Origin of the sequence: Conyzicola nivalis (assembly GCF_014639655.1) — a bacterium.
Taxonomy (GTDB): Bacteria; Actinomycetota; Actinomycetes; order Actinomycetales; family Microbacteriaceae; genus Conyzicola; species Conyzicola nivalis.
Window position 1 is genome coordinate 283,001 of sequence record NZ_BMGB01000002.1, and the last position, 227,696, is coordinate 510,696.

Annotated in this window: 217 protein-coding genes and 5 tRNA genes (2 of these 222 running past the window's edge); 128 read left to right on the forward strand and 94 right to left on the reverse strand. The window is 68.3% G+C overall.

What is annotated here, in order from left to right; translation table 11 throughout:
- The 8 genes from IEV96_RS14825 to IEV96_RS14860 all read left to right on the forward strand — a co-directional run.
- Positions 1-609, forward strand: the end of a protein-coding gene (locus IEV96_RS14825; protein ID WP_229733437.1) for an O-acetylhomoserine aminocarboxypropyltransferase/cysteine synthase family protein. 705 nt of this gene lie to the left of the window's left edge; only the last 609 of its 1,314 coding nucleotides appear in the window; the start codon falls outside the window, past its left edge; its stop codon occupies positions 607-609.
- A 61-nt stretch (positions 610-670) separates the two neighbouring features.
- Complete coding sequence (locus IEV96_RS14830) at positions 671-1,978, forward strand: aminotransferase class V-fold PLP-dependent enzyme (protein WP_188511521.1); 1,308 nt, start codon at positions 671-673, stop codon at positions 1,976-1,978.
- Complete coding sequence (gene sufU / locus IEV96_RS14835) at positions 1,975-2,433, forward strand: Fe-S cluster assembly sulfur transfer protein SufU (protein ID WP_188511522.1); 459 nt, start codon at positions 1,975-1,977, stop codon at positions 2,431-2,433. Before IEV96_RS14830 ends, sufU begins: the two co-directional genes overlap by 4 nt.
- A 68-nt stretch (positions 2,434-2,501) precedes the next feature.
- Positions 2,502-2,858 carry a hypothetical protein gene (locus tag IEV96_RS14840; protein WP_188511523.1) on the forward strand — a complete coding sequence of 119 codons (357 nt, stop codon included), beginning with the start codon at positions 2,502-2,504 and terminating at the stop codon, positions 2,856-2,858.
- A 34-nt stretch (positions 2,859-2,892) separates the two neighbouring features.
- Positions 2,893-3,216, forward strand: a complete 324-nt coding sequence (locus IEV96_RS14845) for a DUF7882 family protein (protein ID WP_188511524.1) — start codon at positions 2,893-2,895, stop codon at positions 3,214-3,216.
- Between the two features lie 8 nt (positions 3,217-3,224).
- Complete coding sequence (locus IEV96_RS14850; RefSeq protein WP_188511525.1) at positions 3,225-3,764, forward strand: hypothetical protein; 540 nt, start codon at positions 3,225-3,227, stop codon at positions 3,762-3,764.
- Positions 3,765-3,789: 25 nt separating this feature from the next.
- Positions 3,790-4,899, forward strand: coding sequence for an AI-2E family transporter (locus tag IEV96_RS14855; protein ID WP_188511526.1), 1,110 nt, complete (start codon positions 3,790-3,792; stop codon positions 4,897-4,899).
- Positions 4,899-5,909, forward strand: coding sequence for a hypothetical protein (locus IEV96_RS14860; RefSeq protein WP_188511527.1), 1,011 nt, complete (start codon positions 4,899-4,901; stop codon positions 5,907-5,909). Before IEV96_RS14855 ends, IEV96_RS14860 begins: the two co-directional genes overlap by 1 nt.
- A gap of 99 nt (positions 5,910-6,008) precedes the next feature.
- On the opposite strand, the gene IEV96_RS14865 is transcribed toward IEV96_RS14860, so the two are convergent.
- Both IEV96_RS14865 and IEV96_RS14870 read right to left on the reverse strand, forming a co-directional pair.
- Positions 6,009-6,812, reverse strand: coding sequence for a siderophore-interacting protein (locus tag IEV96_RS14865; RefSeq protein WP_229733438.1), 804 nt, complete (start codon positions 6,810-6,812; stop codon positions 6,009-6,011).
- Between the two features lie 112 nt (positions 6,813-6,924).
- Positions 6,925-7,968 (reverse strand): NAD(P)-dependent alcohol dehydrogenase, encoded by a 1,044-nt coding sequence (locus IEV96_RS14870; protein ID WP_188511528.1) that lies wholly within the window; start codon positions 7,966-7,968, stop codon positions 6,925-6,927.
- 83 nt (positions 7,969-8,051) lie between these two features.
- Between IEV96_RS14870 and IEV96_RS14875 the strand changes: the two genes are divergently transcribed.
- Both IEV96_RS14875 and IEV96_RS14880 read left to right on the forward strand, forming a co-directional pair.
- Positions 8,052-8,627, forward strand: coding sequence for a TetR/AcrR family transcriptional regulator (locus IEV96_RS14875; protein ID WP_188511529.1), 576 nt, complete (start codon positions 8,052-8,054; stop codon positions 8,625-8,627).
- A 25-nt stretch (positions 8,628-8,652) separates the two neighbouring features.
- Complete coding sequence (locus IEV96_RS14880; protein ID WP_188511530.1) at positions 8,653-9,210, forward strand: cysteine hydrolase family protein; 558 nt, start codon at positions 8,653-8,655, stop codon at positions 9,208-9,210.
- A 19-nt stretch (positions 9,211-9,229) separates the two neighbouring features.
- On the opposite strand, the gene IEV96_RS14885 is transcribed toward IEV96_RS14880, so the two are convergent.
- From IEV96_RS14885 to IEV96_RS14895, 3 genes are read right to left on the reverse strand one after another with little or no spacing between them, the layout of a single operon-like run.
- Entirely contained in the window at positions 9,230-9,898 is a 669-nt protein-coding gene (locus IEV96_RS14885; RefSeq protein ID WP_229733439.1) for a M23 family metallopeptidase, read from the reverse strand.
- A 3-nt stretch (positions 9,899-9,901) separates the two neighbouring features.
- Positions 9,902-11,149, reverse strand: coding sequence for an RNA polymerase sigma factor (locus tag IEV96_RS14890; protein ID WP_229733440.1), 1,248 nt, complete (start codon positions 11,147-11,149; stop codon positions 9,902-9,904).
- A gap of 4 nt (positions 11,150-11,153) precedes the next feature.
- Positions 11,154-11,573, reverse strand: a complete 420-nt coding sequence (locus IEV96_RS14895; protein ID WP_188511531.1) for a YciI family protein — start codon at positions 11,571-11,573, stop codon at positions 11,154-11,156.
- A gap of 230 nt (positions 11,574-11,803) precedes the next feature.
- On the opposite strand from IEV96_RS14895, the gene IEV96_RS14900 reads away from it, so the two are divergent.
- From IEV96_RS14900 to IEV96_RS14925, 6 genes are all read left to right on the forward strand, one after another.
- Entirely contained in the window at positions 11,804-13,537 is a 1,734-nt protein-coding gene (locus IEV96_RS14900) for an ABC transporter ATP-binding protein (RefSeq protein WP_188511532.1), read from the forward strand.
- The gene (locus tag IEV96_RS14905) at positions 13,534-15,618 is read left to right on the forward strand and encodes an ABC transporter ATP-binding protein (RefSeq protein WP_188511533.1); all 2,085 of its coding nucleotides are present in this window, start codon (positions 13,534-13,536) and stop codon (positions 15,616-15,618) included. Before IEV96_RS14900 ends, IEV96_RS14905 begins: the two co-directional genes overlap by 4 nt.
- A gap of 36 nt (positions 15,619-15,654) precedes the next feature.
- On the forward strand, positions 15,655-16,587 hold the full coding sequence (locus tag IEV96_RS14910) for a hypothetical protein (RefSeq protein WP_188511534.1): 933 nt from the start codon (positions 15,655-15,657) through the stop codon (positions 16,585-16,587).
- Between the two features lie 161 nt (positions 16,588-16,748).
- The gene (msrA, locus tag IEV96_RS14915; RefSeq protein WP_188511535.1) at positions 16,749-17,270 is read left to right on the forward strand and encodes a peptide-methionine (S)-S-oxide reductase MsrA; all 522 of its coding nucleotides are present in this window, start codon (positions 16,749-16,751) and stop codon (positions 17,268-17,270) included.
- Between the two features lie 97 nt (positions 17,271-17,367).
- Positions 17,368-17,931 (forward strand): GIY-YIG nuclease family protein, encoded by a 564-nt coding sequence (locus IEV96_RS14920; RefSeq protein ID WP_229733441.1) that lies wholly within the window; start codon positions 17,368-17,370, stop codon positions 17,929-17,931.
- A 72-nt stretch (positions 17,932-18,003) separates the two neighbouring features.
- A complete protein-coding gene (locus IEV96_RS14925; protein WP_188511536.1) occupies positions 18,004-19,116 on the forward strand; it encodes a YihY/virulence factor BrkB family protein in 1,113 nt (370 codons plus the stop codon).
- 29 nt (positions 19,117-19,145) lie between these two features.
- On the opposite strand, the gene IEV96_RS14930 is transcribed toward IEV96_RS14925, so the two are convergent.
- Together IEV96_RS14930 and IEV96_RS14935 are read right to left on the reverse strand one after the other, a co-directional pair.
- Entirely contained in the window at positions 19,146-19,703 is a 558-nt protein-coding gene (locus IEV96_RS14930) for a hypothetical protein (protein WP_188511537.1), read from the reverse strand.
- 10 nt (positions 19,704-19,713) lie between these two features.
- Positions 19,714-20,856 carry a zinc-dependent alcohol dehydrogenase gene (locus IEV96_RS14935; protein ID WP_188511538.1) on the reverse strand — a complete coding sequence of 381 codons (1,143 nt, stop codon included), beginning with the start codon at positions 20,854-20,856 and terminating at the stop codon, positions 19,714-19,716.
- Between the two features lie 224 nt (positions 20,857-21,080).
- Between IEV96_RS14935 and IEV96_RS14940 the strand changes: the two genes are divergently transcribed.
- On the forward strand, positions 21,081-22,415 hold the full coding sequence (locus IEV96_RS14940; RefSeq protein ID WP_188511539.1) for an APC family permease: 1,335 nt from the start codon (positions 21,081-21,083) through the stop codon (positions 22,413-22,415).
- Here IEV96_RS14940 and IEV96_RS14945 read toward each other — a convergent pair.
- Genes IEV96_RS14945 through IEV96_RS14955 form a run of 3 tightly spaced genes read right to left on the reverse strand, consistent with a single transcriptional unit; the run spans position 22,412 to position 25,364 of the window.
- Entirely contained in the window at positions 22,412-23,143 is a 732-nt protein-coding gene (locus IEV96_RS14945) for a GAF and ANTAR domain-containing protein (protein ID WP_188511540.1), read from the reverse strand. The genes IEV96_RS14940 and IEV96_RS14945 overlap by 4 nt on opposite strands.
- Positions 23,143-23,820 carry a GAF and ANTAR domain-containing protein gene (locus IEV96_RS14950; protein WP_188511541.1) on the reverse strand — a complete coding sequence of 226 codons (678 nt, stop codon included), beginning with the start codon at positions 23,818-23,820 and terminating at the stop codon, positions 23,143-23,145. The genes IEV96_RS14945 and IEV96_RS14950 overlap by 1 nt, the downstream gene beginning before the upstream one ends.
- Positions 23,821-23,852: 32 nt before the next feature.
- Entirely contained in the window at positions 23,853-25,364 is a 1,512-nt protein-coding gene (locus IEV96_RS14955) for a CYTH and CHAD domain-containing protein (protein WP_188511542.1), read from the reverse strand.
- Positions 25,365-25,445: 81 nt separating this feature from the next.
- Between IEV96_RS14955 and IEV96_RS14960 the strand changes: the two genes are divergently transcribed.
- Complete coding sequence (locus tag IEV96_RS14960) at positions 25,446-26,366, forward strand: 2-hydroxyacid dehydrogenase (protein WP_188511543.1); 921 nt, start codon at positions 25,446-25,448, stop codon at positions 26,364-26,366.
- A gap of 31 nt (positions 26,367-26,397) precedes the next feature.
- Here the strand turns inward: IEV96_RS14960 and IEV96_RS14965 are convergent, their stop codons facing one another.
- On the reverse strand, positions 26,398-27,636 hold the full coding sequence (locus IEV96_RS14965) for a DUF3500 domain-containing protein (RefSeq protein ID WP_188511544.1): 1,239 nt from the start codon (positions 27,634-27,636) through the stop codon (positions 26,398-26,400).
- Between the two features lie 115 nt (positions 27,637-27,751).
- On the opposite strand from IEV96_RS14965, the gene IEV96_RS14970 reads away from it, so the two are divergent.
- Positions 27,752-28,399, forward strand: coding sequence for a cyclodeaminase/cyclohydrolase family protein (locus tag IEV96_RS14970; protein WP_188511545.1), 648 nt, complete (start codon positions 27,752-27,754; stop codon positions 28,397-28,399).
- A 9-nt stretch (positions 28,400-28,408) separates the two neighbouring features.
- Here IEV96_RS14970 and IEV96_RS14975 read toward each other — a convergent pair whose 3' ends face one another.
- The 3 genes from IEV96_RS14975 to IEV96_RS14985 all read right to left on the reverse strand — a co-directional run bounded on the left by IEV96_RS14975 (position 28,409) and on the right by IEV96_RS14985 (position 30,507).
- Positions 28,409-28,747: a hypothetical protein gene (locus IEV96_RS14975; RefSeq protein ID WP_188511546.1), complete on the reverse strand. Its 339-nt coding sequence runs from the start codon at positions 28,745-28,747 to the stop codon at positions 28,409-28,411.
- 96 nt (positions 28,748-28,843) lie between these two features.
- Positions 28,844-29,101 (reverse strand): Atu4866 domain-containing protein, encoded by a 258-nt coding sequence (locus IEV96_RS14980; protein ID WP_188511547.1) that lies wholly within the window; start codon positions 29,099-29,101, stop codon positions 28,844-28,846.
- On the reverse strand, positions 29,098-30,507 hold the full coding sequence (locus tag IEV96_RS14985; RefSeq protein WP_188511548.1) for an amidohydrolase family protein: 1,410 nt from the start codon (positions 30,505-30,507) through the stop codon (positions 29,098-29,100). The genes IEV96_RS14980 and IEV96_RS14985 overlap by 4 nt, the downstream gene beginning before the upstream one ends.
- A 132-nt stretch (positions 30,508-30,639) precedes the next feature.
- Between IEV96_RS14985 and IEV96_RS14990 the strand changes: the two genes are divergently transcribed.
- The gene (locus IEV96_RS14990) at positions 30,640-31,467 is read left to right on the forward strand and encodes a helix-turn-helix domain-containing protein (RefSeq protein WP_188511549.1); all 828 of its coding nucleotides are present in this window, start codon (positions 30,640-30,642) and stop codon (positions 31,465-31,467) included.
- A gap of 184 nt (positions 31,468-31,651) precedes the next feature.
- On the opposite strand, the gene IEV96_RS14995 is transcribed toward IEV96_RS14990, so the two are convergent.
- Positions 31,652-31,900 (reverse strand): hypothetical protein, encoded by a 249-nt coding sequence (locus IEV96_RS14995; RefSeq protein WP_188511550.1) that lies wholly within the window; start codon positions 31,898-31,900, stop codon positions 31,652-31,654.
- Between the two features lie 97 nt (positions 31,901-31,997).
- On the reverse strand, positions 31,998-32,870 hold the full coding sequence (locus IEV96_RS15000; protein ID WP_188511551.1) for an alpha/beta fold hydrolase: 873 nt from the start codon (positions 32,868-32,870) through the stop codon (positions 31,998-32,000).
- 97 nt (positions 32,871-32,967) lie between these two features.
- Here IEV96_RS15000 and IEV96_RS15005 point away from each other — a divergent pair, with 97 nt between their 5' ends.
- Positions 32,968-33,987 carry an NADPH:quinone reductase gene (locus IEV96_RS15005; protein WP_188511552.1) on the forward strand — a complete coding sequence of 340 codons (1,020 nt, stop codon included), beginning with the start codon at positions 32,968-32,970 and terminating at the stop codon, positions 33,985-33,987.
- Positions 33,987-34,544, forward strand: a complete 558-nt coding sequence (locus tag IEV96_RS15010) for a 2'-5' RNA ligase family protein (RefSeq protein ID WP_188511553.1) — start codon at positions 33,987-33,989, stop codon at positions 34,542-34,544. Before IEV96_RS15005 ends, IEV96_RS15010 begins: the two co-directional genes overlap by 1 nt.
- On the opposite strand, the gene IEV96_RS15015 is transcribed toward IEV96_RS15010, so the two are convergent.
- Positions 34,519-36,222 carry a hypothetical protein gene (locus IEV96_RS15015; RefSeq protein ID WP_188511554.1) on the reverse strand — a complete coding sequence of 568 codons (1,704 nt, stop codon included), beginning with the start codon at positions 36,220-36,222 and terminating at the stop codon, positions 34,519-34,521. The two genes, IEV96_RS15010 and IEV96_RS15015, sit on opposite strands and share 26 nt — an antisense overlap.
- Positions 36,223-36,387: 165 nt before the next feature.
- On the opposite strand from IEV96_RS15015, the gene IEV96_RS15020 reads away from it, so the two are divergent.
- Genes IEV96_RS15020 through IEV96_RS15030 form a run of 3 tightly spaced genes read left to right on the forward strand, consistent with a single transcriptional unit; the run spans position 36,388 to position 38,280 of the window.
- A complete protein-coding gene (locus tag IEV96_RS15020) occupies positions 36,388-37,155 on the forward strand; it encodes a GH25 family lysozyme (RefSeq protein WP_188511555.1) in 768 nt (255 codons plus the stop codon).
- Positions 37,156-37,179: 24 nt separating this feature from the next.
- A complete protein-coding gene (locus IEV96_RS15025; RefSeq protein WP_188511556.1) occupies positions 37,180-37,839 on the forward strand; it encodes a dihydrofolate reductase family protein in 660 nt (219 codons plus the stop codon).
- 3 nt (positions 37,840-37,842) lie between these two features.
- On the forward strand, positions 37,843-38,280 hold the full coding sequence (locus IEV96_RS15030; protein ID WP_188511557.1) for a VOC family protein: 438 nt from the start codon (positions 37,843-37,845) through the stop codon (positions 38,278-38,280).
- Positions 38,281-38,285: 5 nt separating this feature from the next.
- Here IEV96_RS15030 and IEV96_RS15035 read toward each other — a convergent pair whose 3' ends face one another.
- From IEV96_RS15035 to IEV96_RS15045, 3 genes are all read right to left on the reverse strand, one after another.
- Positions 38,286-38,963: a DUF1345 domain-containing protein gene (locus IEV96_RS15035; RefSeq protein WP_188511558.1), complete on the reverse strand. Its 678-nt coding sequence runs from the start codon at positions 38,961-38,963 to the stop codon at positions 38,286-38,288.
- 33 nt (positions 38,964-38,996) lie between these two features.
- Positions 38,997-39,539, reverse strand: coding sequence for a hypothetical protein (locus IEV96_RS15040; RefSeq protein WP_188511559.1), 543 nt, complete (start codon positions 39,537-39,539; stop codon positions 38,997-38,999).
- Positions 39,540-39,644: 105 nt separating this feature from the next.
- The gene (locus IEV96_RS15045; protein WP_188511560.1) at positions 39,645-39,830 is read right to left on the reverse strand and encodes an antitoxin; all 186 of its coding nucleotides are present in this window, start codon (positions 39,828-39,830) and stop codon (positions 39,645-39,647) included.
- Positions 39,831-40,019: 189 nt separating this feature from the next.
- Between IEV96_RS15045 and IEV96_RS15050 the strand changes: the two genes are divergently transcribed.
- Complete coding sequence (locus IEV96_RS15050; protein ID WP_188511561.1) at positions 40,020-41,810, forward strand: glycoside hydrolase family 43 protein; 1,791 nt, start codon at positions 40,020-40,022, stop codon at positions 41,808-41,810.
- Between the two features lie 291 nt (positions 41,811-42,101).
- Here the strand turns inward: IEV96_RS15050 and IEV96_RS15055 are convergent, their stop codons facing one another.
- Together IEV96_RS15055 and IEV96_RS15060 are read right to left on the reverse strand one after the other, a co-directional pair.
- Positions 42,102-42,920: an MBL fold metallo-hydrolase gene (locus tag IEV96_RS15055; RefSeq protein ID WP_188511562.1), complete on the reverse strand. Its 819-nt coding sequence runs from the start codon at positions 42,918-42,920 to the stop codon at positions 42,102-42,104.
- Between the two features lie 39 nt (positions 42,921-42,959).
- Entirely contained in the window at positions 42,960-43,802 is an 843-nt protein-coding gene (locus IEV96_RS15060) for an EamA family transporter (protein ID WP_229733442.1), read from the reverse strand.
- 83 nt (positions 43,803-43,885) lie between these two features.
- On the opposite strand from IEV96_RS15060, the gene pdxR reads away from it, so the two are divergent.
- From pdxR to IEV96_RS15075, 3 genes are all read left to right on the forward strand, one after another.
- Positions 43,886-45,349: a MocR-like pyridoxine biosynthesis transcription factor PdxR gene (gene pdxR, locus IEV96_RS15065; RefSeq protein ID WP_188511563.1), complete on the forward strand. Its 1,464-nt coding sequence runs from the start codon at positions 43,886-43,888 to the stop codon at positions 45,347-45,349.
- A complete protein-coding gene (locus IEV96_RS15070; RefSeq protein ID WP_229733443.1) occupies positions 45,346-45,879 on the forward strand; it encodes a TetR/AcrR family transcriptional regulator in 534 nt (177 codons plus the stop codon). Before pdxR ends, IEV96_RS15070 begins: the two co-directional genes overlap by 4 nt.
- Positions 45,880-45,951: 72 nt before the next feature.
- Complete coding sequence (locus IEV96_RS15075) at positions 45,952-47,298, forward strand: FAD-binding oxidoreductase (RefSeq protein WP_188511565.1); 1,347 nt, start codon at positions 45,952-45,954, stop codon at positions 47,296-47,298.
- 24 nt (positions 47,299-47,322) lie between these two features.
- Here the strand turns inward: IEV96_RS15075 and IEV96_RS15080 are convergent, their stop codons facing one another.
- On the reverse strand, positions 47,323-47,823 hold the full coding sequence (locus IEV96_RS15080; RefSeq protein WP_188511566.1) for a MarR family winged helix-turn-helix transcriptional regulator: 501 nt from the start codon (positions 47,821-47,823) through the stop codon (positions 47,323-47,325).
- 112 nt (positions 47,824-47,935) lie between these two features.
- Here IEV96_RS15080 and IEV96_RS15085 point away from each other — a divergent pair, with 112 nt between their 5' ends.
- Positions 47,936-48,874 (forward strand): NADP-dependent oxidoreductase, encoded by a 939-nt coding sequence (locus tag IEV96_RS15085; protein ID WP_188511567.1) that lies wholly within the window; start codon positions 47,936-47,938, stop codon positions 48,872-48,874.
- Between the two features lie 37 nt (positions 48,875-48,911).
- Entirely contained in the window at positions 48,912-49,799 is an 888-nt protein-coding gene (locus tag IEV96_RS15090) for an NmrA/HSCARG family protein (protein WP_188511568.1), read from the forward strand.
- On the opposite strand, the gene IEV96_RS15095 is transcribed toward IEV96_RS15090, so the two are convergent.
- Entirely contained in the window at positions 49,796-50,707 is a 912-nt protein-coding gene (locus IEV96_RS15095; protein WP_188511569.1) for a 5'-3' exonuclease, read from the reverse strand. The two genes, IEV96_RS15090 and IEV96_RS15095, sit on opposite strands and share 4 nt — an antisense overlap.
- Before the next feature lie 132 nt (positions 50,708-50,839).
- On the opposite strand from IEV96_RS15095, the gene IEV96_RS15100 reads away from it, so the two are divergent.
- Entirely contained in the window at positions 50,840-52,015 is a 1,176-nt protein-coding gene (locus tag IEV96_RS15100) for an alcohol dehydrogenase catalytic domain-containing protein (RefSeq protein WP_188511570.1), read from the forward strand.
- Between the two features lie 50 nt (positions 52,016-52,065).
- Here IEV96_RS15100 and IEV96_RS15105 read toward each other — a convergent pair whose 3' ends face one another.
- Entirely contained in the window at positions 52,066-53,481 is a 1,416-nt protein-coding gene (locus IEV96_RS15105) for a dihydrolipoyl dehydrogenase family protein (RefSeq protein WP_188511571.1), read from the reverse strand.
- Between the two features lie 110 nt (positions 53,482-53,591).
- Entirely contained in the window at positions 53,592-53,870 is a 279-nt protein-coding gene (locus IEV96_RS15110) for a GlsB/YeaQ/YmgE family stress response membrane protein (RefSeq protein WP_188511572.1), read from the reverse strand.
- A gap of 143 nt (positions 53,871-54,013) precedes the next feature.
- Here IEV96_RS15110 and IEV96_RS15115 point away from each other — a divergent pair, with 143 nt between their 5' ends.
- The 3 genes from IEV96_RS15115 (at position 54,014) to IEV96_RS15125 (ending at position 55,886) form a co-directional block, all read left to right on the forward strand.
- Entirely contained in the window at positions 54,014-54,670 is a 657-nt protein-coding gene (locus IEV96_RS15115) for a response regulator transcription factor (protein WP_188511573.1), read from the forward strand.
- A gap of 80 nt (positions 54,671-54,750) precedes the next feature.
- The gene (locus IEV96_RS15120) at positions 54,751-55,122 is read left to right on the forward strand and encodes a nuclear transport factor 2 family protein (RefSeq protein WP_188511574.1); all 372 of its coding nucleotides are present in this window, start codon (positions 54,751-54,753) and stop codon (positions 55,120-55,122) included.
- 197 nt (positions 55,123-55,319) lie between these two features.
- Positions 55,320-55,886 (forward strand): TetR/AcrR family transcriptional regulator, encoded by a 567-nt coding sequence (locus IEV96_RS15125; RefSeq protein WP_188511575.1) that lies wholly within the window; start codon positions 55,320-55,322, stop codon positions 55,884-55,886.
- A gap of 271 nt (positions 55,887-56,157) precedes the next feature.
- Here IEV96_RS15125 and IEV96_RS15130 read toward each other — a convergent pair whose 3' ends face one another.
- Positions 56,158-56,550, reverse strand: a complete 393-nt coding sequence (locus IEV96_RS15130) for a TIGR03618 family F420-dependent PPOX class oxidoreductase (protein ID WP_188511576.1) — start codon at positions 56,548-56,550, stop codon at positions 56,158-56,160.
- An 85-nt stretch (positions 56,551-56,635) separates the two neighbouring features.
- Between IEV96_RS15130 and IEV96_RS15135 the strand changes: the two genes are divergently transcribed.
- Together IEV96_RS15135 and IEV96_RS15140 are read left to right on the forward strand one after the other, a co-directional pair.
- Positions 56,636-58,312, forward strand: a complete 1,677-nt coding sequence (locus IEV96_RS15135; RefSeq protein ID WP_188511577.1) for a substrate-binding domain-containing protein — start codon at positions 56,636-56,638, stop codon at positions 58,310-58,312.
- A gap of 98 nt (positions 58,313-58,410) precedes the next feature.
- On the forward strand, positions 58,411-58,659 hold the full coding sequence (locus IEV96_RS15140; protein ID WP_188511578.1) for a hypothetical protein: 249 nt from the start codon (positions 58,411-58,413) through the stop codon (positions 58,657-58,659).
- 223 nt (positions 58,660-58,882) lie between these two features.
- On the opposite strand, the gene IEV96_RS15145 is transcribed toward IEV96_RS15140, so the two are convergent.
- The 6 genes from IEV96_RS15145 to msrB all read right to left on the reverse strand — a co-directional run bounded on the left by IEV96_RS15145 (position 58,883) and on the right by msrB (position 61,719).
- Positions 58,883-59,341, reverse strand: coding sequence for a hypothetical protein (locus IEV96_RS15145; protein ID WP_188511579.1), 459 nt, complete (start codon positions 59,339-59,341; stop codon positions 58,883-58,885).
- A gap of 277 nt (positions 59,342-59,618) precedes the next feature.
- Positions 59,619-60,041 (reverse strand): BLUF domain-containing protein, encoded by a 423-nt coding sequence (locus IEV96_RS15150; protein ID WP_188511580.1) that lies wholly within the window; start codon positions 60,039-60,041, stop codon positions 59,619-59,621.
- Positions 60,042-60,172: 131 nt separating this feature from the next.
- Positions 60,173-60,249: transfer RNA gene (locus IEV96_RS15155), tRNA-Thr, on the reverse strand.
- Between the two features lie 63 nt (positions 60,250-60,312).
- On the reverse strand, positions 60,313-60,714 hold the full coding sequence (locus IEV96_RS15160) for an SRPBCC domain-containing protein (RefSeq protein WP_188511581.1): 402 nt from the start codon (positions 60,712-60,714) through the stop codon (positions 60,313-60,315).
- Positions 60,715-60,770: 56 nt separating this feature from the next.
- Positions 60,771-61,319, reverse strand: a complete 549-nt coding sequence (locus tag IEV96_RS15165; protein WP_229733444.1) for a nitroreductase family protein — start codon at positions 61,317-61,319, stop codon at positions 60,771-60,773.
- A gap of 1 nt (position 61,320) precedes the next feature.
- A complete protein-coding gene (gene msrB, locus IEV96_RS15170; RefSeq protein ID WP_188511582.1) occupies positions 61,321-61,719 on the reverse strand; it encodes a peptide-methionine (R)-S-oxide reductase MsrB in 399 nt (132 codons plus the stop codon).
- A gap of 57 nt (positions 61,720-61,776) precedes the next feature.
- On the opposite strand from msrB, the gene IEV96_RS15175 reads away from it, so the two are divergent.
- From IEV96_RS15175 to IEV96_RS15185, 4 genes are all read left to right on the forward strand, one after another.
- The gene (locus IEV96_RS15175; RefSeq protein WP_229733445.1) at positions 61,777-62,235 is read left to right on the forward strand and encodes a GNAT family N-acetyltransferase; all 459 of its coding nucleotides are present in this window, start codon (positions 61,777-61,779) and stop codon (positions 62,233-62,235) included.
- A 105-nt stretch (positions 62,236-62,340) separates the two neighbouring features.
- Positions 62,341-66,603 (forward strand): HtaA domain-containing protein, encoded by a 4,263-nt coding sequence (locus IEV96_RS15180; RefSeq protein WP_188511583.1) that lies wholly within the window; start codon positions 62,341-62,343, stop codon positions 66,601-66,603.
- 70 nt (positions 66,604-66,673) lie between these two features.
- On the forward strand, positions 66,674-66,916 hold the full coding sequence (locus IEV96_RS16730) for a hypothetical protein (protein WP_229733446.1): 243 nt from the start codon (positions 66,674-66,676) through the stop codon (positions 66,914-66,916).
- Positions 66,917-66,919: 3 nt separating this feature from the next.
- Positions 66,920-67,924 (forward strand): DUF2332 domain-containing protein, encoded by a 1,005-nt coding sequence (locus IEV96_RS15185; RefSeq protein WP_188511584.1) that lies wholly within the window; start codon positions 66,920-66,922, stop codon positions 67,922-67,924.
- 148 nt (positions 67,925-68,072) lie between these two features.
- On the opposite strand, the gene IEV96_RS15190 is transcribed toward IEV96_RS15185, so the two are convergent.
- Positions 68,073-69,191: a heme/hemin ABC transporter substrate-binding protein gene (locus tag IEV96_RS15190; protein WP_188511585.1), complete on the reverse strand. Its 1,119-nt coding sequence runs from the start codon at positions 69,189-69,191 to the stop codon at positions 68,073-68,075.
- Positions 69,192-69,361: 170 nt separating this feature from the next.
- Between IEV96_RS15190 and IEV96_RS15195 the strand changes: the two genes are divergently transcribed.
- From IEV96_RS15195 to groL, 4 genes are all read left to right on the forward strand, one after another.
- Positions 69,362-69,694: a DUF3263 domain-containing protein gene (locus IEV96_RS15195; RefSeq protein WP_188511586.1), complete on the forward strand. Its 333-nt coding sequence runs from the start codon at positions 69,362-69,364 to the stop codon at positions 69,692-69,694.
- A 4-nt stretch (positions 69,695-69,698) separates the two neighbouring features.
- Entirely contained in the window at positions 69,699-70,271 is a 573-nt protein-coding gene (locus tag IEV96_RS15200; protein ID WP_188511587.1) for a LytR C-terminal domain-containing protein, read from the forward strand.
- A gap of 179 nt (positions 70,272-70,450) precedes the next feature.
- On the forward strand, positions 70,451-70,657 hold the full coding sequence (locus IEV96_RS15205) for a cold-shock protein (RefSeq protein WP_184233174.1): 207 nt from the start codon (positions 70,451-70,453) through the stop codon (positions 70,655-70,657).
- 191 nt (positions 70,658-70,848) lie between these two features.
- Positions 70,849-72,477, forward strand: a complete 1,629-nt coding sequence (groL, locus tag IEV96_RS15210) for a chaperonin GroEL (protein ID WP_188511588.1) — start codon at positions 70,849-70,851, stop codon at positions 72,475-72,477.
- A 66-nt stretch (positions 72,478-72,543) separates the two neighbouring features.
- Here the strand turns inward: groL and IEV96_RS15215 are convergent, their stop codons facing one another.
- From IEV96_RS15215 to IEV96_RS15225, 3 genes are read right to left on the reverse strand one after another with little or no spacing between them, the layout of a single operon-like run.
- On the reverse strand, positions 72,544-72,834 hold the full coding sequence (locus tag IEV96_RS15215) for a WXG100 family type VII secretion target (protein WP_188511589.1): 291 nt from the start codon (positions 72,832-72,834) through the stop codon (positions 72,544-72,546).
- A gap of 37 nt (positions 72,835-72,871) precedes the next feature.
- The gene (locus IEV96_RS15220; RefSeq protein WP_308419494.1) at positions 72,872-74,533 is read right to left on the reverse strand and encodes a sensor histidine kinase; all 1,662 of its coding nucleotides are present in this window, start codon (positions 74,531-74,533) and stop codon (positions 72,872-72,874) included.
- A 14-nt stretch (positions 74,534-74,547) separates the two neighbouring features.
- On the reverse strand, positions 74,548-75,240 hold the full coding sequence (locus tag IEV96_RS15225) for a response regulator transcription factor (protein WP_188511590.1): 693 nt from the start codon (positions 75,238-75,240) through the stop codon (positions 74,548-74,550).
- Between the two features lie 76 nt (positions 75,241-75,316).
- Between IEV96_RS15225 and folP the strand changes: the two genes are divergently transcribed.
- The gene (gene folP / locus IEV96_RS15230; protein ID WP_308419495.1) at positions 75,317-76,162 is read left to right on the forward strand and encodes a dihydropteroate synthase; all 846 of its coding nucleotides are present in this window, start codon (positions 75,317-75,319) and stop codon (positions 76,160-76,162) included.
- A complete protein-coding gene (locus tag IEV96_RS15235) occupies positions 76,159-76,911 on the forward strand; it encodes a pyrimidine reductase family protein (RefSeq protein WP_188511591.1) in 753 nt (250 codons plus the stop codon). Before folP ends, IEV96_RS15235 begins: the two co-directional genes overlap by 4 nt.
- Before the next feature lie 84 nt (positions 76,912-76,995).
- Here the strand turns inward: IEV96_RS15235 and IEV96_RS15240 are convergent, their stop codons facing one another.
- The 3 genes from IEV96_RS15240 to IEV96_RS15250 are packed head-to-tail and all read right to left on the reverse strand — an operon-like array spanning position 76,996 to position 80,764.
- Positions 76,996-78,657, reverse strand: coding sequence for a DNA repair helicase XPB (locus IEV96_RS15240; RefSeq protein WP_229733447.1), 1,662 nt, complete (start codon positions 78,655-78,657; stop codon positions 76,996-76,998).
- A 9-nt stretch (positions 78,658-78,666) separates the two neighbouring features.
- The gene (locus IEV96_RS15245) at positions 78,667-80,511 is read right to left on the reverse strand and encodes a helicase-associated domain-containing protein (RefSeq protein WP_188511592.1); all 1,845 of its coding nucleotides are present in this window, start codon (positions 80,509-80,511) and stop codon (positions 78,667-78,669) included.
- Positions 80,498-80,764: a hypothetical protein gene (locus tag IEV96_RS15250; RefSeq protein ID WP_188511593.1), complete on the reverse strand. Its 267-nt coding sequence runs from the start codon at positions 80,762-80,764 to the stop codon at positions 80,498-80,500. The genes IEV96_RS15245 and IEV96_RS15250 overlap by 14 nt, the downstream gene beginning before the upstream one ends.
- 65 nt (positions 80,765-80,829) lie before the next feature.
- Here IEV96_RS15250 and IEV96_RS15255 point away from each other — a divergent pair, with 65 nt between their 5' ends.
- Positions 80,830-81,213 carry a cold-shock protein gene (locus IEV96_RS15255; RefSeq protein WP_188511594.1) on the forward strand — a complete coding sequence of 128 codons (384 nt, stop codon included), beginning with the start codon at positions 80,830-80,832 and terminating at the stop codon, positions 81,211-81,213.
- Complete coding sequence (locus IEV96_RS15260; RefSeq protein WP_188511595.1) at positions 81,206-81,760, forward strand: DUF3027 domain-containing protein; 555 nt, start codon at positions 81,206-81,208, stop codon at positions 81,758-81,760. The genes IEV96_RS15255 and IEV96_RS15260 overlap by 8 nt, the downstream gene beginning before the upstream one ends.
- Here IEV96_RS15260 and IEV96_RS15265 read toward each other — a convergent pair whose 3' ends face one another.
- Together IEV96_RS15265 and serC are read right to left on the reverse strand one after the other, a co-directional pair.
- Positions 81,761-81,982: a DUF2530 domain-containing protein gene (locus IEV96_RS15265; protein WP_188511596.1), complete on the reverse strand. Its 222-nt coding sequence runs from the start codon at positions 81,980-81,982 to the stop codon at positions 81,761-81,763.
- A gap of 127 nt (positions 81,983-82,109) precedes the next feature.
- Positions 82,110-83,222 (reverse strand): phosphoserine transaminase, encoded by a 1,113-nt coding sequence (gene serC / locus IEV96_RS15270; RefSeq protein ID WP_188511597.1) that lies wholly within the window; start codon positions 83,220-83,222, stop codon positions 82,110-82,112.
- A gap of 119 nt (positions 83,223-83,341) precedes the next feature.
- Between serC and IEV96_RS15275 the strand changes: the two genes are divergently transcribed.
- The 6 genes from IEV96_RS15275 (at position 83,342) to IEV96_RS15300 (ending at position 89,669) form a co-directional block, all read left to right on the forward strand.
- Positions 83,342-84,034, forward strand: a complete 693-nt coding sequence (locus IEV96_RS15275) for an iron-dependent transcriptional repressor DtxR (RefSeq protein WP_188511598.1) — start codon at positions 83,342-83,344, stop codon at positions 84,032-84,034.
- A gap of 226 nt (positions 84,035-84,260) precedes the next feature.
- Positions 84,261-85,010: a C40 family peptidase gene (locus tag IEV96_RS15280; protein ID WP_188511599.1), complete on the forward strand. Its 750-nt coding sequence runs from the start codon at positions 84,261-84,263 to the stop codon at positions 85,008-85,010.
- A gap of 307 nt (positions 85,011-85,317) precedes the next feature.
- Positions 85,318-85,815, forward strand: a complete 498-nt coding sequence (locus IEV96_RS15285) for an HNH endonuclease (protein WP_188511600.1) — start codon at positions 85,318-85,320, stop codon at positions 85,813-85,815.
- Between the two features lie 149 nt (positions 85,816-85,964).
- Positions 85,965-86,753, forward strand: a complete 789-nt coding sequence (locus IEV96_RS15290) for a CHAP domain-containing protein (protein ID WP_188511601.1) — start codon at positions 85,965-85,967, stop codon at positions 86,751-86,753.
- Between the two features lie 257 nt (positions 86,754-87,010).
- A complete protein-coding gene (locus IEV96_RS15295) occupies positions 87,011-89,554 on the forward strand; it encodes a rhamnogalacturonan lyase (protein WP_188511602.1) in 2,544 nt (847 codons plus the stop codon).
- Between the two features lie 40 nt (positions 89,555-89,594).
- Positions 89,595-89,669: transfer RNA gene (locus IEV96_RS15300), tRNA-Arg, on the forward strand.
- Between the two features lie 20 nt (positions 89,670-89,689).
- Here the strand turns inward: IEV96_RS15300 and IEV96_RS15305 are convergent.
- Entirely contained in the window at positions 89,690-89,980 is a 291-nt protein-coding gene (locus IEV96_RS15305) for a hypothetical protein (protein WP_188511603.1), read from the reverse strand.
- A gap of 54 nt (positions 89,981-90,034) precedes the next feature.
- Positions 90,035-90,631: a TetR/AcrR family transcriptional regulator gene (locus IEV96_RS15310; RefSeq protein ID WP_188511604.1), complete on the reverse strand. Its 597-nt coding sequence runs from the start codon at positions 90,629-90,631 to the stop codon at positions 90,035-90,037.
- A gap of 45 nt (positions 90,632-90,676) precedes the next feature.
- Here IEV96_RS15310 and IEV96_RS15315 point away from each other — a divergent pair, with 45 nt between their 5' ends.
- Together IEV96_RS15315 and IEV96_RS15320 are read left to right on the forward strand one after the other, a co-directional pair.
- Positions 90,677-91,513: an alpha/beta fold hydrolase gene (locus IEV96_RS15315; RefSeq protein ID WP_188511605.1), complete on the forward strand. Its 837-nt coding sequence runs from the start codon at positions 90,677-90,679 to the stop codon at positions 91,511-91,513.
- The gene (locus tag IEV96_RS15320) at positions 91,513-92,193 is read left to right on the forward strand and encodes a lysophospholipid acyltransferase family protein (protein ID WP_188511606.1); all 681 of its coding nucleotides are present in this window, start codon (positions 91,513-91,515) and stop codon (positions 92,191-92,193) included. The genes IEV96_RS15315 and IEV96_RS15320 overlap by 1 nt, the downstream gene beginning before the upstream one ends.
- On the opposite strand, the gene IEV96_RS15325 is transcribed toward IEV96_RS15320, so the two are convergent.
- Positions 92,190-92,618 (reverse strand): VOC family protein, encoded by a 429-nt coding sequence (locus IEV96_RS15325; RefSeq protein WP_188511607.1) that lies wholly within the window; start codon positions 92,616-92,618, stop codon positions 92,190-92,192. The two genes, IEV96_RS15320 and IEV96_RS15325, sit on opposite strands and share 4 nt — an antisense overlap.
- A 163-nt stretch (positions 92,619-92,781) precedes the next feature.
- On the opposite strand from IEV96_RS15325, the gene IEV96_RS15330 reads away from it, so the two are divergent.
- From IEV96_RS15330 to glsA, 3 genes are all read left to right on the forward strand, one after another.
- Positions 92,782-93,828 carry an NAD(P)-dependent alcohol dehydrogenase gene (locus IEV96_RS15330; RefSeq protein ID WP_188511608.1) on the forward strand — a complete coding sequence of 349 codons (1,047 nt, stop codon included), beginning with the start codon at positions 92,782-92,784 and terminating at the stop codon, positions 93,826-93,828.
- A gap of 125 nt (positions 93,829-93,953) precedes the next feature.
- The gene (locus IEV96_RS15335) at positions 93,954-94,226 is read left to right on the forward strand and encodes a DUF2277 domain-containing protein (protein ID WP_188511609.1); all 273 of its coding nucleotides are present in this window, start codon (positions 93,954-93,956) and stop codon (positions 94,224-94,226) included.
- A gap of 60 nt (positions 94,227-94,286) precedes the next feature.
- Positions 94,287-95,219, forward strand: a complete 933-nt coding sequence (glsA, locus tag IEV96_RS15340) for a glutaminase A (RefSeq protein ID WP_188511610.1) — start codon at positions 94,287-94,289, stop codon at positions 95,217-95,219.
- A 6-nt stretch (positions 95,220-95,225) separates the two neighbouring features.
- Here the strand turns inward: glsA and IEV96_RS15345 are convergent, their stop codons facing one another.
- The 5 genes from IEV96_RS15345 to IEV96_RS15365 all read right to left on the reverse strand — a co-directional run bounded on the left by IEV96_RS15345 (position 95,226) and on the right by IEV96_RS15365 (position 99,520).
- Positions 95,226-95,444, reverse strand: a complete 219-nt coding sequence (locus IEV96_RS15345; RefSeq protein WP_229733488.1) for a DUF3072 domain-containing protein — start codon at positions 95,442-95,444, stop codon at positions 95,226-95,228.
- Positions 95,445-95,625: 181 nt separating this feature from the next.
- Complete coding sequence (locus IEV96_RS15350) at positions 95,626-96,870, reverse strand: arginine deiminase (RefSeq protein ID WP_188511612.1); 1,245 nt, start codon at positions 96,868-96,870, stop codon at positions 95,626-95,628.
- Positions 96,871-96,882: 12 nt separating this feature from the next.
- A complete protein-coding gene (locus tag IEV96_RS15355; protein WP_268235603.1) occupies positions 96,883-98,325 on the reverse strand; it encodes a basic amino acid/polyamine antiporter in 1,443 nt (480 codons plus the stop codon).
- A gap of 84 nt (positions 98,326-98,409) precedes the next feature.
- The gene (locus tag IEV96_RS15360; protein WP_229733448.1) at positions 98,410-99,171 is read right to left on the reverse strand and encodes an SGNH/GDSL hydrolase family protein; all 762 of its coding nucleotides are present in this window, start codon (positions 99,169-99,171) and stop codon (positions 98,410-98,412) included.
- A 70-nt stretch (positions 99,172-99,241) separates the two neighbouring features.
- Positions 99,242-99,520, reverse strand: a complete 279-nt coding sequence (locus IEV96_RS15365; RefSeq protein WP_188511614.1) for a hypothetical protein — start codon at positions 99,518-99,520, stop codon at positions 99,242-99,244.
- Between the two features lie 636 nt (positions 99,521-100,156).
- On the opposite strand from IEV96_RS15365, the gene IEV96_RS15370 reads away from it, so the two are divergent.
- The 4 genes from IEV96_RS15370 (at position 100,157) to IEV96_RS16735 (ending at position 104,730) form a co-directional block, all read left to right on the forward strand.
- Positions 100,157-100,381, forward strand: a complete 225-nt coding sequence (locus tag IEV96_RS15370; RefSeq protein WP_188511615.1) for a hypothetical protein — start codon at positions 100,157-100,159, stop codon at positions 100,379-100,381.
- A 99-nt stretch (positions 100,382-100,480) separates the two neighbouring features.
- Entirely contained in the window at positions 100,481-100,906 is a 426-nt protein-coding gene (locus IEV96_RS15375) for a helix-turn-helix transcriptional regulator (RefSeq protein ID WP_188511616.1), read from the forward strand.
- Positions 100,907-100,915: 9 nt separating this feature from the next.
- Positions 100,916-101,320 (forward strand): VOC family protein, encoded by a 405-nt coding sequence (locus IEV96_RS15380; protein WP_188511617.1) that lies wholly within the window; start codon positions 100,916-100,918, stop codon positions 101,318-101,320.
- Positions 101,321-101,457: 137 nt separating this feature from the next.
- Complete coding sequence (locus IEV96_RS16735) at positions 101,458-104,730, forward strand: lamin tail domain-containing protein (protein WP_229733449.1); 3,273 nt, start codon at positions 101,458-101,460, stop codon at positions 104,728-104,730.
- Between the two features lie 146 nt (positions 104,731-104,876).
- Here IEV96_RS16735 and IEV96_RS15400 read toward each other — a convergent pair whose 3' ends face one another.
- Positions 104,877-106,760 carry a glycosyl hydrolase family 18 protein gene (locus IEV96_RS15400; protein ID WP_229733450.1) on the reverse strand — a complete coding sequence of 628 codons (1,884 nt, stop codon included), beginning with the start codon at positions 106,758-106,760 and terminating at the stop codon, positions 104,877-104,879.
- Positions 106,761-106,917: 157 nt separating this feature from the next.
- Between IEV96_RS15400 and IEV96_RS15405 the strand changes: the two genes are divergently transcribed.
- The 3 genes from IEV96_RS15405 to IEV96_RS15415 all read left to right on the forward strand — a co-directional run bounded on the left by IEV96_RS15405 (position 106,918) and on the right by IEV96_RS15415 (position 113,193).
- Positions 106,918-107,913: a YeiH family protein gene (locus tag IEV96_RS15405; protein ID WP_188511618.1), complete on the forward strand. Its 996-nt coding sequence runs from the start codon at positions 106,918-106,920 to the stop codon at positions 107,911-107,913.
- A gap of 88 nt (positions 107,914-108,001) precedes the next feature.
- The gene (locus IEV96_RS15410) at positions 108,002-111,862 is read left to right on the forward strand and encodes a Pls/PosA family non-ribosomal peptide synthetase (protein ID WP_188511619.1); all 3,861 of its coding nucleotides are present in this window, start codon (positions 108,002-108,004) and stop codon (positions 111,860-111,862) included.
- A 5-nt stretch (positions 111,863-111,867) separates the two neighbouring features.
- A complete protein-coding gene (locus tag IEV96_RS15415; RefSeq protein WP_188511620.1) occupies positions 111,868-113,193 on the forward strand; it encodes a M1 family metallopeptidase in 1,326 nt (441 codons plus the stop codon).
- On the opposite strand, the gene IEV96_RS15420 is transcribed toward IEV96_RS15415, so the two are convergent.
- Entirely contained in the window at positions 113,183-113,677 is a 495-nt protein-coding gene (locus IEV96_RS15420) for a 4'-phosphopantetheinyl transferase family protein (protein WP_188511621.1), read from the reverse strand. The two genes, IEV96_RS15415 and IEV96_RS15420, sit on opposite strands and share 11 nt — an antisense overlap.
- A gap of 4 nt (positions 113,678-113,681) precedes the next feature.
- Positions 113,682-114,992, reverse strand: a complete 1,311-nt coding sequence (locus tag IEV96_RS15425) for a hypothetical protein (RefSeq protein ID WP_188511622.1) — start codon at positions 114,990-114,992, stop codon at positions 113,682-113,684.
- A gap of 131 nt (positions 114,993-115,123) precedes the next feature.
- Between IEV96_RS15425 and IEV96_RS15430 the strand changes: the two genes are divergently transcribed.
- Positions 115,124-118,831 (forward strand): DEAD/DEAH box helicase, encoded by a 3,708-nt coding sequence (locus IEV96_RS15430; RefSeq protein ID WP_188511623.1) that lies wholly within the window; start codon positions 115,124-115,126, stop codon positions 118,829-118,831.
- A gap of 386 nt (positions 118,832-119,217) precedes the next feature.
- On the opposite strand, the gene mscL is transcribed toward IEV96_RS15430, so the two are convergent.
- Genes mscL through IEV96_RS15445 form a run of 3 tightly spaced genes read right to left on the reverse strand, consistent with a single transcriptional unit; the run spans position 119,218 to position 120,682 of the window.
- The gene (gene mscL / locus IEV96_RS15435; RefSeq protein WP_188511624.1) at positions 119,218-119,691 is read right to left on the reverse strand and encodes a large conductance mechanosensitive channel protein MscL; all 474 of its coding nucleotides are present in this window, start codon (positions 119,689-119,691) and stop codon (positions 119,218-119,220) included.
- Between the two features lie 48 nt (positions 119,692-119,739).
- Entirely contained in the window at positions 119,740-120,075 is a 336-nt protein-coding gene (locus IEV96_RS15440; RefSeq protein ID WP_188511625.1) for an FmdB family zinc ribbon protein, read from the reverse strand.
- Between the two features lie 28 nt (positions 120,076-120,103).
- On the reverse strand, positions 120,104-120,682 hold the full coding sequence (locus IEV96_RS15445; RefSeq protein ID WP_188511626.1) for a 5-formyltetrahydrofolate cyclo-ligase: 579 nt from the start codon (positions 120,680-120,682) through the stop codon (positions 120,104-120,106).
- Between the two features lie 38 nt (positions 120,683-120,720).
- Here IEV96_RS15445 and galU point away from each other — a divergent pair, with 38 nt between their 5' ends.
- The 4 genes from galU to IEV96_RS15465 all read left to right on the forward strand — a co-directional run bounded on the left by galU (position 120,721) and on the right by IEV96_RS15465 (position 123,389).
- Positions 120,721-121,611 (forward strand): UTP--glucose-1-phosphate uridylyltransferase GalU, encoded by an 891-nt coding sequence (galU, locus tag IEV96_RS15450; protein ID WP_188511627.1) that lies wholly within the window; start codon positions 120,721-120,723, stop codon positions 121,609-121,611.
- A 6-nt stretch (positions 121,612-121,617) separates the two neighbouring features.
- Positions 121,618-122,271, forward strand: coding sequence for a GNAT family N-acetyltransferase (locus tag IEV96_RS15455; RefSeq protein WP_188511628.1), 654 nt, complete (start codon positions 121,618-121,620; stop codon positions 122,269-122,271).
- 66 nt (positions 122,272-122,337) lie between these two features.
- Positions 122,338-123,258: a hypothetical protein gene (locus IEV96_RS15460; RefSeq protein WP_188511629.1), complete on the forward strand. Its 921-nt coding sequence runs from the start codon at positions 122,338-122,340 to the stop codon at positions 123,256-123,258.
- A 55-nt stretch (positions 123,259-123,313) separates the two neighbouring features.
- A tRNA-Ala gene (locus IEV96_RS15465) sits at positions 123,314-123,389 on the forward strand.
- Positions 123,390-123,439: 50 nt separating this feature from the next.
- On the opposite strand, the gene IEV96_RS15470 is transcribed toward IEV96_RS15465, so the two are convergent.
- On the reverse strand, positions 123,440-124,312 hold the full coding sequence (locus IEV96_RS15470; protein ID WP_188511630.1) for a DUF4349 domain-containing protein: 873 nt from the start codon (positions 124,310-124,312) through the stop codon (positions 123,440-123,442).
- Positions 124,313-124,481: 169 nt separating this feature from the next.
- Between IEV96_RS15470 and IEV96_RS15475 the strand changes: the two genes are divergently transcribed.
- Positions 124,482-124,697 (forward strand): hypothetical protein, encoded by a 216-nt coding sequence (locus tag IEV96_RS15475; RefSeq protein WP_188511631.1) that lies wholly within the window; start codon positions 124,482-124,484, stop codon positions 124,695-124,697.
- A 71-nt stretch (positions 124,698-124,768) separates the two neighbouring features.
- On the forward strand, positions 124,769-125,755 hold the full coding sequence (locus IEV96_RS15480) for an aldo/keto reductase (RefSeq protein ID WP_188511632.1): 987 nt from the start codon (positions 124,769-124,771) through the stop codon (positions 125,753-125,755).
- Between the two features lie 166 nt (positions 125,756-125,921).
- Here IEV96_RS15480 and IEV96_RS15485 read toward each other — a convergent pair whose 3' ends face one another.
- Positions 125,922-126,647 (reverse strand): alpha/beta fold hydrolase, encoded by a 726-nt coding sequence (locus IEV96_RS15485; protein WP_188511633.1) that lies wholly within the window; start codon positions 126,645-126,647, stop codon positions 125,922-125,924.
- A gap of 4 nt (positions 126,648-126,651) precedes the next feature.
- Positions 126,652-127,860, reverse strand: a complete 1,209-nt coding sequence (locus IEV96_RS15490) for an MFS transporter (protein ID WP_188511634.1) — start codon at positions 127,858-127,860, stop codon at positions 126,652-126,654.
- Positions 127,861-128,082: 222 nt separating this feature from the next.
- Between IEV96_RS15490 and IEV96_RS15495 the strand changes: the two genes are divergently transcribed.
- Both IEV96_RS15495 and IEV96_RS15500 read left to right on the forward strand, forming a co-directional pair.
- Entirely contained in the window at positions 128,083-130,548 is a 2,466-nt protein-coding gene (locus tag IEV96_RS15495) for a ribonucleoside-diphosphate reductase subunit alpha (RefSeq protein ID WP_188511635.1), read from the forward strand.
- An 84-nt stretch (positions 130,549-130,632) separates the two neighbouring features.
- The gene (locus IEV96_RS15500) at positions 130,633-131,634 is read left to right on the forward strand and encodes a ribonucleotide-diphosphate reductase subunit beta (RefSeq protein WP_188511636.1); all 1,002 of its coding nucleotides are present in this window, start codon (positions 130,633-130,635) and stop codon (positions 131,632-131,634) included.
- A 68-nt stretch (positions 131,635-131,702) separates the two neighbouring features.
- Here the strand turns inward: IEV96_RS15500 and IEV96_RS15505 are convergent.
- Positions 131,703-131,776: transfer RNA gene (locus IEV96_RS15505), tRNA-Met, on the reverse strand.
- 151 nt (positions 131,777-131,927) lie between these two features.
- Between IEV96_RS15505 and IEV96_RS15510 the strand changes: the two genes are divergently transcribed.
- From IEV96_RS15510 to IEV96_RS15525, 4 genes are all read left to right on the forward strand, one after another.
- A complete protein-coding gene (locus IEV96_RS15510) occupies positions 131,928-133,514 on the forward strand; it encodes a long-chain-fatty-acid--CoA ligase (protein WP_188511637.1) in 1,587 nt (528 codons plus the stop codon).
- A gap of 73 nt (positions 133,515-133,587) precedes the next feature.
- The gene (locus IEV96_RS15515; RefSeq protein ID WP_188511638.1) at positions 133,588-134,628 is read left to right on the forward strand and encodes a PLP-dependent cysteine synthase family protein; all 1,041 of its coding nucleotides are present in this window, start codon (positions 133,588-133,590) and stop codon (positions 134,626-134,628) included.
- The gene (locus IEV96_RS15520) at positions 134,628-135,929 is read left to right on the forward strand and encodes an NtaA/DmoA family FMN-dependent monooxygenase (protein WP_188511639.1); all 1,302 of its coding nucleotides are present in this window, start codon (positions 134,628-134,630) and stop codon (positions 135,927-135,929) included. The genes IEV96_RS15515 and IEV96_RS15520 overlap by 1 nt, the downstream gene beginning before the upstream one ends.
- Positions 135,930-135,931: 2 nt before the next feature.
- Positions 135,932-137,392 carry an aromatic amino acid ammonia-lyase gene (locus IEV96_RS15525; protein ID WP_188511640.1) on the forward strand — a complete coding sequence of 487 codons (1,461 nt, stop codon included), beginning with the start codon at positions 135,932-135,934 and terminating at the stop codon, positions 137,390-137,392.
- Here the strand turns inward: IEV96_RS15525 and IEV96_RS15530 are convergent.
- On the reverse strand, positions 137,376-137,858 hold the full coding sequence (locus tag IEV96_RS15530; RefSeq protein WP_229733451.1) for a GNAT family N-acetyltransferase: 483 nt from the start codon (positions 137,856-137,858) through the stop codon (positions 137,376-137,378). The two genes, IEV96_RS15525 and IEV96_RS15530, sit on opposite strands and share 17 nt — an antisense overlap.
- A gap of 305 nt (positions 137,859-138,163) precedes the next feature.
- Positions 138,164-141,946, reverse strand: coding sequence for an ATP-dependent RNA helicase HrpA (gene hrpA / locus IEV96_RS15535; protein ID WP_188511642.1), 3,783 nt, complete (start codon positions 141,944-141,946; stop codon positions 138,164-138,166).
- A gap of 165 nt (positions 141,947-142,111) precedes the next feature.
- On the opposite strand from hrpA, the gene IEV96_RS15540 reads away from it, so the two are divergent.
- Genes IEV96_RS15540 through IEV96_RS15555 form a run of 4 tightly spaced genes read left to right on the forward strand, consistent with a single transcriptional unit; the run spans position 142,112 to position 145,750 of the window.
- A complete protein-coding gene (locus IEV96_RS15540; protein ID WP_188511643.1) occupies positions 142,112-143,041 on the forward strand; it encodes an ABC transporter ATP-binding protein in 930 nt (309 codons plus the stop codon).
- Positions 143,038-143,883, forward strand: coding sequence for an ABC transporter permease (locus IEV96_RS15545; RefSeq protein ID WP_188511644.1), 846 nt, complete (start codon positions 143,038-143,040; stop codon positions 143,881-143,883). Before IEV96_RS15540 ends, IEV96_RS15545 begins: the two co-directional genes overlap by 4 nt.
- On the forward strand, positions 143,826-145,088 hold the full coding sequence (locus IEV96_RS15550) for a sensor histidine kinase (protein ID WP_229733452.1): 1,263 nt from the start codon (positions 143,826-143,828) through the stop codon (positions 145,086-145,088). Before IEV96_RS15545 ends, IEV96_RS15550 begins: the two co-directional genes overlap by 58 nt.
- Positions 145,043-145,750 carry a response regulator transcription factor gene (locus tag IEV96_RS15555; protein ID WP_188511646.1) on the forward strand — a complete coding sequence of 236 codons (708 nt, stop codon included), beginning with the start codon at positions 145,043-145,045 and terminating at the stop codon, positions 145,748-145,750. The genes IEV96_RS15550 and IEV96_RS15555 overlap by 46 nt, the downstream gene beginning before the upstream one ends.
- Before the next feature lie 78 nt (positions 145,751-145,828).
- Here the strand turns inward: IEV96_RS15555 and IEV96_RS15560 are convergent, their stop codons facing one another.
- A complete protein-coding gene (locus IEV96_RS15560; RefSeq protein WP_188511647.1) occupies positions 145,829-147,661 on the reverse strand; it encodes an alpha/beta hydrolase family protein in 1,833 nt (610 codons plus the stop codon).
- Positions 147,662-147,844: 183 nt separating this feature from the next.
- On the opposite strand from IEV96_RS15560, the gene IEV96_RS15565 reads away from it, so the two are divergent.
- Positions 147,845-148,450, forward strand: a complete 606-nt coding sequence (locus IEV96_RS15565) for an NAD(P)H-dependent oxidoreductase (RefSeq protein WP_188511648.1) — start codon at positions 147,845-147,847, stop codon at positions 148,448-148,450.
- A gap of 280 nt (positions 148,451-148,730) precedes the next feature.
- On the opposite strand, the gene IEV96_RS15570 is transcribed toward IEV96_RS15565, so the two are convergent.
- Entirely contained in the window at positions 148,731-149,417 is a 687-nt protein-coding gene (locus IEV96_RS15570) for an alpha/beta hydrolase (protein ID WP_188511649.1), read from the reverse strand.
- Positions 149,418-149,543: 126 nt separating this feature from the next.
- Here IEV96_RS15570 and IEV96_RS15575 point away from each other — a divergent pair, with 126 nt between their 5' ends.
- Complete coding sequence (locus IEV96_RS15575) at positions 149,544-150,131, forward strand: TetR/AcrR family transcriptional regulator (RefSeq protein ID WP_229733454.1); 588 nt, start codon at positions 149,544-149,546, stop codon at positions 150,129-150,131.
- A gap of 51 nt (positions 150,132-150,182) precedes the next feature.
- Here IEV96_RS15575 and IEV96_RS15580 read toward each other — a convergent pair whose 3' ends face one another.
- The 3 genes from IEV96_RS15580 to IEV96_RS15590 all read right to left on the reverse strand — a co-directional run bounded on the left by IEV96_RS15580 (position 150,183) and on the right by IEV96_RS15590 (position 153,008).
- Positions 150,183-151,382, reverse strand: a complete 1,200-nt coding sequence (locus tag IEV96_RS15580; RefSeq protein ID WP_188511650.1) for an MFS transporter — start codon at positions 151,380-151,382, stop codon at positions 150,183-150,185.
- A gap of 104 nt (positions 151,383-151,486) precedes the next feature.
- A complete protein-coding gene (locus tag IEV96_RS15585) occupies positions 151,487-152,230 on the reverse strand; it encodes an SDR family NAD(P)-dependent oxidoreductase (RefSeq protein ID WP_188511651.1) in 744 nt (247 codons plus the stop codon).
- 184 nt (positions 152,231-152,414) lie between these two features.
- Complete coding sequence (locus tag IEV96_RS15590; RefSeq protein ID WP_188511652.1) at positions 152,415-153,008, reverse strand: TetR/AcrR family transcriptional regulator; 594 nt, start codon at positions 153,006-153,008, stop codon at positions 152,415-152,417.
- Between the two features lie 194 nt (positions 153,009-153,202).
- On the opposite strand from IEV96_RS15590, the gene IEV96_RS15595 reads away from it, so the two are divergent.
- The 8 genes from IEV96_RS15595 (at position 153,203) to IEV96_RS15630 (ending at position 159,468) form a co-directional block, all read left to right on the forward strand.
- On the forward strand, positions 153,203-153,901 hold the full coding sequence (locus IEV96_RS15595) for a hypothetical protein (protein ID WP_188511653.1): 699 nt from the start codon (positions 153,203-153,205) through the stop codon (positions 153,899-153,901).
- Positions 153,894-154,190 (forward strand): transcriptional regulator, encoded by a 297-nt coding sequence (locus IEV96_RS15600; RefSeq protein WP_188511654.1) that lies wholly within the window; start codon positions 153,894-153,896, stop codon positions 154,188-154,190. Before IEV96_RS15595 ends, IEV96_RS15600 begins: the two co-directional genes overlap by 8 nt.
- A complete protein-coding gene (locus IEV96_RS15605; protein WP_188511655.1) occupies positions 154,187-155,083 on the forward strand; it encodes an ABC transporter ATP-binding protein in 897 nt (298 codons plus the stop codon). Before IEV96_RS15600 ends, IEV96_RS15605 begins: the two co-directional genes overlap by 4 nt.
- The gene (locus IEV96_RS15610) at positions 155,083-155,835 is read left to right on the forward strand and encodes an ABC transporter permease (RefSeq protein WP_188511656.1); all 753 of its coding nucleotides are present in this window, start codon (positions 155,083-155,085) and stop codon (positions 155,833-155,835) included. The genes IEV96_RS15605 and IEV96_RS15610 overlap by 1 nt, the downstream gene beginning before the upstream one ends.
- A 104-nt stretch (positions 155,836-155,939) precedes the next feature.
- The gene (locus IEV96_RS15615; RefSeq protein WP_229733455.1) at positions 155,940-157,388 is read left to right on the forward strand and encodes an NtaA/DmoA family FMN-dependent monooxygenase; all 1,449 of its coding nucleotides are present in this window, start codon (positions 155,940-155,942) and stop codon (positions 157,386-157,388) included.
- Between the two features lie 9 nt (positions 157,389-157,397).
- Positions 157,398-157,970, forward strand: a complete 573-nt coding sequence (gene msuE, locus IEV96_RS15620; RefSeq protein ID WP_188511657.1) for an FMN reductase — start codon at positions 157,398-157,400, stop codon at positions 157,968-157,970.
- Between the two features lie 8 nt (positions 157,971-157,978).
- Entirely contained in the window at positions 157,979-158,314 is a 336-nt protein-coding gene (locus IEV96_RS15625) for a rhodanese-like domain-containing protein (RefSeq protein WP_188511658.1), read from the forward strand.
- Positions 158,311-159,468, forward strand: coding sequence for an FAD-dependent oxidoreductase (locus IEV96_RS15630; protein WP_188511659.1), 1,158 nt, complete (start codon positions 158,311-158,313; stop codon positions 159,466-159,468). The genes IEV96_RS15625 and IEV96_RS15630 overlap by 4 nt, the downstream gene beginning before the upstream one ends.
- A gap of 92 nt (positions 159,469-159,560) precedes the next feature.
- Here IEV96_RS15630 and IEV96_RS15635 read toward each other — a convergent pair whose 3' ends face one another.
- The 5 genes from IEV96_RS15635 to IEV96_RS15655 are packed head-to-tail and all read right to left on the reverse strand — an operon-like array spanning position 159,561 to position 164,063.
- Complete coding sequence (locus IEV96_RS15635; RefSeq protein WP_188511660.1) at positions 159,561-160,559, reverse strand: ABC transporter substrate-binding protein; 999 nt, start codon at positions 160,557-160,559, stop codon at positions 159,561-159,563.
- Positions 160,560-160,587: 28 nt separating this feature from the next.
- The gene (locus IEV96_RS15640; protein WP_188511661.1) at positions 160,588-161,367 is read right to left on the reverse strand and encodes an amino acid ABC transporter ATP-binding protein; all 780 of its coding nucleotides are present in this window, start codon (positions 161,365-161,367) and stop codon (positions 160,588-160,590) included.
- Positions 161,364-162,383: an amino acid ABC transporter permease gene (locus IEV96_RS15645; protein ID WP_188511662.1), complete on the reverse strand. Its 1,020-nt coding sequence runs from the start codon at positions 162,381-162,383 to the stop codon at positions 161,364-161,366. The genes IEV96_RS15640 and IEV96_RS15645 overlap by 4 nt, the downstream gene beginning before the upstream one ends.
- Positions 162,380-162,919: a GNAT family N-acetyltransferase gene (locus tag IEV96_RS15650; RefSeq protein WP_188511663.1), complete on the reverse strand. Its 540-nt coding sequence runs from the start codon at positions 162,917-162,919 to the stop codon at positions 162,380-162,382. The genes IEV96_RS15645 and IEV96_RS15650 overlap by 4 nt, the downstream gene beginning before the upstream one ends.
- Positions 162,906-164,063, reverse strand: a complete 1,158-nt coding sequence (locus tag IEV96_RS15655) for an LLM class flavin-dependent oxidoreductase (RefSeq protein ID WP_188511664.1) — start codon at positions 164,061-164,063, stop codon at positions 162,906-162,908. The genes IEV96_RS15650 and IEV96_RS15655 overlap by 14 nt, the downstream gene beginning before the upstream one ends.
- Before the next feature lie 163 nt (positions 164,064-164,226).
- Between IEV96_RS15655 and IEV96_RS15660 the strand changes: the two genes are divergently transcribed.
- The 9 genes from IEV96_RS15660 (at position 164,227) to IEV96_RS15700 (ending at position 173,803) form a co-directional block, all read left to right on the forward strand.
- A complete protein-coding gene (locus IEV96_RS15660) occupies positions 164,227-166,155 on the forward strand; it encodes an FAD/NAD(P)-binding protein (protein ID WP_188511665.1) in 1,929 nt (642 codons plus the stop codon).
- Between the two features lie 176 nt (positions 166,156-166,331).
- Entirely contained in the window at positions 166,332-166,631 is a 300-nt protein-coding gene (locus tag IEV96_RS16855; protein WP_373282445.1) for an ArsR/SmtB family transcription factor, read from the forward strand.
- A gap of 86 nt (positions 166,632-166,717) precedes the next feature.
- Positions 166,718-167,368 (forward strand): GntR family transcriptional regulator, encoded by a 651-nt coding sequence (locus IEV96_RS15670; RefSeq protein WP_188511667.1) that lies wholly within the window; start codon positions 166,718-166,720, stop codon positions 167,366-167,368.
- Complete coding sequence (locus IEV96_RS15675) at positions 167,365-168,903, forward strand: MmgE/PrpD family protein (protein WP_188511668.1); 1,539 nt, start codon at positions 167,365-167,367, stop codon at positions 168,901-168,903. Before IEV96_RS15670 ends, IEV96_RS15675 begins: the two co-directional genes overlap by 4 nt.
- Complete coding sequence (prpB, locus tag IEV96_RS15680; RefSeq protein WP_188511669.1) at positions 168,903-169,808, forward strand: methylisocitrate lyase; 906 nt, start codon at positions 168,903-168,905, stop codon at positions 169,806-169,808. Before IEV96_RS15675 ends, prpB begins: the two co-directional genes overlap by 1 nt.
- A gap of 37 nt (positions 169,809-169,845) precedes the next feature.
- Positions 169,846-170,970, forward strand: a complete 1,125-nt coding sequence (locus IEV96_RS15685; RefSeq protein ID WP_188511670.1) for a bifunctional 2-methylcitrate synthase/citrate synthase — start codon at positions 169,846-169,848, stop codon at positions 170,968-170,970.
- 92 nt (positions 170,971-171,062) lie between these two features.
- Positions 171,063-172,046 carry a MetQ/NlpA family ABC transporter substrate-binding protein gene (locus IEV96_RS15690; protein WP_188511671.1) on the forward strand — a complete coding sequence of 328 codons (984 nt, stop codon included), beginning with the start codon at positions 171,063-171,065 and terminating at the stop codon, positions 172,044-172,046.
- Positions 172,047-172,115: 69 nt separating this feature from the next.
- The gene (locus tag IEV96_RS15695; RefSeq protein WP_188511672.1) at positions 172,116-173,144 is read left to right on the forward strand and encodes a methionine ABC transporter ATP-binding protein; all 1,029 of its coding nucleotides are present in this window, start codon (positions 172,116-172,118) and stop codon (positions 173,142-173,144) included.
- The gene (locus IEV96_RS15700) at positions 173,144-173,803 is read left to right on the forward strand and encodes a methionine ABC transporter permease (RefSeq protein WP_188511673.1); all 660 of its coding nucleotides are present in this window, start codon (positions 173,144-173,146) and stop codon (positions 173,801-173,803) included. Before IEV96_RS15695 ends, IEV96_RS15700 begins: the two co-directional genes overlap by 1 nt.
- A 5-nt stretch (positions 173,804-173,808) precedes the next feature.
- On the opposite strand, the gene IEV96_RS15705 is transcribed toward IEV96_RS15700, so the two are convergent.
- On the reverse strand, positions 173,809-174,564 hold the full coding sequence (locus tag IEV96_RS15705; RefSeq protein WP_188511674.1) for an MBL fold metallo-hydrolase: 756 nt from the start codon (positions 174,562-174,564) through the stop codon (positions 173,809-173,811).
- A gap of 22 nt (positions 174,565-174,586) precedes the next feature.
- Between IEV96_RS15705 and IEV96_RS15710 the strand changes: the two genes are divergently transcribed.
- Complete coding sequence (locus tag IEV96_RS15710; RefSeq protein WP_188511675.1) at positions 174,587-176,431, forward strand: thioredoxin domain-containing protein; 1,845 nt, start codon at positions 174,587-174,589, stop codon at positions 176,429-176,431.
- A gap of 6 nt (positions 176,432-176,437) precedes the next feature.
- On the opposite strand, the gene IEV96_RS15715 is transcribed toward IEV96_RS15710, so the two are convergent.
- The 4 genes from IEV96_RS15715 to IEV96_RS15730 all read right to left on the reverse strand — a co-directional run bounded on the left by IEV96_RS15715 (position 176,438) and on the right by IEV96_RS15730 (position 181,324).
- Positions 176,438-176,869: a hypothetical protein gene (locus IEV96_RS15715; RefSeq protein ID WP_188511676.1), complete on the reverse strand. Its 432-nt coding sequence runs from the start codon at positions 176,867-176,869 to the stop codon at positions 176,438-176,440.
- Positions 176,866-177,441 (reverse strand): hypothetical protein, encoded by a 576-nt coding sequence (locus IEV96_RS15720; RefSeq protein WP_188511677.1) that lies wholly within the window; start codon positions 177,439-177,441, stop codon positions 176,866-176,868. The genes IEV96_RS15715 and IEV96_RS15720 overlap by 4 nt, the downstream gene beginning before the upstream one ends.
- Positions 177,442-177,466: 25 nt before the next feature.
- Entirely contained in the window at positions 177,467-179,518 is a 2,052-nt protein-coding gene (locus tag IEV96_RS15725; protein ID WP_188511678.1) for a hypothetical protein, read from the reverse strand.
- A gap of 135 nt (positions 179,519-179,653) precedes the next feature.
- The gene (locus IEV96_RS15730) at positions 179,654-181,324 is read right to left on the reverse strand and encodes a dolichyl-phosphate-mannose--protein mannosyltransferase (RefSeq protein WP_229733456.1); all 1,671 of its coding nucleotides are present in this window, start codon (positions 181,322-181,324) and stop codon (positions 179,654-179,656) included.
- A gap of 126 nt (positions 181,325-181,450) precedes the next feature.
- Between IEV96_RS15730 and rsmI the strand changes: the two genes are divergently transcribed.
- The 6 genes from rsmI (at position 181,451) to IEV96_RS15760 (ending at position 188,337) form a co-directional block, all read left to right on the forward strand.
- Positions 181,451-182,260, forward strand: coding sequence for a 16S rRNA (cytidine(1402)-2'-O)-methyltransferase (gene rsmI / locus IEV96_RS15735; protein ID WP_188511679.1), 810 nt, complete (start codon positions 181,451-181,453; stop codon positions 182,258-182,260).
- A gap of 96 nt (positions 182,261-182,356) precedes the next feature.
- Entirely contained in the window at positions 182,357-183,946 is a 1,590-nt protein-coding gene (metG, locus tag IEV96_RS15740) for a methionine--tRNA ligase (protein ID WP_188511680.1), read from the forward strand.
- A 15-nt stretch (positions 183,947-183,961) separates the two neighbouring features.
- The gene (locus IEV96_RS15745) at positions 183,962-184,921 is read left to right on the forward strand and encodes a TatD family hydrolase (RefSeq protein ID WP_188511681.1); all 960 of its coding nucleotides are present in this window, start codon (positions 183,962-183,964) and stop codon (positions 184,919-184,921) included.
- Entirely contained in the window at positions 184,921-185,772 is an 852-nt protein-coding gene (rsmA, locus tag IEV96_RS15750; RefSeq protein ID WP_188511682.1) for a 16S rRNA (adenine(1518)-N(6)/adenine(1519)-N(6))-dimethyltransferase RsmA, read from the forward strand. Before IEV96_RS15745 ends, rsmA begins: the two co-directional genes overlap by 1 nt.
- 30 nt (positions 185,773-185,802) lie before the next feature.
- Positions 185,803-186,738, forward strand: a complete 936-nt coding sequence (locus IEV96_RS15755; protein ID WP_188511683.1) for a 4-(cytidine 5'-diphospho)-2-C-methyl-D-erythritol kinase — start codon at positions 185,803-185,805, stop codon at positions 186,736-186,738.
- A 42-nt stretch (positions 186,739-186,780) separates the two neighbouring features.
- Positions 186,781-188,337, forward strand: a complete 1,557-nt coding sequence (locus IEV96_RS15760; RefSeq protein WP_188511684.1) for a molybdopterin-dependent oxidoreductase — start codon at positions 186,781-186,783, stop codon at positions 188,335-188,337.
- A 3-nt stretch (positions 188,338-188,340) separates the two neighbouring features.
- On the opposite strand, the gene IEV96_RS15765 is transcribed toward IEV96_RS15760, so the two are convergent.
- From IEV96_RS15765 to IEV96_RS15775, 3 genes are all read right to left on the reverse strand, one after another.
- Complete coding sequence (locus IEV96_RS15765; protein ID WP_188511685.1) at positions 188,341-189,855, reverse strand: glycosyltransferase family 39 protein; 1,515 nt, start codon at positions 189,853-189,855, stop codon at positions 188,341-188,343.
- A gap of 108 nt (positions 189,856-189,963) precedes the next feature.
- Positions 189,964-190,653, reverse strand: coding sequence for a hypothetical protein (locus tag IEV96_RS15770; protein ID WP_188511686.1), 690 nt, complete (start codon positions 190,651-190,653; stop codon positions 189,964-189,966).
- 99 nt (positions 190,654-190,752) lie between these two features.
- Positions 190,753-192,126: a glycosyltransferase family 87 protein gene (locus IEV96_RS15775; RefSeq protein WP_188511687.1), complete on the reverse strand. Its 1,374-nt coding sequence runs from the start codon at positions 192,124-192,126 to the stop codon at positions 190,753-190,755.
- Between the two features lie 37 nt (positions 192,127-192,163).
- On the opposite strand from IEV96_RS15775, the gene IEV96_RS15780 reads away from it, so the two are divergent.
- On the forward strand, positions 192,164-193,525 hold the full coding sequence (locus tag IEV96_RS15780; protein WP_229733457.1) for a molybdopterin-dependent oxidoreductase: 1,362 nt from the start codon (positions 192,164-192,166) through the stop codon (positions 193,523-193,525).
- Positions 193,522-193,971, forward strand: a complete 450-nt coding sequence (locus IEV96_RS15785; protein ID WP_188511688.1) for a hypothetical protein — start codon at positions 193,522-193,524, stop codon at positions 193,969-193,971. Before IEV96_RS15780 ends, IEV96_RS15785 begins: the two co-directional genes overlap by 4 nt.
- 154 nt (positions 193,972-194,125) lie before the next feature.
- On the opposite strand, the gene IEV96_RS15790 is transcribed toward IEV96_RS15785, so the two are convergent.
- The 11 genes from IEV96_RS15790 to IEV96_RS15840 all read right to left on the reverse strand — a co-directional run bounded on the left by IEV96_RS15790 (position 194,126) and on the right by IEV96_RS15840 (position 206,219).
- Positions 194,126-194,800: a class I SAM-dependent methyltransferase gene (locus IEV96_RS15790; RefSeq protein WP_229733458.1), complete on the reverse strand. Its 675-nt coding sequence runs from the start codon at positions 194,798-194,800 to the stop codon at positions 194,126-194,128.
- Entirely contained in the window at positions 194,797-195,429 is a 633-nt protein-coding gene (locus tag IEV96_RS15795) for a TIGR04282 family arsenosugar biosynthesis glycosyltransferase (protein ID WP_188511689.1), read from the reverse strand. Before IEV96_RS15795 ends, IEV96_RS15790 begins: the two co-directional genes overlap by 4 nt.
- A 65-nt stretch (positions 195,430-195,494) precedes the next feature.
- Positions 195,495-196,163, reverse strand: coding sequence for a glycosyltransferase family 2 protein (locus IEV96_RS15800; RefSeq protein ID WP_188511690.1), 669 nt, complete (start codon positions 196,161-196,163; stop codon positions 195,495-195,497).
- Positions 196,160-197,206 carry an NAD-dependent epimerase/dehydratase family protein gene (locus IEV96_RS15805; RefSeq protein WP_188511691.1) on the reverse strand — a complete coding sequence of 349 codons (1,047 nt, stop codon included), beginning with the start codon at positions 197,204-197,206 and terminating at the stop codon, positions 196,160-196,162. The genes IEV96_RS15800 and IEV96_RS15805 overlap by 4 nt, the downstream gene beginning before the upstream one ends.
- Positions 197,203-198,015, reverse strand: a complete 813-nt coding sequence (locus IEV96_RS15810; protein WP_188511692.1) for an MTAP family purine nucleoside phosphorylase — start codon at positions 198,013-198,015, stop codon at positions 197,203-197,205. Before IEV96_RS15810 ends, IEV96_RS15805 begins: the two co-directional genes overlap by 4 nt.
- Before the next feature lie 88 nt (positions 198,016-198,103).
- Complete coding sequence (locus tag IEV96_RS15815; RefSeq protein ID WP_188511693.1) at positions 198,104-199,531, reverse strand: GH1 family beta-glucosidase; 1,428 nt, start codon at positions 199,529-199,531, stop codon at positions 198,104-198,106.
- Positions 199,528-201,864: an alpha-xylosidase gene (yicI, locus tag IEV96_RS15820; RefSeq protein WP_188511694.1), complete on the reverse strand. Its 2,337-nt coding sequence runs from the start codon at positions 201,862-201,864 to the stop codon at positions 199,528-199,530. The genes IEV96_RS15815 and yicI overlap by 4 nt, the downstream gene beginning before the upstream one ends.
- 2 nt (positions 201,865-201,866) lie before the next feature.
- Positions 201,867-202,772: a carbohydrate ABC transporter permease gene (locus IEV96_RS15825; RefSeq protein ID WP_188511695.1), complete on the reverse strand. Its 906-nt coding sequence runs from the start codon at positions 202,770-202,772 to the stop codon at positions 201,867-201,869.
- Entirely contained in the window at positions 202,772-203,728 is a 957-nt protein-coding gene (locus IEV96_RS15830) for a carbohydrate ABC transporter permease (RefSeq protein WP_229733460.1), read from the reverse strand. The genes IEV96_RS15825 and IEV96_RS15830 overlap by 1 nt, the downstream gene beginning before the upstream one ends.
- A gap of 70 nt (positions 203,729-203,798) precedes the next feature.
- Positions 203,799-205,094, reverse strand: a complete 1,296-nt coding sequence (locus IEV96_RS15835; RefSeq protein WP_229733461.1) for an ABC transporter substrate-binding protein — start codon at positions 205,092-205,094, stop codon at positions 203,799-203,801.
- A gap of 111 nt (positions 205,095-205,205) precedes the next feature.
- Positions 205,206-206,219: a LacI family DNA-binding transcriptional regulator gene (locus IEV96_RS15840; protein WP_188511697.1), complete on the reverse strand. Its 1,014-nt coding sequence runs from the start codon at positions 206,217-206,219 to the stop codon at positions 205,206-205,208.
- Positions 206,220-206,456: 237 nt separating this feature from the next.
- Between IEV96_RS15840 and IEV96_RS15845 the strand changes: the two genes are divergently transcribed.
- Positions 206,457-207,389: a putative endonuclease domain-containing protein gene (locus tag IEV96_RS15845; protein WP_188511698.1), complete on the forward strand. Its 933-nt coding sequence runs from the start codon at positions 206,457-206,459 to the stop codon at positions 207,387-207,389.
- A gap of 87 nt (positions 207,390-207,476) precedes the next feature.
- Here IEV96_RS15845 and IEV96_RS15850 read toward each other — a convergent pair whose 3' ends face one another.
- The gene (locus IEV96_RS15850) at positions 207,477-207,989 is read right to left on the reverse strand and encodes a molybdenum cofactor biosysynthesis protein (protein WP_188511699.1); all 513 of its coding nucleotides are present in this window, start codon (positions 207,987-207,989) and stop codon (positions 207,477-207,479) included.
- Positions 207,990-208,027: 38 nt separating this feature from the next.
- Here IEV96_RS15850 and IEV96_RS15855 point away from each other — a divergent pair, with 38 nt between their 5' ends.
- From IEV96_RS15855 to IEV96_RS15915, 13 genes are all read left to right on the forward strand, one after another.
- Positions 208,028-209,830, forward strand: coding sequence for an ABC-F family ATP-binding cassette domain-containing protein (locus tag IEV96_RS15855; protein ID WP_188511700.1), 1,803 nt, complete (start codon positions 208,028-208,030; stop codon positions 209,828-209,830).
- Between the two features lie 149 nt (positions 209,831-209,979).
- Complete coding sequence (locus IEV96_RS15860; RefSeq protein ID WP_188511701.1) at positions 209,980-210,504, forward strand: hypothetical protein; 525 nt, start codon at positions 209,980-209,982, stop codon at positions 210,502-210,504.
- The gene (locus tag IEV96_RS15865) at positions 210,498-212,186 is read left to right on the forward strand and encodes a protein kinase domain-containing protein (RefSeq protein ID WP_188511702.1); all 1,689 of its coding nucleotides are present in this window, start codon (positions 210,498-210,500) and stop codon (positions 212,184-212,186) included. The genes IEV96_RS15860 and IEV96_RS15865 overlap by 7 nt, the downstream gene beginning before the upstream one ends.
- A gap of 119 nt (positions 212,187-212,305) precedes the next feature.
- Positions 212,306-213,286: a phosphate ABC transporter permease subunit PstC gene (gene pstC / locus IEV96_RS15870; RefSeq protein WP_188511703.1), complete on the forward strand. Its 981-nt coding sequence runs from the start codon at positions 212,306-212,308 to the stop codon at positions 213,284-213,286.
- On the forward strand, positions 213,286-214,608 hold the full coding sequence (pstA, locus tag IEV96_RS15875) for a phosphate ABC transporter permease PstA (RefSeq protein WP_188511704.1): 1,323 nt from the start codon (positions 213,286-213,288) through the stop codon (positions 214,606-214,608). The genes pstC and pstA overlap by 1 nt, the downstream gene beginning before the upstream one ends.
- Complete coding sequence (gene pstS, locus IEV96_RS15880; protein ID WP_229733462.1) at positions 214,605-216,116, forward strand: phosphate ABC transporter substrate-binding protein PstS; 1,512 nt, start codon at positions 214,605-214,607, stop codon at positions 216,114-216,116. Before pstA ends, pstS begins: the two co-directional genes overlap by 4 nt.
- A 173-nt stretch (positions 216,117-216,289) precedes the next feature.
- Complete coding sequence (locus IEV96_RS15885) at positions 216,290-218,845, forward strand: hypothetical protein (protein ID WP_188511705.1); 2,556 nt, start codon at positions 216,290-216,292, stop codon at positions 218,843-218,845.
- Between the two features lie 112 nt (positions 218,846-218,957).
- Positions 218,958-220,064, forward strand: coding sequence for a hypothetical protein (locus tag IEV96_RS15890; RefSeq protein ID WP_188511706.1), 1,107 nt, complete (start codon positions 218,958-218,960; stop codon positions 220,062-220,064).
- Positions 220,065-220,094: 30 nt separating this feature from the next.
- Positions 220,095-221,123: a hypothetical protein gene (locus IEV96_RS15895; protein ID WP_188511707.1), complete on the forward strand. Its 1,029-nt coding sequence runs from the start codon at positions 220,095-220,097 to the stop codon at positions 221,121-221,123.
- A 123-nt stretch (positions 221,124-221,246) separates the two neighbouring features.
- Positions 221,247-222,371, forward strand: a complete 1,125-nt coding sequence (locus IEV96_RS15900) for a COG1361 family protein (protein WP_188511708.1) — start codon at positions 221,247-221,249, stop codon at positions 222,369-222,371.
- Complete coding sequence (locus IEV96_RS15905) at positions 222,368-223,123, forward strand: hypothetical protein (protein WP_188511709.1); 756 nt, start codon at positions 222,368-222,370, stop codon at positions 223,121-223,123. Before IEV96_RS15900 ends, IEV96_RS15905 begins: the two co-directional genes overlap by 4 nt.
- Entirely contained in the window at positions 223,120-224,106 is a 987-nt protein-coding gene (locus tag IEV96_RS15910) for a sortase (RefSeq protein ID WP_188511710.1), read from the forward strand. Before IEV96_RS15905 ends, IEV96_RS15910 begins: the two co-directional genes overlap by 4 nt.
- A gap of 166 nt (positions 224,107-224,272) precedes the next feature.
- A complete protein-coding gene (locus IEV96_RS15915) occupies positions 224,273-225,067 on the forward strand; it encodes a phosphate ABC transporter ATP-binding protein (protein WP_188511860.1) in 795 nt (264 codons plus the stop codon).
- Positions 225,068-225,088: 21 nt separating this feature from the next.
- Here IEV96_RS15915 and IEV96_RS15920 read toward each other — a convergent pair whose 3' ends face one another.
- Positions 225,089-226,222 carry a hypothetical protein gene (locus IEV96_RS15920; protein WP_188511711.1) on the reverse strand — a complete coding sequence of 378 codons (1,134 nt, stop codon included), beginning with the start codon at positions 226,220-226,222 and terminating at the stop codon, positions 225,089-225,091.
- Positions 226,223-226,319: 97 nt separating this feature from the next.
- Positions 226,320-226,811, reverse strand: a complete 492-nt coding sequence (locus IEV96_RS15925) for a MarR family winged helix-turn-helix transcriptional regulator (RefSeq protein WP_188511712.1) — start codon at positions 226,809-226,811, stop codon at positions 226,320-226,322.
- Between the two features lie 93 nt (positions 226,812-226,904).
- Here IEV96_RS15925 and IEV96_RS15930 point away from each other — a divergent pair.
- A tRNA-Gln gene (locus tag IEV96_RS15930) sits at positions 226,905-226,976 on the forward strand.
- A gap of 326 nt (positions 226,977-227,302) precedes the next feature.
- Positions 227,303-227,696 carry the start of a bifunctional UDP-N-acetylglucosamine diphosphorylase/glucosamine-1-phosphate N-acetyltransferase GlmU gene (gene glmU, locus IEV96_RS15935; protein ID WP_188511713.1) on the forward strand. The gene runs 1,040 nt beyond the window's last position, so only the first 394 of its 1,434 coding nucleotides appear in the window; it begins with the start codon at positions 227,303-227,305; its stop codon lies beyond the right edge, outside the window.

Below are 227,696 nucleotides of genomic sequence, written 5' to 3' on the forward strand. Positions count from 1 at the left end.
GGCGGGACCTTCGACTGGGTGGGCGCCAACCGGCCGTTCCCGCTCATCACCCAGCCGGCCGCTCCCGGGCTGCCGTCGGTTGCCGAGCGTTACGGGAACACCGCCTACGCCCGCGCCACCCGCGAGGCCGTCGTCAACGACATCGGACCGGCGCTGTCGCCGTTCAACTCGTTCCTGCTGCACCAGGGCATCGAGACCCTCTCGCTGCGCATGGAGCGTCACCTCTCCAACTCGGTGACGATCGCTGAGTGGCTCACCACCCACCCGAGAGTCGAGAGCGTCGACTACGCAGGCCTGCCCGGCAACTCGCGCACCGAGCTGGCGCAGCGCCTCTACGGCGGACGCAGCGGCTCGGTCTTCTCGGTCACCGTGCGCGGGGGAGAGCAGGGCGCCCGCCGGTTCCTCGACCGGCTGCGTGTCGTGAGCCGTATGACGAACATCGGCGACACCCGTTCCATGGCGCTTCATCCGGCCACCACGACGCACATCTCGTTCCCGCAAGACCTGCGCGACCGTCTCGGCATCTCGCCCGGCCTCATCCGGCTGTCGATCGGCATCGAAGACGTGGGCGACCTCATCGCCGATCTCGACCGCGCCCTGGCGCCCTAGGTCCTGGCGGTGCGAGGGCGCGAACCGGCGCGTGCGCGGGCCCGGCGCGTAGACTCTATGGGTGACTGACACCGCGCAGACGACCCGGACCGACGCCCTCGGCGACGCCGAACTGGCCGCCATCCGCGCCGATTTCCCGATCCTGTCGACCGTGGTCAACGGCGCGCCGCTCGTCTACCTCGACTCCGGTGCCACGTCGCAGAAGCCGGTGCAGGTGCTCGACGCCGAACGTGTCTTCTACGAGCGCGACAACGCCGCCGTGCACCGCGGCGCGCACATGCTGGCCGCGCTCGCCACCGAGACCTTCGAAGACGCCCGCGCGACCGTGGCCAGGTTCGTCGGCGCCCGTGAAGACGAGATCGTCTGGACATCCAACGCGACCGAGGGCATCAACCTCATCGCCTACGCCGTCTCGAACGCGAGCCTCGGCCGCGGTGGCCACGCGGCGCGCGCGCTGCGCATCGGCCCGGGCGACGAGATCGTGGTCACCGAGATGGAACACCACGCCAACCTGCTGCCGTGGCAGGAGCTCGCGGCACGCACCGGTGCCACCCTGCGGTACATCTCGATCCTCGACGACGGCTCGCTCGACCCGCAGAGCGTCGACGCGGTGATCACCGACCGCACCCGCATCCTCGCGTTCACCCACGTGTCCAACGTGCTCGGCATCGTGAACCCCGTCGCCGACCTGGTCGCCCGCGCGAAGGCGGTGGGCGCGCTCACCGTGCTCGACGCCTGTCAGTCCGCGCCGCACATGACGCTCGATGTCGTCGCCCTCGGCGTCGACTTCGCCGTGTTCTCGGGCCACAAGATGCTCGGTCCGACGGGCATCGGCGTGCTCTACGGCCGCGCCGACCTGCTGAACGCCATGCCGCCGTTCCTCACCGGCGGCTCGATGATCACCACCGTCACCATGGAGTCGGCCGAGTACCTGCCCGCTCCCCAGCGCTTCGAGGCCGGAACCCAGCGCATCTCGCAGACGGTCGGCCTCGCCGCGGCCGTGCGGTACCTCGAGAGCGTCGGGTTGCAGCGCATCGCCGAGCACGAGTCCCGACTGGGCGAGCGTCTCGTCGCCGGACTGTCGTCGATCGCGGGCGTGCGGGTGCTCGGGCAGCCCGCCGGCACCCACCGGGTGGGTCTCGCCAGCTTCGACGTCGCCGGCGTGCACTCGCACGACGTCGGCCAGTTCCTCGACGACCGCGGCATCGCCGTGCGGGTCGGCCACCACTGCGCGCAGCCGCTGCACCGCCGCCTCGGCGTCACGTCGTCCACCCGCGCGAGCGCCTACCTGTACTCGACCGACGCCGAGATCGACCAACTGCTCACCGGCGTCGCAGACGCCACCACCTTCTTCGGAGTCGGCTCATGAGTTCTTCAGAACTGCAGGCGCTCTACCAAGAGCTGATTCTCGACCACTCGCGCCATCCGCAGGGTTTCGGACTCACGACCGAGGCGACCGCATCGTCGCACCAGGTGAACCCGACCTGCGGCGACGAGGTGACGCTGCAACTGCACGTCGAGCCCGGCACCGACCTCGTGACCTCGGTCACCTGGGAGGGCCACGGTTGCGCCATTTCGCAGGCCTCGGCCTCGCTGTTCACCGAGATGGCCGTCTCGCTCACCCTCGACGACCTGCAGGGCCGCATCGAGCTGTTCCGCACCGCCATGCGCTCGCGCGGGGCGATCGAACCCGACGAAGAGGTGCTCGGCGACGCGGCGGCGCTCGGCGGTGTCTCGAAGTACATCGCCCGCGTGAAGTGCGCGATGCTGGCCTGGGTCGCGGCGGAGCACGCCATCGCCCAGGCGCGAGTGGCCAGCGCTTAGCGATAGCGCGTTTCCCGCCGCCAGTCCCGGTGGAATTCGCCCGCGACGCTGACGGTTATTGTCGCTGTATGAAAAGCATCACGTTCGCGAGCGGCACGCTCATCACGAGCACCGCGGTCGCCTCGGCGCTGCTCGAGTACGCCTCTCAGCTGTCGGCCGCCAACAACAGCGTCATCGTCGACGTACCCGCACTCGAGGCTGACGGTACTATTACCACGCACAACATCGTTCTGAGTTCCGCGATCCAGTTCGACGTCGCCGACGTCGAGGTCGATTCGGATGCTTTCACCGACGAAAGCGAGTTTCCCGTCCCCGAGATGCCGCAGCTCGACGACATGGTCGCCGTCGAACCGCGCGCCACGGCCGCCGAAGACGCGAAGAACTTCGACCGCGCAATCGCCGACATCGACAGCGCATTCGACTAGCATCCGTATTTCAAGCCAGACCCGTGAGGACCCCGTGGGCAAGTTCATCTATGGCACGCCATCCATCAGCGTGGAATTCGACGACCGAATTCTCGCCCACCTGAAAGTGGTCATCCTCGCCAAGCTGCGCCGTGGCGAGAGCTTCACGTTTTCGTGGGAGTACAAGTCGTCGCAGGGCAGCGGACACAGTTCCATCTGGCTGCACCCGGCCATCCCGCTGCAGTTCGACTTCTACGGCAAGAAGGACCCGACGCTGAACCGTGTCTGGCTCGAAGAACTCGTGCAGCTGGCCAACACCCCGGCCGGTCTCAGGATCATCCCGGAACCCGCCGGCTCCCCGCAGCAGTCGGAGACTTGATCCGCGACGTGTCCAACCCGAATGCGAGCCAGCTCATCGTAGAGATCACTCACATCAACTCCGAGATCGTCAGATTTCGCGAAATCACCCCCGACTTCCGGTGGATCGACGTCAAATTCTTCGCCTACTCCGGAGTGGGCAACCCTAAAGACGTGCTGGCCGCCGTGATCGCCAACCCCTGGTACAACGACGACTACGCCAGCCCCTCCGGCGCGCTGCCCGAGCCGTCGCGCGGGTTGCACGGTCCCTTCCGGCTCGACCACATCACGGTGGGCTCTTTCGACAAGTCGTCGGCGCGCAAGTGCCGCGAGACCGTGCGCACGTGGGCCGGCCAGCTCGGCCCGTTGCCGAAGGAGTTGACGGTCAAGTACGACAGTTTCGTCGCGCACGTTCTCGAGGGAGCGTCCGCGGTGTTCAGGCTGACCGATTTGGATGACACGGCGCGACACCCCTGGGGCGGCCAGCTGGGCGTGCTCGGGTTCCACGAGTTCGTGGTCATCTCGCCGAAGTCGAAGACCATAGCACTGCTGGTGGCGAGCGACGACTGAGCGGGTGCTCGCCTAGGGTTGGTCTATGTCCGACGAGATGCACACCCGCCCCTCCCCGCGCGAGCTGATGACCGACCGGCTGGGCGTGCTCAGCATCCGCAGCGCGCAGATCGTCGTCGTGCTGCTGCTGGCCGTCGCTGCGGTCTACGCGCTCATCCAGCTCAAACTCGTCGTGATCCCGCTGCTCATCGCGGTCATCCTCGCCGCGGCGCTCAGCCCCGTCATCACCTTCCTCCGCCGGCGTGGTGTTTCCGCGATCCTCGCCACCTGGATCACCCTCATCTCAGGACTCGTGGTATTCGGCGGACTCATCACCCTCATCGTGTTCGCGGTGCGCGACCAGTGGGGCGAGCTCGTGTCATCCGCCTCCGACGGCATCGACCAACTGCACGAGTTCGTCGAAAACGGTCCGTTCCCCGTCGACCAGGCGCAGCTGGACTCCTTCCGCGACACGGTCGTCGACTTCCTCACCAGCAGCCAGTTCGGCTCGGGCGCGCTCGCCGGGGTCTCGGTCGCGGGCGAGCTGATCACCGGTGTGCTGCTCGCCGTCGTCATCCTGTTCTTCTTCCTCAAAGACGGCGACCGCATCTGGGCGTTCTTCCTGCGCCCGTTCCGCGGTCACGTGCTCGAGCGCGGGCACCGCATCGGCCGTGTCGCCGTGAAGACCCTCGGCGGCTACGTGCGCGGCACCGCGACCGTCGCCGCGGTCGACGCCATCGCGATCGGCGTCGGCGTCGCGATCATCGGCGTTCCCCTCGCCCTGCCCTTGGCCGTGATCGTGTTCCTGTCGGCGTTCATCCCGCTCATCGGAGCCACGGTCGCCGGCATCCTCGCGGCGCTGGTGGCGCTCGTCGCCAACGGTCCCGTCGCGGCTCTCATCGTCGTGATCATCGTGATCGCGGTGAACCAGCTCGAGGGCAACTTCCTGCAGCCCGTCGTTATGGCGCAGTCGCTCAAGCTGCACCCGCTCGTCATCCTGCTCGCCCTCACCGCCGGAACCATTCTCGGCGGCATCATCGGCGCGGTGCTGTCGGTGCCGATCGCCGCCGTGGCCTGGGCGATCATCAAGACGTGGAGCGCCCCGGCCGAGCCCGAGGCGCCGACCGATCCCGCGATCGAGCAAACCGCGGTCTGATGACGCCCGCCTTCGAGCTGCTCGGCTCGTTCACCGAGCCCGGCCTCGCCGAGGACGCCGCGACCGGTGCCGAACGCATCGGCCTCGCGGGGCTGCTCGCGCGACGCGGACACCGCGCTCGACGGGTGCGAGTGCCCGGGGTCGCGGCCGTGGAGGGCTTCCGCTGGCGGCTCATCGACGTGTTCAACCAGCGGTGGTGGCCGCAGGGCATCGCGGTCGGCGAGTTCGAGGGACGCCCCGTAGCGATCACCAGCTGGTACGCGCAGGCCAGACGCGGCGTCGAGCAGGGTTCCCGCGTGAGCATCGTCGACCTGAGCGATCCGCGGAAGCCGCGCTACACGCACGTGCTGCTCGTCGCCCCGCGGCGCACGGCGGACGGCACCGCGTTCGACCCCGTGATGGTGCACGCCGGCGGCATCGTCTGGTCGGGCGACCGGCTGCTGGTGGCGGCGACCGGTGGGGGATTCCGTGAATTCCGGCTCTCCGGCATCCTGAGCATGCCGCGACGGGGCCTGCTGCGCCGCGGATCCGGCCCCTTCGGCTACCGCTACCTGCTGCCCGAGTTCGGCAGCTTCGCACCGCCGGAATCGCCGGAAGCGCCGCTGCGCTACTCGTTCATCGCACTCGAAAACGACGACGACGCGGCCGAGTTGCGGTTGGTCAGCGGCGAGTACAGCAAGAAGGGCAAGCCGCGGCTCGCACGGTTGCGGGTGCTCGACGGGCGGGCGACGGTCGACGCGACGCACGTTCCCGGGATCCCGGAGATGCAGGGAGTGGTGCTGGCGGATGACACGTGGTTCGTCAATGCCAGCCGGGGCGACAAGCTCGGCGGCGACCTGTGGGTGGGCACGCCCGACGGCATGACCCGGCACGAGCACGTGCTGCCGCCCGGCCCGGAGGACCTGGCGCTCTGGCCCGCCCGCCGCCAGGTCTGGTCGGTGACCGAGTTTCCCGGCAAGCGCTGGGTCTACGCGGTCGACGTCGACGCGTGGCTGCCGCCGGTCGAGTAGGTCGATCTGGTCGCGAAAGTGCACCTATGCACGGTGCGCGCCCGTGCCGACCCGCCACAACTGCACTATCGCGCGCGCCGCGCTCAGCGCCCAGCGCGCTCAGTGTTTCCAGAAGCCCGAGAACGTGATGCGGTCTTTGGGGAGGCCGAGTCGGTGCAGTTGGCGGCGTCCCTCGGTGGCCAGCTTCGACTCGCCGACCACGAAGCCGTAACCGTTCGGGTCGAGCGGCGGGTACTCCTTGAGCGCGGCGAGGGTCTTCACGCCGGCCACGAGGTTCGAGTCGTCGCGCACGACCCACGAGATGTCGACGCCGGCCGGGCGCGGCAGGTCGCGCCGGTCGAGGTGGGTGGGCACCTCCTGGATGACGCGGCCGACGGTGTCGTGCGGCAGGGAGCGCAGGATGCCGGCGACCGCGGGCAGCCCGCTCTCGTCGGCGACGAGCAGCACCTCGGAGGCGTCGTCGGGCCGGTCGAAGATGATGCCCTGGTCGAGGAACGCGAACTCGTCACCCGGCTCGACGCTGCAGGCCCAGATGGCGGCGCCGCCCTCGAGCGAGCCGTCGGCGCCCCGGTGGATGACGAAGTCGATGTCGATCTCGCCGGTCTCGGGTCGGTAGTCGGCCACGGTGTAGTTCGCGCAGTGCGGACGCGCGTGTTCGGGGATGGCGAGGAATTCCTTGTACCACTTCGTGCCGCTCAGCTCAGGAAGCACGAACTGGCCCTGGTGCGGCCGGCGCAGGAACAGGCGGAACCAGTGGTCGTAGCCCATCCACGGGAAGTCCTTCAGGCCGTCGCCACCGGCCGTCACGCGCCGCAGGCTCGGCGTGAGGTCGTAACTCGCGATGACCTCGGCCCGATAGAGCCGCGGGTCGGTCGGCACGGTTCGGGAAGACTTTTTCGGCACGAACTGAGGCTAGCCTAAGCTAACCGCCCGCCGCCAAGAATTTTTGCTGCGAAGAGACGGTGGATGTCGCGGGGCCCGGGCCCCGCGACATCCGAAGGTCAGTTCGTTCCGATCAGGCGAGCGTCGCGATGTCGATCACGAAGCGGTAGCGCACGTCGGAGGCGAGCACGCGCTCGTAGGCCTCGTTGATGGCGTCGGCGGCGACCAGCTCGGTCTCGGGCGCGATGCCGTGCTCGGCGCAGAAGTCGAGCATCTCCTGCGTCTCGCGGATGCTTCCGATGCTCGAACCGGCGAACGATCGGCGGTTGTTGAACAGGGTGAAGACCTGCACCGGGAGCGGCTCGGGCGGGGCGCCGACGCTCACGAGGGTGCCTTCGAAGCGCAGCAGCGCGAGGTAGGCGTTGATGTCGATCTTCGCGCTCACCGAGTTGATGATGAGGTCGAACGAGTTGGCGAGCGTCTCGAAGGTCGCGGGGTCGTTCGTCGCGTAGTAGTGGTCGGCGCCGAGACGCAGGCCGTCCTCCTGCTTGCTCAGGCTCTGCGAGAGCACGGTGACCTCGGCGCCCATGGCGTGCGCGATCTTGACGGCCATGTGGCCGAGGCCGCCCATTCCGACGACGGCGACCTTCTTGCCGGGGCCCGCGTTCCAGTGGGCGAGCGGCGAGTAGGTGGTGATTCCGGCGCAGAGCAGGGGAGCGGCCTTCTCGAAGGGGATCGAGTCGGGCACCTTGAGCACGAAGTCTTCGACCACGACGACGTGGGTGGAGTAGCCGCCCTGGGTGATGGTCCCGTCCACGTCGACGGCGGCGTAGGTGCCGGTGTTGCCGTTGAGGCAGTACTGCTCGTTACCGGCGAGGCAGTTCTCGCACTCGCGGCAGGAGTTGACCATGCAGCCCACGCCGACCTTGTCGCCGACCTGGTGCAGCGACACCTCGGAGCCGACCTCGGTGACGTAGCCGACGATCTCGTGGCCGACGACCTGCGGGTAGGAGATGGGGCCCCACTCGCCGCGCACGGTGTGGATGTCGGAGTGGCAGATGCCGGCGTACCTGATCTCGATCAGCACGTCTTTCGGGCCGACGTCGCGGCGTTCGATGGTGGTCTTGACGAGGGGCTCGGTCGCGGAGGGCGCGGCGTAGGCGTTGACAGTAAGCATGCGTCTCAATCTACGCGGTGCGACATGTGTGGCTTATAGGAGTGCGGGTGGATTAATTCTGCACCGGTGCATAAACTGCAGGAATGCAGCATCCGCCCGTTTCGCGCCGCGAGCTCAATCGCGCGCAGTCGGCCGACGCGATCCACACCGCCGCCGTGTCCCTCGTGCTGCGTCACGGACTCGCTGGCGCCACCGTCGACGCGATCGCCGAGCAGGCGGGCGTCTCGCGCCGCACGTTCTTCAACTACTTCCCGACAAAGGAGGACGCGGTTCTCGCCACGCGGCCGCCGCGGTTGTCGGCGCACGACCTCGAGGCTTTCGGCTCGTCGACGGATGACACGTTCGCGCGGGTAGTCCGGTTGATGTCTGCCGCGGTGCGCTCGGTCTTCGACGACCTGCCGTCGTTCGCCGCCAAGCGTCAGCACCTGCTCAAGCTGCACCCCGCGCTGCGCGAGCGGGTCGAACGGCAGGTGCGCGATGCCGAGACGCTCGTGAAGGAGGCGCTCGCCGCGTCGGAGCCCGCCGCGCCCTCGCTTCCGCTGCTGATGATCGCGGGCACCGTCATGCGGTACGCGTTCACGCCCGCCGAAGACGGATCGATCGACGACTCCGCCGAGGCGATCGACCGCGCGATCGAACAGTTCCGCGCCGTTCTCTGACCCGCCCCCTATCGAAGGAATCACCTTGGCCATCAGCACCATCGACCCGAACACCGCCCTCATCGTCGTCGACCTCCAGGCCGGCACCGTGCGCAACCCGACGGTGCACCCCGTCGAGGGTGTCGTCGCCAACGCGGTCGCGCTGCTCGCCGCCTTCCGCGCGCGCGGTCTCCCCGTCGTGATCGCGAACGTGGACGGCACGGCCGCGGGGCGCTCCGAGTACGGGGGAAAGGCATCCGTATGGCCCGCCGAGATGTCGGCGCTCGTCCCGCAGGTCGTGCCGGCGGCCGACGAGATCGTCGTCACCCGTCGCGCCTGGAGCGTCTTCGCCGGCACCGGCCTGGCCGCGCGGCTGGCCGACATCGGCGTGACGCAGGTGGTCATCGTCGGACTGGCGACGAGCTTCGGCGTGGAGTCGACCGCGCGCGACGCCTACGACGCGGGCTACAACGTGGTCGTGGCGATCGACGCCATCACCGACATGCGCGCGGAGGCGCACGAGAACAGCGTGCTGCGCGTCTTCCCGATCCTGGGCGAGACGGCCACCACGGTCGAGATCGTCGCGGTGCTCGAGGCACAGTGAGTCGCGGTCTCCGCCGGCGCTACGCCGGCTCGACCACGCTGCGCTCGCCGGGTATGCCGCGTCCGACGAGGGTCGGATGTCGCGTGCCCCCGATCCACTCGCGGTAGCCGCGGAACGCGACGGGCACCCCGCGTGCGACGGCGAGGTCGGCGCTGTCCATCAGCTGTACGTGCACGTGCGGCTGGGTCGAGTTGCCCGAATTGCCGCACTGCGCCAGCTGCTGTCCGGTGACGACCGTGTCGCCCACGGCCACCCGCAGCGTCCCGGTACGCAGGTGCACGAGGGCGGCGAATACGCCGCTCTGCCGCAACTCCAGCACGACGTGGTTGCCGGCGACCGCGGTCGGGCCGAGCCGCACACGCGCCGCCTGACCGAGGGCGTACGGCAACAGGGCGAGCTGGGACCGCCGCGCCTCGTGGTCGGGCTCGCCGTCGTGCACCCCGACCACCACGCCGTCGACCGGCGCGAGGATGGGCCTGCCGAACGAGAAGAACCGGTCGGGCGGCTCGGTGTGCAGCAGCGTGCGCCAGTCGGTGTGCGCGGCGTCGCGGTGCCGGTCGTCCACCCCGACGAAGTCGATGGCGTAGCGCTGGCCGAGCAGGTCGATGCCGTGACTCGGCACGCGCCGGGCAGGACTGTTCATCGCGAGCCAGCGGCCGGCGAAGGGCAGCGCGATCTCGACCGGCACCGGTCACGAGAGCCCCGTGAGCTTGCGCTCGAGCGTCGCGCGCTCGGCGGAGTTGTCGCAGAGCGCGATGGCGGAGCCGAGGGCCGCCCGCGCCTCGTCGGAGCGTCCCAGCCGCGCGAGCAACTCGCCCCGGATGGCGGGCACCACGTGCGAACCGGGCAGCTCCGCGCGCGCGACGAGTGCGTCGACGAGGTGAAGCCCGGCGGCCGGGCCCTCGGCCATCGCCACCGCGACGGCCCTGCCGAGTTCGACGACGGGCGACGGGGCCAGCCGCGCCAGGGCCTCGTAGAGAATCACGATCCGGGCCCAGTCGGTTGCGTCGACCGAGGGTGCGACCGCGTGGCACTCGGCGATCGACGCCTGCAGTCCGTAGGCGCCGAGCCCGCGGCCGGGGGTCGCGGCGCGGGCCAACGCGGCACGCCCGCGTCGGATCGCCGCGCCGTCCCACAGCCCCCGGTCCTGGTGCTCGAGCAGGACCGGCTCGCCCGACGCGTCGAGTCGGGCGGGAAACCGGGCCGCCGTGAGTTCGAGCAGCGCGAGCAGCCCGAACACCTCGGGCTCGGGCGCGAGCCGCACCAGCACGCGGGCGAGTCGACGTGCCTCGTCGGACAGCCCGGTGCGCATCCATTCGTCTCCGGATGACGCATGCGAACCCTCGGTGAAGATGAGGTAGACCACCTGCAGCACCGACCCGAGGCGCTCGGCGACCTCGGTCGCGGCCGGAGCGGCGAACCGCACCCGCGCCGCGGCCAGCGTCTTCTTCGCCCGGGTGATGCGCGCCTGCACCGTGGGCACGGGGACGAGGAACGCCTTGGCGATCTCGGCGCTGGTGAGTCCGCCGACGACGCGCAGTGTCAGCGCGATGCGTGCTTCCCTCGGCAGGATCGGATGACAGGCGATGAACATCAGCGCGAGCACGTCGTCGTCGACGGCCTGCGGGTCGAACAGGGTGTCGGCGCCGGCGACCTCGTCGTCGAGCTCGCGGGCGAGCAGCGCGTATCGGGCGTCGCGAGCGGAGCGCCGGCGGAACGCGTCGATAGCCCGACGTCGGCCGACGGTGAGCAGCCACCCGGTCGGGTGGGCGGGCACACCGTCGACCGCCCAGGACACGAGCGCCTCGGCGAGTGCCTCCTGCGCGAGATCTTCGGCGAGCGGGAAATCGCCGGTGTACCGGGCGAGGGCGCCGACGATTCGGGCGGACTCCATGCGCCACACCGCCTCGACGGCCGCCCTCGCCCGGGTCTCGCTCACGGGGCTAAAGCTGTCCCGTGCGCTCGCGCCATTCGCGCTCGCGCTGCACGAACTCGTTGTCCTGCGGGAACTCGTCGATGCCAGGCACCCGGCGGATCTCGACCTTGGCACCGTCCATCTGCGGCATCCGTTTCGCCCATTCGACCGCTTCCTCCTGCGAGGCGACGTCGAGGATGTAGAAGCCGTTGAACAGCTCCTTCGTCTCGCCGTAGGGGCCGTCGGTGACCACCGGGGTCTCGCCACTGAAGTCGACCACGACGCCGTTCTTCGCTTCATCGAGTCCCTCCGCCGCGAGCATCACGCCCGCTCGGATGAGCTCGTCGTTGAATCTGCCCATCGTCTCAAGCATCTCGTTGAAGTCGACGTTCGCGAACTTCTCAAGTAGCTCATCGGTCGCCCTCATGATCAGCATGTACTTGGCCATCTCGTACTCCTTCGTTCGTCGGTGGTCGCCTGTCGACCTTCTCACCCGGAGGTCGAACGGCGCCACGCCCAATCGACAGTCGCGGCGGTGAATTCTCGCGCCCTGGCCGCTTTTACGCTGGCAGAGTACGCGACTGGTGCGATGTCGGAGGTGCCCAATAAAGTACGGGGGCAGGCGACAGTCGATCAACCGTTCAGCGCCCCATCGATTCACTCTGGAGACGAGACCCAATGCTGGGAAAACTTCTTGTGCGCTACTTGCGTCCGTACCGCACCCAACTGATCGGCGTGCTGGTCTTCCAGTTCGTCGCGGCGCTCGCATCCCTCTACCTGCCCACGCTCAACGGCAGCATCATCGACGAGGGCGTCTCCACGGGCGACACCGGTTTCATCTGGTCTACCGGGCTGCTGATGCTCGCCATCTCGCTCGGCCAGATCACGGCGTCGGTCATCGCGACGTATTTCGCCGCGCGGGCCGCGATGCAAGCGGGACGCGACATCCGAAACGACGTCTTCGAACGCGTGAGCGCCTTCTCCGAGCGTGAGGTGTCGCAGTTCGGCGCCGGCTCGCTCATCACCCGCAACACCAACGATGTCACCCAGGTGCAGATGCTGGCGATGATGGGGGCCACCATGCTGGTGTCGGCGCCGCTGCTCGCCATCGGCGGCATCATCATGGCCGTGCGTCAAGACATCGGGCTCAGCTGGATCATCGCCGTCGTCGTACCGGTGCTGCTGCTCATCGTCGGCGTGATCATCAGCCGCATGGTGCCGCTGTTCCGGCTGTTCCAGAAGCGCCTCGACGCGGTCAACCGCATCATGCGCGAGCAGCTCACCGGCATCCGGGTGGTGCGGGCGTTCGTGCGCGAACCGATCGAAGAAGAGCGGTTCGAGGTGGCGAACACCGACATCATGGACGTCGGCCGTCGCGTCGGTTCGCTCTTCGTTCTGCTCTTCCCGCTCGCGATGCTCGTGCTCAACGTCACCGTGGTCGGCGTGATCTGGTTCGGCGGCATCCGGGTCGACGCGGGCGAGATCGAGATCGGCACGCTTTTCGCGTTCATGCAGTACATCGGGCTGATCCTCGGCGGCGTGCTTATGGCGACGTTCATGACCATCATGATCCCGAGGGCGGCCGTCTCGGCGGAGCGCGTCAGCGCCGTGCTCGCGAGCGAGACCACGCTCGTGCGTCCCACGACTCCGGTCACCGAGTTCCCGACTCCCGGAACGGTGGAGTTCCGCGACGCGGGCTTCATCTACCCGGGCGCAGAGAAGGGGGTCCTCGGCGGCATCAGCTTCGCCGCGGGCCGCGGCGAGACCGTCGCGATCGTCGGATCCACGGGCGCGGGCAAGAGCACGCTCGTCTCGCTCATTCCCCGCCTCTTCGACGTGACCAGCGGCGCCGTGCTGGTCGGCGGCGTCGACGTGCGCAGCGTCGAGCTCGACCTGCTCTGGACGACGATCGGTCTCGTACCGCAGCGGCCGTTCCTGTTCACCGGCACCGTGGCATCCAATCTCCGCTTCGGACGGGAAGACGCGACCGACGACGATCTCTGGCGCGCGCTCGAGATCGCCCAGGGCCGCGACTTCGTCGAAGAGATGGACGGTCAGCTCGAGGCCCGCATCGCCCAGGGCGGCACCAACGTGTCGGGCGGTCAGCGCCAGCGGCTCGCGATCGCGCGTGCCATCGTGCACAACCCCGACATCCTGGTCTTCGACGACTCGTTCTCCGCGCTCGACCTCACGACCGACGCCCGGTTGCGTCAGGCGTTGTGGCGAGAACTGCCCCATGTCACCAAGATCGTCGTGGCCCAGCGGGTGTCCACGATCACCGACGCCGACCGCATCGTCGTGCTCGACGACGGGGCCATGGTCGGCGTCGGCACCCACGACGAACTGCTCGTCACGAGCGAGACCTACCGCGAGATCGTCGGATCCCAGCTCGGAATGGAGGCCAGCGCATGAGCAAGACAGCACCCGTCGCTCCCGAGCCCAGCGAAGACGAGAAGCGCGAGCTCGAGCTCGCCGAGAAGGCGCGCATCGCCTCCGACTCGTGGGACAGTGTCGCCCCCGGCAAGGCGGCCAACTTCGGCGTCAGCTTCCGTCGGCTCATCGGCCTGCTGCGGCCGCACGCGTTCGCGTTCGCGTTCGTCTCGCTGCTCGGCACGATCAGCGTCGTGCTCACGGTCCTCGCACCCCGCGTGCTCGGCGAGGCGACCAACATCATCTTCGAGGGCTTCATCTCGGCGCAGCTGCCCGAGGGGATCACCAAGGCGCAGGCCGTCGAGCAGCTGCGCGCGGCCGGCCAGGGCGACCTGGCCACGATGGTCGGCGCGATGCAGATCACCCCGGGCGAGGGCGTCGATTTCGCCCGCCTCACGCAGGTGCTCGTGCTCGTGCTCGCTCTCTACATCGTGGCGTCGGTGCTCGGCTGGCTGCAGGGCTACGTCATCAACGTCATCATGGTGCGCACGATGTGGCGCCTGCGCCAGTCGGTCGAGGCCAAGATCAACCGCATGCCGCTCTCGCACTTCGACAAGGTGCAGCGCGGAGACCTGCTGAGCCGCGTCACCAACGACATCGACAACATCACCCAGACCATGCAGCAGTCGCTGTCCGGCGCGCTCACCGCGCTGCTCACCGTGGTCGGCGTGCTCATCATGATGTTCTCCATCTCGTGGCAGCTCGCCCTGGTCGCGCTCGTGAGCCTGCCGCTGATGGCCGTGATCTTCGGCATCATCGGCCCGAAGTCGCAGAAGGCGTTCGGCATCCAGTGGCGCAAGATGGGCCTGCTCAACGCGCGGGTCGAGGAGTCGTTCTCGGGTCACGCGCTGGTCAAGGTCTTCGGCCGCGAACAGGACTCGCACGAGAAGTTCCGCGCCGAGAACGAGGAGCTCTACCAGGCCAGTTTCAAGGCCCAGTTCCTCTCCGGCATGATCATGCCGGGCATGATGTTCATCGGCAACCTGTCGTTCGTCGGCATCGCCGTGCTCGGCGGGCTTATGGTCGCGAGCGGCCAGCTGCGCCTCGGCGACGTGCAGGCGTTCATCCAGTACTCGCAGCAGTTCACCCAGCCGCTCGCCGAGCTCGGCGGCATGGCGGCGGTCGTGCAGTCCGGAACCGCCTCGGCCGAGCGCGTCTTCGAGCTGCTCGACGCCGACGAGCAAGATCCGGATGCCACGGACGCCCCCGAACCGGTGGTGGGCGACGGCACGATCGTCTTCGACCACGTCGCGTTCTCGTACAACCCGGCGCACCCGCTCATCCGCGACCTGTCGTTCTCGGTGAAGCCCGGTCAGACGGTGGCGATCGTCGGCCCGACCGGCGCGGGCAAGACCACGCTGGTCAACCTGATCATGCGGTTCTACGAGCTCGACGGCGGTCGCATCCTGCTCGACGGCCAGAACATCGCCGACCTGCGCCGCCGCGACGTGCGCTCGCGCACCGGCATGGTTTTGCAAGACCCGTGGCTGTTCGCCGGCACCATCCGGGAGAACATCCGCTACGGGCGTCAGGATGCCACCGACGACGAGGTGGCGGCGGCGGCCCATGCCACCTACGTCGAGAGGTTCGTACACTCGCTACCCGACGGCTTCGACACCGTGCTCGACGAGGAGGCGTCGAACGTCTCCGCCGGCGAGAAGCAGCTGATCACGATCGCCCGGGCGTTCGTCGCCCAACCCTCGGTGCTCATCCTCGACGAGGCCACCTCGTCGGTCGACACCCGCACCGAGCTGCTGTTGCAGCACGGCATGGCGGCGCTGCGTAGAGGCCGTACCTCGTTCGTGATCGCCCATCGACTGTCGACCATCCGCGACGCCGACCTCATCCTCGTGATGGAGGCGGGCGACATTGTCGAGCAGGGCACCCACGAGCAGCTCATCGCTCGCGAGGGCGCCTACTTCCGGCTCTACAACTCGCAGTTCGAGGGTGCCTCGACCGACATCGACGAGGAGTTCCCGCAGCTGGATGTGCAGGAGCCCGACTCCGTCGACGCCACGCGGCTCGTGCCCGGCGCATTGGAAGAAGATCGTGTGATCGAATAGCGGGTGGCCGGCGGCGGGCATGTAACGATTGCTCACATGCAATCAAAAGACCGTCATGACCTGCCCGCCACCGGCTCCGCGAAGGGTGTGGCGATCGACCTCGGCATCGGGGCGGGTGCGGCGTTTCTCGGTCTGCTGGCCTGGCTGGTGACGGGCGCGCGACTCCCGCTGCAGAACCTGTGGGCCACCGGCACCCTGCCCGACGACATGCCGCTCGTGCTGCTGCCGTTCAGCCAGTACGCCCTGGGTCTCATCGTGTCGGTGATCGTTGCCGGCTCGGCGATCGCCGGGGCCGTCGCACGCGTATTGCGCGCGCGAAAGCGGCCGCGCGGCGTGCCTGCCATCGCGGCCGGCGCGGTGATCGTGTACTTGGTCGCCCTGGTGCAGACGTGGGTCTCGGTGTCGGCCGGGCTGCTCCCCGGGACCGCCTCGGTCGTCTACCTCGCCGCGCTCGTCGGCGGCACGGTAGCTGCAATCGTGCTGGGCGTCGTGGTGTTGTTGCTCATCGCACGGGCCCCCGCCCCGGGTCTCGCCGTCGGCGTGACGATCGTCGCGATCGTGATCGGGGCGTCGATGAACGGCGTTGTGCTCCCGTTCGGCCTGTCGGTCATCGAACCCCAGGAGCTCGCCCGCGGATTCGCGCAGTGGATTCCCGCCATCGGGGTCGGTGTCGCGCTCGCGTGGTCGGGGTTCGGCACAGTCGGCCGCGCACTAGCGGCGGCGGGCAGCCTGCTGCTGCTGTGGCTCGGCCCGGCCGCGTTCACGGCTATCGCGGCCGCGGCGGGCACGCGCGTGCTGGCCGGGTACCCGACCGAGATGGCCGAGTTCGCCGGTCAGGTTTTCGTGTCCCTGCTCGGCTCGCCGCGGGAGTCGCTCGTGCAGGTGGCGATCGCGATCGTGACCATGCTGGTCGCTCTCGTCGCGTTCCGTGTCATCCGAAACCGTCGCGCCCTCGACGCGGCGTCCTAGCCTTCGGCTCGACCTGCCTGTGAGCGGGCTGTGGGTGCCGACCCGACCGGGAACTTCCAGCCGTACCTCTGCGTTGTACCCGTCGTAGGCCAGGCACACGGCAGCCAGCCGCGACCGCCTACGATTTACACGTACTCGTTTACGAGCAGAGAGGCCACACGATGAGCGCAACATTTGAGAAGGCAACGCTGGCAGGCGGCTGTTTCTGGGGCGTCGAAGAGCTGGTGCGCAAGCGCGAGGGCGTCATCTCCACTCGCGTCGGCTACACCGGCGACCCGAATACCCCCAACGCCACCTACCGCAGCCACGGTGACCACGCCGAGGCGATCGAGATCACCTTCGACCCCGAGCGCACGAACTTCCGTGAGCTGCTCGAGTTCTTCTTCCAGATCCACGACCCGTCGACGAAGGACCGCCAGGGCAACGACCGCGGCCGCAGCTACCGCTCGGCGATCTACTACGCCGACGCCGAGCAGGAGCGGGTCGCCCGCGACACCATCGCCGATGTCGACGCCTCGGGCATCTGGCCGGGCCCGGTCGTCACCGAGGTCGAGCCGGTCGGCGACTTCTGGCTCGCCGAGGAGGAGCACCAGGACTACCTGCAGAAGTACCCCGAGGGCTACACCTGCCACTACGTGCGTCCCGGTTGGAAGCTGCCGCGACGCGAGCAGGTCGCGAGCTAGTCAGCCATAACGACGACGGCCGCCATCCCCTCGGGGGTGGCGGCCGTTTCGCGTTCGGGGGGAGCTGATGTCGCACCCGGGGCGTACCGTGGAAAAGGTGAACAGCTGCGGAATCGTGCTCGACTCGGGGCTGCCGTGCGCCCGGCCGACAGCGGCGGGCACCCCGCTCAACCTCTGCCAGCACCACCTGCTGGCCGCCCACGACTGGGTCGCCGGCGAAGTCGGGGTCACCGATGTGCTTCCGTCGCCGTGCCTGGCCTGCGGGTCGCGGCTGGGGGTCCAGTACCCGTCGGGGTGGCTCTGCGCGATCTGCGAGTGGAAGGTCGGCGACTCCGCCGACCCCGAACACGTGGCGGTGGTCAGGGTCGATGTCGTCTACTACCTGCGCTTCCGTGATCAGATCAAGATCGGTACATCCGGCAACCCGCGCCAGCGGTTCGCGAGCCTCCGCTACGACGAAGTGCTCGCCTTCGAACGCGGCGACCGAACCCTCGAACAGCGCAGACACGTGCAGTTTGCCGACCACCGTCTGGCGAAGTCGGAGTGGTTCGCCGCACACGATGCTCTCGCCGAGCACATCGAGGTGTTGCGGGCGGGTGTGGATGACCCGTGGTCGCTGTACGCCCTGTGGAGGAGCCAACGGCTCGCGCTGCTCGCCTGAACCGCCACCAACATTATCGGGAGAGGTGCGCAAGGCCTCGAAAGGAATTCATCAACTACCTACCGTGAGTGCATGGCAAAAGAGACTGGCGAAAAAGCAAGCAAGCGCGCGCGGACGGCGCCCGACCCCGACGATCCGCGCAAGCCCGACGAGATCACCGAGATCGACAAGCGCTCGTGGATCTACGTGATGAAGAAAACAATGCGCGAGTTCGGTGCCGATCAGGCCACCGACCTCGCCGCGGCCCTTACCTACTACGGCGTGCTCGCGATCTTCCCCGCCCTTCTCGCGTTCGTCTCGCTCATCGGGCTCTTCGGCGATCCCGCGAAGACCACCGACACCCTGCTCGACCTGGTCGGCGGCCTCGTGCCCGCGACCACCCTCGACGCGATCAAGGGGCCCCTCGAGAATCTCGCGAAGTCGCCGTCCGCCGGGTTCGCCTTCGTCGCCGGCATTCTCGGCGCACTGTGGTCGGCCTCGGGCTACGTCGGCGCCTTCTCGCGGGCGATGAACCGCATCTACTCCATCCAGGAGGGCCGCCCGTTCTGGAAGCTGCGCCCCGTCACGTTGCTCGTCACCGTGATCGCGATCGTGGTCGCGGTAATCGCGGCGCTGCTCATCACCCTTTCCGGCCCGGTGGCCGAACAGGTGGGACAGGCGCTCGGTGTCGGTGAAACCGGTCTGGTCATCTGGAACATCGCGAAGTGGCCGATACTCGTGTTCCTCGTCGTGCTGATCATCGCCGTGCTGTACTACGCGACCCCGAACGTGAAACAGCCGAAGTTCAAGTGGATGAGCCTGGGTGCGCTCGTCGCCCTCGTGGTGTGGGTCGTGGCATCCGCCCTCTTCGCCTTCTACGTCGCCAACTTCTCGAGCTACAACCAGACCTACGGTTCGATCGGCGGGATCATCGTCTTCCTGCTCTGGATCTGGATCTCGAACATCGCGCTGCTGTTCGGGGCCGAACTCGACGCCGAACTCGAGCGGGGCCGCCAGCTGCAGGCCGGTATCGAGGCGGAGGAGACGATCCAGTTGCCGCCGCGCGACACCAAGAAGAGCGACAAGATCGAGAAGAAGCACGAACAGGACGTCGCGGACGGCCGCGAACTCCGTGAGAGCGCCAGCAGCAACCGCGACGACGGCGAAGAGTCGCGCGACCGGCGCAGACGCGACCGGGAGCGGTAACCCCCGGTCGCGTCATCGGGCGCCGGCCGTCAGCGGCGCAGGCCGCGCACGATGAGCGCCACCGCGACCGTCGCCAGCGCGGTCGGGCCGATCACGATGAGCGGGTCGATCCAGGCGTGCTTGGTGTCGGCGCGGCCGCGGCCGAACCGAGAGCCGATCGGGTGGTTGCCGAATTCGGCGCGGATGCCGGTCTCGGTGATCGGGTTGTCGGGCTGGCCCTCGAAGACCGACCGCACCCGGCTGCCGGCAACGTCGATGCGGTCACCCACGATGAGCAGCAGCCAGTGCGCGGCGCGCGCTTCGCTGAAGCGCTCGTAGGCGTAGCGGCGGACGACCCCCGAGACGCCGTGCAGGGGCGCCGACGTGCCGAAGACCGGCGGCAGCTTGGCGTGCTCGATCGAACGCTCGCGAGGCTGCAGCTCCGGCTGGTTCTCGGGGATGACCCAGTGGGCGCCGGTGGGCAGGTCGGTACGCTCGCGGGGGACCGAGGGGCGGTCGGCGGGGTCGAGGTCGGCACCCCAGCCGGGGATGCGGGCGCGCAGCTCGTCGGACGAGGGGCGGCGGTGTTCGTCGGCGATGTAGGGCATCGTCTTCTCCTTAGTCGGTGGTGATGACTGTCTTGATGCAGTCGTCGAGCTTGGCCGAGAAGAGGTGGTACCCCTCGGCGATGTGTTCGAGCGGGATGCGGTGAGTGATGATGTCGCGGGGCGAGAGGCGGCCGGCCTGGATGTGCTCGAGCAGACGCGGCCACTGACGCTTGGCGGGGGCCTGGTTGGTGCGGATGGTCAGCCCCTTGTTCATGGCGTCGCCGAACTTCACGGCGCTGAACAGCGGGCCATAGGCGCCCATGACCGAGACCGTGCCGCCCTTGCGCACGGCGTCGATGCCCCAGTTCAGCGCGATGGGCGAACCGCCCTGCAGCTTGAGCTTGGCCGCGGTGATGTGCTGCAGCAGGTTGCCGTCGGCTTCCGCGCCGACCGCATCGATCACGACGTCGGCGCCGAGCCAGTCGGTCTGCTTCTTCAGCTCGACCACCACGTCGTTCACCTCGGTGAAGTTGATCGTCTCGGCGAACGCGAACTCGCGGGCCTTCTGCAGGCGGTAGTCGAGGTGGTCGACGACCACCACACGCCCGGCGCCCATGAGCCACGCGGAACGGGCGGCGAACAGCCCGACCGGGCCGGCCCCGAACACGACGACGGTGTCTCCCTCGACGATGTCGCCGAGCTGGGCCCCGAAGTACCCGGTGGCGAGCGCGTCCGTCATCATCAGGGCGTCTTCCTCGTGCAGCCAGTCAGGAATGATCGACGGCCCGACGTCTGCCAGCGGCACGCGCACGTACTCCGCCTGGCCTCCGTCGTAGCCGCCCGACGTGTGGGAGTACCCGTAGATGCCGCCGACCGCCGTGGCGTTCGGGTTCACGTTGTGGCAGTTGGAGTACAGGCCCTTCTGGCAGAAGTAGCAGGTGCCGCAGTAGATGTTGAACGGCACCATCACGCGGTCGCCCACCCGCAGGTTCTGCACCGACGGGCCGACCTCGTGAACGACCCCGATGAACTCGTGCCCGAACGTCGAGCCCACCCGGGTGTCCGGCATCATGCCGTGGTACAGGTGCAGGTCGGATCCGCAGATCGCGGCCCGGGTGACACGCACGATCGCGTCGTTGGGGTGCTCGATCTTCGGGATGTCTTTCTCTTCGACGCGGACCTTGTACGGCCCCCGATACACCATCGCCTTCATCGGCACTGCTCCTTACGTCGGTGGTGGAGCCGCCGGACGAGCGCGGCTACCCATCGAGTTGACAGCGCGAATTTCGATAATCACAGGGCTTGCCATCGAGGCGCTGTTGCAGCACAGACCTGCCGATCGGCCCGCGCGGGCAGGAGAGTGTAATCGAGTCGTCCGCGTGGCGCCGCAAAATCGGCAGATTCGCGTGCGATCTCGGCAGTGGTTACCTTTGCCGGATGACGACACACGAAGCCGCCACCCGTCCCGTCGAGACCGGGGTCAAACGAGACATCACCGGCAAGATGCTCTACCTGTTCATCCTCGGAGACGTACTCGGCGCCGGTGTCTACGCGCTGGTCGGCCAGATCGCCGGCGAGGTCGGCGGCGTGACCTGGGCGCCGATGCTCGTGGCCCTCGTGCTGGCGCTGCTCACCGCGGCGTCGTACGCCGAACTCGTCACCAAGTACCCGCACGCGGGTGGCTCCGCGGTCTTCGCCGAACGCGCGTACAAGACGCCCGTCGTGTCGTTCCTCGTCGGATTCTGCATGTTGGCGGCCGGCGTCGTGAGCGCCTCCGGTCTCGCTCTCGCCTTCGCGGGCGACTACCTCGCGACGTTCATCGACGTGCCACCCGTCGTCGGCGCCGTCATCTTCCTCGCGGCGATCGCCGCCCTCAACGCGCGCGGCATCAAGGAGTCGGTGCGCGCCAACCTCGTGATGACGATGATCGAGACGACCGGCCTCGTGCTCGTCGTCGTCGCCGTCAGCGTGATGCTCTCGGGCGGAAACGGCGACCTGGGCCGCGCGGTGCAGTTCGAGTCAGGAACCGCGCCGGTCGTCGCGATCTTCGGCGCAGCGCTCCTGGCCTACTACTCGTTCGTCGGCTTCGAGACGAGCGCCAACGTGATCGAGGAAGTGAAAGACCCGAGCCGCGTGTACCCGAAGGCACTGTTCGGCGCCCTGCTCACCGCCGGCGTGCTCTACGTGCTCGTCGGCACGGCGGCCTCCGTGGCGCTCCCCGCCGACGAACTGACCGAGTCGACCGGCCCGCTGCTCAGCGTCATCGAGGCCACCAACACCGGAATCCCGTCGTGGCTGTTCAGCGCAATCGCGCTGGTGGCCGTCGCGAACGGCGCGCTGCTCACGATGATCATGTCGAGCCGCCTCGCCTACGGCATGGGCAAGCAGGGTCTCATCCCCTCCGCGTTCTCGAAGGTGTTGCCGCAGCGCGGAACGCCGTGGGTCGCCATCGTCGTGACCACGGTGCTCGCCATGCTGCTCACCGTCACCGGCAGCATCGAGACGCTCGCCGAGACCGTCGTGCTGCTTCTGCTGTTCGTGTTCCTCAGCACCAACGTCGCGGTGCTCGTGCTGCGGCGCGACAAGGGCGAAGAGAAGCACTTCCGCGCCTGGACGGCGCTACCCGTGCTCGGTGCCCTGTCGTGCATCGTGCTGCTCACCCAGCAGAGCGGCGAGGTGTGGCTGCGCGGCGGAATCATCATCGCGACCGGCGCCGTGCTCTTCGCGGTGATGCGACTCGTCCGTCGCAACCGCAAAGGCGCCGACGTCTAGTCGCGGACGAGGTCGGCGGTGTCTATCGTGCGCCGCACCGCGCCGTCGGCCACGGACCGAAGGGTCATGCCGTTCCGACGCGCGTACGCGCGCAACGTATTGAACGCCGCCGCCATCGAGAGCCCCTCGCCCTGGGCGAGCACGCCCTTCGCCTGCTCGATCAGAATGCGCGTGTCCAGCGCGAGGTGCAGTTGCTCCTTGATCACGAACGGGTTGCGGAAGTTGCGCTCGTGCAGGATCCCGAGAACGGCGATGTCCGCGAGCGCCTGGGCGATCTTGCCGTCCTTCTCCGAGAGTGGTCCGAGGTCGGCGCTGAGCAGATTCATAACGCCGACCACCTCCGATTTCAGCCGCATGGGCACGGCGTAGGTCGAACGGAAACCCTGGTCCAGAGCCGTGCGGTGAAACTTCGGCCACTTCTCGGCGACCGTGTCGATGTCGGCGACCGCGACCGGGGCGGCGGTGTCGAAGCAGTCGATGCACGGCCCCGCCCCCGCGGCGATGATCATCGTCTCGACGACCGCCGCCTCCTCGCTCGTCGACGCGACCAGCTCGAGATCACCCGCCGGATCGACGAGGAGTATGCCGCCGGCCTCGATCCCCAGGATGTCCGTGCAGTCGTTCAGCAGCGTCGATAACAGGTCCACGATGTCGTAGTCGTTCATGAGCGCGTCGCTCATAGCAACGAACGCCTCGTTGATCTTCTCTTCTCGGGTCTTCGCGTACATCAGGCCTCCGTCGTGTGATCTTTCGATTGCGAAAAATCGAGTCGACGTGAAACGACGTCGCGGGCGACGTCACGAAGGCTGACTCCTCTGGAAAAAGCGTACGCGCGCATGCGTGCTAACGCATCGGTCGCGGTCGTATCCAATTGCATCAGCGCCATTCCCGTGGCCTGATGCACCTCCCGACGCGTTTCGATCGGGGACTCCCCGTCGGGTTGCTCGTCGTCGGCGAGCAGGATCGCCTGACGCAGAGCGGGCCCCGCTATGGCCCGCCCGAGCGCGGACCCCATGTCGACGGCGTCCGCGTCGAGGTCGCCCGCTTCGGTGCGGTAGCAGAGGACGGCGCCCACGCTGGCGGCGCCGAGGGTGAGGGGGAAGACGAACACGGCGGCGGCATCGAGCTCGGAGGCGTGCGAGGTGAACATGGACCATTGGCCGGCGTCCGTGACATCCGGAATCAACACCGGCGTCGCCGACGCGACGCAATCGAACATGGGTCCGTCGCCGAGGTCGAAGTGGATTTCTTCGAGACGGGCGGATGTCGCGTCGCTGGCGTGTATCACCGACGACTTGACCTGCTGGTCGAGCACGGAGATCGCCACGCCCGTCACGGGCAGGAGGTCGATGAACGGAGCCGCGAGCCTCTGGCCCACGGCGGTTACCGCCGGTTCGGCGCTCATCCCGCGATATTACCGCCGTGGCTCCGCGGCGGCTACTTAAACGACCGCAGTTCGGCGAGAGCGGCGGGATAGTCGGCGAGGCACAGGGCCGCCCCGTGACGCTCTACCTCGTGCAGTACCCCGTAGTCGAACGCGCTGGGCTCGGAGCCGGCCGTCTCGCGCAGGTGCTGCTGCATAAGCATGCTGTCGCGGTGTTCGCCGAGGAGGTCGTGCACGGCCTCGGCCGCCGCCGCGAACTTGCGCGTCTTTTTGCCGAACACCGCCGCGTCGCCCTGGCTCACGGCCTCCGCCGCGTAACGCAGCCGCTTCGCCGCCTTGCGCACGTCGTGCAACAACAGCACCCGCTCGTCTTCGGAGTCGGCCCGGCGGGCGGCCTTCGCCCTCGTGAGCACGCGGTGCAGGTCGGCGTGGAGGGCGGGCGGCACGGCGTCGGAGACCGTCTCCATGGCGTCCGCGGTGAGGGCCGGCCGCGCGACGAACGCGTCGAGGTCGTCGAGCAGGCTCAGCCAGCGCTCGCCATCCAGCTCGGTGACCGCCCGGGCGTGCGCGGTCGCGTACTCCTCGGCGAGGGCGCCCGGCAGGCGCTTCACATCTCTCGACTGCGGCTCGTGATCCTCCAGTAGCGATCGCGCCCGGTCGCGCATGACCTCGGCGTCGCGCGCCTCGCCGAGCGAGGTGCCGACCTCCCGCAGCCGGTCGCGCAGCGGGTCGGTGACCTCGCGGTCGAAGACGGAACGGTAGCTGGCAAACAGGCTGCGCAGACGACGGATGCGGGTACGCAACTGGTGCACGGCGTCGTGCTCGTCCCCCCGCACCAGCGGATCGATGCGGGCGAGGTCGTCGACGAGGGCGCCCACCGCGACGAGGAGTACCGCAGCCGCCGGGCTCGACGCGTCGAGATCGGGCGCCGCGGCATCCGAGGCCCCTGAACCACCGTCGAGGTCTGTGCGACCCAGAGCGGTCGCGAGCTTCGACCGGCTGGCCGAGGGGGTGGCGCCCGCGGACACGAGTCGCTCCTCGACCGCGTCCAGCAGTGTGCTGCGTTCGCTCGCCGAACCGGGGGCGCCGTCGAGCAGCTCTACCTCCCACTCGCGCCATAGCCGCAGTGTGCCGCTCGTCGCGTCGGTGGCCGACACCCGGTCGTCGGCGACCTCGAGCAACGGCGCGCCCTCGTCGGTGACGAGGTGCGTGAGGGAGCGATGCGTGCGCAGCCGGGCGATCACCACGAGGTCGCGGCCGCGCACGCGCGAGCGCACCTGGTCGACGACCTCCCGCGGGGGAGCGTCGTCGTCGGTGAGCGGCCAGTGCAGCTCGGTGCGACCCTCGGCCGCCGGGAGCTTGATGTGCCAGCCCTCGTCGCCACCACCGCGTCGACGGCGCAGCACGATACGGTGGGCGGCCAGATCGCCGTTCTCGGTGTCGAAGTACTCCGCCTCGAGCTCGGCTTCTCCGGCCGGTTCCACCGCGGCGATCTCCGACAGGTCTGGCAACACCGCTTTCTCGTCGACGTCGTACTTGCGCTCGATCTCGGTCTGCGTTGTCATCGTCATGCCCTCCGTTCTACCCCTTTCGGTTCGCCGCCGCCTGCGAATGTGGAGACCCCGTTCGCGGGTTAGCCTCTAACTGTGCTGACTGCTTCTCTCCCCACGTCCGAAATGTGCGCGATGTTCGGTGCCGTACCCGAGGGCGTCGAACTGGTGCCGTGGTCGCTGGCATCCGCGCCCGACCGGGCCGAGCAGATCGACGCGGTTCTGGTGCCGAACCGGTTCGACTTCCAGGTGGGCGACCCGGTGCTCCAGGGCCTGCCGAACCTCAAATTCGTGCAGCTCACGAGCGCGGGCTACGACCACGCGCTGCCGTTTATACCCGAGGGCGCCGTCGTGAGCAACGGACGCGGCATCCACGACGACGAGACGGCGGAGCTCGCCGTCGGCCTGCTGCTTGCATCCTTCCGCGGCATCGACGTCGCGATCAAGAACATGAAGACCCGACAGTGGAACACGGTGTTCCAGCCGTCGCTCGCCGACCGTTCGGTGCTGCTGGTCGGCTACGGCTCGATCGGCAAGGCCATCGCGGCGCGCTTGGAGCCCTTCGGCGTCACGATCACCGCCGTCGCCCGCACCGGCCGCGTCGACGGCTCGCGCACGGTGCACCCGATGTCCGACCTGCGCGGGTTGCTGCCGCGCGCGGAAGCGGTGATCCTGTCGGTGCCGCTGACCGAGGAGACGCGGCGTCTGGTCGACGCGGAGTTCATCGACCTGCTGCCGCGCGGCGCCCGCATCGTCAACGTCGCCCGCGGAGCCGTCGTCGACACGGACGCCCTCGTGGCCGCCCTCACCGCCCGTCGCGTCTTCGCCGCGCTCGACGTGACCGAACCCGAGCCGCTGCCCGAGCGTCACCCGCTCTGGGCAACGCCGAACACGATCATCACGCCGCACGTGGGTGGGCACACGACCGCTACCCAGTCGCGCACGCTCGCTCTATTCCGCCGACAGATCGAGGCGCTCGCCGAGGGGCGGCCGCTCGAGAACGTCGTCAAGAGCTGAGGCGCCCGCACACGGTCGGCTCCGGTTCGGGTCAGCCATCGGTGGGCGGGGTGCCTCCGTCGGGCGGGGTGCCTCCGCCCATGCCGCCGCTGGCGGCCTGCTGCTCGGCGCTGTTGGCGTAGTCGTTGCTCGGGTCGCGGTAGACGGTGTGCACGTGGCCCCACCCGGAGGTGCTCACGCCGTCGACATCCGCTCCCGCGGATCCGTTCTGCGCCTGGAAGGAGACATAGACGTTCGGGCCGGAGATGGAGAAGTTGATGCCGTCGCCGGAGCTCATGTCGTAAGTCGTCTCGCCGGACCAGGCGATGACCGTCTCGTCGAGGGTGGCCTCGATCTCCGCCCGCGTGGTCGCGGCGCTCTCCTCATCGGCCATGCCGGACCAGTTAGCGATCAGATCGAGCAGCAGTTCCCGCTGCTCATCAGTGAGGTCGGAGCCCAGCAGTCCCGAGCCGGTGGTGAACTCGCAGGTGTCCCCGGGCGCGCAGCTCGTTACCTCTCCCGAGGTCAGCGTTGCCTGCTGCTCCGCAGTGAGGGCGTCGTAGAACGCGAACGCATCGGTGTAGATGCCGTCGAAGGGCTGCACCTCGGTGCCGTCGGCGGCGGTATAGACGGCGGGCTGGACGCCCAGGTGGGTGGGCGCGAAAGTGATCGCCTCGGCAGAGCCGTCGAGGGTGGCGTTGATGCCGAGGTGGTGGCCGCCGAACTGCACCTCGTAGGCGCTCGTGTCGGAGGCGTCGCCGAAGAACGCGATGTAGTACTGACCGAGCGAGCCTTCGGTGCTGCTGCTGTTCTCGAGCAGGTACTGGTCGCCGCCGATGATGTTCGCGACGGTCTCGTAGCCTTCGTCGCTCAGCAACGCCTCCATGACCTGGAGGGCGGCTACCTGCTGCTCTTCCGTGAGCTCGGCCACGTTCAGGCCCGCGCGATCGACGAAGGTGACGGGGAAGTTCGACCAGGAGGTTGTCTTCGTCTCGTCGTCGTAGTCGTAGGTGACCGTCTCGACCTGATCTTCCGTGAGGGTGGCCAGGAACGCGTCGACGGCGGCCGTGGTGTTCGAGATCGTCTCCGCCGTCGTTCCGACCGTCGAAGTCGTCACCTCCTGCGACGCCGACGCGACCGTGGCACCGGTGCTCGAGGCCGCGGTCCCCGAGGCGTCGGTCGTGCCGCTCGCGCACCCGGCCAACAGGAGGCCCCCGACGACGAGCATGCTCGTTCCGAGAAGGAAGCTGGTGCGTCGCGGGCGCTTGTTCGTGTCCGTGTTTTTCGTCATGCCGCGATCATCCTGGGCGTTCCTATGCGATCCCGATGAGCAACCAAAGGAGTGACAGTGAACGAGGCGCGCGTCGGCGACTCGATCGTTTCAGGGCATCGACGAGAATGGCCGCATGGACGTGACGACCCGAGATGCCGCAGTCGACGAATGGATGCGCGCGCTGAGCGAATCGACGGGGTCGCCGGGCGGCGGCGCAGGTGCCGGGGTGATGCTGGCCATCGCGGCGTCGCTCACCTCCATGGTCGCCGGCTACAGCGAGCCGGCCCCGGGCGATGAAGGCACGCTCGAGGCGATCCTCGACCGCTCGCACGCGCTGCGGGAAGACGCCCTCGATCTCGCCGACGAAGACTCGACGGCGTCCAAGGCGTTCGGCGCCGCCTTCCGTCTGACGAAGGGGGAGGAGCGCGACGAGGCGATCCGACACGCTTCGATCGCGGCGGCCGAGACGTCGGCCGCTCTGGGCAGCCGCGCGGTCGAAGCGATCGGCGATCTGGCGTGGCTCGGCGAGCACGGCAACCGATCCCTGGTCGCCGATGTCGTCGTCGCGTGCGGGGCGTTGCGGGCCGCCATCGCCGGCGCGCGCACGAACGTCAGCTTCGACCTCGGCACTCTGACCTCGACGGGGAAGACGCTCGCGCAGGTGCAAGACGACAACCCGGCGCTCTGGGCGTCGGTGAAAAGATTCGACGACGGGCTGGCCCGCATCGACCGTATGGCCGCCGCGCTCGATCCGAGAGCGGCGCCGACCGACGCGGCCTAGAGCGTGTCGTTAGAGGACGTCGCCCAGTCCGTCATCGGCGGGCCACGGTTCCGAAGCCGAGACAGCGCGTGACGGTGCGGTGAGCATTTCCATCTTCTCGTTCATGTACTCGACGCCTTCGCCGTTTTCGGGTTCGGGCAGGGGCGACAGCGTCGACTCGGCCATGAGGCTGATGCCGGCGCCGAGGACGAAGCTCGTCACGATCAACTCGCCGTCTGAGGCGATCACGTTCAGCGATATGGCTTCCGCCCGACCCTTGTCGGCGATGAACGCCGCGAATCTGACCAGGTAGTCTGCCGCTTCGTCGCCGAGGAGCACGGACTTGTCTGAGTAGGTCACGAGTTTCATCACCCCACGGTAGGCAGACGTTGACGACTTGTCGATTCTCGCCGGAGCCTTGACGCGCCCACACAGGTGGGTCAGGGTTGCACGGCCTCGCGCGGTTCAGCCATTCCGCCGGAACATCACCATCCCCGCGTGGTAGAGCACGTCGTCTCGGAATTCGCCGTCGGCCGAAAACCCGGTGTCGTCGCGGTAGTAGATCATCGATCCCTCGACCCGGTAGTCGCCGGTGTAGGCCCCTTCCCGATTTCCCCTGGCCTCGGTGTACCGGCCTCCGGGCAGCAGCCGCTGCCGGATGCGGCCGTCGGCGGTCACCCAGAGTCCGACGAACGGGTGAGTGGCGACAGGCGTGGCGGTCACAGTGCGACCACCCGACGGGTGATGTCATCGCGCGAGCGCACGACCTCGTCGCGCAGGGCGTCGATGTCTTCGCCGACCAGCGTTCCCGCCCATTTGCGTGGGTTGCCGGCCACGAGCACTGCCTCGATGTTGCGCGCGTCCGCGCCCAGAACGAGGGTGCCGATGGCGTCGTTGAGTGGCATGTTGTTGATGTCGTCGGCACTGACGATGAGGATGTCTGCCGCCTTGCCGGGCGTGAGCGAGCCGGTGACGTCGCCCAGAGCGTTGGCTTTCGCGCCCTGTAGCGTGGCGAAGTCGAGCACATCCCGGGTACCGATGCGGCTCGAAGTCTCGGCGGTGCCGTATACGTGGTTTGCGGCGCGCATCCGCTGGATCGCGTGCAGGGCGCGCATCTGCGTGAACATATCGCTGGCAAGGGCGACCTCGACGTCGATGCTCAGACCGGGGCGGATGCCGACGGCCAGGGCCTCGTCGACGGCGGGGATCGCCGTCTCCAGCCCGATCTGGGCGTCGGACGTCGGGGCGAGCGAGACCGTCACGCCGGCATCGCCCATCGCCGCCCACGCGTCGCGGGCGAGACCGGTCGCGTGGATTAGTGTCAGAGTGTCATCCAGAACCCCCTGCTCCGCCCAGCGCAGGATCGCGGCCGACGACGAGGGGCCGAAGACCGCGTCGATGCTCGTCCACATGCCGAGGTCGCGTGCGATGGCCGCCAGTTCGGGGCCGTAGGCGATGGCCGGTCCCGCGATCTCGTCGGTCGAGAGGGCGGCGAGCCGCAGGGTGACCAACCCGTCGTTGGAGCCATGGAATGCGTCGACCATGCGTTCCAGGTCGGCCGGCCATTGGTGGTCCCAGTCGCCGAAGTGCGGGCCCATAGACGCGTGCACGCCGCGGATGCCGGTGTCGACCAGAGCATTGATGGCCGCGTCGGAGTGCGCGGAAGTGCGAGAGTTGTGCGAGAAGTCGAGCATCGTGGTGATGCCGGAGTCGAGGGCGGTGAGCGCAGCGAGACGCGTGCCGACGTACATGTCGTGCGGTGTGTAGCTCGGTGCGATGCCCGCGAGCGTCGACATCACGTACTCGCCGAGATCGTTGACGTCGGGGATGCTGCGGCGCAGCTGCGTCTCCCACGCATGACGGTGGCTGTCCACGAAACCGGGGCTGACGATCGCGCCGCGCGTGTCGACGACGAGCGCCGAGGCGGCGATTGCGGCATGCTCCGGGTGCGTTCGCAGATCGGGGCCGACGGCGACAATGCGGGTTCCGAGGATGAGTACGTCGCCGGCGTCGAGGTCGGGTACGCCCGGGTCCATGGTGACGACGGCGCCGCCGCTCAGCAGGATCGGCCTGCGGGCCGAACGGGCCGCGACGATGTCGGTGAGAGAGAGGATGTGACGGGTGGGCATGATTCGCCTGCTTTCGATTGGCGGGTGGGTCGGCTTCAAGACTGTGCCGGCGCCGGTATCCGGAACAGGTCGAGCCGTGCCGGGGTGCGCCACGGCCTGCCTCACGACGTGTCGAGCAAGTACGGTCGAGGCATGAGTCACACCGACCTCGGCACCTTTCTCACGGCGCGACGCGGCCAGGTCGCGCCCGATGACGTGGGGCTGATCGCCCAACCGGGCCGCAGGGTGTCGGGCCTGCGCCGCGAAGAAGTGGCCATGCTCGCGGGGGTCAGCGTCGACTACTACACGCGACTCGAGCAAGGGCGGGAGCGGAATCCCTCGCCGTCGGTGCTGAACGCGATCGCCAATGCGTTGAATCTCGACGCGGATCTGCGCGACCACATCTTCCGCCTCGCCGATCTGGCGCCGTCGCCGCTGCAGCCGGCGCACGACTCTGTCGACACCTCGCTGACGACGCTGCTCGCCTCGTGGTCGCACACGCCGGCCCTGATCATCAACAGACAGCTCGACGTGCTCGCTCACAACGACCTCGCGGCGGCCCTCTACTCCGACTTCCGCGCGGTCGACAACATCGTGCGCATGACTTTCCTCGACCCGGCCGGACGCGACTTCTTCATCGACTGGCCTCGGGCGTCGGAAACCTGCGTGGCGAATCTGCGTCTCGCGCTGGGACACGCGAGCAGCCACGAGGCGGTACTCGCGCTCGTTGCGGAGATGCTCGCGTCCAGCGCGGAGTTCCGGCTGCTCTGGGAGAGGCACGACGTGCGAGGCAAGACCGGAGAGGCCAAGGCGTTCCGCCATTCCGAAGTCGGTGAGCTGCTGCTCGACTACACCGCCTTCGACGTGAGGAGTGCGCCCGGTCAACAGCTCGTGGTCTATCAGGCACCGCCGGCAACCCCGAGCGCCGACAAGCTGCACCTGCTCGGCTCGCTGGCCGCGACGGCGAAATCGCCCCGATAGCGCGTTACGCCTGCATGGCGATAGTCCACAGTGCCGACCGCGGCGACGGCTGGAAGATCGAGCGACTGGTGCAGCACATCAGGTCGCTCGACGGCAACACGGACGCGCCCGCGCAGGCCATGGCCGCGCGCAAGCGGAGGCGCAGAGTCGAAACGACACGGTCTGAGTCGGTCGTCTTCTCCCCTCAGCGCTGCTCGACGCCGATCCAGCCCACGTAGGGCATGCCTGTCGGTCCGCGCGTCGACGTGAACCAGGAGTGCGCCGCCTTCGCCGCCGACATGAGCGTGCGGTAGTACCCGATCACCGCGCCGTCGGCATTCGTGACGCGGTAGCCCAGCTCTGTGCCGCGCCTGACGAAGTCGATCGTGGCGTACCGCTCGTCGAGCGGACCGATCATCGACCACGTGCCGACGGGTCCTTCGCGGATATTCATGATCGGGTGCCAGGCGGAAATCGGGTGCTCCTCGTCGTACGAAGCATCCGGCCATGCTCGATCAGCGTACGGGCGGGCGCCGACAGAGCCGGCCCGATCAGTCGAGGTGGCTCAGGACGGAGTCCGCCACCTCGCGCGGTCGCTCACGGGTCAGGAAGTGGCCCGCGCCGGCCAGCTCGACGAGTTCACGACCCTGGGCGAAGAGACCAGCGTTCGTGCGGGCCGGAGCGAGGGTCTCGCACCCGTCGTCGGTGCCGATCAGGAACGTGGCGGGCACGTCGATGACCGGCCAACCATCGAGAACGCGCTGGGAGGCTTCGTAGACGGGCGACCCGGGCGCCTCGCCGATGCCGTGGCGGTAGTAGTGCACGACGTCGTCGGCGAACTGGTCGTTCTCGATCGAGCCGAGCACCGCGTCCAGCTGCGCTGACGACACCGCGAGGCCCGGCGACCATTTAGCCCACGCCCACCGCACCAGCGCGGCGGGATCGCGTCGGAACGCATCCGCGCCGACCGAGGTGCACAGCCAGTAGCGGTACCAGGCCACCGCCGCGTCATCCAGCTTTTCGTCCTCCGTCAGTCCCGCTCCCGGTCCGTACGCGGTCGACAGGGTGACCAGACCGGTGACCCGGCCGGGCTCGAGCACCGCGACGGCGTGGGCGGCGCGCGCGCCCCAATCGTGTCCGACGAGAACGAACGGCTCGAGGTCGAGGGCGGCGGTCAGGTGCAGAACGTCCGTCGCGAGTGCGGCCACCTGCGCCGATCTGGCGGCCGGGTCGGTGACACGGCTTCGCCCCACCCCGCGCAGGGTGGGGCGGATGATTCGGCACCCCTCCGGCAGAAACGCGACCACGTCATCCCACGTCGCCGCGACGTCGGGGAAGCCGTGCAACAATACGACGGGTCGGCCGTCCGACGGTCCGTCGTCGAGGTATTCGATCTCGGCGTGTTCGGTCTGGATCAGGGGCATGGCCGGATTCCTATCGAGGTGGGAAGACGGGAGAGTTCTGAGGCCGTCGCCTCAGAGCATAGGGAATAGCGCGCCCGGCCCGCCGCTTTTACTAGCCATGAAAGCCATCGTCTACGCCCGCACCGGTGCGGCCTCCGTTCTCTCCCTCGTCGACCGCGAGGTCGCGGCGCCTGGTCCCGGCGAAGTCCGGGTGCGCATCGAAGTCTCGGGCGTGAACCCCACCGACTGGAAGGCCCGCGCTGGCGCGTCGATCGCCTTCGACGAGGTCGTGCCGAATCAGGATGGCGCCGGAGTCGTCGACGAGGTCGGCGAGGGCGTCACCGGTGTCGAGGTGGGCGACCGCGTGTGGGTGTATCTCGCGGCGCACCAGCGACCGACCGGCACCGCTCAGGAATTCACCGTCGTTCCCGCCGACCGGGTCGTGCCTCTGCCCGACGGCGTCGGTTTCGACGTGGGCGCCAGTCTGGGTGTGCCGGCCATGACCGCGCACCGCGCCCTCACCGTTCACGAACACGGGCCCTCACGGCTGGCGCCCGAGGCGCTCGCCGGGCGCACGGTGCTCGTGCAGGGCGGCGCCGGAGCCGTCGGGCACGCCGCGATCCAGCTCGGGGTGTGGGCGGGAGCGACCGTCATCGCGACGGTCAGCAGCGATGCGAAGGCCGAACTCGCCCGGGCTGCGGGCGCTTACCACGTCGTGCGCTACCCGGACGACGCTTTCACCGATCGCATCCGCGAGATCGCACCCGACGGCGTCGACCACATCGTCGAGGTCTCCCCGGGGCAGAACGCGGCGCTCGACGTCGACGTCATCGCCAACCACGGCAGCATCGCCTACTACGCGAACAACAACGGCGAGGAGTTCACGGCACCGATCGTCGCGAGCTTCGCGAAGAACGTGCGCTGGCAGGGCCTGCTGCTCTACACGGTGGGGCCGGCGGCTCTGCACGCCGCCGCGGCGGACATCGCCGATGCCCTGCGCGACGGCGCCCTGCCCGTCGGCGAAGCGGCCGGATTGCCGCTCACCTGGTTCCCCCTCGAAGAGACGGCCGCCGCGCACGAGGCCGTCGAGAACGGCGTGACCGGCAAGATCCTGATCCGCGTGAGTGCAGACAGCTGATGAACGATCCGGCGCCGCCCCGCCCGGCGGTCGTCAGTCTCGAGCTGCTGCTCGACCCCGGGCTCGAGTCCCACATCCGGGCCGAGTGGCAGGCGTTGAAAGAGGCGGGCCTGTCGAGTCTCGGCGCCCACGAGGCTCCGAGCAACCGACCGCACATAACGCTTGTCGTGCGCCCCTCGATTCCGCCGGTCTCACCCGTCGACCTGGGCGCCGTCGTCACCCTGCCCGTGCCGGTGACGCTCGGCGGCCTAGTCCTCTTCGGGTCGGGGGACCGGCGGGTGCTGGCGCGATCCGTGGTGCCGACCGAGGAACTGCTCACCCTGCACGCCGCGCTTCACGCACTCGCCGGAGGTGAGGGCGACAATGCGCCGCACACCCGCCCCGGCGAGTGGGCGCCGCACATCACCCTGGCCCGCCGGCTGCGCCTGGATGCATTGCCGCAGGCGCTGCGCATGCTCGACGACGTCGGCCTGCCGCCCACGGGTACGTCGGCGACGACGCTGCGGCGCTGGGACGCCGCGTCGGCCACGGTCACGACGCTGCTCGGTCAACCGTAGTTGGTGCCATTTCCGGCTCGTCAGCGGGCTGGAGGGTGAGCGGGAAGTCTTCCAAGCTCCCGAGGTGGGTCCAGCGCGAGCCGAGCCCTGTTTCTCCGAGGGGTAGACGCAGCACACGACGGTCGGGCGTGAGTGCGAGAAGTTCCGACGGCTCGCCCTCATCCGGTTCGGAGAGAAAGACCAGATTGACCTGTTCGTCGCCAAGTGGAATCCACGCGGGCTCATAGCCGGTCGTGTCTCGCAGCGGAACGCGCACCCCCTCGGCCCGCCCGTCTGTGGTCACGCCCACGACCCACGCCGAGCCGTCGTCGACGACCGCGACGGCGAGCGGTCCCGTGAAGCGTCCACCGAGGTCAAGGGTGGTCTCCCGGGACTGGGTGTCCGTGGTGTCGAAACAGATGAGCCTCGCGTCTCCCTCCGCGTCGGGAGTCGCAATAACGGCCATTCCCGAAGCGGTCACCGCCACTCTCAAGTCGCTACCGAGCCCAGCCGCCAGGATGTTCTGTGTGCCGTCGGTAGTGAGATCTGGTGCCTGATAGATGGTCTCCGCGAGAACCCCTCCGGAGAGCGTCAGTACGATGAAGCGGTCGTCGGGAACCGGGATGACCGCGGCGGCATCTGCGCTGATGCCGACGAATTCGTCCCACCCGCGATCGCGTCGACGGGGTCGGGCCGGCCGGGTGTACAGCGTGCCGACAGCCGACAGGGCGAACGCCGTTTTGCCTCCGCCGGCCGTTGCGAGCGCGGCGCTGACGCGACCGGGAAGAAGCGCGGCCTTCTTCCTTTCGGCACCGAGGAGGACGGGCCGTAGTGCGGGCGGGTTCGTGACGTTCACCGTCAGCCAGCCGGTCGTTTCGTAGTGGACCGAATGGGCCCCGGAATCCATGTGAACCGGTAGCCGGTATTCGCCGTTCGCCGTCGGGAGCGTGTGGGTCTGCATCGCGTCAGCGAAGGCTTCATCACCGTTCTCGTACGGGTCAGGTTCAGCAGGCAGGTAGATCGGTGCCTCGAGTTCTGCAAAGAACGGATCCCAAATGTCTGAGTCTTGCTCCCTGCCCGCCACGTAGGTGCTGAGGTAGTCGCCCGCATGGGGGAGGGCGATGGCGGGATTCTTGCCGAACGGAAGGTCCACAAGTTCTCCCGCGCTGATACTTCGATGCATTGTCCGCTGCGGACCCCGGTCGTCGTCCGCCGTGTAGAGAGCGTAGAGAAAGTCGAACTCGCCTGAGGCGCCGAGCCCGCCGTCCCCGTCGTTCCACATCCGGATGTCGCGGACGGTCATCGTCGCGTGACGTACACCCGTGCGGAAGCGACCCGTCACGATCAACGGCGAAGGGGTATCGCCGCCGGCAACGGTGAGCCGGTACATGCATTCGGTGGCCTGGGGGAGTTTTGCGATACGTGCGTGATGCTCGCTCATGGGCTGGCCGAGGAGAAAATCCCACCCGAAGTTGAGGAAGTTCTTCTTATCGAAGTTGAGGGTCCCGTCGCCGAACTGCGAGAACCGGAAGATCTCGACGATAGGGCTCGTGGGGAGATTCGTATTGAAATCGATCCGCACTGCGTTCGGTTCCGGGGTGATAACCAAGTCGGTGACGCGTTGCACAACCTTCAACAGGTCGAGGTAACGCACGAGAGGTGCCATTTGCTCTATGGCGCTTGCAGACAGGTCGACCATTTCAGCTCTCCTCTTCGGGCGGCGAGAGTTCAATCGGAGACCCTCTTTAGCGGTGGATTTGAACGCATCTTGCTCCGATGCCGAGCACGCTACAAGCGGGTCGACTGACTTGGGCGTCGATTCACCCGAACCGGAGTAGGTGCTCACTGTGTGAGACCGTTAGCCGTGACATCCGAATCGCCGAAACCACGCCCCCGGGCGGACCGACGCGCGTTTGTCGCTGCCGCGCTCGCGACCGTCCTCGTCCTGGCCACCTGCGCGGCTCTGATCGCATCGGGCGTCCTCTGGCCGAACCGCCTCTTCGCGAGCGGCCACCCCACGCGTGGCGTCGACGTCTCGTCGTACCAGGGCACGATCGACTGGCCTGTGCTCGCCTCCGAAGATATCGACTTCGCCATCATCAAAGCCACCGAGGGTTCCGGTGCGCGCGACTCCCGGTTCGACGAGAACTGGTCGGGGGCGGGCGAGACCGATTTGCTCGTGGGCGGCTACCACTTCATGAGTTTCGACAGCGCCGGCGCAACCCAGGCGCAGAACGTCATCGACACGGTTCCGGATGCCCCGGGCTCGCTCCCCGTGACGGTGGACGTGGAATTCTATGGTGACTATTTCGAGCATCCGCCCACACGAGGCCGGGTGCGCGGCATCCTCGACCCGCTTCTCGCCGGGCTCGAGGATCATTACGGCTCGCCGCCGATCATCTACGCGACGCCGGAGGCCTACGACCGTTACATCCGAGATGCTTATCCAGACAACCCGATCTGGATCCGGTCCGTCGCGGTGCCGCCCCGGCTGTCCGACGACCGCGGCTGGACGTTTTGGCAGTATTCCCACCGCGACCGCCTGCGCGGCTACGACGGCGAAGAGGCGTTCATCGACATGAACGTCTTCACCGGTTCCCTCGACGAACTCACCGCGCTCGCAATAGGGTGATCGCCAACGACCTCAGGAGCCGACATGTCCCTCGTGCGCGTGCACAACTTCTCGATCTCCCTCGACGGCTTCGGCACGGGTGAAGGCCAGCAGCTCGACGCGCCGTTCGGGCACGCCGGCATGCGGCTGATGGAATGGGCGTTCGAAACACGCACCTTCCGGGAGATGGGCATCCACGGGGAGTCGGCTGGATCGCTGGGCGTCGACGAGGCGTTCGCCAGCGGGTGGGGCCACCGGATCGGCGCCGAGGTCATGGGGCGCAACAAGTTCGGCCCGCAGCGCGGCCCCTGGGAGGACGAGGAGTGGAAGGGGTGGTGGGGTGACGACCCGGTCTTCCATACCCCGGTCGTCGTTCTGACCCACCATCCCCGGCCGGTTCTCGAGATGGAAGGCGGAACCACCTTCCACTTCGTCGACGCCGACCCTGCGTCCGCGCTCGAGCAGGCACGCGCGCTCGCCGGCGACCTCGACGTGCGCATCGGCGGCGGAGTCAGCACGGTTCGGCAGTTCCTCGCGGCCGACCTCGTCGACCACATGCACCTCGTCGTCGTGCCGATCGTCCTGGGCCGGGGCGAGCGCCTCTGGGACGGTCTCGAAGGCCTCGAGACGCGTTTCGACATCGAGGCGACCCCGTCGCCCTCCGGGGCCGTGCATCTGATATTCACGCGTCGCCGGGAGCGGTAGCCCATGCCGATCATGCGTTTCGACCACGTCGGCGTCACCGTAGAGAACCTCGACCGGGCGGTCGACTTCTTCGTCGGGCTCGGTCTCGTGATCGAGGGGCGGCAGTTCGTGGAGGGCGACTTCATCGACACCGTCATCGCGATACCCGATTCCCGCACCGAGATCGTCATGGTGAGGACGCCCGGCGGAGACACGAGCGTCGAACTCTCCAGCTTCGTGCGACCCGACCCCGAACCGGGATCGCCCGACGCGATGGCCAACGAGCTCGGGCTGCGCAGTCTGTCTTTCGAAGTCGACGATCTGCAGGGCATGGTCGACCTGCTGGCCGCCGACGGCTACGGGCTGGTCGGCGGCATCGGCCAATACGAAAACGTCTGGCGCATGGCCTATGTGCGTGGTCCGGAGGGAATCATCGTGGCCCTGGCCGAACGGATCGGCTGACGCGTTCAGCTGTTCGCGATCAGACCCTGGATGACCTGGATCGCCACGGCGATGAGGAACGCGTTGTAGAAGAAGCTTGTGACGCTGTGGATCAGGATCACCCGCCGCACCTTCCTCGACGCGATCGTGGCTCCCGAGATGGCGAACGAGGTGCCGACGGTGAACGACAGGTACAGGAAGTCGCCGAGGGTGGGATCGGCGTCGATGCCTGGAAAGCTGATCATCGACGCGTCGGTCAGCCGCTCGTAGACGCTCTCGTAGATCTCGGCGAATCCCGCCTGCAGCAGCAGCCAGGCCACGACAACGCCGATGGAACCGAGGAGCCCGACGAGAAGGGCATCGGATGTCCCGGTCCCGTTCGCTCCCTCGGTGGTGAGCAGCCTCACGGCTGAGGCAACGCCCGCGACGCTCGCGACGATGGGGAGGACCCAGGACAAATATTCCAGCACCTTGCGGGGGAGCGGCCTGCTGGTACTCGGGGCGTTGCGGGTCGACCTGTTGCGGAACGTCGTGAACAGCAGGATGAGATAGACGACCGCGACGACCTCCCAGGCGACCAGCACGGGGACGAACGGCACGAAGATGTAGACGATCGCCAGGTTTGAGATGACCGTGGCGAGGACGATGCTGATCAGGTCGTCCGATTTTCTCGGCGGTCGGGGCACGGGCTCGGCAGACGTCATCTCGACCTTCCCTCCCTCTCGGCAGCAGCCAGCCTAGCTCTGCGGCTGCACCTGAGCGCCGGAGAGACGTTCACGCAGTTCTTCGAGGTGGGTGGGCAGGGCCGCCAGTTCCCGGTCGCCCTGCGGACTGGTCACGGTGACGATGTGCAGCTGCGGGTTGATCGTGAGCACCTGCTTCCACGACGGTCGCACGCCGGTGTCGTCGCCCAGATCGTCGACGTCGAACTCGACGGGCGCACCACGCGGGATGCGCACCTGCCAGCGATACCGCTGGAAACTCAGGTGACCCGGCGTGACGGTGAAACTGCCGTGCTGCCACGGGCCGCCCGGTTCTCGCATCGCGGCCTCGATCCGTTCGCCGACGATCCGGCGGCCAAGGGCCAGCCCCAGCGCTAGGCCGCCAATAGCGACAACCAGCGCAAAGCCGATGACGATCGCGACGACGGCGGGAGGCAGGTCGGGGCCACGGCCGAGCAGGCTGGGGAGAAGAACTACGAGTAGGCCGAGCAGCAGCCCGACGAAGAGGCCACCGATACGGAACGTCTGCTCGCGCAGTGGGGTTTTTCGGCGTGGCATCTCAGGGGCTCCTCGGCTAGGCGTCAATCGACGAATGCTCAATCGACTAGCCAGAAGCTACCAGACGGAATCGACGACTGAACCGAGTCGCGCTCGTTGACGCCCTTACTGGTCGCCGACCTTCTTGTCGGCGGCGTCGCTCGCGCCGTCGATCTTCTCGTCGAACTTGCCGCCGCTCGCCGAGCTCGCCGCGTCGCCCGCCTTGTCGAGTCCGGCGTCCGTCGCCTGCTCGCCCTTGTCACTGTTTGCAAAATCCTTGGCCTTGTCGCCAAGTCCACTCAGGTCAGCCATGAGAAATCTCCCTTGAAATCGATGCGGCTTGCCGGCGGCGAGCCCTAGGCCCAGTATGCGCAGCGGGTCGGAAGGCTTCGCGGGGTTGCAATCGCCGCGACGCGCGCGACCGATCAGGGCCGCAACCCCTTGGAGCGGGCCGTTTCGCGGGCGTACCCTCGACCCGTCCCCGACGATGTGGAGTCTCCCATGGTGTTTCGACGTGCCGGCGTTGCCCTGATGATGGCCGTGTTGCTGTCCGTTCCCGTCGCAGCATCGGCCGCGACGCCGCAACCGAGGCCGGCACCAAACCCCCAACCGGCCACCGAGTACAGCAACCCGCTGCGCCTCGCGATCGACGGGCGAGAAGCCGCGAGCTGCGCCGACCCCGACGTCATCCGCGGTCAGGAGAAGGGCGACACCTCCTGGTATCTCTACTGCACGTCCGACGCCCTGTTCGAAGACGAGCGTGACGCGGCCGGCGGCCTCGTGATCCACAACGTGCCGATGTTCCGCTCCGAAGACCTCGTGACCTGGAGCTATGTCGGCGACGCCTTCCCGACCAAGCCGTCGTGGGTCGCCCCGACCGGCGGCGTGTGGGCGCCCGAGATCTCCTACCGCGACGGCCGGTACCTGCTCTACTACGGCGCATCCGAGACCACGTTGCCGGGCGGCTCGTCGGCGATCGGGGTGGCGACGAGCGACAGCCCGACCGGTCCGTGGACCGACACGGGCGTGCCGGTCGTGAACCCAGACCCCGCCGGCCGCTGGCAGTTCGACCCCGAGGTGCTCACGACGAAGGACGCCACCTACCTCTACTTCGGCAGCTACTTCGGCGGCATCTTCGCGCGCGAACTCGCGACCGACGGATTGACGACGGATGCAGCATCCGAAACCCGCATCACGGTCGACAACCGCTATGAGGGTGCCGTCGTTCTACGCCACGGCGGGTGGTACTACCTGCTCGCGTCGGCGACCAACTGCTGCAACGGTCCGCTGACCGGGTACGCGGTGTTCGCCGCGCGGTCGAAGAGCCCGCTCGGTCCGTTCGTCGACCGCGACGGCGTGTCCGTGCTCGACGGAAGGGTGGGCGGCACCCCGGTGCTCACCCAGAACGGCAACCGCTGGGTCGGCACCGGACACAACACGGTCTTCACCGACTTCGACGGCCAGGACTGGACCATCTACCACGCCGTCGACCAGGGCGACCCGTACTACGCGGGCGACGTCGGCTACACAAAGCGCCCGGCGCTGCTCGACCCGCTCGACTGGCGTCAGGGCTGGCCGGTGGTGCGCGGCGGGGCCGGTCCTTCCGACGAGACGATGCCCGCGCCCGCCGCCCAGCCCGGAGACAACACGTCCTACCGCCCGCGGTTCGTGCGCGACCCGCGCCCGGGCAAGACCTACGAGCGGCTCAGCGACAGCTTCGACGAGCCCCTGCTGACCAACTGGACGTGGACCCGGCCCGAGTCGGCGGTGTTCGAGCTGCGCGACGGCCAGTTGCGCTGGCAGACCCAGGCGGCCGACCTGCATCCGCCGGCCGAACCGCTCGCCTCGATCCTGAGCGAGCCGGCGCCCGCGGGCGACTACGTTGTCGAGACGAAGGTCTCGGTGACGACGCCGGCCGAGGGCTGCTGCCAGAACTACGTTCAGGGCGGGCTGCTCATCTACGCCGACGACGGCAACTACGTGAAACTCACGTCGGCCTCGATCTGGAACACCCGGCAGACCGAGTTCGGCAAGCAGGTGTCGCCCGTTCCCGAGGGCTACCCGAACTACGGCAACACCGTCGTCGGACCGGTCGGCGAGGCGGCGTACCTACGCATCGTGCATCGCGGCGGCCTTTACACCGCGTACACGAGCGTCGACGGACGCGACTGGGTGCGCGGCGGCACGTGGGCCCACGACCTCGCGTCGCCCCGCATCGGTCTCGTGTCGATGGGCGGCGCGGGCTTCGAGAGCCGCTTCGACTACGTGCGGGTGAGCGCGCTGCGCGACTGACGTCGCACAGAGTTCCGGATGCTGCGCGCGCCGCTCTATGCTTGCGGCAGTTATCACTGCAGCCGTCTTACCGGCACCCGACGTTAGGAACTGGGTTGAATGTCGCAGCGGTTCCCTGGTTTCAGGTAGCTCTTTTCGTGCTCACCCTCGCCGTCGTGATCGTCGGCGTAGCGGCCTTCTCTTGGCCAACGTGGCTCATAGCTCTCCCGATCGTGTGGGGGCCGAGCATTGGCATGTCGTACCGGGAGCGAGTCGGGCGCAGCGAAGAGTGAAGGTCGGCGAGGCCCAGCTTTACGCCGTGCCGCGGCCACGTTTTTCGGCGAACCGCTGCGCCTGCCACTCGTGCACGTCGGGCAGCCAGTCGAGCGGCGCCGCCGCGCCGACCCGGACGTCGTCGACGACACCGGCGTCACGCAGCGCTTCCGCGTAGGCGCGGTCTTGTGCGATCCGCGCCGGCAGCTGCCCGGCTGCGCCCACCGAGCCGTGACCGGGGATGACGACATCGACCTCGCCGGCCAGGTCGTCGAACAACTGCAGCGCGGCTAGGTAGTCGCCGATTGGATCCGCCGCCTCCAGGTCGAGGAAAGGCATCAGGATGTCGGAGAGCATGTCGCCCGCGACGAGGACCCGGCTCTGCTCGACCAGCAGCGCGGCGTGGCCGACGGCGTGCGCCCGGTGTTCGATGATCCGCACCCGCGGGCCGTCCCACGGGATCTCGGTGGCGCCGTCGGGTAGAGCGGTGATGTGGCCGAGCAGCTCCACGGGGATCGCCCCGACGTATTCGGGCGGCAGCACCTCGGCGACCTGGTCCTCCCAGTCGGGCTGCGCGAGCAGCTCGCGCATAAACGCCGCGTTACGTGCCGTGCCGTACCGGGGAACGTCACCGAAGTTCTGGTGCCAGAGCACGTGGTCCCAATCGGGGTGGGTCGAGAAGCCGGCCACGACCGGCCGCCCCAATGCGCGCAGGTCGTTCGCGAGATCGGCCATCTCGTCGCCCGTGATGCCGGGGTCGACGAGCAGCACGCCGTTTCGGCCCTGCACGACGGTGGAGTTGCTCTGGATGAACTCGCTCACGTGAACGAGCACACCCTCCGCGACTGTGATCAGCATTGATCGTCTCCTCTTCTTGTTGTCAGCCCGGTTTTGTTGTCAGCCCAGTGCCATCGCGGCGACCGCGAGGGTGCAGATTCCGATGCCGGCCCGTTGGGGGATGGCGACGCGCTCGCCGAGAAGGCCCGCCGCGAGCAGCACGGTGACGGCCGGGTAGAGCGAGGCGAGTACGCCGGCGACGCCGAGGTTGGTGGATGCCGTGGCGACCATAAAGGCGAGGGTGCCGAGGGCGCCGAGAACTCCGGCAGCGCTGCCCCAGCCGAGCACGCCTCGCGACGGCCGCCAGACCTGCTTGAGGCCGGCGGCGGTGATGACCGCGAGGGCCGCACCGACGAGCTGGTTGACCGCGAGCGGCAGCAGACCGGCGCCATCGGAGATCTGCGCGAGTGCGATGAACAGCACGCCGAAGCCCGCTCCCGCGATGGCGCCGTCGACGAGGGCTCCGGGCGCATCCGTCGGTCGTCTGGTCGAGACGGGATCTCGCGCCACCAACCAGATGCCCGGAAGCGCGGCGAGCATGCCCACCCAGACCAGCCAGCCGGGGCGCTCGCCGAATGCCACGCCGGCCAGCACGGGCAGGGCCGCGGCGCCGACCGCCGAGATCGGGGCGACCAGTCCCATGCGGCCGCGGGCGAGACCGCGATACAGGAAGATGCTGCCGGTTGCCGAGCCGACTCCCGCGAGCAGGGCCCAGGCGAAGTCCAGCGCGACCGGATCGCCCGGCAGCATCAGCCCCGCGCCGAGCATCGCGACCGCGCCGGCGCTCTGCCCGACCAGCACGACCTGCCAGAGCGAGTACCGCCTCGAACCGAGGCCGCCGATGAAGTCCGAGGCGCCGTAGGCCACGGCCGCCGCGAGCGCCAACACGATGCCGATGTTCATGGCATCGAGTCTCGCGCCGATGCGGTCTGCTGAGAAGGTCCACCGGGGTATCGGATCACTGGACCATTTGGTGAAATGGTCGCATGACCGTGAAGTGGGCGCGCGGCGGCCCCGACCTGCTCGTGGTGCTCGACCGCGGCGCCGGGCCGCTCGGAGCCCAGATCCAGGACCAGTTGCGGGCGGTGATCCGCGATCGACGGCTGAGCGCGGGCGAGCGGCTGCCGTCGACGCGGCAGCTGGCCGGGTTGCTCGGAGTCTCGCGCGGCACGATCGTCGAGGTCTACGAACAACTGCTCGCTGAAGGGTATGTCGAGTCGGCGGTCGGCTCGGGCACGCGGGTCGCGGCGCTGCCGACGTCGGCCGGGTTCACGGTCGATGCGGTCGCGCCCGCTTCGCCGCCGCCGGTCGAGATCGACTTCGAGTACGGCATTCCCGACCTCGGCTCGGTGCCGCTCGCCGACTGGAGTTGGGCGGTGTCAGAGGCGACGCGGACCCTGCCGACCGCGCAGCTGGGCGACGAAGACGTCGCGGGGTCGCGGCACCTGCGCGAGGTCGTCACGAGCTACCACCGTCGGGTCAGGTCGGGAGTGGCCGGTGCCGACGACGCGGTCATCGTCTCGGGCTTCCGGCAGGGCCTGACATTCGCCCTCGCGGCGCTCACGCAGCGCGGGATCCGCCGCATAGCGCTCGAGAATCCGGGTCCACGCGACCACGATGTGATCGCCCGCCGCGCGGGGCTCGAGGCGGTGCCGGTCGCGGTCGACGACCAGGGCCTCGATGTTGCCGGTCTGCGAGAGACCGGGGCGCGCGCGGTGCTGCTGACGCCGGCGCACCAGTGCCCCACGGGTGTCGCGCTCGGCCCGGCGCGGCGACGCGAGCTGATCGCCTGGGCCGAAGAGGTCGACGGGGTGATCCTCGAAGACGACTACGACGCCGAGTTCAGGTACGACCGTCAGCCGGTCGGTTCGCTGCAGGGCTTGAACCCCGAGCGGGTGATCGCGCTGGGTTCGGTCAGCAAGACCTTGGCTCCGGCGATCCGGCTGGGCTGGGTGCTCGCGCCGCCGCGGTTCCTGCCGGGAATCGTCGACGAGAAACGGCTGAGCAGCCGCGGCGCTCCCGGCCTCGACCAAGAGGCCTTGGCGCTGCTTATGGAGACCGGCCGCTTCGACCGTCATCTGCGGCGCGTGCGCGAAATCTACCGCGCCCGCCGCGACGTGCTGGCCGCCGAGGTGGAGGTCGCGTTCGGGCCGGGTCAGCTGCACGGACTGGCCGCCGGATGTCACGCCCTCCTGCACCTCCCGGCGGGGTCGTCCGAGCTCGAGGTGGTGGCGGCCGCGGCGACCATGGGCGTGCGGGTCAACGGGCTCGGGCACTACTTGGTTGAGGGGTCAGCCCCGGAAGCGTTCCCGCCCGCCCTCGTGCTCGGCTTCGGCAACGTGAGCGAGAACCAGGTCCGGCGAGGCATCCGGGCGATCGCCGAGGCGCATACGATGTCGGTACCATGTCCTCCGACCAGCCCAAGAAACTCCGAAGTGACGCGGCAGTGAATGCCGAACGCGTCATGGCCGCCGCAGTTCGCGCCGGCCTTGCGGAGGGCAAAAACGTTCCCCTCGCCCAGATCGCGGCCGATGCCGGGGTCGGCATCGGAACGCTGTACCGCCGCTACCCGAACCGTGAAGCGCTCATGGAGGCCCTGCAGGTGCGCGCCTATCGGCTGCTTATCGCCGAGGCCGAAGACGCGCTCGCGGCTGGTGAATCGGGTCTCGACTCGGTCGACCGGTACCTGCGACAGTCGTTCGAGCACCGCGACCAGCTGGTGCTTCCCTTGCACGGAGCGCCTCGCACCGAAGACACCGAGTCTGCCCAGCTTCGCGACCGGCTGAAGGTGCTCATCGCGGCCATCATCGAGCGCGGACATAGCGATGGCACCCTTCGGCCCGAGGTGACGGGACTAACCGTCGTGCGGTTCGGGGCGATGTTGGCGCAGCCGATGACGAGCGTGCGAGGCTGGGCCGACAGCGCAGCGGAGCAGCGAGCGGTATTTCTGCGGGGGATCTCGAACCCGCCCGCGCGCTGACGGATCGATCGCCGCAGATCGACCCCAAAAGTTAACCGGACGAAATGCTCCGTATGTAGTTACGCTGATCGAGTGCTCCTAGACAACTCGGCAGACGACTACACATCCGCAACCACACCCCTCAACTCGGCGACCGACCAAGTCCCCGCGCGGGTCGCCGTGATCTCGACGCCGGCGGACATCTCGGCGTCGTTGGCCCAGGTCGCGGACCTCGAGCGGTCCACCGGGCGAAAGTTCACGATCGCGATCCAGGCCACCGGACACGGTGCCGGCGCCCCGGTCGACGACACCGTCGTGCTCTTCGACACCTCTCGCTTGAACAGCGTGACCATCGACGCTCAGGCACGCGTCGCAACGGTCGGGGCCGGGGCCACCTGGGGCGCCGTCAACGCCGCCGCCGAGAAGCACGGGCTGCTCGGCCTCGCCGGCTCCTCCCCGAGCGTCTCCGTCTCTGGGTACACGTTCGCCGGCGGCATCGGGTGGCTGGTTCGCCGCGACGGGCTCGCGAGCGGCAGTCTCCGGCGCGTGCACTACATCGACGGCAACGGCCGGTCGCGCATCGCCGAGGACGACGCCGCCGAACAACTCGACCGCGACGCCATCTGGGCCTTCCGAGGCGCGGGCGGAGTGGGCATCGCCCACACCCTCGAGTTTGATCTCGCGCCGGTCGACGATCTCTACGCCGGCCTGCTGTTGTGGCACGGCAGCGCCCTCCCCGAGCTGGTCGCAGCGTGGAGAGACGGCATCAAGCGAATCGGCCCGACCGTGTCGACGAGCATCGCTGTGATGCACGTGCCGCCTGTGCCGCCATTCCCCCCGGAACTGCACGGATCGATAGCCGTTCACCTCGCCGTCGCCGCCCCTGACGGCCCCGACGGCGCGACGCCACTCCTCGACGCCATGCGAGCCGCCGCCACCCCGGTCGCCGACGACTGGGGTCCTAAAGACGCGGCCGGGCTCGCGCGCATCCACCTCGATCCGCCCGTGGCTTCGCCCGGCGTCGGTGACGCCCGCTGGCTCGACGCGTCGACTCCCGACATCGCCGAGCAGATCTTCAGGGCCGCGGCCGCACCGGATGCGCCGCTGGTCATGGTGGAGATCCGCCACGTTGCCGGGGCGCCGACCAAGAAGGACGGAGCGGTCGTCTCGCCTCCCGGTGATTTCATCTATCACGGTGTGGGGTCGCTGATGTTGGCGCAACGCGACCGGATCGACGCCGGTCTGGAGGCGCTGAGGCCGTCCTGGGCCGCCGCCGACACCGGGGTCGCGCCGGGATCGTGGCTGGAGGCGGCCGCGACGGCACTGTCTGCGCTTCGCGACGATGTGCTCGAGCGCGCTCGGGCCATCGCCGACGAGGTAGATCCAGACCGCCGCATCCGTCGCTCGCGACTTCTCGCACAGCCCGATGACCGGGCCTGACGACGCCGACCCGACCGCCTCGTGTCAGCTCGACTTGCGCCGACGCGGGGCCGCGGAGCGCGGCGGTGCCGAGCGCATGTGATCGCGCACGCGACCCAACACGTCGGCAAGCACCTCGACGTCGACGCGCTCCAGCGGTTCCAAGAAGAGCTCGTCGAGCACGGCGATATGGCCGGGGAAGACCTTCGACAGGATGTCCCGGCCAGCGTCGGTGATCGTCACCGTGGTGCTGCGCTCGTCGTCGACCGACGGGGCACGCGTGACGAGGCCGCGCTGTTCGAGCGTCTGCGCCTGGTAGGTGAGCCCGCTGCGGCTGTAGACAACGCCGTCGGCGAGGTCGGTCATGCGGTGGCTGCCGTCGGGCGAATCGCCCAAGCGGGCGAGCAGCTGGAACTGTACGTAGCTCAGATCGCCGGCCTCGCGCAGTTGTTGCTCGACCGTGTGCCGCAACAGGCTGCTCACCTCGATGAGGGACAGGTAGGCACCCAGCTGCGCGGGGTCGAGGGAACGCGGGGAAGAAGGCATGTCGAAAGCTTATCGGATGCTACGAACTCAAAGTAGTTGCTACGAACTCGAAGCAGTGCTACAGTCCTAACAAGTGCTTCACATTCGAAGCAACAACAGAAAGAAGACGATCATGCAGGCAGTACGTTTCCACGAATTCGGCGGCCCCGAGGTTCTCCGTTACGAGCAGGCAGACCAGCCCGTCGCCGCACAGGGCGAGGTACTCATCCGCGTCGCCGGCTCCGCCTTCAACCCGGCCGACGCCGGTATCCGCGGCGGCACGCTCCCCTTCCCTGTCACGCTGCCGCACGTGCCCGGCTACGACGTGTCCGGCACGATCGAGGCGGTCGGCGAGGGAGTGACCACCTGGGCGGTCGGCGACGCCGTCGTCGGATTCCTCCCGATGGGCGCGGATGGGTCGGCGGCCGAGTTCGTCGTCGCTCCGGCCGACGTGCTCGCGAAGGCCCCGTCGAGCATCGACCTCGCCGATGCCGCGGCGCTGCCGTCGGTCGCGCTGACCGCATGGCAGGCGCTCTTCGACCTGGCCGAGCTCACGAGCGGCCAGCGACTGCTGATCACCGGTGCCGGGGGAGCGGTGGGCGGCTACGCCATCCAGCTCGCCAAGCGAGCCGGCGCCTACGTCATCGCCACCGCGAGCCCGCGCAGCCACGACAGCGTCGCGGCTGCCGGGGCCGACGAGGTCATCGACCACACCAGTTCGACCGTGCTCGACTCGGTCGCCGAACAGGTCGACGTGCTGCTCAACCTGGCGCCCATCAGCCCCGAAGATTTCACCGCACTCGTCCCACTCGTCCGTGACGGCGGCATCGTCGTCGCCACGACCGCGTGGATGACGACGCCCGGCGACGACACACGAGGTGTGCGCACCGCCGGCGTCTTCGTGCAGGCCGACGCCAACGAGCTCACCCAGCTGGTGTCGCTCGTCGACAGCGGCGAGCTCACCGTCGACGTCGCACAGCGCGTCTCGCTGAGCGACCTCCCCTCCATCCACGCGAAGGCCGCTGACGGCGACGTGCACGGCAAGGTCGTCGCCGTGCCCGACGCGTTCTAATACCTCGCATCCCCACCACACACTCGAACGGATCGAAATGACCCCCACACAACAACTCCCCATCGCCGTCATCGGCGCCACCGGCCAGCAAGGACGCAGCGTCGTCGACGCATTGCTCGAATCGGATGTACCGGTCCGCGCCCTCGTGCGTGCCCCCGAGTCATCCGGCGCCCGTGCTCTGAGCGCCGCCGGCGCCGAGGTCGTGAAGGCCGACCAGGAGAACCCGGAATCGCTCGCCGAGGCCCTCGCGGACGTCGCCAGCCTCTTCTACATGACGACATTCGAAGGAGCGGACGGCACCGACGGCGAGGTGCGTCGCGGACGCGCGGTCGCTGACGCTGCCGCCCGGGCGGGCGTTCCGCGCGTCGTCTACTCCTCGGTAGGAGGCGCCGAACGCTCGACGGGAATCCCGCACTTCGACAGCAAGTTCGAGGTCGAGAAGCACCTCCGCGGGGCGCTGCCAGCCGCCATCATCCGACCCGTCTTCTTTATGGAGAATCTGATCCCGCAGCTGACGCCCAACGACGACGGGGAAATCGTCATTCGTATGCCGATGCCGGGCGACGTGGCTGTGCAGATGATCGCCGTCCGTGACATCGGTCGCGCTGCCGCCCGTCTGCTGCTCGAGCCGAACGCGATCGACGGCGACTCCATCGAGGTGGCGGGTGACGAGCTGACGCTCGATCGTGTTGCCGCGCAGGCTGGCGAGATCTTCGGTGTTCCGGCGCGGTTCGAGACCATTCCGCTCGAGTACCTCGGCGACGACGAAGACCTCAAGGCGATGTTCCGCTGGTTCGCCAGAGGCCGGGCCTACCGGGCCGACCTGGCGGAGTCGCGGTCGCTGGTCGCAGGCATGAGCGACCTCGGTTCGTGGATGGCCGCGCAGGTGCGCGACGGCCGGCGCGAGTCGATCGCGACCGCCTAGGCCCGGGCGGTGAGCGCCGCCCGCGCACGCTTGAGCGATGAGCCGAGCCCCCAGGTCTCCGACAACTCGTCGAGCGCGGCCGCGCGTTGCGGGGTGATCGCGGCGATGCGGCCGTCGTGGTCGTCGAGGTCGAGGTTGCGCGCGACCTCGACGACCTTGGTGGCCACCTTCAGGTACTCGCTGGCGGCATTGACCTTGGAGCGCACGGCCGCGCCGAGCGCGACATCCGGGCCGGCGGCTGCCGCGACGATTCCGTCGAGGGTGCCGAACTCGGCGAGCAATGCGACGGCGGTCTTCTCTCCGACGCCCGCGACACCGGGGAGGCCATCGGACGGGTCGCCGCGCAGCACCGCGAAGTCGAGGTACTGCTGCGGGGTCACCCCGTACTTCTTCTTCACCACATCGTCGGTGAGCAGTTCGAGATTCGACATGCCTCGTCCCGTGTAGATCACCCTGACGTCGTGGGCGTCATCGACCAGCTGGATCAGGTCGCGATCTCCGGTGATGATGTCGACCGGCATCCTCGAGCGGCTAGCCAGCGTGCCGATGACGTCGTCGGCCTCGTAGTCGGCCAGCCCGACCACGGGGATGCCCAGCTGAGCAAGCACCTCGCGGATGACCGGAATTTGCGGGGACAGCAGGTCGGGCACCTCCTCGACCGAGCCGGCGTCGGTCTCTTGGGCGACGCGGTGGGCCTTGTACGACGGGATGAGGTCGACCCGCCACTGCGGTCGCCAGTCGTTGTCCCAGCAGGCGACGACCTCCGTCGGCTCGAACTCGCCCACGAGTTTCGCGATCATATCGAGCAGGCCGCGCACCGCATTCACGGGGGAGCCGTCGGGTGCGCGCACCGTGTCGGGCACGCCATGGAAGGCGCGGAAGTAGAGCGAGGCGGTATCGAGCAACATTCTGCGGTGATCGGTCACGGGGGAAGTTTGGCACGTTCGGGGCCGAGTAGCACGGCGCTTTTCGCGGCGCAAGGCTAAGGGACATCGGGCGCAAGGCTAGGTGCCGCCTGACACCCCATGTAGACAGAGGAGATGAAAGCACTCACCTGGCAGAGCACGAAGTCCGTCGAAGTAATCGACGTTCCGGATCCCGTAATCGAAAAGCCAACGGATGTGGTCATCCGCGTGACCTCGGCGGCTATCTGCGGTTCCGACCTCCACCTCTTCAACATCATGGGACCGTTCCTCGACAAGGGCGACGTGCTAGGCCACGAGACCATGGGCATCGTCGAACAGGTCGGTGGATCGGTCATGAAGCTCGCCGTCGGCGACCGAGTTGTCATTCCGTTCGTGATCGCGTGCGGTGACTGCTTCATGTGCGACCAGGGCCTCACCACCCAGTGCGAGACGACGCAGAACCGTGAATCCGGAACCGGCGCGAGCCTCTACGGATTCAGTGAACTGTACGGGTCGGTGCCCGGTGGCCAGGCCGAGCAGCTTCGCGTGCCGTTCGCCGACTTCAACGCCGTCAAAGTCGGACACGAACTCGACGACGATCGTTACCTGTTCCTCAGCGACATCCTGCCGACCGCATGGCAGGGAGTGCAGTATGCCGCAGTGCCGGAGGGCGGCACGCTCGCCGTTATCGGCCTCGGTCCCGTCGGACAATTCGCCAGTCGCATCGGCCGCCACCTCGGCTACCGCGTGATCGGAGTCGATCCCGTCGCCGAGCGCCGCGAGATGGCGGCACGGCACGGCGTCGAGGTATTCGACCTCGACGACGACCTGCTGGAAACGCTCCGCGCTGCCACCGACGGACGCGGTCCCGACTCCGTCATCGACGCGGTAGGCATGGAGGCCCACGGCAGCCCGGTTGCGGCCTTCACTCAGTATGCGGCGGGCCTGCTCCCCGACGGCCTCGCCAAAAAGGCGTTCACCACCGTCGGCGTCGACCGCCTGTCGGCGCTGCACCTGGCGCTCGATCTCGTGCGCCGCGGCGGCACGGTGTCGATCAGCGGCGTGTACTCCGGGGTCGCCGATCCCATGCCCCTGATGAACATGTTCGACAAGCAGATCCAGTTGCGGATGGGCCAGTGCAACGTTCAACGCTGGATCGACGACCTGCTGCCGCTGGTAGAAGACCCGTCGGACCCGTTGGGAGTCGAAGACCTCGTCACCCACCGCGTGCCGCTGGACCAGGCGCCGAAGATGTACGAAACATTCAGCGCGAAAGAAGACGGCTGCATCAAGGTCGTTCTCAAGCCGTAGCGACACCAGCAGATGCCGGCCGCCGTTCAGTGGTGGCCGGCGCCTGCAGTTCAGGCCAAGGCTGAGTCGGGCATCGGGCTCTCCGCAAGGGCGCGCGCGGCCTTGCCGATGACGACGCTGTAGGTCGGGTACGCGAAGCGCACGTTCGCCAGAGTCGTCACGTCGATGCCGGCGGCCATCGCGGTAGTCACCGACTGGATCACCTCGACGGCGTTCTCCCCGACGGCGTGAGCGCCGAGAATCAGCTCGCGACGCCGGTCGGCGATGAGCTTGAGGAACCCGGTCTCGCGGTCGTCGATTACCGCGCGATCGACCTCGCCATACGGCACCGTCGCTACGACGCACTGGGGATCGCGCTCTCGGGCCTCGGCCTCGGTGAGGCCGACACCCGCGTAGTCGGGATCGGTGAATCCGCCGGCGGGGAGCAGGTGGTGGGGTGTGCGCCGGTTGGCGCCGAGCACCGCGTTCTCGGCAGCAGCCTCGCCTTCGAACTGTGCTGCCTGCACGAGCATGTCGCGCCCGTTCGCATCGCCCACGGCGAAGATGTGCGGCACCACGGTGCGGAAGTACTGATCGGCCGGGATCGACGACCGCTCGATCTGGATGCCGGCCCGTTCAAGACCCAGGCCATCGACGTCGGCGGGCCATCCGGTCGCCATGATGACGACGTCGAACGGGTCGGAGTGCAGACCATCGGCATCGCGCCAGTTCAGGATGATCGACCCATCGTCACCCCTCGCCAGCGAGTCGACGGTCTCGATGCCGAGCCGTATCCGAACGCCCTGCGCGGCGAACGACGACGCGACGAGGTCGGAGATCGAGGCATCCGACGTGGTCAGGATGCGGGGAGCTACGTCGAGCAGCGTAACCTCCGACCCGAACGACGCGAATACGGTGACGAGTTGCGCTCCGGTGTTGCCTCCGCCGATCACGGCCGCGCGGCGGGGTAGGGCGGGTAGGCCGAGGATGTCCTCGGGCACCGTCGCCAGCTCGGCGCCCGGTATAGGCAGTCGACGGGAGTGTCCGCCGACGCAGATGATGATGGAGTCGGCGCTCACCCGTCGCCCGCTGTCGAGCACGAGAACACTGTCGCTCTCGAATCGGGCGCGACCCTCTTGCACGAGGTCGATGCCGGCCGCGGCAAACCTGTCGGCCTCGCGTTTGATCGAGCGCACCTTCTCGACGCGCTCTTCGACGCGCTTGACGACTCGCGCCCAGTCGACGACCGGGGCGCCCACGTCGATGCCGTAAGCGCTCGCGGTCCGGGTCTCGCGCATCATGCGCGCCGTCTTGGCGAGCACGCGCGTGGGCACGCAGCCGGTGTTGACGCAGGTGCCGCCGAGTCGGCCGGCCTCGAGCACAACGACCCGCGCGCCCAGCTCTGCCGCACGCAGGGCCGCGGCGGTACCCGCCGGGCCCGCGCCGATCACGGCGACGTCATAGTGATCGGGCGCATCCTGCTGCATCTTGCTCTCCTCTGAGACGCGGTACTGCAGCCACGATATCCCGGCCGCGAAGATGCAGGTGGCGGAATCCCCGTCCGGTGCCGAACCGGCACCGGACGGGCCGCGACCGACTAGCGCCGAGCGGCGCCGCGGCCCGCGAAGCGCACGTAGAGGAACAGCACGATGATCGCGCCGATAATCGATCCGATAATGCCGGCGGGCTGGAAGAAGCCGTCCATCGCGTCGCGCTGGAAGATCAGGAAGCCGAGAAAACCACCGACGAACGACCCGATGATGCCGAGCAGGATGGTCATCGGGATGCTGATGTTCTGATGTCCAGGGATAACCAGACGGGCGACTGCGCCGGCGATGAGTCCGACGATGATGAGGCTGATGATGAGACCGATCACGATAAGTCCTTTCTTCTGCACGCCTGAGCGTGCGTAACGGTTCGACGGATGTCGAGCCGAAAGCAATTCAGCCAGAGCCGCTAGACCGCCGGTACACCCCAAAGGGTGTAGTCGTCTCGTGCTAGTGGGCGTATCGTCAAGGCATGGCCGAGCCCCTCACCGTCGCACTGGTCGACGACTACGACGTTGTGCTTGCGGGTCTGGCCCACATGTTCGACCATTACCGTCACCGCGTGGTAGTCGCGGAAATCGACGCGAATTTCGACCTCAAAGACACCGTCGACATCGTGCTCTACGACTCCTTCGCGCAGCCCGAGTCGGATCACGACGAGATCGCGGCCCTTGTACGCAGCCCGCGCGCTTCCTACGTCGTCGTCTACACCTGGAACTTCCACCCGTCGCTCGTCGCCCAAGCACTCGAGCAGGGCGTTCGCGGCTACCTGTCGAAGTCGCTCACTGCCCGCGAACTCGTCGCAGCCTTGGAAGCCGTACGCGACGGCGAGGTCGTCGTGAGCGACCCTCCCCGGCGGGCCGGCAATGCGCCCGGCATCGAATGGCCGGGACGTCACGAGGGCATCACCGATCGCGAGGCGGAGATCCTCGCGCTGATCACCCAGGGCAAGAGCAACGCCGAGGTCGCGGCGCTCACCTACCTGAGCCCGAACACGGTGAAGCTCTACATCCGCAACGTCTACGCCAAGATCGGCGCCACCTCGCGAACGCAAGCCGTGCTCTGGGGCGTCAACCACGGGTTCACCCCCGACCACCATCGGATCGATCACTGGCTCGGAGGCCCCTGATTCGGTCAAAGGTAAGTGACAAACTGCCATACCTTCCTCATCTTCCGCGAGCCCGCGCATCCGTCTGCCACGGTTGACGCATGCGCCGAACCGAAGAACTCAACCACGCCGTCGACACCTATTTTCGCGGCGTCTACAACTGCGACGTCACGCTGCTCGACGAGGTGTTCCACCCCGCGAGCTCCCTCTTCGACGTCGATGAGGGGGTAGTGACGGTCGACCCCTACCCGGTGTGGCGCGAGGTGGTCGCGAACCGACCTTCGCCCGCGTCCGCCGGTCATGAACGCACAGAAGAGGTGCTCGTCGTCGATTGGCTTTCGGATGCCGCGGCTATCGTTCGCCTGCGGCTGCGCGCCATCGACAGTATCTTCGTCGACCAACTCTCGTTCGTCGACGGACCGGACGGATGGCAGATCGTCGCGAAAGTGTGGCACCTGGAGTCGACGCTCTAGGCCACGGCCCAGTAGCAACAAACGTCTCGAGCCGCAACGGGCCTCACACGATGCGGCCCTCTCGGCGGGGCCACCTGTACGTTTGCACTCTGCTGACTATCAGCAAGAGGTGACCGCAGGTTGAACACCCACCAGACAGGAGCCTCGACGTGGCTACGCATGCCCGCCCCGCCCCGCCCGCGAATCCTTCGGGCGGTGTGCGCGAACGCGTCCTCGAAGTCGCCGACTACCTGTTCTACACGGACGGCATCAACCAGACCAGTGTCGACGCGATCGCGTTCCAAGCCGACGTCTCAACGCGGGCGTTCGCCAGGGCGTTCGCATCGAAGGAAGACCTGATCGTGGCCTACGTCAATCAGAGGCACGAGAGCGACGTCGACCTCTTTTCGACGATCGCCGCGACGGAGTTATCCCATCAGCTCGTCCTTAACATGGTGCTTTCCGAGGTCATCATCGACGTCACCAGCCCCGGCTTCCACGGGTGCGCGTTCATCAACGCCGCCATCGAATGCCGAGAATACCTAGCCGTGCAGGCGGCCGTGAAGAACCATCGGGAGTGGTACACCGGTGCGGCAACCGAGGTGCTGCGGCAGGCCGGCCACCATTACCCGGCGGACGCCGCCGACGACGTGTTGCTGGCCCGGGATGGCGCCATGAACAGCGGATACGGCGGCGATCCCACTGCGGCGACTGCAGCATTGCGGCGCGCGATCGACAGGGTTCTGGCCGAAATCCCAGACACGTCGTCGTCGTTCTCTATTTAGAGCGACCCGTCGCCTCGCCACCGTTGGAGGAATATCTTGGCCAGTGACCCGGGCGACCGCACCGCCGCGTGGGCCCAGATCGGTCTCGCCGTCTTCACCGAAGGAATGGGGGTGTGGGCTTTGGTGGCGGATCCCGGAGGCACAAGTGCCAGAGGCCTACCGATGTGGCTGCTCGGTGGCCTGCTCGTAGTATTCGGTGTTTGGGTTGCCGCCCGGGCGATCAAAACCCTGCGCCGAACGAGCTGACTCGGCGCACTTCGGCACAGGCGGGCTAGCCCTGACCGCTGATGCTCTTGGCCTTGATCGTCAGGATGACCCGCTGCTGGTCGCGCCCGCCGTACCAGGGGTAGGGCCGACCCGTGTACTTCTGCGACATCGCCTCAATGCTCTCCGCGCCGCCCTCGGTCGTCACACTGACCACCTCGCCACGCACCTGGATGTACCGGAACGGGTTCGCGGGATCCTGGATCGCCACGGCCACGCGCGGGTCGCGCTCGATGTTGCGCACCTTCACGTACCCGACCACGGAGTTGATGATGACGTGCTCGCCGTCGGTATCGACCCAGGTCTCGGTCACCTGCGGCGAACCGTCGGCCATGATCGTGGAGAGGAAGCAGGGGCTCGGCTTGCGAAGCAGGTCGAGAAGGGGAGCGGGAAGGGGCATCCGCTCATTCTCCTCTGCCGCGGTCGCGGATCCCGCTCGAGCAGACGCCCATGGACCCGCCTATTTCTCATTTTGTCAACCGTTCATGCTCCATTCACGCCTCACCCCTACGGTGACGGATGACACGGGGGAGCGTTCGGCAATGGGGGTAAGACGCTTGACCGCGCTCAGTGCTGCACTGAGCCTCACTCTCGCGGCAGCACTGCTCGGCCCGCTCGGTGCGTCACCCGCCCAAGCCGCCGCGCTCGTGCCGATCACCGGCACCGGTTCGACCTGGGCCCAGAACGCCCTCGACATTTGGCGCAAGGGGGTCGCTTCGAGCTACGGCCAGACCGTGAACTACACGGGGTCGGGCTCGCGAAACGGACTCGCCGATTTCGCCAGTGGCGCCACGGACTTCGCCGTGAGCGAGCAGCCCTTCGAGTCCCCGGCAGACGGAGACGGCGGGATCAGGGCGCCCGACTTCTCCTACGGCTCCCTGCCGATCGCGGCGGGCGCGACCTCCCTCGCCTACAACCTGCGCGCGACAGGCACGCGCGTCAACGACCTACAGCTCAGCGGTGACACCGTGGCGAAGATCTTCACCGGGGTCATCACGGTCTGGAACGACCCCGCGATCCAGGCCGACAACCCGCAGATCGCCCTGCCGGCTCAGACCATCACTCCCATCGTGCGGGCCGATGCTTCTGGGTCGACCGAGGTCTTCACCCGGTGGATGGCGACCCAGCACGAGGGCGTGTGGAGTGACTACTGCGTGCGCCGGGGCGAATCGGCGAGCTGTGGCGCCACGTCGCAGTATCCGGTCAGCGGAGCCATGAAGGCGCAGTCCGGTTCGCTCGGCGTGGCCGGCTACGTCAGCCAGTCTTACGGCGACGGCTCGATCACCTACGTCGAGAACAGCTACGCCGTGAAGTCGGGCCTCGCGACGGCCAAGCTCCTCAACGCCGGCGGCTCCTTCGTCGCACCGTCGGCCGCCGCCGTGGGCATCGCTCTGCAGGGTGCCGGGGCCGGTGACGGCGGTGTCTTCGCCAACCAGGACCCGCGCGCCTACCCGCTGTCGAGCTACGCGTCGATGATCGTGCCGAACGCGGTATGGGCGAGCTTCACCACCGAGAAGGGCCGCTCGCTCGGCGAGTTCGCCCGCTACGCGCTGTGCGAGGGCCAGGCACTCGTCGAAAGTCTCGGCTACGCGCCGCTGCCGGCCAACCTCGTGTCCGCCGGGCTCGCAAAGATCCGAAGCATCCCGGGCGCCGAATCGGTCGACGTGACCGCCAACTGCGAGAGCCCCACTCCGAATTCCGTCGGACTCTCGGTTACGACGATCCAGGCGGTCGACACCCCACTCAGCATCGAGTTCCCCGCCGACGATCCTGCCGGGTTCGGCCAGCCGGGACTCGTGAACGGAGTCTCGGTCGTCACCGGCGCGCTGCCCGAGATCACGGTGCACGACGGTCGCGTCTCGAGCGAACAGGGCTGGGATGTCGCGGCCAACCTGACTCCGTTCACCAGCACGACCGATGCCAGCCAGACGATCAGCACCCGACACGTCGGCCTGCGCGCGTTCGTCGTCACGACGACCGCCGCCGGTTCTGCCCCAGCTACACCTCAGGTCGCCGGCACCGCCGTCTACCCGGCCCAGTACGCGTCTGGAAGCGGCGCGGGGGAGACGGTACTCGGCGGCGAAGTCACCCTCGTCTCGCCGGCGAACAGCCCGGCGGGAACCTACACAGCGAAGCTCACCCTCACGATCACCTCGCGCTGAGCCGTTCCTCCGAGGTGACCAAAGGCGCGTCGGGGACGGTCTTGGCGTTCCGCTAGCGTGTCACATACCCTCTTGTGATTGAAGCGAGGAACAGAGTCATGACCCAGGTTCAAGTCGGCGGCCTCGGTGGCCTTGTCCTCGGAATAGCCGTTGTCGCAGGATGCGTCCTGCTGTTCGTTTACGCGGACCGGTACGCCTTGTACTCGAAAAACCGGGCGGAACGAATGTATGGGGCTTTGATGTCCAGACAGTTCACCCGGGCCAACGTGAGGCTGGGCGCGAGCGGCGGGCTCGTGTTCGGAGTGCTGGTTGTGATCCTCTGCACGGTTCGTCTGCTCGGGAGCTAAGGGAGGTTTCCGAGAGCAGGGCGCGGCTCGTCGGCCGGCCAAAACCCTCGGCGACCAACGCGTCTAGAAGCGTGTTTGTCTTACGTCCCACGGCTTGCGAGGCGTCTCGTCCGTTTGAGGTGCGAACGGGTAGATGGCGATTGCGAGCGCGCCAGGGCGATCTAAGGTCCGCCCGCCACGTTCGGTTCGGATGTGATCCGACGCACCTGCGCGTCCCGACAAGCTAGCCCAGTACCCATATGACTAGGCCGTCTCGCTTCATCGTGAAGTCTTTGTCCCGGCCGAAGGCGACGCCGTCACCGGCAACGAGCGGGTGCAGCCTTACCTCTACGAACTCGTCGGACGGGTTCGACGGAGTCCACGTTTCTCTACCGGACTTTTCGAGCAGGCCGTTGCTCACATATCCGGCGTCGGCCAAACGCTCTTGCAACTCAGGGAGCGCGTCCTGCCCTTCCACAGCGGCAGTGTACAGCGGCGGGTTGTTGCCACCGATACCAGAGCGCCCCTCCCGGACAAGCCCGTCCAGCGAAGGAATATCGAGGACTTCGACGACGTCGTTGACCTCGTCGAAAAACCCCGGAGGAGTAAAATCATGGCCAGCAACCGTGCACCCCGACAACGACGTCAACAGAACCAGGGCAGCAGCCGCGCGGATCGCAATTGATCGAAGCTCAGTGACCATGGGACTCACAGTACGCCAGCCGCAGCGCAGGGTTGGTTATGCGGTTTCAGCGGCTGCGGTGACTTCTGACATTGTCAGCGCAAATGTGCTGGGTCTCCCTGTCGGTTACACCTCGTACGCAAACCCGTACGCCCCAGACCTATTCAGTTCCGACGTCCTACCAGTCATGTTCGCCGGACTCAGCTGTGAATCGTGCGGGCCCCGAGGGGGTCACAAGGATCTTTCGGGCCCGACGTTCCTCACCCGTAGCTGGGGGGCGAAGCCCTCCCACAGAAGGTCAGGCGGCGTTGTGGTAGCGGAACCACTCCAGCAGCATCCGCGCTCGTGACGGCGTTCCCCAGTCGACAGGGTTCGAGCGCTCTTGGAAGAAAGAGCTGTAGCCCGGGATGTCACGGATGCCCGACTCGGTGAGTGCGCGGAACCCCATGCTCCACTCGGGGAAGCGTCGCTCGTCGATCTGCTCCTCGAGCAGTGTGCGAACGCCGTCGTGACGCGGATCGGCCGAGACGATCGCATATACGGAGCGCACGGCCGCATCGTCGCCCTCGAGCGCCTGCATGAAATGTCCGTCGCGGTAGAGCAGCATGCCCGTCAGCTCGGATGCCGAATTGTTCGCCCGGCTCTTCTCGAGAAGCTCCGCGAGCGCCTCGTCGGAGAACGGCGAGACGGCAGAGCTGATGTAGACGATGGATAACAACATTGACCCCCCGGGACTTCTTACATTGATTCTAGGTACGCGTGGCCACTGTCGGTGGACTCGGGTGGGCCAAATCTTTGGCGGTATCTCGTCGGTAAGGGCTCCAAAAAAGCGCCAAATCTTTGGCCCTTTTTTGGAGCCCCCTGTCGGATTCGAACCGACGACCCCCGCTTTACAAGAGCGGTGCTCTGGCCAACTGAGCTAAGGGGGCGCGCATCAAGAATTGACGCACGTCAATGTTACTGGGCGGCGGCGCCCCGGTCGGCATCGAGGGTCAGGACAGGTCGGCGATGACCCGGTCGAGCACGGCGGTCCAGTGCTCGAGCATCTGGGCGCGTTCCTCGGCCGAGGCGAGGCGTTCTTGGTGGAACCCGATCGTTGTTCCCGAGGCCGCCGGCATCAGCGTTACCTGCACGGTCGTGTCGTGGTCCCAGTCCTCGGGCTGCCAGGTGAGGCGCAGTCGCAACTGGTCGGTGCGGCTGCGGATCTCGCCGCTCACGCCCTCCGCGGTGAGGTAGGTGTCGCCCTTGTGCAGTCCGAGCGTCGTGTCGCCGAGCCAGGTGGGCAGCCCGTCGACCACGAAGTATTCCCAGACCTCGTCGACCGGGGCGTCGACGGTGCGCCGCACCCCGAACTCCCAGCCGACGTCTTTCGTGAGTCCCGTTGTGTCGTTCATGCAGACAGTCATAGTGCTACTTCGCGACGAGCACCAGAGTGGTCAGCTCAACTCGGTCAGCTCAACTCCGACAGGTAGCGCCCGATCTCGAGCCGCTTGCGCTTGTCGCTCTTCGTCTTGTCGGGCAGCCCGCCCACGTAGAGCCAGCCGAGCAGTTGCTCATTCGGCGCGAGCTCGTGCATGCGGTGCACCGGCTCGCTGCGGGTGAAGTTGCCGCTGCGCCAGAACACGCCCCAGCCGGCCTCGTCGAGAAGCAGGCTGAGCATGTGCGCGACCCCGGATGCCACGGCCTCCTGCTCCCACGCGGGCACCTTGAAACTCGGCTTGTGTACGAACACCACGGCGATCAGCAGCGACGCCCGAAGCGGTTTCGACGCCATCTTCTCGGCGTCCTTGCCGTGGGCGCCGAGAGCCTCCGAGAACGCGGCGCCCAGGCGCAGTCGGGCGTCGCCGCGCAGCTCGATGAGCCGCCACGGCTTGAGCCCCGAGTGGTCGGCGACCGTCGCTGCTGCCTCGACGAGAGGCAGCAGCTGCAGCCGACTGGGGGCGTCGGCGGTCACCTTCGAGTGTGACTGCCGACGCATTACCGCGTCGAGTGCTGTCAACTCACGCTTCCTTGAAGCCGAGCGAGAGCGAGTTCATGCAGTACCGGTCGCCGGTGGGCGTCTGGTACGCGTCGTCGAACAGGTGGCCGAGGTGAGAGTCGCAGGTGGCGCAGCGGATCTCCGTGCGCACCATACCGAGGCTCTTGTCGGTGGCCAGGGTGACGGCATCCGGGTTGATGGACTCATAGAAACTGGGCCATCCGCTGCCCGATTCGAACTTCGCGCCGCTCTTGAAGAGGTCCGCTCCGCAGGCTCCACAGGTGTAGACGCCGTCGCGCTTCTCGTCGAGCAGGGCGCCCGAGAAGGGGCGCTCGGTTCCGGCCTCGCGGAGGATCTTGTACTGCACGGGTCCGAGCTCGGCGAGCCACTCTTCCTCGGTCTTGACGATCTTGGTGGTCATGTCTGTTCTCCTTATGAGAGGGGAAGAGGGGTCTTCCTCTCCATTAAACTCGGGCCCATGTCAGATTGTTCCATCGTCGTTAAGCAGTGGGGCGAACTCACAACCTCCGAGCTCTACTCCATCCTCAAGCTGCGCACCGACGTGTTCCTCGTCGAGCAGAAGGTCGACGAGGAGGAGCTCGACAACCGCGACCAGACCGCGGTGCACGTCTATATTGCGGATGCGATCGGCACAGCCGCGTACCTGCGTGTGCTTTTCGACGAATCGCCGGAGCACCTCGACGCCCACCGTGTCGTCGGACGCGTGGTGGTGCGGCCCGATCGGCGCGGCGAGGGACTCGCGCAGCTTCTGCTGAACCGGGTCTTAAGCCTCTATGGCGGGGAGGCCATGCTGCTGCATGCTCAACAGTATGTCGCGCCGCTCTACGCGAAGGCCGGCTTCGAGGCCTTCGGCGAACCCTACGACGAGGCCGGGATCGCCCACATCTCGATGTACCGGGCGGGCGTCGGCGCATAGAAGGTTAGGCTTGCCTTATTAAATCTTTGACACGGCGGGCGCCGAACCAATAGGGTCAAAAAGTAAGCATAGGCTTACCTTGCTAACCCCGGAGTCTTGCCCCTCGTGAATACAGCCACCCGAATCTCCTCGAGCGCGCGCGCCCTGCTTGCCGCGCTGCTCACCACCCTCCTCGTTGTGAGCGGAGTCTCGCTCGGCGCCCAGCCCGCGAGCGCCGCGACCGGCGAGGTCACGAGCGCCACGCTCAGCTGGGGCATCAAGCAGTCGTTCCGCACCTATATCAAGAGCCCGATCGCGAAGGGCACGTGGACTATCGCAGGCAACGTCACCGACACCACGCCGTTCGCCTGGACCGGGGGAGCGGGAACCGCCAGCCAGTCGGCGTCGACCGGCAGCGTCGGCTACACCGGCAGCATCCACTTCCAAGGGCACGAGGGTGTCGGCGTACCCGCCGGCAGCTACGGGCTCGATCTCACCATCTCCGACGTACGCGTGAAGCAGACGAGTGCCACGGCCGCACAGGTCGTGGTCGACGTGTACTCGAACTCGCTCGACGCGCCCACCACCTTCGTGCAGAGCAACGACGTCGTGTTTGCGACCGTCGACCTCGCAGCCGCCGCCGCCGCGTCGACCGCGACCACGGTCGCCTACTCCGCCGCGCCGACCGTGCTCACGCCCGAGGGCGCTTCGGCGTTCGCCGGGTTCTACGAACCCGGAACCGCGCTCGACCCGGTGTCGTTCAGTTGGCCCGTCGAGCAGGCTTCCCAGCCCGCCGTCGCCACGTCCACGGCGCTCGCCGTTCCCGCGGCCGCGACGATCGGCACCGCCGTGACGCTTTCCGCAACCGTCACGCCGGCGGGCGCTGTTGGATCCGTCGGGTTCTTCGACGGCGCGACGTCGCTCGCGACCGCACCCGTCGCATCCGGAACCGCTTCGACCTCCTCCACCTTCTCGGTCGCGGGCGCGCATCCGATCACCGCCGTCTTTACGCCCACCGACCCGGCTGCCTTCGTCTCGTCCACGAGTGCCGCCTCCCCCGTCACGGTTAGTGCGGCGCCGGTCGCCACGGTCCCGACCGTCGTGGTCTCGAAGTCGGTCGTGTCGGCGGCCGGCGAGACCATTACCGTCACCGGTTCGGGCTTCTCGCCGGTCGGCGCGGCCACGAGCGCGGCTCGCCCGCCGCTGGCCGGCAAGTTCGGCGGCGTGTACGTCACGTTCGGTAAGTTCGCGGACGTTTGGAAGGCGAGCGCGGGCGCGACGAGCTCGGCGCGCACCGCCGACCGCAGCACTCTCAAGTGGGTCGTGAACCCGGCCGACGTCGCGACCGTCGGGGGTGCCGCGGCAGGCGCCGTCGCCATCAACGCCGACGGAACGTTCTCGATCGACATGCTCGTGAAGCCTGGCTTCACGGGTGAACCGGCCACCGGCAACTACGGCATCTACACCTACCCGGGCGGCGGTGTCGCCTACCCGGCGTTCGAGACCGCAACTCCGATCACCTTCGCGACCACGCCAAAGGTCACGGTCTCGAAGTCGACCCTGACCAGTGCGGGCGAGCAGATTACGGTCACCGGTTCAGGCTTCTCGCCGGTCGGCGCGGCCACCAACGCGACGCGCCCGCCGCTGGCCGGCAAGTTCGGCGGCGTGTACGTCACGTTCGGTAAGTTCGCCAGCACGTGGAAGGCGAGCGCGGGCGCGGCGAGCTCGGCGCGCACCGCAGACCGCAGCACGCTCAAGTGGGTCATGAACCCTGCCGACGTCGCGACCGTCGGGGGCGCGGCAGCCGGTGCGGTGCCGATCAACGCCGACGGAACGTTCTCGATCGACATGCTCGTGAAGCCCGGCTTCACCGGCGAGCCGGCCAGCGGCAACTACGGGATCTACACGTACCCCGGCGGCGGAGTCACCTACCCGGCGTTCGAGACCGCCACGCCGATCACCTTCACGAGCGGGCCCAACGCACCTGCCCCGACCTCCCTCGGCCTGACGGCGAACCCGGCCACGGTGACGGCCGGCGCCGCCACCGCGTTGATCGCGAAGGTGTCGCCGGTCGCGGCCGGAACCGTTACCTTCACCTCGGGCGGCGCAACGGTCGGCGTCGTGCCGGTCGGCGCTGACGGCACCGCCACCCAGGTCACCCCGCCGATCGCGGCGGGAACGACCACCTACACCGCGACCTTCGCGCCCACCGACCCGCTGGTCTACGTGGGGTCGACGAACGCCGTCACGGTGACCGCCACCGCGCCCGTGCCGTCGACGGCCAGCCTCGACTGGGGTGTGAAGAAGTCGTTCCGCGACTACATCCTCAGCCCGACCGCGCACGGAACGATCACCACGGCCGGTGTCACCGACAACGGTGGTAGCTACAGCTTCCCGGCAACCACCGGCGGCAGCTACGACGCCACCACCGGCGTCGGCGCCTCGTTCTACACGGGATCGGTGCACTTCTCTGGCCACGACGGTGTGCTCGACATCGAATTCGGCAACCCGAGCGTCCGCCTCACCAGTGCGACGGCAGGCACCCTCTCGGTGAGCGTCGGCGGGGGAGCCCCGGTCGCCATCGCGAACCTCGACCTCGGCTCGGCCACCACGAGCTCGACCGCCACGTCGAAGAGCTTCGTCGCGGCGCCCGCGACACTGACGGCTGCCGGAGCCACCGCGTTCGGCGGCTTCTACCTCGCGGGCACGTCGCTCGACCCGGTGAGCTTCACGATCGACACGACGGTGCCGGCCGACCCGAACGCGCCGACCGAGCCCGAGGTGCCGACGCAGCCGGAGGTTCCGGTCCCGCCCTACGTCGCGCCGCCCTCGCTCGCCCCCATCGCCAGCCCCGCCAGCCTCGCGGCCGGCTCGCTCACCTGGGGTGTCAAGCAGTCGTTCCGCGATTACGTGACCGGTTCGATCGCCAAGGGAGCCGTGACCACATCCGGCGTCGCGTCATCCGGAGGCTCGTACACCTTCGGTCAGGCCGCCGGCGGCACCTTCGACCGTGCGAGCGGTGTCGGCTCGTCCAACTACAGCGGATCGGTGCGCTTCACCGGCCACGCCGGCCAGCTCGACGTCACGCTGGGCGACCCGGTCGTGCGCGTCGACAGCGCGAGCTCGGGCACCCTGCTCGTGAGCGTCAACGGCGGCGCGTCCACACCGTTCGCGACGCTCGACCTGGCGGCGGGTTCGCGTTCCACGCCGAACAACGCCGTGAGCTACTCGGGCGTGCCCGCGTCGCTGACTTCTCAGGGAGCCGCCGTGTTCTCGCTGAACGGATCCGGCTTCTACGCCGTCGGTACGCCGCTCGACCCGGTGAGCTTCGTTATCGGCGCGCCCAACGTGGTCAGCAACACGGTCGGCGCCACCGTTGCCTCGTTCAAGGCGCCGAACACGGCTGCCCCGACCCCGCCGGCGACGACGGGCATCGAGGTCGCGCAGGGCACCACCCTTAACGCGGGCGACGAGGTCACCATCACCGCCAGCGGATTCCGCCCGAACGAGACCGGGATCCTCGTCGTCATCTACTCGACGCCGATGGTGCTCGACACGAACGCGACGGCGGATGCGAGTGGTGTCGTCACCTGGACGGGTCGCCTCCCGGCCGGGCTGAGCGGCGTACACACGCTCACGCTGCAGGGATCGGTCGACCGAGGCGTCGAGCTGACCATCGCGGCCGCGGAGCTCGCCACCGCCGTCGCCGGCTGTGTCGTCGACGACGCCACCCTCACGTGGGGCTTCAAGGAGTCGTTCCGCGCGTACATCAGCGGTTCGATCGCCAACGGCGAGTGGACCGTGGCCGACGGCGCCACCTACGCGGTTCCCGACTTCGGGTGGACCGCCGGAACCGGCGGCTACGACGCCGAGTCGGGCGAGGGGCAGTTGGCCTTCGCCGGTTCGATCGCTTTCACCGGGCACTCCGGCGTGCTGAACACCACGGTCGCCAACCCGCAGATCAGATTCGTCGACGAGTCATCCGCTCTGCTGTTGCTCGACGTCTCGGGCACCACGCAAGACGGCGCCGTCGTCGACAACAAGGCCGTGGAGTTCGCTGAGCTCGACCTCACGGGCGTGCTCGAGAACGAGGGGGGCGCCGTAACCATCACGGCCGCCCCGGCCACCCTCACCGACGCGGGCGCCGCGGCATTCGGCACCTACCCGGCCGGCGAGGCGCTCGACCCCGTGACGGTCGCCTTCACGACCGCGGCCGACTGTGCCGTGCCCGTCGAAGAGGCGGCTGCGGCCGCCACAACCGCCGACGTCGACACGGTCTCCGACGAGAACCCGATCGACTACGGCTGGGTCGTCTGGCTGATTGCCGCGCTGCTGGTCATTGCTGCGGCCGTCGTGGTCGTCGTCAGGCTGCGCCGCCGCAAGGCGTAACCGCCGCCGCCGGGCGCCGACCGCCCCTGAGGCGGGGTCGGTCGGCGCCCGGCGCTGCCAGACTGGGTTCATGAGTGAGAGAAATGCCGCTGGCGACCCGGTACCGAAGCGATTCCGCAGGTTGCGCTTCAACCCGATGCGGGATGTCTTACCGTGGGTCGCTGCCGTCGTCGGGATATTCATGGCAATTCGGGGTGCCTTCGACCTCAGCGCGAGCGGTGACTCCCAGGGCTTGATCGTGGGTTTGAGCCTCACTGCGATTGCCATAGCCGCGTTCTGCATCAATCGGTGGCAGTCGAAGCGGGGGCTCTGAACGGTGGGCGCTAACGAGACAACGGCCGAGTGGTACACGCGGTTCGCCGCGAACGAGGCGCACGGACGTTCGGCGGTCTATGAGTCGTGGGCGCACGGGGTGGCCGGCGACCCGGAGGTGATAGCGGCCATCGAGCAGTTGCCGCCGCAGCGCCGCCAGCCCGCGCTGCTCTTCGCCGTGACCCGCCTGCTCGGAGCACCGGTCGGCGACTACGCCGGGTGGCGCGCCTTCACCCTCGCGCACTGGTCAGACGTGCGGCGCGAGGCGTTCGTGCGGCTCACCCAGACCAACGAGCCGCTGCGGTGCGCGGCGCTCATGCCGGTGCTCGCCCGCATCGACGGGCCGATAGCGCTGCTCGAAGTGGGCGCGTCGGCCGGGCTCTGCCTCTACCCCGACCGCTACAGCTACACCTACGACGGGGGCGAGCCGGTGCATCCGGCCGACGGCCCGAGCGCGGTCATGCTCGACTGCGCGACGAACGGGGTCGTGCCGGCCCCGTCGCGGCTGCCCGACATCGTCTGGCGGGCCGGAACCGACCTCGCCCCGCTCGACGTGAACAACGACGACGACGCGCTCTGGCTCGAGACGCTCATCTGGCCGGAACAGCACGACCGCCTCGCGCGGTTGCGCGCCGCGGTAGAGATCGCGCGAGCGGATCCGCCGCTTCTCGTCGCCGGGGACGTGACGGATGCGCTAGCCGGCTTGGCAGCGCAGGCGCCGCCGGATGCCACGTTGGTGGTCATCTCGAGCGGGGTGCTCGTCTACGTGGCGCGGCCGCAGCGCGAGCTGTTCGCCACGGCCGTCGGCGCCCTCGACGCCCGCTGGCTCTCGCTCGAGGCGGCCGGGCTGTTCTCCGGTATCGCGGCCGGTATCGAGCGGGCGACCGGCATCACGCCGCCCGGGCTCGCCGGCCGCTTCGCACTCGCCCTCGACGGCGAACCGCTCGCCTTCGTCGCACCGCACGGCGACCGCATCGACTGGTTCGCCCCGCCCCTGCCGGGCGAGTAGGTCGCTCAGCGACCGTGTCGAGACCCGCCCGCCCTCGCGGTCACGCGGCCGTTTTTCACTCGCGCGCCCGAACGTTCAGGCGCGATCGTGAAAATATGCCGCGCACCGGGTTCGATACGGCCGCGGGCGGCCTACTCACGCCGCGCACTCAGCCGGCGCTCGGCGCGTAGATCGCCCGTGCCAGCGCGTCGAGCACCTGCGGCGTGCGCGGTCCGAAGCTCAGGATCTCGCCGTCGGCCATGTCGACGAACCGGCGGTGCTGTCCGGCCAGAGTGAGTCCGATGGCCGGCTTCGTCTCGAGCAGACCGTCGACCCCGCCCGCGCTCTCGATGCCGTCGGTCATCACGAGGATCAGGTCGGGGTTGCCCGCCACCAGCGCTTCATCCGTCATGGGCTTCATGCCCGTCCAGCCGATCTCGCCGGCGACGTCGATGCCCCCGACCGCCGCGATCAGCTCGTCGGCGCCGGACTCCTCGCCGAACAGGTAGTAGATGCCCGCGCCGCCGCGCAGATAGAGGAACAGGATGCGCAGCCTGTCGGCCGGGTCGCTCGGAGCAATGCCCTGGATCTCGGTGATCTTGTCGGTGATCTGCTGCTGCAGGTCGGCGGCGAGCAACTCGCCGGCGGGAGATGCGCCGAGCGCCGCGGCGACCTGCCGGGCCAGCTCGCCCACACCCTGCATGCTCGGGTCGGTGTCGACGAAGACCACGGCGATGCCGGCCTCGCGCAGCTGCAGGATGACGTCGGTCGGGCCGATCGTGCCGTCGGTGATCACCACGGTGGGGCGCAGCGCGAGCACTGCCTCGCTGTTGACGGCGTGGCCGCCCGAGGTGATGAGCGGCAGGTCGGCCGCCTCCGGGAAGGTAGTGGAGACGTCGCGGCCGACTACGTTGTCGCCGAGGCCCACTCCGAAGATGGTCGCCGCGATCGAGCCCGAGATGTCGAGACCCAGGATGCGGTCGGTGGATGTCACGGTGACCTCGGTGTCTCCGTCGAGGTCACGCGAGGTGACGGTAGCGGGAAGTGTCTGCTCGGGCTTCTCGGCCACGACGTCGATCGACGAGTCGGCGAGCAGCGCCGTCGAGGGTCCCTCGTACGCCCGCGGATCGTCGAGCAGCGCGAGTTCGGCGAGCGGCACCGACTGGTCTCCGACGGCGGCCTCCGTTCCCGTGCCGGCCGGCCCCGAGCAGGCTCCGAGCAGCGTGACGACGAGAGCTGCGGCCAGAAGATAGGCACCGCGAACCGTGCGCCGGGGGAGAGCGGTCATGCGGAGGTGGTCCTTTGTCTAACGGCGAAGCAGGCCGTGATCGGGTAGTACTTAGGCTAGCCTAACTACGCCCGGCGGGTGTGGTCCGCGCTCGCCGACCTGCCGGTGGGGTTGGGCGTTCGTTCGGTTTGCCTGTCATAGGCTTGCCGCAAAACCCGGAAGGTGTAGTCGTGGCAGCGAGCTTGGAGTCGGATCAGCCTGCGCCGCACGGCCTCACGCCCCGCGAAATCGCCGTCCTTGACTTCGAACGCGAGTGGACCCGCCACGTGGGAGCCAAAGAAGAGGCGATCCGCGAGGTCTTCGGCCTTTCCGCCGCCCGGTATTATCAAGTGCTGAACACCGTGATCGACTCGCCGCACGCCGTGCGCCGCGATCCGATGCTCATTAAGCGCTTGCAACGCGCACGTGACGCGCGGGTGCAGACCCGAGCGGCCCGCACGTTGACCAGCTCACGCCAGGTGGATAGAGCCCCTCGCCCCCTGCCAGACGAAACGACTGATTAGAACTATGGCCAGTTACCCGAAAGACCGGTTCGACGACCTGCCCAAAGACCTCGTGCGAGTCGGTGCCCACCGTGCGCCCCGCAAGCGCGGCGGCGGTTGGGTCGGGTTCGCGTGGGCGGCGCTGGCCACCCTGGTCCTCGTGGTCGGCGGTTTCTACGTTGTGACCCTTATCGACGACAGCGTGCGTTTCGAGATCCCCGGCTTCCCACAGGCGGACGAGACGAGCAGCTCGCCCGAAGACGAGTCGACCCCGACGGCGCTGCCGCTCACCGATCCCGCGACGATCGACCCCGCGCGCGCCATCACGATCACGGTGCTCAACGGAACTCCCGTCGTCGGGCAGCAGACCGTGGTCAGCGACACGCTGACCGCCGCGGGCTGGCCGATCGGAAGCGCCACGACGGCGTCGACGAGCGATATCGAAGAGACGATCGTTTACTACAGCAACCCCGCCGACGAGGACATCGCGCGCGGGCTCGTCTCCACTCTCGGTGTCGGCGACGTGAAGGAGAGCACCGCGTTCCTCGGCGCCCCCGTCACGATCGTGCTCGGCTCGGACTACACCCCCGCCGGCTGACGGCACCGGGCCGAACAGTGGCCCCGTGTCATCCAGTGTTACGAACGTGTTTAATCCTTGAGTATTAGGCCGATTACGCCGCAAACCCCCTGTTGGAGCGCGCTGCCGCTCACTACGCTCTGGGATGTCCGTACCGCGACTGGTGCGGATACCACCGAACACGCACCAAGGAGCAACACATGGCGAACGGAACCGTGAAGTGGTTCAACGCTGAAAAGGGTTACGGTTTCATCACTGTCGAGGGCGGGAGCCAGGACGTGTTCGTCCACTACTCCGCCATCGACATGGGGGGTTACAAGGTACTCGAAGAGGGTCAGAGCGTGACCTTCGAAATCGGCACGGGCAGCAAGGGCCCTCAGGCAGAATCGGTGCGGCTCGCGCAGTAGCGTCCGACCGATTTCGTGACAATGGCCCGTCGAAGGCGGGCCATTGTTGTGCGCGGTGCGCGTAATCGCCCGGCAAGCCTTCGCCTTTCTTGCACTCACCTTGGGCGAGTGCTAATTTTGTCTCTGGCACTCGCATGCCCCGAGTGCTAAAGAATTCGGTAGGCAAACGTCCGGAAAGGACGAGAACACACATGGCAAAAATCATTGCTTTCAACGAGGAGGCCCGTCGCGGCCTCGAGCGTGGCCTGAACATCCTGGCCGACGCCGTCAAGGTCACGCTCGGCCCGCGCGGTCGCAACGTGGTGCTTGAGAAGAAGTGGGGCGCCCCCACCATCACGAACGATGGTGTGTCGATTGCCAAGGAAATCGAGCTGGACGACCCCTACGAGAAGATCGGCGCAGAGCTGGTCAAAGAGGTAGCCAAGAAGACGGATGACGTCGCAGGCGACGGAACGACCACCTCGGTCGTTCTCGCTCAGGCCCTCGTTCGCGAAGGACTTCGCAACGTCGCAGCCGGTGCCGACCCGATCAGCCTCAAGCGCGGCATCGAGAAGGCGACCTCCGCGGTCATCGAGGCGCTCATCGCCTCCGCCAAGGAGATCGAGACCAAGGAAGAGATCGCGGCCACCGCGTCCATCTCCGCCGGCGACCCCGAGATCGGCGCACTGATCGCCGAGGCCATCGACAAGGTCGGCAAGGAAGGCGTCGTCACCGTCGAGGAGTCGAACACCTTCGGCACCGAGCTCGAGCTGACCGAGGGCATGCGCTTCGACAAGGGTTACCTCTCGGCATACTTCGTCACCGACCCCGAGCGCCAGGAAGCGGTCTTCGAGGACCCCTACATCCTCATCGTCAACGGCAAGATCTCGAACATCAAGGACCTGCTGCCGATCGTCGACAAGGTCATCCAGTCGGGCAAGCAGCTGCTGATCATTGCCGAGGACGTCGACGGCGAAGCGCTCGCGACCCTCGTCGTGAACAAGATCCGTGGCATCTTCAAGTCGGTCGCCGTCAAGGCTCCCGGCTTCGGTGACCGTCGCAAGGCGCAGCTGCAGGACATCGCCATCCTCACCGGTGGCCAGGTCATCTCCGAGGAGGTCGGTCTCAAGCTCGAGAACGCGACCCTCGACCTGCTCGGCCGCGCCCGCAAGGTCGTCATCACCAAGGACGAGACCACGATCATCGAGGGCACCGGCGACGCCGACGCCATCGCCGGTCGCGTCAAGCAGATCCGCGCCGAGATCGAGAACACCGACTCCGACTACGACCGCGAGAAGCTGCAGGAGCGCCTGGCCAAGCTGGCCGGCGGCGTTGCAGTCATCAAGGCCGGAGCCGCGACCGAGGTCGAGCTCAAGGAGCGCAAGCACCGCATCGAAGACGCAGTGCGCAACGCCAAGGCAGCCGTCGAAGAGGGCATCGTCGCCGGTGGTGGCGTAGCCCTCATCCAGGCCGGCAAGGTCGCATTCGAGTCCGCCGCGGTCACCGACCTCGTCGGCGACGAGGCAACCGGCGCGAACATCGTTCGCGTTGCCATCGACGCACCGCTCAAGCAGATCGCGCTCAACGCCGGTCTCGAGCCCGGTGTCGTCGCTGACAAGGTGCGTCACCTCCCCGTCGGCCAGGGCCTCAACGCCGCGACCGGCGAGTACGTCGACATGCTCGCTGCCGGAATCAACGACCCGGTAAAGGTCACGCGTTCCGCGCTGCTCAACGCTGCATCGATCGCGGGACTGTTCCTGACGACCGAGGCCGTTGTCGCAGACAAGCCCGAGAAGAACCCTGCACCCATGGGCGACCCGTCGGGCGGCATGGACTTCTAAGTCCACGCAGCTTCAGAAGAACGGGCGGTCTCCTCACGGAGGCCGCCCGTTCCGCGTTAACCTTCCCTACCGCGCGAACATGCGCGCGTTGGTCGCCTCGATGTCGGCATACTGCTGGCCGGCAGCCCCCAGCGCCTGATTGATCGCGGCGAGGTTCTCTTCGACGCGCTGCTGGGTGCTGCGCCACTCGCTCGCGAGGCTCTGGAACGCCGCCGCGGCCGGGCCGCTCCACGACGACTGCAGGTTCACGAGTTGGCCGTGCATCGAGCCGACCTCCGCCTGGATGCGCGAGATGCTGCCGCGAACGGCCGCGCTCGTGCCGAGAACTTCATCACTGTCTACCTGGTATCTGGTCATGCCCAGACGGTAGCCCCCGTGACGAGAGCGCCGAGGCTCAGGCCTCGGGATCGGGGGACTGCGGCTCCGCTGCGGTGTCGGGGAGGAGAGGAAGGATGACCCGGAAGGTGGCGCCGCCACCCGGCGTCTCCACGACATCGACCTCGCCCTTGTGCGCGGCCACGATCGACGCGACGATGGCCAGCCCGAGTCCGCTGCCGCCGGTGTCGCGGTTGCGCGAGCTGTCCGCTCGCCAGAACCGCTGGAAGATCTTCTCGCGAATCTGGGGCGGGATACCCTCGCCGTGGTCGATCACCGAGATGACCGCGAGCCCCTGCGCGCGGTCGGCCTCAACGCCGATCTCGAGCGGGGTACCGGCGGGCGAGAAGCGCATCGCATTGCCCATCAGGTTCGTGATCACCTGGCGGATCTTGTTCTCCTCCGCGAGCACGAGGGCGCGCGGTGCGGTGGCGGCAGTGGAGGCGGTTTCGGTGCTGATCGTCTCGGGCGTGATCACCCGGGGACGCCGACGCAGGCGGGCGAACGTCGCACCGGCGAAAGCGATCGGTCCGGTGGCCAAGGCCGCCGAGCGATCGGCGTCCGTGCCATCCGGGGTATCGACCACGTCGAGTATCTCGGGCGGGCTGATCTCCGATACCAGCACGCGCACCTCCCGGTCGGGAGACGACGCCATGGCGTCGAGCGCGGCGTCGCTCGCGAGCGGGATCAGGTCGACCACCGTGAGCTGCAACGGCTTAGCCTCGTCGATACGCGCGAGTTCGAGCAGGTCGGTCACCAGCTCGCCCATGCGGATCGCCTCCTTCTCGATGCGCTCCATGGCCTGGGCGACGTCTTCGGGCTTCTGCAACGCGCCCATGCGGTACAGCTCGGCGTAGCCGCGCACGGAGACGAGGGGGTTGCGCAGCTCGTGGCTGGCGTCGCCGACGAAGCGCCGCATCTGGTCGATGGTCCTGGCGCGGTCGGCGAAGGCCTTGTCGATCTGGCTGAGCATGGCGTTGAGCGATCGGTTGAGGCGGCCGACCTCGGTGTTCTGCGTGGCGCCGCCGAGTCGCTGGGTGAAGTCTCCCGCGGCGAAGCGGGCGGCGGTCGCCTCGACCTGGCGCAGGGGATTGAAGGTGGATGTCACGAGCAGACGTGTGAGCGCCCCGCCGAGAATCACGACCGTGAGTCCGAAGAACATGAAGATTGCCGCGTAGCGCGAGATCACGCCGTCGATGTCATTGAGGTTGTAGCCGACGACGTAGCTGAGGAAGTGACCGGTAGTGGTCGCGCGCGGGGAGCTCACGACGCGCCAGTGGCCCGAGCCTTGGGCGTTGTCGACGGTGACCGCGCTGTCTTGCGACCACACGTTCGCGCCGCGCAGATCGTCCGAAGCGGGGTGGGGCGTCTCGCCGGTGCGGTTGGTGCACATGAGGTTGCCGGACTCGTCGACGGCGGCGATGTAGTACGACGTCAGTGTGGGCCTGACGACGCAGGTGAGCGATCCATCGGGTGTTTCGCTGAGCCGGATGACAGAATTGGCGCTCGCGATGACGCTGTTGATTTTCGCGTCGGCGTCTTCGGTGAGGTAGGTGCGCAGCACCGACATCGAGCCGAGGCCGGCGACCAAGAGGCCGAGCGTGAGCAGGAGCACGCTCACCGTCGTCATCTTGGTGCGCAGCGACGTCGCATTCCAACGCGCGGTCAGCGCGTCAGTCACATGGGCTTTTCTGGTCACGCTCGCGTGGTCTTCAGCATGTAGCCGAAGCCGCGCTTGGTCTGGATGATCGGCTCGGCGGAGAGGTGGTCGAGCTTGCGTCGCAGATAGCTGATGTAGCTCTCGACGATGCCCGCGTCGCCGTTGAAGTCGTACTCCCAGACGTGATCGAGGATCTGCGCCTTCGACAGAACGCGGTTCGGGTTGAGCATGAGGTAACGCAGCAGCTTGAACTCGGTCGGGCTCAGTTCGATCTGCTCGGAGCCAATGGTGACCTCGTGGGTGTCCTGGTCCATGGTGAGCTCGCCGGCGCGGATGACGGCCTCCTCGTCGTCCTGCATGGTGCGGCGCAGGATCGCCTTGATGCGGGCGACGATCTCATCGAGGCTGAACGGCTTGGTGACATAGTCGTCGCCGCCGACGGTGAGTCCGGTGATCTTGTCTTCCGTGTCGTCTTTCGCCGTCAGGAAGAGGATGGGGGCGGTGTAGCCGGATGCCCGGAGGCGCTTCGTCACGCCGAAGCCGTTGATATCCGGCAGCATGACATCGAGGATGATGAGGTCGGGTTCTTCCTCGAGAACAGCGGAGATTGCACCCGCACCGTTGCCGACCGCTCTCACCGCGAAGCCGGCGAAACGCAGGCTCGTGGTCAGAAGGTCGCGGATGTTGGGTTCGTCGTCAACGATCAGGATCTTGGGGCCGTCAGTCATGCGTACAGTATCTGCGAGTTGTCTGGAGTTTGTCTGGGAGTCGTGTGTGCCGGTCCGATGAGGGCAGACTGGGCAGGTGAAGCAGCTGGATCTCATCAACCGCGTCTCCGTCATGGCCATCGTCAACCGCACCCCCGACTCGTTCTACGACGACGGTGCGACCTTCGCGCTCGACAGCGCGGTAGAGGCGGCGCTGTCGGCCGCGCGGCACGGCGCCGACCTCGTAGACATCGGGGGAGTGCCCTTCGGGCGGGGTCCCGCGGTGTCGCTGCAGGAGGAGATCGACCGGGTGGTTCCCGTCGTCGAAGCGATCCACGCGGCATCCGACATCGTCGTGTCGGTCGATACGTTCAACGCCGATGTGGCCCGGCTGAGCATCGCGGCCGGAGCCGGGGTGATCAATGACACGAGCGGCCTCTGGGACGACCGCATGGCCGGGGTCGTCGCGGCGAGCGAGGCGACGCTCGTGCTCACTCACAGCCTCGCGCCGCCGCGGTCGGAACCGCCGCGCCCCGAATACGGCGACGTGGTGGCCGAGGTCGTGGACTTTCTGCGCGACCGGGTGGCCCGGGCGGTCGCGGCGGGCGTTCCGCTCGACCGGCTCGTCGTCGACCCGGGGCACGACCTGAACAAGAACACGCTGCACTCGATCGAGCTCACCCGCCGGCTCGAGGAGGTCGTGGCGATCGGCCTGCCGACCCTTGTCGCATTGTCGCGCAAAGACTTCGTGGGCGAGGTGCTCGACGCCGCCAAGCAGGACCGCCTCGAGGGTTCGCTGGCCGCGGCCGTCGTCTGCGTGACGAAGGGCGCCCGCGTCGTGCGCGTGCACGATGTGGCCGCCAGCGTCGCCGCGATGCGGATGACCGAGGCACTGCTCGGGCTGCGCGAGCCGGTGTACCTGCGTCATAACATGGGCGAATGAGCGCGCGAATCGACCAGCTGTGGCCGGAGCCCATGGACGACCTCGGTGACGACGAGCTGATCGCCGATCTGGTCGCGCCGGCCGGGCCGTGGCTGCGGGTGAACTTCGTGTCGAGCGTCGACGGCGCGGCGACCACCGCGGGCCTGTCGGGCGGGCTGGGCGACGCGGCGGACAAGCGCCTGTTCGAGCTGCTGCGGCGGGTGAGCGACGTCGTGCTGGTCGGCGCGGGCACCGTGCGCGCGGAGGGCTACGGTGCGCTGCGGGTCAGCGACTCCAGCGCGCGCTGGCGGGAGAAGCGCGGACTTCCGGCGCATCCGGTGTTCGCCATCGTCTCGGGATCTCTCGATCTCGATCCCTCGTCGACGATATTCTCGGATGCGCCCGTGCCGCCGGTGATCATTACGACCGCGCGTGCCAGCGCCGATCGGCTCGCCAGGTTCGACGGGCTCGCCGACGTGATCGTGGCGGGTTCGGGCGCACTCGACGTGCCGCTCGCCCTCGCCGAACTGCAGCGGCGCGGGTTGAACCACGTGTTGAGCGAGGGAGGTCCGTCGCTGTTCGGCTCGCTCATCGCGGCTGGCGCGGTCGACGAGCTGTGTCTCACGCTGAGCGCACGCCTCGAGGCGGGCGATGCGCAGCGCATCGCGAGCGGGCCGCTCGACGTGCCGGCCGCGCTGACCCTCGAGCGCGTGCTGAAGCACGCGAGCACGCTGCTGCTGCGTTACGGGCGGGCGCTCGCTGCTGGTTGAGTAGCGCCGCCTGCGGCGCGTATCGAAACTGCGCTCACCGAGGTTTCGATACGGTCGCTGAGCGACCTACTCAACCAGCGGGCGTCAGGCGGCGGCGTCGAGCGTGTCGCTGTCGAGGATCGTGTAGCTGTAGCCCTGCTCGGCGAGGAACCGCTGGCGGTTCTGGGCGAAGTCCTGGTCGACGGTGTCGCGGGCGACGAGCGTGTAGAAGTTCGCGGGTAGGCCGCTCTCCTTGGGGCGCAGCAGGCGTCCGAGGCGCTGGGCCTCCTCCTGGCGGGATCCGAACGAGCCGGAGACCTGGATCGCCACCGTAGCCTCAGGCAGGTCGACCGAGAAGTTGGCGACCTTCGAGACCACGAGCACCTTCGTCGTTCCCTCACGGAACGACTGGTAGAGCCGCTCGCGCTCGGCCACCGGCGTCGAGCCGGTCAGCGCGGGGGCGTCCAACGCCTCGGCGAGCTCGTCGATCTGGTCGAGGTACTGGCCGATCACCAGGATCTGCTCGCCGTCGTGCTTCGCGACGAGTCGCTTGACCACGTCGAGCTTCGCCGGGGCTGTGGCCGCCAGGCGGTAGCGCACGTCGTCGGCCGACGCGGCGTACTCGAGCCGGTCCTGCTGCGGCAGGTCGATGCGCACTTCGTAGCAGCTGGCGGGGGAGATGAAGCCCTGGGCCTCGATCTCCTTCCACGGGGCGTCGAAGCGCTTCGGTCCGATGAGGCTGAACACGTCGCCCTCGCGGCCGTCTTCGCGCACGAGCGTCGCGGTGAGTCCGAGGCGGCGTCGGGCCTGAAGGTCGGCGGTCAGTTTGAACACGGGCGCGGGCAGCAGGTGCACCTCGTCGTAGATCACGAGACCCCAGTCGAGGGCGTCGAGCAGCGCGAGGTGGGCGTACTCGCCCTTCCGCTTCGCCGTGAGCATCTGGTACGTCGCGATGGTGACCGGCTTGACGTCTTTGACGAGCCCGGAGTATTCGCCGACCTCGTCCTCGGTGAGGGTGGTGCGCTTGAGCAGCTCGTTGCGCCACTGGCGGGCCGAGACCGTGTTGGTCACGAGGATCAGCGTGTTGGTCTTGCCGACCGCCATGGCGCCGGCGCCGACGAGGGTCTTGCCCGCCCCACAGGGAAGCACGACCACGCCCGAGCCCTGCTCGAAGAAGCTGTTCACCGCGTCGGTCTGGTACGGACGCAGGTGCCAGCCGTTGTCGGCCAACGCGATCTCGTGCGGCGTGCCAGGGGTGTAGCCGGCGAGGTCTTCGGCCGGCCAGCCGATCTTCAACAGCTCCTGCTTGAGCTGCCCACGCGCCCAGGCCTGGACGACGTAGGTGTTCTCGCTGCGGCGCTCGAACAGCAGGGCGGCGACCTTCTTGCCCCGTGCGATCTCGGCCAAGACCGCGGCATCCGTCGCCGTCAACAACAGCACGCCCTCGTCGTCCCGTTCGATCACGAGGCGGCCGTAGCGTCCCACCGTCTCGGTGATGTCGACCGACACCACCTGCGGGATCGCGTACTTCGAGTACTTCTCCAGCGTCGCGAGCATGTCGGCCGAGGTGTGCCCGGCGGCGCGCGCGTTCCACAGCCCCAGCTTCGTGATGCGGTAGGTGTGGATGTGCTCGGGGGCCCGCTCCAGCTCGGCGAACACCGAGAGGTCGTGGCGGGCGTCGTCGGCGAGCGGGTGCGCCACCTCCAGCAGAACCGTTCGGTCGCTCTGAACGATCAGGGGTCCATCGGGTGCTTCGGGCGAATTCACCTCGACAGCTTAGACCGCGCTGCTGACCGAGGTGATGTGACTGAGCGGAAGCGTGCGTTCAATGTCCGCCTTTCGGTCGCGTCCGCGGAGACGCCCGCCGCCGAGGCCGGTCGGTTCCAGGACGAAGACGACGGATGAACCGTCCTGCACGGTCACCGTCACGCTGATCGTGAGGCGGGCCTTGACGGCGGCGTCCAGCTGGCGTTCGAGCCAGGCGCGGTCGTTGTCGCCCGGGGCTTCCGGCGCGAGCTGCCGGAGGCGTTCGACGATGTTCGCCGCCTGGTCGACCACCTCGGGCTGCGCGAGCGCGGGGGCGCGGCGGCGGGCGATCGGCACGATCGTGCCCTGAGAGTCTTCGACGGCCACCGGGTAGCGCGCCTCGTTCAGCGACCAGAACACGGTGCTCTCGTCGTAGCGACTGTGCGCGCGGCCGTCGTCGCCCAGCGCCAGCGCGAGCGGGGAGAGCGCCTGGTCGACGAGCAGCGCGCCGAGCAGGTTGTCGTCGGTCGAATGCACGTAACTGCCGGCGTCATCGGTGCCCACGCGCACGAGCCCGTACCGGTTCGCGGCGTCGGCGATGAGGTAGGCGAGCGGCTGGGGGATCCCGGTCAGCGAGATCTCGCCGAGGAACTCGGTGATCGACTCGGCGGTCTCGCCCAGGGTGAGGGCGCGGTTCACGCTCGCGAGCGACACCCGGTAGCTCGACGCGAGCGCGTGGCTCTCGACGGCCGCGATGGTGCGCAGCCGGGCGTCGAGACGCGGGGCCAGCGGGCCGGGCGACACGATGGAGAGGTCGTGCTGCAGGTAGACCTGCTCGACCTCGCGCGGCAGCAGCTTCGCCATCGCGCTCGCCGCGGCATCCGGACCGTCGGTCAGAAGGAGGGTGCCGGGCGTCGACGGCGTGGCCTTGGCGATGATGCCGAGCAGTTCTGCGTCGCGGATGCGCGTGGTGACGCGTTCGCGCATCCACTCGCCGCCGGCCGGGTAGAGCCAGGCGACGAGCGACTCGAACTCCTCGTCCCAGCGGTCGTGCGTTCGGCCGGCCAGCAGATGGCGGATGTCGTCGGGCAGCTCGGCCAGCCACGAGGCCGCGAGCCGCGCCCACACCTCGGGCGTCGACAGCAGCAGCCACGGCGCGGCCTCGGCGGTCGCCGACCACTGGGCGCCCTCCAAGGCGACGAGGCCGGCGCGCTCGGCGATGCGCTGGAGGTCGGCGACGTCGTCGAGAGCGACGGATGCTGCGGAGGCCAGCCGTTTGGCATCGGGTAGCGCGAGCCCGCCCTTGGCGAGTTCGCGCGCCGGCTCGTGCTGGTGTTCCGCCACGAGCTCGGCGACGGCCATCGTGGTGGCGAACGCGTGATCGGCGGCCAGCCCGTCGGTCGTCGGACGCGGCTCGGACTCGTGGTGCTCCGGCGCCCACGCGGTTGCCAGCTCGACCAGGTCGGGCAGGCCGAGCGACGGCCACTCGGCGAGCTGCTCGATCACGGCGTCCCACGCGACAAACCCGGTGTCGTCTTCGCCGGCGAGCCCGAGAGCCTGTGCGGTGGCGAGGTGCTCGGCGACCGTGTCATCCGGCACCGACGCACCGAGCGCCGTCAGCCGCGCGGAAATCTGCGGAACCGTTGCCGCGCCCAACTCGGCGAGAGCCGCGAGCGTGGTCAGCGTCGGGCGGTCGAGGGCCGAGAGGGCGGTCTGAACCGACGCGCGGTCGAGCAGTTTCTCGGCGAGGTCGAAGTAGTCGCCGATGCCGACGTCGCGCACCGAGCGGGCGCGCAGAAGGGCGCCGAGCTCGGAGTCACCCAGTGCGCGCAGCCGACCGGCGAGCGCGAGGGTGGAACTGCTAGTTGCTGGCATCCCTGGCCGCGCGGCTCTTCCGGCGGGCGCTCACGATGACGAGCGCGATGAGCAACAGGATCCCGATGGGGAAACCGATGTTGGGCAGGATGATGATGACGGGCCAGATGCCCTCGTCGAAGTCGCGCACACCGAGGCCGGTACCGGCGAGGATGGCGATAATCGCGAGCACCGAGAGACCAATTGCCGACGCGAGCATGTAGGCGATGATGCGTTCGTTACGATTGACGTCTACCGCGGTATTTTTGGCCACGGTACCAAGGATAGGGCCACAGTGGTGCCTCTACGATTGAGCACCATTCATAAGGGAGTTACGCGATGCCAACCGGCAAGGTTAAGTTTTACGACGAAGAGAAGGGCTTCGGCTTCATCAGTGCAGATGACGGCCAGGAAGTCTTTCTGCACGCGTCCGCGCTCCCTGCGGGCACGGTAGGAATCAAGGCGGGCACGAAGCTCGAGTTCGGCATCGCCGACGGCAAGAAGGGTGCCCAGGCGTTGTCCGTGCGCGTGCTGGAGTCGCCGCCGAGCCTCGCGAAGCTGAACCGCAAGCCGGCCGACGACATGGCGATCATCGTGGAAGATCTCGTCAAGCTGCTCGACGGCATCGGCTCGAACCTCAAGCGCGGCCGCTACCCCGACAAGAGCCACAGCGGCAAGATCGCGCAGATGCTGCGCAAGGTTGCAGACGAGCTCGATGCCTGAGTCGACGAAGTTTGACGTCGCCTACGCGGCGCTGCTCGAGATCACTCCGGTCGAGACCGTCGGCGACCCCGCCGGCGAAGTAGACGAGGGCGACGGCGTCGTCTCCGTGCTGTTCGAGTGCGCGATGCCCGGCTACCCCGGCTGGAAGTGGACGGTCAGCGTCGCTTCGCTGGAGGGAGCCGAGCCGAGCGTGCTCGAGGTCGAGCTCATGCCCGCCGAGGGCGCACTGCTGTCTCCCGACTGGGTGCCGTGGAGCGACCGCCTCGCCGAGTACAAGGCCGCGCAGATCGCCGCCGGCGAAGAAGTCGACGATGCGGATGACACGGACGAGCCCGACGACGACACGGACGACGACGCCGACGAGACCGACGACGACGAGTCGGACGACGAAGAGGCCGACGAAGACGACGACGACGATGACGAGGATGATGACGACGACGATCACGTCATCCACGTGGTGCACGGCGGCGACGTCGACGGTATAGACATCGACGAGCTCGACCTGCCCGAGCCCGAGGCCGAACCGGTCGCAGACGACGAGAAGTAGCTAGGCCCTGTTGCGGCGGGCGTGCGTGTAGATCAGGCCGATGAGCCCGAGCACGATGCCCGTCGCGCAGGTGTAGAGCAGCGCCGGTTCCGGCTGCACGATCAGCAGCACGACGAGCGCCACGATCCAGAGTGCGAGCCCGGTGAGCACGGCCTTCCGGTCGTCGGTCTTCACCGGCACGGGATCGGGTTTGCGCTCCGAGTCCTTGAGCCACAGCTTCATGCGGCCAGCCTACGGCCCGCCCGCTCCGCGCGGGTGCGGTCGTTCGGCGCGGATGCGGGCGTTCGAACACTGGCATCGGTGCCAAACGGCAGCGGCCGCCGACCGCTTTACCCGACCGGCAGGACCGTTAGAGCGCGCCCACCACGTAGTCGATCGACGCGATCAGCTGGCGCACGTCGCTCGGCTCGATCGCCGTGAACGTCGCGACGCGCAGCTGGTTGCGGCCGAGCTTGCGGTAGGGCTCCGTGTCGACGATGCCGTTCGCGCGCAGCACCTTCGCGATGTTCGCGGCGTCGATCGCCTCGTCGAAGTCGATGGTCACGACGACCTGCGAACGGTGGTCGGGGTTCTGCACGAACGGTGTGGCGAAAGCCGCGGCATCCGCCCACTCGTACAGCGCACCCGACGACTCCTTCGTGCGCGCGTCGGCCCAGGCGAGGCCTCCGTTGCCGTTCATCCACTCGACCTGGTTCTCCAGCATGAGCAGCGTCGCGATCGCCGGGGTGTTGAGCGTCTGCTCGAGGCGCGAGTTGTCGATCGCGTTCTTAATCGAGAGGAACTCGGGAATGTAGCGCCCGCTCGCGGCGATGCGCTCGACGCGTTCGATCGCGGCGGGGGAGAAGAGGGCGAACCAGAGGCCCCCGTCGGAGGCGAAGTTCTTCTGCGGGGCGAAGTAGTAGACGTCGGCCTGGCTGGCGTCGAAGTCGATTCCGCCGGCGGCGCTCGTGGCGTCGATGACGGTGAGCGCTCCGGCGTCGCCGTTGACCCGGGTGACGGGAGCCATGACCCCGGTGGATGTCTCGTTCTGAGGCCACGCGTAGGTGTCGATGCCCTCGAGCACCTCGATCTCGGCGCGCGAACCGGCCGGCGCGTTGATGATGTGCGGCGCGCTGAGCCACGGCGCGGCCGCCGCGGCACCGAACTTGGAGCCGAACTCGCCGAACGTGAGGTTCTCGCTGCGGTTCTCGATGAGGCCGAAGGCGGCGGCGTCCCAGAACGCGGTCGATCCGCCGTTGCCCATTACGACCTCGTAGCCCGAGGGAAGGAGGAACAGGTCGGAGAGACCGGAGCGCACGCGCTTGACGAGGTTCTTCACCGGGGCCTGGCGATGGGAGGTGCCCATGATCGACGATCCGGCGCCGGCGAGGTAGGCGAGCTGCTCGGGTCGCACCTTGGACGGACCGCAACCGAAGCGGCCATCGACGGGAAGGAGGTCTGTGGGAATCACGATCGACGACATTTTCCAATTGTAGGAGCCGAAACGATCGCACTTTCCGCCGCACGACATACAACGTCAATGAGAGGGGTTATCAAACAAGTAGTCTTGACCCAAGTACCGCGCGCTTGCTGGAGGCCTCGATGACGGATCTTGTTGATACCACTGAGATGTACCTGCGTACCATCCTCGACCTCGAGGAGGAGCACATTGTGCCTCTGCGTGCGCGCATCTCCGAGAGGCTCGGTCACTCCGGCCCCACGGTGTCACAAACCATCGGGCGCATGGAACGCGACGGACTCGTCGTCGTCGAAGGCGACCGCCACCTCGAGCTGACGGGCGAAGGCCGCAGCAAGGCCGTGCACGTGATGCGCAAGCATCGTCTGGCCGAGCGCCTTCTCGCCGACGTGATCGGCCTCGACTGGGCCTACGTGCACGACGAGGCCTGCCGGTGGGAACACGTGATGAGCGAGCAGGTGGAGCGCCGCATCCTCGAGATGCTCGGCAACCCCACCGAGTCGCCCTACGGCAATCCGATCCCCGGGCTCGACGAGCTCGGCCACGAGGCCGCCCCCGCGTTTATGGACGGCGTCGTGAACCTGGTTCAGCGGGTGTCGGGCACGTCCGAGACCGTGAGCGGTGTCATCCGTCGTCTCGGCGAGCCGGTTCAGTTCGAGCCCGAGCTTCTGCAGCAGCTGCAGAGCGCCGGTGTTATGCCCGGCGCGACGGCGAACATCTCGGCCGCGGGTTCGTACGTCTTCGTGGCCGTCGAGGGATTTGGCGAGGGGCTCGAGCTGCCCAATGAGGTCGCCGTGCACATCTTCGTCGGGGTCTAGATTTTCCGTCGTTTCAGCTTGTTGACAGGTTCGCGCCGATTCGGACACAACTCAGGTTCGCTCCTTTAGTGTCGTACGGTCCACCCGACCGGAAATGCTGTCAGGACTCAGTGCGGGGCGTCTCACCCACCTTTCCCCCGCGCTGGAACGTGAATATATATACGAAACGTGATGGGGCAACTTCCTAGAGTTGCCGAGGCGCAGGAGGCTAAATCTCTTGTCATTAGTGCCACCCGAAAACAGCGCGACCGAGATCCCGAAGAGTTTCACCTCGCGTCGCGGAACACCCAGCAAGAAGCGCAAGCGCAGGTCGAGCGTCCTCAGTCTCGCCGTGGTCGCGGTCGTCGTGCCCGGCCTGTTCGCGACCGTCGCCCTGCCGGCCTACGCGTTCGCTCCCGTCGAAGACACCGACGACCTCAAGGCCGCGGTGGCCCTCGAGGAGTACAAGGAGGCGGACGCGCAGACCGTGCTCGTCGACAAAGGCGCGGAGGAGCCGAGCACCGACCGCGAGTCCTTCTCGGCCACCACCGAGGCCGAGCTTGCCGCCTCGCGCAAGCGCACCGTGCTCGCCGCGACCTACGCGTCGTACGCCGGGCCGAGCACCGCCGAGTTCCTGGCCAATCCGCCCTACCCGAGCTTCGACCTCGCCCAGGTCGCGGCGGTCGGCCAGCAGTATCTCGGCACCCCCTACATCTACGGCGGCGCAGACCCCTCCGGCTTCGACTGTTCGGGCTTCGTCCAGTACGTCTACGCGCAGTTCGGCATAGCGCTTCCACACTCGGTGAGCGGCCAGGCTGCGGCCGGTACGCGAATCGCTACCGCGGACGCCCTTCCCGGCGACATCGTGATCATGTCGGGCCACGACGGCATCTACATGGGCGACGGCAAGATCATGGATGCACCGCATGCCGGCGGCGTCGTGAGCATCCGCCCGATCTGGACGACCTCGTATTACATCGTTCGCATCGGCGTTTAGCTTTCGTAACCTAAATCGGCGGGCCGCTTAGTTGTGGTCCGCCGATTTTGGGTTAACCTGTAACCCTTGGAGTTCAACGAGTTCTAGGAGAGCCGATGCACAGCGAGCGCACCATCCAAACCACGGATGTTTGTGCCTGTCTGCCCGTACGGTTCACCGGTTCGCGTCACGTATTTATACGCGCGCGCATCAGCTAAGGCACTGTCTCACCGACAGTGCCTTTTTGTTTGTCCTAGCACCACCGTTTCGCCCCGAGAACGCATGTCGAATGCCTGCAAGCCGTGCAGGCGCTTTCGGAAGGATGACGATGCGCACACTGGTACTGAACGCGGGCTACGAGCCACTTGGCGTTGTGTCCTTCAAACGAGCCTTGGTGCTAGTGATGAATGAAAAGGCGACCATCATTGCTTCGGATGGCGAGCATCCGGTGTTCGGCTTGTCGGGTGCCTGGGACAGGCCGTCGGTGATCATTCTGCGCCGCTACGTGCGCCTGCCGAGCGGGCGCAACGTGCCCGTTTCGCGCAGGGGAGTGCTGCGCCGCGACAACAGCCGGTGCGGTTACTGCGCCGCCTCGGCGACGACGATCGACCACATCACGCCCCGGTCGCGCGGCGGCAAAGACACGTGGGAGAACCTCGTGGCGTGCTGCCTGAAGTGCAACAACGTGAAGGGCGACCGCACACCGAGCGAGATGAACTGGCGGCTGCGCACGACCCCGCGTCCGCCGAACGGTGCGTCGTGGATGGCCCGCGGCATCGAACGCGCGCTGCCCGACTGGGAAGAGTATCTCGCCCCTGCGGCCTAACTTTTGCGGCGAGGTGAGCCTGTCGAAACCCATCGCGCCGTTACCAATTTGGAATAATCGCTCGCGCCCGACCGCCATCTGGCCTAAGCTCTTTCCTATTGCGCGGCGCCCCCGTGCCGACCAACCCACTCCCGAAGGGTCGTTTCTTCTTGGCTAACGAGCCCGTGCTGTCCACACGCCGTGCCATCGCAGCGCGCCGAGGCGGCATCAGCCTCCGCAAGCAGGCGTCCTCGGTTCTGGTCATCGGAGCGGTAGCAATGCTCGTAGCGCCCATGGCCCTGCCGGCCTTCGCGTTCGAGCCCGCCCAGGAAGAGGTCGCCTACGCCGAGACGGAGTCGGTGACCGTTGAGGTCTCCGACAGTGCCGCCCGCCGAGTAGACGACCGCGAGACGTTCTCCGCCACCTCGGTCGCCGAACTCGCCAGCACCCGCGCCGCCGCCGCACGAGCAGCCGCAGCGGCTGCCGCCGCATCGGCCGCGGCCTCACGTTCCACGTCGCTCGGCGCGGCCGTCTACAACCCGTCGAACAGCGCCGTCGCAGCCGGAGACGACTACCCGTTCCGTGCCGGCCCGCTCAAGACTCTCTCGCCGTTGCGCTATATCTACCGCGAGTGTGTCGACTTCGTGGTCTGGCGTCTGAACCGCGACGCCGGAAGCACCTCGGCCCCGTGGAAGTACACGTGGGGCTACCTCACCCCGAACGGCGGAAACGCCCGCGACTTCAAGGCCGCTTGGCAGGGCCACGGCTGGCCGACCAGCAACTCTCCGGTCGCCGGCGACGTCGCCTGGTGGGCCAATAACCACGTCGCGTACGTCAAGGCGGTCAACGCCGACGGCACCGTGGATCTCGAAGAGTACAACGCCGTGCCGTTCACCTACAGCACGCGCACGATCCCGGCGTCGAAGGTCGACCTCTTCCTCTCGCCGCCCCCGCGCTAACTCTCTCGCCGGGTAGGTCGCCCAGCGACCGTACGGAAACCCGCGCCGCGCGCACCCGTGCGCGCATGCCGTGACGCGCGCGCAATCCCGGGACGTGCGCGCACGGGCGCCGCACCGCGCTCGTCCCATCGGTGCGCGCACACGGCCGTCGTCGTAGCGCGCCGCCCTCCGGCCTGGCCGCTTTCCTTGACGTCCCCCGAACGAGGGACGTAGACTGCCGCCAGCACGGAAAGCGCTTTCCTTAACTTGGAGGTTCAATGTCGAATCTATTCAGCGGGTTACCCCTGCGCCTGGCCGCGGTCGCGACCGGTGTCGCACTTGTGGCGGGAGGCGCCACGGCGGCCTCCGCGGGAAGCCCGGGCCACGGGCATCCGGGCCATGGCGGCAGCCACACACCGGCGGCACCCGCCGGCACTCCGCAACTCGAGAAGCTCGACCGCGGGCTCGTCGCGACCAGCACCAGCGAGGGCGTCTTCGTCAGCTGGCGCCTGCTCGTGAGCGAGGCCACCGGCGCGAGCCAGACCGGGCTCACCGGCACCGATTTCACCGTCTACCGCGACGGCGCGGCGATCGCGACGGTCACCGACAGCACCAACCTGCTCGACCCGGCCGGCACGGCCACGTCGCAGTACGCGGTCGCGCCCGTCGTGGGCGGGGTCGAGGGTGAGTCGAGCCCGGCCGTCGCGCCGTGGGCGAACGGCTACGTCGACCTTCCGCTGCAGAAGCCCGTCGACGGGGTCACGCCGAAGGGCGAGGCCTACACGTACTCCGCGAACGACATGAGCGTCGGCGACGTCGACGGCGACGGCTCGTACGAGTACATCGTGAAGTGGGACCCGTCGAACTCGAAGGACGTCTCGCAGGTCGGCTACACCGGCAACGTCTACGTCGACACCTACAAGGCCGACGGGCGGTTGCTCAACCGGATCGACCTGGGCGTCAACGTGCGCGCCGGGGCCCACTACACGCAGGTGCTGGCGTACGACTACGACGGCGACGGCAAGAGCGAGCTGCTGCTTAAGACCGCGCCCGGCACGAAATCGACCACCTTCGACAAACGCGGCAACGTGGCATCCGAGAGGTTCATCAGCCTGCCCAAGGAGGACCGCAAGAACGGCGTCACGAACGAGGACGACTACCGTGTGAGTTCTTCCGGCTACTACGAGCATGTGGTCGACATGTTCGTCGGTTGGCAGAACCTGCCCGAGGTCGCGAGCGGCCAGTGGCCGGCGACGCTCGAGGAGGCGTTCGGGATTCCCGTGACGCACGAGTACCCGCTGAGCCGAGAGGATGCCGCAAAGCTCACCGACTACTTCATGGACGTCTACGCGCCCAGCCGCAGCGCCCGAAACAACCTGCGTGCGTTCGAGGGGTTCATCCTGAGCGGTCCCGAATACATGACCATGTTCGACGGGGCCAGTGGCAAGGAACTGCAGACCGTCCCGGTGAAGACCGAGCGCTACGACGACGGCCTCGCGTGGGGCGATTACGCGATGGCCCGCATCGAGCCGGGCAACCGCGTCGACCGCTACCTCGGCGGCGTCGCCTACCTCGACGGCGTGCACCCGAGCGCGATCTTCGCCCGCGGCTACTACACGCGCACGACGATCGTGGCCTACGACTGGAACGGCAAGAAGCTCACCGAGCGCTGGTACGTCGACAGCGGTTTCCCGGCGATGACGAACCCGTTCAACGACTCCCCGCACGGACGCGACGGCTCGAACCCCGAGTTCGCGTCGCTCACCACGCAGGGATTCCACTCGCTGAGCGCGTCCGACGTCGACGGCGACGGCAAGCACGAGGTGGTCTACGGATCCGCGACGATCGACGACGACGGCAGCCTGCTCTACAGCTCGACCGACACCCTGCCGGCCGGGTCCGCGGCGCCGGGCACCGAGGCGCGACTGGGCCACGGCGACGCGATGCACGTCACCGACATCGACCCGAACCGCCCCGGCCTCGAGATCTTCACGGTTCACGAGGGCGCGACGTATGCCCCCTACGGCTACGCGCTGCGGGATGCCGCGACGGGCGAGGTGATCTACGGCGAGTACAGCGGCAAGGACACCGGCCGCGGAATGATCGGCGATATCGACCCGGCAGTGCCCGGCATCGAGACCTGGGCGACGCGCCTGCGCTCGGCCTCCGGCGATGCTCTCGCCGCAGCCGGCCCCGGAACCAACCAGAGCATCCGGTGGGCGGCGGACGGAACGACCCAGATCGTCAATGGAACGGCCGATGCGGATGTCACGATCGACAGCTACACGACCGGACGGCTGTTGACCGCCACGGGCACCCGTTCGAACAACGGCACCAAGGGCACCGCGAACCTGGTGGCCGACGTGTTCGGCGACTGGCGCGAGGAGCTCTTGGTTCGCACCGCGGACTCCAGCGCCATCCGGATCTTCCTGTCGACGGATGTCACGGACCGGAAGCTCTACACGCTGATGCACGACAAGCAGTACCGTGCCGAGGTGGCGCGTCAGAACACCGCGTACAACCAGCCGTCGTATCCCGGGTTCTACCTGGCCAGTGATACCGATTTCAGCACGGTACCGCTGCTGACCGCGGCGGTGACGCCGGCCGCCGTGTCCTTCACAGACACCCGTAACAAGGATTCGTACACAGTCCCGTCGACGCCGGGTGTGCAGTACGTGGTGAACGGCAAGGTTGTTAAGGCGGGGATGTACCGCGTCTCCCGCTCGACGACGGTGACCGTGACGGCCGTTCCGCAGGAGTGGTACTTCATCGCCCCGGGCGCGACCTCGACCTGGGAGCACAAGTTCAACACGCGTAAGTAAGTTCGACGGCTCCCCGGGTCGCGCTAAACTCGGGGAGCCAGCCTCTGTAGCTCAATGGAAGAGCAATTCCGTCCTAAGGAACAGGTTGGGGGTTCGAGTCCCTCCAGGGGCACCACCGTAAATACCGCGGGTTCGTCACGGCGATGCCGACCGGAGTTCGCGTCTGACCCCGGCGACGACCACCATACCCACCGTTGTCGCAATGCCGGTGACGACCAGCGCGTCGATCCAAGCGTTTAGCGCAGCGGCCTCGTCGACGTCGTATGTCGTGTAGTCGGTCACCTGTGCGAGCACGATCCACAGCATGATCGCCAGAGTCCACGCGAATCCCGCGAGAATCGCGAGGACGGTGAAATAGGGGTTACGCCGGGCCCGGGGCGCCAGGGCTGCCGAGTCGTCAGCCGGGTCGCCTGCGGTGTCAGCCACGCGTGAATTATGGCAGGCCGGCTGCGGGGCGAGCCACCCCGACGAGGCGGATGCCTAGGTGGTTGCCGGCGCGAGCAGCGGAGAAATCATCTCGTCGAGCGCGAGCTTCGTCTGATCGACACTGAGCGCCCGTTCGATACGCAGGATGAACCACGTCCGGGCGTCGCACACCGCCACGATCTGAGCGAGACGGCGATCTCTCGACTGCTCGTCTGTCGCGGGATCCAGGTGCGGCGCGAACGTTTCCTGGCACCAGTTGACGTGAAACGCCCGCCCGCGCGCCGCGATCGCGGGCAAGCCGTCTACGAGGTGCGCTTCGGCATACGTCTTGAGGATCAGTTCGCCGTACTTCTCATAGTGATCTGCCAGTGCCGTGATTGTCTCGGCGGGGAGAGATCGTGCGACCGCCGCGCGAGCGTTCGCAATCTTGCCGAGCTCACGCGTCACCACCGATACAAGCAGTTCCGGCTTGCTCCCGAATCGTCGCAAGACCGTTTGCACGGTGACGCCGGCGTCGAGCGCAATGTCTTCAAGGCGAATGCGCTCGTAGGGGAGATCGCCAAACCGCTGAAGCATCGCGTCGGCGATGCTGTCGGCAGTTCGAGCCGCCGATTCTGCGCGAGACGTCATCTTGTAGGGCCGCGTATTCATGTGATACAGATTAACACGAAATGTCTACTGTGAATGGAGACCCCGATGAATCTGCCCGTACCCACCGAACGCGAGCAAAGCGTTAGCACCCGCCTCGGCGCGCTCCGAGTTCGCATTATCGGGAGCGGGACCACAGCCGTCTTCTGGCCGTCGATGTTCGTCGACAGCAGCACGTGGGACACGCTTCTGCCGCACCTCGACGGCGAGCGTCGATTCGTTCTGGTGGATGGACCGGGACTCGGGCTGAGTGACCCGCTCCTCAGGCGCAGCAACATCGACGAGGCTGCGGACGCGGCCGCTGATCTTCTCGCCGGACTCAACATCACCGACCCCGTCGATTGGGTGGGGAATGCCTTCGGAGGACATGTGGGCTACAAGCTCGCGGCGCGGCCGGGTCTCCTGCGGTCGCTGGTTGCGATCAGCTCGCCGGTCGAGCCAATCTCGGCGCAGATCCGCGCGCAGATCAACGTTCTGCTGCCGTTGCTCCGTGTGGCTGGCCCCGTTGGACCGGTTCGATCCGCGGTGATCAGCGCGATGCTCACAGACGCAGCTGCGAGGGATGAACGCATTCGTCGTGTTGTCGTCGAAAGCCTCGGTCGGCCGAGCCGTCGCAGCTTGACCAACGCTCTCCGTTCCTTCATTCTCGACCGACTCGACGTGACGAACGAACTCTCTGCCATCGGCGTGCCCTGCCTATACATCGCGTCCGATGACCGGGGCGACTGGAGCCCGGAGGAAGCGATCCGCGCCGCCTCACGAACGCCGGTCGCCGAAGCGGTTACCGTTCCTCAAGCCCGCACGCTCATTCCGCTGGAACAGCCAGCTCTCGTCGCCGCGCATGTGAACCAGTTTTGGACGAGATCCAACTACGCTGGCTCTTGATGTTCTACTGGTTCATGAAGACGATCGTGGCGGGGCCGCTTCTGCGCACGCTCTTCCGCCCGCGGCTCGATGGACTCGAGAACATTCCCAAAGACGGCCCGGTGATTCTCGCCAGCAACCACCTCTCGTTCATCGACTCGGTGATCCTGCCGCTGGTGATCAAGCGCCGCATCTACTTCCTCGCCGCGAGCACCTACTTCGAGGGCAAGGGCCTCGGCAAGTGGGCGGTCGCGCGATTCCTCAAGGCGACGGGCATGATCCCGATCGACCGCTCCGGCGGCAAGGCATCGGAGGCATCGCTGCGGGCCGGAATGAGCGTTCTCACCAAGGGGCACGTGCTGGGCATCTACCCCGAGGGCGGACGCAGCCGCGACGGCAAAGCGCACCGCGGTCGCACCGGAGTCGCGCGCATGGCGCTCGAGTCGGGCGCGCCCGTCGTTCCGGTCGCGATGATCGACACCGAGAAGGTGATGTCTGCGGGCGGGAGCCGCGTGAAGATCCAGCGCATCGGCATCTCGTTCGGCCCGGCGCTCGACTTCAGCGAGTTCGCCGACCGCAAGCAGGACCACGCGATCCTGCGCGTGATGACCGACCGCATCATGGACTCCATCGTCGCGATGAGCGGCCAGGAATACGTCGACGAGTACGGCAAGTCGACGCCGAAGAAGGAGCTCGGCTAGCCCACCGCGAGCGATCCATCGTCGTTGAACGGGAACGCACCCCACGCGACCTCCCAAAGGTAGCCGTCGGGGTCGGCGAAGTAGCCGGAATAGCCGCCCCAGTCCGTGTCATCCGCGGCTTTGACGATTACAGCGCCCGCCGAGGCCGCCGCAGCGAGAACCGCGTCGACCTCCTCGCGGGTGCGGACGTTGTGGGCGAGGGTGATGCCGGAGAACTTCGCACGAGGTCCGGCATATTCGGGGCCGATGTCGGCGGCGAGCTCGGCGTACGGGAAAAGTGCGAGTGTTGTGCCCTGGGTCTGGAAGAACACGATCCCGTCGGACGGAGTGCGTGTCGTGGGGAGGCCGAGGCCGTCCGCGTAGAAGCGGTGAGAGCGCGCGAGGTCGGTGACGCCGAGGGTGATGATCGAGATGCGGGGTTCCATGAGCCCGGTCTACCGCGCTTCGTTGATACGTGCCACCCGTGTCATCCGGAAGCCCCTCTCCAAAACGACACTCGTCGCGCATAATTGAAGAGGCGGGATCGACTGCTCCCTGCCTACCGCACACCGCGGCAGACCTCTCGATCCGCCAGGAAAGAAGGACTCCATGAAAGCACTGCGCTACGTCGAAGTAGGCCAGCCTCCCGTCGTCGTCGACATTCCCATCCCGAAGCCCGGCCCCGGCCAGGTGCTGCTGAAGGTCACCGCGGGCGGCGTCTGCCACAGCGACGACTACGTGATGAGCCTCCCCGAGGAGGACTACCTCGCGCAGGCGTACCCCCTGCCGCTCACCCTCGGCCACGAGGGTGCCGGCATCGTGCACGAGCTCGGCGAGGGCGTCGACTCGACGCTCAAGGTCGGTGACGCGGTCGCGGTCTACGGGCCGTGGGGCTGCGGGCGCTGCCACAACTGCTCGATGGGCATGGAGAACTACTGCACGAACGCAGCCGCCGAGGGCATCCGCCCTCCCGGACTCGGCAGCCAGGGCTCGATGGCCGAGTACATGATCGTCGACGACGCACGCCACCTCGTGCCGCTCGGCGACCTCGACCCCGTGCAGAACGTGTCGCTCACCGACGCAGGCCTCACGCCGTACCACGCGATCAAGCGGTCTCTTCCGAAGCTGGGTGCCGGCACCTTCGCCGTCGTCATCGGAACCGGCGGGCTTGGCCACGTCGGCATCCAGATCCTCAAGGCGGTCTCGGGCGCGACGGTCATCGCGCTCGACGTCAGCGACGAGAAGCTCAAGCTCGCCACCGAGGTCGGCGCCGACCACGTGCTCATCAGCGACGCGTCGGCGGCCGACAAGATCCGCGAACTCACCGGCGGACTCGGCGCCAACGCCGTCTTCGATTTCGTGGGCGCGAACCCGACGATGGCCCTCGCGCAGAGCGTGGCCGCCTTCGATTCGGATGTCACGATCGTCGGCATCGGCGGAGGTGCGATGACCCTCAGCTTCGGCAACATCGCCTACGACGCCGCCGTGCGCATGCCCTACTGGGGCTCCCGCAGCGAGCTGATCGAGGTGCTCGACCTGGCCCGGGCCGGAAAGCTGCACGTCGCGGTCGAGACGTACAGCCTCGACGACGGCCCCAAGGCCTACGAGGACCTCGCCGCGAACAGCATCCGCGGCCGCGCGGTCATCGTTCCGTAACGCCGACGTGCATGCAGTTTTGGTCGCCAAACGCGGTATTTCCGCGGAGATAGCGCAGTTGGCGACCAAAACTGGCCGCGCGCCAGCGTCTTCCGTTGCCGGGACGCGCTCGCTACCCTCGGGGCATGTGCCGGAACATTCATCCCCTCAACAACTTCGAGCCCGCCGCCACTGACGACGAGGTGCACGCCGCCGCACTGCAGTTCGTGCGCAAGATCAGCGGATCGACGAAGCCGTCGAAGGCCAACGAAGAGGTCTTCAACCGCGCCGTCGCCGAGATCGCCCACATCTCCCACCATCTGCTCGAGGACTGGGTGACGAACGCCCCGCCGAAGAACCGCGAGGTGGAGGCCGCCAAGGCTAAGGAGCGGTCGGCGAAGCGGTTCGCTGTCGCGTAGCTCTGCCCCGATGGGTAGCCGCGCAGGCACCCGCCCAGCCGCGCCTGCTTGACTGGCGACATGCCTAAAGCCGACGACGCCCTGCGCGACTACGACCTCGACGCTCTCGACCGTGAGTTGCGCACGACCGACGGCGGTGACGTCGACGACAGCATCCCGCAGTTGGCGGCAGCGGACCCGTCGTTGTTCGGCATCGCGACGGTGGGTGCCGACGGTGACATCCGGGCCGCCGGTGATTCGCGCGTCGCGTTCTCGTTGCAGTCGGCGGCGAAGCCGTTCGTCTACGCGCTCGCCCTGATGGACCGCGGCGAAGACTTCATCCTCGAGGCCGTCGGCACCGAACCGACCGGCCAGGCCTTCGACGCGATCGTGTTCGAGGCGGAGACCGGGCGTCCGCCGAACCCGATGGTCAACGCCGGCGCGTTGCTGACCGCGAGTCTCGTGAACGGCTCCAGCCCCGAAGACCGCACCGAACGCATCCTCTCGGGACTATCGAAGATCGCCGGACGCGACCTCGAGATAGATCAGGATGTCGCGGGCTCCGAGCGACTGCTCGGCGACCGCAACCGCGCGCTCGGGTACCTCATGCGTTCCGCCGGCCACCTCGACGTCGAGGTGGACGACGCGATCGCGGTCTACGCGCGCGCCTGCTCCGTGCTCGTCGACGCGGAAACCCTCGCGATCATGGGCGCCACCCTCGCATTCGGCGGGCGCAACCCGATCACCGGCGAGCAGGCGCTCAGCCGCGAGGTCGTCACAGAGACCTTGAGCGTGATGGCCACCTGCGGGATGTACGACGGGTCGGGCCGCTGGCTACGCCGGGCCGGGTTGCCGGCGAAGTCGGGCGTCTCGGGCGGACTGGTCGCCACCGCGCCCGGTCGCCTGGGCGTCGGTGTCTACAGTCCGCCCCTCGACGAGGAGGGCAACAGCGTGCGCGGTGTTCTCGCGTGCGAGCGGCTCTCCGACGACCTCGGGTTGCACCTGTTCGGCTGAGTAGGCCTACTGGCCGCGTCCGGTTTTGCTCTGCAGGCGGTCGATGTGTTCGGATGCCTCGGCCTTCGTGATGTCGGCGGGGATCTCTTCGCCGGCCTCCCGCGCGAGCGTGTCGAGGTAGCTGCGCTGCGATGCGGTCATCGGCTCGTCGCCGGTGACCCAGTCGGCCGGGTCCTTGACGGCGGAGTCGCCGGCTTCGGGGGAGTCGGCCTTGGCGCCGAGCATTTCTGGACGTTCTTCAATCGGTTCGTCGGTCATACGTTTACGCTAAGCCGACCAGAAATTCGCGGCGAGGCCTTGCGCGGTCTGCGCATGGGCGGCAGCGGTTCTGGTCGCTTGCTGCTGTACCGCTCGCCGGGATTGAGCAGTTAGCGACCAAAAGATGCCCGACCAGCGCCGCCGCGCGCTAGTAATCCACCGCGTCGCGGATAATCGGGCAGGTCATGCAGTGGCCGCCGCCCCGCCCGCGGCCGAGCTCGGCGCCCACGATCGGGATGACCTCGACGCCGGCCTGCTCGAGCAGCCGGTTCGTCTCGGTGTTGCGGTCGTAGGTGTAGACCACCCCGGGACGCAGGGCGACGGCGTTGTTGCCCGAGTCCCACTGCTGGCGCTCCGAGGCATAGACGTCGCCGGCGGTCGCCACGACGTGCAACTTCGGCAATCCGAGCGCGCGGGCGACGACGTCGACGAACGGGGTGGTCTTCTCGTCCGTGACATCCAGCCCCACCGCGTTGTCCGCGGGCCGCAGCGAGAACGTGTGCACCGCGTCCATGATCCGCGGGAACAACGTCACGATGTCCCGGTCGGCGAAGGTGAAGACCGTGTCGAGGTGCATCGCGGCCCGCAGCTTGGGCATGCCCGCGACGATCACCTGCGTGGCCGCCCCTGCCGTGAACAGCGCGGATGCAACCTGCGTGATCGCCTGCCGCGACGTGCGCTCGCTCATTCCCATGAGCACGACGCCGTTGCCGACCGGCATGATGTCGCCGCCCTCGAAGGTCGACAGACCCCAATCCTGTTCGGGATCGCCCCACCAGATCTGCGACCCGATGAAATCCGGATGATACGTATAGATCGCTTTCATCAGCAGGGTCTCGTCGTGCCGGGCCGCCCAGAAGAGCGGGTTGAGCGTGACGCCGCCGTAGAGCCAGCAGGTCGTGTCGCGGGTGTACAGCGTGTTGGGCAGCGGGGGCATCAGGTATTCGCGCACGCCCGTCGACTCGCGGGCGAGCTCGACGTAGTCGCCGCGGAAGTCGTTCGGCAGGTCGGTGGTTGCCAGCCCGCCGATGAGGAACTCGGCCAGCTGGGTCGGCGGCAGCGAATCGAGGAACGCGCGGGTGTCCTCGACGAGCCCCAGCCCCACCTGGTTCGGCACGATCTTGCGGTCGAGCAGCCAGGTGCGCGCCTCGGGGATGGCCACCGTCGCGGCAAGCAATTCGTGCAGCTCCACCACCTCGACGTCGTGCGAGCGCAGGTTAGCCACGAAGTCCCGGTGGTCGCGGATCGCATTGTCGACCCAGAGCACGTCGTCGAACAGCAGCGAGTCGGCGTTCGTGGGCGTCAGGCGGCGGTGCGCGAGGCCCGGCTCGCAGACGAGCACCTTGCGCAGCTGCCCCACTTCGGAGTGCACGCCGTAATCCGCTGAGGTCATGTTTTTCTCCTTCTAGATGGATACCGAGCCGGTGACCAGGCCGATCACGCCGGCGACCGCCCCGGCGATCACCACCGCGAACGTGACGGCCCCCGCTTTGGTGAAGAGCAGCGAGCCCTGCTCGCGGCGGGCGATGACGTAGAGCAGCGTCGCGGGCGCGAGCAGCACACAGGACAGCAGCAGCAGGTCGGTGCCGGCGGCGAAAATGAGGAAGAGCGTGTACGCCACCGCGATCCCGCCGATAACGAGCTCGCGGGTGCGCACACCGGCGGGTACCGACGCGTACCCGTCGCGGGTGACCGCGATCTTGAGCGCGTAGCCCGCCGCGAGCAGGAACGGGATGAGCGAGAGCGACGCCGTCAGGTCGAGCATGAAGTCGAGGGCCCCGCTGGCGAACAGCACCACGACGAGCAACAGCTGGATGCCGAGCGTCGACAAGAGGAGAGCGTTGCCCGGTACATCCTTCGGCGTGCTCTTGGCCAGGAACCGGGGCATATCGCCGTCCTTCGCGGCCGCGAACAGCACCTCCGCCGACATCAGACTCCACGCGAGGAAGGCGCCGAGCACCGAGACGATGAGGCCGGCGCTGATGAACCAGGCGCCCCATGAACCGACGGCGGCCTCGAGGATGCTGCCGACCGACGGCTGCCGGAGGTTCGCGATCTCCTCCATGGGCAGCACGCCGTAGGAGATGATCGAGACCGTCGCGAACAAGGCGAGTACCGAGAGGAAGCCGAGCACTGTCGCCCGGCCGACGTCCTCGCGCTTCTTCGCGAACCGCGAGTAGACACTCGCCCCCTCTATGCCAAGGAAGACGAAGACCGTCACCAGCATCGTGCCGCGCACCTGCTCGAACAGGCTGTCGCCGCCGGAGTCGTAGCCCCCGGTTAGATTGCCGAGGAACACGTCGGGATCGAACGCGACCACCGCGACGATCACGAACAACAGCAGCGGGATGAGCTTCGCGAACGTGACGATCGTGTTGATGGCGGCCGCCTCGCGCACGCCCCGCATGATGAGGAAATAGAAGCCCCAGACGAAGACGGATGACACGAGCACCGCCCAGATCGTGTCACCCTCGCCGAACGCCGGAACCAGTGGCGCGAGGGTGGAGGTGATCAGCACCCAGTAGAACGTGTTGCCCGCGCACGCGCTCGCCCAGAACCCGAACGCCGAGAGGAAGCCGGGGTACAGCCCGAACCCGGTCTTGGCATAGACGTACACCCCGTTGTCGAGGGTCGGCTTGCGCACCGCGAGCGACTGGAAGACGAAGGCGAGCATGAGCATGCCCGCGCCCGCGATCGCCCAGGCGATGACGGCGCCGAGCACGCCGGTCTGGCTGGCGAACCGCTGCGGCAGGGTGAACACGCCGGCACCCACCATGGAGCCGACGACCATGGCGGTGAGCGCTGGAACGCTGAGCTTGTGCGCATCGGCGAGGGTGTTCGCGCTCACGGTGATCCCTCCCCGTCACTCGAGTGGACGGGATCACTCTGGCGGGGATACGCCGGCGGCGCTTCACCTATTCCGTGTCATCCGCTACGGGGCGGGCGGTACCTCGACCGGTTGCAGGGTCGCGATCTTTGCGGCGCGGTTGTCTCCCGACGAACGGCCGGTGAGGCGGCGACCGATCCACGGCAGAACGTATTCGCGCCAGTACTCGCTCGTGCGCTGTTCGTGCTGCAGGGCGCTGGCGCCACCGCTCCAGCCGTCGGGTAGCTCGATACCGAGAGCGGCGAGCACGTTGCCCGCGACGCGCTCGTGCCCGAGCGGGCCGAGGTGCAGTTTGTCGCGCGACCAGTAGCGCAGCTCGGCCAGCTCGTCGTCGGCCCAGTTGTCGACGAAGGTGGTGTTCGCGAGCGGCAGGCGGGAACGGATGCCCCGGGCGAACTCGTCACCACGGGCCTTGATGAAACTGCCGAGCGGGATGTGACGCGTCGGGTTCGCTCCGCTGACGAGGAGCACGTGGCATCCGGAGCTCGTCGCCCTGTCGACGGCGTCGACGAGCTGGTCGGTGATGGCCGAGATCGAGACGCGCGGGCGCATGATGTCGTTGCCTCCGCCGTTGAGGCTGAGCAGGCGGGGTTTCAGCGCGATACCGGCGTCGAGCTGCGGGCCGACTATCGGGGCGAGCAGCCTGCCGCGGATCGCGAGGTTGGCGTAGGTCACCGGTTCGGGGCTGGCAAGAGCGAGGCCGAGCGCCACCAGGTCGGCCCAGCCGCGCACGCCGCCCTCGGGAGTCTCGTCGCCGACACCCTCGGTGAAGCTGTCGCCGACTGCTACATAGCTGCGGTATTCCATGACTCGAGTTGACCACATCCGTGCGACAACGGGGCCGCCACTCGGGCGGCCCCGTTGTGTGAGCACGACATCACAGGATGCGCGAGAGGTAGAACGCTTCGTACTGCGCGCGAACGCGCTCGGCTTCGAGCCGGGCCTGGTGCGCCTCGCGGGCGAGAACGGCCTGTTCGCGGTCGTCGACCTTGACGGGCCGGCGACCCCACTTGATGAGCGCGACGCCGAGGTGCAGCGCGGCACGGTCGAGCACTCCGACGCGGCGCACGGGACGCGTTACGGCGGGACGGGTGGACGATACGGGTTGGGGCGGATGATCGTGGCGACCGGGCAGGGTCGTCGATTTCGTATTCACGGTGGTGTTCCTTATATATACGGGCGCGCCGAAGAGCGTTCGGGGTCGCCGAATAGCGGTGTGGGCTGCCGCGGTGCGCGGCGGAAACGGGACGCGCGAGGGCGCGCCGCGTGCGGGGTGGTCAGACCTATGAACAGCGCGCGCGTGAATCGCGGATGCTGCCTGGTCGAGCTTCGAGAGCGTCACCACCGACTGGACCGGTGGAGTGCCTCTATCGAGAAGCGGGCCGGTTAGGCGGTGAAGACGCCGACGAAGCCGGCGGTCTTGCGGAATGCATGTGCATCGTTCATTGCAGAAATCACGCTGGGCTCCTTTCGTCGTGTTGGCGTAGGCATCACCGTAGCGGGCTGTGCGTTTGCCGCGCAACCCTGAGTTTTCGACGGGGTACGTGTATGGTGTGTTTATTGGGCATCGAGAAATCTGCCCCCGCCGCCGATCTGACACCACGGCCGCACCTCAGATTTCAATCAGAACCGCTGTGCTGGCTCTTGCCGGACAGCGTGACACCCTCGCCGATACGTCGGCTTAATCCTCGCGGTTAGCGAGCGCACCCGTGCGTTCGTATTGCCGCGTGAGCGGATCATCCGCCAACATCAAGACGCTGCGAATCAGCGCACCAAACGAAAGCAATACAGCATGACGAACACCAACACCCTCACCCGCAAGAACGTCGACTTCATCGTCGGCGGTTATTCGATCCTCGCCGACGACCCGATGTTCTACTCGCGTTCGCGCGAGCTCTCGGCCGTGCGCGACAACGCCGCCATCCATGGCATCAACGACATCAGCGAGGCCGACTTCGACTTCGCCATCTCGCAGCGCTTCGGCAACGGCGCCACCTACGAATTCCCGACCGCGTAGCGCTAAGGAAACAACCGGATGGCCCGCTTCGGCGGGCCATCCGTCGTTAACGGGCGCCCGCGTCTAGCTGTCGCGGGCGCGACGAGCCAGAATGGGCGCATGACACCGCTGGAGATCGAGAATCTCGCGCACCTGCGTCGCGCGCGTGATCTCATCGACCGCGACTTCGCGAAGCCGCTCGACGTGCCGACCATGGCCCAGAAGGCGCTGATGTCGCCGGCCCACTTCTCGCGCAAGTTTCATGCCGCCTACGGCGAGACGCCGTACAACTACCTGATGACCCGCCGGGTCGAGCGGGCGATGGCGTTGCTGCGCGCCGGCGCGAGCGTGACCGACGCGTGCATGGCGGTGGGATCCACCTCGCTCGGCTCGTTCAGCTCGCGGTTCACCGAGCTGGTGGGGGAGACCCCGAGCGCGTACCGCGCCCGGACGCACAGCGCCGTCGAGGCAATGCCGGCGTGCATCGCGAAGACTCTCACGAGGCCGAGCAGGATTCGAGAAGCGGCGGCCGTCGGCGCTTTCTAACCTGTCGTTATGATTATTTCACTGCAGTACGCGAATGTGACCGTCAACGACGTCGACGAGGCCGTGGCCTTCTACCGCGACGGTCTCGGCCTCGAGGTGCTCAACGACGTGGCCAACGGTGGGTTCCGCTGGGTCACGCTGGGGGTGCCCGCCCAGCCGGGGCTCTCGATCGTTCTTTCGGAGCCGCACGCCGGTCGTTCGCAGGCCGACGGCGATGCGATGCAGGCGCTGCTCGCCAAGGGAATGCTGCCGATGCTCGTCTTCAGCACGGACGATCTCGACCAGGCGTTCGAGCGGGCACGTCAGACCGGCGCCGAGGTGCTGCAGGAACCGATCGAGCAGCCGTGGGGTCCGCGCGACTCGGCTTTCCGCGACCCCTCGGGCAACATGGTGCGCATCTCGCAGGCGAGCTGATCACCACGTGAGTTCGCTCCCCCGTTCGGGGGAGTCCTACGTTTTCCTCCTGTTTACCGGGCGTTTCCCCGTCTGCTCGAAGGTGTACTGCGGCCCGTTCTGGCCAGCCACACCCGAGTCTCAAAGAGGACACCCGCATGCGCACCACCTGGCGTCGGCCGTTACTGGCCGTTGTTTCCTGTATTGCCCTGGCCGTTCCGATCGTCGCGAGCAGCGTGCCCGCCGCCGCGGCCGACGTGCCCTCGGTGAAGATCAATGAGGTCGAGTCCAACGGTGGAACCCCCGTCGACTGGATCGAGATCGTCAACACCGGAACGACCGATGTGGATGTCTCGGGCTGGATCCTCAAAGACAGCGACGCCACCCACGCGCTACCGATCGCCGCGGGCACGATCCTCGCCGCGGGTGCGTATCTGGCCGTCGACGTCGACGTGAAGGGAGTAGCCGCCAGCTTCGGGCTCGCCGGCGCGGACTCCGCGATGCTCTACCTGCCCGACAACGCGACGCTCGTCGACTCGTACAGCTGGACCGCCCACGCCGAGGTGACCTACGGCCGGTTCCCGAACGGCGCCGGCGACTTCGTCGCTCTGAGCTCGTCGACCAAGGGTGCGGCGAACACGCCCGTCGTGCCGAAGGTCAAGATCAACGAGGTCGAATCCGATGGTGACGCGAACGACTGGATCGAGTTGGTGAACACGGGCAGCACCGCCGTGGATGTTTCGGGCTGGGTGCTCAAGGACGACACCGACTCGCGTACCTTGGCCATCGCGCCCGGCACCTCTCTCGCGCCCGGCGCTTATCTGGCAATTGACGTCAACGTCGAGTCGAACCCGCTGAACTTCGGTCTCGGCAAGGCCGACACCGCGCGCGTTTTCCTGGCCGACGGCACGACGCTCGTGGACACCTACAGCTGGACGGCACACGCGACCGTGACCTACGGCCGTTTCCCGAACGGCACGGGCGCCTTCGCCCAGACCACCGTCTCGAGCAAGGGTGCGGCGAACACGGCTCCCGTGGTGGTGACGCCGCCCACCGAGCCGACAACGCCGGCCGCGACATCCGTTCGCATCAACGAGGTCGAGTCGAACGGCGACCTCACCGACTGGGTCGAACTCACAAACACCGGCACCGTCGCCGAAGATGTCTCCGGTTGGATCATCAAGGACGACAGCGACGCTCGCACGCTCGCCGTGCCGGCCGGATCGGTCATCGCGCCCGGCTCCTACCTCGCGGTCGACGTGAACGTCACCACCAACCCGGCCAACTTCGGTCTCGGTGCCGCCGACACCGCGCGGGTCTTCCGCGCGGACGGCACGACGCTCGTCGACAGCCTCGCCTGGACGGAGCACGCCGCCACCACCCTCGGCCGCTACCCCAACGGAACGGGCCCATTCTCGGTGACGACCGCCGCCACCAAGGGCGCGGCCAACCCCGTCGCCGTCGCGGCGAAGCCCACCGTGCGCATCAACGAGGTCGAGTCGAACGGCGACACCAACGACTGGATCGAACTCGTGAACAACGGATCGGTGGCAGTGGATGTCTCGGGCTGGGTGCTCAAGGACGACAACGACACCCGCACCCTCGCCATCCCCGCCGGCACGTCGCTGGCGGCGGGCGCCTACCTCGCGGTCGACGTCAACGTCAGCACGACGCCGGGCAACTTCGGTCTCGGCGCCCCCGATGCGGCGCGCGTCTTCACGTCGGACGGAACGCTCGTCGACTCCTACGCTTACACCGACCATGCGGGCACGACGTACGGTCGCTGCGCCGACACGGTCGGCGAGTTTACCGCCACGAAGGCCGCCACCAAGGGCACCGTCAACTCGTGCGCCGGCGACATCGTCACCACGCCCTGGCCCGGCGCCTCGACCGTCACGACCGTCGACCCGGAGAAGACCTACGCCGAGAACATGAGCGGCCTCGCCTACGAGGCGCAGCCGACTGAGAACGTGCTCTGGGCCGTGCAGAACAACCCCGGCAAGCTCTACCGTCTCGGCGCCGTCGGCACCCAGTGGGTCTCCGGCAGCGCTAACGGCTGGGGCGCAGGCAAGGCGCTGCACTACGTCGACGGCAGCGGCAACGTGGACGCCGAGGGCGTCACCCTCACCGACGCCGGATCGGCCGGCGGGGTGTTCGTCTCGACCGAGCGCGATAACTCGGTGGGCGTGAGCCGCCCGTCCGTGCTGCGGTTCGATGTGTCATCCGCGGCCACAAGCCTCAACGCGACCATGGAGTGGAACCTCGACGCCGACCTGCCTGACGTCGGCTCGAACCTCGGACTCGAGGCGATCGCCTGGGTGCCCGACTCGTTCCTTGTCGCCGAGGGAATGCGCGACGAGCGCACGGGCGCCGCGTACGACCCGTCGGTCTACGCGAACCACGGAACCGGCCTGTTCTTCGTGGGCCTCGAGGGCGGCGGCGTCTACGCCTTCGCGCTCGACCAGGTGTCCGGCGAGTACAAGCGCGTCGCCACGATCAGCACCGGTCTCGCCGGCGTGATGGAGCTCGCGTTCGACGCCGAGACCGGCTCGCTCTGGGCCGTCTGCGACGACACCTGCAACGGCCGTTCGGCGCTGCTCGAGATCGGCGGCGACGGGCTCTTCGCCTCAGTCGCCGTGGTCGAGCGCCCGGCGGGAATGCCTGACCTCAACAACGAGGGCTTTACGATCGCCCCGCAGACGCAGTGCGTGAACGGCGCGAAAACCGTGTTCTGGTCGGATGACGCGAGCACTGATGGTCACGCGCTGCGGCAGGGCGCGCTCGCGTGTGCCGCGGTAGTCGTGCCCGACCCGACTCCGACGCCGGAACCGACTCCGACGCCGGACCCGACTCCCACGCCCGACCCCACTCCGACGCCGGAACCCGCTCCGACGCCGGAACCTATTCCTACGCCCGCCCCGACTCCGACGCCGGCACCCGTGCCGACGCCGATCGCGCCGATCACCCCGCTGCCCACACCCGGACAGCCCGCGGCCGTGAACGTGGGCTCCAGCACCCCGGTATCCGACGCGGCGTTCACCGAGGCGGCGCGCGGAACGGTCAGCGCGCCGAGCAACGCCCGCCCCGGCGAGACACTGACCATCGTGGTCGGCGTCGCGCACGCCGGCGAGACGGTGAACATCTGGATGCACTCCACGCCCGTGCTGCTCGCCACCGCGGTCGTCGCGGCCGACGGTACTGTGCGCGTCGTCATCCCGTCGAATGCCCCCGCGGGCGCCCACCGGATCGCGGTGCTCGCCGTCGACGGAACGCTCATCGGCTGGGACAACGTGACCGTGGCTGCGCTGCGCCAGGGCGTGCTCGCGTCGACCGGCGCAAACACCGAGGCGCCCATCACGGCCGGCCTCGTGCTGCTGCTCGTCGGCAGCGTGCTGATGATGCTGCGACGCAAGAGGCGCGGCACCCGCTAGACGCCGTCGTCGTTCGTAGATGAGCCGGTTCCGGCCAGATGACCCCGCCGCGGCGGGCTCATTCCGCCGGAACCGGCTCATTTGGGTAGCGGGCACGAAGAACGCCCCCGGCTCTGGTGAGCCGGGGGCGTTCGTGCGTGCTGGAGCTACTCGGCCCAGGCGCCGTACTTGATGCCGGGCACGTCGCCCTTCACCCACCACTTGGCGGTGTAGGTCTTGCCGTTGTAGATCGCCTTGTCGCCGACGAGGTAGATCGTGGTCGCCGACCAGGCCGCGACCGGTGCCGGTCCGCCGGCGCAGGTGCTGACGAACTGCCACGGGTCGCTCGCTCCGGGCTTGTCACCCTTCGTGTACCACTTGGCCTTGTAGATGTTGCCGTTGTACGACGCCGTGAGCCCGGTCGTGTACACCGTCGTCGCCGACCAGGCCGCCGGCGCGCACTCGCCCGGTGCCGTGACCGGCGGGGTAGTCGGTGTCGGTGTCGGTGTCGGTGTCGGTGTCGGCGTCGGGCTGGGCGTTGCCGTGGGCGTGGGCGTGGGCGTAGGCGTAGGCGTAGGAGTCGCGGTGGGCGTCGGCGTGGGCGTGGGCGTGGGAGTCGGTGTCGGTGACGGCGTCACCACCGGCCCTGGCGTCCCGCCGTTGAGCCCGGTCGCGAGGGCCGTGAGCAGGCTGCCATCGCGGTTGCCCGACAGGTCCCACCACATCGCGCCGCCGAGGCCGCTCGCCACGATGTACTTCGCCTTCGCCGCGATCGACTGCGCGTTGTCGTAGCTCCACCACTGGTTGCCGTCGTGACGGTATGCCGAACCCGAGACGGCGTCGAAGTATCCCGTTCCCAGGTTCTTGATGTCGTCGTAGTTCGACATGCCCCAGCCGTTGGTGCCGGGTGCGGCGCCATTCGCCGCGCTCCACGGCGCGCTCGAGGCGACACCCTGCCAGCCGCGGCCGTACATCGCCAGGCCCATGCCCAACTGGGCCGGATCGATGCCCGCCTTCGTGTATTCCTTCACCGAGGCATCCACGCTGAACCGGTCCGCGGGATTGCGCGTGTCGGTCGGGTCTGCGAACAGGTTTCCCTGATGGCCGACCTTCGTGCCGTCCCAGGCGCCGTAGAGGTCGTATCCCTGGATGTTGCCGTAGTCGAGGTAGTCGAAGATCTCGGGGTTGTTCCACCCTCCGGCCTTGATGTCGAGCGGGTTCGCGGGCAGGAACGCGCTCAGTGTGTAGTTTTTGCCGGTCGTCGCGCCGTACGCGTCGAGCTGCTCGCGGAACTCCTTGAGCAGCAGGCGGAAGTTGTCGGCGTCGTTGACGGTGTCGACGCCGTTGCCGGCGAGGCCGCTGTTGCGTCCGGGCCACTCCCAGTCGATGTCGATGCCCTCGAAGATGCCGGCGGCAGCTCCCGCGCCGCCGCGGCCGTCGATCACGGGCAGGTTGCCCTTGATGTACAGGTCGATGCAGGAGGAGACGAGCTTCTTGCGCGAGGCGTCGGTCTTGGCGGCGGCGGAGAAGTTCTTCGACCAGGTCCAGCCGCCGAGCGAGATGAGCGGCTTGAGGTTCGGGTTCAGCGTCTTGAGCTTCTTCAGCTGATTGAACGAGCCGGCGAGCGGTGCGTTCCAGACATCCGCGACTCCGTCGACCGAGGTCGCCGCGGTGTAGCTCTGGCCGTAGTCGGCGAATGCGTCGCCGGCGCCGTCGGAACCGTTGACGCCGCTGCCCTGCGCCTTGTTGGCCTCGAAGCAGGTGAGCGTCTGGTTGTGGATGTTGCCGAAGGCGTAGTTGAGCGCGGTGAGTTTCGCGGCCGCGCCGGAGGCCTGCAGATCCTTGATCTTGTAGTTGAGGCCGTACACGCCCCACTGGGCGAAGTAGCCCACGTTGCGGAAGCCGTTCGTGTCGCTCGTCGCACTCGCCGTGCTCGCCGTTTCCGGTGCGGCGAGCGCCACTGTGCCGGTGAGAGTCGAGGCGATGAGTGCTCCGCAGGTGAGAGCGGCGGCGCCCATTGCGCGCCACGGTGCTCTGGTTCTAGGTGCCATTTACGTGTTTCTCCATCCATGGATTCCACAGGCATCGGGTGGGCGGACGCCACTGCCTAGGGTCAGGCTACGACACGTAGCGAGCGATACTTTCACCAATCGGCCCCGGGTGCCCCGCTTTGGGGGCATCGTGTGTCCGATCGTCTACGGTCGAGTAATGCGACTTCTTCCCGGGCTCGCCGTCGCGGCCGGAGGGCTGGGTGTCGCCTACCTCGTGCACGCGCTCGTCCCGGCACTGCCGGTGTTGACCGTATGCGTGCTGGTCGGTCTGGTGATCGGCCAGCTGCCCGCCCTGCAAGCGCCGCTCGACGGCGCCCTCAAGCCGGGCTTCGCCCTGGCGTCGCGTCGACTGCTGCGCATCGGCATCGTGCTGCTCGGCCTCAAGCTGAGTCTCGTCGACATCGTCGACCTCGGCGTCCCCATGCTCGTCGCGGTGCTCGCCGTCGTCGTGCTCACCTTCTTCGGCACGCTGCTGATGGGCCGCCTGGCCAAGCTGCCGGGCGAGCAGCCCCTGCTGCTTGCGGCGGGCTTCGCCATCTGCGGCGTCTCGGCGATCGGCGCCATGGCGGCGGTGACGCGCAGCAGGCAGAGCGAGATCGCCGTGCCGGCCGCGCTCGTCACCCTCTGCGGCAGCCTCGCGATCGCCGTGCTGCCTATGCTGCACGGCCCGCTCGGCCTGACCGACCTGCAGTTCGGCGCCTGGGCGGGCGCCAGCGTGCACGACGTCGGCCAGGTGGTCGCCGTCGCACAGACCGCCGGCTCCTCGGCCCTCGCGCTGGCGATCGCGGTGAAGCTCACCCGCGTGCTGCTGCTCGCGCCCCTCGTCGCCGGAGTCGGCGTGTACCGCAGATTGCGGGCGGTCGAAGAGGCGGATGCGGCATCCGCACCCCGTCCACCGATCGTGCCGCTGTTCGTTCTGGGATTCCTGGCCGCGATGCTCGTGCGCACGTTTCTGCCCGTGCCCGAGCAGGTGCTGCTCGCCGCCGATCTCGCGCAGACCGTGCTGTTCGGACTCGCGCTCGTGGCGCTCGGGTCGTCGATCCGGGTGGTGTCGCTCGTGCGTACGAGCGGACGCGCGTTGCTCGTGGGGCTCGCATCCTGGGTGCTCGTCGCCGCGCTGGCCTGGGGCGCGGTGAGCCTGACGACCGCGTGAGGCGGCCGTGCCTGACCGCGTTTGCCTGCCGTTCACTTCGACTCGCTAAGCTCCGTGGAACGTTTTCAAGCACTGCCCGAGGAGCCCCGTGACCACCACGAACGCCCAGGGCACCCTCGAAGGGGCGTCGCGCACGCCCGACGAACGAACGCTGGTCGACGTGTTCCGCGCGACTGTCGCGCGTTATCCCGATGCGGTGGCGCTCGAAGACGCGCAGGGCGGAATCAGCTACCGCCGGCTCGAACGGCTGGTCTACGCGCAGGCCCTCGAGCTGACCCGGGACGGCGTTCGCCGGGGCGACAAGGTGGGCATCCGCATTTCTTCGGGCACCCGCGAACTGTACGTGTCGATCCTCGCGGTGCTCGCGGCGGGGGCCGCGTACGTGCCGGTCGACGCGGACGACCCGGAGGAACGCGCGCAACTCGTGTTCGGCGAGGCGAAGGTCGTCGGCGTCATCGGCGACGGGGGAGTGTTCACACCGTCGGTCGCTGACCCGGTCGAAGCGCCCGTCGACGAGCTGGTCGCGACCCCCACTCCGGACGACGACGTCTGGGTGATCTTCACCTCGGGCTCGACCGGCGTGCCCAAGGGTGTCGCCGTGACGCACCGCTCGGCTGCCGCGTTCGTCGACGCCGAGGCGCGACTGTTCCTGCAGAAGGAACCGATCGCGCCCGGCGACCGGGTGCTGGCCGGTCTGTCGGTCGCCTTCGACGCGTCGTGCGAAGAGATGTGGCTGGCGTGGCGGCATGGCGGATGCCTCGTGCCCGCGCCGCGCTCGCTGGTGCGCTCCGGCGTCGACCTGGGCCCGTGGCTCATCAAGCACGGCATCACCGTCGTGTCGACCGTTCCGACCCTCGCCGCCCTCTGGCCGGAGGAGTCGCTCGAGCAGGTGCGGCTGCTCATCTTCGGCGGCGAGGCCTGCCCGCCCGAACTCGTGGCCCGGCTGGCCGCGCCCGGCCGCGAGGTCTGGAACACCTACGGCCCGACCGAGGCGACCGTCGTGGCGTGCGGTGCCCTCCTCGGCGGCCCCGGCCCCGTGCGCATCGGCCTCCCACTCGACGGCTGGGATCTCGCCGTCGTCGACGCGGCCGGCCAGCGCGTGGCCGAGGGCGAGACCGGCGAGCTCATCATCGGCGGCGTCGGCCTCGCCCGCTACCTCGATCCCGCGAAGGACGCCGAGAAGTACGCCCCGTTCCCGTCGCTCGGTTGGGAGCGCGCCTACCGCAGCGGCGACCTCGTGCGTTTCGAGAACGCCGGCCTGGTCTTCGTCGGCCGCGCCGACGACCAGGTGAAGCTCGGCGGACGCCGGATCGAACTGGGCGAGATCGACGCCGCCCTGCAGGGACTCGATGGTGTGGCCGGAGCGGCCGCGGTCGTGCAGACGACACCCGCGGGCAACCACGTCCTCGTCGGCTACCTCGCGCTCGTCGAGGGCTTCGAGTTCGACCGCAACGCCGCGAACGAACGCCTGCGCGACGAGCTGCCCGCCGCCCTCGTGCCGCTGCTCGCCGTCGTCGACACGATGCCGACGCGCACCTCGGGCAAGGTCGACCGGTCGGCACTGCCGTGGCCGTTGCCATCGAGCCCGGATGCCGCGGCCGACCTTTCGCCGACGACTCAGTGGCTCGCCGACATCTGGTCGGGCATCCTCGGCGTGGGCGTGACCAGCGCCGACGACGACTTCTTCGCGCTCGGTGGCGGCTCGCTCTCGGCCGCCCAGCTGGTGTCCGCGATCCGGGTCCGCTACCCCCGCACCCTCGTCGCCGACATCTACGACTACCCGCGCATCAGTTCGCTCGCCGACGAGCTCGACGGCCGCACCCCGGCCGAGGAGACCGTCGCGCGCGAGGTGCTTCCGACCCCGGTGAGCAGCCAGCTCGCGCTCACTCTGCTCGGCATCCCGCTGCACGTTCTCGGCGCGGCGAAGTGGCTCGTCTACCTCGGTGCGGCGAGCAACCTGCTGCCCTTCCTGCCGAGCGTGTCGTGGTGGTGGGTCGCCGCGGGTTTCGTGCTGTTCATCACCCCGCCCGGCAAGATGCTCATCTCGGTGATCGCCGCCCGCCTGCTGCTCGCCGGCGTGAAGGCGGGCGACTACCCGCGTGGCGGTTCGGTGCACATCCGCCTCTGGCTCGCCGAGCAGGTGGCGTCGATGGTGGGTGCCGCATCCCTGGCCGGCGCCCCCTGGATCAGCTACTACGCCCGCGCCCTCGGAGCCAAGATCGGATCCGGCGTCGACCTGCACGCGCTGCCGCCGGTGACCGGCATGCTCACGATCAGCGAACGCGCGGCCATCGAGCCCGAGGTCGACCTGGCCGGCTACTGGATCGACGGCGACGTGCTGCGGCTCGGCCCCGTGCACGTCGGTGCCGATGCGCGGGTCGGCTCTCGCAGCACGCTGCTCGGCGGCGCGAGTGTCGGACGGGGCGCGCTGGTCGAGCCGGGTTCCGCCGTCTCCGGGCGTGTGCCTGCCGGCGAACGCTGGGCCGGATCGCCCGCCGCCCGCGTGGGGGCCGCCCGCCCGACCTGGCCGATCACGCGGCCGCCGCGCAATCGGCAGTGGCTGGTCTGGTTCGCGCTCGGTTCCGTCGCGATGTCGGCCATGCCCGCCCTCTCGGTGATCCTCGGCGCGTTCGTGGTGGGCTCGCTGCTCGATCCGAGCGACCTCGGCACCGCCCTCCTGACCGCCATCCCCGCGGTCCCGCTCGCCGTCGTGGTGGCGGGACTCTCGTACGCCCTGCTCGTGATCGCGGCGGTGCGCCTGCTCGGCATCGGCCTGAGTGAGGGACACTTCCCGGTGCGCAGCCGCATCGGCTGGCAGGTCTGGGCGACCGAGCGCATCCTCGACAGCGCCCGCACCCTGCTGTTCCCCCTCTACGCGAGCCTCATCACGCCGACCTGGTTGCGGATGCTCGGGGCCAGGGTGGGCAAGAATGTCGAGATCTCGACGGTGCTGTTGGTCCCGGCGCTGACGACGATCGCCCAGGGCGCGTTCCTCGCCGACGACACCATGGTCGCCACGTACGAGCTCGGCGGCGGATGGGTGCGCATCGGGCGGGCCAAGGTGGGGCGCCGCGCCTTCCTCGGCAACAGCGGCATCACCGGGCCGGGACGCACGGTGCCGCGCAACGGACTCGTCGCCGTGCTGTCGGCGACGCCGAACAAGGCCAAGCGCGGATCGTCGTGGCTGGGCAACCCGCCGGTGCGACTGCGGCGCACGGTCACCGACTTCGAGGAGGGGCGCACGTTCCGGCCCGCCACCCGCCTGCGGTTCGCGCGGGCCGGCTGGGAAGTGTTGCGCATCGTTCCCGTGATCGTTTCGGCCTGGATCGCGCTCGGCGTGCTGGCGGCGCTCGCCGGCCTGTGGCTCGCGCTCGGCCTGGGCTGGGCGATCGTACTCTCCGGCCTCGTGCTGCTCGCGGCCGGAGCCGTCGCCGCCGGCGTGACGACCGCCGCGAAGTGGCTGCTGGTGGGACGCATCGACGGGTCTGAGCACCCCCTCTGGTCGTCGTTCATCTGGCGCAACGAGGTCGCCGACACGTTCGTCGAGATGGTGGCCCGTCCCTGGTTCGCAACCAACGCCGGGGGCACTCCCGCGCTCGCGGTCTGGTTGCGCACGCTGGGCGCATCCGTCGGTCGCGGCGTCTGGTGCGAAAGCTACTGGCTTCCGGAAGCCGACCTCGTGACCCTCGGCGACGGGGCCACGATCAACCGCGGTTGTGTCGTTCAGACCCACCTGTTCCACGACCGGGTGATGCAGCTCGACAGCGTCACGCTGGCGGCCGGTGCGACCCTCGGGCCGAACAGCGTGATCCTGCCCGCCGCGGCGATCGACGCGTCGGCGACCGTCGGGCCAGGCTCCCTCGTGATGCGCGGCGAACGGGTACCCTCTAGCACGATTTGGGCGGGCAATCCGATCGCGCCGTGGCGAGAAACCCCGTGGAATACTTGACACCCATGTCCCTCGCCGCGCAGTCGAACAACGGTGCCGCCACGGCGGGTGATCCGTATCTTCCGACGAGCGGCAACGGCGGGTACGTCGTCACCCACTACGACCTCGATCTGAACTACAAGGTCGGGACGAACCAGCTGCGCGGGGTGGCCACCATCAGCGCTGTCGCCACCGCCCCGCTCGACCGGTTCAGCCTCGACTTCGCGGGGCTCAGCGTCGAGAAGGTGCTCGTCGACGGGGAACGCCCGCGCAAGGTGAGCCAGGCGGCACGCAAACTCATCGTCGCCCCCGGCACCCCGCTCGTCGCCGGTGAGGAGTTCGAGGTCGTCGTGCGGTACGGCGGATCACCGCATCCGGTGAAGAGCCCGTGGGGCGAACTCGGCTGGGAAGAACTCGCCGACGGCGTCATCGTCGCGAGTCAGCCCTCCGGAGCCGCATCCTGGTTCCCCTGCAACGACCACCCCAGCAACAAAGCGACCTTCCGCATCTCGACCTCGTGCGAAGCGCCGTACACGGTCGTCGCCAACGGGCGCCTGCTCGAGAAGAGCACGCGCTCGGGGCGAACAACCTGGGTCTACGACATGCCGCAGCCGATGGCCACCTACCTCGCGACGCTGCAGATCGGGCGCTACACCCGGCGGCCGACCACCTCGGCGAGCCTGTACTACCCGGGTGAGCTCGCGGGCGAGGTGGCGGTCGACTTCGGCCGCATCGACGACATGATCGCCCTGTTCGTCGACAGGTTCGGGCCCTACCCGTTCGACAACTACAGCGTCGTCGTCACCCGCGACGTGCTCGAGATCCCGCTCGAGGCGCAGGGCATCGGCATCTTCGGCCGCAACCACGTCGACGGCGCGCACGGCAGCGACCGGCTCATCGCCCACGAGCTCGCCCACCAGTGGTTCGGCAACAGCCTCACCCTCGCCCGCTGGCGCGACATCTGGCTGCACGAGGGGTTCGCCTGCTACGCCGAGTGGCTGTGGGCCGAGTTCATCGGTGCCCGCACGGCGCAGCAGAGCGCCATCATCTACCGCGGACGCGTCAAGGCCGTGCCGAAAGACTCGCTCATCGTCGGCGATCCCGGCGCGCACTCTTTGTTCGACGACCGCGTCTACAAGCGGGGCGCGCTCGCGCTGCACGCCATCCGCACGACGGTCGGCGACGAGGCCTTCTTCGCCGCCCTGCGCGCGTGGGTCGCGGAGTTCTCGTACGGCTCGGTCTCGAGCGAACGCTTCGTGACCTTCTTCGAAGACCACACGGGCAACGACGAGATCGGCTTGATAGTCGAACGCTGGATCTACTCGGCGTCCCTGCCCGAAGTCATCCGCTAAGCACGGCCACGGTCACGACGTAACCCGCCCGCGGTGCGAACGTCTCGATCTCGGCGGACGCCTCGGCGACGTCGACCCGCCGTGGGTCTATGCGCAGCCCGGTGCCCGCGGCCTTGAGCAGCGCCTCCTTCGCCGTCCACAGCGTGGCGCGCAGCAGGTCGGGTTCGTCGGCGTGCGCGATGCGGTCGCGCTCGGCGTCGCCGAACGCGACGTCGTCGAATCCGGATGCGGCCACTCCGTCGACGGTCTCGATGTCGACCCCGACGGGACCTCTGGTCGTCGCGGCGACGGCAACCAACGCGCCGGCGCGGGCGAGGCTCACGAACGCGCCCTCGACCCGCGGCTGCCCGTGGTCGGTGCCGCCGCAGTGCGCGCAGTGATGGTCGACGGTCACCGGGTGACCCAGCAACCGGGAGGCGAGCGCGGCGAGCAGGGCGTGGTCGTCGTCGCCGCGGGGGTGCACCTCGACCGTCACGTCATGCATGGGCTCAGCGGCCGCGCTGCATCGCGTCGTAGTGCGCGAGTGCATCGCCGTCGCGGGCGTGGGTGACGGCGCGGCGGGCGGCGTCGAGCGCTTCGACCGGGTCGGCCTCCGCCTCGGCGAGCATCAGCTGACGCTCCGCCTCGGCCAGCCGGGTGCGGGCCTCGGCGCCGACGGTACGGCCGCCGCCCGCCACGAGCGACTTGAGCGCGTCGATCTGGCTGCGTGCCGAAACGAGTGTCCCGACCAGCGCGGTGCGCGCGTGTTCGAGCCGCTGGGTCTGATTGCGGGCGGTGGCGAGCGCCGTGTCGAGGTTGGCCACGGCCGCGGAGAGGGCGTCGAGACCGGTCACCGGGTTGCGCCGCGCCGCGCCGGCCACGACGGACAAACGCGCCGTCTCGACATCCGAAATCGCGCGGATGATGGCGGCTCCCGACTCGGCGTCCGGCGCGGTGTCGCGTTGGACCCGGGCCTCGTCGAGGTCGCTCCCGGATGACGTGACGAGTGCGTCGAGGGCGGATGCCGCGGCATCGAGCCGCGCGCCGAGCCGGTCGACGCCATCCAGCGCTCCGGTCGCACGGCGCAGCGAGCCCTCGGCGTCTTCGAGCAGCCCGCTCACGGTGTTGACCCCGGACGGCGTGACCCGCGACCGCGCATCGGCGAGCGTTTCGGCCGCGTCGTCGAGCGCGGCGGACGCCGAGGCCAGCGGGTCGTCCGTGCCGAACAGCGCGGCGTCGTAGTCGGCGCGCAGCCGGTCGAGCGTGGAGGCAGCGGTCGTCAGCCGGGCGCGGGCAGCCCCCACCCGCTCCTCGAGGTCGGCGATGCGGGCGGGGGAGTCGGCCTCCGCACCGCGCAGCTGCACGAAGTCGCGGTCCTGACCCGCGACCGCGGCGATCGCCGCCTCGCAGAGCGCGGTGATCTGCAGCGTCCACTCGCGTTTCTTCTGCGCCGATTCGGGCACGGCGTCGTCGAGGGCCTGCTGAATCCGGAACGCCTCGGCGAGCTTCGCACGGGCATCCGCCATCGTGGCCGCGAACCGCGCGGTGCGGGCCTCGCCGAACTGGGCGACCGCGAAACCGAGTTCGTCCTCGCCCGCGCTGACGGCCTCGTCGGCCCGCACCAGCAGGATGTTGGCCCGGGTGCGCAGCGCGGGCAGGCCGCTCGCGCTCGACGGCTGCGCGCCCGACCGACGTCGAAACAGCAAAAGGATGCCGACCGCGAGCAGAACGACGACGACCACGACGACGGTCACGACGGCGATCGTCGCACCCCGCGCGACGTCGTCGGCGAGGGCCGCGGAGGAAAACGAGAGGGTCACTCGAGCATTTTAGGCGGGCCAGACTGGAACAAACCGGCGTATCCTCCCCGCTTTTGCGGCGGGAGGCCCTTAAGGTAGCCCATGTGTGGCGTGCCGAGAGAACAGACAACGACTTCCATGAGGAGGACGAGATGGGTGCTGCCCGCGCTCGCCCCCAGGTAACGGCGCCTCACGCGCTGAGTCTGGGAGACCCGACCTACGAACCCGGAAACGTCGCCGAACCGACCTGGGCCGCGTGGCGTGCTGAGCTCGCCGCGCTCGGCGGACGCTCGCCGCTTCTGCACTTCGTCGACGCCCCGCGTACCCGCATCGAGCTGAGCACCACCCACCCCGGCGGCCTCGCCCAGTTCATCACCGGCAAGACCACCCTGCTGTCGAGCCTCATCCGCGACGACCTCGCCCTCCGCACCGCGAAGGCTGCCGCGGGCCTCATCGCCTCGAAGGGGCTCGAGCTCTCCACCGCCCGCGGGATCGACGCCGTGCACCTCGGTGTGGGCATCGCCGAGTGGCAGTTCGAGAAGACCGACTTCCGCGCGCCGGTGCTGCTGCGCCCGCTCGCCATCCGCCGCCACGGTCGCGACTTCGAGGTCAAGCTCAAGGGACCGGCGTTCCTCAACCCCGAACTCGCGCGTGCCCTCGAGGCCCAGTTCGGCCTGAAACTCGACGCCCAGGCCTTCGTCGCCCTCGCCGACGACGACGGCACCTTCAAGCCGAACCCCGTCATCGACCGCCTGCGCGGACTGACCAGCCACCTCGAGTGGTTCAACGTGAGCCCGCGCCTCGTGGTCTCGACGTTCGTCGACATCGCGAATGCCATGGTCTCCGACGTCGCCGACCTCGAGCACCCCGTGCTCGACGCGGTCGCCGGGAATCCCGCCGCGAAGCGCACCCTGCAGGAGAGCTTCGTCGCCGTCGAGGCCCAGAGCGCCGACGCGCGCCCCCCGCAGACCGACACCCTCCTCCTCGACGCCGACGCCGAGCAGGAGAACGTGATCGCCCAGATCGCCGCAGGCAACTCGCTCGTCGTGAAGACCCTGCCCGGCACCGGCGGAACGCAGACCATCGTCAACGCGATCGGCACGCTCGTCGGACAGAACAAGCGCGTGCTCGTCGTGAGCGCCCGCCGCGCCTCCCTGCACGGAATCGCCCAGCGTCTCAACGATGTCGGCCTGCCGGGCGTCGCGGTCGCGCCGCGCACCCTGCGTCGCGACATCATCCGTTCGATCTCGCGCAACGAGCGTTCTGCCCAGCCCAAGGTCGAAGAGGTGGATGACGCGCTGGTACGCCTGCGCAAGGTGCTGCTCGACTACCGCGGCGCACTGAGCAAGCCCGACAACGTGCTCGGCATCTCCGTGCTTGAGTGCGTCACCGAGCTGTCGAGACTCGCACTTCTGCCCGAGCCCCCGGCCACCACCGCCCGTCTCTCCCGGTCGTCGGTCGAGAAGCTGGCGACCGACCGCCGCCGCGCCGCCGAGACCATGGTGCAGGCCGCCCAGCTCGGCGAATTCCGCTACGGCCCTGGCGACTCGCCCTGGTACGGCGCCCAGTTCTCCACGAGCGAAGAAGCGGTGCGTGCCCACGAGCTCGCCAAGAAGCTCTCCCACGAAGACCTGCCACGACTGCTCGAACGCGCCAACGCCGTAATCAGCTCGACGAGAATGCGTCCGTTCGCCAGCATCCGGGAACTCGGCATCTACCTGCGCCTGCTCACCGACCTGCGCGACACCCTCGACAAGTTCTTGCCGATGGTCTTCGACCGCTCGATCGCCGAGCTCGTGATGGCCACCTCGCCGCGCAAGGACAGCCCGAACATGTCGGGCGCCAACCGCCGTCGCCTCAAGAAGCTCGCCCGCGAATACGTGCGCCCCGGAGTGCACGTGAGCGACATGAACGAGGCACTGCTGCGCATCCAGCAGCAGCGCGTTCTCTGGCAGCGTTTCGTGACCGAGGGCGTCACGCCCGAGGTGCCCGTGGGGATCGCCGACGTGCGTCATGCCCTGCAGCAGGTCGAGTCCGACCTCGAGAAGCTCGACGCGCCGCTGGGCTTCGACACCCGCGAGACCTCGCTGAGCAATCTGCCGATCTCGGTGCTCGTCGACGATCTCGCCGGGCTCGCCGCCGACTCCGACGTGCTGCACAACCTGCAGGAGCGCACCGCGCTGATGAAGACGCTCGTCGACCTCGAGCTCGAGCCGCTCATCACCGACCTCGCCCAGCGCCACGTGCCCGAAGAGCAGGTGGGCGCCGAACTCGAGCTCGCCTGGTGGCAGTCGGCCCTAGAGTCGCTGCTCGCCGCAGACCGCGCCCTGCTCGGGGCGAACACCCCCGTGCTCGACCGGCTCGAAGCCGACTTCCGACTCGTCGACGACGCCCACGCCGCCGGCAGCGCCCAGCTGCTGTCGTGGCAGCTCGCCGAGAACTGGAAGATCGGCCTCGTCGACTGGCCCGACGAGGGCCGGCTGCTGAAGAAGCTGCTTCTGCGCAGCCAGATGGACGCGTTCGACCTGCAGACCACCGCGCCGCACCTGTCGCGCGCGGTCGCGCCGGTCTGGCTCGCATCGCCCTACGAGGTGCCGTCGATCGCCGACACGATGCCGTTCGACACCGTCGTGCTCGTCGACGCGGGTGCGACGACCGTCGCCGAGAACCTCGGCGCCATCCGCCGCGCTAAGCAGGTCGTCGCGTTCGGCGACCCCGTGACTCAGACGCCCGCCTCGTTCGAGGTCGCCATCGGCGAGCAGACGGAGCAGCCCGCTCCCGCGCCCGACGAAGAGACCCTCGACCGGCTGCACGACGACTCCGCGCTGTCGCGTCTCGGCCAGATCCTGACCACCTTCTCGCTCACGCGCAGCTACCGTCCGGGCGGCGAAGAGCTCGCCGAGCTGGTCAACCGCCGGTTCTACGGCGGTCGCATCCAGTCGCTGCCTTGGGCCGGGAGCTTCCTCGGCCACGGCAGCCTCGCCATGGACTTCGTCGCCGACGGCCACGGCCTGCCCGACAGCTACACGGGCGCGGTCGAGAGCGTCGACGCCGAGGTCAACCGCGTGGTCGAACTAGTGTTGGAGCACGCCGCCCAGCGTCCGCGCGAGTCGCTCATGGTGATCACCGCGAGCCCGCTGCACGCCGTACGCGTCCAGCAGGCCGTGCTGACCGCCGTCACGACCCGCCCCGAGCTGAACGATTTCATCATCGGCGACCGTCCCGAGCCGTTCGCGGTCATGACGATCGACCAGGCCGTGGCGGAGAGCCGCGACCGGGTGATCTTCTCGATCGGCTTCGGCCGCACCCCGCACGGTCGCGTGCTGTCGAACTTCGGTGTGCTCGGACTTCCGGGCGGTGAACGACTGCTCGCCGTGGCCATGACGCGTGCGCGCCGTTCCATGGTGATCGTCACCTGCTTCGAGCCCGCCGACATCGACGGCGACCGCATGAGCCATGGCGCCATCGCCCTCGCCGAGATCCTGGCCGAGGTCGACGCGCGGCTCGCCGACATACCCCTGCCCGACGACAGTGACCCGATGCTCGTGGATCTCGCCCGCCGACTCGAGCACCGCGGCATCCGCGTCGCGCTCGGACACCGCGGCAAGCTCGGCCTCGTCGCCTCGCACGGCGGCGTCTGCGTCACCGTCGAGACCGACGCTGTTCTCGGCACCACGACGCTGCGCGAGTCGCTGCGCCTACGCCCGGAACTGCTGCGCCGACTCGGCTGGCACTACCTGCGCGTGCACGCCTTCGAGCTGTTCAGCGACCCCGACGCCGTCGCGCGTCGGGTGATGGACACGCTCGGAGTCGACGCGATCCCCGCGACGGAGCCGATCACGATCATCCAGCCGCAGTAGCCGTGGCGTCGCCCGACACCCCTGCGCCGCGGCCCAAGCGTCGCCGCGTCACTACCGAGCCACCGCCCGGAAGCGACCCGACGCCGCAGCCCGAGGAGCCGCGCGGCTCCGGCACCGAGAACGACGCCCGGCTGAAGGCGGACAAGCCGCCGCACTGGGGCTAGGCCGCGGATCGAGCAGGTCGCTCAGCCTCCGTATCGAACCGCGTGAGCCGCGGCGGAAGTGCAGTCGTGGTGGGTGGCCGGGCGGTCAGACCCGCCATTTGTGCACTATCACCGGGGCGAGCGCGCGGGCTGCAGGGCGGATGCGGCCGTTTGGCGGGGATGCGATCGTTCGAACACCCGCAACCGCGCCACAGTGCCGCACCCGCCACACCAGCGGACGGCCTAGCCGGTTACGTCGCTGTGCTTGCCCTTGGGATCGCTGATGGCGGACGACGATGCCGATCCGGATGCCAGCAGGTTGCGGATCTCGATGAGCAGCTCGACCTGGCTCGGCTCCTTGGCGGGGTCTTCGACGCCCGCCGCGATCTGCTCCTTCTTCTTGAGGAACGACGACTTCTTGAGGTAGTTGATCGGGATGATCAGCGCGAAGTAGACGACCGCGGCAACGAGCAGGAACTGGATGACCGCCGCGATGACGACGCCGAACTGAATCGTCGCCTCTTCGCCACCGGTAGTCGGGATGACGACGTTCAGGGCGTTATCGAGGTCCTTCGCGTTGAACAGCGCACCAATGGCGGGGTTGAAGACCGCGGTGACGATCGCGTTGACGATGGCTGTGAACGCCGCGCCGATGACGACGGCGACCGCGAGGTCGATCACGTTTCCGCGGAGGATGAACTCCTTGAAACCCTTCATGCAGACACTCCTTGACGTAGGGGCGAGCGAAATATGCTCACCACCAGCCTAAACGGAGGGTTTGGGCGACGACGACGCAGCCGGGGCGGCGGCCGGCGCGGCGGGTACGGACGGAGCCGCGGGAGCGGCGGCGGGCGCCGAGGTGGAGGAGGAGGACGACGAGTCCGCGGCGGTCGACTTCTTGCCCGGTGCATCCGAAGTCTTGTTTTCGCTGCGCGAGTCGTTGCGGTAGAAGCCGCTGCCGGTGAAGCTCACGCCGATGGGGGAGAAGACCTTGCGTACCGGGCGGCCGTCGGGACCCTCGGTGAGGTCGGCATCGGTGAACGACTGGTAGACGTCGAAGGTCTCGTCGCTGTCGAGGTACTTGTAGCTGTAGGTAGGCAAGAAAAAAGCTCCTGTGAAGAGGGCGGCGCTAGAACTTCGTGATGCCGCCGGGCGTAACGACGCCGTTGACTCGCTGGTCGTGCACCTCGCTGGGCACCGTGTCGACAAGTTCACTGTCGAAGATCACAGCATAGACCGGCGGGCAGCGTTCCATGCTTCCGAGGGTCTTGTCGAAGTAGCCGCGGCCCCAGCCCATGCGCATGCCCGAGCGGTCGACGCTCGCGGCGGGCACGACGATGAGGTCGACGCTGTTGATCGCGATCGGCCCGAGAACCTCGGTCGTGGGGGTCGGCATGCCGAATACGTCTTCGTCCTCGTCTTTGCCATCGTACGGGGCCCAGTCGAGCAGGCCGTCTTCGCGCGAGATGGGGAGCAGAACCCGGATGCCCCGGTCGCAGGCCCAGTGCAGAAAGTCTCGGGTGTTCGGTTCGTCGGGGGTCGAGAGGTACGCCGCGACCGAGGTGACTCCGAGCTCGCTGGTCAGCTCTTCGAGGTGGCGAGTGACTCCCGCGGTCGCGCTTTCGCGCTCGTCAGACGTGATGATGCGTCGCCGTTCGCGCAGTTCGGCGCGGAGTGCCCGCTTTTCGTTAGTGATGTCATCGGACATTCTGCAATCCTACGAGGTTGACCTATAGCCTTACTTGTATGGCATCCAGAATTACCAAAGCAGTCATTCCCGCCGCGGGTTTGGGAACACGATTCCTCCCCGCCACGAAAGCAATGCCGAAGGAGATGCTCCCGGTTGTCGACAAGCCGGCAATCCAGTACGTGGTCGAAGAGGCAGTGGCCGCCGGTCTCACCGACGTCCTGCTGATCACCGGCCGCAACAAGACCGCGCTCGAGAACCACTTCGACCGTGCGACCGAGCTCGAGGCCACCCTGACCACCAAGGGCGACACCGACAGGCTGCACAAGGTCGAGTACTCCAATGACCTCGCCGACATGCACTACGTGCGCCAGGGCGACCCGCGCGGACTCGGCCACGCCGTGCTCCGCGCGCACATGCACGTGGGAAACCAGCCGTTCGCCGTCCTGCTCGGTGACGACCTGATCGACTCGCGGGACGTACTGCTCGCCCGCATGATCGAAGAGCAGAACAAGCGCGAGTGCACCGTCATCGCGCTCATGGAGGTCGACCCCTCGGTCGCCCACATGTACGGTGTCGCGACCGTCGAAGCCACCGGCAGCCCCGATGTCGTCAAGGTGCTCGACCTGGTCGAGAAGCCGGCGGAGGGAACCGCTCCCTCGAACTTCGCCATTATCGGCCGCTACGTTCTGCAGCCCGACGTCTTCGATGTGCTCGAGAACACGCCCCCCGGCAAGGGCAACGAGATCCAGCTCACCGACGCTCTGCGCACCCTGGCGAAGAACAACATCGCCGGAGGCGTGTACGGCGTCGTCTTCCGCGGCCGCCGCTACGACACGGGCGACCGTCTCGACTACATCAAGGCGATCGTGCAGCTTGCCGTCGAGCGCGAAGACCTCGGTCCCGAGCTGCGTCCGTGGCTGAAGGAGTTCTCCTCCACTCTGGAGTAAGCACCCATGCCAACCCTCATCCCCACCCTGCGCGACGGGGACATCTCGATTCGACCGGTTCGACTTCGGGACGCCCGCGTCTTGGAGCGCGAACTGCTCGAAAACCGCACCTGGTTGCGTAAATGGGAAGCGACCAACCCCGTTGGTCCGATGAGTTTCGACGTGCGTTCCAGCATCCGTCACCTGCAATCAAACGCCCGCGCCGGGCTCGGCCTGCCGTTCATCATCGAATATCAGGGCGAGCTCGCCGGGCAGTTGAACGTCTCCTCGATCAGCTACGGCTCCGTGTCGATGGCCACTATCGGCTACTGGGTGTCCGAGCGGTTCGCGGGCAAGGGACTCACCCCGACCGCGGTGGCCCTCGCGAGCGACCACTGCTTCTTCACCGTCGGACTGCACCGCATCGAAATCTGCATCCGCCCCGAGAACGAGCCCTCGCTGCGCGTGGTCGAGAAGCTCGGCTTCCGCTATGAGGGACTGCGCCGACGGTACATCCACATCAACGGCGACTGGCGCGACCACTTCTGCTTCGCGCTGACCGTCGAAGAGCTGCCGACCGGCGTTCTGCGGCGCTGGAAAGACGGCCGTGTGCCCGCCGAGAACGCCATGATCCCCGAGGGCGACCGGGTCGCCGCGCAACGCCCGCTGGCGATCGGCTGATACTTTCGCCGGAACACACCCCCGTATCGTCCATTGATACGACGGATGCGCCTCTAGCGTAGGCACATGGACCTTTCGGGCGGACTCAGCAGTGGCGCCATGCTCGCGCTTGCCGCGGGCCTCTGGCTGGTGTACCTCATTCCCACCTGGCTCAGGCGCCGCGAGTACCTCGCGACCGAGCGCAACGCGGTGCGGCTGCAGCAGACTCTGCGCATCCTCGCCGAGAGCGCGGAGATCCCGACCGAGGTCCGGGCCGAGACCAGCGCGAAGAGTGTCGCCGCGTTCCAGCGCAGCCTCCTCCAGCAGGAACAGCTCGCCGACGCCGTGACCCGCGCCCGCGACGCCGCTGCCGCGCGCACCATGGGACGCCAGCTCGCGCAGGCACAGCCGGCGCTCGCCGCCGTGGTCAACTCGCGCACGCTCGCGTCGCGCCGCCTGCGCCGCACGCGAGCCGTGACATCCGCGGTCTTCTTCGTTTCGGTCATCGCCCTCGCTGTGCAACTGGTGCTGCTCGCGACCACGGGAATGGGTGCCGCGGCTCCCGCCGTTCTCGCATTCGGAGCCGTCGGGTCGGTGACGTCGTTCGCCATGCTCGGCCGGCTCGCCTCGATCAGCCGCGCCCGCACCGCGGCGCTCGTGCAGCAGCCCGCCGCCCGCACCACCCAGCGCACGGCCCCGACGGCCCGCCAGGCTCCCGCCCCGGTCGTCGAGAAGCAGTGGACCCCTGTACCGCTGCCCAAGCCCCTCTACCTCTCGCGACCCGCTCCGGAGCCGGTCGTCATCGTGGCCGACGAGGTCGCAGCCGAACTGCGTGCGGCCGCGGTGGAAGCGGAACGCGCGCGACGCGCGGCTGAGGCGGCCCCCGTGGCCGTGCCGATTCCGATCACCCGGCCGAGCCGTTTCGCGGCGATGGGCATCGTCGACGAGAGCGCCGTCGCGACGCCCGACCTCGACGCCGTGCTGCGCCGCCGTCGCACCGCCAGCTAGGGTCACCGGGCGATCCACCCGCCGTCGCTATCGTGATAACGTAGCTACGCAACACGGGCCCTTGGCGCAGTTGGTAGCGCGCCTCGTTCGCATCGAGGAGGTCAGGAGTTCAAATCTCCTAGGGTCCACCACTGTTGTAAAGAAACCCCCGCCGGTCGCCCGGCGGGGGTTTTCGCGTGTTTCACGCCGCGTCGACCGGTTCGGCCCGGGCGGCGCGACGACGGCGGATCACCACGAGGGCGATCAGCGCCGCGACGCCCGCCAGCGCGAGCCACGGGACGAGCACGCCGAGGGCGACGAGCAGGAACCCAACGAATCCGGTGAAGGCCGCCCACCCCGCGACCAGCCCGTCCCAGAAGGTGTCCGGCTGCGCGAGCGGGGCATCCGTCACGGAGATCAGCGACAGTTCGATCGTCGACAGGTCGACCTGGTCGGCGAGGGAACGTCGCTGCGCCTCCATCGACTCGAGGTTGCCCTGCCGCTCGCTGATCGCGGTCTCGAGGTCGATGAGTACCTTAGTGTCGGTCGCGGTGGCGAGCAGCGCCGTGAGTCGGTCGACGGAGGCCCGCAGCGCGGAGATGCGCGCGTCGAGATCCTGGGCCTGCGCCGTGACGTCGACGGCGTTGATCGCGACGTGCTCGGCATCGCCGAGCGCCTTGAGTCCGTCGAGGGTGGCGCCCAGCGAATCGGACGGGATACGCAGACTGAGCGTCGCCGATCCGTTGTCGTTTTCGGTGGGCGCGTTCTCGGTGCGTGCGTCGACCCGCCCGCCCGCGGTCTCCACGATGCGCACGGCCTCGCTGGCGGCCGCGATGGGATCGTCGGCGGTGACCGTCACGGTTCCCGTGGTCACGACAGAGCGGGTGTCGTCTGCGAGGAGTTGTCCGGCCGTGGCATCCGTGACCCGGGCCTCCTCGCTGGTACCGGGGACCGACGGTTGGCTCAGGCCGGGTTCGCTCACGGCCGGTGCCGACTGGTCGCTCGCGGATGTCGTGCAGCCGGCGAGCGACACCGCGGCTGCCAACAGTGCTGTGGTTGCAAGAATTCGCCTCATGCTGCGAAGGTACGACCGCGGCACGGCAACCGCTACCCAACGTTTGACACGATTCGGACGTCAATCGGGGGCGTGGTCGGCCGATTCGGGCGGTGCGCTTGTCAAGGTCTGGAGGGGGCGCTGCGGGAGTCCTACCCTCGGTTACGACCATTCGATCAAGGGAGACAACATGGGCGTATTCGACAATGCCAAGGACGCGGCCGAGGCTACGGGCAAGAAGATCGGCGACTGGGCCGACGACACCAAAGACCGCATCGGCGACAGGGTCGATGAAGCGAAAGCCGACGCCGAGGTGAAGAGGGCCGAGGGTGACGTGAAGAAGGCCGAGGCCAACCGCGACGCCACCGAGACCAAGAACGAGTACAAGGAGAACCTCCGCGACTAAGGAGGTTTAGCGAAGAGGGAATCGGGCCGCAAGCTCGATTCCCTTTTTCACGAGTCACGTACGCTCGACCCATGGACACACGCAACGCAGCGCGCATCGGCAGAGACCTCTCGGTCATCGGACTCGGCACCTGGCAACTCGGTGCCGACTGGGGAGACGTCAGCGAGGCGGATGCCCGGTCGGTTCTCGACGCCTCGGTCGAGGCGGGGGTCAGCGTTTTCGACACCGCCGACGTCTACGGCGACGGACGCAGCGAGCAGATCATCGGCGGATACCTCGCCGACAACCCCGACCTCGACATCTTCGTCGCCACCAAGATGGGGCGCCGCGAAGAACAGGACCCCGCGAACTTCACGCTGGAGAAATTCCGCGAGTGGACCGACCGCTCGCGCACGAACCTCCGCGTCGACACCCTCGACCTCGTACAGCTGCACTGCCCGCCCACGCCCGTGTTCTCGACCGACGCCGTGTACGACGCCCTCGACACGCTCGTCGCCGAGGGTGCCATCGCCCGTTACGGCGTGAGCGTCGAGACCGTCGACGAGGCGCTCGCCGCGATGGAGCGTCCGGGGCTCGCGAGCGTGCAGATCATCGTGAACGCGTTCCGCCTTAAGCCGCTCGAACGCGTGCTGCCCGCCGCCGCGGAGGCCGGCATCGCCGTCATCACCCGCGTGCCCCTCGCTTCGGGACTGCTCAGCGGGAAGTACACGGCCGACACCACGTTCGCGGCCAACGACCACCGCACGTTCAACCGGCACGGCGAGGCCTTCGACGTGGGGGAGACCTTCTCCGGAGTCGACTTCGAGCGCGGAGTCGCCGCGGCGCAGGAGTTCTCGGCGCTCGCCGCATCCGTCGACCTTTCTCCGTCGGTCGCCGCGCTCGCCTGGCTCGCCCAGCTCGACGGCGTGACCACGGTGATTCCGGGCGCACGCAATGTGGAGCAGGCCCGCACCAACGCGTCGGCCGGATCGGTCGCGCCGCTGCCCGAATCGTTCGGGGTCGCGGTCGCCGACATCTACGACCGGTACTTCCGCGAGGCGGTGCACGGCCGCTGGTAGCGGCGTCGCGCGGCACCTACGCACTGTGGCGCTGGCAAGTCTGCCCAGGCGCACGGCACTCTCTAAATCGAAGGTTCAGTTCGTGCTGACGTCAGCGCAGACTGAACCTTCGAATCGGGGAGTGCCGCAGCACGGGCACCCAGAAACGAGACGCGTCGCGCTCGGGTCAGCCCAGCCACTCCCGCAGCAGCGCGAGTGTCTCGTCGGGGCGGTCGCGGTGCGGGGAGTGGCCCGACCCCTCGATCACCCGGTAGTCGATCAGCGGGTTCGCGGCGACCAGCTCGTCGGCGGTGGCGGTCGGCAGCATGCTGTAGACGGCGTGGTCGCCGCCGACGAGCAGGGTCGGCACGGCGAGGCGTCGGGCGTCGTCGAGCACGTCCCACGGGGTGTTGTGCGCGATGGTGCGCGTGACCATGTCTGCCGTGGCCTTCGCGGTCGCGGTCGCCTTGTGCGAGACGTCGAGCGGATGCCACGCGGGACGCAGTTCACGGAAGCCCGCCTCGTCGAGCCCGAGTTCGCCCAGTTCGCCCGCGAGCAGCCCGTCGAGTTCGGCGGACGGGAGCACGAGCGCCGGGTCGAGCAGCACGAGCCGGCGGGTGAAGCCGGCACGTAGCGCGGCGACCGTGGCGACCGCGCCGCCCAGCGAGTGTCCGACCACGGCGTCCCAGCCGGAGCCGGGCAGGTCGCCCGCGTAGTCCGCGAACGCGTAGCCGTCGGCGACCGGTGCGTCACCGTTGCCACGCAGGTCGACCGCCGTCACGTGCCAGCCGGCTTTGGCGAGCGAATCGCCCACCCGCCACCAGGTGGCACCGCTCGAAGTCAGACCGTGGACGAGCAGGGCGCGGCGGGCGGCGCGAGGATCGCCCCAGGTGGTTGCCGGAAGTTCGGGCATCCCGCTAGCTCGGCTGGATCGGGATCGGGGCGGTGTCGGGCAGCGAGGTGAGTTCGCGGCCGCGGAGGTCGGGGTGCCAGCCGCGCAGGATCAGGGGGATCAGGAAGCCGACGAACGCGAAACCGGCGGCGACCATAAAGCCGCCGATGGCACCGTTGGCGTCGATGAGGAAGCCTGCGATGGCCGAGCCGATCGCGGCGCCGATGAGCTGTCCGGTGCCGACCCAGCCGTAGGCCTCGGCGGTGTCGCTGAACTTCACCGTCGCCGACACGATGGCGAACATCACGGCGAGGGCGGGGGCGATTCCGACGCCGGCGACGAGCAGCGCGATGGCGAGCCACCAGAAGTCGAGCGACGCCATGGCGAGCGCCATGCCGACGAAGACGGCGAACATACGCCGCGCCATCGCCCACGGGCCCACCGGGAGGTGACCGAGGGCGAGGCCGCCGGCCAGCGAGCCGAGGGCGAAGATCGCGAGGATGATGCCCGACTCGGCGCCGTCTTCGCCGAAGGTCGCGACGACGCCCGCCTCGACGGCCGCGCAGGCACCGATGAGCAGGAAGCCCGTGATGGTGGACAGCAGCACGGCCGGCTTCTTGAGCACGACGCCGAGCTTGCGTTTGCTGCGCGGGATGCGCACGCGCCCCACCTCGGGCGACAGGATGAACCACAACCCGCCGCCGACCATCAGCACGCCGGCGAGCACGATCGCGAGCGAGGTCGAGATCTGCACGGCGACGAAGGTCGTGATGACGGGGCCCGCGACCCAGATGATCTCCTGCGCGGAAGCGTCGAGGGAGAACAGCGGGGTCAGCTGCTTCGAGTTGACCATCTTGGGGTAGATGGTGCGCACGGCCGGCTGGATCGGCGGAGTCGACAGGCCGCAGATGAGTCCGACGTTCATGTAGGCCCACACCGGCATCACGATGAAGGCCATGCAGAAGATCGAGATGGTGCAGACCACCATCGTGAGCACGAGCACCTTGCGCATGCTCCAGACGCCCATCCACCGGCTGGTGAGCGGGCCGGCGATGGCCTGGCCGATGCTGGTGGCCGCGAGCACGAGGCCGGCGGCGCCATAGGAATTGTGGATGTGCTCGATGTGCAGCAGGTAGGCCAGCGAGAGCATTCCCGAGGGGAACCGGGCGGTCAACTGCGCCGCGATGATGCGGGCGACCCCGGGGGTTTTCAACAGGCTGGCGTAGCTACTCACCGGCCTAGTCTACGGAAGTCCCCGCGACATCCGACCCGCCCTGTATGCGGCGATAACCCGGGCTGGGCCTGTGGAATCTGGGGACAAAGTTATCCACACCTGTGGATGACACGCCCACTACATGTAGGGATCGCTTTCTGTCGGAACCCCGATATATAGTGGTGCAAGAGCCAAGGCAGCGACGGGGGTTGCTGCCAAATCTGGGCATTTTTAGGAGCATTCGTGGGAATCACAGTAGTAAAGCGCAACGGCGAGCGAGAGCCGTACGACGCCAACAAAATCAACCTCGCCATCGAGCACGCCACATACGGTCTCGACGACAACATCACCTGGGTCACGCAGATCGCGTCGGAACTCGAGCTCACGCTCTTCGACGGCATCACCACCCAGCAGCTCGACGAGGCCGTCATCCAGGTCGCCCTGCAGAACGTCAAAGACGACCCGGCATTCGACGTCGTTGCCGCCCGCCTCCTGCTCAAGACCATCTACAAGCGCGTGCTCGGCCACTACTCCGGTGCCGACGAGCTGAAGGCGCTGCACGCCAGCCACTTCGAGGCCAACGTGCGTCGCGGTGTCGAAGAGGGACTCCTCGACACGCGCCTCGTCGAACTCTTCGACTTCTCCGCTCTCTCCGCCGCACTCGAGCCCTCCCACGACGAGCTCCTCAAGTACATCGGCGTTGTGACGCTGAACAACCGGTACGGCATCAAGGGCCGCAACGGCGACGCCCTCGAGGTGCCCCAGTACTTCTGGATGCGCATCGCCATGGGCCTCTCGCTCAACGAGCAGAACCCCACCGAGCACGCCATCGCCTTCTACGAGAAGATGTCGAAGCTCGAGTACCTCGCCGCCGGCTCCACGCTCGTCAACGCGGGCACCGTCTACCCCCAGCTCGCCAACTGCTTCGTCATGGAAATGCAAGACGACATGGAGCACATCGCGAAGACCACCCGCGACGTCATGTGGCTCACCAAGGGCACCGGCGGAATCGGCCTCTCGGTCACCAAGCTGCGCGCACAGGGCTCGCCCATCCGCTCGAACAACACCACGTCGACCGGCCCGATCCCGTTCATGCACACGATCGACTCCATCCTGCGGGCGGTGAGCCGAGGCGGAAAGAAGTTCGGCGCCCTCGCGTTCTACATGGAGAACTGGCACCTCGACTTCCCGGAGTTCCTCGACCTCCGCCAGAACTCCGGCGACCCGTACCGCCGCACCCGCACCGCGAACACCGCGGTCTGGATCAGCGACGAGTTCATGAAGCGCGTGCAGAACGACGACTTCTGGTACCTCTTCGACCCGCTCGAGGTCGCCGACCTCAACGAGCTCTACGGCCAGGCCTTCTCGACCCGCTACAACGAGTACGTGGCCAAGGCCGAAGCCGGCGAGATGCGCATGTTCAAGAAGATGGGCGCCCGCGAGCAGTTCAAGTCGATCCTTCTGTCGCTGCAGAGCACCGCTCACCCGTGGCTCACCTGGAAGGACACGATCAACAACCGTGCGCTGAACAACAACACGGGAACGATCCACCTGTCCAACCTCTGCACCGAGATCACCCTCCCGCAGGACGAAGACAACGTCTCGGTCTGCAACCTCGCGTCGATCAACCTCTCGCGTCACCTTGACGATGCGGGCAAGCTCGACTTCTCGAAGATCGAGGAGAGCGCGCGCCTCGCGGTGCGCCAGCTCGACAACCTGATCGACATCACGCGTTCCAGCGTGAAGGAGGCGGACTTCTCGAACGAGCAGAACCGCGCCGTCGGACTTGGTGTCATGGGCTTCACCGACATCATCGAGCGCATGGGCATCAGCTACGAGAGCGAAGAGTCGTACGACCTGATCGACGAGATCATGGAGCACGTCTCCTACGCGGCGATCGACGAGAGCGCCAACCTCGCCCAGGAGCGCGGTGCCTACAAGAACTTCGCCGGTTCGCGTTGGGCGCAGGGCCTCGTGCCGATCGACTCGATCGAGCTCACCGAGGCCGACCGCGGCCAGGAGATCAAGGTCAACCGCAAGACCCGCCTCGACTGGGACGCCCTGCGTCTCAAGGTCAAGGGAGGCATGCGCAACGCGACCCTCATGGCGATCGCGCCCACCGCGTCGATCGGACTCGTCGCCGGCACCACGCCCGGCCTCGACCCGCAGTTCTCGCAGATCTTCAGCCGCGCCACCTCGAACGGCAAGTTCCTCGAGGTCAACCGCAACCTGGTGACCGACCTGCAGAACCTCGGCCTCTGGGATTCGACGAAGGAGACCATCCTGCGCAGCCAGGGTGACATCCAGAACATCGCGTCGATCCCCGACTCGGTCAAGGCCACCTACAAGACGAGCTTCCAGCTCTCGCCCTACTCGTTCCTCGAGGTCGCGGCGCGTGCGCAGAAGTGGATCGACCAGGCGATCAGCCGCAACATGTACCTCGAGACGCGCGACATCGGCGACATGATGGACATCTACATGGGAGCGTGGGAGCGCGGCGTGAAGACGACGTACTACCTGCACATGAAGCCTCGTCACACCGCCGAGCAGTCCACCGTCAAGGTGAACAAGTCGGAGGAGATCGGCGACGGCGCCAAGAAGGGCTTCGGAGCCCCGAAGGCCACGGTCGGTGCTGGAACAAGCGGTGCTGCGGATGCCGCGGCTCCCGTAGCCCCACGCAAGGGCTTCGGCTTCGGAGGTGTGAAGTAATGGGACCCGACGACTACTACGTACCCGTAGACCCGATGGACGATCTGCAGTGCGACAGCTGCCAGTAAAGGAACTGAAAAACTAATGGGAATTCTCGGAACCGGCCTGCAAGACGGCCTCCTCCTCAAACCGATCAAGTACCAGTGGGCGATGGACCTGTACGACCAGGCCGTAGCGAACACCTGGTTCCCGAACGAGATCCAGCTCGGCGAAGACATCGCAGACTTCAAGAAGATGTCCGAGGAAGAGCGTCACGCGGTGACGTTCCTCATGAGCTACTTCAACCCGAACGAGCTGCTCGTCAACAAGGCCCTGGCCTTCGGCGTGTACCCGTACGTCTCGGCCGCGGAGTGCAGCATCTACCTCGCGAAGCAGATGTGGGAAGAAGCCAACCACTGCATGAGCTTCGAGTACGTGCTCGAGACCTTCCCGATCGACCGGGAAGCCGCGTACAACTCGCACGTCGACATCCCGTCGATGGCGCGCAAAGAAGAGTTCGAGATGAAGTACATCCGTCGCATGACGGAGCAGACCCTCGACATCTCCACCGTCGAGGGCAAGCAGGACTTCGTGCGCAACCTCGTGGCGTACAACGTCATCCTCGAGGGCGTCTGGTTCTACTCGGGCTTTATGGTCGCCCTGAGCTTCCGCCAGCGCAACCTGCTGCGTAACTTCGGTTCGCTCATGGACTGGGTCGTGCGCGACGAGAGCCTGCACCTCAAGTTCGGCATCAACCTCATCCTCACCGTGCTCGAGGAGAACCCCGAGGTCGGCACCGAGGAGTTCGCCGCCGAGATCAAGCAGATGATCCTCGACGCCGTCGAGATGGAGGAGGAGTACAACCGCGACCTCCTGCCCAACGGCATCCTCGGCCTCAACGCCACTTACATCAACCAGTACGTGAAGTACCTCGCCGACCGCCGCCTGGAAGAGCTCGGCTTCGACGCGCACTACAACGTGTCAAACCCGGCCAAGTGGATGGCAGCGGCGAACGACACCCTGCAGCTGGTCAACTTCTTCGAGTCGACCAACACGTCGTACGAGTCGAACGCCTCCGCCACCGCGAAGGCACCCGCGAACGCGTAGCAAGAAGACTATTGCCGGTTGAGCAGGTCGCGAAGCGACCTGCTCAACCGGCAATCTGTCTTTAACCGACGCGACGGCAGGATTCGAACCTGCGAATGACGGGTTATGAGTCCGTTCCCTTTGACCACTTGGGCACGCCGCGATGTGATTCCACAGTAGGCACGCCTGTTGCCTTCGGCGTGAATGTGACGGTTGCCTACGCCGTGTGACGCAATGCTCAGGGAGTTGCCCCGGCGCGGGCGGCGGCGTACCGTGCGAAAGAACACCCGGTCAACGACGACAGGAGATTCACGATGGAGCCGACCTACCAGACGCTATCCGTGGCGGCGATCCTCAAGGAATCCGCTGAGCGCACGCCCGACCGCATCGCTGTCGCGGTCGGCGACGACGAGATCAGCTACGCCCGCCTCTGGGAAGAGACGCGCAGCTACGCCGGCGCGCTGCGCGCCCGAGGCGTGAAGCCCGGCGACGCGGTCGGTGTGCTCATCCCGAACGTCGCCGACTTCCCCCGGGTGTATTACGCGGTGCTCAGCCTCGGCGCCGTCGTCGTGCCGGTGCACGCGCTGCTCAAGGCCGACGAGATCGAGTACGTTCTGCGCGACTCGGGCGCGAGCATCCTGATCTGCGCCGCTCCGCTGCTCGCGGAGGGTGAGTGGGGTGGTGCGCTCGCCGGCGTGCCGGTCTTCTCGGTGCTGGCCCCCGGACCCATCGAGGGCGTGCCGCAGCTCGAGGTTCTGGCCGCCGAGGCCGAACCTATCGAGAGTTACGTGCCGCGGTCGCCCTCCGACACCGCGACGATCCTCTACACGAGCGGAACCACGGGCAAGCCGAAGGGCGCGCTCGGCAGCCACCTCGCGCTCGTCGAGCAGACCAACACTCTGCTGCTGAACACCTTCGACCTGACGGCGGAAGACACCGTGCTCGGCTGCCTCCCGCTGTTCCACACCTTCGGGCAGACCTGCGCGCTCAACACGTCGATGCGTGCGGGCGCGAAGGTCGTACTGCTGCCCAAGTTCAGCGGCGAGGCGGCACTTCGGGCCCTCGTCGACAGCGGGTGCACGGTGATGATGGGTGTGCCGACGATGTACATCGCTCTGCTCGAGGCCGCCAAGAACACCGACGACCGCCCGAACCTGCGGTACGCGGTGTCGGGTGGCGCGTCTCTGCCGCTCGCCGTGATCGAGCGCTTCCGCGAGGTGTTCGGGGTAGAGATCTACGAGGGCTACGGGCTGACCGAGACGTCGCCGGTCGCCAGCTTCAACCACGTCGGCCGCGAGCCGCGCGCGGGCAGTGTCGGCCAGGCGATCTGGGGCGTCGACGTCGAGATCGCGAAGGGCGACCTCGACGACAGCGTCGAACTGCTTCCCAGTGGCGAACTCGGCGAGATCGTCATCCGCGGCCACAACCTCATGTCGGGGTACCTCAACCTGCCCGAAGAGTCGGCGCGCGCGGTCGTCGACGGCTGGTTCCGCACCGGAGACCTCGGCACGAAGGACACCGACGGGTATATCTGGATCGTCGACCGCAAGAAGGACATGGTCGTGCGCAACGGCTACAACGTCTATCCCCGCGAGGTCGAGGAGGTGTTGAGCGGCCACCCCGACGTCTCGAGCGTCGCCGTGTTCGGCGTCGCCGACGACGCCCACGGGCAGGAGGTCATGGCGTGTGTCGTGCTCACCGCGGACGGGGAGGCGCAGCCGGATGCGTTGCTCGAATGGGCGAAGGAGAAGCTCGCCGCCTACAAGTACCCGCGTCGCATCGAGATCGTCGAGAGCCTGCCCCTCGGCCCGAGTGGCAAGGTGCTGAAGCGCGAGCTCGTGGCCAGGTACGAGAGCGAGCCGGCGGAGGAGGAAAAGGAGGCGAGCGACGCGCGGATGTGACGGAGCGTGACGCCGTCCGTCACAGTGGGCAACACGAGTTTGCTCGTGCCTCGGCGAGTTCTAGTGTCGTCGGATGACCATAATCGGAGAGCCCACAGGGGTGCGTCCGGCCTACCCGGCCGGCATCCTGTCCTCCGTGACCGACCTCATCGGCAACACACCGATCGTCGAGTTGCACAACCTCACGACCGGTCTGAACTGTCGCGTGCTTGTGAAGCTCGAGAGCCGCAACCCCGGCGGGTCGTCGAAAGACCGCATCGCGCTCAACCTCATCCGTACGGCCGAGGCCGACGGCTCCCTGCTCCCCGGTGCGACGATCGTCGAGTCGAGCTCGGGCAACACCGGGATAGGCCTCGCCCTCGTGGGTCGGTTGACGGGTCATCCGGTCATTATCATCCACAGCGCATTCATCTCCGATGAAAAGCGTGCCCTGCTGACCGCCTACGGTGCCGAGCTGGTCGAGGCCGACTGGGAGGCCGGCCCCGAGAACCCCCAGAACGCCCGCGCCATCGCCGACCGCATAGCGGCCGAGATCCCGAACGCGTGGCGCTCGTCGCAGTACGTGAACGAGGCGAACCCGCAGGCGCACTTCCGCACCACGGGCCCCGAGATCTGGGACCAGACCGACGGCACCGTCACCCACTTCGTCGCGGGGATCGGCACGGGCGGCACGGTCACCGGCACGGGCCGGTTCCTCAAGCAGGTGAGCGAAGGGGCGGTGAAGGTGATCGGCGCCAACCCGGTCGGCTCGACCTACGGCGGCGCGGAGGCGAGCACGATCATCGTCGACGGCGTCGGCACCCGCTGGCCCGAGTCGAACTGGCCGTCGATCTTCGACAAGAACGTCACCGACGAGATCCTCACGGTCGCCGACGCGGTCGTCTACGACACCGTGCGCCGGCTGGCGGTGGAGGAATCGCTGCTGCTCGGCCCGTCGTCGGGACTCGCCGTCGCGGCGGCTCTTCAGGTGGCGGCGACGGCCCACGAGGGCTCAGTGATCGTGGTGATCGCGCCCGACGGCGGCGGCAACTACCTCAGCAAGGCGTACAACAACAACTGGTTGGAGACCGCCGACGTCAACGCCGACGGTTTCGCCGACGGATCGGGCGACTGATGGCACTGCAGCATTTCGGATGGTTCTTGGGTGCGGGTTTCGGCGTGCAGGGTTGGGGCGACCCGACCTACGGCATCGGATACGACTGGAAGCAGCCCCCGGTGTACCAGGACGCAGCCCGCGTGTTCGAGGCGGCCGGTCTCGACCTGTTCATCATCGAGGACGGCGTGACCGTGCCCGACACGTACGGCGGCACCGCCGAGGTGAATCTGCGCGACGCCCGGTTCGTGCCCAAACACGACCCGCTGCCACTGGTGCCCTACCTGCTCTCGGCGACCGAGCGGCTGGGCATCGTGCCGACACTCAGCGCCAGCTTCTACGAGCCGTTCACGGCGGCGCGACTGCTCGCCACGCTGCAGCACTTCGCCGGCGGGCGGCTCGGCTTCAACGTGGTCACGAGCGGCAGCGACATCGCCGCGCAGAACTACGGACTCGACAAGCAGATCGACCACGACCTGCGCTACGACCGGGCCCAGGAGTGGGTCGACGTCGTGCGCAAGCTCTGGCGCAGCTGGGAGCCCGACGCGATCCTCCAGGACACCGCGAACGGCGTGTTCGCGGACTTCGAGAAGGTGCACACCATCGACCACAGGGGCGAGTTCTTCCAGGTGCGCGGGCCGCTGAACACCGCGCCGCTCGCCTCGGAGCCCGTGATGGTGCAGGCCGGCGCGTCCGGCCGCGGCCAGGCGTTCGCGGGGCAGAACTCCGACGTGATCCTGCAGCTGGCGTCGACGCCCGAGCGGATGAGGTCGTACCGCGACTCCATCCGCGCCGTCGCGGCAGAGGCCGGCCGTGACCCCGACGACCTGAAGGTGCTCTTCGTGGTCAACCCGATCGTGACCGCCAACGACGAGGAGAGCGCCGCCGTGCGCGCCCGCCGCTCCCAGCTCACCCAGGCCGCGATCGACGAGGCCCTGCAGGGCGTCTCGTACCTCTCGGGCGTCGATTTCAAGACCTTCGACCTCGATGCGCCCCTGCCCGAACTCACGACCAACTCCAACCAGGGCACCCTCGACAACTTCGTGAAGTCCGCGCCGGCGGGCTCCACCCTGCGCGAGATACTTCAGGCCCGAGCCAACAAGGACGGTCTCGCCGTGATCGGAACCGCCGACCAGATCGCCGACCACCTCGGCGAACTCTCCGACGAGGTCGGCGGCGACGGCTTCCTGTTCACCGGCCAGGTGCACCCGGCGCACGTGCACCGCACGCTCGATCCGCTCGTGCCCGCCCTGCGCCGCCGCGGTCTGCTGCGCGACGAGCTCGGCGACGGGGGACTGCGCGCCAACCTGACAGACTTCTAAGCGTGCCCATTCTCAGCAGACAAGCGGTCAGCATCGCGGATGTCGTCGCCATCGCCCGCACGAACGAGCGAGTCGGATTCGCCTCGATTCTCGAACGCGACCTGCAGGCCTCACGCGACGTCGTCGAGGGCGTGCTCGCCCTCGGACAGCCGGTCTACGGGCTGAACACGGAACTCGGCGCGGGCCGCAACGTCGTCGTCTCGACCGAGACCCTCGAGGAGTACCAGCGCCGCACCATCCGCAACAGCGGCGGCGGCCTGGGCGAACCGCTGTCGCAGGAGCAGGCGCGGGCCGTGATCGCCGCGCGGCTGGTCGGCTTCAGCCGCGGGGGAGCGGGCGTCACCGTCGCGCTCGCCGCTCAGTACCGCGAGCTGCTCAACCGCGACGTGTATCCGCTGGTGCCGCGCACGGGCTCGGTGGGCGCGGCCGACCTCACCCACCTCGCGGCGATCGCGGCGGTAGCGACGGGCGGCGGGTTCGCGATTGTCGACGGCGCCGTCGTGCCGGGAGCCGTCGCACTCGACGCCGTGGGTCTGGCTCCCGTCACGCTGCAGCCGCACGAGGCGATCGCGACGCTCAGCGCCAACAGCTACAGCATCGGTGTGGGTTCGCTCGTCGTGACCGACCTGCGCGCCCTCGCCCGGGTCGCCGACCTCGTGTCGGCGGCGTCGCTCGTGGCGCTGGGTGCACACGGCGCCGGCGGCAACCTGTCGCCGTTCGACGAGCGCGTGCAGGCCGCCCACGCGATCGGGCCGCAGGCGGTGTCGGCGGGGCGCATCCGGTCGCTGCTCGAATCGTCGTCCCTCGCCTCGGGCGTCTCGTCCACGCAGGACGCGATCTCGTTCCGCTCGGTGCCGCAGGTGCACGGCTCGCTCGGCGTAGCGATCGCGCGCCTCGCGACCGCCTTAGAGCTCGAGCTGAACTCGCGCACCGAGAACCCGCTCGTCGACGTGGCATCCGGCTCGCTCGTCTCGGGCGGCAACTTCTTCGCGCTCGAACTCGCGCTCGCCTTCGAGAACCTGCGCGTCGTCGTCGCGCACGTCGCGGCAATGAGCGAGCGGCGCATCTCGCAGCTGTCGACGCTGGGCGTGGGGCTGCGACGTTCGGGCTCCAACGCGGTGCCCGGACTCGCCTGGTATTCGGCGGCAGCGCAGCTGGCCGAGCTGCGCCACCTCGCCGGCTCGGTGACACTCGCGGGATCCTCGCTCTCGGAGGGCGTCGAAGACCACTCCTCGAACGCGGCCCTCGCGCTGCAGGCGCTCGAACGGTCGGTCGAGTTGCTCGGATCGATCCTGGCGGTCGAGGCGATGTGCGCCGTCGAGCTGATCGAGGTCGGCGAGGCGGATGCGGGGACGGTGCTGACACCCGTCGTCGCGGCCGTCGGCGGTGTGGTCCGCGAGGCCGAACCGCTCGAGGCGCGCGTGCGGTCGGTACTGGCGCTGCTGGTTACAGCGGCTTCGTGAAGGCCAGGTAGCCGATCGCCTCGAGGTCGCCGTCGAGGTCGAAACGCGGCTCGTAACCGAGGCCGAGGTAGAGCGCGACCGCCTCGGGCTGGCGCGCGCCGGTCGTGAGTTCGATTCCGGTGTAGCCGCGGGCCGCGGCTTCGCGTTCCAGCTCCGCCATCACCACGCGGGCGAGACCCTGGCGACGGTGGGCGGACGAGGTCCACACCCGCTTGATCTCGGCGGTCGTGTCATCCGTTCTCATGAATGCGCCGCCGGCGACGACCTCGTCACCGCGGAGCACGAGCAGGAACGCGCCGCCGTTCTCGGGGGCGAATCGCTCGGCGGGGTAACGGCTGAGCTCGACCGACGAGGGGATGCCGTCGTTGAGTCCGTAGCGCTCGTCGTACTCGCGCGAGAGTTCGAGGATGAGCGGCTGCGCGAGGGGGTCGTCGGAGCGGGTGTAGAGGAATTCGTTCTGCGGCACGTTTCGAACGTACGGCATTCACGCGACGCGCGCCCGGGAGTGCAGTTGTGGCGGGTGCGACGGCGGATTCACCCGCCACAAGTGCACTATCGCCCGAGCACGCTGGTTTGGATACGGTCGCTGGGCGACCTACGGGGCCGGCAGGTTCGGTTTCGTTGCGCCACCTTTTGGTGGCATAAGGAAATCACGAAGGAGTCTGGAAAACGGAGGTTCAGTTCGTGTTGATGTCAGCGCGAACTGAACCATGAGAATCGCGGATCTGGTTTCGATACGGTCGCTGAGCGACCTACTCAACCCGCAGAAACCTATCCGCCGCCGAGCACCTTCGTGATGCGCTGCAGCGACACCGGCTCGGCGGTCGGCAGGTGCTGCGCGAAGAGCGAGACGCGCAGCTCCTCGAGCATCCAGCGGGCGTGACGCAGGTGCTCGGGGGCGTCGTTCTGCAGCGGCAGGTCGCCGCCGGCGGACACGTAGCGTTGCGTGGCTTCCTGAATTTCCGAGAGCCAGACGCGGTCGCGGCCGGTGTTGTCGGCGAGCCGTTCGATGCGGTGGGCGAGCGCGGCGAGGTAGACGGGGATGCGGCGCAGCTGCGTCGCACCGGTCGCCGCGACGAAGCCCGGGTAGACCAGGTCGCTCAACTGCTCCCGCGCGTCGGCGAGCGGGCCGAGCAACGCCATGCTCGACGTCTTCGAGATCAGCTTCTCGGCGGCCCGAGCCGCGAGCAGGATCGCGCTCACCTGCGCCACCGTCTGGAACATTGCGTCGACGATCGTCGCCGAGACCCTGTCCCTTGCCGCCTCGAACTCGGCCCTGGTGAAAATCGCGGTGTCGCCGAGGACGTCGTCGATGCACGCGGCCATGCAGTCCGCGAACAGGTCGCCTGTGGATTTGTAGGGGCTCGTCGCGAGCGACAGCTTCTCAGCGGAGGTCAGGTGCTGCTGCACATACGCGGTCGGCGCGGGGATCGCGAGCTGCAGCATCCGCCTCACTCCCGCCTTCATGGCCCGGGCCTGGTCTTCGGGCGTCGACTGCAGGCGGATCGCCACGGTTTTGCCCTCGTCGACGAGGGAGGGATAGGCGCGGATGACACCGCTCCCGTGCTTCGTATCGAGCGTCGTCGGCAGCTCGTCGAAGTCCCACGTGGTGAGGCCCTGGCGTTCGAGGTCGCTCTTCGGGGTGACCGAGGCCTTCGCCACGCTCGCCCGCACGGTCGCCTTGAGCTGCAACTGCAGCGAGCTGAGCACCTTCGACGAGGCCGTGACCTTGCCGCGCTCGTCGATCGCCGCGAAGGTGACGCGCAGGTGGGCGGGCACGCGGTCGACGTCGAAGTCGGTGGGGGCGACGGGCGTGTAGGTCTGCCGCCGGATCTCGTCGGCGAGGTACTGGGCGAGCGCGGTCGCTGAGCCCGTCGAAGCGCCCCCTTCGACAGGCTCAGCGACCGAGGACAGCAGCTTCCGCGCCCAGTCGCCGGCGGGCACCACGTTTCGCCGGATCTCCTTCGGCAGGCTCTTGATGAGTGCCGTCACCAGATCCTCGCGGAAACCCGGAACCTGCCAGTCGAAGCCCTCGGGCTTGAGCGACGCGAGCAGCGCGATAGGGATGTTGACGGTCACGCCGTCGTCCTCCGCGCCGGGTTCGAACCGGTAGGTGAGCGCGAGCCGCTGGTCGCCCTGGTGCCAGACGCTCGGGAACGCGTTCTCGTCGACCGTCGCCTCCGGCTCGTCGACCAGGTTCTCGGCGGTCATGGTGAGGAAGGCGGGGTTGCTCTGGCGCTCCTTCTTCCACCAGCCCTCGAAGCTCTTGGTGCTGGCGACCTCGGGCGGGATGCGGCGGTTGTAGAACTCGAAGATCGCCTCGTCGTCGAACAGGATGTCGCGGCGGCGGGTTCGCTCTTCCAGCTCGGCGAGCTCTTTGCGCAGCGCGCGGTTGGCGCGGTCGAAGTCCCAGTCGCGGCCCTTGAGGGTCTCGGCGACGAGGTCGCCCTCGACGAGCGCGTGCCGGATGAACAGCTCACGCGCGTACGCCGGATCGATGCGGGAGAACTGCACCCGGCGCTTCAGCACGATCGGCACGCCGTAGAGGGTGACGCGCTCGTAGGCGACGATGGCACCCTGGCGCTTCTCCCAGTGCGGCTCGGAGTAGCTGCGCTTGACGAGGTCGCCGGCGATCTGCTCGGCCCACGCGGGGTCGATGGCGCCGTTCGCGCGGGCGAACAGGCGGCTGGTCTCGACGAGCTCGGCGCTCATGATCGCGGCGGGCTGCTTCTTGGCCAGAGCGGATCCGGGGAAGATCACGAAGCGCGACTGCCGGGCGCCGACGTAGTCCTTCTTCGCGACATCCTTCAACCCGATCTGGCTGAGCAGTCCGGCGAGCAGCGAGCGGTGGATGCCGTCGGGGTTCGTGTGCGGCTCGCCCACGTGCAGGCCGAGCTGCTTGGCGAGGCGGGTGAGCTGCCGGTAGACGTCTTCCCACTCGCGGATGCGCAGGTAGTTGAGGTATTCGCTGCGGCACATGCGGCGGAACTGATTGCCGCTGAGTTCGGTCTGCTTCTCTTTGAGGTAGTCCCAGAGTTTCAGCAGGCTGAGGAAGTCGCTCGTCGGGTCGGCGAAGCGCGCGTGCGCCTGGTCGGCCTGCGGGCGCTTCTCAAGCGGGCGCTCGCGCGGGTCTTGGATGGAGAGCCCGGCGACGATCGCCATGACCTCGCGCGTGGTTCCGTGCTTCTTCGACTCGATGATCATGCGGGCGAGTCGCGGGTCGATGGGCAGCTGCGAGAGCTGCTTGCCGACCTGGGTGAGACGCGGGGTCTCGCCGGCGCCGTCGACCGCGCCGAGTTCGCGCAGCAGGTCGAGGCCGTCTTTGATGCCGCGGCTGTCGGGCGGCTGTAGGAAGGGGAAATTCGCGATGTCGCCGAGGCCGAGGGAGATCATCTGCAGGATGACCGCGGCCAGGTTGGTGCGCAGGATCTCCGGTTCCGTGAACTCGGCGCGCTTGAGGAAGTCCTCCTCGCTGTACAGCCGGATCGCGATGCCGTCGCTCGTGCGGCCGGAACGGCCGGAGCGCTGGTTCGACGAGGCCTGCGAGATGGCCTCGATCGGCAACCGCTGGATCTTCGAGCGCACGCTGTAGCGCGAGATGCGGGCGGTACCGGCGTCGATCACGTACTTGATGCCGGGCACGGTGAGGCTGGTCTCGGCGACGTTGGTCGCGAGCACGATGCGGCGGCGGGTGCCGGCCTGCGTCGACGGCTGGAACACCTTGTGCTGGTCGGCGCTCGACAGGCGGCCGTAGAGGGGGAGCACCTCGGTGTTGGGCAGGTTCCGTCCGCGGATCGCGTCTTCGGCATCGCGGATCTCGGCCTCGCCGCTGAGGAACACGAGCACGTCGCCGGTTCCCTCGCGCGCGAGCTCGTCGAGCGCCGCGTTGATGCCCTCGATGGGATCGCGGTCGACCGCCGCTGCCGCGGACTCTTCGTCTGCATCCGGCTGCGCATCCGCCACCAACGGCCGGAACCGCACCTCGACCGGGTACGTGCGTCCCGAGACCTCGATGATCGGGGCGTCGTCGAAGTGCCGCGAGAAGCTGCCCGGGTCGATCGTCGCGCTCGTGATGATGATCTTGAGGTCGGGGCGCCGCGGCATGAGCTGCTTGAGATAGCCGAGCAGGAAGTCGACGGTGAGGCTGCGCTCGTGCGCCTCGTCGATGATTATCGCGTCGTATTTCTTCAGATCGCGGTCGCGGTGGATCTGGTTGAGCAGGATGCCGTCGGTCATCAGCTTGATCTTGGTGTCGGCCCCGACGCGGTCGGTGAACCGCACCTGGTAGCCGACGAGTTCGCCGACCTCTTGGCCGAGTTCCTCGGCGATGCGCTCGGCGATGGTGCGTGCGGCGATGCGGCGCGGCTGCGTGTGCCCGATGCTCTCGTAGCCCATCGACAACAGCATCTTCGGGATCTGCGTCGTTTTGCCCGAGCCGGTGGCGCCCGCGATGATCACGACCTGGTTCTCGCGGATGGCGCGCTCGATGTCCTCCCGGCGCTGGCTCACGGGGAGGTCGGCGGGGAAGGAGATCACGGTGGGTACGTCAGACATCGGCCCTCCAGCTTAAGGCTCCGCGGTGCGTCGCCGCCGACGTGCGCTCGCACACCGCGCCCCTGCCGGTACCCAGGTACCGGGTCGCGAAAGACGTCGAGACCGGGGTCCACTGTGCCGACGGCGACCCGCGCCTAGCGTCGTCGGTATGCGAAAGGTAACCAAATGATCAGAGCAGTGGCACTCGCCAAACACTACGGAAACAAGGTCGCGGTCGACGCGATCGACTTCACGGTCAGGCCCGGCCAGGTGACGGGATTCCTCGGGCCGAACGGGGCCGGGAAGTCCACCACGATGAGGATGATGGTCGGGCTCGACCGGCCGACGGCTGGTCGGGTCGAAGTGAACGGGCGTCTCTACCGCGAGCACCGTGCTCCGCTGCGCGAGGTCGGTGTGCTGCTCGACGCCAAGGCGGCGAACGGCGGACGCTCGGCCTACAGGCACCTGCTGTCGATCGCCGCGACACACGGGATCGGTGCCTCCCGCGTCCGGGAGGTCATCGGGTTGGCAGGACTCGATTCTGTCGCAGGCAAACGGGTCGGCGGATTCTCGCTCGGAATGGGCCAGCGGCTCGGCATCGCCACCGCTCTGCTCGGCGACCCGGCGACGATCATCCTCGACGAACCGGTGAACGGATTGGACCCCGAGGGCGTGCGCTGGGTGAGGACCCTGATGCGCGCTCTGGCGGCGGAGGGCCGCACCGTTCTGCTGTCGTCGCACCTGATGAGCGAGATGGCACAGACCGCCGACCGCCTCATCGTGATCGGGCGGGGGAGGATCCTGGCGGATGATTCGATCGACAGCGTCATCTCGGGGGCTACGCGTTCCGTGACCCGCGTGCGCACGCCGCACGCAGAGCTGCTGATGGCGACTGTCGCCGGACCGGACGTGGTCGTCTCGGCCCTCGCCGACGGCGCGATGGAGATCACCGGACTGACCGCGGAACAGGTGGCTATCGCGGCGGCGGGAGCCGGAGTCGCGCTGTACGAGGTGGCCTCGGTGGCGGGGTCCCTCGAAGACGCATACATCGCCCTCACCGCCGGTGAGGTCGAATACCGGTCGTCCGACACCGCAGGAACAGGAGCACGCGAATGAACGCCCTCGAATACCAGCGCGCGGGAGCGATCCCCGAGCACGAACGTCTGAGATTCACCGGCGTGCTCCGGTCGGAGTTCATCAAGCTCACGAGTCTTCGCTCGACAGTGGGGCTTCTGGTGGCGATCATCGTCACCGGGCTCGGTGTGAGCGCCGTGCTGGGCATTACCGCAGAGGGTGCCGGTGTGCCGGACGAACCCTCGGTGGGCTTCCTGTTGGATCAGGTGACGATCGGAACCGTTCTGTTCGGGCAGCTCATCGCGGGCGTACTCGGGGTGCTGGTGATCACCGCGGAATACTCGAGCGGAACCATCCAATCGACGCTCATCGCCGCGCCGGCCAGGGGCGCCGTCCTCGCCGCCAAAGCGGTCGTGGTCTTCCTCACCGTGACCGCCTCGGCCCTCGTCGCACTCTTCGGTTCGTGGGCACTGACCTACCCGATGTTCGCCGCCTTGGGGATCGAGGTCGGTCTGACCGCTCCTGGTGTCTTGCCCGCGCTCGTCGGCGCGGCCGCCTACATCGGTTTCTCGGGCATCCTCGGTCTGGGCATCGGGACCGTGCTGCGCTCGGTCGCTGCCGCGGTGGCGACCGTCATCTCGATAATCCTGCTGCTGCCGATCGTCTTGTCCGTCCTCCCCGCCTCGACCCTGGTCAGGAACCTCCACCTCCTGTCGATGTCGAAGGCCGGCGACGCCATGTCGAACGCGCCCGACGGCGGAGGAGCCCTTCTGGATCTGGCGGACGGGTACGTCAGCTACGGGGCCGGATGGATAGTCGCCGCCGCGTGGGCCGGTATCTTCATTGTCATGGGAGCCATTCAGTTGCGTCGGAAGGACGCCTGATTCCCGCGCCTCGTCGCGTCAGCGCCGCCGACGCGCTGATCGCGGCGGTGTACGCCGTGCTGGCCGTCGGTCTGGCTGCTCTGTCGCTCGAACCGCCACACTCGACTCCGCTGTGGCCGATGGTCCTGCTGGGCATCGGCGGTCTGGCCGCACTGACGATCCGACACCGATATCCGCGGCTGTCCTTCGGGGCCGCTGTGACTCTGTCGGTGCTCTCCCTGGCGTGCGGTTCGGGCGCCGAGTCGTTGCTCGCGGTGGTCGCGGTGTACAGCGCGGGCGCGCGTCACAAGGGGAGGATCGCTTGGCTCAGTTTCGGTATCGCGATGGCCAGCGCCGCGATCGGCGCTGTGGCCTTGTCGATGCGCGGAACCGTCGGGCCCCCCATCCTCGGCCTGGCACCGCGAATCCTCGGCCGCGACCCGCTCCTGGACTGGGCGAACGTCTTTCTGATCATTGCCGCCGTGTTGTTGATCGTCGCTCTCCTCGGCACGAACGCAGGGCACCGACGTCGGTACATCGGCGAGTTGGTCGTGAGGGCCGAGCGGCTCGCGCGAGAGCGCGACCAGCAGGTGGAGATCGCCCGCGCCCTCGAGCGCGAACGGATAGCCCGCGAGATGCACGATGTGATCGCGCACAGCCTCTCCGTGATCATCGCGGTTTCCGACGGCGCGCACGCCGCCGCAGACGATCGTCCCGCCGAAGCGAAAGCAGCGATCGCCCGCGTCGCCGAAACCGGCCGTCGGGCCCTCGGCGAAGTGCGACGACTGCTCGGTAGCGTGCGCGACGACGGCGGGTCCGCGCAGGAGCACGAGCCGCAACCAGACGCGTCGCGGCTCGCCACGCTCGCGGGCGAGTTCGTCGCAGCCGGACTGCCGGTCCGGCTCACCGTGGCGGGGACACCCTCGACCGATCCCGGTCTCGGCCTCACGGTCTATCGGATCGTGCAGGAGTCGCTGACGAACGTGCTCCGCCATGCCCGACAGGTGCGCGCGGTCACGGTCACGGTTGCCTGGACGGCGGACGACGTGACGATTCACGTCCGGGACGACGGGCCCCCGATCGCGGCGGGCACGGAGGAGGGCCGCGGTCTCCTCGGTATCCGGGAGCGGGTGGCGCTGTACGGCGGAACCGTCGATGCGGGACCCGACGTCGAGGGCGGATGGCGCGTCCTCGCGCGACTACGAAGCGGAGATCCACAATCGTGATCGACAACATCCGGGTACTGCTCGCCGACGACCAGGAACTGGTCCGATACGGATTCCGGCTGATGCTCGAGGCCAACCCCGGCATGATCGTGGTCGGCGAAGCATCAGACGGCACGCAGGCGATCGGCGCCGTCGGCCGACTTCGGCCCGACGTGGTGCTGATGGACATCCGGATGCCCGGGGTCGGCGGCGTGGAGGCCACGCGACGTATCACCGAGCTCTATCCGGAGACCCGGGTTCTCGTCATCACCACCTACGACCTCGACGAATACGCTTTCGGCGCCCTCGATGCCGGCGCGGCAGGCTTCCTGCTGAAAGACACCCGTCCCGACGATCTCGTCGCGGCGGTCCGCGCCGTCCACTCGGGCGACGCCGTCGTGTCGCCCCGCATCACCGCGAAACTGATCGAGGTCGCGGCCCCGCACCTGCTGCAGCGGCGCACGCTCGACGCCGACGAGGCTCTGAACGCGCTTACCCCGAGGGAACGGGAAATCTTCGTCCTGATCGGCCGGGGAGAGACGAACAGCGAGATCGCCACGACCCTGCACCTCAGCGAGTCGACGGTGAAGGCCAACGTCGGTCGGGTGCTCGCCAAACTCGGGCTGCGCAACCGCGTCGAAGCCGTGATCCGTGCCTACGAGAGCGGCGTCGTCGGTCAGTGAGCTGATGCGTCCGACCCGAGACGGACGAAGCCCCGGACCGACCGGCCCGGGGCTTCGACTACGCCATCAGCGCCAGCGTCAGTAGGTGACCGTGAGGGTGTTGGTCACCGACACGAGCGTCACTACCGCGGCGCTGATGAAGCCGCCGACGTACGGGTTGCCCGTCACGCGGTACAGCTTGCGCGACAGCACGGCCGTGGCCGCCAAGATGACGATGACCGGGAACAGCCAGATGCTGAAGATGCCGCCGAATCCGGGGATCGTCTCGCCCGTGATGAAGAACGTTGCGTACTGGGCGACGACGAGCACGATCGGTGCCGCCGCGTTGGCGAGCGCCAGCACTGCCGTGTTGACCCATTCGCGGCCGCGGAGAGTGAACCGGTTGAAGACGTTGATCGCCACGGAGTTGGCCACGAAGTAGACCAGGAAGAAGGGCAGGTAGAGCAGCGCGATCCACAGCTTGTCGGGCTCGAAGTCCTTCACCGCGATCACCCAGAACCGGTAGTCAGTGTGCAACAGCCAGTCGGACAGGAAGACCAGCCCGAACGCCGCGGCCACCGTGACCGCGGCCAGGCCGACGCTCTGCAGGAGCTTCTTCCAGCCGGGGAGCAGTCCGAGGTCGCGCACCTTCACGCCGTTCTTACGGCCGAAGAGCAGGTAGGAAATGACCATGATCGCGATCGCTGCGATGCCGTTGACCGCCGCCCAGAAGGCGATGAAGAAGGTCGCACCCTGCGTGAATGGGGTGGGCGCGGCGTTGAACGCGATGCTGTTGATCCACGGCGCCTGACTGAGGGCGACGTAGCTGACCCCCGAGAAGACGGCCGACACGACCAGGCCTCCCCAGAACCATCCCAGTCCCGTACGGGTGTTGGCCGCGACCGGCACGGCGTCGGCGCGCAGTGCCGCGAACGCGCGAGTGGTCAGCAGTGCGCGCGCGAAGGCGAGCAGGAAGATCATGAAGCCGATCAGGCCGAGAGCGGTGAAGGCCTCCTTGAACTGCCAGATCTGCGAGCCGGAGTCCATCGCCTCGGGCGCGCCGAATGCCTCCTGCCAGAACTCGAGCTGGTCGGAAACCGTCTGCTTCGAGATCGTGCCCCACGGGTGGGTCTGCGCCGGGGTGTAGACCACGCGGATGGAGTCGTCGTCGTAGACGGTGTTGGCCTCCCTTTCCTCGCCTTCCTCGGCCGGGTCGACTCCCTGGTTGAGGAACGACTGGGCGTTGGGCGTGCCGATGTAGTCGCGCGGCGCCGTGACGGCGACACCTTCCGCGTTGTAGCTGCGGAAGAAGAACTCGTCGTACTGGTCGGCCACGAGACCCGTGTCGCGGTCGCCGTAGACGTTCGTGTACGCGCCGTCCGCGTCGACGTAGATGGGGTCGTTGTCGACGAGGAAGACGGCGTCGATGAGCTGCTCGTCGGCCTCGTTGTCGAGGACGACCGAGAAGTTGGCCGCGCGCGCGCCGTTGGAGTGACCCGACACACCGATTTTGTCGGAGTCGACGTAGGGCAGGTCGGCGACGAGCTTCACCGCGTCGTACATGCCGGTGCCGCCGAGCTCCAGGTTGGTCGCCGGCAGGTAGTCGGAGTCGCCGTGGCCGTACATGTCGATCGACACCACGACATAGCCGCGGCGGGCGAGCTCGACGTAGTTGGCGTCCTGCATCTCCTTGTTGTTCCACCAGCCGTGGGAAACCACGATGGCCGGTGCCTGCTTGTCGGCGGAAACCCCGTTTGGCTTGTAGAGCAGGGCGCTCATCGACTGGCCGGACGCCGTCTCCCAGTTCATGTCTTTGACGGTCACGGTGTAGCCGGAGGTCTGCACTGCAGACGCCACGATCGACGACACGACCATCAGTACCAGCGATAAGGCGAGCCAGAAGCCGTTGCGCCTAACCAGTGTCGGTTTCATTCCACTCCTTTGTGTGGCCGCGAGCCTCGTTGCCGCGATCCGTCGAGAAGCTTAGGCAGCACCCTCTCGCCCACACGGCAGGTGTCGTCTTAATGCACAAACGTGCAGGTGTAGGCGGCGATGCGGCAAAAGCAGAGCGTCGCGGTGGACAAACGTGCAGGCCTCCTGGGTCAACCTGGAGGGATGCGCACCCTCATCGTCATCGCGCATCCCGACGCCGACTCCCTCACCCATCGCGTCGCCGAGCAGCTGCGGGAATCGCTGGGCACCGATCGGGCGAGTATCGCTCCGTTGGCTCAGGAGGAGTTCGATCCGGGTTTCACGCTCGCCGACCGTGATCTGTATCTGGGCAAGCGGCAGCCCGGCGCGGACGTCGTCGCCGAGCAGAACAGGCTCGACGGGGCGACCGACGTCGTGCTCGTCTTCCCCGTCTACTGGTGGTCGATGCCGGCACTGCTGAAAGGCTGGATCGACCGCGTCTTCGTTTCCGGCTGGGCCTTCGACGTCGACGACAACGGCAGAATCGTGCCGCGGCTGGGGCGCCTTCGCATGCACCTTCTTCCCGTCTCGGGCACCGCAGGGGAGTCGTTCGACCGTCATGGCTATGCGCGTTCGTTCAGCACCCAGATCGAAAACGGCATCGTCGACTACTGCGGCATGCGCCGCGGGGTCACCGCGTTCGTCTACGACTCCGAGTCCGAGGACTCGTTGGCCACGGGACGCTCGGTCGAGTCGGCCGTGGGCGCCATCGTCGGTTCGATAGGAGAGCGGGCCGCTGTCGTCCACTGACCTGTGTAGTCCGTGAGGAAGTCGTCGGGAATGGACTCGTTCCGGAGGACGACTCTCAGAGCGACCTCGTACGGCTGGGGAGGCCCGGAATCCGGCCACGAGCATTGCTGGGCTTGGTCGATTCCGCGCCGCCCACCTCGACTGAGATTGTGACGATTCCCGGAGTTCATGGTCCGTCGACACCGGCACCAGAGGCTCGCGCCACCGAATGGTCAAGAGTCGTTCACAGCCGGCCGCCGCACCCGAACGGGTTGGTGCGGCGGCCGAGCATGGCGAGGTTCTACTCGGTGACGGCGGTCACGGCATTGCGGATGAGGTCGGCGACGACCTTCGGCTGCGAGACGAAGATCGAGTGGCTGCCCGGAGTCTCGACGACGGTGGCGCCGATGCGCTCGGCCATCGATGTCTGCACGACCGGAGGAATCATCCGGTCGTCGCCGACGTGAAGGTACCAGCTGGGCTTCGAACGCCAGGCCGCTTCGGTGACGACGTCGCCGAGCGCGTCGAGTCCCCACGGCACCTGGGAGTCGGCTTGGAACGCCGCATCCTCAGGCGAGGTGTCCGCGGCGAACGACTCGTGGAACTTGGCGCGGTCGAGGAAGAGGTAACCGTTGACGGGCGGCAGGATGGGCGGCTGCGGGCCGTCCTGCGGGAACCCACCGAGAAGCGTGTTGACGGACTCTCCCTGATCGGGCGCGAACGCGGCGATGTAAACGAGGGCGGCGACCTTCTCGTGGTTGCCGGCTTCCGTGATGACAGCTCCGCCGTAGGAGTGGCCGACGAGAACCACGGGTCCGTCAACGGCGTCGACGACGTCGCGGGTGGTGGCGGCGTCGTCGACGAGCGATTTGGTCGCGTTCTGCACGACGCGAACGTCGATTCCGTCGGCGCGGAGCTCGTCGTACACACCTCTCCAACCCGATCCATCGACGAAGCCTCCGTGGACGAGGACGACTGTTGCACTCATGATGTTGCCTTTCCTGACTATGAATAGCCCTCGCGAGCTATGTAGACGAACTAGTACGTCTACAATGGAGACTCTAGAGTGAAGGCGATCGCGGCGCAAGCCGCGAGTCGAGAAAAGGAGGAATCGGTGAGCACAATCACACCGGCGACGACCCGCGGACGCGACGGATCTGCGCGAGACCGCATCCTGGATGCCGCGACCGAGTTGTTCTACGCCAACGGGATCCGCGGGACGAGCGCCGATCGGATCATCGAGCAGGCGGGCATCACTAAGGTCACCTTCTACCGCCACTTCCGCACCAAGACCGACCTCATCGTCGCCTACCTCGAGCTGCAGGCCGCGGGAGAGCGAGCGGCCATCGAATCCGCCCGCGATCAGGCCGGTCCAGAAGACGCCCTGTCGAACATCGCGAAGGTCATCGGCACCGCCAGTTGCATGCCCGGATTCCGTGGCTGTCCGTTCATCAACGCCGCCGCCGAGACGCCCGACCCGGAGGACCCTGTGCGCGTCGTCGTCGACGCGCATCGCCGATGGACACGCGAGGTGCTCGCGGAGATCGCGACGGATGCCGGCGCGGCAGACGCAGATACCACCGCCGGGCAGCTGCTGATGCTGCGCGACGGGGCGATGGTGAACGGTTACCTGAGCGACCCCGACAAGATCGCTGAGACGCTCCAGATCGCCTGCCTCGCCGTCATCTCGAGTTCGCGATAGCGGCCTGACAGCTACACCGGCTCAGGCGGCCGGCCGCGTCGAGGTCGACCGCTACCCGGCGTTGGATCCGCGTGCACCTGACTTTCTTGCGAAGCCGAGCCGGAAGGTGACGATGCACACGGCGAGCACGACGGCGCCGGCGATGGGGATGAGGCTTGCACCGGCCAGTCCTGCCGCGGTGGTCGCCACCACCGGGGCGATGGCGATCCCAAGGTATTGGGCGCTAGTGAACCACGACAGGGTGAGGCCTGTAGTAGCCCGGTCGATGGTGGCCAGGCGGTGCTGAATCGGAATCGTCGCGCCGAGAGCCGTGGCACCCCAGAGGACGAACAACACGACCTCGATCCAGAATGTGCCACCGATGAGCGCGATGAGCACGAGGATCACTACCTGCATGATCACCAGCTCGGTGAATGTTCTCCGGGCGGAGAAGCGATCGGTGATCGGGCCGGCGATCACGTTCCCGACCACCGAGCCGAGGCCGAACGCGAGTAGTAAGAGCGCGAGGAGCCCGCCCGAGCCGCCGGTGGATTCCTCGGTGACGGAGGCGCTGAACAGGTAAACGATGTTGAAACCGAGGATGAGGAGCAGCGTCGAGACGAGTCCCAGACTGACACGCGCGTCGCGCAACGGGCGCAGTCTCTGACGGACAGAGGCAATCGGGGGAATAGGAACGTGACGGACGACGAGGGCGACGGTGACGGCGAGCAGAACCGCGAGGATGGCAATGACGAACAGCGGGGTGCGCCATCCGTATGCTGCTGCGAGGGCGGTGCCTGCGGGGGCGCCGACGGCGGTCGCGAGGCTGAATCCGAGTGTGACGACGGCGATTGCCGTCGCTACCCGTTTCGGGGGCAGAAGCGCGGGTCCCGCGGCCGTCGAGGTCGGCACGAGAACAGCTCCACCGAGGGCGCCGATGGCACGACCGACGATAAAGACCTCGATGGTCGGTGCCATTGCGGTGATGAGGATGCCGATCGCCATGAGGGACAACCCGGAGACGATGAGGGTGGTACGTGAGACGTGGCCGAGCAGTATCGACGCCGCGGGTGCAGCGATGGCGATGACCAGGGCGTAGACCGTGATCGAGTATCCGACCGTTGCTCGGGTGGTGTCGAATGCCTCGGCCAGGGTGGGGAGTAGTCCGGCGATCACGAATGCGTTCGTGCCTGTCAGGAACAGCCCTGCGGAGAGGAGGGCGAGTTTCAGGTAGGTCGCGCGGGTCACGGGTGGTTCGTCAGTGGTGCTCATCGGTGGGTTTCCTCAGTGAGTAGTGATGGTCGTATGGATCCCGCTCGGTGCGGGGTTGATCTTCAGGAGAGGGCTACCCAGTCGTGGTGGTGCGGCCGCCGGGCTCAGCTGGGTAGCGCGGTTCGTCTTCCGCCGTTGGCGGCCACGATCGCGCCATTGACGTAGCTGCTGCCCGACTGGACGAGGAACAGCACGACCGCGGCGATCTCAGCCGGGTCGCCGATTCGACCGCGTGCCGTCGTGTTGTCCATCGCATCGCCGGCGGCCGCGAGCATCGACTCCGTTCCGAGGGTGCGAACCGGGCCGGAAGCGACGGCGTTCACACGGATGCCGTGGGCGCCGAACTCAGATGCCCAGTAGTGCGTGAAGACATCGAGGGCAGCTTTTGATGCCCCATAGACAGCACCGGCGGGCATGACGGTCGTGGCCGCGCCCGAACTGATGTTCACGATCGCGCCGTAGTTCTGCTCGATCATGTGGGGCACGAGAGCTGCGACCAGTTGGAAGGGTGCGCGTGCGTTGATGGCGAAGTGCCGGTCGACGCTCTCGGCCGTGGTCGCGAGGGTGGACGCGAACTCGTAGATGCCGGCGTTGTTGACGAGGATGTCGACCGGGCCCGCCTCGCGGGCTAGCCGCTCGACGTCCCGGGAGTCGCCGAGGTCCGCGGCGACAAACCGAGCAGCGCCCCCGTTGGCGCTGATCGACTCGACCACCTCCGCTCCCCGCCGGGGATCGCGGCCATGGATGACGACGTCAGCACCGTGCTGCGCGAGCAGCTCCGCCACCGCACGCCCGATGCCCGATGTGGCTCCTGTGACGAGGGATGTTCTTCCTGCGAGATCCGACATGGTGCTCCTTTTGGGTTGATTGACCCAATCCTTGCACAGAATGGGTTGATCAACCCATTCCGCGTGAAAGGCGTCGCCGAGCACGGGTATACGCACGCATGCGGTGGCAGGGCGCCGCGAAGGTGCCGGGCGTCGCGTCGCGTCGCCGAGCAGCGGGCGACAGGTGAGCGCGCCCGGATCGCGCTCAGGCGGCGAAGGACTCCACGTAGCGGAGCGCGGCGTTCATCGCCGAGCGCATCGGTGTCGACGTCTTCATCGTCTGTCCCAAAAGAGTGCCTCCTTGGAGGGCCGTGAGCAGCACCATCGACAGCTCGTCGAGATCGGCGTCTGAGCGGAGGTCGCCCCGGTCGCGCATCGCACTGAGACCGTCTCGCAGCAGGAGCTGCAGACGCGTGAAGGCGCTGCAGAGCTCGACCCTGGTCTGTTCGTCGCCGGGGCTCACCGAGCCGGCGAGCATCGCCAGCGTGCAGGCGCCGTAGCCACTGTCGTGATCCACATTCTCGACCGCGGCATCGGCCCACGCGTGGAGGGCAACCATGCTGTCGAGCGGACGCAGCATGGGGTGAACGACCACCGCTTCCGACTCGGACTGGTGGCTGATGACCGCCCGCACGAGCGCCTGCTTGCTTCCGAAGTAGTGGGCCAGCTGGGATCCGCTGACTCCCGCGGCCTTGCGCACGTCATCCGCGCTAGTGCCGGCAACGCCGAACTGCCCCATCAAAGTCGCGGCCGTCTCGACGATGTGCTCTTTGGTTGCCTGCCCTTTGCGGGTGATCATCGATTCAGAATAGCGTATTGGGTCGGCCCGCCCAGATCGAACGCACAGCTGCGCTGCAGCGTGCACGGCAAGAACGGAATGCCGCACGAGCGCCGATCGCACGCGAAGTCGCCTCGGTGCCCCCGTCGGAGCGACAGGAGGCGCGTGGCGAAAGGCTATTGACTCCGCAGACTAGTTTGCGATACAAAGTACCTATGACGAACAACAGCGGCAGACCGGATGCCCCGGGCTCGCCCGACTCGGACGCCCCACTCGATCCCGCCGCCATGTACGCCCTGCTGCAGAACCAGCAACGCAGCGTCGAGACGCAGATGGGCGCGTTCGTGCCATACATCACGCTCGCGTGGGGACTGACCTGGCTGATCGGGTTCGGATCGCTCTGGCTCATCGACGGTCTGCAGCCGGCGTTCTCGTTGCCGCTCGGCGTCGCCGTTCCGATCTTCATCGCGACCGTCCTGATCAGCGGCGGATTCTCCGCCTGGCTCGGCATCCGCAGCGGCCGGGGCATGCGCGGCAACACCGCGTCGGCCTTCACCGGAACCGTCTACGGCGTCACTTGGTCGATCGGCGCCACCGCGCTCGCCGTGTTCGGCGGCGCGCTGCGCTACCAGGGCATGTCCGCCGAACTCGCGAACTTCTACTACCCCAGCGCGTACGTGCTCTTCGCCGGGATCATGTACGTCATCGCCGGCGCGATCTGGCACGCGGTTCCCTCGGTGGTCGCGGGATGCTGGCTCGTGCTCATCGCCGTCGTCGCGCCGTTCTTCGGCTATCCCGGCCACTACCTCTTCCTCGCGCTGGCCGGCGGCATCGCGTTCCTCGCCCTGTCCGCGTTCGGCGCCGTGCAACAGCGCCGCGTCCGCGAGGCAGCGAACGGCGGACACCGTGGATGAGCTCGACCCGGTCATCCACGCCCAGGCGCGCCTTCGCATCATGGCGGCGTTGTCGACCCTCGAGGCGGACGGGTCGATCTCCTTCCCCCGCCTCCAGGAGCTGCTCGACATGACGGCGGGCAACCTGTCGACGCACCTGCGCAAGCTCGAAGACGCCGCGTACGTCGACATCACGAAGACCCACAAGGGCCGCACCCCGATCACCTACCTCGGCCTCAGCAAGAAGGGCCGCCGCGCGTTCGAGGACTACATGGACACACTGCGATCGGTATTGGGAGAAGCGAAATGACAAAACTTGCCGGTCTCAGCCACGTTTCCCGCCGTTTTGGCGACGTGACCGCCCTCGACGACGTGACGCTCGACATCCACGCCGGCTCGATAGTCGGCCTGCTCGGTCCGAACGGCGCGGGCAAAACGACACTGCTCTCGCTGGTGCAGGGCCTCCGCCGCCCGACGCAGGGCACGGTCGAGCTGTTCGGCGGCTCGCCGCAGAACGCCCGCAACCGGCTGCGGCTCGGGTCGACACCGCAGGCGACGGCGCTGCCGGAGACGCTGCGCGTGGGCGAGGTGCTCGACTTCGTCGGCGCGCACTTCGAGAATCCGGTGCCGGTCGCCGAGGTGCTGGAGGAGTTCGGACTCACCGAGCTGGCGCGCAAGCAGACCGGTGCGCTGTCCGGCGGCCAGAAACGCAGGGTGAGTGTCGCCCTCGCCTTCGTCGGGCGACCCGAACTGGTGCTGCTCGACGAACCGACCACGGGACTCGACGTCGACGCGCGCCGGGTTCTCTGGGAGGCGATCCGCCGCCAGCACGACGCCGGCGCGACGATCGTGATCACGAGCCACTACCTCGAGGAGATCGAGGCGCTCGCCGAACGTGTGGTCGTACTCGGCGGGGGCCGGGTGCTCGAAGACGACACCCTCGGCAACGTGCTCGCACGGGTGAGCCTGCGGCAGGTCACCCTCGACTCGCCTCAGGTCGACCGAATCGCCGGGCTGCCCCACGTCGTGGGACACGAGCCCGCGTCATCCGGAACCACCTTCTATGTGCAGGACTCCGACGCCCTCATCGTCGAACTGGTGCGCACGGGCATACCCTTCGCCAACCTCACCGTGCGCGGCGCGACCCTCGAAGAGGCGTTCCTGACCCTGACCGATACCGCGGACGAAAGGATCGAGGGCTGATGTCTGTTGCCAGTCTCACGTTGCTGCACGCCAAGTACTCGCTGCTCGAGACGATGCGGGTGCCGGTCTCCGTCATCGGCACCATCGTCTTCCCGGCCCTCGCCCTGCTCTTCTTCGTGGTGCCGCAGTCGGCGGTCGCCCAGAACGAGCAGTACGCCACCGAGGCGGTCATCTCGATGGGCGTCTTCGCCGTGATGGTCGGGAGTCTGTTCAGCTTCGGCCTGGGCATCTCCGAGAACCGCGAGAAGCCGTGGGACCCGTACCTGCGCACGCTGCCCGCGCCCGGCATCGCCCGCGTGCTCGCGCACATCTTCTCGACCGGCCTGATGACGATCGTCGCCCTCGTGCCGCTCGTGATCATCGGCCGGCTGCTCACCGAAGCCCGGGCCACCCCGCTCGAGCTGCTCTACGGACTGCTCGCGATCATCGTCGCCGCCCTGCCGTTTATGCTGATGGGCATCTGCATCGGCTACGCGCTCTCGACCAAGGCGGCGATCGCGGTCATCCAGATCGCGTTCTTCACCCTCGCCTTCGCCGGCGGACTCTTCCTGCCGCCGGTGCTGTTTCCGGACTGGCTGAACGCGATCTCGCAGTTCCTCCCGTCGCGGCAGGCCCGCGACTTCGTGATCTGGGCGGTGCAGGGCGGCGAGATCGAACCGCTGACCTGGCTGGGGTTGCTCGGCTGGATCGCACTGCTGCTCGCGCTGGCGCTCGTGCTCTTCCGCCGCGATGAGGGGCGGCGGTTCCGCTAGGCGCGACCGCACCGCCGGGCCGCACTGTGACGAACGTGGTCGGCTCGTTACCCCGTGTGACCTCCCCGCTCGCCCCGCTGGCCGGGCGTGCCTAGCGTCGAATCGTGACGATAAACGGGCAGCAGCTTCCGCCGCGCGAGGGCCACCTCGTTCTCGGCGCGACGGTGCGCACCCTCGGCGCCTGGCCGTCGGGCTGGCGGGTGCCGGGCGCGCACGGCAACCCGGCCGACGACCCCACGATCCTGCGCCGCACCGCGCTGACCGCCGAGGCGGCCGGGCTCGACTTCCTGTTCTTCGGCGACTGGCTCGCGACCGCCGCCGAGTTCGAGCACACCGACCCGTACCTGCTCGCCCGCATCGAACCGTTCGCGGCGGTGAGCTACCTCGCCGCCGTCACCGAGCGCATCGGGCTGGTCGCCACGGTCAGCTCCGCGCATGCCGAGCCGTACACGACGGCCCGCTCGTCGGCCTCGATCGACGTGCTCAGCGGCGGCCGCGTGGCGCTGTGCGTCGCGACCGGCGCCGAGGCCCGTTCGGCCAGCAACTTCGGCTGGGACACCGTGCACAGCGACGCCGACCGGTTCGCCGCGGCGGGCGAGTTCATCGACATCCTGCGCGGACTCTGGGACAGCTGGGAGGACGGCGCCTTTATTGCGGATGCCGCGAGCGGGCGTCTCATCGACGGGTCGAAGCTGCACCCGCTCAACTACGTCGGCGCCTACCGCGCCTCGGCAGGACCGCTCAACACCGTTCGCCCGCCGCAGGGACACCCGCCGATCGCCGTGGTCGGCGGCTCGGTGAACGCCCGCCGCCTCGCCGCCCGCGACGCCGACCTGCTCTTCGCCAGCCCGCGCACCTTCGACGAGGCCGTCGAGCAATACGTCTCGTCGCGCCAGCAGGTCGCCCGCGAGGGCCGCAGCGTCCGGGACTTCCGCATCGTGACCCCCATCCTGCCGATCGTGGCGGAGACCCGCGAGGCGGCGTGGGCGATCTACGACGAGCTGGTCGCGCTCGTGCCCCTGCCCGACGAGCCTCTCTCCGACGTGCGGCTGCAGCTGCCGAGCAACCGCACCTTCCGCACGCTCGCGAGCGTGCTCGGCGTGCCGCTGACCAGCGTCGCGCTCGACGACTCGGTGCCGACCCGCGTCGCCGCCCGGTTCAGCTCGCTCGGTGCCCAACTGGTGGAGGCCGTCCGCGCCCGCTCGGGTCGCGTCGTCGGCGGAGAGCGGCCGGTCACCTACCGGCACCTGCTCGTCGCGCATGCCGTCACCGCCCCGGTGCTGGTCGGCTCGGCCGCCGACGTCGCCGACCACTTCGAAACGTGGTTCCGGGCGCGGGCGGTGGACGGGTTCACGGTGCTCTCCGCCGTCACGTCGGCCGTGTCATCCGAAACCGCTATCGATTCGTTCGAGGCCTTCGCTACCCTCGTCGTACCGGAGCTGCAGCGTCGCGGCCTCTTCCGCACCGCCTACGAGGGTTCGACCCTGCGCGACCACCTCGCCCTCCCGGCGGTGCCCAACAGCCATCTCCGCGTCCAACTCCAAACCCTCTAGGACTCTCCAATGACTCAGCCCCTCAAAGTCGTCGCCGTCTCCGGCAGCCTCCACTCGCCGTCGAAGACCACGGCGCTCGTGCGCGAGATCTTGGCGTCGCTCGGCTCGAACATCGACATCGACGCGCACCTCATCGAGATCTCCGAGATCGGGCCGGAGTTCGCGGGCGCCCTGACCCGCGACCAGCTGCCCGCCTCGGTCGAGCAGGAGCTGTTGCGCATCGAGAGCGCCGACCTGCTCGTCGTCGCGAGCCCCGTCTACCGTGCGTCGTTCACCGGGTTGTTCAAGCACCTGTTCGACTTCGTGGGGCAGTACGCCCTCGTCGACACCCCCGTGCTGCTCGTCGCCACCGGGGGCAGCGACCGGCACGCGCTCATTCTCGAGCACCAGTTCCGGCCGCTGTTCGGCTTCTTCCAGGCGCTCACCCTGCCGATCGGCGTCTACGCCAACAATTCCGACTTCGACAACTACGCCGTGTCGTCTATCCAGCTGCACGAGCGCATCGACCTCGCCATCGCCCGTGCGCTTCCCCTGATCAACCGCAGCGTCGTCGAGACCGCCGCCATCTCCCACCAGATCTGAGGCACGGAATGAGCGAGATCGCCCCCACCAGCGCGGCCGAGGCGCGCGACCGCATCGCCAACGGCGCGTTGCTCATCGACGTGCGCAGCGACGCCGGGCGGGCCGCCACCGGCGCCATCGAGGGCGCGACCGTGGTGCTGAAAGAGGATGTCGCGGCGTTCGCCCAGACCCTCGAGGCCGACCGCGAGGTCGTGATCTTCTGCGGCACGACGGCCGGCTCGGGTCCGGTCGCCGGCTACCTCGACGCGCAGGGCTTCATCGCCGTGTCGCACGTCGACGGCGGGTACGAGGCGCTCGCGGCCACCACGCCGGTTGAGCCCGTCGAAACCCCTGTCGTCGAATGACGGGCGGCCCTTCGACAAGCTCAGGGGGCGAACGGGTCGACGTCGTCGTCATCGGCGGCGGCGCGATGGGCTCTGCCGCGGCCTGGCAGCTCGCCGGCCGCGGACGCGACGTGCTGCTGCTCGAGCGTTTCACCGCCGGGCACACCAACGGTGCCTCGCACGGTGCCTCGCGCAACTTCAACCAGGCCTACTCCGAGCCGACCTACGTGTCGATGCTCGCCGAGGCGCTTCCGCTCTGGCGCGAACTCGAGGCGGAGAGCGGCGCTGACCTGCTCGAGACCACCGGCATCGTCAACCACGGCGCCAACCCGCAGTTCGACGCCGTGCACGACGCGCTGCACGCGGCGGGCATCCCGGCCGAGTTCGTCCCGCTCGACGAGGCCGCGCGGCGTTGGCCGGGAATCCGGTTCGACGGTCGGGTGCTTCTCACGCCTCAGTCGGGACGCCTGGGCGCCGACCGCTCGGTCGCTGCGCTGCAGTCGGGCGCCGTCGCGCGCGGCGCGGTCGTGCGGCACGAGGCGCGCGTGACCGGCCTGCGGGTGCTCGGCGACGACGAGGTGCGTGTCAGCTTCGAGTCATCCGGAACCATCGAGACCGTCACCGCCCGCCGCGTCGTCGTGAGCGTCGGCGCCTGGACCTCGAAGCTCCTCGCCGGCCGCGTCGCGCACCCCGCGCTGGTCGTCACCCAGGAGCAGCCCGCGCACTTCGCCCTCGCGGACCAGCAGATCCCGGATGCGGCGTGGCCCGGGTTCAACCACGCGCCGACCCCCGGCGATCCCGCCTATGACTACTGGTACTCGGGCGTCTACGGGATGATCACGCCCGGCGAGGGGGTCAAGGCGGGATGGCACGGAGCCGGACCGGTGCTCGATCCCGACCGCCGCACCTTCGTCGCCGAGCCCGTGCAGCTCGCGGCACTGCAGCGGTACGCGCGCGAGTGGCTGCCCGGCGTCGATTCGGAGTCGTTCGTGCCGATCAGCTGCACGTACACAACGACGCCGGACTCGAACTTCGTGCTCGACCGGGTGGGGCCGGTCGTGGTCGCCGCCGGGTTCTCGGGCCACGGCTTCAAGTTCGTGCCGAGCGTCGGGCGCATCCTGGCCGACCTCGTCGACGGCGTGCCGGCTCCGGCACTGTTCGCGCTCGGCCGCTGACGCTGCTGGCACACGCGCAAATGAGCCGATTCCGGCTAGATGAGCCATCCGCGGATGACTCATTCTGCCGGAATCGGCTCATTTGGGCGCGGCTACTCGCTCTTCGGCAGGCCGGGCGGGTTGACCGTCGACTCCGCGATCGACTCCGAGGTCAGTCCCCAGCGCTCCAGCACCTCCGCGTATTCGCCGCCCTCGATCGCCGCGTTCAGCGCGATGTTCACCGACTCGATCAGCCCGTTGTCCTTCGCCGTCGCCGCCGCGATGTCGGCGGTGAGCGGCCAGCCGCCGTTGACCGTTCCGACGAGCCTGGTCTCGCCGTCGGTCGCCGCGGCGTAGGCCGAGGTCGCGTTCGGCCCGAAGTTCGCGTCGGCGCGTCCGGATTTCAGCGCCAGAGCGCCGCTCGCCGTGTCGTCGAAGTAGAGGTACTCGACCGGGTCGAGGCCTGCCGCGATGTTCTCGGCGTCCCACGCCTGCAGGATCTTCTCCTGGTTCGTGCCGGAGCCGACGATGATCTTCAACCCCGCGACATCCGCGGCCTCTTCGATCTTCTTGATCGGCGAGTCCGACTTCACGTAGAAGCCGAGCAGATCCTGGCGGTAGTTGGCGAAGTCGTAGAGCTCTTTACGCTCGTCGGTGACCGTGACGTTGGAGAGGATCAGGTCGTACTTGCCCGACTGGATGCCGAGCGGCCAGTCGGCCCACGCGGCCGGCTGGATGTTCAGCTCGAGTCCGAGGCCGTCGGCGATGAGCTGGGCGAGGTCGACCTCGTTGCCGATCAGGGTCGTGTCGTCGTCGGCGTAGAGCGCGAGCGGGGCGGCGAACGGCGAGGTCACGACGGTGAGCTTGCCCGGCTCGATCGGCTCGAAGCCGCCGGCCTCGAGCGAGGCCACCGCCTCGGGCACCGCGTCGAGGCGCACGCGGTTCTGGTCTGCCGTGAGGTTGAACTCGGTCGCCGAGCCCGCGGCGTCGGGCGTGCCCGACGCGTCGGCGTCGCCGCCCGAGCCGAGCGCGAACGCGGTGACGCTGCCGCCGACGATCGCGACCGCGGCCACCGCGGCGATGACCGCCGCCGTCTTCTTCTTGAGTGCCATGAGAGATTCCTTTGCTGTTGGTGGGGGATTAGAGGACGGTCGCGAGAAATTCGCGGGTGCGCGGATGCTGCGGATCGCCGAGCACCTCGCCGGGGGTGCCCTGCTCGAGCACCACGCCGCGGTCGATGAAGATCACGCGGTCGCTGACCTCCCGGGCGAACCCGATCTCGTGCGTCACGATCACGAGCGTCGTGCCGAGGCCGGCGAGCTCGCGGATGACGTCGAGCACCTCGCCGACGAGCTCCGGGTCGAGGGCCGAGGTCGGCTCGTCGAACAGCAGCACCTTCGGCTGCAGCGCGAGGGCCCTGGCGATCGCGACCCGCTGCTGCTGGCCGCCGGAGAGCTGCCGGGGGTAGGCGTGGGCCTTGTCGGCGAGACCCACTTTTTCGAGCAGTCCGAGCGCGAGCTCCCGTGCATCCGTCTTATTGAGTCGTTTGAGGGCGATCGGCGCCTCGACGATGTTCTCGAGCGCGGTGAGGTGCGGGAACAGGTTGAAGCTCTGGAAGACCATGCCGACCTGGGTGCGACGGCGCAGCACCGCGCGTTCCTTGAGTTCGTAGAGCTTCCCGTGGCGGTGCTCGTAGCCGATAAGCTCGCCGTCGATCGCGACCCAGCCGGCGTCGACGGTCTCGAGGTGGTTGATGGTGCGCAGCAGCGTCGACTTGCCGGAGCCGCTGGGACCCAGGATGGTCACGACCTCGCCGGGTTCGAGGGTGAGGGAGACGTCGCTGAGCACCTCGACGCCGTTGTAGCTCTTGGTCACGTTGCGGATCTCGACGTGGCCGGCGTTAGCCAGTGTGGCGGTCATGCGGCCGCTCCCGTCTTCGTCGGTTCGTCGTCGAGGCGGTTCCACTGCACGGCGACCCACGCCTTCGCGCGCTGGATCGGGGTGGGCGGCAGCACGCGGGCCGAGCCGCGCGAGTAGTAGCGCTCGACGTAGAACTGCGCGATGCTCAGCACGGTGGTGAGGATCATGTACCAGAGCACCGCCACGAGCAGAAGCGGGATCACCTGCTGGTTGCGGTTGTAGATGACCTGCGAGACGTAGAACAGCTCGGCGAGCGCGATCACCGAGATGATCGAGGTGCCCTTGAGCAGGCCGATGATCTCGTTGAACGCGTTCGGGATGATCGAGCGGGCCGCCTGGGGCAGGATGATCCGGGTGATGCGCCTGTGCTGGGGGATGCCGAGCGCGGCCGCGGCTTCGAGCTGGCCGGCGTCGACCGAGAGGATGCCTCCGCGGATGATCTCCGCGGAGTAGGCGGCCTGGTTGAGCGAGAGTCCGAGCACGGCGGCGGCGAACGCACTGACGAGCGTGACGGTCTGGGCTTCGACGAAGTAGTCCGTGGTGAACGGGACGCCGAGGCCGATCGTGGGGTAGAGGTAGCCGAGGTTGAACCAGACCAGGATCTGCACGAGCAGCGGCACCGAGCGGAAGAACCAGATGAAGCTCCACGCGAAGGCGTTCAGCAGCGGCGACTTCGAGAGCCGCATGAGGGCGAGCAGGCTGCCGACGGCGAATCCGATGGCGCCGGCGACGACGGTCAGCAGCAGCGTCATGCCGAGCCCGCGCAGGATCGCGTCGGAGAAGAAGTACTTCGCCACGGTCGGCCAGCCGTAGCCCGCGTTGGTGAAGAGCGTCCAGACGAGTTGGGCGACGACGAAGACCACGACCACGCCGAGGATCCAGCGCACCCAGTGCTTGGTGCGCACGACGGGCAGCGCGCCGAAGTCGACGCCGGCCGGTCGCTGAGCTTGTCGAAGCGGCCCTTCGACAAGCTCAGGGACCGCGGCGGGCCCAGGGACCGTTCTGATCTGCGTCATGACAGCTCCTTCTCGAAGTGGTGGATGACGATCTCCTCCGGCGGCAGCGACCGGTCGAACAGCGGCGTGTACCCCGTCGCGAGGTAGAGCCGCACGGCCTCGGGCTGCCGCGGTCCGGTGCTGAGCACCACACGGGAGAAACCGCGACGGCGGGCCTCGGCCTCGAGCTCGGCGAGAACGAGCTTCGCCAGCCCGCGCCCGCGGTGGTCGGAGTGCGTCCACATGCGCTTGACCTCGACCGTGGCCGCGTCGATCGTCATGAACGCGCCCGCCGAGACCACCCGTCCGTCGGTCTCGACCAGCAGGAACGTCCCGGCCGGAGCGCTGAACACCTCGGCCGGGTACCGGTTGATCTCGGTCGACGCCGGCTCGCCGAACAGGTTGCCGTACCGGGCGTCGTACTCGCGCTCGAGGTCGGCGAGCACGATGCGGGCCTGCGGGTCGAGGGGGGTGGCGTGGCGGAAGGTCGGTCCCTGAGCCGGTCGAAGGGGCCCTTCGACGAGCTCAGGGACCGTGAGCGCCTCAAGCCGCGTCATGGTGGGCCCGTCGCTTCAGTTCGTCGGATGACTCGGCGGCGGTCTTCGCGGCGGCGGCGTCGCGGCGCGCCACCTCCTCGCGCACGATCGGGATCACGTACCGGCCGAAGTCGATGGTGTCGTTCACGAAGTCGTAGCCGCGGGCGCTCAGGATGTCGACGCCCAGGTCGACGTAGTCGAGCAGCGCCGCGGCGACCGTCTCGGGCGTGCCCACGAGGGCGTTCGAGTTGCCGCGTCCGCCGCTGACGGCGGCCGGCTTCGTCCACAGGGCGCGGTCGTAGCGGTCGCCCTGCTCGGCGATCGAGAGCAGGCGCTGCGAGCCGGCGTTCTCGGGGTTCTTCAGGTCGCCGATGAAGCTGCTTGGCGCCGCCCCCGCCGTGCGGCGCTCAATCTTGGCCAGGATGTCGTGGGCCTTCTGCCAGGCCAGCTCTTCGGTGGCCGCGATGATGGGGCGGAACGCCACCTGGATCTTCGGGCGCTGCTCGCGGCCGGCGGCGTGGGCCGCATCCGTAATCGTTGTGATCTGCTCCGCGGTGTTCGCGAGCGGCTCGCCCCACACCGCGTAGATGTCGGCCTCCGCGGCGCCGATCGCATACGCGGCGGGGGAGGACCCGCCGAACGACACCTCGGGGCGTTGCCGGTTCGCGGCGGGCCAGATGTCGCTGACGAAGTTCTCGAAGCGGTAGTGCTCGCCGTCGAAGCTGAACGGTTCGCGGCTGGTCCACGCCTGCTTCACGATGCGGATGTACTCGCCGGTGCGGGCGTAGCGCTCGTCTTTCGTGAGGAAGTCGCCCTCCGCGGCCTGGTCGGCGGTCGACCCGCCCGTGATGAAGTGCACGTTGAGCCGGCCGTCGCTGATCTGGTCGAGCGTGGCGAAGACCTTCGCGGCGTAGGTCGGGTACGAGACGTTGGGGCGGTGGGCGAGCAGGATCTTCAGGTGGTCGAGCTTGCTGGCGATATAGGCCGCGGCCGTCGACGGGTCGGGCGAGCCGGAGTGGTAGGCGAAGAGGATGCGGTCCCAGCCGTTGTCTTCGTGGGCCCGCGCGAAGCGCAGGGTGTACGCCTTGTCGAAACTGGCGCCGGAACGCGCCTGCGTCTCGCCGCCGTCGTTGAGGCCCGCGATGCCGAGGAATTCGATGCCCATGAGTGCTCCTGCCGGTGATTCGAGCGGAGCCGGATGCCCCGCGATTTCCCGAACCTAGGTCGGCGCGAAACGGCGCGACAACAAAGCCGCTTCACACTTCGTCATCACGTCACGGGGCGTCATGTTCGTGGCCGGGGCTGGCGTTCGCGGCAACGGTTGGGGCATGTCAATCCAGCTCGCCGTGATCGGCGTCGGCCCGCGCGGTGTCGGCTTCCTCGAACGTTTAGCCGCGAATCTGCCCGAGCTGGGCGCCGGCGTTCCGCTCGTTGTGCACCTCGTCGACCCGCATCCTCCGGGAGGGGGCCGCATCTGGCGGGCGGCCCAGTCGCCCCTGCTCAAGCTCAACTCGATGGCGCGCGACGTGACGATGTTCACCGACGCGTCGTCGACGATCGAGGGTCCGGTGTGGCCGGGGCCGTCGCTGATCGAGTGGGCCGAGCGGGTGCGTTCGGGCGTGATCGACCTCGAGCTCGCCGATCCAGGCGTCGCGCACGAGCTGCAGCACCTCGCCGCCGACTCGTTTCCGACCCGCAGGCTGCAGAGCGAGTACCTCGGCTGGTTCTACCGGCGGGCGGTGGCGGCGCTGCCCGCGACCGTCGAGGTGCACGAGGCACGGTGCATCCGGGTGGATGACACGGACGACGGCCGCCAGACCGTGACGCTCGACACGGGCGCCGCACTCGACGTCGACCTCGTGTTGTACGCGCTGGGTCACACCGGGGTGAGGCCCACACCCGAACACGCCGCGCTCGCCGAGTTCGCTGTGCTGCACGACCTGCTCTACGTCGCCCCCGACTTCACCGCCGAGAGCGACACCTCGGCGATCCGGCCACACGAACCGGTGATCGTGCGCGGGATGGGCCTCGCCGCTGTCGACCTCACCGTGCTGCTCACCGAGGGGCGCGGCGGGAGGTTCGTGCCGTCGGCGTCGCTGCCGGGCCAGCTGGACTACCGGCCGAGCGCACGCGAACCGCACCTGCTGCTCGGGTCGCGGCGCGGGGTGCCTTATCACTCCAAGATCAGTTCGGCGTTGGCGGCGCCGCGCCCCGAGCCGCGGTACTTCAGCGCCGCGATCGCGCGCGAGCTGGCCGACTCGCGTCACTCGCTCGACTTCCGGGCCGACGTCTGGCCGCTGATCGCCGCCGAGTTGCAGTGGGGGTACTACCACGAGCTGTTCGTGGGCCACCCCGACCGGGTGCGGGTCGCGTGGGAGGCGTTCGTTCCGTTTCTCGACCGCTACCGCTGGGACAGCCCGCGGCTGCGCGCCGCCGTGGATGCCGCGGTTCCGAACCCGGTCGACCGCCTCGACCTTGCTGCGTTCGACCGTCCGCTCGCGGGGCTGCGGGTGGGCAGTCGCGAGGAGCTGCAGGACACGCTGCGCTACTACATCGGGCTCGACCTGCACGCGCGCAGCGCACCCGAGCACAGCGCGACGCTCGGGCTGTTCACCTCGCTGTTGTACGCGCTGTTCGACCTCGGCTCGATCGTCGATTCCCCGAAGTGGACCGCGCGCTCCCGCGCCCGCGACCTGCCGGAGTGGGGGCAGAACTTCTTCAGCTTCGTCGCGAGCGGCCCGCCCGCGCACCGCCTCGACGAGCTGCTCGCGCTGTCGCGGGCCGGCGTCGTCGAGTTCTTGGGCCCCGACCTGGTCGTGCGGGCCGATGCCTCCGGGCACTTCGCCGCGTCGTCGCCGATCGTCGACGGCGAGGTGCGCGCCCGGGTTCTGGTCGACGCCCGGCTCCCGCCGACGTCGGTGCGCACGAGCGACAGCGAGGCGTTGCGTTCGCTTATCGAATCGGGGGCCGGATGCGAGGAGGTCGTCTCCGACGCACGGTTCAGCGGATCGACGGGGCGGCTGGTGGTGCGAGCCGGCGACGCCCGCCTGGTGCGGTCCGACGGCTCGCCGCACCCCCGCCGTTTCGCAATAGGCCCGTACACGAACGCCCCGTTCGTCGGAGCCTTCTCCCGCCCCGGCACCAACGCGGTCTCCTTCCGCGAGAACGACCGCGTGGCGCGCGCGGTGCTGGAGTTGGCGGCGGCAATCTCGGCGCCGACGCTGGGAGTCGCGTTGGCAACGGAAGTGCCAGCCTGACTCGCGACCGCCATAGTTTCGATTTTGTTGTGCCACCTTTTAGTGGCATAGCGAAACCGAAGCTCCGCTTCTTCCCGCGGGCGAATCATCATCTCCCTCACACTCCGGCCCCGAGATGCCCGATCCCCGAGTGGCGGCGGCGCGAACGCGCCGTCGAGGCCGCGAGGTAGAACAAGATGGTGAACGCATTCAAGGTGCTATCCCACCCGATTCGTTTTCGCATTGTCGAGATACTCGCTTCTGGTGAACACAGATCAGGCACACTTTCGGACGCCATAACCGGCAACTACGGAGTCAGTCGGGCGGGGGTGTCGAAGCACCTAGCGATCCTCCGAAACGAAGGCTGGATTGACTACCATGGCGACGCAAGTTCGCGCTGGTACTTCCTCACTAGTGAGGTCTGGTCCAAGATCGACGTCGACGTGTCCTGGCTCAAATATCTCTGGGAACGGCGGAGCAACTACATCGGTGAGTGACTTCTGCATACAATCGCGCTCATACTTGCCGTGAAATCGTCCAAACGCGTAGCCTGTGTATACAGAGTCCGATGGCGGGAGGCAGGATGCGCGCGAGCGAACGGGCGTATTCCGCTCTGCGGGAGCAGATTCTCGACGGCCAACTCGAGCCGGGTGTCGTGCTGGCCGAGGTCGAACAGTCCACGCGGCTGGGTGTCTCCCGCACTCCGCTGCGCGAGGCCCTCGCACGGCTGAGCGCCGACGGGCTCGTGTCCGCGCACTCGGGGCGCGGGGTCGTCGTCACCGACGTCGACCTCGGCCGCATCACCGAGCTGTTCGAGGTGCGGGGCGCTCTCGAGGAACAGGCCGCCCGCCTCGCCGCCCGCCGCCGCGACCCCGCCGTGTTCGAAGCGCTGCAAAGCGAGTTTCGGCGAGCGCACGAACTGCTCGACGACGACGACGACCCCGCGCGCCACGACTACTACGGGCTCGTCGCACGACTCGACGCGGCCATCGACGAGGCGACGCAGAACCCGCTTCTCGTTGCCACGCTCGGCGGGGTGCGAACGCACGTCGCGCGCATCCGTCGTCTCTCCCACGACAACCCCGAGCGCCTGCGCGAGGCTGCCCGCGAGCACCTCGTCATCGTCGACGCGATCGTCGACGGCTCCGAATCGCTCGCCGCCCACGCCACCCAGGTGCACCTGTACCGCAGTCTCAAGAACATCCTTGGTTCGATCGAAGGGAACACCCCATGAAGCTCCACCCCGTGCGCGTCTACGCGAGCGACGAGAACCTGCCGCGCGAGCAGCAGCTGGCCTGGAAGATCGCCGAGGTCGCCGCCGACCCGGTGGCCGTCACCGACGAGGTCACCGACATGATCATCAACCGCATCATCGACAACGCCGCGGTCGCCACCGCGAGCCTCACCCGCGCCCCCGCGGTCGCCGCACGCGCCCAGGCCGAAGACCGCGCTGCCACGCCGGTTGCGCCTGTCGCAACCAGGGCCGGCAGCACCGTCTTCGGCATCGAGGGCCGCTACCAGCCCGAGTGGGCGGCCTGGGCGAACGGCGTCGCCGTGCGCGAGCTCGACTACCACGACACGTTCCTCGCGGCCGAGTACTCGCATCCGGGCGACAACATCCCGCCGATCCTCGCCGTCGCCCAGCACGCCGGACGCACCGGCGCCGAGCTTGTCCGCGCGATCGCCACGGGCTACGAGATCCAGATCGACCTCGTAAAAGCGATCAGCCTGCACGCCCACAAGATCGACCACGTCGCGCACCTCGGCCCGAGCGCCGCGGCCGGCATCGGCACCCTGCTCGGCCTGCCGGTTGAGACGATCTTCCAGGCGGTCGGCCAGGCGCTGCACACCACGACCGCCACGCGTCAGTCGCGCAAGGGCGAGATCTCCACCTGGAAGGCGCACGCCCCGGCCTTCGCCGGCAAGATGGCCGTCGAAGCGGTCGACCGTGCCATGCGCGGGCAGACCAGCCCGACCCCGATCTACGAGGGCGAGGACGGCGTCATCGCCTGGCTGCTCGACGGCAAGAGCGCCGCCTACGAGGTCCCCCTGCCCGAGAAGGGCGAGCCGAAACGCGCCATCCTCGACAGCTACACGAAGGAACACTCCGCCGAGTACCAGGCGCAGGCGTGGATCGACCTCGCGAGGGCGCTCGGAACGAAGCATCCGGCCCTAAAATCGGTCCCTGAGCTTGTCGAAGGGCCCGCGATCAAAAGCATCGTGCTGCACACCAGCCACCACACCCATTTCGTCATCGGGTCCGGGGCGAACGACCCGCAGAAGTACGACCCGACCGCCAGCCGCGAGACGCTCGACCACTCCATCCCGTACATCTTCACCGTCGCGCTGCAGGATGGCGAGTGGCACCACGAGCGCTCCTACGCCCCGGAGCGCGCCGCCCGTCCCGACACCGTCGCGCTGTGGAACAAAGTCACGACGCAGGAAGACGCCGAGTGGACGCGCCGCTACCACTCGAACGACCCGGCCGAGAAGGCGTTCGGCGGCCGCGTCGAGATCGAACTGACGGATGGCACGGTGATCGTCGACGAAATAGCCGTGGCGGATGCGCATCCGCTCGGGGCGCGCCCGTTCGCGCGTCAGCAGTACATCGCCAAGTTCCGCGCGCTCGCCGATGGCGTGCTGGACGACGCCGAGATCGAGCGCTTCCTCGAGCTCGTGCAGCGCCTGCCCGAACTCACCGCCGACGAGCTCGCCGGCCTCACCGTCACCGCCCCGGCACTGCCCGCCGGTCCGAAGGGACTCTTCTGATGCTGTACTCGACCGTCACGCCCGCCGACAAGCGCGCCGCCCTTCGCGCGGCCCTCGCGAGCGGCGAACTGCTGCGCTTCCCCGGTGCGTTCAATCCGCTCAGCGCGCGGCTCATCACCGAGAAGGGCTTCGAGGGCGTCTACATCTCGGGTGCCGTGATCAGCGCCGACCTCGGCCTGCCCGACATCGGCCTCACTACCCTCACCGAGGTCGCGGGGCGTGCCGCCCAGATCTCGCGCATGTCCGACCTGCCGTCGCTCGTCGACGCCGACACCGGTTTCGGCGAGCCGATGAACGTCGCCCGCACCGTGCAGCAACTCGAGGACGCGGGGGTCGCCGGCCTGCACATCGAGGACCAGGTGAACCCGAAGCGCTGCGGCCACCTCGACGGCAAGGCCGTGGTCGACGAGGACACGGCGATCAAGCGCATCAAGGCCGCGGTGAGCGCGCGGCGGGATGCCAACCTGTTGATCATGGCCCGGACAGACATCCGGGCGCTCGACGGCCTGAATTCCGCGATCGACCGGGCCAAGGCGCTCGTCGACGCCGGCGCCGACGCGATCTTCCCCGAGGCGATGGTCGACCTCGCCGAGTTCGAGGCGGTGCGCGCCGCGGTCGACGTGCCGATCCTCGCCAACATGACCGAGTTCGGCAAGAGCGAGCTGTTCACCAACCAGCAGCTCGCCGACGTGGGCGTCAACATCGTGATCTACCCGGTGAGCCTGTTGCGGCTCGCGATGGGCGCCGCCGAGCGCGGGCTCGACACCATCCTCGCCGAGGGCAGTCTCACCAGTCGCGTGCCCGAGATGCAGACCCGCGCCCGCCTCTACGAGCTGCTCGACTATCAGAGCTACGGCTCGTTCGACACCTCCGTTTTCAACTTCACCCTCGACGGCAATCGTTGACTAGCTTTAGCTGAAACGACATTCGCGAAGGAGCGTTATGAGCGACACAGAGATTCGCAAGGGACTGGCCGGGGTCGTCGTCGACACGACGGCGGTGTCGAAGGTGAACCCCGAGACCAACTCGCTGCTCTACCGCGGCTACCCCGTGCAGGAACTCGCCGAGAAGTGCACCTTCGAGGAGGTCGCCTACCTGCTCTGGCACGGCGAACTGCCCGACCCCGCGCAGCTGGCCGAGTTCGAGACGCTCGAGCGTTCGCTGCGCCACCTCGACACCGTGGTGAAGACCGTCATCGACGAGTTGCCGACGACCGCCCACCCGATGGACGTCGTGCGCACCGCGGTCAGCGTCATCGGAGCGAGAGACGCGGATGCCGCGGTGTCGACACCCGAGGACAACCTGCGCAAGTCGGTGGCCCTGTTCGCCCAGCTCCCCGCGATCGTCGCCTATGACCAGCGACGCCGCCGCGGAGAACACCTCGTGGAGCCGCGCGACGACCTCGGGTACTCCGCCAACTTCCTGCACATGACGTTCGGCGACGTGCCCGACCTCGTCGTGGTCGACGCGTTCGACGTGTCGATGATCCTGTACGCGGAACACTCGTTCAACGCGTCCACCTTCACCGCCCGCGTCATCACGTCGACGCTCGCCGACCTGTACTCCGCGGTCACGGGGGCCGTCGGCGCGCTCAAGGGCGCCCTGCACGGCGGCGCGAACGAGGCCGTGATGCACGTCTTCGACGAGATCCAGACCGCCGACCGCGCCGAGCAGTGGCTCGACACCGCGCTCGCCGAGAAGCGCAAGATCATGGGCTTCGGTCACCGCGTCTACAAGAACGGCGACTCACGGGTTCCGACCATGAAGGCGGCGCTCGACACACTCGTCGCCGAGTACGACCGCCCCGACCTCGGCGAACTGTACGAGGCGCTCGAGACGGCGATGGGGGAGCGCAAGAACATCAAGCCGAACCTCGACTACCCGAGCGGGCCGGCGTACCACCTGATGGGCTTCGACACCGCGACGTTCACGCCGCTGTTCGTCGCCGCCCGCGTCACCGGCTGGACGGCGCACATCATGGAGCAGCTGGAATCGAACGCGCTCATCCGGCCGCTCAGCGAATACGTGGGACCCGACGAGAGGCACGTCGCTCTGCCGGTTGAGTAGGCCCGTTTCGTTATGTGACGGCTCGAATCGCCCGCACCGGGCTTTCTTGCGAGTCTGGATACACACAGCATCCACTCTCGTAAGGAACCACCATGTCTGACCAGACGCCCCTCGTCGCCCCGCCTAAGAAGCGCGGTCGCCTGTACGCCCTGATCGCCATAGCCGTCGCGGTCGTCATCGCGATTATCGTCGCGATCACGTTCGCCGTGTCATCCGGATCCGACTCCTCCGACGCCGCCGGTTCCACCGCGGGCGACGACGCCATCACCGAGGGCCGGGGTTCGCCCGACGAGCCCGTCAAGATCGGCGTCGTCGGCGCGAGCGACCCCTACTGGGAGGTCTACAAGGAGGCCGCGGCCGACGCCGGCATCTCGGTCGAGATCGTCGACTTCACCGACTACGCGCAGCCGAACCCCGCGCTGACCGAGGGCGACCTCGACCTCAACCAGTTCCAGCACATCATCTACCTGGCCCAGTACAACGAGTCAGCCGGCCAGGACCTCACGCCCGTCGGCGCGACCGCGATCTACCCGCTCGGCCTGTACTCGACGAAGTACACCTCGCTCGACGACATCCAGGACGGCGAGACCGTCGCCGTGCCGAGCGACGCGAGCAACCTCGCCCGCGCCCTGCTCGTGCTGCAGGCCGCCGGCCTGATCGAGCTCGAAGACGGCGGTAGCCCCTTCTCCACCGTCGACGACGTGCTCGACACCTCGAAGGTCGAGGTCATCACGCTCGAGGCCGCCCTCACACCGACCTCGCTTCCCGACGTCGCCGCCGCCGTCATCAACAACGATTTCGTCGAAGACGCAAACCTGAGCTTCGAAGACGCCCTCGCCACCGACGACCCGGCCGACCCCTCCGCGCAGCCGTACATCAACATCTTCGCGGCCCGCGCCGAGGACAAGGACGACGAGGTTCTGCTCGAACTCGTCGACATCTTCCAGAAGACACAAGCCGTGACCGACGGCGTGCTCGAGGTCTCGGGCGGCACCGCGGTTCTCGCCACGACGCCGGTGAGCGAGCTCGAAGAGTCGCTCGCCACCGTGCAGGAATCGTACGCGGCAACCCAGTAACAGCGGGCGCGGAATGCCGACGGACACCGGTCCGTCGGCATTCCGTCGTTTTGCCGAGGAGGCAACAGCATGGCCATGATTGAAATCGCGGATGTCACGAAGGTGTTCCCCGCGCGCAGCAAAGGCGAGGTCCCGTCCGCTGCCCTCGACGGCGTCACCCTCGAGATCGAGAAGGGCGACGTCTTCGGCATCATCGGATACTCCGGTGCCGGCAAGAGCACGCTCGTGCGGCTCATCAACGCCCTCGAGAAGCCGACCTCGGGCACCGTCACCGTGAACGACGTCGAGGTGAGCGGGTTGCGGGAATCCCAGCTGCGCGACGTGCGCCTCGGTATCGGCATGGTGTTCCAGCAGTTCAACCTGTTCAACTCCCGCACGGTGTGGGGCAACATCGAATACCCGCTCACCGTGGCCGGCATTCCGAAGGACCAGCACCAGGCCCGTATCTCCGAGCTGCTGCACTTTGTGGGCCTCGTCGACCAGGCGCACGCCTACCCCGACCAGCTCTCCGGCGGACAGAAGCAGCGCGTCGGCATCGCCCGCGCGCTCGCGACCTCGCCCGCCATCCTCCTCGCCGACGAGGCGACGAGCGCGCTCGACCCGGAGACCACGCGCGAGGTACTGGCGCTGCTCAAACGGGTGAACGAGGAGTTCGGCGTCACCATCGTGGTCATCACGCACGAGATGGAGGTCATCCGTTCGATCGCCCACAAGGTGGCCGTGATGGAGAACGGCCGCATCGTCGAACGCGGCGACGTGTTCGACATCTTCGCGGCACCCCGGGCCGAAGCGACGAAGAGGTTCGTGTCCACCATCGTGACCTCGGTGCCGGAGGGCGCCGCGCTCGAGGGGCTTCGCGCGAGACATCCGGGTCGCATCGTCACGTTCTCTTTCGCCGACGGCGACACGTCCCAGTCGGCCGTCTTCCTCACCCTCGGCGATGCGAAGGTGGGCTTCGAGCTCGTCTACGGCGGCATCAACGAGGTGCAGGCGCGCACCTTCGGGCACCTCACGCTCGCGCTCACCGGCGGAGACGCCGCCATCGACCAGGCGCTCGAGAGAATCCGCGCCGTCGCGACCGTCACGGAGGTGAAGTGATGGACCGTCTCATCGAACTGCTGCCCAAATTCTGGGTGGCCACCGGCGAGACCCTGTACATCGTGGGCATCGCGATGCTGCTCGGCGGGCTCGCGGGGCTCGTCCTCGGGCTCGGGCTGTACGTGACGCGGCGGGGGAGCATCCTCGACAACAGGTGGGTGTTCGGCACGCTGAACTTCGTCGTCAACACCTTCCGGCCGATCCCGTTCATCATCTTCATCGCCGCGGTGCAGCCGCTCGCGCGCATCGTCGTCGGCACCGGAATCGGCAACAACGCGCTGACCTTCGGGCTGGCGCTGGCGGCGACGTTCGCGATCAGCCGCATCGTCGAGCAGAACCTGCTCACCGTGCAGCCCGGCGTGATCGAGGCGGCGCGGTCGGTGGGCGCCTCGCCGCTGCGGATCATCTTCACGATCCTGCTGCCCGAGGCGCTCGGGCCGCTGATCCTCGGCTACACGTTCATCTTCATCGCGGTCACCGACATGTCGGCCGTCGCCGGCCTGATCGGCGGAGGCGGGCTGGGTAACTTCGCTATCCAGTACGGCTACCGGCTGTTCAACCCCGAGGTGACCTGGGCTGCGGTGATCCTCATCATCGTGATCATCCAGGTGGTGCAGCTCGTCGGCAACAAGCTGGCGCGGGTGGTCATGCGGCGCTGACGGCCCTACTCGACCAGCACGACCCGTTGGCCGGGCGGGGTCGAGACCAGCAGACCGGTGTCGCCGAAGGCCGCCTCGAGCTGGGTGCGGGTCTCGCTGAAGTGCTCCCAGTGCTCGGTGTGCAACCCGACCACGTGGGTGGCGCCGAGGATGCGGGCGGCCTCGGCGGCGTCGCCCGAGGTCAGCGTCAGCTGCCCGTCGATGCTCGGCGTGCGCGCGGCGCCCGCGAAGAGCAGGGCGATGTCGAACCCGCCGAAGTGCTCCAATATCTGCTGCACGAGCGGCAGCGACGCGTTGTCGCCGCTCACGTAGACGAGCGGGGCGCCCGGCGCCTGCAGCACAAAACCGGTGACCGGCCCGACGACGGGCTCGCTGCCGGCCGGCCCGTGGAGTGCGGGCACCGCCGTGACGGTGACGTCGCCCACTCTGTACTCTTCCCACGAGTCGAGCCCGACGACCGAGCCGCCGAAGAGGTCGTTCGCCGCCTGCATCGTGCTGAGCGTGAGAACACCCGACGCGATCAGCTCGAGCCCCTCGTAGTCGAGGTTGTCGCGGTGGGCGTGGTGCGACAGCAGTATGAGGTCGACGGGCGGCAGGTCCAGCCGCGAGACCGCGGGGCCCCGCGTCTTCACGAGCGTGGTCGACCCCGGCTCGGTGTAGGTCATGGGCGGATCGAACGTGGGATCGGTGACGATGGTCAGACCCGCATACTCGAGAATCGCGGTGGGTCCGCCGACGTAGGTGATGGCTGTCTTAGGCACAAAACGAGCCTACGCTTGCGGCATGGCGAATCGACTGGCTTCGGCTGTGAGTCCGTATCTGCGTTCCCACGCAGACAACCCCGTCGACTGGTTCGAGTGGGGTGCCGAGGCCTTCGCCGAGGCGCAGCGCCGCCAGGTGCCCGTGCTCGTGTCGATCGGCTACTCGACCTGTCACTGGTGTCACGTGATGGCGCGGGAGAGCTTCAGCGACGCGGCCCTCGCCGGCTACCTGAACGACAACTTCGTGGCGATCAAGGTCGACCGCGAGGAATACCCCGACGTCGACGCCACCTACCTCGCCGCGGCGAGCGCGTTCACCTCCAACCTCGGCTGGCCCCTCAACGTGTTCGTCACCCCGGCGGGGGAGGCGTTCTTCGCGGGCACGTACTTCCCGCCCGTGCCGGTTCAGCCGCATCCGGCGTTTCGGCAGGTCCTCGAGGCGGTCACCGACGCGTTCGTCAACCGACGCGACGAGGTCGAGGGCAACGCGAACCATATCGCCACGGCGCTGCGGGCGCTCGGCGACCGCGCCCCCGGGACGCTGCCGGGGGACGAGCAGTTCGCCACGGTCGTCGCCGAACTCACCGCCTACGAGGACACCGAGTACGGCGGCTTCGGCGGTGCGCCGAAGTTCCCCGTCGCGACCGTGCTCGACCTGCTGCTCGACCGCGGGTCGGTGGGCGACTCCGGAGCCCAAGCACTCGCCGAACGCACCCTCGCGGCGATGGCGGCGTCCGACCTGCGCGACCGGGTGGAGGGCGGGTTCTTCCGCTATTCCACGATGCGCAACTGGACGGACCCGCACTACGAACGGATGCTCTACGACAACGCCCTTCTGCTCGGCGCCTACGCGCGGGTCGGCAGTCACGAGGTCGCGGAGGGCATCGCGTCGTTCCTCATCACCGTGATGCAGCAGGACGCCGGCGGTTTCGCCTCGGCGCAAGACAGCGAGAGCACGGTCGACGGCGTGCGGGTCGAGGGCGGGTACTACGCGCTCGACGCCGACGACCGCGCGGCGCAGTCGCCGCCCGCGCTCGACCGCAAGGTGCTCACCGGCTGGAACGGACTCGCGATCGAAGCGCTCGCCGCCGCAGGCAGCAGGCTCGACCAGCCGCACTGGGTCGACGCGGCCCGGCGGGCGGCGGACTTCCTGCTCGGGCAGCACGTGCTGCCCGACCGGCTCGTGCGCGCCTCGATCGACGGCACCGTGTCCGCGGCACGGGCGACTCTCGAGGACTACGGCATGTTCGCCGGCGGCCTGCTCGAACTCGCTCTGGCGACGGGAGAGGTGCGGTACGCGGTCGCGGCGCGGGAGCTGGTGGATGCGACGCTGGACGCGGCCTCAGGGGCCGTGTTCGCGGTGCCGGGTGGCGCCGACCCGGTGCTCGCCGGCCACCGCCTCGCGCTCGAGAGCGACCCGAGCGAGGGCGCCTACCCCAGCGGCATCAGCGCGATGTCCGCCGCGGCGCACACGCTGTACTCGCTCACCGCAGACACCCGCTACCTCGAGGCGGCCACCCGGGCGATGGAGTCGATCGCGCCGCTCGCTACCCCGCGCCCCATCGCGTTCGGGGCGGCTCTCGGAGTGATGAGCGGGCTGGGTTCCGCCTCGAGCCAGCTGGTCGTGGTCACCGGGCACGCCGACGACGGCACCAACGTGGCATCCGTCGCTCTGGCCTGGCAGCGTTCCGGCGCCATCGTCAGCATCGTCACCGCCGATCAGGCGCGCGCGTTCGCCGAGGCCGGGTTCGAGCTGTTCGAGGGGCGCACGACGCGCGACGGCGAATCGACGGCCTACCTCTGCCGGGACTTCGTGTGCGCCCTGCCGGTCACCGACGCGGCGAGCCTGCTGGCGCTGTTGCCGTAGGGCCGCCTACCCGCCGGCGCAGCCCGGGGTGTTCACCGGTTCGTCGCCGTAACAGGGGACGTAGTCGTCGTTCTCGACTGCAGGCTGCTGCGGGTGGATCAGCGGCGTGACGTCGATGGTCGGCACGGCGAACAGCAGCGCGGAGGGGATCACGAGCGTGCCGATCAGCAGGTATCCGACGATCGCGATCCGGCGGCGCCGCCTGATCGCGAACACGAACCCGGTCAACCCGAGGGCGATGGCGACGCCCGCGGTGATCCGGTAGGCGACCGTCTCGCTGGCGCTCGGCACCGGGCGCGGCCCGTAACCCAGCTGGAAATAGACCGACAACCACTGGTAGAACATGGCGACGACGAGGGCGAGCAGGGTCACTGCGACCAGCACGTCGACGCCGCCGGTCCAGCGCACCGGTCGCGCGGGCGCGTTCGGCTCGGTCATGAGGGCTCGGGGCGATACATCCGCACCACGAGCAGCACCCAGCCGAGGGCGAGGCAGAGCTGACCGAGCACGCCCACCGGGAAGAAGATGTGCTCGAACAGGAAGAGCAGGGAACCGAGGGTGACGAGGAGTGCCCCCGGAAGGGCACGGATGCCTCGCATCCGCACCGCGAAGCCGCCCGCGAACACGCAGGCCGCGACGAATGCGACGCTTCCGACCAGCCCGAGGCGGTCGCCGAGGTCGAAGGCGACGGGAGTGGCCTCGTGCATGCCCGCGTGTTCGAGTCCGCCGGCGCCGATGCCGGCCAGCACGTCGAGCGCCGTGTAGAACGCGGCGTAGAGGAAGCCGAGCGCGCCGGCCGTCCAGCTGAGCCACGCCCGGTGGCCGCGAACGACGGTCCAGGGCGCGAAACCGAGCAGCGGGAAGACCGCGAGGATGCCGATGTGCAGGTCGCGCCAGTAGACGGCCGAGTCGGCATTGAGGCGGGTGGGGTGCGACATGCCCACCGCGGCGAGCACGAGGGGCGGCACGGCGACGGCCAGCGACAAGAGAACTGTGCGACGGGTGGGCATGGCCCATGATCGCACGCGAACCCGGCTAAGCGTCTTGCAGGTGTCGTCGGGCGGAGGCGCGCTGCTCCGACCGGTGGAGCAGAACGTACGCGGCGAGCGCGACGACGGCGTATACGCCGAGCACAATCGCCCAGGTCGCGTACTTCGGTCCGAGGTCGGCCCAGTTGGAGGGCTTGGGCGCCACGACGAGGAAGAAGACGACGACGATCGCCGAGTACGACACGGCCCAGGAGCGCTTCGAGTGCTGCCAGATCTCGCGTCCGTCGAGGTACAGGAACGGCAGCATCGCGATGAGCATGCCGGTGAGCCCCTCGGTGGATAGCGCGGCGAGGGTGTCCTGCAGCAGGGCGCCGGAGAAGTCGGTCGGGGCGCCGCCGGTGGCCGCGATCAGCGCGCTGTAGGCGAACCACGACGTGACGGCGATCGCGACGATCAGCAGCGTGCGCAGCAGTCGGGCGTGCGAGCGCAGGGCATGCGTCGTGCCGGCGGGGAAGGTGAGGCCGAGCATCAGCCCGAACAGGAAGCCGGGCGAGAAGTCGAGCACGCGCGAGAGCACCACGCCGATCACGGTGATGACGAGCGTGAGGGGCCGCAGGTTGAGCGAGGTCGGCAACGACCAGGTGCGGTTCAGGAACCAGCCGAGCAGAAGGTAGGTTCCGTAGCTCACGATGAGCGCCGCGATGAAGCAGGCGAGCAGGAGACGAACGGATGCCGCGTCGGCACCGAATCGCGGATCGGAGAACCCCGTGATCAGTGTGGCGAGCGCGATGAGCCCGACGCCCGAGAACACCGGCCGGCGGGAGAACCAGGCGCCGATGCCGGGCGGCAACACCTGCGCGGTACGGTGCACGAGCTGGTAGCGGCGCTGGATCGTCGCCCCGAGCAACTCGCTCGGGAACGCCACCAGCACGAGGAAGACCAGGCCGGCGACGACGGACGACACGATCGCCACGGGGCTCGACAGCACCTCCCACGCCGGAGCGAGCGAGGTGCTGAGCGAGTTGGGGGCGCCGGGCCGGTCGCGGTCGACGGTCGCGGCGGCGCCGAGCGAGCGCGGCGTCGAGGTGGCGGTGGCCGTGTCATCCGTGGGCCCGCTGGCGGTCGCTGCGACCACGACCGGCTCCTCGGCGGCGATCGTGACCGGGGTCTCGGTGACGGAGGCCTCCTCGCCCGGGGCGGTGACCGCGACGACGAAGTGGTGGGCGCCGGCCTCCACGGAGAGCGGGATGATGGCGTCGAGCGAGAACGTGCCGTCGGCCGCGACCGTCGTCGAGCCGAGGGCGACCGGGGTCGAGTGCAGCTCGGCCGAGACGGTGCTGCCGGCCGGGAGTCCGCTGCTGGCGAGGGTGACCGACTGGCCGGGGCGCAGCGGGCCGGTGACGCCGGCGACGGTGAGCGTCCAGGCGAGAGGCGTTGCTTTCGCTGCCGTGAGGGAGCGCACCGTCGGCACGACGGCCGGGGGCGTCAGCGCGGGCGTCGCGGTGGGCGCCTGTGCGGGAGGCGGCGCGGCCGCGGGCGCAGCCGCCGGTTCGACGGTCGGTGCCGCGGCGGGCGTCTCGGCCGGGATCTCTGCGGGCGTTTCGCTCGGGGGCACGGCGGGTGTCTCGGCGGTCGGCTCGACCGGGGTCACGACGGGCGGCACGACCGGCTCCTCGGCGGGCGCCTCGGGCTCCGGCTCGGGTTCCGGCTCCGGCTCGGGTGCGACGCCGACCGTGTACCCGACGACGGTGCCCGTGCTGATCTCGGAGTCCACGGTCTGCTGGGCCACCACCGTGTGCGGGCCGTCGGCGATACCCGCCTCGGTTTCGCAGAACCAGACGCCCTCGGGGGTGGACTCGGTGAAGCACGCCGGCGCGCCGTCGACGAGCACCTCTACGCCGTACCCATAGGTGGCGTCGACGCCCTCGAACCGGATGAGGTCGGTCGGCGCGAGGTACGAGCCGTTCACCGGGCTCGTGACCTGGGGCGGGGGAGTGGCGGCGTAGGCGCTGCCCGCGGCGACCCCGAACGGCAGGGCGACGAGCGAGACCGCGAGGGCTGCAGCCCCGAGCCGGGCGCGGCGAGGTGTTCGACCCACGAAAGACACTCCAACCCGCCTGGCGCTGGCGCCGGCATCACGACCGTCGGCGCGACGACGGGCCACAGACAGTCTGGCCTAGCCGGGGCATCCGCTACGCTTCGTAGTCGAATTCGCTCACCCCCAGTGCGAGGGTCAGCGCCAGGTCGGCAGCCACCAGTGCGCCTGCATCCAGCGCATGTCGAGCTGCATGCCCGTCCAGAGCGGCCAGAAGAAGACGCTGATCAGGGTCGCCAGGAGAAGGAAGAGGAGGACGAACCGGATGCCCTGGTCGCGTCGCCACGCATCATCCGTTCTGCGCCCCAGAACGAGGCCGATCACGAAGACGAGCGCGAGGATCAGGTACGGCTCGAAGGCGATCGTGTAGAACTGGAACACCGTGCGCTGCAGGTAGCCGAGCCACGGCAGGTAACCCGCGGCCACGCCCATCAGGATGAGGCCGACGCGCCACTCGCGGTATCGCGCGAGGCGGTAGACGAGGTAGACGACCGCCGCCGTCGCGGCCCACCAGATGACCGGGTTGGCGAGGCCGGTGATGGATGCGCCGCACGCGTCGCTCGCGCAGCCGTTCTCGCCGAGAACCGAGGACTGCCAGTACATGCTCGTGGGGCGCACCATAAAGAGCCAGCTCAGCGGGTTGGCCTGGTAGGAATGCGGACGCATCTCGCCCACGTGGTAGGCGTAGACGCTGGCCTGGTAGTGCCACCAGCTCTGCACGTCGAGGGGGATCCAGGCGAGTGCGCCGGTCCAGGCGTTGCCGGCCTCCTCCGCCCAGTGCCGGTAGTAGCCGTTGTCGGTGGTGAACCAGCTGATCCAGCTCGTCATGTGCGCGACCGCGGCGATCGGCACGGTGAGCAGGAAGCTCACCGGGGCCTGGCGCAGCAGCGTTCCCGAGCCCCAGAAGAAGACCCCGGCGCGGCGGCGGGCGAGCGCGTCGACGACCAGCGTGTAGACGGCGAAGGCGGCGAGGAAGTAGAAGCCGCTCCACTTGACGGCCGACGCGAGTCCGAAGGCGACCCCCGCGGCCATCAGCCACGGACGCCACCACAGCGGCGGTCCCCAGTCGATTCCCTTGGCAGCATCCGTTCTCAACCGGATCCAGCGGTCGAGCCGCCGCTCGGCCCAGGCCCGGTCGAGCAGCACGGCGCCGAAGCCGAGTAGCGCGAAGAACATCAGCGAGTTGTCGAGCAGGGCGACCCGGCTCATCACGATCGCGTTGCCCTCGATGGCGAACAGGCCGCCGGCGATCACCGCGAGCAGCGTCGAGTCGAAGAGCTTCTTCGCGATGACCATCAGCAACACGACGGCGAGGATGCCGATCACGGCGGTGCTGATGCGCCAGCCGACACTGCTGTCGGGCCCGAACGCCGCCATGCCGACGCCGATGATCCACTTGCCGAGCGGCGGGTGCACGACGAACGACGGGGCGGTCTCGAAGACGTCGGTGATGCCGGCGTTGAAGCTCGTGTCGGCCTCGGGCGGCCAGGCGGCGGAGTAGCCGAGGTTCCAGAGCGTCCACGAGTCTTTGACGTAGAAGGTCTCGTCGAACACGAGGGTGGCGGGGGAGCCGAGATTCCACAGGCGGGTCACGGCCGCGACCAGCACGACCAGCGCCGGGGCACCCCAGTGGTAGAGCCGCCGGTTGCGGGCGCTCGCCATGACACGGCCGAACCAGGCGTCGATGCGGGTCGGAACGTGCGGGGCGGCCGGCACGTTCGGCACCTCGCCCGTCGTGCCCGTCGGCTCGACGAGGGCGTCGAACGCGCGGCTCGTCGCGTCGGTGCGGGTGTCGTCGGGCTGGCTCACCTCGCAATCGTACTTACTGCCCCTCGGTGCCAAATGCAGGAGATTTCACGTCGAGTCACACGTTGCAGGGGCGGGACGGGGCTCGCCGCCGAAATCTCCTGCATTTGGCACGTGGGAGACTGGGGCGTGATAATTCTCGCGGCGACCCCGATCGGCAATCTCGGCGACGCGTCGAAGCGGCTCATCGAGGCGCTGACCAACGCCGAGATCATCGCGAGCGAAGACACCCGCACCACGATCCACCTCATGCGCGCGCTCGGCATCGAGAACCGGCCGCGCCTGATCGCCCTGCACGAGCACAACGAGACGCAGAAGGCCGCCGAGATCGCCGAACTGGCCCGCGAGACCGACGTGCTCGTGCTCTCCGACGCCGGCATGCCCGCCATCAGCGATCCCGGCTTCCCACTCGTGGCCGCCGCGGCCGCCGCCGGTGTGACCGTCACCGCGCTGCCCGGACCGAGCGCCGTGCTCACCGCGCTCGCCGTCTCGGGCCTGCCCACCGACCGGTTCAGCTTCGAGGGGTTCCTGCCGCGCAAGAGCCGCGTCGCCTACTTCGCCGCGCTCGCCCGCGAGGAACGCACGATGGTCTTCTTCGAGAGCCCCAACCGGCTGGGCGACGCGCTCGCCGACATCGCGACGGCCCTCGGCGACGACCGCCGGGTCGTGGTGTGCCGCGAGCTGACGAAGCTGCACGAAGAGGTCAAGCGCGGCACGGCGCGCGAGGTCGCCGACTACTTCGCCGACGGGGCACGCGGGGAGATCTGCATCGTCGTGGAGGGCGCCGCCCCCGCGACATCCGATCTGCCCACCGGAATCGCGCAGGTCCTCAAGCTCGTCACCGAGGGCTCGCGACTCAAGGAGGCGGCCGCCGAGGTCGCCGAGCAGACCGGACTGAGCAAGCGCGACCTGTACGAGGGCGCGCTAGCCGCACGCTAGGCGCGGCATGCGGTTTCGATACGGTCGCGGAGCGACCTACTCAACCGACAGGTGAGCGGCGCGGTAACAATCGCGCCCGACCTTTAGGATGAAGTCATGGCCGCCGGTGATTCCTTTTACATTGCGACGCCCATCTTCTATGTGAACGACGTGCCGCACATCGGCCACGCGTACACCGAAGTTGCGGCCGACGTACTCGCTCGTTGGCACCGTCAGAGCGGTGACGACACCTGGCTGCTGACCGGCACCGACGAGCACGGCCAGAAGATCCTGCGCACCGCGGTCGCGAACGACACGACGCCGCAGCAGTGGGCCGACAAGCTCGTCGAGGAAGCCTGGCTTCCCCTGCTCAACACGATCAACATCCGTAACGACGACTTCATCCGCACGACGGACAAGCGCCACGAAGAAGCGGTGACGATCTTCCTGCAGAAGCTCTACGACGACGGGTTCATCTACTCGGGCGAGTACGAGGGCTACTACTGCGTCGGCTGCGAGGAGTACAAGCAGCTCGACGACCTCATGGAGACCGAGACCGGCGACTACGCCGGCCAGCTGGTCTGCAAGATCCACTCGCGCCCGATCGAGGTGCTCAAGGAGAAGAACTACTTCTTCCGCATGAGCGACTTCCAGCAGCGCCTGCTCGACCTCTACGAGCAGCGCCCCGACTTCATCCAGCCGGAGAGCGTGCGCAACGAGATCCTGCAGTTCGTCAAGCAGGGCCTGAGCGACCTGTCCATCTCACGGTCGAGCTTCGACTGGGGCATCAAGATCCCGTGGGACGACTCGCACGTGCTCTATGTCTGGTTCGACGCGCTGCTCAACTACATCACCGCCATCGGCTACGGCGTCGACGACGAGGAGTTCCAGCGCCGCTGGCCCGCGACGCAGCTCGTCGGAAAAGACATCGCGCGCTTCCACGCCGTGATCTGGCCCGCCATGCTCATGGCCGCCGGCCTCGAGCCGCCCAAGCAGGTCTTCGGCCACGGCTGGCTGCTGGTCGGCGGCGAGAAGATGTCGAAGTCGAAGCTCACCGGCATCGCCCCGAGCCAGATCACCGACACCTTCGGCGTCGACGCGTTCCGCTACTACTTCATGAGCGCGATCAACTTCGGCCAGGACGGCTCGTTCAGCTGGGAAGACCTCTCGGCGCGCTACCAGAGCGAACTGGCCAACGGCTTCGGCAACCTGGCTTCCCGCGTTATCGCCATGGTCAACCGCTACTACGACGGCCTCGTGCCGTCGCCGGGCGAGTACACGACCGACGACCTCAAGGTGCAGTCGGTCGTGAAGTCGGCGGCGGAGAATGCGGATGCCGCGATCCAGACGCTCGCCATCCATGACGCCATCTCGGCCATCTGGACCATCGTCGACGAACTGAACGGCTACATCACCATCCAGGAGCCCTGGGTGCTGGCGAAGAAGGACGAGACGCGCGAGCGCCTCGGCACCGTTCTCTACACCGCGACCGAGGGCCTGCGTTCGCTCGCCGTGCTGCTGTCGCCGGTGATCCCCGAGGCCACCGCCAAGCTCTGGAACGCCCTCGGCGCGCCCGCCGGACTCGGCGAGCTCACCGACCAGGTGATCGTCGACGCCGGACACTGGGGCCAGCTTGCCGCCGGCAGCCGGCTCGGCACGCTCGAACCCCTCTTCCCTCGCATCGAACCGAGCGAGGTCGCCGGATAGTGACAGGAGCGCGTGATGAGTGACCAGACCTACGCATCGGTGCCGGAGGCACTCGTCGTCGGCATCTACGACAACCACACGCACCTCGACCCCTCCGGCGTACCCGGGACCGAGACACTCGACTACCATGCCCACCTCGACAAGGGGTCGAGCGTCGGTGTGCGCGGCGTCGTCCAGGTCGGTACCGACGTCGAGTCGTCGCTCTGGTCGGCCGAACTGGCCGCGATCGAGCCGCGCGTGCTCGCCGCCGTCGCCCTGCACCCGAACGAGGCCCCGCGGCTCGCCGCCGCCGGCAGCCTCGACGACGCCCTCGCCTCCATCGACGAGTTCGCCGGCCGCCCGCGCGTGCGCGCCATCGGCGAGACCGGTCTCGACTACTTCCGCACCGGCGAAGAGGGACGCGACGCCCAGCACCGCTCGTTCGAGGCGCACATCGAGATCGCGAAGAAGCACGGGCTGGCGTTGCAGATCCACGACCGCGACGCCCACGACGACGTGATCGAGACCCTGCTGCGCGTCGGCGCTCCCGAGAAGACCGTCTTCCACTGCTTCAGCGGCGACGCCGACCTCGCCCGCATCGCCGTCAAGAACGGCTGGTACCTGTCGTTCTCCGGCACCGTCACGTTCAAGAACGCGCACGACCTGCGCGAGGCCCTCGAGGTCGCGCCGCGACACCTGCTACTGGTCGAGACAGACGCCCCATACCTCACGCCCGACCCGTACCGCGGCCGCCTCAACTCGCCGTACATGCTGCCGCACACCCTGCGTGGCATGGCCAAGCACCTCGGCACCGACGTGTCGATGCTCGCCGCCCAGATCACCTCGAACACCGAGGAGGTCTACGGGCTGTGGGATGCCGAGCCGGTCACCGCTCCGCGCGACGCCTACACCGACCCCACCTTCGAGATGCCCCCGATGACCGGCGCCATCCGCCTGCCCTACCTCGACGACCCCGACCCAGAGAGCACGACCTAGTGGCGACACTCCTCGGCCCCGCCGAAATCCGCGACCTTGCCGCGCTGCTCGACATCCAGCCCACCAAGAAGCTCGGCCAGAACTTCGTGATCGACGCCAACACCGTGCGCCGCATCGTGCGGGTCGCCGGCGTGGTGAAGGGCGAGACAGCCGTCGAGATCGGCCCCGGCCTCGGTTCGCTCACCCTCGGCCTGCTCGAGACGGGCGCCGACGTCGTCGCCGTGGAGATCGACAAGCGCCTCGCGGCCCAGCTGCCGGTCACCGTCGCAGAGCTGCAGCCGGATGCAACGTTGACGGTCATCACGGAAGACGCGATGAAGGTCACCGAGCTGCCGCACGCGCCGAGCGTGCTCGTGGCCAACCTTCCGTACAACGTGTCGGTGCCCGTGCTGCTGCACTTCCTCGAGCATTTCCCGACCCTGACCCGCGGACTCGTGATGGTGCAGGCCGAGGTGGGCGAGCGGCTCGCCGCCCCGCCCGGCTCGAAGGTCTACGGGGCGCCGAGCGCGAAGGCGGCCTGGTACGGGCAGTGGAAGACGCACGGCAAGGTGAGCCGCCAGGTGTTCTGGCCGGTGCCCAACGTCGACTCGATCCTCGTCGGGTTCGAACGCGCCGAGCTCCCCGGCACCGAGCAGGAGCGTCTCGCGACGTTCGCGATCATCGACGCCGCCTTCCAGCAGCGTCGCAAAATGCTGAGGCAGTCGCTGTCGGTCGTGCTCGGCGACTCCTCCGTGGCATCCGCCCGTCTGGAAGCCGCGGGACTCGCCCCGACGAGCCGCGGCGAAGAGCTCACCGTTCTCGACTTCCTGGCCATCGCCCGCACCGAGGGGCCGTCGCCTAGCACTGTCTAGCGCGCTCCCCGGCTCGGCTAGGTTGGAGTAATGACCTCGTCGGCCACCCCAACCGCGGTGCACGTTCGCGCGCCGGGAAAGATCAACGTCTTCCTCAGGGTCGGTGCGCTTCTCGACGACGGCTACCACGACGTCGCCATCGCCTATCAGGCGGTGTCGCTCTACGAAGACGTGCGCGCCACCCACGCCGACGACTTTTCGGTGCGCGTCACCGGCACGGTCGAACTCTCGCGGGTTCCCACCGACGCCTCGAACATCGCGATCAAGGCCGCGCAGTTGCTCGCCCGCAGCACCGGCTACCGCGGCGGAGTGAGCCTGCACATCGACAAGCATGTGCCCGTCACGGGCGGAATGGGCGGCGGTTCCGCGGATGCCGCTGCCACCCTTCTCGCGTGCGACACCCTGTGGGGCACCCAGGTGCCGCGCGACCAGCTGCTCGCCCTCGCGGGGCAGCTCGGTGCCGACGTGCCGTTCGCCCTCACCGGTGGAACCGCGATCGGAACCGGCCGCGGCGACCAGCTGAGCCCGGCTCTCGCCAAGGGCCAGTTCCAGTGGGTGCTCGCCCTCGCCGACTTCGGACTCAGCACCCCGGCCGTCTACAACGAACTCGACAAGCACCGCGACCGTCACGCCCAGGACATCTTCCCGGCGTCGATCACCCCGTCGGTCGACACCAACGTTCTGCAGGCGCTGCGCGCGGGCGACCCGCACATGCTCGCCGAGACCCTGTACAACGACCTGCAGGCGCCCGCGCTGCACCTGCAGCCCTCGCTCGCCGGTGTGCTCGAGCTCGGCGAACGCAACGGCGCCCTCGCCGGAATCGTCTCCGGGTCCGGCCCCACCGTGGCCTTCCTCGCCGCCGATCTCGACACCGCGCTCGAGCTGCAGATCGCGCTGAGCGCCGCACGCCTCACCGTCGTGCGGGCCACCGGCCCCGTGCACGGCGCTCGCATCATGAGTGCGTAGACTGCGCGAGAACCGCGTCGGCGGGTAGGGGGAGAAGGCACAATGTCAGGGCGTCGTCAGAACCTGTGGGCCGCCCTCGTCGGCCTGATCGCCGCCGCCGCGACACTCGCCCTTGCCGAGGTCGCCGCCCTGTTCCTCGCCCCCGCCGCCAGCCCGCTGTTCGCCGTCGGCTCGCTCGTGATCGACCTCGTGCCCGGCTGGCTCAAGACGCTCGTGATCGGGCTCTTCGGCACGGACGACAAGGTCGTGCTGCTCGTCACCCTCGGCGTCGTGGTTGCGCTGCTCGCCGCCGGCGTCGGCATCCTCGAGTACCGCAGGCCGCCGTTCGGCATCGTCGGGCTCGTTCTCGTGGGCGGCATCGCGACCTTCGCCGTGGTCACCCGCGCCGACGCCGACGCGATCTGGGCCGTGCCCACCGTGCTGAGCATGGTGCTCGGAGTGGTCGTGCTGCGGGTGGGCGTCGACCGGCTGCACCGCTGGGTGGCGGCCGAGTCGTCGGGCGAGGTGCGCGAGTTCTCCGACGCGGCGGTGTCGCGCCGCGGGTTCTTCGTGATGGCGGGAGCCACCGCGGCCGCCTCGGTCGTGGCCGGCGTCGCCGCGCGGGCGATGAACGCCGGGACCACCGCGGTGAACGCCGTGCGCTCGGCGCTGAAACTTCCCGCCCCCGCGACCGCGGCGCCGCCGATCCCGGTGGGCGCCGAGCTCGACATCGACGGCATCGCTCCGCTTGTGACATCCAACAAAGACTTCTACCGCATCGACACGGCGCTGCAGGTTCCGTCGATCAACGCCGACGACTGGCGACTGCGTATCACCGGCATGGTCGAGAACGAGATCGAGATCGGCTTCGACGAACTGCTCGCCCTGCCGCTCGTCGAGACCTACGTCACGCTCATGTGCGTCTCGAACGAGGTCGGCGGCGACCTCACCGGTAACGCGAAGTGGCTGGGGTACCCGATCCGTGAGCTGCTCGCGCGTGCCGTGCCCACAAAGGGCGCCGACGTCGTGCTGTCGACGAGCCAGGACGGCTTCACCGCCACGACCCCGCTCGAGGTGCTGCAGGACGCGGAACGCAACAGCCTGCTCGCCGTCGGTATGAACGGCGAACCGCTGCCGCTCGAGCACGGCTACCCGGTGCGGATGGTCGTGCCTGGCCTCTACGGCTACGTTTCGGCCACCAAGTGGGTCGTCGAGCTGAAGGTGTCGACGTTCGCGAAGGAGAGCGCCTACTGGACCGACCGCGGCTGGTCGGCGAAGGGGCCGGTGAAGACGTCGTCGCGCATCGACGTGCCGGCGTTCGGTGTCTCGCTGCAGCCCGGAACCGTGGCGATCGCCGGGGTTGCCTGGGCGCAGCACGTGGGCGTCGAACGCGTCGAGGTGCGCATCGACACCGAACCGTGGCGGGAGGCGACGCTCGCCGAAGCCATCTCGGCCGACACCTGGCGGCAGTGGTTCATCGAGTGGACGGCGACGAGCGGGGACCACACGATCGAAGTGCGGGCGACGGATGCCACGGGCTTCACCCAGACCGAAGAGCGGGTCGAGGTCGTGCCGGACGGCGCCGAGGGCTGGCACACCATCCAGGTGCGGGTCGCCTGATTCTCAACCGCGTTCGTAACGCACGACGTTGATCAGGGGGATTCCCCATTCCTCGGCGACGTTCCACCCGGCCGCGCGCAGGGTGTCCGTCGTCTCCGGGCGCGCGTCGCGGGACTCGCTCGTGATCAGGTAGACGACGTCGGCGTCGGCGAGCCGGGGCAGGCCCTCGGTGAGCGGGATGCGGGTCTCCCATAGTTGTCCGGTCTGGGCGGCGGGGGTGCCGAGGGTGACGTCGATCGTTCCCGCGAATGCGTCGGGGTACGAGTAGGCGATCACGCGGGAGGTCGCGGTCGGGTGGCGTTGCAGGTTCCCGTACACGATCGCGGTCGTCGAATCCGGGCCGTCGAGGGCCCGCTGGCTCGCGATCAGGTCGGCGATGGCGATCCAGGAGGTCTTCTCCTTCGCTTCGGGCTGGCGCTGGGCGACGAACTGGGGCACCACGAGCGCGGCGAGCACGAGCAAAACGACGGATGCGAGCCCGCGGGGTCGCATCCGTTCGATCGTCACCGCCATCAGCAGGGCCACGAACGGCGTGCTCATCATGAGGTAGCGCGGGCTGAAGACGGGCGTCGACGTGGCGCTCACGAGCAGGAGCACCACGGTCGGCACCACGAGGGCGGGCAGGAGCACGGAGGCGAGGGAGAGGCCGCGGCCCGAACGCAGCAGCAGGAAGGCTCCGGCGGCGAGCAGCATCCAGGCGACGATCGCGTACGCGGTGCTGGTGTAAAACCACTGGTTCTCGAAAACCTCACGGAAGGTGTTCTTGCCGGGGGGATTGATCCACTGCACCTGGCCGCTCTGGCCCATCACCGCGACCCCGAAAGGAACGATGATGGCGGTGCCGAGGGCCGTCCAGCGCGCCCAGCGGGCGACGGGCGGCCAGGCGCGCGACCGGTCCGAGGCGACCCACCAGGCCATCGTCACCGCGTGGGCCATAACGACGAGTGCCAGATAGACGAAGACGAGGCAGGACACGACGACGAGCGCGGCGTACAGCGCCCACCAGCGGTTTCCCGTCGATCGCGACGCGAGCACGAGCACGATCGTGAGCAGCACGGCGAGGGCCGCGCTGGTGGCGTAGGAGCGTCCCTCCGTTCCCGCCCAGGTCACTCGGGGGAGCAGGCAGAACACGACGCCGGCGAGTACGCCGAGCCGGGGGCTGTCGAGGATGCGGCCGAGGACGACGGTGAGGGCGGCCGCGACGCCGATGGCGATGGCGCTCGGGACGCGGAGGCTGAGCGGCGAGTAGCCGAAGACGTCGAAGACGACGTGCATCACGGCGTAATAGAGGGCGTGCACGAGGTCGACATTGGCGATCATCGCGCCGAGCTGCTCCCAGCTGCGCGTCGCGGAGATGATCGTCGCCGACTCGTCGTACCAGATCGAGGCCTCACCGATCCCGGCGAGGGAAATGGCCAGACCCAGCACCCCCACGAGCGCCGGAGCGAAGAACCGGTTGGTGCGGATGCCACGGATCCGGTCGACGACGACCGGTTCGGTTTCGAGCGTCGCAGTCATCGTGGAGCCCCCATGCCTCTCATCATCCGCTATCTGCCTGAGGGTATGACGCGAGAAGGCCCGCCCCGCGGTGCGCGGGGCGGGCCTTCTCGTAGCGTCGGTGCCGTATTACTCGGCAGCCTTGGCGGTGATCTTCGCGATGCCTACGACGAGCTCGTCGGTGACAGCGTCGGTGCCGAAGGTCTCGTTCAGCAGGGCCGCGGCGTCAGAGCTGACGAGCACGGTGGTTCCCTCGAGAACGGCGTTGCCGTCAGCGTCTTCTGCGAGCGGGTTCAGGGTCGTGCCGTCGAGGTTGAAGATGAAGACGTCGGTGCCGACCTCTTCGCCGTTAGCGGTGACGGTGCCGGTGAGGCGGCTGGTGCCCGGGTCGATCTTGAAGTCGGAGAGTCCGACGACGGTGTCGCCACCCGTGAGGGTGATGCCCGAACCCATGTGGTCGATCTCGCCCTGGACGTAGGGGCGGTAGTCGAGCTCGGGGTCGTAGTAGTCGACGTTTCCGCCGGTGATCGGGAAGGCGAGGGTTCCGGTGGCGGCGTCGAGCGTCGCGGTGCCGGTCACGCCGGGCGTGAGGTTGAGCGACGTGAGGGCCTCGACGAAGCCGGCGTCGAGCGTGACCTGGGTGTCGACGCCGTCAAGGGCGGGGATCGAGGCCAGGGGCGTGGGGTCGGCTTCCTCGGAAGCGGAAGGCGACGTCTCGTCGTTCGAGGACGACTCGGTGCTCGTGGAGCAGGCGGCGAGGCCTCCGACGAGGAGGGTTGCTGCGGCCATGCCGACGGTGACCTTGTAGAACTTGCGCATGATGTGATCCTTTGCTGTTGGGGCGAACTTTCGGTCGTGATGAGAGTTCGGTCTCCTCCAGAAAAGGGTTTGGAATGAGTTGCTTCTGTTACCGTTCCGTTATTTTTGGGGTGCCAGTTCCGCGGATTCCCGGGGGCTGACAATCACCCAACCGGCCCGCCGGATGCTCATCACGACGATGAACACGATCGCGACGGCCACCGAGATGCGGGCGAGGTCGACCGAGGGGATGAGCAGGCGCTCGGTGAGCGCGAGCGGAACGGCGAGCCACTCCCAACGGCCCGTCATCGCGATCATCGGAAGGAGCAGCAGCGCGTACCAGGGGTACCGCGGCGTGACGACGAGCAGGGTGACGCCGATCATCACGAGCTGCCCCAGCCACGGATTGGCCGGGTCGGTCTTCCACCAGACCAGCGCGCCGGTCGCGGCGATGAGCACAGCCGCGAGCACGAGACTTGCCGGGCCGGGCGCGACGAGCGACAGCATGATGAACCGGGTGCCGCTCTCGTAGCCCTCCTCGGTGAGGTAGCCGGGCAGGTAGCCGAGCACCTGGATGCCGTCGGCGATCACATAGGGGATGTAGAGCACGAAGAAGACGGCGACGGATGCCACGATCACCCGCAGCGGGCGCCGGCCGAGCAGCGCGGGCGCACCGATCACCGGGATCAGCTTGGTCGCGATGGACGCGCCGAGCGCCGCGCCACCCAGCCACCTGCGCCCGGACGCCACGAGGAGACTGGCCACCAGCAACAGCAGCGCGCTCACGATGTCGATGTGCGAGTTCGTGATGCCCTCGGTCGCCACGAGCGGGCTCCAGCCCCAGATCGCCGCCCAGCGCGGGTCGCGCCCCGACTTCTGCAGCGCCCGAAGCAACAGCACCGTTACACCGAGGCTGACGAGCAGACCGAGCAGCTGCGACGGCCAGTACTCGGGTCCGGCACCGGTGATCGCGCGCACCCCCGCGAACACGAGTTCGCTCGCCGGGGGATAGATGGTGGGCACGGTGGCGCGATTGATGGCGGTGCAGACGAGATCGCCGGTGCCCTGTTCATCCACCGTCATTATTCTTTCGCCCACGCACTCTCCGTCGACCGGCGCGGGGAAGAGCCAGTCGGTTCGCAACTCTTCGAGCGCGGGGTCGGAGGGAACGTAGGTATAGGGGGAGATGCCCGCGTTCTGCACGATGCCGTCCCAGGCGTAGCGCGCGGAATCGGTGCTCGTGTTCGGCGGACCGGCCATGGCGGCGACACCGATCGCGAGGCTGCCGACGAGAACCAGGACTACGGATGCGCGCCCGCTCACCCCGCGCAACGTCACGAGCGACAGCGCGAACAGCGCCCACAGCCCCGCCGTGACGAACACGAGCGGTTCGAGCTGCCCCGCCTTCCAGTCGTAGTACGGCAACGCCGACACCGAGAGCGCCGTGGCGATGGCGCTCAGCGCGAGGAGGACGGTCGTGAACACAATTCGCATAAGATCATCCTGTCGGATCGGGCGGGGGCTACGAATCATGGGCATGATCATTCCGGCGGTGCACAGACTACTGGGAGCGTTGCGGCGCTCTCTCGCGGCACCCTCCCGCAACCCGCGCATGGCGGTCGTGATCGGCCGGCTGCTCGCCGTCGCGTTCCTGCTGTGCTTCGGCACCGGCATCTGCAGCCACTTCCTGCAGGACCCGCTGCCGTGGATGGTGTTCCCCACCCGGCCGACCGCGCTGTACCAGGTGAGCCAGGGCGTACACATCACCGCGGGCATCCTGTGTTTCCCGCTGCTGCTCGCGAAGCTGTACATCGTCTTCCCCGAGCTGTTCCAGACGCCGCCGGTGCGCTCGTTCCCGCACTTCCTCGAGCGCGCGTCGATCGCGCTGTTCGTCTCGACGTCGATCGTGCAGATCGTGATCGGGTTGCTCAACACGTACCAGCTGTACGCGGTGTTCCCGTTCCCGTTCCGGCAGACGCACTACGTGCTGTCGTTCGTGATCGTCGGGTCGCTCGCCATCCACATCGCGGTGAAGCTCGACGTGATCGCGAAGCACTGGCGCAAGCCGGCCGCTTCGGTCGCTGAGCCTGCGCGGTGGAGCTATGAAAATCGCGCCAGCGAATTCGCGACCCCAGCGCCGACTGAGCCTGCGAAGGAGGAAGCGCCCGTCGACGCCACCATCGCCTCCGCCCCCGGCAAACTCACTTCCTCGCCGGCCCGCAACGCGATCATCCGCGCCGAGGGGGTCACCGGCCGGCTCTTCCGCTGGATCGACGACACCCCGCCCGCCGCCCCACGCACGAGCCGACGCGGCTTCCTCACCATCGTCACCGTCGCGAGCGCGGCCCTCGTCGCCCTCACCGCGGGGCAGTCGTTCAAGCTCCTCGACGGCGCGAACGTCTTCGGGGCCCGCAAGCAGGGCGTCGGACCGAACGGCCTCCCCGTGAACCGCACCGCCGCGGCCGCGAAGATCGAGAAGACCGCGACCGACCCCGACTGGGTGCTCACCGTGTCGAACGGAAACGAGTCGAAGGTCTTCACGCGGGCCCAGCTGCTCGCGCTGCCGCAGCACACCGTCGAGCTCCCCATCGCCTGCGTCGAGGGCTGGAGCCAGATGGCCACCTGGCGCGGCGTGCGCCTCGGCGACCTCGTCGACACCGTCGGAGCGCGCGGCGGTACCGCCATCAAAGCGACGAGCCTCGAGCAGAACAGCTCGTACGCGATCATGCACATGGGCCCGGAGTACGTGCGCGACGACCTCACCCTCGTCGCCCTCGAGCTGAACGGCGAAACCCTGGATCTCGACCACGGGTACCCGGCTCGCATGATCGCCCCCGGCAGACCCGGGGTGTTGCAAACCAAGTGGCTGAGCTCCCTGGAGGTGCTGGCATGACCGCAATCCGGATCTGGCGCATCGGCCTGATCGCGACGGGCCTCGCGTTCTTCGTGGTCGGCGGCATCACGCTGCTCGAAGACGTGAGCCCCGCCCGGTACCTCGGCATCGGAATCTGGTTGCTGGGAGCCCTCGTCATCCACGACGGGATCATCTCGCTCGCCGTCTTCGGTGCGAACGTCGTCACGCGCAAGACGGCCGGGCGCTTCCGCGTGCCCCTGCCGGCCGTGCTCATCCTGCAGGGCGCCCTGGTGATCGCGGGCATCATGACGCTGATCGTCGTGCCCGCCGCGCTGAAGAAGTCGGCCGGAACGGGCAACGAGACCCTCCTGCCTCTCGACTACGGGCTGCACCTCGTCGTGTTCTACGTCGCGCTGGCCGTCGTTACGGCGCTGGCGCTGGGCGTGTACGCGCTGGTGCGCCGCCGCCGCCCCGTCGCCGGTTAAGTCGGCCGCCCTCGGCCGTATCGACACCCCGCGCGCGCGCGAGAGTGCACTTGTGGTGGGTGCTGGCGCATCCGTACTGTGCGTAAGTGCACTTTCGGCGCGCGATTTCGACCGGTCGCCGGGCGACCCCAGCGAGCGACCTACTCGACCAGAGTCAGGCCAGGCGGCAGAAGGTGCGGCCGTCGATCGCCCACGACTGCAGCAGCGTGAAGCCGAGCTGCTCCGCGAGCGACGTCATGGGGCGCAGGCCGATCTCGGCCCACGGGAAGAGTTCGCTCTCGCCGCCGCGCGCGTCGACGAGCCGGCCCGTGTAGGTGTTGTCGCGGTCGTCGTCGGGGTGCAGTTCCACCACGATCTCGCCCGTCGCGGTCAGCAGCGAGCGGCAGCGGGTCAGCAGGGCACTCACGTCGCCGCCGATGCCGACATTTCCGTCGACGAGCAGCGCGGTCTGGTAGGCGCCCTCGCCCGGAAGCGCGTCGAAGACGCTGCCCTGGAGCACCGGCAGCCCGGCCTCGGTCGCGATGGCGATCGCGGTGGGGGAGACGTCGACGCCGAGAACCTCGAGTCCGAGCTCTGCGGCGGCTCGCACCATGCGTCCCGGCCCGCAGCCGATGTCGAGCACGGGGCCGGCGACCGAACCCAGTAAGGTCAGATCCGCGTCATCCGCCCCCGCATTCCAGCGGGCGACGTCCATCGTCGATCGGCTCGCCGCGCCCTGTTCGTCGTCGCGCAGCAGGAGGGTGACGGCGTCGTTGCGGCGCAGGGCCTCGGCGTACGGCTCAGCGCCGCCCGATCCGAAGGTGTTCGCGGCGACGGAGACGGTGCTCACGCGCGAACCAGCGCGGCGTCGCAGAACGTGGTGACGGCCGCGGCGAAGGCGGTATGCGGCGCAATCTCGGCGACCTCGAGGGCGTCGTCGAACGTGTCGACGTCGGTCAGCTCCGGGAGCATGGAGACGTTGAGGCCGGCATCGAGCAGGCGTTCGAGCTGGATGCGCCCGGTGTCGTGGCGGGACATGGGTACGCCGCGGATGAGGTCGCCGCGCGGGTTCGCCATTCCGAGAGCCCAGAATCCACCGTCGTTGGCGGGGCCGAAGAACGCGTCGACGCCGTCGGGCCAGGCGAACGCGGGAGCCAGATCGAGGGCGGAGACCTGCGGGGTGTCCATGCCGATGAGGATCGTGGGGCCCTCGACCTCGTCGAAGACCGTGGCGAGCCGCTCGTCGAGGTCGCCTGCGACCTGGTGCACGACGTCCCAGCCCTCGGTACCGGCGGGCGTGACCACGCCGTCGAAGAGCAGGACGCGTCGGGTCGCTGGCAGGTCGGCGACGGCGGCGAGGGTGTCGCTGATCGCGTGGGCGGCAAGGGTCGCGGCCTGCTCGAGGCTCAGCGGCGGGTGCAGGCGCGTCTTGACCTTGCCCGGAATGGTTTCCTTGGCGATCAGGATCAGTGTGGTCATGGTGTGTGCCCTCCCAGCAGGCCGTCCGGAATAGTGCCGGACATCACTCATTCGGAGCCGAGCGGTTAACGGGTTGCCCGGTTCTGCACGCGCAGCAACCGGCTCATGTCGAGCACGGCGATGTAGGTGCCGCGGATCGTCCCGGTGACTTTCGAGCGGCCGATGCGCGGCGCGTAGGGGGAGTCCACCTCGATGATGCGCCACCCCTCGGCGTGCCCGCGCAGCACCTGTTCGAGCGGGTAGCCGCTGCGCCGGTCGCGCAGGTCGAGGGCGAGCAGCGCCTCGCGGTTCGCGGCGCGCATGGGGCCGAGGTCGTGCAGGTCGAGTTTCGTGGCGCCGCGCATGAGGGCGGCGAGCGCGCGGTTGGCGATGCGCGCGTGCAGCGGCCAAGCGCCCCGGCTGGTGGGACGGCGGCGACCGAGCACGAGTTGCGCCGTGCCGGCGACGACGGGGTCGACGACGCGAGGCAGGTCGCGGGGGTCCATCGAGGCATCCGCATCACAGAAGGCGACGACGGGCGCAGTCGCGGCGAGCAGCCCAGCGTGGGCCGCCGCACCGAATCCGCGACGGGTCTCGGTGACGACGGTCGCGCCCAGCGAGCGGGCGACCTCGGCGGAGTTGTCGGTCGAGCCGTTGTCGACGACGATCGCGCGGTAGCCCTCGGGCAGGCGGGCGAGCAGCCACGGCAGGGCGCGCTCCTCGTTCAGGCAGGGGAAGATGACGTCGACGTTCACGCGACCGCCGCCCGCAGCGGAGCCGTCGCGAATTCGCGCATGCCCGCTTCGAAGGTCACACGCGGGGCCCAGCCGAGTTCGGTTTTCAGACGGTCGGATGACGCGGTGATGTGCCTCACATCGCCGAGCCGGTATTCGCCCGTGACCACGGGTGCCGGCCCGCCCGAGTGCTCGCTGAGCTGCCGCGCGATCTCGCCGATCGTGTGCACCACCCCGCTGCCGACGTTGAAGGCGCGTGAGCCCTGCGCGCGCCCCGTGAATTCGATGGCGGCGAGGTTGGCGGCGGCGACGTCGTGCGAGTGCACGAAGTCGCGGCGCTGCCGGCCGTCCTCGAACACGCGCGGCGCCTCCCCGCGCTCGAGCGACGAGCGGAACAGCGACGCGACCCCCGCGTACGGCGTGTTCTGCGGCATGCCCGGCCCGTAGACGTTGTGGTAGCGCAGGCTCGCCGCGACCCCGCCCGTCGACCTGGCCCAGCTCGTCGCGAGGTGCTCCTGGCTGAGTTTCGAGCTGGCGTAGACGTTGCGCGGGTCGAGCGGTGCGTCCTCGACGATGAGCGCCGGCTCGAGCGGCGAGCCGTCGTCGTCGAGCGGGTCGAAGCGTCCGGCGTCGAGGTCTTCGGCGCGGCGCGGTGCCGGTCGGGTGAGACCGCCCGCGCCGAGGTACGCGCCCTCGCCGTAGACCACCATGGAGCTGGCCTGCACGAACCGCCGGATGCCGGCCTCCGCCATCGCGGCCAACAGAACCGCGGTGCCGTACTCGTTCGTGCTCACGTAGTCGGGCGCGTCGGAGAAGTCGACGCCCAGACCGACTTTCGCGGCCTGGTGGCACACGACGTCGACGCCCTCGAGGGCCGCGGCGACGGTACCGGTGTCGCGCACGTCCCCGCGGATGAAGTCGACGCCGTCGGGCATCGACGGCTCGCCGCCGTGCACGTCGGCGCGCAACGAGTCGAGAACGCGCACCTCGTGTCCCGCGCCGAGCGCGGCCTCGACGATGGCCGATCCGATGAAGCCGGCCCCGCCGGTGACGAGCAGCCTCACTGTGCCATCACCTTGGCGACCTCGGCCGGGTCGATGAGCTCGCGCCCGGCGTAGTCCTCGGGCAGCGCGCGGATGATCGCCTCGATCGCCGCCACGATGCGCGGCTGTGCCTCCTTGAGGCGCGAGAAGACCAGCGCGGCGCTGAGCGGTTCGCCCTGCTTCTCGTCGTCGGCCACACCGGCATCGGAGTCGGTGACGTAGCTGAGGTTGACGGTGCCGATGTTCAGTTCGGCGGCGAGCGGGACCTCGGGGTAGAGCGTCATGTTGACGGTGTGCGCGCCGGCCGCGCGGAACCAGAGCGACTCGGCGCGGGTGGAGAACCGCGGCCCCTGGATGACGACGACGGTGCCCGAGGTCTTCACATCGTCGCCGGTCAGCGTCGCCGCGGCGAGCGCGTGCAGTTCGGGGTCGAACGGGTCGGCGCTGGCGAGGTGCTGCACCGAAACCATGTCGAAGAAGGTGTCGCGACGCCCGTGCGTGCGGTCGATGTACTGGTCGGTGAGCACGAGCGTGCCGGGCAGGTAGTCGGGGCTGACACCGCCCACCGCCGCGCTCGACAGGATCGCCTTCACCCCGAGGGAGGCGAGCGCCCAGATGTTGGCGCGGTAGTTGATGAGGTGCGGGGCGACCGAGTGGTCGGCGCCGTGGCGGGTGAGGAACGCGACGGTGCGACCGCCGAGCTGCCCGATCGTGACGACGGCCTGCCCGTACGGCGTATCGATGCGCCGTTTCTCGCTCGACTCGGGGTCGAACAACGAGTAGAGGCCGGAGCCTCCGATGACGGCTACGCGCGCGGTCGATTCAGTCATGTGGTGCACCATTCCCAGAAAATGCTCGAGGACGACGTGTCCTTACTAGGGATTCGGTGCGGCGCCCCAGGTGGATTGGGCGGCGCGGCTACTCGGGCAGCACGTGCTCCCGCGCCAGCCGCGCGTACCAGTGCGCGCTGTCCTTCGGCAGCCGCTCGAGCGTCTCGTAGTCGACCCGTACGATGCCGAAACGCTTCGCGTACCCGTAGCCCCACTCGAAGTTGTCGAGCAGCGACCACACCTGGTAGCCGCGCAGGTCGACGCCGCGTTCGAGGGCGCGGTGCACCGCCGTGATGTGGCGGCGCAGGTAGTCGACCCGGTCGGCGTCGTGCACCGCGCCGTCGACCACCCGGTCGTCGAAGGCCGCACCGTTCTCGGTGATCATGAGCGGTAGCCGCGGGTAGCTCGCGTGCAGCCCCATCAGTAGGTCTTCGAGTCCGGACGGGTCGATGTTCCAGCCCATCGCCGTGTACGGCCCCGGCTGTGGCAGGAACTCGACGTTCTCCGATCCGGGCCACGCCGATCCGCTCGCCGCCTTGTGCCCGTCGGCCATCTGCTTCTCGCTGACGCCGTCCCACTCGCGCACGAGGTTGGTGGAGTAGTAGTTCACGCCGAGCACGTCGAGCGGCTGGTGGATCAGCTCGAGATCCCCAGGCAGGACGAACGCCCAGTCGGTGACGCCCGCGGTGTCGACGAACAGGTCGAGGGGGTACGCGCCCTCGAGCAGCGGCCCCAGGAACGCCCGGTTGGCGAGCGCGTCGAGTCGCCGCACGGCCTCCGCCTCGCCCCGGAACACGTGCAGGTTGAGCGTGATCGAGAACTGCGGGTCGCTGGTCACCACGTCGCGGAGGGCCGAGACCGCGAGGCCGTGCGCCAGGTTCAGGTGGTGCACCGCGGCGAGCGCGGCCGCCCCGTCGGTGCGTCCCGGCGCGTGCGCCCCCGAGCCGTAGCCCAGGTACGCCGAACACCACGGCTCGTTCAGCGTCGTCCAGGTGTGCACCCGGTCGCCGAGCCGCTCGCCGACGATGCGCGCGTACTCGGCGAACGCGAGTGCGGTCCCGCGGCTGGTCCAGCCGCCCTCGTTTTCGAGCGCCTGCGGAAGGTCCCAGTGGTAGAGCGTCGCGATGGGGCGGATGCCCCGCGCCAGCAGTCCGTCGACCAGACGCTCGTAGAAGTCGAGTCCGGCCTCGTTGGCGGGGCCGCGCCCGGTGGCTTGGATTCGCGACCAGGAGATCGAGAACCGGTAGGCCTCCAGCCCGAGCGACGCCATGAGGTCGAGGTCGCTCTCGAGCCGGTGGTAGTGGTCGGCCGCCACGTCGCCGGTGTCGCCGTTCCACGTCTTACCGGCCGTGTGGCTGAACGTGTCCCAGATCGAGGGCCCCCGGCCGCCCTCTGCAGCCGCCCCCTCGATCTGGTACGCCGCCGTGGCCGAGCCGAAGATGAAGTCGGACGGGAAGCGCAGTCCGGCGTCGCGGTAGTCGGCCCGGCCGACGGAAATAGTGTCGGTCACGCTCATCGCAGCACCGCCGATCCGCCGGAGCTGGCGATCGGGTCGTCGCCCGCGAGAGCCGCGCGGAACGCGACATCCGCGGGCCCCGAAACGGTGATCGCGCCGGCGTCCGCCGACACGGTCACCGTGACCGACGTGCCGTCGAGCGGGTTGTCGATCGCGATGTCGCGGCTGCCGGTGAAGCCCGGGTAAACGGTGACCAGCGGGTCGACCGTGTAGTCGTAGTCGGGGCGGTCGTTCTGCGAACCGGTGACGATCACGGCTCCCTCGCGCACCCACAGCGGAAGGCTGTCGAAGCCGTGCGTCTCGGTGCGCCACTGCGGCCCGTCGGCGGTCTCGCCGGTGAGGTAGTTGGTCCAACGGCCGGCGGGCAGGTAGAACTGCACGTCGCCTGCCGCGCTGAACACGGGTGCGACCAGCAGGTCGTGGCCCAGCAGATATTGGCGATCGAGGTAGTCGACCGAGGGGTCGCCCGCGAACTCGAGCTGCATCGGCCGCATGAACGGTGTGCCCGTCTCGTGTGCCTCGATGCCCACCCGGTAGAGGTAGGGCATGAGCTCGAGCTTCAGGGTGGTGAAGCGCCGGGTCACGTCGACCGCGCTCTGGCCGGGGGCCTCGGTGCCGTCGTCGAACAGCCACGGCACCCGGTAGTTCGACGAACCGTGCAGGCGGGAGTGGCTCGACATCAGGCCGAAGGCGACCCAGCGCTTGAAGACGGCGGGGTCTGGGCTGCCCTCGAAGCCGCCGATGTCGTGGCTCCAGTAGCCGAAACCGCTGAGCGCGAGCGAGAGGCCGCCACGCAGGGTCTCGGCCATCGACTCGAAGCTCGACGAGTTGTCGCCGCCCCAGTGCACGGGCTGCTTCTGCCCGCCGACGGTGGCCGAGCGGGCGAACAGCACGGCGTCGCCCTCACCGCGGTGCTCCTCGAGCACCTCGAAGACGGCGGCGTTGTAGAGCTGGGCGTACCAGTTGTGCATGACCTCGGGCGAGGATCCGTCGTGCCAGACCACGTCGGTGGGGATGCGCTCGCCGAAGTCGGTCTTGATCGCGTCGACCCCCTGCGCGAAGAGAACGCGCAGCTTGTCCTGGAACCACCGGGTCGCATCCGGGTTCGTGAAGTCGACGAGCCCCATGCCGGCCTGCCACATGTCCCACTGCCAGACGTCGCCGTTCTCCTTCTTGACCAGGTAGCCGGCCTCCTTCGCCTCGGCGAAGATCTCGGCGCGCTGGGCGATGTACGGGTTGATCCAGGCGCTGACGTGCAGGTTCTTCTCGTGCAGGCGCCCGAGCATGCCCTCCGGGTCGGGGAAGACCCGCGGGTCCCACTCGAAGTCGGTCCAGTTGAACTCGCGCATCCAGAAGCAGTCGAAGTGGAAGACGCTGAGCGGGAGGTCGCGTTCGGCCATGCCGTCGATGAAGGATGACACGGTCGCTTCGTCGTACTCGGTGGTGAACGACGTCGACAGCCACAGTCCGTACGACCACGCCGGCACCTTCGCGGGGCGACCGGTGAGGCGGGTGTAGCGCTCGAGGATCCGGGCGGGAGTGTCGCCCTGGATCACGAGGTACTCGAGCGTCTCGCCCGGCACCGAGAACTGCACCTCCTCGACCGACTCGGTGCCCACCTCGAACGACACGTGCTCGGGGTGGTTGACCAGCACGCCGTAGCCGCGGTTGGTGAGGTAGAACGGCACGTTCTTGTACGACTGCTCGCTCGAGGTGCCGCCGTCGGCGTTCCAGATGTCGATTGTCTGGCCGTTCTTCACCAGCGGCCCGAAGCGCTCGCCGAGTCCGTAGACCAGCTCGCCGACGCCCAGTGAGAGCCGGGCGTGCAGGTAGGCGGGGGCGGCGGCAAGGCCCGTCGTGGTGACCCCGGAAACGCCGGCCGGCTCGGCCGTGACGGTCGCGTCGGCGCCGAGCTCGATGTGCCCGATGGACTTGTGGCCGCTCGTGGTGAGCACCCGGCCGCCCGACTCGAACGTCAGGTTCCACGGCGACCCGGCCGCGATGCGCGCGCTGAGCGGACCCGAGGTGATCACGCCGCCGGCCTCGTCGATCGCGATCGCCGGGGCCTCGTCGGTCGCGCCGTCGAGCTCGAAGCCCTGGTTGCGTGTACCGCCCGTGTTCTTCTCGATCCGCACCCGGATGATGCCGGGCAGGGGAGCGGAGAGCGTCACCGAGAGCAGCGCGCGGTTGAGCACGTCGCCGCGGCGCTCGATCACCTTGGTCGGAGCGGTGATGCGGATGGCGTCGCCGCGGTGCTCGATGTCGTACGCCTCCTGGGCATAGCGGGCGTCGACCCCGGGGCGGGCGTGCCAGAATCCGTCGGTGAATTTCATGGTTACTTGACTGCTCCTGCGGTAATGCCCCTGGTGAGGGTTCGTTGGAAGATGAGGAAGAAGATCAGGGTCGGCAGCAGACCGAGCAGCGCGGACGCGCTCGTGGTGGTGACGTCCATCAGGCGGTCGCCCTGCAGCACGGCGATCGAGACCGGCACCGTCTGGGTCGCGTTGCTGACCAGGAAGGTGAGCGGGATGAGGAACTCGTTCCAGGTCCAGATGAAGAAGAAGATGAGCAGCACGCTGAGCGTGCCCCGCGAGATCGGGAAGACGACGCGCCACAGGATGCGCCACCGGCTCGCGCCGTCGATGGATGCCGCTTCGAGGATCTCCTTCGGGAACGTGCCGTACACCGAGGCGAGCAGGTAGGTGCCGAACGCGCTCTGGATCACCACGAAGATGATGATGACGGCCCACTGGTTGTCGTACAGGCCCACCGACTTGAACATGAAGTAGAGCGGGTAGAGCAGCACCTCCTGCGGGAGCATGTTCGCCAGCAGGATGAGCACCACGATCCAGGTGCGGCCGCGTACCCGCCCGATACCGAGCGCGAAGGCGTTGAGCATGGAGATGAGCACGGCGGCGACGGCGACGACGCTCGAGATGAAGAAGCTGTTCCACAGCTTCTCGGGGAAGTTCACGCGTTCCCAGAAGTTCGTGAGGCCGCCGAAGTCGAGACCGGTCGGCAGGCTGAGCGGACCGTTGGCGTTGTAGTCGGCGGGCGACTTGAACGAGTTGAGCAGGATCATAAAGAACGGCACGGCGATGAGCAGGCCGAGCAGGATGGCGACGAGCAGGATCGCCCAGTCGCCCGGGGTCTTGCCCTTCGGCCCGCCCCGCTTGCGCGCCGGCTTCTTCACGAGGGGCGCCGCGACGACCTCGGTGTCGGTGCTGAGTGTGGAAGTCATTAGATTTCCTCTTCCTTGCGCTCGAGCCGGGTCTGGAAGACGATGAAGACGATCGAGACGGCGGCGATGACGACGGTGAGTGCGGTGGCGATCGTGGCGCCGTAGCCCACCTGCTGCGACTGGAAGAACTCGCTGTAGGCGTAGTAGGCGGGAACGATGGTGGACGTGCCGGGTCCGCCGCCGGTGAGGGTGTAGATCGGGCCGAACACCTTGAGCGCGGCGATGGTGCAGGTGAGGGTGACCACGAAGATCTCGGGTCGGATGATCGACACCGTGATCGAACGGAAGCGCTGGATCCAGTTGGCGCCGTCGAGCTCCGCCGCTTCGTACAGCTCGGGGTCGACGCGCTCGAGGGCGGCCATGAAGATCACGATCGGGTAGCCGAGCTGAACCCAGATCATGATCACCATGATGCTGGGCAGTGCGGTGTCGGGGCTGCCCAGCCAGTTGTGGGCGAGACCGCCGAGTCCGATGCCCTCGAGCACCTCGTTGAGCGCGCCGTTCTGGGGGCGAAGGATCCAGCCGATCACGATCGCGGCGATGACGCCCGGCAGAATCTGCGGCAGGTAGTAGGTGGCCCGGAAGAAGCTGGCGAGCTTGCCGCCGAACTTCTTGCCGATGAGGTCGAAGAGCATGGCCGCCAGCACGAGACCCAGCAGCGTAGGCACGACGACCATGGCGACGACCATGGCGATGGAGTTGCCGAAGCTGGTCCAGAAGACGTCGTCGGCGAAGAGCTTCTCCCAGTTCTCGAGACCGATCCATTCGGGCGGGCGGATGCCGCGATAGCTCGTGAAGGTGAGGTAGACGTTCCACACCAGCGGCACGATGACGATGAGCGTCAGCAACGCGAGGCCCGGGAGGAGGTACGGCCAGAACGCGCGTGTCGCGCTTCCGGGGATGAGGCTGGGGAGCAGCCGCTTGGGCGGCGCCGAGGTGGTGCGTGACATCACCATGCGAGTGGCCTTTCGTGAAGGGCGGATGAAGGGGGTCGGGGGCCGCGGACGGCCCCCGACCGGAGTGCGACTAGCCGACGATGTCGTCGACGCCCGCCTGATACTGCTCGCCCAGCTGCTTCTGCACGTCGGCCGGCGACTTGGTGTCGTTGACCAGCTCCTGCAGACCCGCGTTCAGCTCGTCGTAGAACGTCGCGGTGGGCCAGTCGGGGTAGAAGCCGATGCCGTCGCGCTCGGTGAGCGTGTTGAAGTTGGTGATCAGCTCGATGCTCTTCGGGTCGGTGATGTCCGCGACATCCGCCGCCACCGGGATTCCGCCGTTGTTGCCGATCATGGCCTGGATCTCGGGACGCATGGTGATGTCGATGAACTGCGCGGCGAGGTCCTTGTTCGCGGCGTTCTCCGGAACGACCCACATGTTGCCGGCCGATCCGGGCGCGAACTCGGCCTCGGGGAAGAGGAAGGTGCCCCACTCGAAGCCGGTGGCCTCGGTCGTGAACCGGTTGTACCACCAGCTGCCCGAGAAGAAGATCGGGTAGGTGCCGTTGATGAACGCGGTTCCGGCGTCTTCAGCCTTCAGTCCGGTGGAGTCCTTGCTGATGTAGCCGGCGTCGGTCCAGTCCTTGATCGTCTCGGTGGCGTAGCTGACCTCTTCGCCCTCCCAGTCGATGTCGCCCTTGTAGAGCTGGTAGTCGTCGATCCATCCGCGGTCCGCCTTGGTCAGCGCGAGCTGGTACCAGAGCTGCCCGAGGGGGTATTCGGCGGCCGCCTCGGCGAGGGGCGTGACGCCCTTGTCGGCGAACGACTTCATCACGCTCTCGAGTTCGGCCAGTGTCGTCGGGACCTCGAGGCCGTTCTCGGCGAACATGTCCTTGTTGTAGTAGACCTCGACGAACTCGCCGTAGTTCGGCACACCGTAGAACGAGCCGTCGCCCATGATGCCCTTGTCGTCGTAGCGGGCGGTCGTCTGCAGAGAGGGCGCGAGCTTGTCGGCCCAGCCGTACTCGTCGTAGGCGTCGTCGAGGCTGGAGAGCAGGCCCTGGCTGGCGAGCAGGCCCGCCGTGGCGTTGCCCTTGTTGTACTCGAGGATGTCCGGCGCCTCGTTGGAGTTGAGGACCTGGCTGGCGGTCGAGCGTATCTGCTCGAAGCTCTTCTCCTCGAAGTCGACGGTGGCGCCGGTCTCCTCTTCGAATACCTTGATCGCCTCCTCCCACGCGATGCCCATGGCGCTCGTGTCGCTTTCGAAGTGCCAGAGGGTGAGGGTGTTGTCATCGGATTCGGAACCGCCGCCGGAACATCCGGCGAGCACGATGGCGCTGACGGCGAATGCGGCGATTGCGGCCGCGTGCCTGGTGTTCTTTTTCACTGTTTGCTACTTCCTTGTAGAGCCGGCCGGTCGGCCGAGATTGAAGAACTGCTGCTGTTGGTCGAAACGTTTCGATTGAAGGGGAGAGTCTGTCCTTTCCTGGTGCTGTGGTTAGACCCGCTGGCGGGCGGCGGTCGAGCCGTGCTCGACCAGGGTGGGAGGGAGAAGTTCGACACGCGGCTCGACGCCGGTGGAGAGCTGCTCCATCAGGAGCGCGACGGCGCGACCGCAGGTGTCGCTCGCGGGGAGCGGGATCACGTCGAGGGGCGGGTTCAGGTGGACGGTGTCGAAGCTGGAGCAGGCGGAGATCACCGACATGTCGGCGGGTATCCGGATGCCACGCTGGTCGAGTACCTCGAGCACCATCGACTGCACGGGTTCGTTGCAGTGCAGAATCAGGCCGGTCATCGCCGGCAGTTCGGCCGCCAGCTCGTCGACGGCCGCGCGGACGCTCGCGGTGTTCTCACGCGAGGGCACGAACGCGGCATCGATGCCCAGGCGCAGGGCCTCGGCCTCGAACGCCGCGCGGAACCGGTGCGGGAAGTTCGACCCGCGCTCGTAGATCAGCGGGTCCTGGCCGACGAGGCCGATTTGCGTGTGCCCCTGGGCCGCCAGCGTCTGCACGCTGAGTTCTGCCGCGCGCTCGAAGTCGAGGTCGACGCAGACCAGCTCGTCGGTGACCCGCGGAACGCCGACGAGCGCCGTCGGCACGTTGAGCGTGCGCACGAGCTCGATGCGCTCGTCGTCCTGTGACACGTCGAGCAGGATGATCCCGTCGACGAGCGCCGAACTGGCCACCCGGCGCAGACCGCTGGTCGCGTCATCCTGAGTCAAGAGCACCACGTCGTAGTCGAACGTGCGTGCGGCATTGATGACCGCGAGGACGAATGCCATGTGGGCCGGGCCGTGCGATCCGGCGTGCAGGGGAGCGCTCAGGGCGAGCAGGTTCGTGCGCGTTCCCTTGAGCATGCGCGCGCCGGCATTGGGCCGGTAGTCGAGGGCGAGAACGGCCTCTTCGACCCGGCGACGGGTGGTGGCGGCGATCGAACGCTTGCCGCTGATGGCGTACGAGACGGTGCTGATGGAGACACCCGCCGCGCGAGCGACGTCGTGAATGTTGGCCATCGTGACTCCATCGTCTAAACGTTTCGATTGAACTGATAGGAGGCTAAACGGTGCCGGCTCGATTGCGCAAGGTTTTTGTGGCACATGACAACAAATTGGGTTCGCGGTGGCGGGTGTCGGGCCTCGATAGTGCACTTGTGGCGAATAAGCGGGCCGCACCACCCGCCACAAGTGCACTCCTAACTCGGCCTGTGGAGAGTGGACGCGCGCCGCGGGTATGACGGACAGACTGGGCGGATGTCACGGCGTGAGCCCCTCCCCGAAGAGTTGCCCGGTGACTTCTCTGTGCGTCAGGCTCGCGCGTCGGGCGTCCCGCGAAGCCGACTGCGCGCATCCGATCTCGACGCCGTCTTCCGGGGGTCGCGGTCCGTGCGCACCGAGCAACGCGAGTCCGCTGCGCTCACGGGTACGCAGCACTTCGAGCGGCTGCACGCCCAGTTCGTCGCCCGCTGTCGCGCCTACCTGCCGGTGGCGCCGCCCGACTTTCGGTTCGGATTCATCACCGCCGCGCGCCTGTACCGTGTCCCCCTGCCGCCGAGGCTGCAGGGGCGACTGTTGCTCGACGTGTTCGTGGCGGATAGCAGGTTCCCGCCGCGGATGAAGGGTGTCACGGGACACCGCACCCGAGCGCTGCCTCCGCTCGATATGCACGACGGTCTGCCTGTGTTCCCTCCCGAACTCGTCTGGCTGAGCCTCGCGCCGACTCTCACGCTCGACGAGCTGATCATCGCGGGTGATCACCTGGTGCGTCGAAAGGCCCCGCTGTCTTCGCTGGACGAGCTGCGTCTCGCAGTCGGCGAGCACGTCGGCAAGCCGGGTGCGCTTCGGGCTCGCGACGCGGTCGAGCAGGTCCGGCCGGGAACTGATTCGCCCACGGAGTCGGAGATGCGACTCGTGATCGTCCGCGCGGGGTTGCCCGAGCCGGTGGTCGGCTACACGGTGTACGACGCGAACGGGCACTGGGTCGGCACGCCCGATCTGGCATTCGTGAAGGCGCGCGTCGCACTCGACTACGAGGGCGAGGTGCACCGAACCGACGATCGGACCTTCCAGGGCGACATCGAGCGGCGCGAGATGTTCGCCGACGCCGGCTGGCGCCACATCCGCGTCACGAAAGACCACCTGCGCGCGCCCGATCGACTGATCGCGCGGGTAGCGCCACTGCTCTAAGCACGTCGGCACCGCCGCGAAGGGGCGGTGGTGCAGTTGTGGCGCGTGCGCGCATGCTCCCACTCGCCACAACTGGACTACCGCGGCCTAGGGGAGCGTGAGCAGGGTGGCGGCGCCGAGCGAGAGGGTGCCCGAGGTCAGCGGTTCGCACCGCATGCCGCCTCGCCCGCGCATCGCCGCGAAGGCGCCGGGCGCCAGCACCACGTCCATCCAGGCGCAGGGGTTGGCGGGCCGGTTCGCCTGGAACTCGAGCGGTCCGTGGCCCGAATCGAGGCTGAACCGCACCCCGCGGAGTTCGTCGACCGGAAAGCCGCGCAGCATGATGTTCCGGCGTGGGCCCGCGGCATCCGGGATCTCGGCGAGAGAAAGCGAGGACGCGACGTGCTCGAGCGACTCCATCGCCATGAGGGTGACGGATGCTGCGCGGTGCGCGGGTTTGGCGTAGAAGCGGTCGCCGACCACCCCGAGACCGGCGCGGATCTCGATCGACGGCGGCGTTTCGGGGCCGGCGGCGGGGAGTGGGCCGTCGGAGGGGCGTCCGGCATATCGGGAGTGCGGCGCGGCCAGCAGCAGCTCGATGGAGACGGCAAACGAGCGCATACAGAGAGGCTACGGCGTAGCACGATAAACTAGGTCGAATGGCCCATCTTCTCGGAGCAGAATCCCTCCACCTAGAATACCCGACCCGCGTCATCTTCGACGACGTAACCATCGGAATCGACGAGGGCCAGCGAATCGGCGTCGTCGGCCGCAACGGTGACGGCAAGTCGACGCTCATGCGCCTGCTCTCCGGACGCATCGAGCCCGACGAGGGCCGCGTCACCCGCCGGGGCGGCATCACCCTCGGCATGCTCGACCAGGCCGACAATCTGCCCGACGAACTGACCGTGGCCGAGGCCATCGTCGGCGACCGTCCCGAATACGAGTGGGCGGGCGACGCCCGCGTGCGCGACGTCATCTCCGGCCTCGTCGGCGGCATCCCCTGGGAGGCCCGCATGGGCGAGCTCTCGGGTGGCCAGCGTCGCCGCGTCGGCCTCGCCGCACTGCTGGTCGGCGACTGGGACATCATCTTCCTCGACGAGCCCACCAACCACCTCGACGTCGAGGGCATCGCCTGGCTCGCCGAGCACCTCAAGCGCCGCTGGTCGACCAACGCGGGCGGGCTCATGGTCGTGACTCACGACCGGTGGTTCCTCGACGAGGTCTGCACCGACACCTGGGAGGTGCACGACCGCATCATCGAGCCCTTCGAGGGCGGTTACGCCGCGTACATCCTGCAGCGCGTCGAGCGCGACCGCAGTGCCGCGGCCTCCGAGTCGAAGCGCCAGAACCTCATGCGCAAGGAGCTCGCCTGGCTCGGCCGCGGTGCCCCCGCCCGCAGCACGAAGCCGAAATTCCGCATCGACGCGGCCAACGAGCTCATCGCCAACGAGCCGCCGCCCCGCGACAAGGTCACCCTCGCGTCGATGGCCATGCAGCGCCTCGGCAAAGACGTGGTCGACCTCGAGAACGTGTACGTCTCGTACACCGACAAGACCACCGGCGACACCAAAGAGGTGCTGAAGGATGTGACGTGGCGCATCGCTCCCGGCGAGCGCACCGGCATCCTCGGCGTCAACGGAGCCGGAAAGTCGACCCTGCTCAGCCTCGTCGCCGGCAGCCTGATGCCCACGACCGGCAAGGTGAAGCGTGGCAAGACCATCAAGGTCGCCACGCTCACCCAGCAGCTCGGCGAACTCGAGGATATCTGGGAGGACCGTGTCAGCGACGTGCTCGGCCGCCAGAAGAGCTCGTACATCGCGGGCGGCAAAGAGATGACGCCGAGCCAGTTGCTCGAGCGCGTCGGCTTCCAGAGCGCCCAGCTCTCCACCCGGGTCAAGGAACTGTCGGGTGGCCAGAAGCGCCGCCTGCAGCTGCTGCTCATCATCCTCGACGAGCCGAACGTGCTCATCCTCGACGAGCCGACCAACGACCTCGACACAGACATGCTCGCCGCGATCGAAGACCTGCTTGACTCCTACCCCGGCACCCTGCTCGTCGTGAGCCACGACCGGTACCTGCTCGAGCGCGTCACCGACCAGCAATACGCCGTTCTCGACGGCGGGATGCGACACCTGCCGCGCGGGGTCGACCAGTACCTCGAGATCCGCATGGCCCAGCTGAAGGCCGACGCGGCTCCCGCCGCGAGCAAGGGCGGAGAGAAGAAGGTTCCGAAGCTGGGTGGTGCCGAGCTGCGCAACGCGCAGAAGGAGTTCTCGGCCGCGGAGCGCAAGCTCGCCAAGATGAACGACCAGATCGCACAGTTGCACGCCAAGATGGCCGTGCACGACCAGAGCGACTACACCGGCCTGGGCGGCATCACGACCGAGATCCAGGGCCTCGAGACGCAGATCGCCACGCTGGAGACCCGCTGGCTCGAGCTGGAAGACCTGCTCAACTGACGCGGTTCCGTCACTGCACGTACACCCCCCGGTAGCCGTGCGCTTCCCCCCGCGTCACCTGGGCGCGAGAACCTGTGTGTTCACTAGGGGGAAGCTGTCAGTGGCGGGTAGCCGCGGACACGCCCCACGCATCGGTCAAGGGGGCCACGGTGGCTGCGTTGCCGAGTCTCGTCTTCCTCGCGTTCACGTCGACGCGGGACCAGAAGTACCGCGGATGGGCGTCGTTCCGTGACTCCGTCGGTGCGGGGCGGCCCCTCGGCGAGACGGTTCCGGTGGCCGCGCCCCGGCGTCCGGCGGATCACGGCTTCGTCGAACTGTCCAGCGTCGGTATCTGGCGCCTGCTCGCGTCGAACAACCGTGAGCTTGCTCGCAGCTGGGTCGCCTACCCGAGCTACGCGGCCGCCCGCGACGACGTGTCCCGGCTGCAGGCTGCCGTCGATTCGCTCGTCGTCACCGTGGTGCGCGGAGAGTCGGCCAGCCAGTACGGCTGGCTCGCGACGCTCGACGGCGAACCGGTGATCTCGTCGGGCCGCTGGTTCGGAGCGTCGTCGACGAGCATGCACTCCGCTCTCACGACCCTCGCCGACTTCGCGCTCGCGACAATCTCCGAAGCCCCCGCACGCCCCGCGGACCGGAGGGTTCGGGCGCTCAGCGACGCGGGCGCTCCGTGGTAGCCGACGGGCTCATCTCGGGCCGGTTCCGCCTCGCCGAGCTGCTCGGCACGGGCGGCTCCGCCTCGGTGTTCGCGGCCGTCGACACCCGCGACGACACCTCGGTGGCGCTCAAGATCCTGCACCCGCACCTCTCGTCCGACGATGCGGCACGGCAGGCGCTGTTCGCCGAGGCGCGCGCCGCCGAGAGCCTCAAGCACCCGAACATCGTGGGTGTGCTCGACGTCGGCGTGCACGACGATTCGCTGGCCTGGATCGCGCTCGAGCTGGTCACCGGCGTCAGCCTCGGCGAGTACCTCGACGAGCGTGGGCCGCTCGGTGCCGCCGACGCGCTGACGGTGGTCCGCGGCATCCTGCTCGCCCTCGGCGCAGCGCACGACAGCGGACTCATCCATCGCGACGTCTCTCCGGCGAACGTGATGATCTCGGTCTCGCCCGATCGGGGAATCGAGGTGGCCGATGTTCGCCTCGTCGACTTCGGGCTGGCGGATGCCGCGGGTCGGCCCGCGCTGTCGGCCGGCGGAAACGGGGGCCCGGCCGGCGTCGTCGGCAACGCGAACTATCTCTCGCCCGAGCAGGCCGAGGGGCGCGAGATCGACGCGCGCGGGGACCTCTACCAGGTCGGTGCCGTGCTCTATTTCGCGCTCACCGGAACGCCGCCATTCGAGCGCGCCACGATCGTCGAGACGATGCGCGCACACGTGTCGACCCCGCCGCCGGTGCCGTCGGTGGGGCGTGCGGGTGTGCCCCGCGGTGTCGACCGACTCGTCGTGAAGGCGATGCTCAAACACCCGGAGGCGCGATTCCAGTCGGCGCGCGAGATGCTCGCCGCCATCGATGCGCTGACCCCCGCCGCGGCTGCGGACTCGCGGACGCTGCTGCTCGCCGCCCCCACCGAAGCCGGGCGCATCTACACCACCCGAATGCTCACCGCCCGGCCGCCCGCGAGCCGTCCGACACCCGTGCGCGCGCCCCTGGCGCCCGTGGTTCCCGTGCCCCCGGTACCGCCGACGCCCACACCCGAGGGGCGCTCGCCTGCCTGGGCCATTCTCGGCGCACTCGTCGTGATCGTCGGGGCCATCGCCTGGATCCTCTCCGCGACCGCCGTGACCCCGCCGCGCGCCTTGGACGCGGCCGACGCCGCAACGCTGCCCACCCCGAGCGTGACCGCCGTCAGCCCGACCCCGACCGCCCCTGCTCAGCAACCCGTCGCGGCGACCGTAGCGGTCCCGGATGTCACGGGCGGCACCGTCGCCGCGGCGGGCGCCCGGCTGGCCGGCGTAGCGCTCACACTCGGCTCGATCGCGGAGGAGTCCTCGACCGCCCCCGCCGGCACCGTGCTGAGAACCTCGCCCGAGCCGGCCAGCGCGCAGAATCCCGGCACGGCCGTGAACCTCGTGGTGGCGAGCGGGTTCAACGCGGTGCCCTCCACCGTCGGCCTCACGCGGGACGCGGCGATAGCCGCGGTCCAGGCCGCCGGCTTCACGGCGCAGTTCGTGGTCGAGACCGACACGGCGACCCCGCGCGGCAACGTCCTGCGCAGCGAACCGGGGGAGGCGACATCCCTCGAACTCGGGCGCCCGGTGACGATCGTCGTCGCCACTTCGCCGGCGCCGATCGCGACGCCCTCGGCGGCGCCGACGCCCGTTCCGACGAGCACGACGGCGCCTCCGACGGGCGGATAGTCGTTGTTGCGTGCGCGGTCACCGCTCCTTCACGCGCCGCGCCCCAACCGTTCACCCGGCACCGTGACGATCAACTCCGTGGTCGACAGCCCCCTCGTGGCGCGCCCGGAAAGGGCGTTGTGACCGCGATAACCGAACGGCGTTCCCTCGCCTCGAAGCCGTCAAGATCCGACTCGATCTTCAAGACGGTGACATTCACCGCCGGAGCCACGACCGTGGGCATCATGCTCGCCGTCGGTCTGTTCCTGTCGCTGCGCGCGGGAGACGCCCTGAGCGTCGCCGGACCGTCGTTCCTCGTCGAGCAGGAGTGGTCGCCCGAGACGCGCGTCTTCGGCATCGGTGCGATCCTGTTCGGCACGTTCACCATCGCGATCATCGCGATGTGCGTCGCCATCCCCCTCGCGCTCGGCACCGCGCTGCTCATCTCCGAGGTCGTCGGCGGCCAGCTGCGCGGCTTCCTCGTCTCGCTCGTCGACCTCATGGCCGCCGTCCCTAGCGTCGTCTACGGGCTCTGGGGGCTGTTCTTCCTGCAGGCGAACGTCATCCCCGTCTCCGCCTGGATCTCCACGTACTTCTCCTGGATCCCGATTTTCCGGGTTTCGGATGCCTCGGGCGACGTTCTCACGGAGGCCAGCGCCTTCACCTCCTCGGCCTTCATAGCGGGGATCGTCGTCGGCCTCATGGTGGTTCCCACCCAGACGTCGATCATGCGCGAGGCCTTCTCGCAGGCGCCGGTCGGCGAGCGCGAGGCCGCGTTGGCACTGGGCTCGACCCGCTGGGGCATGATCCGCACGGTCGTGCTGCCGTTCGGCCGCGGCGGCATCATCGGCGGCACGATGCTCGGCCTGGGCCGCGCGCTCGGCGAGACCATCGCGGTCTACATGATCATCTCGCCGATCTTCACGATCAACTGGGAGGTGCTGAAGACCGGCACGAACTCGGTCTCGGCGCTCATCGCCCTGCGCTACGGCGAGGCCAGCGAGTTCGGCCTGTCGGCGCTCATGGCCGCGGGGCTTGTGCTCTTCATCATCACCCTCATCGTCAACTTCACCGCGTCGTCGATCGTGGCGCGTTCGCGCTCGGGAGCAGAGACCAGCTGATGACCGTTATCGACGAATCACGCCGCGCGAGCGACGCAGACATCGCCCTCTTCGAGGTCGAAGAGGTGACCCCGCGCACGAATACCCCGAATCCGGGAGACACCGCGATCGGCGCCCGCCGCACGCTGCGCAGCGCCACGCTCGACGAGCGTTTCAACATCATCGGCGCGCTCGTCGCCGCCATCGCGCTGGCGACTCTGCTGTTCGGCTGGTTCACGCCGCTCACCGGGGCCGTCGGCTGGGTGGTCGTGGCGTTCGTGTCGTTCATCGCGTTCTACAGCCTGCTCGTCTCCCTGCGCTCCGACGCCCAGGAGGTGCGCGACCGCATCATGACCGTGCTGCTCGTCAGCGCGGGCGTCGTGCTGTTCAGCGCCCTCGTCTTCGTGGTCGCGTACACGATCATCCGGGCCCAAGACGCCCTGCCGCACCTCAACTTCATCACCGAGACGATGCAGCTCACCGGGCCGCTCGACCCGCTGACCATGGGCGGCATCCAGCACGCCATCATCGGCACGATCATCCAGATCTCGATCGCGCTCGCGATCACCATCCCCCTCGGGATCATCACGGCCGTGTTCCTCAACGAGGTCGGCGGACGGTTCGCGCGCTTCGTGCGCACGATTTCGGATGCCATGACCGCGTTGCCGTCGATCGTCGCGGGGCTCTTCGTGTACGCCGCGATCATCCAGCTCATCACCCACCAGCGGTCGGGCTTCGCCGCCGCGATGGCGCTGACCGTGATGATGCTGCCGATCGTGATCCGCTCCTCCGACGTCGTATTGCGCCTCGTGCCCGGCAACCTGCGCGAGGCGTCGTACGCGCTGGGAACGACGCGCTGGCGCACCGTGTGGCACGTCGTGCTTCCGACGGCCCGATCCGGACTCGTCACCGCGGTGATCCTCGGCACGGCCCGGGGGATCGGCGAGACCTCGCCCGTGCTTCTGACCTCCGGCATCACCTCCGTCACGAACTACAACCCGTTCGCCGGACCGATGATCTCCCTCCCGTTGCAGGTCTTCGACTTCGTCAAGTCGCCCGAGCCCGCGATGGTGGCGCGAGGCTTCGGCACCGCCGCCGTGCTGTTGCTGCTCGTGCTCGGGCTGTTCACCGTCGCCCGCCTCATTGGCGGTCGCGGCCCCGGCCAGCTCTCCGACGCGCAGCGCAAGCGCGTCGCGGCCGCGTCTGCCGAAGACATGGAGCGCATGGCGAACGCTGGTTCGGCCACGCCCGTCGCCGAACGCCGAAAGCCCGCCCACGTGGCATCCGCACCCCGACTTCCCGAAACACAACCCGAACACCTCCCGAAGGAGCCGTCCCAGTGACGACGCGAACCCGCCGCCCCGTTCGAACGCTGCTCGCGTTCGTTCTCGTATTCCTCATGACCGGGGGATTCGCCTCGGCCTTCAACGCGCAGGCCGCGTACGCCGCCACCTACGTGCCGATCACCGGTACCGGTTCGACCTGGTCGCAGAACGCTCTCGACCAGTGGCGCAAGAACGTGGCCGCGAACTACGGAATGACGGTCAACTACACCGGCTCGGGCTCGAGCGCCGGCCGCCAGGACTTCATCGCCGGTTCGGTCGACTTCGCCATCAGCGAGATCCCGTTCCAGACCAAGCCGGAAGACGGCTCAGCTCCCGAGAAGCCCTCGACCCCGTTCGCGTACATGCCGATCGTCGCCGGTGGTACGTCGTTTATGTACAACCTCAACATCGGCGGAAAACGCGTCACCAACCTCCGTCTCGCGGGTGACACCGTGACGAAGATCTTCACGGGTGTCATCACCAACTGGAACGACCCGCAGATCGTCAGGGACAACCCCGACCTGGCCATGCCGGACAGGGCGATAGTGCCCGTCGTCCGTTCCGACGGTTCCGGGTCGAGCGCCCAGTTCAGCCTGTGGATGTCGAAGCAGCACTCCGCCCTGTGGTCGGCGTACAAGTGCGCCGGTGCATCTCCTTGCGGACTCACCTCGCAGTACCCGACGCCGAAGAACGGCAAGGCCCAGAGCGGTTCGCTCGGTGTGGCCGGCTACGTCAGCCAGAACTACGGCGAAGGCGCGATCACCTACGTGGAGTACTCCTACGCGCTGAAGTCGGGATTCCCCGTGGCGCAGGTGCTCAACTCCTCGGGCAACTACGTGCTGCCTACGGGAGCGGCCGTGGCTGTCGCCCTGCAGAAGGCCGTAATCAACACGACCGAGTCGTCGCCGGACTACCTCACCCAGGACCTCACGGGCGTCTACAACAGCGCCGACCCGGTGGCGTACCCGCTGTCGAGCTACTCGTACATGATCGTGCCGATCGCCACCACGGCGAACTTCACAACGCAGAAGGGCGCGTCGCTCAGCACGTTCTCCAACTACATGCTCTGCGAGGGCCAGAAGCAGGCCGAGGTGCTCGGCTACTCGCCGCTCCCCGAGAACCTCGTGATGGCCGGACTCGAGCAGGTCAAGCGCATTCCGGGCGCCCCCGCCGCGGCAAGCGTGTGCGCCCCCGGTTCCATCGTGGCGCCGCCGACCGCGGAGAGTGGAGCCGCAGCTGCGGCAGCCGCGGCGGCTGCAGCAGCCGCGGCCGCTGGTGGGGCGGGCGCCGCTGACGCGGCCGTGGGGACCACCGACACGGCTCTGTACGACTCGAACGGGGCACTGCTGTCGGGCGGCGTTTCGGGCGGCGCCGTCTCGTCGCCGTTCACCCTGGCCGACACCGGCTTCGGGGGCAGTCAGTTCGTGATGCTGTTCGCGGGGATCCTCGTCGTTGCCGCGGTAGCACTACCGCCGGTCCTGTCGCGGCGCCTCAAGCGCGCCGGCGGGAAAAGCCCCGGCCAATAGCCATTTCTCGCACCCGCGAGGACCTTTCGCGTACCCCCTGGACGGTCACCCCCAACCGGACTGTCGGCGGGTAGAGGTAGTTCCGCATCCGTTCATCTGAGCGCCACTGACCGCCAATAATCTCAATCGACTTCACCCGAGAATCCGCTGAGAATTCAGCACTGGAGACCGCTTTGCCCAATCGACCCGCTGCCGGCGCAGGCCGCACCCGACTCATTTCGGGCATCACCGGCGTCTCCACGATGCTCGTCGTCGGCGCTCTCCTCACCATCGGCGGAGTGGTCATCCCGGCCCAGACGGCAGACGCGGCCGTGGCATCGACGGCGGCCACCATCTCGGCAACCCAGCAAGACCCGGACTGGGGAAACGCACCGTTCCCTGACCTCGCCGTCACCGTCTCACAAACCAAGAACCTCGTCGGACAGGGTCTGGTGGTCAGCTGGACCGGTGGCAAGAAGTCGACGCCGCCCAGCGGCCAGACCGGCGGCGAGAACTTCCTGCAGATCATGCAGTGCTGGGGAGACGCACCCAAAGACGAGAAGAACCCCGACGCACCCGCCGAACCCGACCGCACGACCTGCCAGTACGGGGGCTACAACACGCCCGGCACGTCGCGGGACAGCAACCGCGGAGACGGCAACGTCGTTGCGGAAGCGGATAAAAACTACACGGCGCCGAAAGAGGGACTCTCCTCTGCCTACACTTCCATCCCCTTCCGGGCGGCCACCGGGAAGCCCGAAGACATCGTGGAGAACGTCAGGGACGGCCACCGGCTCTTCAAAGACGACGGCACCGTGGTCACCACCGACGTCAACAACAACAAGTATTTCGGCCCGTACACCACCAACGAGGTCAGCTGGGCGGGCACGGGCAGCGACGGTACCGGCTCGGCGAAGATCGAGCTGCAGACAGTAGTGCAGTCCGAGGGGCTCGGCTGCGGAACACCCATCGAGGCCGAGGACGGGAGCGTCTCCGGATCGTCCTGTTGGCTCGTGGTCATCCCTCGCGGAACCGCGGATCAGGGCGAGGCGGGGATCGTGCAGTCGGGTCTCCTTTGGGACACCTGGAAGCACAAGCTCGCCATCAAGCTCGACTTCCGCCCCGCCGGCGTACGGTGTGCCATCGGAGCATCCGAGCGGCTCGTGGCGGGTAGCGAGCTCGCGGCCGACGCCGTCGCTTCGTGGCAGCCGTCGCTCTGCACCGCAGACGGTGGATCCGTCTACACGCTGCTCACCGGCACCGAGGCCGACGCCGCGCTCGCGGCGAATGGCACCGAAACGGCACCTCTCGCGTTGACGTCGCGCGCGCTCGTCTCCGACCAGGCGGACACTCTGGCCTACGCACCGATCGCGGTCGCGGGCGTCGCCATCTCCTTTGCCGTCGACAGGGAGCCGGCCGACAGCGCGGACCAGTCCAGCAAAGACAAAGCGCGCATGCCCTTCACCAGCCTCAATCTCAACCCGCGACTCGTGGCGAAACTGCTGACGAACTCCTATCTCGATTCGCTGCCCTACGGCGCGAACCGCAAGCACGTCAAATACGAGAGCGCTGCGAGCCCGGGTCATAACGCCCGCAACATCACGTACGACCCCGAGTTTCTCGCCATCAATCCCGAGTGGAAGAACCAGGCGCTCGTGAGCCCTTCCCTCGGCGACCTTCTATTGCCGCAGGGGCGCTCCGACGGGGCGACCGCCCTGTGGACCTATGTCGCCTCGGACCCTGCCGCCTCCGAGTTCCTCGCCGGCAAGCCGGACGAGTACGGGATGGTCGTGAACCCCTACAGCTCCACGGACGCGGGGAGCAATCCGACGGGCACCGCTCTCGAGGTGCCGCGTGACGACTTCCCCAAGGCCGACCCGATCGAGCAGCCGGCCGACGGCGTCGCTGCCCCGGTCAACCTGGTGACGTGGCGCCCGTACACGAACAACTTCGAATCGGGCGGCAACCTGGTGCTCAACGGCAACGGTCAGGTGCTCGGTGGCTGGGATCCGACTTCGGTTCCGCAGAAGTACTCCAAAACCGCCCGAAGCCTCCCGGGAGTGCAGCGGGTGCTCGGGTTGACCGACACCTCGGCCGCCGCCAAGTATCAGGTCTTCACCGCGGCCCTTCTCAACCCCGCGGGGGAGTACGTCACCCCGACCATCGAGTCCATGACCGCCGGCGCGGCAGCCATGACCGCCTCGGCGGGCCAGTCCCAGGTCTACGGTTTCGATCCGCAGTCGGCTGCCGCTCTCGGGGCCAAGACGGCGTACCCGCTCACCCTTCCGGTCTATGCGGCAGCCAGCCCGACGATGGCGGACGACGACGTGCGTGCCTCCTACGCAGACTTCATCCGCTACGCCGTGACCGACGGCCAGCGGCGGGGCACCGAGGCGGGTCAGCTTCCCGAAGGATACGCGCCCATTCCGGCGGGGTGGAAGGCGCAGGCCCTTGCCGCCGCCGCGGTCCTCGAATCGCCGCCCGCTCCCGTAGCCGCCCCCGCGCCCACCCCGCCGGCGGCGGTCGCGCCGGCCAAGCCCGCCGCGGTCGGAACCCTGGCACCGGTGCCCGTGGCTCCCGCCCCGCCCACTGCCACCGGCGAAGCCGTTCTGGCACTCGCCGGCAAGGCCACACCCGATGACCCCGCCGCCGCCGCGCTGCAGAACGCGGTCCCTGGCAGCGTTCTCGCCGGCCTGCTCTCCGCTCTGCTGGTTCCCGGAATCACCCGCATGAAGAGGAAACGCCTCTGATGCCCACACTCTTGCCAGCGTCTGAGACGGCACCTAGTAACTCAGCAGCTACAAGTCGAAGCGGCCGCGCTCGCGGATGCTCGGTAAACCCCCTTGAAAGGATCGCACCCTCGTGAAGATCAAGAAGATCGTCGCACTGAGCGCCGCAGCGGGCATCGCCCTCGCCGGACTCGCATTCACGCCCGCCAACGCCGAGCCCGTCGCCAACAGCTACGTGCTCGTTGGATCGGACACCCTGCAGGATTCCACCAACGCCCTCACCAACGGCACCAGCGCGAGCGGTTCCTTCGTTCGCATCCTGTCGAACGGCACGTCACTCGGCAACTTCGACGCTTTCGGTAGCGCGGCCATCCAGACCAAGCCGAACGGACCGTTCTTCGGCCGTCCCGCTGGCTCCGGCGCGGGAGTCAACGCGCTGCGCGCTTCGATCACCGGCAACCCGTACTCCGCCGGTGGAACGAACACCACCCCTGCCAAGGTCATCACCGGCCAGGTCGACATCGCTCGTTCGTCCAGCGGCCCCGGCTCCAACGCCAACGCCGCGGGCCAGCTGCTCTACGTGCCCTACGCGCGTGACGCTGTTGCCTACGCCTACAAGGGCGGCACGGCCGCCTGGGCCACGCTGACCCCGGTGCAGCTCAAGCAGATCTTCGACGGCACCCTGACCACGGTCGACGGCGCTGCGATCAAGCCGCGTCTTCCCCAGGCCGGCTCGGGTACCCGCAACTTCTTCCTCCCGGCCATCGGCTACGCCTCGGGCACGACCGTGGCGCCCGGCGTCTCCGACGTGGGAAACGCAACCCCCGAGAACGACGCAACCGTGCTCGCTGAGGGCGAGATCATCCCGTTCTCCGTCGCCAGCTGGGTCGCCCAGGCCAACGGTGTGACCGGCACCAACTCCACGACCGTCGCCGGCGTTCAGCTCGGAAGCCCGATTGCCGGCACCACGCCCTTCACCGGCACCGCTCCCGCGCTCGTTCCGAGCGCCACGTACTACGCCAGCACCTCCTTCGGCCGCGACACCTACCTCGTGGTCGAGAACGCTCGCGTCGTCGCCGGTGCGAAGTTCGACGCCGGCCTCGCGGCACTCGTCAGCGGCACCTCGGCAAGCCTCACGAACTTCGGTTCCTCCGCCAGCACCCCCGGCGCCGTGAAGAAGAAGTTCGGGTTCCTCGCACCTTCCACGACGACCACGCAGCGCGCCTACCTCAACCTCTAACACTTCCACCTCACCCAGAAAGGTAAGACCATGAGTTTCAACAAGACCAAGATCGCCCTCGCCGTCGGCGTGGCAACCGCTCTCATCTCGGGCTCCGCCATCTCCTCCGCGTACGCGGTCGAGTCCAACGGATCATCCGTCGCCATCTACGCGTGGAACACCGATACCGAGACACTGATCACCCCGGGAACCGTCGTCGCGTGGGACCAGTCGTCCTTCGGAACCACGAACAAGACCGACATCGACGCGCGATTCATCGGATCGGCAGACGCTACCGACGTCACGACGTTCATCGCACCGCGCGGCCAGGAGTCGGTCGTCACCGCTTGGGTCGCAACGTCCAACGGTGGATTCGACCCCGGCACGAAGAACGTGCTTCAGCCCAACCTGTCGCCGTCCGGTATGTCGAAGGGTAACTTCGCTACCATCCGTGCCAACGGAGGCAAGTACAGCATCGGATTCGCGTTCGTCAAGAACAACGGTCTGACGATCGCCGACGCCGGCGTCGTGTACCACTACATCGACATCGCGCCCGGTGGCGACTACACGTTCGAAGACCCCGCCGAGACCGTTCCCACGGCGCCGGCTGCCGGCACCGCCGACATCACCCTGTCGGCGACCACCGTGGCCGCTGCCGAGGGTGCGCTCAGCCTCGTCGTTCCGGCCGGCACCACCGCCACGATCGGTAACCCGACCCTGGTCAACAACCAGTCGACCTCGACCGGAACGCTCGGCGACATCACCGTCAAGGACGAGCGCTTCCAGACCCACAAGGGCTGGACGCTCACGAGCACCGTCGCCGACTTCGTCGCCGCGGGCAGCACCATCCCGGCGTCGCAGCTCCTCGTGACGCCCAAGGTGGTCGGCACGCCGATCGCGGGCGTGGTGGCTGCGCCCGCCGGTGCCGCGACGACGGCCGGACGCCCGTTCGCTGAGGCTAGCGACGGCGCCACCGTCGGAGACACCGTGCTGAACGCCGACCTCAAGTTCGTCGCTCCGTCGACGGCTGCGGCCGGCGTCTACACCTCGAAGATGACGCTGACGCTCACCTCGAAGTAGCACCACAAGAGGGGAGGGGCCGCTTACCGCGGCCCCTCCTTTTTTGTGCCGGGAATCGGGCACGAAAGAGGGTCTCCCGTTCACATCTGGTTCAGCAGCGGGAGGCTTGCAGGCCAACTGACGATGCGTGAATGTACTGTGCACAGCATCCCCTTCTTGGCGCGCCGTCTTGCCCGCGGTTCCGTCTTCATCACAGCGGCCCTCATCCTGGCCGCAGGGCTGAACCTCGGTGCCCCGGCGGTCGCCGCGTCCGCCGACGGCACCGACGGGATTTCCGGTACGCCCGCGAGCGAGACGGGCCCCGACGGCCGCAGCCGGTTCAGCTACGAAGCCGCTCCCGGCCAGCAACTGACCGACAACTACAGCGTCAGCAACACGGGAACGACCTCGCAGACGATGCGGGTGTTCGCAACCGACGCCTTCAACACGGAGGACGGGGCGTACGGCCTGCTCGAGACCGACGCCGAAGCGATCGATGCCGGCGCCTGGGTCACCTTCGAGAACGGTGCCAAGTTCGTCGACGTGCCGCTGGCGCCCGGCGAGTCGAAGCTCGTCACCTTTACGCTGGCGGTTCCCGCGGATGCCTCGCCAGGCGACCATGCGGCGGGCATCGTCACTTCGGTCACCTCGCCACAGGGACAGATCCTCGTCGACCGTCGCGTGGCCACGCGACTCTACGTGCGCGTCCCGGGCGAGCTGCAGGCGGCCCTCACGGTGGGCAGCATCTCGTCGTCGTACGAGTCCACGATCAACCCGCTCGACGGAACGACCACCGTCACCTTCACGGTGCGCAACTCGGGCAACATCGCGCTCGGCGGAAACATGATCGTCGGGGTGAAGACCTACTTCGGAATCAGCGCGGCGCCCATCGTTCGCGAGGAGCTTGCCGAGATGCTGCCGCGGTCGACGCGGGTCGTCACCATGAGCGTGCCGGGCGTTGCCCAGTTGGGCTACCTCAACTCGTACGTGTCGTTGGTTCCCACCCTGGCGGAGAACGTGACGAGCCCCGGCCCCCTTGCCGTGGTCGACCGGGACACGGTCGCCATTGCGATCCCGTGGTGGCTCGTCATCCTGCTCGTCGTCGGCGGCGCCGTATACCTCTTCCTGCGCATCCGTCGTCGCATCGACGGCAAGCGGGCCGAAGAGTGGGTCGCGCACATGCAAGCGGAGGCGCGACGCGAAGCCGAGGCCGCCGACAAGGGTGAGCTCGTGGCATCCGCAACACTGACAGACGGAGACGCACGATGACGCGACACACCGCCCGCCGAGGCGCCACACTGCTGCTTTTCGGTACCGCAGGATTGGTTGCGACGATGGCCTTCGGGTCGTCCGCGGCCCTCGCCTCCGTCACCGACGATGACGACAACGGGATCGGAATCACGATCGAGGTCACGCCCGGGCCGGTAGCGCCCGCGCCCGCGGCCACGACGACGCCCGCGACGACGACGACGCGGCCGACCACGCCGACGAAACCCGCGGCCGACGTCGTGGCCCCCGTCGCCGACAAGCCCGTACCGGCCGAAGGCGAGGTAGACCTCGGCGGCATCCTGTTCGTGAGCGGGCTGACCTCGGTGTACGACTGGTCGCTCAACCCCCTCGACGGCGCCAGCGAGACGAGCCTCACCGTACGCAACGTGTCGAAGAGCACCTTCACCTCGACGGTGCGGTTCTGGGCTGACGGTCCGATCGGCAACCGGCTCGGCGAAGTCCACAATGTCTCGATCACCGACCTGAAGCCGGGCGAAACCCGCACCGTCGAGGCGAGACTCGACGGAATCGGTCAGTCGACCTTCGTGCAGGTGCACGCCACGCTCATGCCGCCGAAGGTGGTCGACGGCGTGGAGCTCGATTCGCTCACGCGCGACCAGTTCGTCGTGATCCCGCCCTGGGCTGTCGCTGCGCTGGGCGGGATCGGAGTGCTCGGATTCGCGGGCGTCTCCGTGGCGCAGTTCCTGCGGCGCCCGACGTTCCGCTTCGGCTTCCGCGGCGTGCCCGCATGACCCTGGAGCTCGAGAAGGCCGTCGAGGAGCAACCCGCGCCGACCGGTCCTCCTCGTCGGCCGCGCGCCACGAAGCCGCCGCGTGCGCCCCGGCCTCCGCGTCGCGCCCCGCGCCCGCCCCGGGAGTACGCGCCGCTCTCCCCTCGGGCGATGCTGCTGCGCGGATCGCTGATGATCGTCGCCGCGCTCCTCTTCGCGTTCGTCGCGAACGCGATGGTGCTGAGTCAGGTGCAGAACCTCGTCTCGCAGCAGATGCTCTACAACGAATTCCGGCAGCAGCTCTCGGAGGGCACGGCGCCCGTGAGCGAGGGCAACTTCGAGGACGTGCTGCTCGCCGACGGAGCGCCTGTCGCCGTCATCGACATTCCCCAGCTCGACGTGCACGACGTGGTCGTCGAAGGAACGTCCGGCGACACCCTCAAGGCCGGCCCTGGCCATCGTCGGGACACAGTCCTCCCCGGCCAGCAGGGCGTGAGCGTGATCATGGGCCGCGCGGCGGCCTACGGCGGCCCGTTCGGGCGGATCCAGGAACTCGCACCCGGCGACTCGTTCACCGTGCGAACCGGCCAGGGCAAGCAGGTCTTCGAGGTCGTCGGAGTGCGCTACGCGGGAGACCCCACACCGGCGTCGCCGAAGGCGGGGGAGAGCCGGCTCATCCTGCAGACCGCTCGCGGCGCATCGTTCATCCCGACGGGCATCGCCTACGTCGACGCCCAGTTGCGCAGCGAGGTGCAGGCGAGCGGCCAGCGTCAAACGACCTTCGCAGCGCTCCCACCGCAAGACCAGGCGATGGCGACCGACACCTCCACGGTGTGGGCGCTCGTCTTCGCCCTGCAGTTCCTGGTCGTGGCCCAGCTCGCCGCGGTCTGGGCGTTCCGCCGCATCGGCGCGCAGAAGACCTGGGTCGTGTTCGTCCCCGTGGGTGTTCTCGCCGTGATCTACGTCAGCAACCAGATCACCCTCCTCCTCCCCAACCTGCTCTAAGACCGCCCCGAATCGAGTGACGATGACCGACCCCAAGCCCAACGACGACCTCACCCAGGTGTTGCCGCTCACGCGACCCCGCGGCAAAGCGCTCGCCGTCACCGACCGCCTGCGTCTGCCCAAAGCGCCGAAGACGGCCAGGTCGACTGAGCCGGCGACCTCGACGATGGTGCTCGAGCGCCCGACGCTCGCGACCCTCGAGGCTCGCAACATCTCGGCGTGGTTCGGCGACCACCAGGTGCTCGACCGTGTCTCGCTCGAGATGCCGGCCGGCGTCATCACCTCGCTCATCGGGCCATCGGGTTGCGGCAAGTCGACCTTCCTCCGCATCCTGAACCGCATGCACGAACTCGTGCCGTCCGCCAGCCTCGCCGGCGAGGTGCTCATCGACGGCGTCGACATCTACGACGTGGAGCGCAAGCTCGTCGACGCGCGCAAGAGCATCGGCATGGTGTTCCAGAAGCCGAACCCGTTCCCGGCCATGTCGATCTACGACAACGTTCTCGCCGGGCTCAAGCTCACCGGAACCCGCGCCGACCGCGACCGCCGCGACTACCTCGTCGAGAGCTGCCTCACCAAGGCGGGGCTGTGGAAAGAGGTCAAGGACCGCCTGCGCGCCCCCGGCGGCGGACTCTCCGGAGGCCAGCAGCAGCGCCTCTGCATCGCGCGTTCGCTCGCGGTGACGCCGCAGGTGCTGCTGATGGACGAGCCCTGCTCCGCCCTCGACCCGACGTCGACGCGCGTGATCGAGGAGACGATGCTGGAGCTGGCGCAGGATGTCACGATCGTGATCGTCACCCACAACATGCAGCAGGCGCAGCGGGTGTCGACGCAGTGCGCGTTCTTCCTCGCCTCGCAGGGCACCCCCGGCGCGATCGTCGAGCACGGCGACACCGAGGCGATGTTCTCCGAGCCGGTCGACGAGCGCACGTTCGACTACGTCAACGGCCGCTTCGGGTAGTCGCCCCCGCCGCGGCTCGGGCTACTCCGCGGCGAGCCGTCTGCGTGTCAGCACGAGGGCACAGCCGCCGAGGAGAAGCACGACTCCCGCCGGAAGGACGATGCCCGCGTCGAAACCTGTGTTGGCGAGTTCCGCCGGCGCGGTGCCCGTCGGCGCGGTGCCCGCGGCGAGCGTGAACCTGAACTCGGGCGAGGGGTCCGAGATGACGAAACCGCCGTCGCCTTCGACCTCGACGAGCGAAGCGAACACCGTGTAGGTGGCCGGCAACAAAGCGATCGACGTCGTCCACCGGCCCTGAGCGTCGATGACCGCCTCGGGTGAGACGCGTGAATACCGCTCGAACTCGCCGAGGGGGAGTCCCGGCACGTAGGCGCTGACAATCACGCTGCGACCGGGGACTCCCGTTCCGGTGAAGGTGACCGACGATCCGACCAGCGAGGCACCCGGGGCGGGAGTGATGATCGTCGGAGCGGCGAGGAACCGGGCGGGCGAGAAGGTAAGTGTCGCCGGAGCCAGGGGAAGTCCTCCCGCCGTGACGCCTTCGAAGACGAAATCGTAGGGATTGCCGTTTTCATAGGGCACCACGAATTCGAGCGCGAACGTGCCCGTCGAGCCGACCGTCAGCGTCGAGGGAGGCCCGTCACCACTGCCGAGGGGAAAGAAGTAGGAGATGACCGATCCGACCGGCGCGGTGCCGGTCACGGTGAGCAATGAAGAGTCGAGGGTCGTGCCGTTCGCCGGGCTGGTGATGACGATGGACCCCGCCGTAGCGACCGGCGGAAGCGCGAAGGAGACGGTGATCGAATCCGTGACCCCGCCGAAGGTGGTGTGGGTGACGACAGCCTGTTGGGTGGCTGTCGCGGTGACGCCGTAGGCCACGCCGCCGGTCGTCCACGTGCCATCGGGCAGAACAGTGGTGGTAACAGCATCCGCCTGCCCGGCTGTCGGTGTCACCGTCACGGTGGCCCCCTCGAATCCGTTACCGCTGAAGACCGGGGTGCGCGACGCCGCGGTCGAGCCCTCAGCGGGAGCGGTTACCGCGAACGGGAGATCGATAGCGGACGCCGGGCCCGCTCCGATCACGGCAAATAGGAGGGAAGCGACGGCGATGGTGGCGACAGCGAGCCGGCGAGGGAGACGTGCGGACGGAGACATCGTGATCCATTCTCGAGGAATTGGCAATAACGTACCAGCGCAGTCGGGGCTGCGGGAAGGCGGATGGTCACGGTTCGGGAACAACCCGCGAGCACGCTCAGTCGAAGTCGAGGCTGAGCTTGCGCAGCAGCCCGGCGAGCCGTTCCTGATCGAGAGGGGAGATGGCCTCGAGCAGTTCGGCCTCGGCGGTCACCAGTTGGGCGATCGCGACATCCACTCGTTCGCAGCCGTCCTGCGTCATCATCACGAGGATGCCGCGCCCGTCGTTCGGGTCGGTGCGGCGCTCGACGAGCCCGCGCTGCACGAGCCGGTCGATGCGGTTGGTCATGGTGCCGCTCGACACGAGGGTCTGCTGCAGCAGCGACTTCGGGCTCAGTTGGTAGGGCGCGCCTGCGCGACGCAGCGCGGAGAGCACGTCGAACTCCCACGAGTCGAGGTCGGATGCCGCGAAAGCCGTTCGCCGGGCTCGGTCGAGGTGGCGGGCCAGCCTTCCGACACGGCTGAGCACCTGGAGGGGCGTGAAGTCGAGATCGGGCCGCTCGCGCTGCCACGCGCCGACGATGCGGTCGACCTCGTCGTTAGTGGGCATTGACCTATTATCTGGGGTCCGCGCGAAGCGGCCGTCTCGGGCGGCTCCGCGATCTGGCAGAATTGACGAGCGCGCAGGCCCTGCCTCGCGCGATCCGCCTTAGTGTAATGGCAGCACGACAGCCTTTGGAGCTGTTCGGTCTAGGTTCGAATCCTGGAGGCGGAGCAGTCAAAAGAGCCAACGATTTGGCTCTTTTGAATGCTCCGGCGTCTGAGTAACTCCGCACCAGCGAAGCACTGACCGCCGAGACCAACGTTCCGGGCCCGCCCACCCCGCCCTTCCCCTCGCCCCCCGCCGTCTGCGGGATCCTGGGACGTCTGCGGCAGCGCGCCGCTGCGCACGTGACCCGTAAGCGCGCAAACACCGCCGGGCCTCTCGCCTCCGCGGCCTCCCGGGACGTGCGCGGGTGGGCGCCGGTGCGCCTTCGTCCCCGGATTGCGCGCGCGTGGGCGCAATCACCGAGGCGCCCGCGATGCGGCAGAATGATCACCATGACTGACGCCCAGCTCGCCGTAATCGTTCTCGCCGCCGGTCAGGGAACCCGCATGAAGTCGCAGCGGCCCAAGATTTTGCACGAGATCGCCGGCCAGCCGCTCATCGGCCACGTGCTCGGCACCGTGCACCAGCTCGACCCGGCCCACGTGCTCGCAGTCGTGCGCCACGAGCGGGAGGCCGTCTCGACCATGATCACCGGGCTCAGCCCCGACGTGATCATCGTCGACCAGGACGACATCCCCGGCACCGGCCGCGCGGTCGAGGTCGCGCTCGACGCCCTGCCCGCCGGGTTCGACGGCGACGTCGTGATCGTGAGCGGAGACGTGCCGCTGCTCGACGCCGACACCCTCGCCGGACTGCTCGCAGCCCACCGTGCCGACGCGGCATCCG

Coding starts and splice junctions, on each gene's coding strand:
- IEV96_RS15555 (WP_188511646.1), top strand. CDS start 145,043: ATGGCGCGTCCTCGCGCGACTACGAAGCGGAGATCCACAATCGTGATC.
- IEV96_RS15645 (WP_188511662.1), bottom strand. CDS start 162,383: ATGACGCAGATCAGAACGGTCCCTGGGCCCGCCGCGGTCCCTGAGCTT.
- IEV96_RS15225 (WP_188511590.1), bottom strand. CDS start 75,240: ATGACTGACGGCCCCAAGATCCTGATCGTTGACGACGAACCCAACATC.
- IEV96_RS15045 (WP_188511560.1), bottom strand. CDS start 39,830: ATGGCTGACCTGAGTGGACTTGGCGACAAGGCCAAGGATTTTGCAAAC.
- IEV96_RS15360 (WP_229733448.1), bottom strand. CDS start 99,171: ATGGAATACCGCAGCTATGTAGCAGTCGGCGACAGCTTCACCGAGGGT.
- IEV96_RS14905 (WP_188511533.1), top strand. CDS start 13,534: ATGAGCAAGACAGCACCCGTCGCTCCCGAGCCCAGCGAAGACGAGAAG.
- IEV96_RS15795 (WP_188511689.1), bottom strand. CDS start 195,429: ATGACCACACTGATCCTGATCGCCAAGGAAACCATTCCGGGCAAGGTC.
- IEV96_RS16730 (WP_229733446.1), top strand. CDS start 66,674: ATGAGTGAGAGAAATGCCGCTGGCGACCCGGTACCGAAGCGATTCCGC.
- IEV96_RS15275 (WP_188511598.1), top strand. CDS start 83,342: ATGACGGATCTTGTTGATACCACTGAGATGTACCTGCGTACCATCCTC.
- IEV96_RS15005 (WP_188511552.1), top strand. CDS start 32,968: ATGAAAGCCATCGTCTACGCCCGCACCGGTGCGGCCTCCGTTCTCTCC.
- IEV96_RS15775 (WP_188511687.1), bottom strand. CDS start 192,126: ATGCGAATTGTGTTCACGACCGTCCTCCTCGCGCTGAGCGCCATCGCC.
- IEV96_RS15675 (WP_188511668.1), top strand. CDS start 167,365: ATGAAGCTCCACCCCGTGCGCGTCTACGCGAGCGACGAGAACCTGCCG.
- IEV96_RS15000 (WP_188511551.1), bottom strand. CDS start 32,870: ATGCCCCTGATCCAGACCGAACACGCCGAGATCGAATACCTCGACGAC.
- IEV96_RS15670 (WP_188511667.1), top strand. CDS start 166,718: ATGCGCGCGAGCGAACGGGCGTATTCCGCTCTGCGGGAGCAGATTCTC.
- IEV96_RS15605 (WP_188511655.1), top strand. CDS start 154,187: ATGACAAAACTTGCCGGTCTCAGCCACGTTTCCCGCCGTTTTGGCGAC.
- IEV96_RS15120 (WP_188511574.1), top strand. CDS start 54,751: ATGCGCCGAACCGAAGAACTCAACCACGCCGTCGACACCTATTTTCGC.
- IEV96_RS15295 (WP_188511602.1), top strand. CDS start 87,011: ATGTCGAATCTATTCAGCGGGTTACCCCTGCGCCTGGCCGCGGTCGCG.
- IEV96_RS15755 (WP_188511683.1), top strand. CDS start 185,803: ATGACCTCGTCGGCCACCCCAACCGCGGTGCACGTTCGCGCGCCGGGA.
- IEV96_RS15500 (WP_188511636.1), top strand. CDS start 130,633: ATGGGAATTCTCGGAACCGGCCTGCAAGACGGCCTCCTCCTCAAACCG.
- IEV96_RS15690 (WP_188511671.1), top strand. CDS start 171,063: ATGTCTGACCAGACGCCCCTCGTCGCCCCGCCTAAGAAGCGCGGTCGC.
- IEV96_RS15255 (WP_188511594.1), top strand. CDS start 80,830: ATGCCAACCGGCAAGGTTAAGTTTTACGACGAAGAGAAGGGCTTCGGC.
- mscL (WP_188511624.1), bottom strand. CDS start 119,691: ATGAAGGGTTTCAAGGAGTTCATCCTCCGCGGAAACGTGATCGACCTC.
- IEV96_RS14990 (WP_188511549.1), top strand. CDS start 30,640: ATGAGTCACACCGACCTCGGCACCTTTCTCACGGCGCGACGCGGCCAG.
- IEV96_RS15205 (WP_184233174.1), top strand. CDS start 70,451: ATGGCGAACGGAACCGTGAAGTGGTTCAACGCTGAAAAGGGTTACGGT.
- IEV96_RS15855 (WP_188511700.1), top strand. CDS start 208,028: ATGGCCCATCTTCTCGGAGCAGAATCCCTCCACCTAGAATACCCGACC.
- IEV96_RS14900 (WP_188511532.1), top strand. CDS start 11,804: ATGCTGGGAAAACTTCTTGTGCGCTACTTGCGTCCGTACCGCACCCAA.
- IEV96_RS14950 (WP_188511541.1), bottom strand. CDS start 23,820: ATGAGCGCCGAACCGGCGGTAACCGCCGTGGGCCAGAGGCTCGCGGCT.
- IEV96_RS14965 (WP_188511544.1), bottom strand. CDS start 27,636: ATGACGAAAAACACGGACACGAACAAGCGCCCGCGACGCACCAGCTTC.
- IEV96_RS15420 (WP_188511621.1), bottom strand. CDS start 113,677: ATGCATGACGTGACGGTCGAGGTGCACCCCCGCGGCGACGACGACCAC.
- IEV96_RS15130 (WP_188511576.1), bottom strand. CDS start 56,550: ATGCCCCTTCCCGCTCCCCTTCTCGACCTGCTTCGCAAGCCGAGCCCC.
- IEV96_RS15545 (WP_188511644.1), top strand. CDS start 143,038: ATGAACGCCCTCGAATACCAGCGCGCGGGAGCGATCCCCGAGCACGAA.
- IEV96_RS15260 (WP_188511595.1), top strand. CDS start 81,206: ATGCCTGAGTCGACGAAGTTTGACGTCGCCTACGCGGCGCTGCTCGAG.
- IEV96_RS15265 (WP_188511596.1), bottom strand. CDS start 81,982: ATGAAGCTGTGGCTCAAGGACTCGGAGCGCAAACCCGATCCCGTGCCG.
- IEV96_RS15160 (WP_188511581.1), bottom strand. CDS start 60,714: ATGAACGACACAACGGGACTCACGAAAGACGTCGGCTGGGAGTTCGGG.
- IEV96_RS15175 (WP_229733445.1), top strand. CDS start 61,777: ATGTCAGATTGTTCCATCGTCGTTAAGCAGTGGGGCGAACTCACAACC.
- IEV96_RS15770 (WP_188511686.1), bottom strand. CDS start 190,653: ATGCGCAAGTTCTACAAGGTCACCGTCGGCATGGCCGCAGCAACCCTC.
- IEV96_RS15700 (WP_188511673.1), top strand. CDS start 173,144: ATGGACCGTCTCATCGAACTGCTGCCCAAATTCTGGGTGGCCACCGGC.
- IEV96_RS15215 (WP_188511589.1), bottom strand. CDS start 72,834: ATGACCAGATACCAGGTAGACAGTGATGAAGTTCTCGGCACGAGCGCG.
- IEV96_RS15825 (WP_188511695.1), bottom strand. CDS start 202,772: ATGACTTCCACACTCAGCACCGACACCGAGGTCGTCGCGGCGCCCCTC.
- IEV96_RS15710 (WP_188511675.1), top strand. CDS start 174,587: ATGGCGAATCGACTGGCTTCGGCTGTGAGTCCGTATCTGCGTTCCCAC.
- IEV96_RS14985 (WP_188511548.1), bottom strand. CDS start 30,507: ATGCCCACCCGTCACATCCTCTCTCTCACCGACATCGTCGCGGCCCGT.
- IEV96_RS15085 (WP_188511567.1), top strand. CDS start 47,936: ATGCAGGCAGTACGTTTCCACGAATTCGGCGGCCCCGAGGTTCTCCGT.
- IEV96_RS15565 (WP_188511648.1), top strand. CDS start 147,845: ATGCGCACCCTCATCGTCATCGCGCATCCCGACGCCGACTCCCTCACC.
- IEV96_RS15660 (WP_188511665.1), top strand. CDS start 164,227: ATGTCAATCCAGCTCGCCGTGATCGGCGTCGGCCCGCGCGGTGTCGGC.
- IEV96_RS15285 (WP_188511600.1), top strand. CDS start 85,318: ATGCGCACACTGGTACTGAACGCGGGCTACGAGCCACTTGGCGTTGTG.
- IEV96_RS15475 (WP_188511631.1), top strand. CDS start 124,482: ATGGGCGTATTCGACAATGCCAAGGACGCGGCCGAGGCTACGGGCAAG.
- IEV96_RS15100 (WP_188511570.1), top strand. CDS start 50,840: ATGAAAGCACTCACCTGGCAGAGCACGAAGTCCGTCGAAGTAATCGAC.
- IEV96_RS15190 (WP_188511585.1), bottom strand. CDS start 69,191: ATGACCGCTCTCCCCCGGCGCACGGTTCGCGGTGCCTATCTTCTGGCC.
- IEV96_RS15925 (WP_188511712.1), bottom strand. CDS start 226,811: ATGCCCACTAACGACGAGGTCGACCGCATCGTCGGCGCGTGGCAGCGC.
- IEV96_RS15055 (WP_188511562.1), bottom strand. CDS start 42,920: ATGCTGATCACAGTCGCGGAGGGTGTGCTCGTTCACGTGAGCGAGTTC.
- IEV96_RS15050 (WP_188511561.1), top strand. CDS start 40,020: ATGGTGTTTCGACGTGCCGGCGTTGCCCTGATGATGGCCGTGTTGCTG.
- glsA (WP_188511610.1), top strand. CDS start 94,287: ATGCCTAAAGCCGACGACGCCCTGCGCGACTACGACCTCGACGCTCTC.
- IEV96_RS15485 (WP_188511633.1), bottom strand. CDS start 126,647: ATGCCCGAACTTCCGGCAACCACCTGGGGCGATCCTCGCGCCGCCCGC.
- pstA (WP_188511704.1), top strand. CDS start 213,286: ATGACCGTTATCGACGAATCACGCCGCGCGAGCGACGCAGACATCGCC.
- IEV96_RS15570 (WP_188511649.1), bottom strand. CDS start 149,417: ATGAGTGCAACAGTCGTCCTCGTCCACGGAGGCTTCGTCGATGGATCG.
- IEV96_RS14975 (WP_188511546.1), bottom strand. CDS start 28,747: ATGAAACTCGTGACCTACTCAGACAAGTCCGTGCTCCTCGGCGACGAA.
- IEV96_RS15540 (WP_188511643.1), top strand. CDS start 142,112: ATGATCAGAGCAGTGGCACTCGCCAAACACTACGGAAACAAGGTCGCG.
- IEV96_RS15455 (WP_188511628.1), top strand. CDS start 121,618: ATGCCAACCCTCATCCCCACCCTGCGCGACGGGGACATCTCGATTCGA.
- IEV96_RS15200 (WP_188511587.1), top strand. CDS start 69,699: ATGGCCAGTTACCCGAAAGACCGGTTCGACGACCTGCCCAAAGACCTC.
- IEV96_RS15145 (WP_188511579.1), bottom strand. CDS start 59,341: ATGGTCACTGAGCTTCGATCAATTGCGATCCGCGCGGCTGCTGCCCTG.
- IEV96_RS15135 (WP_188511577.1), top strand. CDS start 56,636: ATGCTCCATTCACGCCTCACCCCTACGGTGACGGATGACACGGGGGAG.
- groL (WP_188511588.1), top strand. CDS start 70,849: ATGGCAAAAATCATTGCTTTCAACGAGGAGGCCCGTCGCGGCCTCGAG.
- IEV96_RS14875 (WP_188511529.1), top strand. CDS start 8,052: ATGCAGCATCCGCCCGTTTCGCGCCGCGAGCTCAATCGCGCGCAGTCG.
- serC (WP_188511597.1), bottom strand. CDS start 83,222: ATGTCGTCGATCGTGATTCCCACAGACCTCCTTCCCGTCGATGGCCGC.
- IEV96_RS15040 (WP_188511559.1), bottom strand. CDS start 39,539: ATGCCACGCCGAAAAACCCCACTGCGCGAGCAGACGTTCCGTATCGGT.
- IEV96_RS15035 (WP_188511558.1), bottom strand. CDS start 38,963: ATGACGTCTGCCGAGCCCGTGCCCCGACCGCCGAGAAAATCGGACGAC.
- IEV96_RS15015 (WP_188511554.1), bottom strand. CDS start 36,222: ATGGTCGACCTGTCTGCAAGCGCCATAGAGCAAATGGCACCTCTCGTG.
- IEV96_RS15460 (WP_188511629.1), top strand. CDS start 122,338: ATGGACCTTTCGGGCGGACTCAGCAGTGGCGCCATGCTCGCGCTTGCC.
- prpB (WP_188511669.1), top strand. CDS start 168,903: ATGCTGTACTCGACCGTCACGCCCGCCGACAAGCGCGCCGCCCTTCGC.
- IEV96_RS15580 (WP_188511650.1), bottom strand. CDS start 151,382: ATGAGCACCACTGACGAACCACCCGTGACCCGCGCGACCTACCTGAAA.
- IEV96_RS15810 (WP_188511692.1), bottom strand. CDS start 198,015: ATGACTGAATCGACCGCGCGCGTAGCCGTCATCGGAGGCTCCGGCCTC.
- IEV96_RS14910 (WP_188511534.1), top strand. CDS start 15,655: ATGCAATCAAAAGACCGTCATGACCTGCCCGCCACCGGCTCCGCGAAG.
- IEV96_RS15025 (WP_188511556.1), top strand. CDS start 37,180: ATGTCCCTCGTGCGCGTGCACAACTTCTCGATCTCCCTCGACGGCTTC.
- IEV96_RS15095 (WP_188511569.1), bottom strand. CDS start 50,707: ATGTTGCTCGATACCGCCTCGCTCTACTTCCGCGCCTTCCATGGCGTG.
- IEV96_RS15515 (WP_188511638.1), top strand. CDS start 133,588: ATGACCATAATCGGAGAGCCCACAGGGGTGCGTCCGGCCTACCCGGCC.
- IEV96_RS15905 (WP_188511709.1), top strand. CDS start 222,368: ATGACGCGACACACCGCCCGCCGAGGCGCCACACTGCTGCTTTTCGGT.
- IEV96_RS15310 (WP_188511604.1), bottom strand. CDS start 90,631: ATGAATACGCGGCCCTACAAGATGACGTCTCGCGCAGAATCGGCGGCT.
- IEV96_RS15090 (WP_188511568.1), top strand. CDS start 48,912: ATGACCCCCACACAACAACTCCCCATCGCCGTCATCGGCGCCACCGGC.
- msrA (WP_188511535.1), top strand. CDS start 16,749: ATGAGCGCAACATTTGAGAAGGCAACGCTGGCAGGCGGCTGTTTCTGG.
- IEV96_RS15445 (WP_188511626.1), bottom strand. CDS start 120,682: ATGTCCGATGACATCACTAACGAAAAGCGGGCACTCCGCGCCGAACTG.
- IEV96_RS15590 (WP_188511652.1), bottom strand. CDS start 153,008: ATGATCACCCGCAAAGGGCAGGCAACCAAAGAGCACATCGTCGAGACG.
- IEV96_RS15470 (WP_188511630.1), bottom strand. CDS start 124,312: ATGAGGCGAATTCTTGCAACCACAGCACTGTTGGCAGCCGCGGTGTCG.
- IEV96_RS15850 (WP_188511699.1), bottom strand. CDS start 207,989: ATGCGCTCGTTTGCCGTCTCCATCGAGCTGCTGCTGGCCGCGCCGCAC.
- IEV96_RS15715 (WP_188511676.1), bottom strand. CDS start 176,869: ATGACCGAGCCGAACGCGCCCGCGCGACCGGTGCGCTGGACCGGCGGC.
- IEV96_RS15325 (WP_188511607.1), bottom strand. CDS start 92,618: ATGGAACCCCGCATCTCGATCATCACCCTCGGCGTCACCGACCTCGCG.
- IEV96_RS15685 (WP_188511670.1), top strand. CDS start 169,846: ATGAGCGACACAGAGATTCGCAAGGGACTGGCCGGGGTCGTCGTCGAC.
- IEV96_RS15320 (WP_188511606.1), top strand. CDS start 91,513: ATGTTCTACTGGTTCATGAAGACGATCGTGGCGGGGCCGCTTCTGCGC.
- galU (WP_188511627.1), top strand. CDS start 120,721: ATGGCATCCAGAATTACCAAAGCAGTCATTCCCGCCGCGGGTTTGGGA.
- IEV96_RS14940 (WP_188511539.1), top strand. CDS start 21,081: ATGACGACACACGAAGCCGCCACCCGTCCCGTCGAGACCGGGGTCAAA.
- IEV96_RS15430 (WP_188511623.1), top strand. CDS start 115,124: ATGGGTGCTGCCCGCGCTCGCCCCCAGGTAACGGCGCCTCACGCGCTG.
- IEV96_RS15140 (WP_188511578.1), top strand. CDS start 58,411: ATGACCCAGGTTCAAGTCGGCGGCCTCGGTGGCCTTGTCCTCGGAATA.
- IEV96_RS15405 (WP_188511618.1), top strand. CDS start 106,918: ATGCGACTTCTTCCCGGGCTCGCCGTCGCGGCCGGAGGGCTGGGTGTC.
- IEV96_RS15840 (WP_188511697.1), bottom strand. CDS start 206,219: ATGGCCAACATTCACGACGTCGCTCGCGCGGCGGGTGTCTCCATCAGC.
- IEV96_RS15010 (WP_188511553.1), top strand. CDS start 33,987: ATGAACGATCCGGCGCCGCCCCGCCCGGCGGTCGTCAGTCTCGAGCTG.
- IEV96_RS15745 (WP_188511681.1), top strand. CDS start 183,962: ATGAGTGACCAGACCTACGCATCGGTGCCGGAGGCACTCGTCGTCGGC.
- IEV96_RS14970 (WP_188511545.1), top strand. CDS start 27,752: ATGGACGTGACGACCCGAGATGCCGCAGTCGACGAATGGATGCGCGCG.
- IEV96_RS15370 (WP_188511615.1), top strand. CDS start 100,157: ATGACGAACACCAACACCCTCACCCGCAAGAACGTCGACTTCATCGTC.
- IEV96_RS14870 (WP_188511528.1), bottom strand. CDS start 7,968: ATGCTTACTGTCAACGCCTACGCCGCGCCCTCCGCGACCGAGCCCCTC.
- IEV96_RS14995 (WP_188511550.1), bottom strand. CDS start 31,900: ATGAATATCCGCGAAGGACCCGTCGGCACGTGGTCGATGATCGGTCCG.
- IEV96_RS15765 (WP_188511685.1), bottom strand. CDS start 189,855: ATGACTGCGACGCTCGAAACCGAACCGGTCGTCGTCGACCGGATCCGT.
- IEV96_RS15560 (WP_188511647.1), bottom strand. CDS start 147,661: ATGAAACCGACACTGGTTAGGCGCAACGGCTTCTGGCTCGCCTTATCG.
- IEV96_RS15150 (WP_188511580.1), bottom strand. CDS start 60,041: ATGTTGTTATCCATCGTCTACATCAGCTCTGCCGTCTCGCCGTTCTCC.
- IEV96_RS14935 (WP_188511538.1), bottom strand. CDS start 20,856: ATGAAGGCGATGGTGTATCGGGGGCCGTACAAGGTCCGCGTCGAAGAG.
- IEV96_RS14860 (WP_188511527.1), top strand. CDS start 4,899: ATGACGCCCGCCTTCGAGCTGCTCGGCTCGTTCACCGAGCCCGGCCTC.
- IEV96_RS14840 (WP_188511523.1), top strand. CDS start 2,502: ATGAAAAGCATCACGTTCGCGAGCGGCACGCTCATCACGAGCACCGCG.
- IEV96_RS15610 (WP_188511656.1), top strand. CDS start 155,083: ATGTCTGTTGCCAGTCTCACGTTGCTGCACGCCAAGTACTCGCTGCTC.
- IEV96_RS15650 (WP_188511663.1), bottom strand. CDS start 162,919: ATGACGCGGCTTGAGGCGCTCACGGTCCCTGAGCTCGTCGAAGGGCCC.
- IEV96_RS15780 (WP_229733457.1), top strand. CDS start 192,164: ATGGGCATGATCATTCCGGCGGTGCACAGACTACTGGGAGCGTTGCGG.
- IEV96_RS15345 (WP_229733488.1), bottom strand. CDS start 95,444: ATGCTCGGCGCCAAGGCCGACTCCCCCGAAGCCGGCGACTCCGCCGTC.
- IEV96_RS16855 (WP_373282445.1), top strand. CDS start 166,332: ATGGTGAACGCATTCAAGGTGCTATCCCACCCGATTCGTTTTCGCATT.
- IEV96_RS15785 (WP_188511688.1), top strand. CDS start 193,522: ATGACCGCAATCCGGATCTGGCGCATCGGCCTGATCGCGACGGGCCTC.
- IEV96_RS15415 (WP_188511620.1), top strand. CDS start 111,868: ATGTCCCTCGCCGCGCAGTCGAACAACGGTGCCGCCACGGCGGGTGAT.
- IEV96_RS15400 (WP_229733450.1), bottom strand. CDS start 106,760: ATGGCACCTAGAACCAGAGCACCGTGGCGCGCAATGGGCGCCGCCGCT.
- IEV96_RS15655 (WP_188511664.1), bottom strand. CDS start 164,063: ATGGGCATCGAATTCCTCGGCATCGCGGGCCTCAACGACGGCGGCGAG.
- IEV96_RS15760 (WP_188511684.1), top strand. CDS start 186,781: ATGTCAGGGCGTCGTCAGAACCTGTGGGCCGCCCTCGTCGGCCTGATC.
- IEV96_RS15625 (WP_188511658.1), top strand. CDS start 157,979: ATGAGCGAGATCGCCCCCACCAGCGCGGCCGAGGCGCGCGACCGCATC.
- IEV96_RS15105 (WP_188511571.1), bottom strand. CDS start 53,481: ATGCAGCAGGATGCGCCCGATCACTATGACGTCGCCGTGATCGGCGCG.
- msrB (WP_188511582.1), bottom strand. CDS start 61,719: ATGACCACCAAGATCGTCAAGACCGAGGAAGAGTGGCTCGCCGAGCTC.
- yicI (WP_188511694.1), bottom strand. CDS start 201,864: ATGAAATTCACCGACGGATTCTGGCACGCCCGCCCCGGGGTCGACGCC.
- IEV96_RS14955 (WP_188511542.1), bottom strand. CDS start 25,364: ATGACAACGCAGACCGAGATCGAGCGCAAGTACGACGTCGACGAGAAA.
- IEV96_RS15695 (WP_188511672.1), top strand. CDS start 172,116: ATGGCCATGATTGAAATCGCGGATGTCACGAAGGTGTTCCCCGCGCGC.
- IEV96_RS14945 (WP_188511540.1), bottom strand. CDS start 23,143: ATGTACGCGAAGACCCGAGAAGAGAAGATCAACGAGGCGTTCGTTGCT.
- IEV96_RS15585 (WP_188511651.1), bottom strand. CDS start 152,230: ATGTCGGATCTCGCAGGAAGAACATCCCTCGTCACAGGAGCCACATCG.
- IEV96_RS15595 (WP_188511653.1), top strand. CDS start 153,203: ATGACGAACAACAGCGGCAGACCGGATGCCCCGGGCTCGCCCGACTCG.
- IEV96_RS14895 (WP_188511531.1), bottom strand. CDS start 11,573: ATGGCCAAGTACATGCTGATCATGAGGGCGACCGATGAGCTACTTGAG.
- IEV96_RS15335 (WP_188511609.1), top strand. CDS start 93,954: ATGTGCCGGAACATTCATCCCCTCAACAACTTCGAGCCCGCCGCCACT.
- IEV96_RS15315 (WP_188511605.1), top strand. CDS start 90,677: ATGAATCTGCCCGTACCCACCGAACGCGAGCAAAGCGTTAGCACCCGC.
- metG (WP_188511680.1), top strand. CDS start 182,357: ATGGCCGCCGGTGATTCCTTTTACATTGCGACGCCCATCTTCTATGTG.
- IEV96_RS15330 (WP_188511608.1), top strand. CDS start 92,782: ATGAAAGCACTGCGCTACGTCGAAGTAGGCCAGCCTCCCGTCGTCGTC.
- IEV96_RS15630 (WP_188511659.1), top strand. CDS start 158,311: ATGACGGGCGGCCCTTCGACAAGCTCAGGGGGCGAACGGGTCGACGTC.
- msuE (WP_188511657.1), top strand. CDS start 157,398: ATGACTCAGCCCCTCAAAGTCGTCGCCGTCTCCGGCAGCCTCCACTCG.
- IEV96_RS15640 (WP_188511661.1), bottom strand. CDS start 161,367: ATGACCGCCACACTGGCTAACGCCGGCCACGTCGAGATCCGCAACGTG.
- IEV96_RS15245 (WP_188511592.1), bottom strand. CDS start 80,511: ATGCCAGCAACTAGCAGTTCCACCCTCGCGCTCGCCGGTCGGCTGCGC.
- IEV96_RS15915 (WP_188511860.1), top strand. CDS start 224,273: ATGGTGCTCGAGCGCCCGACGCTCGCGACCCTCGAGGCTCGCAACATC.
- IEV96_RS15830 (WP_229733460.1), bottom strand. CDS start 203,728: ATGGTGATGTCACGCACCACCTCGGCGCCGCCCAAGCGGCTGCTCCCC.
- IEV96_RS15720 (WP_188511677.1), bottom strand. CDS start 177,441: ATGCCCACCCGTCGCACAGTTCTCTTGTCGCTGGCCGTCGCCGTGCCG.
- IEV96_RS15235 (WP_188511591.1), top strand. CDS start 76,159: ATGAGCGCGCGAATCGACCAGCTGTGGCCGGAGCCCATGGACGACCTC.
- IEV96_RS15350 (WP_188511612.1), bottom strand. CDS start 96,870: ATGACCTCAGCGGATTACGGCGTGCACTCCGAAGTGGGGCAGCTGCGC.
- IEV96_RS16735 (WP_229733449.1), top strand. CDS start 101,458: ATGCGCACCACCTGGCGTCGGCCGTTACTGGCCGTTGTTTCCTGTATT.
- IEV96_RS15520 (WP_188511639.1), top strand. CDS start 134,628: ATGGCACTGCAGCATTTCGGATGGTTCTTGGGTGCGGGTTTCGGCGTG.
- IEV96_RS15815 (WP_188511693.1), bottom strand. CDS start 199,531: ATGAGCGTGACCGACACTATTTCCGTCGGCCGGGCCGACTACCGCGAC.
- IEV96_RS15480 (WP_188511632.1), top strand. CDS start 124,769: ATGGACACACGCAACGCAGCGCGCATCGGCAGAGACCTCTCGGTCATC.
- IEV96_RS15380 (WP_188511617.1), top strand. CDS start 100,916: ATGATTATTTCACTGCAGTACGCGAATGTGACCGTCAACGACGTCGAC.
- sufU (WP_188511522.1), top strand. CDS start 1,975: ATGAGTTCTTCAGAACTGCAGGCGCTCTACCAAGAGCTGATTCTCGAC.
- IEV96_RS15115 (WP_188511573.1), top strand. CDS start 54,014: ATGGCCGAGCCCCTCACCGTCGCACTGGTCGACGACTACGACGTTGTG.
- pdxR (WP_188511563.1), top strand. CDS start 43,886: ATGACCGTGAAGTGGGCGCGCGGCGGCCCCGACCTGCTCGTGGTGCTC.
- IEV96_RS15030 (WP_188511557.1), top strand. CDS start 37,843: ATGCCGATCATGCGTTTCGACCACGTCGGCGTCACCGTAGAGAACCTC.
- IEV96_RS15375 (WP_188511616.1), top strand. CDS start 100,481: ATGACACCGCTGGAGATCGAGAATCTCGCGCACCTGCGTCGCGCGCGT.
- IEV96_RS15635 (WP_188511660.1), bottom strand. CDS start 160,559: ATGGCACTCAAGAAGAAGACGGCGGCGGTCATCGCCGCGGTGGCCGCG.
- IEV96_RS15510 (WP_188511637.1), top strand. CDS start 131,928: ATGGAGCCGACCTACCAGACGCTATCCGTGGCGGCGATCCTCAAGGAA.
- IEV96_RS15845 (WP_188511698.1), top strand. CDS start 206,457: ATGTCACGGCGTGAGCCCCTCCCCGAAGAGTTGCCCGGTGACTTCTCT.
- IEV96_RS14855 (WP_188511526.1), top strand. CDS start 3,790: ATGTCCGACGAGATGCACACCCGCCCCTCCCCGCGCGAGCTGATGACC.
- IEV96_RS15910 (WP_188511710.1), top strand. CDS start 223,120: ATGACCCTGGAGCTCGAGAAGGCCGTCGAGGAGCAACCCGCGCCGACC.
- IEV96_RS14925 (WP_188511536.1), top strand. CDS start 18,004: ATGGCAAAAGAGACTGGCGAAAAAGCAAGCAAGCGCGCGCGGACGGCG.
- IEV96_RS15895 (WP_188511707.1), top strand. CDS start 220,095: ATGAGTTTCAACAAGACCAAGATCGCCCTCGCCGTCGGCGTGGCAACC.
- IEV96_RS15900 (WP_188511708.1), top strand. CDS start 221,247: ATGCGTGAATGTACTGTGCACAGCATCCCCTTCTTGGCGCGCCGTCTT.
- hrpA (WP_188511642.1), bottom strand. CDS start 141,946: ATGTCTGACGTACCCACCGTGATCTCCTTCCCCGCCGACCTCCCCGTG.
- IEV96_RS15920 (WP_188511711.1), bottom strand. CDS start 226,222: ATGTCTCCGTCCGCACGTCTCCCTCGCCGGCTCGCTGTCGCCACCATC.
- IEV96_RS14930 (WP_188511537.1), bottom strand. CDS start 19,703: ATGCCCTACATCGCCGACGAACACCGCCGCCCCTCGTCCGACGAGCTG.
- IEV96_RS15080 (WP_188511566.1), bottom strand. CDS start 47,823: ATGCCTTCTTCCCCGCGTTCCCTCGACCCCGCGCAGCTGGGTGCCTAC.
- IEV96_RS15060 (WP_229733442.1), bottom strand. CDS start 43,802: ATGAACATCGGCATCGTGTTGGCGCTCGCGGCGGCCGTGGCCTACGGC.